The sequence below is a fragment of the Sporosarcina sp. resist genome (assembly GCF_014302295.1).
GTDB classification, from domain to species: Bacteria; Bacillota; Bacilli; order Bacillales_A; family Planococcaceae; genus Sporosarcina; species Sporosarcina psychrophila.
In genome coordinates, this window is record NZ_CP060287.1 from 2,968,618 (window position 1) to 3,199,303 (window position 230,686).

General features: G+C 41.1%; 218 protein-coding genes, 1 other RNA gene and 2 riboswitches (2 of these 221 running past the window's edge). Of the genes, 28 read left to right on the forward strand and 191 right to left on the reverse strand.

What is annotated here, in order from left to right; genetic code table 11:
- Positions 1-617: the 3' portion of a flavodoxin-dependent (E)-4-hydroxy-3-methylbut-2-enyl-diphosphate synthase gene (gene ispG / locus H7992_RS14665; RefSeq protein WP_067210215.1), read on the forward strand. The gene continues 508 nt to the left of window position 1, outside the view; 617 of the gene's 1,125 nt are visible here — the last part of the coding sequence; the start codon falls outside the window, past its left edge; the stop codon is at positions 615-617.
- Positions 614-1,201 (forward strand): 5' nucleotidase, NT5C type, encoded by a 588-nt coding sequence (locus H7992_RS14670; RefSeq protein WP_067210218.1) that lies wholly within the window; start codon positions 614-616, stop codon positions 1,199-1,201. The genes ispG and H7992_RS14670 overlap by 4 nt, the downstream gene beginning before the upstream one ends.
- A 380-nt stretch (positions 1,202-1,581) precedes the next feature.
- Here the strand turns inward: H7992_RS14670 and H7992_RS14675 are convergent, their stop codons facing one another.
- Genes H7992_RS14675 through H7992_RS14685 form a run of 3 tightly spaced genes read right to left on the reverse strand, consistent with a single transcriptional unit; the run spans position 1,582 to position 3,628 of the window.
- Positions 1,582-1,998: a Fur family transcriptional regulator gene (locus tag H7992_RS14675; RefSeq protein WP_067210219.1), complete on the reverse strand. Its 417-nt coding sequence runs from the start codon at positions 1,996-1,998 to the stop codon at positions 1,582-1,584.
- Entirely contained in the window at positions 1,995-2,861 is an 867-nt protein-coding gene (locus tag H7992_RS14680; protein WP_187045100.1) for a metal ABC transporter permease, read from the reverse strand. The genes H7992_RS14675 and H7992_RS14680 overlap by 4 nt, the downstream gene beginning before the upstream one ends.
- Entirely contained in the window at positions 2,858-3,628 is a 771-nt protein-coding gene (locus H7992_RS14685) for a metal ABC transporter ATP-binding protein (RefSeq protein WP_187045101.1), read from the reverse strand. Before H7992_RS14685 ends, H7992_RS14680 begins: the two co-directional genes overlap by 4 nt.
- Before the next feature lie 102 nt (positions 3,629-3,730).
- Here H7992_RS14685 and H7992_RS14690 point away from each other — a divergent pair, with 102 nt between their 5' ends.
- Entirely contained in the window at positions 3,731-3,979 is a 249-nt protein-coding gene (locus tag H7992_RS14690) for a hypothetical protein (RefSeq protein ID WP_067210225.1), read from the forward strand.
- A gap of 62 nt (positions 3,980-4,041) precedes the next feature.
- Here the strand turns inward: H7992_RS14690 and H7992_RS14695 are convergent, their stop codons facing one another.
- Positions 4,042-4,947, reverse strand: a complete 906-nt coding sequence (locus tag H7992_RS14695) for a deoxyribonuclease IV (protein WP_067210228.1) — start codon at positions 4,945-4,947, stop codon at positions 4,042-4,044.
- Entirely contained in the window at positions 4,944-6,239 is a 1,296-nt protein-coding gene (locus H7992_RS14700) for a DEAD/DEAH box helicase (RefSeq protein ID WP_187045102.1), read from the reverse strand. Before H7992_RS14700 ends, H7992_RS14695 begins: the two co-directional genes overlap by 4 nt.
- 112 nt (positions 6,240-6,351) lie before the next feature.
- Here H7992_RS14700 and vrrA point away from each other — a divergent pair, with 112 nt between their 5' ends.
- Both vrrA and H7992_RS14710 read left to right on the forward strand, forming a co-directional pair.
- Positions 6,352-6,867: a VrrA/YqfQ family protein gene (gene vrrA, locus H7992_RS14705; RefSeq protein WP_067210233.1), complete on the forward strand. Its 516-nt coding sequence runs from the start codon at positions 6,352-6,354 to the stop codon at positions 6,865-6,867.
- Between the two features lie 64 nt (positions 6,868-6,931).
- On the forward strand, positions 6,932-7,909 hold the full coding sequence (locus H7992_RS14710) for a 4-hydroxy-3-methylbut-2-enyl diphosphate reductase (protein ID WP_067210236.1): 978 nt from the start codon (positions 6,932-6,934) through the stop codon (positions 7,907-7,909).
- A 112-nt stretch (positions 7,910-8,021) separates the two neighbouring features.
- Here the strand turns inward: H7992_RS14710 and H7992_RS14715 are convergent, their stop codons facing one another.
- The 9 genes from H7992_RS14715 to H7992_RS14755 form a co-directional block, all read right to left on the reverse strand.
- Positions 8,022-9,140: a Nif3-like dinuclear metal center hexameric protein gene (locus tag H7992_RS14715; RefSeq protein ID WP_187045103.1), complete on the reverse strand. Its 1,119-nt coding sequence runs from the start codon at positions 9,138-9,140 to the stop codon at positions 8,022-8,024.
- On the reverse strand, positions 9,137-9,835 hold the full coding sequence (locus tag H7992_RS14720) for a tRNA (adenine(22)-N(1))-methyltransferase (protein WP_187045104.1): 699 nt from the start codon (positions 9,833-9,835) through the stop codon (positions 9,137-9,139). The genes H7992_RS14715 and H7992_RS14720 overlap by 4 nt, the downstream gene beginning before the upstream one ends.
- Positions 9,836-10,053: 218 nt before the next feature.
- Positions 10,054-10,422: a cytochrome c550 gene (gene cccA, locus H7992_RS14725; RefSeq protein WP_067210244.1), complete on the reverse strand. Its 369-nt coding sequence runs from the start codon at positions 10,420-10,422 to the stop codon at positions 10,054-10,056.
- A gap of 197 nt (positions 10,423-10,619) precedes the next feature.
- Positions 10,620-11,759, reverse strand: a complete 1,140-nt coding sequence (locus H7992_RS14730; RefSeq protein ID WP_067213966.1) for an acyl-CoA dehydrogenase family protein — start codon at positions 11,757-11,759, stop codon at positions 10,620-10,622.
- A 92-nt stretch (positions 11,760-11,851) separates the two neighbouring features.
- Entirely contained in the window at positions 11,852-12,403 is a 552-nt protein-coding gene (locus H7992_RS14735; RefSeq protein WP_187045105.1) for a hypothetical protein, read from the reverse strand.
- A 109-nt stretch (positions 12,404-12,512) separates the two neighbouring features.
- Positions 12,513-13,631: an RNA polymerase sigma factor RpoD gene (rpoD, locus tag H7992_RS14740; protein ID WP_067210248.1), complete on the reverse strand. Its 1,119-nt coding sequence runs from the start codon at positions 13,629-13,631 to the stop codon at positions 12,513-12,515.
- A 34-nt stretch (positions 13,632-13,665) separates the two neighbouring features.
- Complete coding sequence (gene dnaG, locus H7992_RS14745; RefSeq protein ID WP_067210250.1) at positions 13,666-15,480, reverse strand: DNA primase; 1,815 nt, start codon at positions 15,478-15,480, stop codon at positions 13,666-13,668.
- 269 nt (positions 15,481-15,749) lie between these two features.
- Positions 15,750-16,565, reverse strand: coding sequence for a pyruvate, water dikinase regulatory protein (locus H7992_RS14750; protein ID WP_067210252.1), 816 nt, complete (start codon positions 16,563-16,565; stop codon positions 15,750-15,752).
- Positions 16,566-16,575: 10 nt separating this feature from the next.
- Positions 16,576-17,205 (reverse strand): transcriptional regulator CcpN, encoded by a 630-nt coding sequence (locus H7992_RS14755; RefSeq protein ID WP_082786604.1) that lies wholly within the window; start codon positions 17,203-17,205, stop codon positions 16,576-16,578.
- A 443-nt stretch (positions 17,206-17,648) separates the two neighbouring features.
- On the opposite strand from H7992_RS14755, the gene H7992_RS14760 reads away from it, so the two are divergent.
- Positions 17,649-19,028 carry a glycine--tRNA ligase gene (locus tag H7992_RS14760; protein WP_187047908.1) on the forward strand — a complete coding sequence of 460 codons (1,380 nt, stop codon included), beginning with the start codon at positions 17,649-17,651 and terminating at the stop codon, positions 19,026-19,028.
- 187 nt (positions 19,029-19,215) lie between these two features.
- Positions 19,216-19,785 (forward strand): YkoF family thiamine/hydroxymethylpyrimidine-binding protein, encoded by a 570-nt coding sequence (locus H7992_RS14765; protein ID WP_067210260.1) that lies wholly within the window; start codon positions 19,216-19,218, stop codon positions 19,783-19,785.
- Positions 19,786-20,001: 216 nt separating this feature from the next.
- On the opposite strand, the gene H7992_RS14770 is transcribed toward H7992_RS14765, so the two are convergent.
- Entirely contained in the window at positions 20,002-20,631 is a 630-nt protein-coding gene (locus H7992_RS14770) for an HD domain-containing protein (protein ID WP_187045106.1), read from the reverse strand.
- Between the two features lie 145 nt (positions 20,632-20,776).
- Between H7992_RS14770 and H7992_RS14775 the strand changes: the two genes are divergently transcribed.
- Positions 20,777-20,986, forward strand: coding sequence for a cold-shock protein (locus tag H7992_RS14775; protein ID WP_067210265.1), 210 nt, complete (start codon positions 20,777-20,779; stop codon positions 20,984-20,986).
- A gap of 40 nt (positions 20,987-21,026) precedes the next feature.
- On the opposite strand, the gene H7992_RS14780 is transcribed toward H7992_RS14775, so the two are convergent.
- Positions 21,027-21,215: a zinc-finger domain-containing protein gene (locus H7992_RS14780; RefSeq protein WP_067210267.1), complete on the reverse strand. Its 189-nt coding sequence runs from the start codon at positions 21,213-21,215 to the stop codon at positions 21,027-21,029.
- A gap of 90 nt (positions 21,216-21,305) precedes the next feature.
- On the opposite strand from H7992_RS14780, the gene H7992_RS14785 reads away from it, so the two are divergent.
- Positions 21,306-21,695, forward strand: a complete 390-nt coding sequence (locus H7992_RS14785; protein ID WP_067210269.1) for a ribonuclease HI family protein — start codon at positions 21,306-21,308, stop codon at positions 21,693-21,695.
- A gap of 25 nt (positions 21,696-21,720) precedes the next feature.
- Here the strand turns inward: H7992_RS14785 and H7992_RS14790 are convergent, their stop codons facing one another.
- From H7992_RS14790 to H7992_RS14800, 3 genes are read right to left on the reverse strand one after another with little or no spacing between them, the layout of a single operon-like run.
- Entirely contained in the window at positions 21,721-22,311 is a 591-nt protein-coding gene (locus H7992_RS14790) for a metallophosphoesterase family protein (protein ID WP_187045107.1), read from the reverse strand.
- A gap of 18 nt (positions 22,312-22,329) precedes the next feature.
- Positions 22,330-23,151: a sulfurtransferase gene (locus H7992_RS14795; protein ID WP_187045108.1), complete on the reverse strand. Its 822-nt coding sequence runs from the start codon at positions 23,149-23,151 to the stop codon at positions 22,330-22,332.
- Entirely contained in the window at positions 23,152-26,742 is a 3,591-nt protein-coding gene (locus H7992_RS14800; protein WP_187045109.1) for a dynamin family protein, read from the reverse strand.
- A gap of 164 nt (positions 26,743-26,906) precedes the next feature.
- On the opposite strand from H7992_RS14800, the gene H7992_RS14805 reads away from it, so the two are divergent.
- Positions 26,907-27,362, forward strand: coding sequence for a chemotaxis protein CheX (locus H7992_RS14805; protein ID WP_067210278.1), 456 nt, complete (start codon positions 26,907-26,909; stop codon positions 27,360-27,362).
- A gap of 61 nt (positions 27,363-27,423) precedes the next feature.
- Here the strand turns inward: H7992_RS14805 and H7992_RS14810 are convergent, their stop codons facing one another.
- The 8 genes from H7992_RS14810 to H7992_RS14845 all read right to left on the reverse strand — a co-directional run bounded on the left by H7992_RS14810 (position 27,424) and on the right by H7992_RS14845 (position 37,933).
- The gene (locus H7992_RS14810; RefSeq protein WP_304626827.1) at positions 27,424-28,923 is read right to left on the reverse strand and encodes a carboxypeptidase M32; all 1,500 of its coding nucleotides are present in this window, start codon (positions 28,921-28,923) and stop codon (positions 27,424-27,426) included.
- A 1,000-nt stretch (positions 28,924-29,923) separates the two neighbouring features.
- Positions 29,924-31,834, reverse strand: a complete 1,911-nt coding sequence (locus H7992_RS14815) for an ATP-dependent DNA helicase (protein ID WP_067210284.1) — start codon at positions 31,832-31,834, stop codon at positions 29,924-29,926.
- Between the two features lie 63 nt (positions 31,835-31,897).
- A complete protein-coding gene (locus H7992_RS14820) occupies positions 31,898-33,025 on the reverse strand; it encodes a THUMP domain-containing class I SAM-dependent RNA methyltransferase (RefSeq protein ID WP_067210287.1) in 1,128 nt (375 codons plus the stop codon).
- 170 nt (positions 33,026-33,195) lie between these two features.
- Positions 33,196-33,580: RNase P RNA component class B (gene rnpB / locus H7992_RS14825), an RNA gene on the reverse strand.
- 48 nt (positions 33,581-33,628) lie between these two features.
- Positions 33,629-33,925: a cell division regulator GpsB gene (gene gpsB / locus H7992_RS14830; RefSeq protein ID WP_067210288.1), complete on the reverse strand. Its 297-nt coding sequence runs from the start codon at positions 33,923-33,925 to the stop codon at positions 33,629-33,631.
- Positions 33,926-34,006: 81 nt separating this feature from the next.
- The gene (locus H7992_RS14835; RefSeq protein ID WP_187045111.1) at positions 34,007-35,293 is read right to left on the reverse strand and encodes a ribonuclease H-like domain-containing protein; all 1,287 of its coding nucleotides are present in this window, start codon (positions 35,291-35,293) and stop codon (positions 34,007-34,009) included.
- On the reverse strand, positions 35,283-37,565 hold the full coding sequence (locus H7992_RS14840) for a DEAD/DEAH box helicase (RefSeq protein WP_187045112.1): 2,283 nt from the start codon (positions 37,563-37,565) through the stop codon (positions 35,283-35,285). The genes H7992_RS14835 and H7992_RS14840 overlap by 11 nt, the downstream gene beginning before the upstream one ends.
- Positions 37,562-37,933, reverse strand: coding sequence for a YppE family protein (locus H7992_RS14845; protein ID WP_067210295.1), 372 nt, complete (start codon positions 37,931-37,933; stop codon positions 37,562-37,564). The genes H7992_RS14840 and H7992_RS14845 overlap by 4 nt, the downstream gene beginning before the upstream one ends.
- Before the next feature lie 825 nt (positions 37,934-38,758).
- Here H7992_RS14845 and H7992_RS14850 point away from each other — a divergent pair.
- The 3 genes from H7992_RS14850 to H7992_RS14860 all read left to right on the forward strand — a co-directional run bounded on the left by H7992_RS14850 (position 38,759) and on the right by H7992_RS14860 (position 43,254).
- Positions 38,759-39,607, forward strand: a complete 849-nt coding sequence (locus H7992_RS14850; RefSeq protein WP_187045113.1) for a DegV family protein — start codon at positions 38,759-38,761, stop codon at positions 39,605-39,607.
- A gap of 369 nt (positions 39,608-39,976) precedes the next feature.
- The gene (recU, locus tag H7992_RS14855; protein WP_067210303.1) at positions 39,977-40,612 is read left to right on the forward strand and encodes a Holliday junction resolvase RecU; all 636 of its coding nucleotides are present in this window, start codon (positions 39,977-39,979) and stop codon (positions 40,610-40,612) included.
- The gene (locus tag H7992_RS14860) at positions 40,609-43,254 is read left to right on the forward strand and encodes a transglycosylase domain-containing protein (protein ID WP_187045114.1); all 2,646 of its coding nucleotides are present in this window, start codon (positions 40,609-40,611) and stop codon (positions 43,252-43,254) included. The genes recU and H7992_RS14860 overlap by 4 nt, the downstream gene beginning before the upstream one ends.
- A gap of 55 nt (positions 43,255-43,309) precedes the next feature.
- On the opposite strand, the gene H7992_RS14865 is transcribed toward H7992_RS14860, so the two are convergent.
- From H7992_RS14865 to H7992_RS14935, 15 genes are all read right to left on the reverse strand, one after another.
- Positions 43,310-43,657, reverse strand: a complete 348-nt coding sequence (locus H7992_RS14865) for a YpoC family protein (protein WP_187045115.1) — start codon at positions 43,655-43,657, stop codon at positions 43,310-43,312.
- Entirely contained in the window at positions 43,647-44,300 is a 654-nt protein-coding gene (gene nth, locus H7992_RS14870; protein WP_067210310.1) for an endonuclease III, read from the reverse strand. The genes H7992_RS14865 and nth overlap by 11 nt, the downstream gene beginning before the upstream one ends.
- A gap of 10 nt (positions 44,301-44,310) precedes the next feature.
- The gene (locus H7992_RS14875; protein WP_067210312.1) at positions 44,311-45,024 is read right to left on the reverse strand and encodes a DnaD domain-containing protein; all 714 of its coding nucleotides are present in this window, start codon (positions 45,022-45,024) and stop codon (positions 44,311-44,313) included.
- Positions 45,025-45,052: 28 nt separating this feature from the next.
- On the reverse strand, positions 45,053-46,348 hold the full coding sequence (gene asnS / locus H7992_RS14880; protein ID WP_067210314.1) for an asparagine--tRNA ligase: 1,296 nt from the start codon (positions 46,346-46,348) through the stop codon (positions 45,053-45,055).
- Positions 46,349-46,581: 233 nt separating this feature from the next.
- The gene (locus tag H7992_RS14885) at positions 46,582-47,775 is read right to left on the reverse strand and encodes a pyridoxal phosphate-dependent aminotransferase (protein ID WP_255428446.1); all 1,194 of its coding nucleotides are present in this window, start codon (positions 47,773-47,775) and stop codon (positions 46,582-46,584) included.
- Positions 47,776-47,788: 13 nt separating this feature from the next.
- Positions 47,789-48,268: a cell wall elongation regulator TseB-like domain-containing protein gene (locus tag H7992_RS14890; protein WP_187045116.1), complete on the reverse strand. Its 480-nt coding sequence runs from the start codon at positions 48,266-48,268 to the stop codon at positions 47,789-47,791.
- A 70-nt stretch (positions 48,269-48,338) separates the two neighbouring features.
- On the reverse strand, positions 48,339-51,116 hold the full coding sequence (gene dinG, locus H7992_RS14895) for an ATP-dependent DNA helicase DinG (RefSeq protein ID WP_187045117.1): 2,778 nt from the start codon (positions 51,114-51,116) through the stop codon (positions 48,339-48,341).
- Positions 51,117-51,368: 252 nt separating this feature from the next.
- On the reverse strand, positions 51,369-51,749 hold the full coding sequence (gene panD / locus H7992_RS14900) for an aspartate 1-decarboxylase (RefSeq protein WP_187045118.1): 381 nt from the start codon (positions 51,747-51,749) through the stop codon (positions 51,369-51,371).
- Positions 51,724-52,602 (reverse strand): pantoate--beta-alanine ligase, encoded by an 879-nt coding sequence (panC, locus tag H7992_RS14905; RefSeq protein ID WP_187047910.1) that lies wholly within the window; start codon positions 52,600-52,602, stop codon positions 51,724-51,726. Before panC ends, panD begins: the two co-directional genes overlap by 26 nt.
- A gap of 1 nt (position 52,603) precedes the next feature.
- Complete coding sequence (gene panB / locus H7992_RS14910) at positions 52,604-53,449, reverse strand: 3-methyl-2-oxobutanoate hydroxymethyltransferase (protein ID WP_067210325.1); 846 nt, start codon at positions 53,447-53,449, stop codon at positions 52,604-52,606.
- Between the two features lie 233 nt (positions 53,450-53,682).
- Complete coding sequence (locus tag H7992_RS14915) at positions 53,683-54,666, reverse strand: biotin--[acetyl-CoA-carboxylase] ligase (protein ID WP_187045119.1); 984 nt, start codon at positions 54,664-54,666, stop codon at positions 53,683-53,685.
- Positions 54,644-55,834, reverse strand: coding sequence for a CCA tRNA nucleotidyltransferase (locus tag H7992_RS14920; RefSeq protein ID WP_187045120.1), 1,191 nt, complete (start codon positions 55,832-55,834; stop codon positions 54,644-54,646). Before H7992_RS14920 ends, H7992_RS14915 begins: the two co-directional genes overlap by 23 nt.
- A complete protein-coding gene (gene bshA, locus H7992_RS14925) occupies positions 55,831-56,964 on the reverse strand; it encodes an N-acetyl-alpha-D-glucosaminyl L-malate synthase BshA (RefSeq protein WP_067210332.1) in 1,134 nt (377 codons plus the stop codon). The genes H7992_RS14920 and bshA overlap by 4 nt, the downstream gene beginning before the upstream one ends.
- Before the next feature lie 41 nt (positions 56,965-57,005).
- Positions 57,006-57,806 (reverse strand): 4-hydroxy-tetrahydrodipicolinate reductase, encoded by an 801-nt coding sequence (gene dapB / locus H7992_RS14930; RefSeq protein ID WP_187045121.1) that lies wholly within the window; start codon positions 57,804-57,806, stop codon positions 57,006-57,008.
- On the reverse strand, positions 57,803-58,141 hold the full coding sequence (locus H7992_RS14935) for a nucleotide pyrophosphohydrolase (RefSeq protein WP_067210336.1): 339 nt from the start codon (positions 58,139-58,141) through the stop codon (positions 57,803-57,805). The genes dapB and H7992_RS14935 overlap by 4 nt, the downstream gene beginning before the upstream one ends.
- A gap of 106 nt (positions 58,142-58,247) precedes the next feature.
- Here H7992_RS14935 and H7992_RS14940 point away from each other — a divergent pair, with 106 nt between their 5' ends.
- Positions 58,248-59,120, forward strand: a complete 873-nt coding sequence (locus H7992_RS14940) for a YitT family protein (protein WP_067210339.1) — start codon at positions 58,248-58,250, stop codon at positions 59,118-59,120.
- A gap of 713 nt (positions 59,121-59,833) precedes the next feature.
- Here H7992_RS14940 and H7992_RS14945 read toward each other — a convergent pair.
- From H7992_RS14945 to prsW, 36 genes are all read right to left on the reverse strand, one after another.
- Positions 59,834-60,502, reverse strand: a complete 669-nt coding sequence (locus H7992_RS14945) for a zinc metallopeptidase (protein ID WP_067210340.1) — start codon at positions 60,500-60,502, stop codon at positions 59,834-59,836.
- Positions 60,503-60,573: 71 nt separating this feature from the next.
- On the reverse strand, positions 60,574-61,173 hold the full coding sequence (locus tag H7992_RS14950) for a lipoprotein heptaprenylglyceryl N-acetyltransferase LhaT (RefSeq protein ID WP_187045122.1): 600 nt from the start codon (positions 61,171-61,173) through the stop codon (positions 60,574-60,576).
- 248 nt (positions 61,174-61,421) lie between these two features.
- Positions 61,422-62,186 (reverse strand): menaquinol-cytochrome c reductase cytochrome b/c subunit, encoded by a 765-nt coding sequence (locus tag H7992_RS14955; RefSeq protein WP_187045123.1) that lies wholly within the window; start codon positions 62,184-62,186, stop codon positions 61,422-61,424.
- A 41-nt stretch (positions 62,187-62,227) separates the two neighbouring features.
- Positions 62,228-62,902, reverse strand: a complete 675-nt coding sequence (qcrB, locus tag H7992_RS14960; RefSeq protein WP_067210348.1) for a menaquinol-cytochrome c reductase cytochrome b subunit — start codon at positions 62,900-62,902, stop codon at positions 62,228-62,230.
- 23 nt (positions 62,903-62,925) lie between these two features.
- Positions 62,926-63,429 carry a QcrA and Rieske domain-containing protein gene (locus H7992_RS14965; RefSeq protein ID WP_187045124.1) on the reverse strand — a complete coding sequence of 168 codons (504 nt, stop codon included), beginning with the start codon at positions 63,427-63,429 and terminating at the stop codon, positions 62,926-62,928.
- Positions 63,430-63,576: 147 nt separating this feature from the next.
- The gene (locus H7992_RS14970) at positions 63,577-64,026 is read right to left on the reverse strand and encodes a YpiF family protein (protein WP_187045125.1); all 450 of its coding nucleotides are present in this window, start codon (positions 64,024-64,026) and stop codon (positions 63,577-63,579) included.
- A gap of 57 nt (positions 64,027-64,083) precedes the next feature.
- Complete coding sequence (locus H7992_RS14975; protein WP_187045126.1) at positions 64,084-64,635, reverse strand: ReoY family proteolytic degradation factor; 552 nt, start codon at positions 64,633-64,635, stop codon at positions 64,084-64,086.
- A gap of 1 nt (position 64,636) precedes the next feature.
- Entirely contained in the window at positions 64,637-65,902 is a 1,266-nt protein-coding gene (locus H7992_RS14980) for a tetratricopeptide repeat protein (protein ID WP_187045127.1), read from the reverse strand.
- A gap of 38 nt (positions 65,903-65,940) precedes the next feature.
- Positions 65,941-67,248 carry a 3-phosphoshikimate 1-carboxyvinyltransferase gene (gene aroA, locus H7992_RS14985; protein WP_187045128.1) on the reverse strand — a complete coding sequence of 436 codons (1,308 nt, stop codon included), beginning with the start codon at positions 67,246-67,248 and terminating at the stop codon, positions 65,941-65,943.
- A 17-nt stretch (positions 67,249-67,265) separates the two neighbouring features.
- Positions 67,266-68,366 carry a prephenate dehydrogenase gene (locus tag H7992_RS14990; RefSeq protein ID WP_187045129.1) on the reverse strand — a complete coding sequence of 367 codons (1,101 nt, stop codon included), beginning with the start codon at positions 68,364-68,366 and terminating at the stop codon, positions 67,266-67,268.
- On the reverse strand, positions 68,363-69,463 hold the full coding sequence (gene hisC, locus H7992_RS14995) for a histidinol-phosphate transaminase (RefSeq protein ID WP_187045130.1): 1,101 nt from the start codon (positions 69,461-69,463) through the stop codon (positions 68,363-68,365). Before hisC ends, H7992_RS14990 begins: the two co-directional genes overlap by 4 nt.
- Before the next feature lie 28 nt (positions 69,464-69,491).
- Complete coding sequence (gene aroH / locus H7992_RS15000) at positions 69,492-69,854, reverse strand: chorismate mutase (RefSeq protein WP_067213969.1); 363 nt, start codon at positions 69,852-69,854, stop codon at positions 69,492-69,494.
- Positions 69,854-70,960 carry a 3-dehydroquinate synthase gene (gene aroB, locus H7992_RS15005; protein WP_187045131.1) on the reverse strand — a complete coding sequence of 369 codons (1,107 nt, stop codon included), beginning with the start codon at positions 70,958-70,960 and terminating at the stop codon, positions 69,854-69,856. Before aroB ends, aroH begins: the two co-directional genes overlap by 1 nt.
- A 1-nt stretch (position 70,961) precedes the next feature.
- Entirely contained in the window at positions 70,962-72,143 is a 1,182-nt protein-coding gene (gene aroC / locus H7992_RS15010) for a chorismate synthase (protein ID WP_187045132.1), read from the reverse strand.
- A gap of 114 nt (positions 72,144-72,257) precedes the next feature.
- The gene (locus tag H7992_RS15015; protein ID WP_187045133.1) at positions 72,258-73,028 is read right to left on the reverse strand and encodes a CheR family methyltransferase; all 771 of its coding nucleotides are present in this window, start codon (positions 73,026-73,028) and stop codon (positions 72,258-72,260) included.
- Positions 73,029-73,131: 103 nt separating this feature from the next.
- Positions 73,132-73,578 carry a nucleoside-diphosphate kinase gene (gene ndk, locus H7992_RS15020; RefSeq protein WP_067210372.1) on the reverse strand — a complete coding sequence of 149 codons (447 nt, stop codon included), beginning with the start codon at positions 73,576-73,578 and terminating at the stop codon, positions 73,132-73,134.
- A gap of 85 nt (positions 73,579-73,663) precedes the next feature.
- Positions 73,664-74,644, reverse strand: a complete 981-nt coding sequence (locus H7992_RS15025) for a polyprenyl synthetase family protein (RefSeq protein ID WP_067210375.1) — start codon at positions 74,642-74,644, stop codon at positions 73,664-73,666.
- Between the two features lie 24 nt (positions 74,645-74,668).
- The gene (locus tag H7992_RS15030) at positions 74,669-75,367 is read right to left on the reverse strand and encodes a demethylmenaquinone methyltransferase (RefSeq protein ID WP_187045134.1); all 699 of its coding nucleotides are present in this window, start codon (positions 75,365-75,367) and stop codon (positions 74,669-74,671) included.
- An 18-nt stretch (positions 75,368-75,385) separates the two neighbouring features.
- On the reverse strand, positions 75,386-76,120 hold the full coding sequence (locus H7992_RS15035) for a heptaprenyl diphosphate synthase component 1 (RefSeq protein WP_067210379.1): 735 nt from the start codon (positions 76,118-76,120) through the stop codon (positions 75,386-75,388).
- A 50-nt stretch (positions 76,121-76,170) separates the two neighbouring features.
- Positions 76,171-76,392, reverse strand: a complete 222-nt coding sequence (mtrB, locus tag H7992_RS15040; protein WP_067210381.1) for a trp RNA-binding attenuation protein MtrB — start codon at positions 76,390-76,392, stop codon at positions 76,171-76,173.
- Between the two features lie 68 nt (positions 76,393-76,460).
- The gene (gene folE, locus H7992_RS15045; RefSeq protein ID WP_067213970.1) at positions 76,461-77,030 is read right to left on the reverse strand and encodes a GTP cyclohydrolase I FolE; all 570 of its coding nucleotides are present in this window, start codon (positions 77,028-77,030) and stop codon (positions 76,461-76,463) included.
- A gap of 178 nt (positions 77,031-77,208) precedes the next feature.
- A complete protein-coding gene (locus H7992_RS15050; protein WP_067210384.1) occupies positions 77,209-77,481 on the reverse strand; it encodes an HU family DNA-binding protein in 273 nt (90 codons plus the stop codon).
- Positions 77,482-77,643: 162 nt separating this feature from the next.
- Positions 77,644-79,122, reverse strand: a complete 1,479-nt coding sequence (spoIVA, locus tag H7992_RS15055) for a stage IV sporulation protein A (RefSeq protein ID WP_067210387.1) — start codon at positions 79,120-79,122, stop codon at positions 77,644-77,646.
- A 77-nt stretch (positions 79,123-79,199) separates the two neighbouring features.
- Positions 79,200-79,916: a hypothetical protein gene (locus H7992_RS15060; protein ID WP_067213971.1), complete on the reverse strand. Its 717-nt coding sequence runs from the start codon at positions 79,914-79,916 to the stop codon at positions 79,200-79,202.
- A 5-nt stretch (positions 79,917-79,921) separates the two neighbouring features.
- Positions 79,922-80,116 (reverse strand): DUF2768 domain-containing protein, encoded by a 195-nt coding sequence (locus H7992_RS15065; protein ID WP_370570004.1) that lies wholly within the window; start codon positions 80,114-80,116, stop codon positions 79,922-79,924.
- Positions 80,117-80,299: 183 nt separating this feature from the next.
- The gene (locus H7992_RS15070; protein WP_067210392.1) at positions 80,300-81,322 is read right to left on the reverse strand and encodes an NAD(P)H-dependent glycerol-3-phosphate dehydrogenase; all 1,023 of its coding nucleotides are present in this window, start codon (positions 81,320-81,322) and stop codon (positions 80,300-80,302) included.
- Positions 81,323-81,355: 33 nt separating this feature from the next.
- Positions 81,356-82,666: a ribosome biogenesis GTPase Der gene (gene der / locus H7992_RS15075; RefSeq protein WP_067210395.1), complete on the reverse strand. Its 1,311-nt coding sequence runs from the start codon at positions 82,664-82,666 to the stop codon at positions 81,356-81,358.
- 415 nt (positions 82,667-83,081) lie between these two features.
- Positions 83,082-83,303 (reverse strand): transcriptional regulator, encoded by a 222-nt coding sequence (locus tag H7992_RS15080; RefSeq protein WP_187045135.1) that lies wholly within the window; start codon positions 83,301-83,303, stop codon positions 83,082-83,084.
- Positions 83,304-83,537: 234 nt separating this feature from the next.
- On the reverse strand, positions 83,538-84,227 hold the full coding sequence (locus tag H7992_RS15085) for a peptidoglycan recognition protein family protein (protein ID WP_187045136.1): 690 nt from the start codon (positions 84,225-84,227) through the stop codon (positions 83,538-83,540).
- Between the two features lie 292 nt (positions 84,228-84,519).
- Positions 84,520-85,668, reverse strand: a complete 1,149-nt coding sequence (gene rpsA / locus H7992_RS15090) for a 30S ribosomal protein S1 (protein WP_187045137.1) — start codon at positions 85,666-85,668, stop codon at positions 84,520-84,522.
- A gap of 78 nt (positions 85,669-85,746) precedes the next feature.
- Entirely contained in the window at positions 85,747-86,331 is a 585-nt protein-coding gene (locus H7992_RS15095) for a lysophospholipid acyltransferase family protein (protein WP_067210403.1), read from the reverse strand.
- Entirely contained in the window at positions 86,328-87,005 is a 678-nt protein-coding gene (cmk, locus tag H7992_RS15100; RefSeq protein ID WP_067210405.1) for a (d)CMP kinase, read from the reverse strand. Before cmk ends, H7992_RS15095 begins: the two co-directional genes overlap by 4 nt.
- A gap of 258 nt (positions 87,006-87,263) precedes the next feature.
- Complete coding sequence (locus tag H7992_RS15105; protein ID WP_187045138.1) at positions 87,264-87,905, reverse strand: flagellar brake protein; 642 nt, start codon at positions 87,903-87,905, stop codon at positions 87,264-87,266.
- A 125-nt stretch (positions 87,906-88,030) separates the two neighbouring features.
- Entirely contained in the window at positions 88,031-89,317 is a 1,287-nt protein-coding gene (locus H7992_RS15110) for a PepSY1/2 domain-containing protein (RefSeq protein ID WP_187045139.1), read from the reverse strand.
- A 93-nt stretch (positions 89,318-89,410) separates the two neighbouring features.
- A complete protein-coding gene (gene sleB / locus H7992_RS15115) occupies positions 89,411-90,175 on the reverse strand; it encodes a spore cortex-lytic enzyme (RefSeq protein ID WP_370570005.1) in 765 nt (254 codons plus the stop codon).
- Positions 90,176-90,276: 101 nt separating this feature from the next.
- A complete protein-coding gene (gene prsW, locus H7992_RS15120) occupies positions 90,277-90,960 on the reverse strand; it encodes a glutamic-type intramembrane protease PrsW (protein ID WP_067210413.1) in 684 nt (227 codons plus the stop codon).
- 59 nt (positions 90,961-91,019) lie between these two features.
- On the opposite strand from prsW, the gene H7992_RS15125 reads away from it, so the two are divergent.
- A complete protein-coding gene (locus H7992_RS15125; RefSeq protein ID WP_187045140.1) occupies positions 91,020-91,958 on the forward strand; it encodes an asparaginase in 939 nt (312 codons plus the stop codon).
- A 67-nt stretch (positions 91,959-92,025) separates the two neighbouring features.
- Here the strand turns inward: H7992_RS15125 and H7992_RS15130 are convergent, their stop codons facing one another.
- The 5 genes from H7992_RS15130 to H7992_RS15150 all read right to left on the reverse strand — a co-directional run bounded on the left by H7992_RS15130 (position 92,026) and on the right by H7992_RS15150 (position 97,359).
- A complete protein-coding gene (locus H7992_RS15130; protein ID WP_187045141.1) occupies positions 92,026-93,000 on the reverse strand; it encodes a YpdA family putative bacillithiol disulfide reductase in 975 nt (324 codons plus the stop codon).
- Positions 93,001-93,018: 18 nt separating this feature from the next.
- A complete protein-coding gene (locus H7992_RS15135; protein ID WP_067210420.1) occupies positions 93,019-93,804 on the reverse strand; it encodes a metallophosphoesterase in 786 nt (261 codons plus the stop codon).
- A gap of 222 nt (positions 93,805-94,026) precedes the next feature.
- Positions 94,027-94,689, reverse strand: a complete 663-nt coding sequence (locus H7992_RS15140; protein WP_067210423.1) for a LysM peptidoglycan-binding domain-containing protein — start codon at positions 94,687-94,689, stop codon at positions 94,027-94,029.
- A 193-nt stretch (positions 94,690-94,882) separates the two neighbouring features.
- The gene (locus H7992_RS15145) at positions 94,883-96,319 is read right to left on the reverse strand and encodes a RecQ family ATP-dependent DNA helicase (protein WP_187045142.1); all 1,437 of its coding nucleotides are present in this window, start codon (positions 96,317-96,319) and stop codon (positions 94,883-94,885) included.
- The gene (locus tag H7992_RS15150) at positions 96,319-97,359 is read right to left on the reverse strand and encodes a YpbB family protein (RefSeq protein WP_187045143.1); all 1,041 of its coding nucleotides are present in this window, start codon (positions 97,357-97,359) and stop codon (positions 96,319-96,321) included. Before H7992_RS15150 ends, H7992_RS15145 begins: the two co-directional genes overlap by 1 nt.
- 109 nt (positions 97,360-97,468) lie before the next feature.
- Here H7992_RS15150 and H7992_RS15155 point away from each other — a divergent pair, with 109 nt between their 5' ends.
- Entirely contained in the window at positions 97,469-97,720 is a 252-nt protein-coding gene (locus H7992_RS15155; protein WP_067210431.1) for a ferredoxin, read from the forward strand.
- Between the two features lie 203 nt (positions 97,721-97,923).
- On the opposite strand, the gene H7992_RS15160 is transcribed toward H7992_RS15155, so the two are convergent.
- From H7992_RS15160 to H7992_RS15220, 13 genes are all read right to left on the reverse strand, one after another.
- A complete protein-coding gene (locus H7992_RS15160) occupies positions 97,924-98,505 on the reverse strand; it encodes an ECF transporter S component (RefSeq protein ID WP_187045144.1) in 582 nt (193 codons plus the stop codon).
- Between the two features lie 209 nt (positions 98,506-98,714).
- Positions 98,715-98,846, reverse strand: a riboswitch (FMN riboswitch).
- Between the two features lie 76 nt (positions 98,847-98,922).
- Positions 98,923-100,155 carry a hypothetical protein gene (locus tag H7992_RS15165; protein ID WP_187045145.1) on the reverse strand — a complete coding sequence of 411 codons (1,233 nt, stop codon included), beginning with the start codon at positions 100,153-100,155 and terminating at the stop codon, positions 98,923-98,925.
- Entirely contained in the window at positions 100,121-100,684 is a 564-nt protein-coding gene (sigX, locus tag H7992_RS15170; RefSeq protein ID WP_187045146.1) for an RNA polymerase sigma factor SigX, read from the reverse strand. Before sigX ends, H7992_RS15165 begins: the two co-directional genes overlap by 35 nt.
- Positions 100,685-100,729: 45 nt before the next feature.
- Positions 100,730-102,514: an ATP-binding protein gene (locus H7992_RS15175; RefSeq protein WP_187045147.1), complete on the reverse strand. Its 1,785-nt coding sequence runs from the start codon at positions 102,512-102,514 to the stop codon at positions 100,730-100,732.
- Positions 102,507-103,226 (reverse strand): response regulator transcription factor, encoded by a 720-nt coding sequence (locus H7992_RS15180; protein WP_067210448.1) that lies wholly within the window; start codon positions 103,224-103,226, stop codon positions 102,507-102,509. Before H7992_RS15180 ends, H7992_RS15175 begins: the two co-directional genes overlap by 8 nt.
- A gap of 32 nt (positions 103,227-103,258) precedes the next feature.
- Positions 103,259-103,576, reverse strand: coding sequence for a hypothetical protein (locus H7992_RS15185; protein ID WP_187045148.1), 318 nt, complete (start codon positions 103,574-103,576; stop codon positions 103,259-103,261).
- A gap of 268 nt (positions 103,577-103,844) precedes the next feature.
- Complete coding sequence (gene ccsB, locus H7992_RS15190) at positions 103,845-105,029, reverse strand: c-type cytochrome biogenesis protein CcsB (protein ID WP_067210451.1); 1,185 nt, start codon at positions 105,027-105,029, stop codon at positions 103,845-103,847.
- Entirely contained in the window at positions 105,029-106,678 is a 1,650-nt protein-coding gene (locus H7992_RS15195; RefSeq protein ID WP_067210454.1) for a cytochrome c biogenesis protein ResB, read from the reverse strand. Before H7992_RS15195 ends, ccsB begins: the two co-directional genes overlap by 1 nt.
- Before the next feature lie 17 nt (positions 106,679-106,695).
- The gene (gene resA / locus H7992_RS15200; RefSeq protein WP_067210457.1) at positions 106,696-107,226 is read right to left on the reverse strand and encodes a thiol-disulfide oxidoreductase ResA; all 531 of its coding nucleotides are present in this window, start codon (positions 107,224-107,226) and stop codon (positions 106,696-106,698) included.
- A gap of 259 nt (positions 107,227-107,485) precedes the next feature.
- Positions 107,486-108,217, reverse strand: coding sequence for a pseudouridine synthase (locus tag H7992_RS15205; protein WP_067210459.1), 732 nt, complete (start codon positions 108,215-108,217; stop codon positions 107,486-107,488).
- A 322-nt stretch (positions 108,218-108,539) separates the two neighbouring features.
- A complete protein-coding gene (locus tag H7992_RS15210; protein ID WP_187045149.1) occupies positions 108,540-109,541 on the reverse strand; it encodes a D-alanyl-D-alanine carboxypeptidase family protein in 1,002 nt (333 codons plus the stop codon).
- Positions 109,538-110,149: an SMC-Scp complex subunit ScpB gene (gene scpB, locus H7992_RS15215; RefSeq protein WP_067210465.1), complete on the reverse strand. Its 612-nt coding sequence runs from the start codon at positions 110,147-110,149 to the stop codon at positions 109,538-109,540. Before scpB ends, H7992_RS15210 begins: the two co-directional genes overlap by 4 nt.
- A gap of 1 nt (position 110,150) precedes the next feature.
- A complete protein-coding gene (locus H7992_RS15220) occupies positions 110,151-110,900 on the reverse strand; it encodes a segregation/condensation protein A (RefSeq protein WP_187045150.1) in 750 nt (249 codons plus the stop codon).
- A 45-nt stretch (positions 110,901-110,945) separates the two neighbouring features.
- Between H7992_RS15220 and H7992_RS15225 the strand changes: the two genes are divergently transcribed.
- Entirely contained in the window at positions 110,946-111,458 is a 513-nt protein-coding gene (locus H7992_RS15225; RefSeq protein ID WP_067210470.1) for a DUF309 domain-containing protein, read from the forward strand.
- On the opposite strand, the gene H7992_RS15230 is transcribed toward H7992_RS15225, so the two are convergent.
- The 12 genes from H7992_RS15230 to H7992_RS15285 form a co-directional block, all read right to left on the reverse strand.
- Positions 111,459-111,824, reverse strand: coding sequence for a GNAT family N-acetyltransferase (locus H7992_RS15230; RefSeq protein WP_335339500.1), 366 nt, complete (start codon positions 111,822-111,824; stop codon positions 111,459-111,461).
- Between the two features lie 505 nt (positions 111,825-112,329).
- Complete coding sequence (gene lysA, locus H7992_RS15235) at positions 112,330-113,658, reverse strand: diaminopimelate decarboxylase (protein ID WP_187045151.1); 1,329 nt, start codon at positions 113,656-113,658, stop codon at positions 112,330-112,332.
- 66 nt (positions 113,659-113,724) lie between these two features.
- The gene (locus H7992_RS15240; protein WP_187045152.1) at positions 113,725-115,176 is read right to left on the reverse strand and encodes a spore germination protein; all 1,452 of its coding nucleotides are present in this window, start codon (positions 115,174-115,176) and stop codon (positions 113,725-113,727) included.
- Positions 115,177-115,180: 4 nt separating this feature from the next.
- Positions 115,181-115,969, reverse strand: a complete 789-nt coding sequence (locus H7992_RS15245) for a SigF/SigG family RNA polymerase sporulation sigma factor (RefSeq protein ID WP_067210478.1) — start codon at positions 115,967-115,969, stop codon at positions 115,181-115,183.
- Between the two features lie 3 nt (positions 115,970-115,972).
- Positions 115,973-116,419 (reverse strand): anti-sigma F factor, encoded by a 447-nt coding sequence (spoIIAB, locus tag H7992_RS15250; protein WP_067210481.1) that lies wholly within the window; start codon positions 116,417-116,419, stop codon positions 115,973-115,975.
- On the reverse strand, positions 116,409-116,762 hold the full coding sequence (locus H7992_RS15255) for an anti-sigma factor antagonist (protein ID WP_067210483.1): 354 nt from the start codon (positions 116,760-116,762) through the stop codon (positions 116,409-116,411). The genes spoIIAB and H7992_RS15255 overlap by 11 nt, the downstream gene beginning before the upstream one ends.
- Positions 116,763-117,664: 902 nt before the next feature.
- On the reverse strand, positions 117,665-118,963 hold the full coding sequence (locus H7992_RS15260) for a pyrimidine-nucleoside phosphorylase (RefSeq protein WP_231885839.1): 1,299 nt from the start codon (positions 118,961-118,963) through the stop codon (positions 117,665-117,667).
- Positions 118,964-118,977: 14 nt separating this feature from the next.
- Positions 118,978-120,171 carry a phosphopentomutase gene (gene deoB / locus H7992_RS15265; protein WP_067210491.1) on the reverse strand — a complete coding sequence of 398 codons (1,194 nt, stop codon included), beginning with the start codon at positions 120,169-120,171 and terminating at the stop codon, positions 118,978-118,980.
- Between the two features lie 39 nt (positions 120,172-120,210).
- Positions 120,211-121,110, reverse strand: coding sequence for a site-specific tyrosine recombinase XerD (gene xerD / locus H7992_RS15270; protein ID WP_187047911.1), 900 nt, complete (start codon positions 121,108-121,110; stop codon positions 120,211-120,213).
- 204 nt (positions 121,111-121,314) lie between these two features.
- Complete coding sequence (locus H7992_RS15275; protein WP_067210494.1) at positions 121,315-121,773, reverse strand: ferric iron uptake transcriptional regulator; 459 nt, start codon at positions 121,771-121,773, stop codon at positions 121,315-121,317.
- 94 nt (positions 121,774-121,867) lie between these two features.
- Positions 121,868-122,383 carry a hypothetical protein gene (locus tag H7992_RS15280; protein ID WP_067210496.1) on the reverse strand — a complete coding sequence of 172 codons (516 nt, stop codon included), beginning with the start codon at positions 122,381-122,383 and terminating at the stop codon, positions 121,868-121,870.
- A 369-nt stretch (positions 122,384-122,752) separates the two neighbouring features.
- Positions 122,753-123,298 carry an NUDIX domain-containing protein gene (locus H7992_RS15285; RefSeq protein ID WP_067210499.1) on the reverse strand — a complete coding sequence of 182 codons (546 nt, stop codon included), beginning with the start codon at positions 123,296-123,298 and terminating at the stop codon, positions 122,753-122,755.
- A gap of 70 nt (positions 123,299-123,368) precedes the next feature.
- Between H7992_RS15285 and H7992_RS15290 the strand changes: the two genes are divergently transcribed.
- The gene (locus tag H7992_RS15290) at positions 123,369-124,271 is read left to right on the forward strand and encodes an aldo/keto reductase (protein WP_187045153.1); all 903 of its coding nucleotides are present in this window, start codon (positions 123,369-123,371) and stop codon (positions 124,269-124,271) included.
- Between the two features lie 243 nt (positions 124,272-124,514).
- Here H7992_RS15290 and H7992_RS15295 read toward each other — a convergent pair whose 3' ends face one another.
- The 6 genes from H7992_RS15295 to H7992_RS15320 form a co-directional block, all read right to left on the reverse strand.
- Positions 124,515-125,204 carry an N-acetylmannosamine-6-phosphate 2-epimerase gene (locus tag H7992_RS15295; protein WP_067210503.1) on the reverse strand — a complete coding sequence of 230 codons (690 nt, stop codon included), beginning with the start codon at positions 125,202-125,204 and terminating at the stop codon, positions 124,515-124,517.
- 28 nt (positions 125,205-125,232) lie between these two features.
- The gene (locus H7992_RS15300) at positions 125,233-126,219 is read right to left on the reverse strand and encodes an SGNH/GDSL hydrolase family protein (RefSeq protein WP_187045154.1); all 987 of its coding nucleotides are present in this window, start codon (positions 126,217-126,219) and stop codon (positions 125,233-125,235) included.
- An 18-nt stretch (positions 126,220-126,237) separates the two neighbouring features.
- Positions 126,238-127,155 (reverse strand): dihydrodipicolinate synthase family protein, encoded by a 918-nt coding sequence (locus H7992_RS15305; protein WP_187045155.1) that lies wholly within the window; start codon positions 127,153-127,155, stop codon positions 126,238-126,240.
- A gap of 88 nt (positions 127,156-127,243) precedes the next feature.
- Positions 127,244-128,125: a carbohydrate ABC transporter permease gene (locus H7992_RS15310; protein WP_255428447.1), complete on the reverse strand. Its 882-nt coding sequence runs from the start codon at positions 128,123-128,125 to the stop codon at positions 127,244-127,246.
- A 15-nt stretch (positions 128,126-128,140) separates the two neighbouring features.
- The gene (locus H7992_RS15315; RefSeq protein WP_187047913.1) at positions 128,141-128,989 is read right to left on the reverse strand and encodes a carbohydrate ABC transporter permease; all 849 of its coding nucleotides are present in this window, start codon (positions 128,987-128,989) and stop codon (positions 128,141-128,143) included.
- Between the two features lie 115 nt (positions 128,990-129,104).
- Entirely contained in the window at positions 129,105-130,478 is a 1,374-nt protein-coding gene (locus H7992_RS15320; protein ID WP_187045156.1) for an ABC transporter substrate-binding protein, read from the reverse strand.
- A 369-nt stretch (positions 130,479-130,847) separates the two neighbouring features.
- Between H7992_RS15320 and H7992_RS15325 the strand changes: the two genes are divergently transcribed.
- The 3 genes from H7992_RS15325 to H7992_RS15335 all read left to right on the forward strand — a co-directional run bounded on the left by H7992_RS15325 (position 130,848) and on the right by H7992_RS15335 (position 133,859).
- Positions 130,848-131,627 (forward strand): response regulator transcription factor, encoded by a 780-nt coding sequence (locus H7992_RS15325; protein ID WP_187045157.1) that lies wholly within the window; start codon positions 130,848-130,850, stop codon positions 131,625-131,627.
- Positions 131,628-131,631: 4 nt separating this feature from the next.
- Positions 131,632-133,440, forward strand: coding sequence for a cache domain-containing sensor histidine kinase (locus H7992_RS15330; protein ID WP_187045158.1), 1,809 nt, complete (start codon positions 131,632-131,634; stop codon positions 133,438-133,440).
- Between the two features lie 140 nt (positions 133,441-133,580).
- On the forward strand, positions 133,581-133,859 hold the full coding sequence (locus H7992_RS15335; protein ID WP_187045159.1) for a DNA primase: 279 nt from the start codon (positions 133,581-133,583) through the stop codon (positions 133,857-133,859).
- Between the two features lie 87 nt (positions 133,860-133,946).
- Here H7992_RS15335 and H7992_RS15340 read toward each other — a convergent pair whose 3' ends face one another.
- Positions 133,947-135,161 carry a NupC/NupG family nucleoside CNT transporter gene (locus H7992_RS15340; protein WP_187045160.1) on the reverse strand — a complete coding sequence of 405 codons (1,215 nt, stop codon included), beginning with the start codon at positions 135,159-135,161 and terminating at the stop codon, positions 133,947-133,949.
- Between the two features lie 460 nt (positions 135,162-135,621).
- Here H7992_RS15340 and H7992_RS15345 point away from each other — a divergent pair, with 460 nt between their 5' ends.
- Entirely contained in the window at positions 135,622-135,951 is a 330-nt protein-coding gene (locus H7992_RS15345) for a DUF3889 domain-containing protein (RefSeq protein ID WP_067210521.1), read from the forward strand.
- Between the two features lie 248 nt (positions 135,952-136,199).
- Here the strand turns inward: H7992_RS15345 and H7992_RS15350 are convergent, their stop codons facing one another.
- The 4 genes from H7992_RS15350 to H7992_RS15365 form a co-directional block, all read right to left on the reverse strand.
- On the reverse strand, positions 136,200-137,015 hold the full coding sequence (locus H7992_RS15350) for a Cof-type HAD-IIB family hydrolase (RefSeq protein ID WP_067210524.1): 816 nt from the start codon (positions 137,013-137,015) through the stop codon (positions 136,200-136,202).
- A 312-nt stretch (positions 137,016-137,327) separates the two neighbouring features.
- Positions 137,328-138,062, reverse strand: a complete 735-nt coding sequence (locus H7992_RS15355) for a VWA domain-containing protein (protein ID WP_187045161.1) — start codon at positions 138,060-138,062, stop codon at positions 137,328-137,330.
- A 329-nt stretch (positions 138,063-138,391) separates the two neighbouring features.
- On the reverse strand, positions 138,392-139,627 hold the full coding sequence (locus tag H7992_RS15360; RefSeq protein ID WP_067213980.1) for a nucleobase:cation symporter-2 family protein: 1,236 nt from the start codon (positions 139,625-139,627) through the stop codon (positions 138,392-138,394).
- Positions 139,628-139,674: 47 nt separating this feature from the next.
- Positions 139,675-140,262: a xanthine phosphoribosyltransferase gene (locus H7992_RS15365; protein WP_067213979.1), complete on the reverse strand. Its 588-nt coding sequence runs from the start codon at positions 140,260-140,262 to the stop codon at positions 139,675-139,677.
- A gap of 154 nt (positions 140,263-140,416) precedes the next feature.
- Positions 140,417-140,518, reverse strand: a riboswitch (purine riboswitch).
- Between the two features lie 151 nt (positions 140,519-140,669).
- Here H7992_RS15365 and H7992_RS15370 point away from each other — a divergent pair.
- Both H7992_RS15370 and H7992_RS15375 read left to right on the forward strand, forming a co-directional pair.
- The gene (locus H7992_RS15370; protein WP_067213981.1) at positions 140,670-141,872 is read left to right on the forward strand and encodes a CynX/NimT family MFS transporter; all 1,203 of its coding nucleotides are present in this window, start codon (positions 140,670-140,672) and stop codon (positions 141,870-141,872) included.
- A gap of 420 nt (positions 141,873-142,292) precedes the next feature.
- Entirely contained in the window at positions 142,293-143,225 is a 933-nt protein-coding gene (locus tag H7992_RS15375; protein ID WP_187045162.1) for a YsnF/AvaK domain-containing protein, read from the forward strand.
- A 157-nt stretch (positions 143,226-143,382) separates the two neighbouring features.
- Here H7992_RS15375 and H7992_RS15380 read toward each other — a convergent pair whose 3' ends face one another.
- The 10 genes from H7992_RS15380 to H7992_RS15425 all read right to left on the reverse strand — a co-directional run bounded on the left by H7992_RS15380 (position 143,383) and on the right by H7992_RS15425 (position 152,699).
- A complete protein-coding gene (locus tag H7992_RS15380) occupies positions 143,383-143,664 on the reverse strand; it encodes a VOC family protein (RefSeq protein WP_255428699.1) in 282 nt (93 codons plus the stop codon).
- Between the two features lie 132 nt (positions 143,665-143,796).
- Positions 143,797-144,552, reverse strand: coding sequence for an exodeoxyribonuclease III (locus tag H7992_RS15385; RefSeq protein ID WP_067210531.1), 756 nt, complete (start codon positions 144,550-144,552; stop codon positions 143,797-143,799).
- Positions 144,553-144,681: 129 nt separating this feature from the next.
- A complete protein-coding gene (locus tag H7992_RS15390; protein ID WP_067210533.1) occupies positions 144,682-144,879 on the reverse strand; it encodes a hypothetical protein in 198 nt (65 codons plus the stop codon).
- A 1,510-nt stretch (positions 144,880-146,389) separates the two neighbouring features.
- On the reverse strand, positions 146,390-147,166 hold the full coding sequence (locus H7992_RS15395; protein ID WP_187045163.1) for a hypothetical protein: 777 nt from the start codon (positions 147,164-147,166) through the stop codon (positions 146,390-146,392).
- Between the two features lie 232 nt (positions 147,167-147,398).
- Positions 147,399-147,932: a YhcN/YlaJ family sporulation lipoprotein gene (locus H7992_RS15400; protein ID WP_187045164.1), complete on the reverse strand. Its 534-nt coding sequence runs from the start codon at positions 147,930-147,932 to the stop codon at positions 147,399-147,401.
- Positions 147,933-148,083: 151 nt separating this feature from the next.
- Positions 148,084-149,205 carry an NAD(P)/FAD-dependent oxidoreductase gene (locus H7992_RS15405; RefSeq protein ID WP_187045165.1) on the reverse strand — a complete coding sequence of 374 codons (1,122 nt, stop codon included), beginning with the start codon at positions 149,203-149,205 and terminating at the stop codon, positions 148,084-148,086.
- A 152-nt stretch (positions 149,206-149,357) separates the two neighbouring features.
- Positions 149,358-150,155: an ABC transporter ATP-binding protein gene (locus tag H7992_RS15410; RefSeq protein WP_187045166.1), complete on the reverse strand. Its 798-nt coding sequence runs from the start codon at positions 150,153-150,155 to the stop codon at positions 149,358-149,360.
- Positions 150,130-151,182, reverse strand: a complete 1,053-nt coding sequence (locus tag H7992_RS15415) for an ABC transporter permease (RefSeq protein WP_067210548.1) — start codon at positions 151,180-151,182, stop codon at positions 150,130-150,132. Before H7992_RS15415 ends, H7992_RS15410 begins: the two co-directional genes overlap by 26 nt.
- Positions 151,183-151,200: 18 nt before the next feature.
- Complete coding sequence (locus H7992_RS15420) at positions 151,201-152,217, reverse strand: ABC transporter substrate-binding protein (RefSeq protein WP_187045167.1); 1,017 nt, start codon at positions 152,215-152,217, stop codon at positions 151,201-151,203.
- Positions 152,218-152,534: 317 nt separating this feature from the next.
- Positions 152,535-152,699 carry an aspartyl-phosphate phosphatase Spo0E family protein gene (locus tag H7992_RS15425; protein ID WP_067210553.1) on the reverse strand — a complete coding sequence of 55 codons (165 nt, stop codon included), beginning with the start codon at positions 152,697-152,699 and terminating at the stop codon, positions 152,535-152,537.
- Between the two features lie 818 nt (positions 152,700-153,517).
- Here H7992_RS15425 and H7992_RS15430 point away from each other — a divergent pair.
- Positions 153,518-153,706, forward strand: coding sequence for a hypothetical protein (locus H7992_RS15430; RefSeq protein WP_187045168.1), 189 nt, complete (start codon positions 153,518-153,520; stop codon positions 153,704-153,706).
- 64 nt (positions 153,707-153,770) lie between these two features.
- On the opposite strand, the gene H7992_RS15435 is transcribed toward H7992_RS15430, so the two are convergent.
- The 23 genes from H7992_RS15435 to H7992_RS15540 form a co-directional block, all read right to left on the reverse strand.
- Positions 153,771-155,591, reverse strand: coding sequence for a LysM peptidoglycan-binding domain-containing protein (locus H7992_RS15435; RefSeq protein ID WP_187045169.1), 1,821 nt, complete (start codon positions 155,589-155,591; stop codon positions 153,771-153,773).
- Between the two features lie 200 nt (positions 155,592-155,791).
- A complete protein-coding gene (locus H7992_RS15440; protein WP_187045170.1) occupies positions 155,792-156,583 on the reverse strand; it encodes a VLRF1 family aeRF1-type release factor in 792 nt (263 codons plus the stop codon).
- A 165-nt stretch (positions 156,584-156,748) separates the two neighbouring features.
- Positions 156,749-158,086 (reverse strand): gluconate:H+ symporter, encoded by a 1,338-nt coding sequence (locus tag H7992_RS15445; protein WP_067210563.1) that lies wholly within the window; start codon positions 158,084-158,086, stop codon positions 156,749-156,751.
- 103 nt (positions 158,087-158,189) lie between these two features.
- Entirely contained in the window at positions 158,190-158,315 is a 126-nt protein-coding gene (locus tag H7992_RS24795) for a hypothetical protein (protein ID WP_255428448.1), read from the reverse strand.
- Positions 158,316-159,106: 791 nt separating this feature from the next.
- Complete coding sequence (locus H7992_RS15450; RefSeq protein WP_187045171.1) at positions 159,107-160,093, reverse strand: ABC transporter substrate-binding protein; 987 nt, start codon at positions 160,091-160,093, stop codon at positions 159,107-159,109.
- A gap of 323 nt (positions 160,094-160,416) precedes the next feature.
- Complete coding sequence (hpaD, locus tag H7992_RS15455; RefSeq protein ID WP_187045172.1) at positions 160,417-161,400, reverse strand: 3,4-dihydroxyphenylacetate 2,3-dioxygenase; 984 nt, start codon at positions 161,398-161,400, stop codon at positions 160,417-160,419.
- 20 nt (positions 161,401-161,420) lie between these two features.
- Positions 161,421-162,932, reverse strand: a complete 1,512-nt coding sequence (hpaE, locus tag H7992_RS15460; RefSeq protein WP_187047914.1) for a 5-carboxymethyl-2-hydroxymuconate semialdehyde dehydrogenase — start codon at positions 162,930-162,932, stop codon at positions 161,421-161,423.
- Between the two features lie 198 nt (positions 162,933-163,130).
- Positions 163,131-164,054, reverse strand: a complete 924-nt coding sequence (gene hpaI, locus H7992_RS15465) for a 2,4-dihydroxyhept-2-ene-1,7-dioic acid aldolase (protein WP_187045173.1) — start codon at positions 164,052-164,054, stop codon at positions 163,131-163,133.
- A gap of 115 nt (positions 164,055-164,169) precedes the next feature.
- Positions 164,170-164,640, reverse strand: a complete 471-nt coding sequence (locus H7992_RS15470; protein ID WP_187047915.1) for a flavin reductase family protein — start codon at positions 164,638-164,640, stop codon at positions 164,170-164,172.
- Between the two features lie 135 nt (positions 164,641-164,775).
- Positions 164,776-166,260 (reverse strand): 4-hydroxyphenylacetate 3-monooxygenase, oxygenase component, encoded by a 1,485-nt coding sequence (gene hpaB / locus H7992_RS15475; protein WP_187045174.1) that lies wholly within the window; start codon positions 166,258-166,260, stop codon positions 164,776-164,778.
- 475 nt (positions 166,261-166,735) lie between these two features.
- Positions 166,736-167,125 (reverse strand): 5-carboxymethyl-2-hydroxymuconate Delta-isomerase, encoded by a 390-nt coding sequence (locus H7992_RS15480; protein ID WP_187045175.1) that lies wholly within the window; start codon positions 167,123-167,125, stop codon positions 166,736-166,738.
- 22 nt (positions 167,126-167,147) lie between these two features.
- Positions 167,148-167,906 carry a fumarylacetoacetate hydrolase family protein gene (locus H7992_RS15485; RefSeq protein WP_067210577.1) on the reverse strand — a complete coding sequence of 253 codons (759 nt, stop codon included), beginning with the start codon at positions 167,904-167,906 and terminating at the stop codon, positions 167,148-167,150.
- Positions 167,903-168,694 carry a fumarylacetoacetate hydrolase family protein gene (locus H7992_RS15490; RefSeq protein ID WP_067210579.1) on the reverse strand — a complete coding sequence of 264 codons (792 nt, stop codon included), beginning with the start codon at positions 168,692-168,694 and terminating at the stop codon, positions 167,903-167,905. Before H7992_RS15490 ends, H7992_RS15485 begins: the two co-directional genes overlap by 4 nt.
- 39 nt (positions 168,695-168,733) lie before the next feature.
- On the reverse strand, positions 168,734-169,531 hold the full coding sequence (locus tag H7992_RS15495) for an ABC transporter ATP-binding protein (protein ID WP_067210581.1): 798 nt from the start codon (positions 169,529-169,531) through the stop codon (positions 168,734-168,736).
- On the reverse strand, positions 169,509-170,558 hold the full coding sequence (locus H7992_RS15500) for an ABC transporter permease (protein WP_187045176.1): 1,050 nt from the start codon (positions 170,556-170,558) through the stop codon (positions 169,509-169,511). The genes H7992_RS15495 and H7992_RS15500 overlap by 23 nt, the downstream gene beginning before the upstream one ends.
- Positions 170,559-170,576: 18 nt before the next feature.
- Entirely contained in the window at positions 170,577-171,560 is a 984-nt protein-coding gene (locus tag H7992_RS15505; RefSeq protein ID WP_187045177.1) for an ABC transporter substrate-binding protein, read from the reverse strand.
- A gap of 154 nt (positions 171,561-171,714) precedes the next feature.
- Entirely contained in the window at positions 171,715-173,154 is a 1,440-nt protein-coding gene (locus H7992_RS15510; protein WP_187045178.1) for a dihydrolipoyl dehydrogenase family protein, read from the reverse strand.
- Position 173,155: 1 nt separating this feature from the next.
- On the reverse strand, positions 173,156-174,376 hold the full coding sequence (locus tag H7992_RS15515) for a dihydrolipoamide acetyltransferase family protein (protein WP_187045179.1): 1,221 nt from the start codon (positions 174,374-174,376) through the stop codon (positions 173,156-173,158).
- A gap of 12 nt (positions 174,377-174,388) precedes the next feature.
- The gene (locus H7992_RS15520; protein WP_187045180.1) at positions 174,389-175,405 is read right to left on the reverse strand and encodes an alpha-ketoacid dehydrogenase subunit beta; all 1,017 of its coding nucleotides are present in this window, start codon (positions 175,403-175,405) and stop codon (positions 174,389-174,391) included.
- 3 nt (positions 175,406-175,408) lie between these two features.
- Complete coding sequence (gene pdhA / locus H7992_RS15525; protein WP_067210595.1) at positions 175,409-176,464, reverse strand: pyruvate dehydrogenase (acetyl-transferring) E1 component subunit alpha; 1,056 nt, start codon at positions 176,462-176,464, stop codon at positions 175,409-175,411.
- 15 nt (positions 176,465-176,479) lie between these two features.
- A complete protein-coding gene (locus H7992_RS15530; RefSeq protein ID WP_187047916.1) occupies positions 176,480-177,625 on the reverse strand; it encodes a Leu/Phe/Val dehydrogenase in 1,146 nt (381 codons plus the stop codon).
- Between the two features lie 44 nt (positions 177,626-177,669).
- Positions 177,670-178,065, reverse strand: a complete 396-nt coding sequence (locus tag H7992_RS15535) for a thioesterase family protein (RefSeq protein ID WP_067210598.1) — start codon at positions 178,063-178,065, stop codon at positions 177,670-177,672.
- A gap of 30 nt (positions 178,066-178,095) precedes the next feature.
- On the reverse strand, positions 178,096-179,064 hold the full coding sequence (locus tag H7992_RS15540) for an NAD(P)H-dependent flavin oxidoreductase (RefSeq protein WP_187045181.1): 969 nt from the start codon (positions 179,062-179,064) through the stop codon (positions 178,096-178,098).
- An 87-nt stretch (positions 179,065-179,151) separates the two neighbouring features.
- On the opposite strand from H7992_RS15540, the gene H7992_RS15545 reads away from it, so the two are divergent.
- Positions 179,152-179,676 (forward strand): gamma carbonic anhydrase family protein, encoded by a 525-nt coding sequence (locus H7992_RS15545; RefSeq protein WP_187045182.1) that lies wholly within the window; start codon positions 179,152-179,154, stop codon positions 179,674-179,676.
- Between the two features lie 884 nt (positions 179,677-180,560).
- On the opposite strand, the gene H7992_RS15550 is transcribed toward H7992_RS15545, so the two are convergent.
- The 3 genes from H7992_RS15550 to H7992_RS15560 all read right to left on the reverse strand — a co-directional run bounded on the left by H7992_RS15550 (position 180,561) and on the right by H7992_RS15560 (position 182,480).
- On the reverse strand, positions 180,561-181,205 hold the full coding sequence (locus tag H7992_RS15550; protein WP_067210606.1) for an alpha/beta family hydrolase: 645 nt from the start codon (positions 181,203-181,205) through the stop codon (positions 180,561-180,563).
- 298 nt (positions 181,206-181,503) lie between these two features.
- Positions 181,504-181,926, reverse strand: a complete 423-nt coding sequence (locus tag H7992_RS15555) for a toxin-antitoxin system YwqK family antitoxin (RefSeq protein ID WP_187045183.1) — start codon at positions 181,924-181,926, stop codon at positions 181,504-181,506.
- Between the two features lie 311 nt (positions 181,927-182,237).
- Positions 182,238-182,480, reverse strand: coding sequence for a T7SS effector LXG polymorphic toxin (locus H7992_RS15560; RefSeq protein WP_255428449.1), 243 nt, complete (start codon positions 182,478-182,480; stop codon positions 182,238-182,240).
- A 493-nt stretch (positions 182,481-182,973) separates the two neighbouring features.
- Between H7992_RS15560 and H7992_RS15565 the strand changes: the two genes are divergently transcribed.
- On the forward strand, positions 182,974-183,495 hold the full coding sequence (locus H7992_RS15565) for a GNAT family N-acetyltransferase (RefSeq protein ID WP_187045184.1): 522 nt from the start codon (positions 182,974-182,976) through the stop codon (positions 183,493-183,495).
- Between the two features lie 682 nt (positions 183,496-184,177).
- Here the strand turns inward: H7992_RS15565 and paaX are convergent.
- The 17 genes from paaX to H7992_RS15650 all read right to left on the reverse strand — a co-directional run bounded on the left by paaX (position 184,178) and on the right by H7992_RS15650 (position 204,973).
- A complete protein-coding gene (gene paaX, locus H7992_RS15570) occupies positions 184,178-185,068 on the reverse strand; it encodes a phenylacetic acid degradation operon negative regulatory protein PaaX (protein ID WP_187045185.1) in 891 nt (296 codons plus the stop codon).
- A 60-nt stretch (positions 185,069-185,128) separates the two neighbouring features.
- Positions 185,129-186,334: a thiolase family protein gene (locus tag H7992_RS15575; protein WP_187045186.1), complete on the reverse strand. Its 1,206-nt coding sequence runs from the start codon at positions 186,332-186,334 to the stop codon at positions 185,129-185,131.
- Positions 186,331-187,203 carry a 3-hydroxyacyl-CoA dehydrogenase gene (locus tag H7992_RS15580; protein WP_187045187.1) on the reverse strand — a complete coding sequence of 291 codons (873 nt, stop codon included), beginning with the start codon at positions 187,201-187,203 and terminating at the stop codon, positions 186,331-186,333. Before H7992_RS15580 ends, H7992_RS15575 begins: the two co-directional genes overlap by 4 nt.
- Before the next feature lie 609 nt (positions 187,204-187,812).
- Complete coding sequence (locus H7992_RS15585) at positions 187,813-189,330, reverse strand: aldehyde dehydrogenase family protein (protein WP_187045188.1); 1,518 nt, start codon at positions 189,328-189,330, stop codon at positions 187,813-187,815.
- 15 nt (positions 189,331-189,345) lie between these two features.
- Positions 189,346-190,119: an enoyl-CoA hydratase-related protein gene (locus H7992_RS15590; RefSeq protein WP_187045189.1), complete on the reverse strand. Its 774-nt coding sequence runs from the start codon at positions 190,117-190,119 to the stop codon at positions 189,346-189,348.
- Between the two features lie 12 nt (positions 190,120-190,131).
- Positions 190,132-190,908 carry an enoyl-CoA hydratase/isomerase family protein gene (locus H7992_RS15595; RefSeq protein ID WP_187045190.1) on the reverse strand — a complete coding sequence of 259 codons (777 nt, stop codon included), beginning with the start codon at positions 190,906-190,908 and terminating at the stop codon, positions 190,132-190,134.
- On the reverse strand, positions 190,908-191,210 hold the full coding sequence (locus tag H7992_RS15600) for an EthD family reductase (protein WP_067210629.1): 303 nt from the start codon (positions 191,208-191,210) through the stop codon (positions 190,908-190,910). Before H7992_RS15600 ends, H7992_RS15595 begins: the two co-directional genes overlap by 1 nt.
- A gap of 17 nt (positions 191,211-191,227) precedes the next feature.
- The gene (gene paaD / locus H7992_RS15605; protein WP_067210631.1) at positions 191,228-191,728 is read right to left on the reverse strand and encodes a 1,2-phenylacetyl-CoA epoxidase subunit PaaD; all 501 of its coding nucleotides are present in this window, start codon (positions 191,726-191,728) and stop codon (positions 191,228-191,230) included.
- A gap of 26 nt (positions 191,729-191,754) precedes the next feature.
- Complete coding sequence (paaC, locus tag H7992_RS15610; protein WP_187045191.1) at positions 191,755-192,567, reverse strand: 1,2-phenylacetyl-CoA epoxidase subunit PaaC; 813 nt, start codon at positions 192,565-192,567, stop codon at positions 191,755-191,757.
- Complete coding sequence (gene paaB / locus H7992_RS15615) at positions 192,564-192,911, reverse strand: 1,2-phenylacetyl-CoA epoxidase subunit PaaB (protein ID WP_067210636.1); 348 nt, start codon at positions 192,909-192,911, stop codon at positions 192,564-192,566. The genes paaC and paaB overlap by 4 nt, the downstream gene beginning before the upstream one ends.
- Before the next feature lie 17 nt (positions 192,912-192,928).
- Positions 192,929-193,879, reverse strand: coding sequence for a 1,2-phenylacetyl-CoA epoxidase subunit PaaA (gene paaA / locus H7992_RS15620; RefSeq protein ID WP_187045192.1), 951 nt, complete (start codon positions 193,877-193,879; stop codon positions 192,929-192,931).
- 328 nt (positions 193,880-194,207) lie between these two features.
- Complete coding sequence (locus tag H7992_RS15625) at positions 194,208-198,671, reverse strand: S8 family peptidase (protein ID WP_304626828.1); 4,464 nt, start codon at positions 198,669-198,671, stop codon at positions 194,208-194,210.
- Positions 198,672-199,620: 949 nt separating this feature from the next.
- Complete coding sequence (locus tag H7992_RS15630; RefSeq protein WP_187045194.1) at positions 199,621-200,085, reverse strand: hypothetical protein; 465 nt, start codon at positions 200,083-200,085, stop codon at positions 199,621-199,623.
- A 13-nt stretch (positions 200,086-200,098) separates the two neighbouring features.
- Positions 200,099-200,524: a hypothetical protein gene (locus tag H7992_RS15635; protein ID WP_255428450.1), complete on the reverse strand. Its 426-nt coding sequence runs from the start codon at positions 200,522-200,524 to the stop codon at positions 200,099-200,101.
- Positions 200,525-200,790: 266 nt separating this feature from the next.
- On the reverse strand, positions 200,791-202,221 hold the full coding sequence (locus H7992_RS15640; RefSeq protein ID WP_187045195.1) for an NAD-dependent succinate-semialdehyde dehydrogenase: 1,431 nt from the start codon (positions 202,219-202,221) through the stop codon (positions 200,791-200,793).
- Positions 202,222-203,317: 1,096 nt separating this feature from the next.
- On the reverse strand, positions 203,318-203,815 hold the full coding sequence (locus H7992_RS15645; protein WP_067210644.1) for a DinB family protein: 498 nt from the start codon (positions 203,813-203,815) through the stop codon (positions 203,318-203,320).
- Positions 203,816-204,205: 390 nt separating this feature from the next.
- Positions 204,206-204,973, reverse strand: coding sequence for a formate/nitrite transporter family protein (locus H7992_RS15650; protein WP_187045196.1), 768 nt, complete (start codon positions 204,971-204,973; stop codon positions 204,206-204,208).
- Positions 204,974-205,325: 352 nt separating this feature from the next.
- On the opposite strand from H7992_RS15650, the gene H7992_RS15655 reads away from it, so the two are divergent.
- Positions 205,326-206,258, forward strand: a complete 933-nt coding sequence (locus H7992_RS15655) for an MBL fold metallo-hydrolase (protein ID WP_187045197.1) — start codon at positions 205,326-205,328, stop codon at positions 206,256-206,258.
- 126 nt (positions 206,259-206,384) lie between these two features.
- Here H7992_RS15655 and H7992_RS15660 read toward each other — a convergent pair whose 3' ends face one another.
- The 19 genes from H7992_RS15660 to H7992_RS15750 form a co-directional block, all read right to left on the reverse strand.
- Positions 206,385-208,058, reverse strand: a complete 1,674-nt coding sequence (locus H7992_RS15660) for a ribonuclease J (protein ID WP_187045198.1) — start codon at positions 208,056-208,058, stop codon at positions 206,385-206,387.
- A 161-nt stretch (positions 208,059-208,219) separates the two neighbouring features.
- Entirely contained in the window at positions 208,220-209,275 is a 1,056-nt protein-coding gene (cax, locus tag H7992_RS15665) for a calcium/proton exchanger (RefSeq protein ID WP_255428700.1), read from the reverse strand.
- A 351-nt stretch (positions 209,276-209,626) separates the two neighbouring features.
- Positions 209,627-210,061: a YugN family protein gene (locus tag H7992_RS15670; RefSeq protein WP_067210656.1), complete on the reverse strand. Its 435-nt coding sequence runs from the start codon at positions 210,059-210,061 to the stop codon at positions 209,627-209,629.
- Positions 210,062-210,280: 219 nt separating this feature from the next.
- Complete coding sequence (locus H7992_RS15675; protein ID WP_187045200.1) at positions 210,281-210,841, reverse strand: DUF1697 domain-containing protein; 561 nt, start codon at positions 210,839-210,841, stop codon at positions 210,281-210,283.
- Between the two features lie 355 nt (positions 210,842-211,196).
- Entirely contained in the window at positions 211,197-212,630 is a 1,434-nt protein-coding gene (gene hpaB, locus H7992_RS15680) for a 4-hydroxyphenylacetate 3-monooxygenase, oxygenase component (protein ID WP_187045201.1), read from the reverse strand.
- 128 nt (positions 212,631-212,758) lie between these two features.
- Positions 212,759-214,252 (reverse strand): glycerol kinase GlpK, encoded by a 1,494-nt coding sequence (gene glpK, locus H7992_RS15685; RefSeq protein WP_067210660.1) that lies wholly within the window; start codon positions 214,250-214,252, stop codon positions 212,759-212,761.
- Positions 214,253-214,306: 54 nt separating this feature from the next.
- The gene (locus H7992_RS15690) at positions 214,307-215,131 is read right to left on the reverse strand and encodes an MIP/aquaporin family protein (RefSeq protein ID WP_187045202.1); all 825 of its coding nucleotides are present in this window, start codon (positions 215,129-215,131) and stop codon (positions 214,307-214,309) included.
- A gap of 157 nt (positions 215,132-215,288) precedes the next feature.
- The gene (locus H7992_RS15695) at positions 215,289-215,849 is read right to left on the reverse strand and encodes a glycerol-3-phosphate responsive antiterminator (protein WP_067210665.1); all 561 of its coding nucleotides are present in this window, start codon (positions 215,847-215,849) and stop codon (positions 215,289-215,291) included.
- 46 nt (positions 215,850-215,895) lie between these two features.
- Positions 215,896-217,542, reverse strand: a complete 1,647-nt coding sequence (locus H7992_RS15700; protein ID WP_187045203.1) for a glycerol-3-phosphate dehydrogenase/oxidase — start codon at positions 217,540-217,542, stop codon at positions 215,896-215,898.
- A 360-nt stretch (positions 217,543-217,902) separates the two neighbouring features.
- Complete coding sequence (locus H7992_RS15705; protein ID WP_187045204.1) at positions 217,903-219,378, reverse strand: MFS transporter; 1,476 nt, start codon at positions 219,376-219,378, stop codon at positions 217,903-217,905.
- 349 nt (positions 219,379-219,727) lie between these two features.
- Positions 219,728-221,206, reverse strand: a complete 1,479-nt coding sequence (locus tag H7992_RS15710; protein WP_222617985.1) for an aldehyde dehydrogenase family protein — start codon at positions 221,204-221,206, stop codon at positions 219,728-219,730.
- Between the two features lie 43 nt (positions 221,207-221,249).
- Entirely contained in the window at positions 221,250-222,383 is a 1,134-nt protein-coding gene (locus tag H7992_RS15715) for an acyl-CoA dehydrogenase family protein (RefSeq protein ID WP_187045205.1), read from the reverse strand.
- Positions 222,384-222,405: 22 nt separating this feature from the next.
- Complete coding sequence (locus H7992_RS15720; protein ID WP_187045206.1) at positions 222,406-223,599, reverse strand: acyl-CoA dehydrogenase family protein; 1,194 nt, start codon at positions 223,597-223,599, stop codon at positions 222,406-222,408.
- 28 nt (positions 223,600-223,627) lie between these two features.
- Positions 223,628-224,047 (reverse strand): Zn-ribbon domain-containing OB-fold protein, encoded by a 420-nt coding sequence (locus tag H7992_RS15725; RefSeq protein ID WP_187045207.1) that lies wholly within the window; start codon positions 224,045-224,047, stop codon positions 223,628-223,630.
- 11 nt (positions 224,048-224,058) lie between these two features.
- Positions 224,059-225,219 carry a thiolase C-terminal domain-containing protein gene (locus H7992_RS15730; protein WP_187045208.1) on the reverse strand — a complete coding sequence of 387 codons (1,161 nt, stop codon included), beginning with the start codon at positions 225,217-225,219 and terminating at the stop codon, positions 224,059-224,061.
- Positions 225,220-225,256: 37 nt separating this feature from the next.
- Positions 225,257-225,676 carry a MaoC/PaaZ C-terminal domain-containing protein gene (locus H7992_RS15735; RefSeq protein ID WP_187045209.1) on the reverse strand — a complete coding sequence of 140 codons (420 nt, stop codon included), beginning with the start codon at positions 225,674-225,676 and terminating at the stop codon, positions 225,257-225,259.
- Between the two features lie 17 nt (positions 225,677-225,693).
- Positions 225,694-226,137, reverse strand: a complete 444-nt coding sequence (locus H7992_RS15740) for a MaoC family dehydratase N-terminal domain-containing protein (protein WP_187045210.1) — start codon at positions 226,135-226,137, stop codon at positions 225,694-225,696.
- Between the two features lie 5 nt (positions 226,138-226,142).
- Positions 226,143-228,317 (reverse strand): acetate--CoA ligase family protein, encoded by a 2,175-nt coding sequence (locus H7992_RS24980; RefSeq protein WP_187045211.1) that lies wholly within the window; start codon positions 228,315-228,317, stop codon positions 226,143-226,145.
- 343 nt (positions 228,318-228,660) lie between these two features.
- Positions 228,661-230,686 carry the 3' portion of a helix-turn-helix domain-containing protein gene (locus H7992_RS15750; protein WP_187045212.1) on the reverse strand. It continues 71 nt past the right edge of the window, so 2,026 of the gene's 2,097 nt are visible here — the last part of the coding sequence; its start codon lies beyond the right edge, outside the window; its stop codon occupies positions 228,661-228,663.

Consider the following 230,686-nt stretch of genomic DNA (forward strand, 5'->3'; position numbering starts at 1 on the left):
ATTTCCACGATATCATCGTGTCGTTAAAAGCTTCCGATGTAAATTTAGCGGTCGAAGCGTATCAAAAAGCTGCGGCAGCATTCGATTATCCCTTACACCTCGGCATTACAGAGTCTGGGACGTTGTTTTCGGGGTCTATTAAGAGCTCTGCGGGTCTCGGCACCCTTCTATCAGCAGGCATCGGCAACACGATGCGTGTATCACTGAGTGCCGATCCTGTCCAAGAGGTTAAAGTGGCAAGGGAGTTGCTAAAAATATTCGGTCTTTCCTCAAACGCCGCGACACTTATTTCATGCCCTACATGCGGACGAATTGAAATTGACCTTATTACGATCGCAAATGAAATTGAAGAATATATTTCGCATATTAAAGCTCCACTTAAAGTGGCAGTGCTTGGCTGTGCAGTCAACGGTCCCGGCGAAGCGCGTGAAGCGGATATTGGAATCGCGGGTGCACGTGGCGAAGGCCTTCTCTTCATGAAAGGAAAAACAGTCCGCAAAGTACCGGAAGCAACGATGGTTGAAGAGTTAAAAATCGAAATCGACAAGCTTGCGGAAGAGTATTTCGAAAAGAAAAGACAGGAAGAACTCCTCCTGCAAGGTGAGACAGCGGAATGAGAAACCTCCGCTTCGGCATCGACATTGATGGTACAGTGACATGCCCCACTTCTCTCTTGCCGCATATCAATGAACAGTTCGGATGTAATCTTGTCCTTGATGATATTAAAGAATATGACTTAACAAAAGCATTTACAGTAGATGAAAAAGCATTCTACGAGTGGTATAAAGGTGCGGAGGCACATATTTACAAAACGTCTCCCGCACAACAATATGCCAAAGACATTTTAACTAGCTTTCAAGCGCAGTTTGAACTGTATTACATTTCTGCCCGTGGCCATCATGTCTATGACTCCACGCTGGACTGGTTCAAACAACAGGAAATCCCGTACGATCATATCGAACTTGTCGGAAGTCATTATAAAATTGAGACCGCGAAAAAGTTCGGTGTTCATGCATTTTTTGAAGACAAGCATGACAACGCGGTTGAAATCCATGAAGAACTCGACATTCCTGTCATACTATTTGACACACCGTATAACAGGATGCCGATTCCTGAAGGCGTCATCCGAGTCTACGATTGGCAAGAAGCGAATAGTTGGATCAAGAAGTTATTTCCTATAGAAGAACCTTCATTTAATTAAAAAAACGGTGTGAAACTCTCATGATAGAGTTTCACACCGTTTTTTCGACTTAGAATTATGTTTAGCTTCAGCGCCCTAGACCCTCGAGTCGCTTCAAGCCTTGTAGAGACGCCACTACGTACCTGCAAGGCTGCTGGGTACGTAGTGGGGAGGGATTGAACTTCATCCCTCCTTGTCGCGACAGGACGTCACGGTTTTAAGACCGCTTCCTCTTAAGTGGCGCACTTATGCTGCGTTCCTTTTAGGCGCCTTCCGCTTTTCATTGTGTCTAGCTTCAGGCGCCAGCCGCTCTGGTCATAAGCAATCCAGCTATGTGGCAAAGATCGCCACGTCGCTGGATCGACTTATGCCTGTCGCATCTGGAAGGCGCCTTCCGCTTTTCATTGTTCCACACATAGCGGACATTTTCCGTAGATTTCGAATTTATGTCCTTCCACTTCATAGTCGGGTAAATTAACAGTAATCATTTCCATAGGGCAATGCGGGATGCTGCGCGTCTTACCACATGCAGTACAGATGAAATGATGATGGTGGATGCCTGGATCACATTGCATACGGAAATTTCGTTCCCCATTCAAATCGGTTTCTTCCAGAATACCGAGTTCAGAAAACGTCGTCAAGTTTCGATAAATTGTATCGAAACTTATTCCAGGGTTATCCTTCGCCATGAAATTCTTCACTTCAAGAGCCGTTAAATAGCGGTCTTTATGCGAAAAGAACTGTAAAATTGTATCTCTATTTTTCGTCCGTTTAAATTGATTTTCCTGAAGAATCCGCCATGCCTCATCGAGTGTCATACCAACTCCCCCTTCACTGTACGGGCATTACGTCCGCCTTGTATTTTCTTCAAAGCGAGTACCACTAACAAAATAACTATCGATGTGACGACAATCGTTCCCCCCGGAGCAATATCAAGATAATAGGCAGAAACAAGACCAATGATAACCGCTAACTCACCGAAAATAATGGAGTAGATCATCGCGCTCTTAAAACTTTTCGCAAGTTGGATAGCTGCCGCTACCGGAATCGTCATAAGTGATGATACAAGTAAAATACCGACAATCCGCATAGAAGCCCCAATAACAAGCGCTACAATGATCATGAACACCATCTGGATATAGCGTGAATTAATACCAGAAACCTTGGCATACTCCCCATCGAATGATAAGGCAAATAGTTCTTTATAAAGAAATCGGATATAAGTGATGACAATGATTGCAATGATGATAACAACGAAAAGATCCTGCCTGCTAACCGCTGACACTGAACCGAATAAATAGCCAATCAAATCAGAGCCATAGCCTTTCGATAATGAGATGAAAATAGCGCCAAGGCCAATACCTGCCGACAAAATAACCGGAATTGCAAGTTCTTCATAATGACGGTATGCCTCCCGCAACTTCTCAATCAGTAGTGACCCACCTACTGCAGATGCGATCCCAAGGTAAACTGGGTTCAGCGCAGCAAAGAAGAGCACTTGCTGGCTTAAATAAAGGCTTCCAGCGATTCCCGCAAGTGCAACATGACTGAGCGCATCCGCAATCAGGGAAAGACGTCTGACGACGATAAACAAGCCAAGTAAAGGAGCGATGACACCGATGATTAAACCGGAAAGAAATGCATTTTGCAAAAACTCATACGATAAAATATCATTAATCATCGTTCCACCTCATCCGTGTGCTGATGGACGCGGCGAACTGGGTGTCCATACCATCTAGAAACGTCATCATCTTCCATCTTTTTATAATCGGATTGTTTACCGTGAAAATGAATTGTTCGGTTCAAACAAGCCACATGGGTTGCGAGATCAGTAACAAGGTCAATTTCATGTGTCACAAGTAAAATCGCAATTCCGTGCTCACGATTTAATGTATTGAGCATAGAATAAAACGACGCGACATTTTGCTGATCAATACCAACTGTCGGTTCATCCATAATAAGAAGATCTGGTTTTCCTGCAAGCGCTCTTGCAATGAACACACGCTGCTGCTGGCCACCGGAGAGCTCGCCCATATTCCGTTGTGCGAAAGTGTCCATACCGACTATGCTAAGCGCTTCTAATGTTCGCTGCTCATCTTTTTTTGAAAAGCTTTTGAACATTCCTACTTTCCGAGTTAATCCGCTCCGCACAACTTCAAGAACGGTTGCTGGGAAACCAGAGTTAAAAGAATTGGATTTCTGTGAAACATAGCCAATCCGTTCCCGGTGCTTAAATGATTCTATTTCCGAACCGAAAAGCTTTACTGTTCCACTCGTTGGTTGTAAGAGACCGAGAATAATATTGATGAGTGTTGATTTACCAGAACCATTTGGCCCTATCAACGCCCAAAATTCACCCTCTCCTACCTCAAGAGAAATATGATCAAGGGCGATTGACTGTTCATAATTGAAACTGACATTGTCCAATTGAATAAGATTATTTGTCATTTTACTATCCTTTCTTTGAAACAGGAATCATTCCGATTCACTCGTCAAATTATAAACCATGACACGACCGGATACAACCATTTAAGAAAGAAGGGATTATTAGTGGATTATGCTCAACTACTGAATGAAGTCAAAATGAGAAGTGATGATGAAGTGAAAATCATTGCAAAGCAATATGGAATTGATTTTTCTAAGACAGAAATAAGGGCACTTCGACCATTGCTTGATGAAATTTCTTTCCATTGGCTTTTCACCGGTGTTCCTGAAACGTTTATCAATAAAATCCGTGGAGCTATTGGTGATAGAAAGACTGAAATCCTATTCAAGAAGTATTTAGACTCCACCAAGTGATAAATTTATTTAAAAGAAGAAAACCCGCCTGCGTATATATACTTTGCAGGCGGGTTTTCTATTTAAATTCTTAGCAGATCAATCTTATCTGGTTGAAACGATTTCGCCTTAAACATTTCTATCTCAAATTTATAAGGTGCCGATTTTTTCTTTGGATCCAGACCCACAAATGGTGTTTCAAGAATTTTAGGAATCGATTGGAATCCTTCATGATGGACAATATAAGAAAGTGGTTCAAAGCCGATATGGCCGAAACCTATATTTTCATGTCGGTCCTTCATTGCACCGCGCTCGTTCTTACTATCATTAACATGAATAACAGATATTCTGTCCATGCCCACAATTTTATCGAACTCGTTTAGCACTCCTTCAAAATCACCAACGATATCATAGCCCGCATCATGAACGTGACAAGTATCAAAACAAACCGATAAACGCTCGTTATGTGTGACTCCATCGATAATCGCGGCAATTTCATCAAAGTTACGACCGCATTCAGTCCCTTTCCCCGCCATCGTTTCGAGAGCTATGCGGACGGGATAGTCCTGGGAAAGCACTTCATTTAGTCCTTCGATAATTTTCGCGATCCCTAGGTCAACACCAGCACCAACATGCGCGCCTGGATGAAGAACAATCTGGTCAACGCCAAGTGCAGCTGTGCGCTCGATTTCACTTTGAAGGAAGTCGACACCAAGTCTGAATGTCTCGGGCTTTAACGTATTAGCAATATTGATAATATACGGAGCATGGACGACGATATTTGACTGACCATTTTCCTCCATACTAAGATGGCCCGCTGCAATATTCAGTTCCTCAATCGGCTTCCTCCGTGTGTTCTGGGGTGCACCGGTATAAATCATGAATGTAGTTGCTCCGTAACTTGCAGCTTCCACGCTTGAGCCTAACAACATTTTGCTTCCGCTCATCGAAACATGGGAGCCAAGCAATAGTGGCTTATCATTTGTCATTTTTTACGTTTCAGTCTCCTTTCTCTCTTTTTGAAGCTCTCTACTTGCTGAGCCATTTTCTTTTTATAGCCTGGTTTCACTTTCGACGGCTTTGGTACGAATGAGATTGCTTTACGGTCAATATCATCTACTTCTTTTACTCGATTTCGTCTTGAATGACGCTCTTTTACTTCAACCCACTCACCATTTTTTACTTCTTCATGAACAAATGGAATACCCATCTTTTCAATTCTGACTACTTTATCGTCTTCAGAAGGTTCATACAGTGTAATTGCCGTTCCCTTAAGCCCAGCACGTGCAGTACGTCCCACGCGGTGAATGAAAAATTCAAGGTCATCAGGAAGTTCGAAGTTAATAACGTGACTGACACCAGGAATATCAATTCCGCGTGCCGCAAGGTCTGTCGCTACTATATATTGGAATTCTAGATCCCGGATTTGCTTCATCATTCGTGTCCGTTCACGCGGTGTTAAATCGCCGTGAATTCTTCCGACTTTAATGCCGCTTTCTGCAAGGTAAGTTGCGAGTCCTTCAGCGTTTTGTCTTGTATTCATAAAGATGATTGCCAAATAAGGATTGATCCCTTCCATTACTTGCAGTAACTTTTTCTTTTTACTCATACTGCGAACAGGTACTAGGGAGTAGTGCATCCCTTCCGTCAATGGTTTGCGTTCACCAATTTTCACATGAACAGGTGATTCCATGTATTTAGTTAGGAACGGTTTTAGCTTTTCCGGAATCGTTGCAGAAAATACGTACATTTCAAGTTTAGCAGGCATTTTTGCTGCGAACTTATCGATATCTTCAATAAAGCCCATGTCGAATGCAAGGTCCGCTTCATCTATAACCAAGATTTTTGCTGTATGAATTACAAGTGCCCCATTTTCGGACATATCATTAATTCGTCCTGGCGTTCCAACGATAATATGCGGATTCGATTTTAATTTCCCGATAGACCGCTGCTTGTCCGTACCACCTATGAGCAGCGAACTGCGCAACTCCGTTCCTTCTGTCATCTTCGCAAGTTCATTGTACAGTTGCGTCGCCAACTCTCTTGTCGGGGCCGTGATAACTGCTTGCAGTTCATCGACAGTTGCATCTGTCCGTTGTAATATCGGTATAAGGAAACTGTGGGATTTCCCCGTTCCTGTATGTGCTTGTCCGATTGCATTTGTACCCTTCAGAATAAGCGGTATGATTTCCTTTTGGATCGGTGTCGGATTTTCAAAGCCGAGCCTCCCGATTGCTTCCCGTAAAAACGGTTTAAATTGATAGTCTGTAAATTTAGACATTCGTAACCCTCCTAATGTACACCTATTATAACACGATTTCGTTCCGCCGTATGCGATTTTCGCATAGTATACTATGTGAAAGTCCATTCTGATTTATTGAAAGGAGATAATTATGAGATATGAATCCTTTTATCCATTCGCGCGACAACAACCGCCACCGGCTCCAATGGGACAAATGAACTTCGGACCACCTCCTCAAATGGGGCAATTGCAGGCACCTATACAACCATTCATGAATGGTCCACAGAACGATCCATTTGGTGGCCCTATGGGGGGTCCACAGAACAATCCATTAGGTGCTCAAATGAATGGCCCGCAGAACAATCCATTAGGTGGTGGCCCTATGGGTGGTCCAGGAGAGCAACCAATTCCATCAAAAATGGAATCGTATATGCAAACGGCAAACCAATTCTTAAACACAGCCCAGCAATTCGCTCCTGTGGTCCAACAATTCGCGCCAATGGTTCAAAACTTGCCCGCAATGTGGAGATTGTACAAAGGCTTTCAATCACTTCCGGTAGCCGGTGCCGCTAGTTTACCTACAAGTGGAGCAGTTGCCGCACGGTCAGTTGCTAATGTCACTTCCGGACTGTCAGCCCCCCGTATTTTTCAGCCGCCCATCCGATAATTTTGAATCCGCCGTCCAACTCCGTTATAATGGATGGTAGATCCTATTAGAGGAGTGAAACGACATGAAAGTATTAAAGATTACCCCTAGAGGTTATTGCTATGGGGTTGTCGATGCAATGATCATCGCAAGAAATGCGGCACTCGACAAAACATTGCCGAGACCCATTTATATATTGGGAATGATTGTCCATAACAAACATGTTACAGATGCGTTTGAAGAAGATGGCATCATCACGATTGATGGTGAAAATCGTCTAGAAATTCTTGAAAAAGTTGAGACGGGTACAGTGATTTTCACAGCACATGGTGTTTCTCCTGAAGTGCGGGAGCTTGCGAAAAGAAAAGGCCTTGTATCGATTGATGCAACTTGTCCTGATGTAACTGTCACCCATGACTTAATTGGGGAAAAAACTGCAGAAGGCTACGACATCATTTACATCGGAAAAAAATATCATCCAGAACCAGAAGGAGCAATCGGTGTGGCACCTCACGCGGTCCATTTGATAGAAACGATTAAGGATGTCGAAAATCTTACTGTACAGAACCCTAAATTGCTTGTCACAAACCAAACAACAATGAGCCAATGGGATGTTGTTCACATTATGGACGCACTTAAACTGAAATATCCACATATCGAAGTTCATAAGGAAATTTGTCTTGCTACTCAAGTAAGGCAGGAGGCCGTCGCACAGCATGCCGGGGAATCAGACCTTCTTATCGTCGTAGGAGATCCGAAGAGCAACAACTCGAATCGCCTGACACAAGTCTCTGTCGAAATTGCCAACACTCCATCATACCGAATCTCGGATCTTTCGGAACTCGATGTGAAGTGGTTGGAAGGTGTTGAAACTGTCTCTGTCACTGCGGGTGCTTCGACACCAACTTTGATTGTTCGTGAAGTAATTGCTTTCCTTGAGAAGTTCGATCCTGAAGATACTTCTACACATCTTCCAGAACGGAAATTCCTAGTAGAAAAAATTCTACCTAAAATTAAAAACCCTACACCTGTGATACGAATTGAACCGTACACAACAACTTAAGATAAGCTTCTGGCGCTTAGAGCTAGACACTATTCCGTGTTGAAAAACATATTTTCATCTTTAAAATGAACCAGCCTCTTTTACAGAGGCTGGTTTTTTTCGTCAAACATTATCAAATGAAAGTAAACGGTTCTGTGACAATTTCCGATTCGATAAACAAGACATTATAGCTAGCCTGCGCGCAAGCTGCCTGCATATAGTCCGCAACACCTTGAATCATTACTTTCTCAATATTGTGCCCCGGGTCGATGACAGCAATACCCATCGCTTCTGCGTCATGTGCAACATGGTAATACAAATCCCCGGTTACCAGAACATCCGCTCCGCTTCGTTTAGCAGCTCCTATATATTTATTCCCATCTCCGCCCAAGACAGCAACTTTTCGAATCTGCTTGTTTGGATCACCCACAAATCGAAGTGCCGGGACATCAAAAGCTTTTTTTACAAGTTCCGCAAATTGTCCAAGCGTTGTCTTTTCCAAAAGTTTCCCAACACGACCAAGACCATAGTCAGTTGACTGTTGATCAAGAACGACTAAATCATACGCAGGTTCTTCGTATGGATGGACTTCTAACATCGCTTTTAGTACCTTACTGCGAATAGGTCCAGGGACAACCACTTCGATTCTTTCCTCTTCAACTGCCTCACTTTTACCCATTTCACCAATAAACGGCTCAGCCCCCTCGACAGGTGTGAAACGCCCAATACCTGATGCGCTAAAACTGCATCCGACATAATCGCCAATTGCACCAGCACCCGCTTTTTCCAGCGTTTGTCTAATGTCATCCGCATGTGTTGCGGGGCTGAAGACAACCAGTTTATAAAGTGACTCAGAATGCGTCGACTCAACTATTTTAGTGTCAACCAAACCAAGTTTTTCAGCGAGCATATCATTCACTCCGCCCGGTGCAACGTCAAGATTTGTATGTGCCGCATAGACAGCTATATCATTTTTAATGCACTTTTCGATCATGCTACCTTGCGGCGTGTCTGTTAATAGGCTTTTCAACGGCCTGAAGATTGGTGGATGGTGCGCGATAATAAGGTTGGCACCTTTTCGAATCGCCTCATCAATCACTTCTTCATTGACATCCAATGTAACAAGCACATTTTCTACAGTTCGATTCAATTGCCCGATATGAAGACCGACTGGATCTCCATCCATTGCAAATCGTTTTGGGGACCACTTTTCAAAAAGCGCAATAATTTCATGACCATTCACTTTTTTCACGTTGTCAACACCTTCCTAACTAACGCAATATGACGTGCCAACTGTACTTTTTTCGTTTTTATTGCCTCTGTTTCAATTGTTTTTTCGAGGGAATCAAGTACGCGATTCCATTCCGACAATTCACTTTCCCACTTTTCAATGAATACGTCGGTTTTTGAAGTCAATAACAAAGGTCCTGCCATTAATTCTAGTTCCTCATAGACCGCTTGCCCTTTTTCCATCACGATAATTTCATATATTTTGCCGTCTTCTTTCAAAATGTGTTCTTTTATTATTTTCCAACCGTTAGAAACGGCCCATTCTCGGATTGCTCTAGAATATATATTCGGTTGTGCGATGATTCGCTTCACTTGAGAAAGACGGTCTTTTCCGCTCTCCAAAATTGTAGCGATGAGCGGTCCACCCATCCCCGCGATTGTCACCGTATCGACAGCATCATTTTCTTCAATAGCGAATAAACCATCTGCCAATCGCACGGTAATCGCATCGGAAAAACCTTCACGTCTCACATTTTTAACCGCAGACTCAAATGGCCCTTTGGCTACTTCACCTGCGACTGCCCTCTTCACTTTCTTTGTATGAATGAGGAAACATGGCAAATAAGCATGGTCGCTGCCGATATCTGCAACGACTGCACCCTCGTCAACGAAAGAAGCAACCGCCTTCAATCTGTTAGATAATCGTTCGGAATTCAATTGATCGCCGCCTTTCAATACTTTTATTGTATTGGATTTTGTCGTATTTTGCACTTTATCCTATTTGTTGAAATTAAGAATCCTATTGAATTCGCAGCGGGGCTAAGAGTAACCTTCGCTTTGTTTATGTAAGTATTCAATTGTTCAACATAAAAAACAGAAAAAGCCATCAGTTTACAGAAATGCTCTGCTAACTGACAGCTCTTCCTAATTAAGGATTATTTAAGTGATAAAATATAATCTGCCATAGCGTCAAGCTCGGCATCATCCGAAACGAGTCCTGCTGGCATTCCGCCATCAGTACCGTCTTTTATGATGTTTTTAATTTCATCCTTAGACAGTTTAGTTCCAACCAGTCCTGGTCCCATTCCGCCTGTAAGGTCTCCACCGTGACAGCCGATACATTTCCCTTGAGCAACTGCTTCAGCATCAAATTCCGCAGAACTTGGAGCTTCTTCAGTTACCCCCTCTTCGCCTTGTTCAGCGATTTCACTTTTCTGTTCAAGTCCATAAAGGGACATGAAGAAAATAAGACCGATTCCAAGCGCAAAAATAAGAATATAAGGAATTATTGGATTTTTTCCCATTGAATTACCCTCCTTTATCAGGATCTATTCTGTAATGAATACAGTACACAACTATTATTGTACTGTATTCAATAGAAAACTGAAAGGGTTAACGATGATCTTTTCGGTGTTTGTGACAATTTCGACAAATATTTTATTATTATCTAGCAACAGGCACCAAATGCGCGGGTCTAAGCGGGTGCAAGACGCTTTTATTGTTAACAGCCAATTAGTCTGGCAATGACCATTCTTTGGACTTCCGAAGTTCCTTCTCCAATTTCAAGAAGCTTGGCATCCCTCATATAGCGTTCGACTTCATATTCTTTCATATAGCCATAACCGCCATGAATCTGGATTGCTTCACTCGCTACTTCCATAGCAATTTCCGATGCATATAGTTTACACATGGAAGCTTCTTTCGAGAATGGACGCCCTTGATCTTTCAGCCATGCTGCTTTATGGACCATATTGCGTGCAAGCTCAATTTTCATCGCCATATCTGCCAGCTTAAATTGTGTTATTTGGAATTCAGAAAGAGTTTTGCCGAATTGCTTACGTTCTTTAGAGTAGCGGAGTGCCCGGTCAAATGCCGCCTGAGCGATTCCTACTGCCATAGCACCGATCCCAATACGTCCACCGTCTAACGTTACGAGGAATTGTCGGAAACCGTTACCTTGAGTCCCTAACAGGTTCTCTTTTGGTACTCGGACGTTGTCAAGCACAAGTTCTGTCGTATTAGAAGCATTTAGCCCCATTTTTTCATAGTTATCAATAACCGTGAAGCCTTCTGCATCAGTCGGAACGATTATTGCACTAATTTCTTTCTTTCCGTCTTCATTCCCAGTGATAGCAGTAATTGCAAGGTGCTTGGCATAGCTCGCATTCGTGATAAACACTTTAGAACCGGTGATGACATAATCGTCCCCGTCTTCTTTTGCTGTCGTTTGCGTCCCCCCCGCATCCGAGCCCGCATTCGATTCTGTCAATCCAAATGCGCCTAATGATTCCCCTGTACAAATTGGCGTCAAATACCTCTGTTTCTGTTCTTCAGTGCCAAATAGGTTGAGCGGTGCCCCTCCCAAAGAAATATGCGCCGAATATGTAATTCCTGTTGATGCACATGCCCGGCTCAGTTCTTCCGTAACAATTGCGAAACTTACTGTGTCGGCTCCTCCGCCCCCATATTCCTCAGAAAACGGTAAACCCATCATTCCCATTTCGGAGAGCTGTTTAAACACCTGTACTGGAAATTCTTTTGTCCGGTCGCGGTCGATTGCACCTGGTGCAACAACTTCATCTGCGAATTCCCGAATCATTTTTTTAATCATCTGTTGTTCTTCTGTCAAATCGAAATTCAACATCTTCATCCCCTTTGTTGTGAACGCTTACAATTTCAATTATAACGAATTGTCTACCGTTTTCACAACTATTACTGAAAGAATAGGAGAATTCAGAACGAAACAAGTAAAAATACGATGATTAATAGTAGCCCAGCTGCACCAGAGATTGTGAAATACTGTAATTTTAGCATACGTCCTGCAAATAGCCAGAGCGCACAGTTCAACATAAGTAATCCGATTAGTAACATCGTATGCCCATCGAAAAAGACAACCCATAGCTTCAGTGACATTAATAACAACATTAAGGATGCCAGTATGTATAAAATAGGTGCTATTCCCATTTGAATCATTGATTTACGCATCGTCAACAGGAGAAACGAGAACAAAACAACAGCCGTCAAGGTAAGTGTCCACCCTGGGTATTGGGTAAATACGAACATGCCTCCACTAACGATTATCGCTAGTATGGTCATCAAAACAATTTTCCGTTCCAATTTCTTTTTTTCCTTGACAAGAATGGCTTCGGTGGCTTTCACTTCCTTCTCATCCTGCCCTTGAGCATAGAGAGTAATTAGAAAATCACAGTAATGTTCCGGCAACAACTTATTCTGCTTCCAATATTTTATTTCCGAAATAATCATTCGTTTTCGCTGTGGATTCATAGTATAAATCGCTCCTTGAAAAGTGTAGGTAAATCGGAGAGCGCCAATCAGCTGCCCTGTTGCTTAACAGTGAAAAAAGCATCGGCACAAATTATGCCGATGCCCTTTTTTATTCAAGAAAGTCTTTTAGTCGTTTACTTCTAGATGGGTGACGCAGTTTGCGTAATGCTTTTGCCTCGATTTGACGAATTCGTTCACGGGTTACGCCAAACACTTTACCGACTTCTTCAAGTGTTCTTGTACGACCATCATCAAGACCAAAACGCAGACGAAGCACGTTTTCTTCCCTGTCTGTCAACGTATCGAGTACGTCTTCCAGTTGTTCTTTCAATAACTCATATGCTGCATGATCAGACGGTGACTGAGCCTCTGAGTCTTCTATGAAGTCACCGAGGTGAGAATCATCTTCTTCCCCAATTGGCGTTTCAAGTGATACAGGTTCTTGTGCAATTTTTAGGATTTCACGTACTTTTTCAGCAGTTAAATCCATTTCTTCTCCAATTTCCTCTGGAGATGGTTCACGACCAAGATCCTGTAGTAATTGACGCTGAACACGAATCAACTTATTGATGGTTTCAACCATATGAACTGGAATCCGGATTGTACGGGCTTGGTCCGCGATTGCACGGGTGATTGCCTGACGTATCCACCACGTTGCGTACGTACTGAACTTGAAGCCTTTCGTATGGTCGAATTTCTCGACTGCTTTAATGAGCCCCATGTTTCCTTCTTGAATTAAATCAAGGAACAGCATGCCACGTCCGACATACCGCTTTGCAATACTTACGACTAGACGCAAGTTGGCTTCTGCAAGCCTCTTTTTCGCCTCTTCATCGCCATCCAGGATGCGAATTGCAAGTTCAACTTCCTCCGCACCTGTCAGTAAATCAACACGCCCAATTTCTTTCAAGTACATTCTTACAGGATCGTTGATTTTAACACCTGGTGGGACACTGAGGTCATTCAAATCGAACTTTTCTTCTGCCACTACTTTCCCCTCATCGCCGGCTTCTTCATCGGCTTTGCGGTCCATTTCAATTCCTTGTACTTCAATCAAATCAAGGAATTCTTCGAACTGTTCAGGTTCCATTTCAAACACAGATAACTTCTCAGTTACCTCATCGAGCGTAAGTTCACCTGTTTTCTTTCCGGCCTCCAACAGGTTTGCCTTCACTTCTTCAACAGTCATTTCAATTTCCATATCTTCTGTTTGCTCTTTTTTGCTCATCTTACCCGTTCCTCCTAAGTACACCGGAAAACGACTACAATGTCGTCAATGATTTCCGGAGCTGTATAATTTCCCTGGCCAGCTCCAGCGCCCGGGTATGATCATTTATTTTTTCTGCTTCTTTCGATTCATGGATCTTTGCATGGATTGTCAAACTAATTTTATATTTTTCAAGGTGACTGATACAATCAGCTATTTCTTCCGCAGCGTGTTCAGGATCTCTTTCCACCATTGCAGATTCTAATACAATTTTTCTAAGTTCTCGGTCTTCCAACGATTCCGCAAACCTGTGGAAATCAGGTATTCCGTGTTGTTCATAAAACCCAGCGAGCCGAATGAAGATAGCAACATAATCTTCTCGAACGAACAGGTTTTGCTTGTCCAATCGTATTCGATCAAACAATTCCCCATCACTTAACAGGTGAAAGAGCAACAATCGCTCTGCACGCTCAGTACCGGTCTTCTTTCTGATTGGAACAGTAGGTTGAGGACGCATAGTTTCCCCATGCTTTGGTTCTGTTTTTGCTTTCTTCGCTTGATGTCCCGCCATTTTTATAAACTGCTGATTAATGGCTTCGATTGATACACCAGTCACGGTTGAAAGCTGCCGGAAATAAAGATCCCGCTCTACTGGCGATGAACGCTTCGCTAATTCTTCCAATACTTCATGGATATATTGCAACACATCGTTTTCATAAGATAGGTTCTTTGATCGCTTTGCATATGCCATTATGAATGACATGAATGAATGGGGATTACCGATGACCTTTTCGCGAAATGCATCACCGCCATGCTCTGTGATGTAGTCGTCGGGGTCCATCTTTCCAGGCAACAACGCGATTTTAACATCCAACCCTTTTTGGGTGGCCATGTCTGCGAATCGTTTTGCCGCTTCCCATCCAGCATCATCTCCGTCACAGCAAATGATAAGATCTTTAGCAATTCTTTTTAATTTCAGCAGATGTGTATCTGATAAAGATGTGCCCATTACGGCAACACTATTCGTCACACCAGCACGATCAGCCGATATCGTGTCCATAAATCCTTCAAACAGTATTACTTTACCCGTTTTCCGGACGTTAAGACGTGCATTGTGAAAATTGTACAGAATATGACTCTTTTCGAATATTGGGGTTTCGGGACTATTTAGGTATTTGGCTTCCTGTTTTGAACCGGTAAGTATACGTCCAGAAAATGCTACAACGTTACCATTGTCGTCATGAAGCGGGAACATGATACGTGCTCGAAATCTGTCAAAATAGCCAGTCCCATCGTCTTTCATGATGCAAAGCCCAGCACGTTCCATATCCCTCATATCGAAACTCTTACGCTTTAGTAGACCCGACAGCGCTTCATTATCATTTAGCGACCACCCGATTCCATATTTTTCGATACTCTCTCTCGTAAACCCTCTTTTTTCAAGATATTCTAGTGCTTCTTCACCTTCTACAGTGTTTAGGAGTAGATGACTATAAAAGTTTGCAGCAAGAGCATGCGCTTCAATCATAGATTTAAATTCATTATGCTGCTTTGCTCCGGATCCTTCACCCACTGTAGCATCGATTTCAATACCAGTTCGTTCAGCGAGCTTTACAACGGCTTCGGTGAAAGGGCTATTTTCAATATCCATAATGAAGGTAATCGCATTTCCACTAGCGCCACATCCGAAACAATGGAAGAGTTGTTTATCTTCTGTAACTGAGAAAGAAGGTGAACTTTCATCGTGAAACGGGCAAAGCCCGAACCAGTTCTTTCCTCTTTTTGTAAGTTGCACATATTCTCCAATTAAATCTACAATATCAGTCTTTGATCGGACGGCTTCTATAGTCTCTTCTGGTATTCTCGTCATCCTATCACCAACCACTCTATCAAGATTAAATTCGAGATAGTATTCAAAAACCCTTCATTTTCGACAAAATATTTTCGATTATGCTCGGAATCTTTCATACTACACTAATAGTAAAGCTTTATCTCTATATGAACCTCATATTTCAAAAAAAAATTCTTCATCCGCAAAAGAAGAACCAACCCGTATTAGCGGTCGGTCCTTCTACATCACTGTGTCCTGATTATGAATACCCTTCCACCTCAGGATTAACAGTAACTCCCACTTCTTGCTTACGAATGACGATTCGTAAGCTCACTTAGTATAACATTTGCAGTTTCCTCTACAGCCCGGTTTGTTACATCGATAACATTGCAACCGATTTTCGAGACGACATTATTAAAATGCGTAATTTCAGCTTCAATCCGCTCAACTCGCGCATAATTCGCATCATCTTTTAAACCAAGTGCGATGAGACGTTCTCTGCGGATGAAGTTTAGTTTTTCCGCAGAGATAACAAGTCCGTAACATTTAGCTGGGTCAATCATAAATAGTTCTTCCGGCGGCTCGACTTCAGGTACTAGTGGAACATTCGCCACTTTAAAACGTTTATGTGCAAGGTACTGCGATAAGGGTGTTTTCGACGTTCTTGAAACACCTACTAGAACAATATCTGCTCTCAAAATACCTCGCGGATCCCTACCATCGTCATATTTAACGGCGAATTCAATTGCTTCAATTTTTTTGAAATAATCTTCATCAAGTTGCCGCACAAGTCCAGGTTCTTCTAATGGCTTTTCACCAAGTTCCATACCTATCCGTTCGATAATTGGCCCAAGGAGATCGATGCACTGAATTTCTTTAATTCGACATTCTTGCTTTAGTTTTTGACACATTGCACTTTTCACAAGCGTATAGATAATGATTGCATTTTGCTGTTTCGCTAAATAGACGATTTCATCAAGTTGCGATTCATCCTCTACATGTGAAAACCTTTTAATTAATACGGTTTCTAGCCCTTGTCTGAATTGACTTGCCGCTGCTTTTGCAACAAGGTCGGCCGTTTCACCGACTGAGTCAGAAACGATGAACAAAATTAGCTTCTTCATAGTATCCCCCTCATAATTCGTGATCATCCGCAAGTGATAGGAAGGCTGCAGTAATATTGGTTTTGGTTACCCTACCAACAACTTCAAGCCCTTCCCCATTGTCAACGACAACAGGTAGCGAATCAATTTGCTGGTCTATCATTTTCTTCGCCGCATGAAGGAGCGTATCCTGCTTATCACAATACGTAATATTTGGCATTCTCGTCATAATGACATGGACCGGAATTTTCTCCAATTCATTGTTCCCAAGACTCGTTCTTAGTAAGTCTTTCCTCGAAAGAACTCCGGTAAGAAATGAAGATTGATCGACGACGAATAATGTCCCAACATCTTCTAGGAACATTTGACAAATTGCATCATAAACCGAAATATTTTCTTCCACAACGACCGGAATTGACTGAAAATCACGCACCCTCATGCCGGTCATACTGTCAGCAACTGATTGGGCAGGTCTTTTTCCCGAATAAAAATAGCCTACTCGAGGTCTTGCATCCAAAAAGCCAGCCATTGTTAAAATAGCTAAGTCAGGACGGATTGTAGCCCTCGCTAGCTTAAGCCGCTCCGCGATCTGTTCGCCAGTAATTGGGCCATCTGCTTTAACGATTTCAAAGATTTCCGTCTGACGCTTATTCAGTTCCATATATGTCACCGCCCTAAGCGTTCAATTGTTTATCCTTGATTATTATATACGAAGACGCGAGCTATTGCGAAGAAATCGGAACCATGCTAAACTAAGTTAGAATTGAATAGGCGAAGATAGGTCTATAAGTAATGTCAAATTGAAGCGAGCGGGGATAGTGAAAGCCCGTACCGACATGAAACGGCAACCTGGAGCTAATGCACTATTAAAGAGGGCTGTTCGTCAGCCAATTAGGGTGGAACCGCGGGTAATCATGCACTCGTCCCTGGACATATGTCCAGGGATGGGTGCTTTTTAATTTGTTTCAGCATAAGCCCCCGCTGAACAAAATTAAAGCCTCCGGCGGATGTCACAGATTTTGAGGGGAATTATTTGAGCAAGCTCAATTCAAAATCTGGACGCAAATCCGCCAAGGCGTATTTGATTAATAATTGGAGGGATTTATTATGTCAATGGAACAAGTCGTTAACTTAGCAAAGCAAAGAGGTTTTGTTTTCCCAGGCTCTGATATTTACGGAGGTCTTGCAAATACGTGGGATTATGGCCCACTTGGGATTGAATTAAAAAATAATATCAAAAAAGCTTGGTGGCAGAAATTCATTCAAGAATCGCCGTATAACGTCGGTCTTGACGCGGCTATCCTCATGAACCCGAAAGTATGGGAAGCTTCAGGTCATATCGGAAACTTCAACGATCCGATGATTGACTGTAAAAAATGTAACACACGTCATCGTGCTGACAAACTAATTGAAGATGCACTTGATGCAAAAGGTATCGAAATGGTTGTCGATGGTCTATCTTTCGATAAAATGGCAGAACTTATCAACGAACATAACGTTGTCTGCCCTACTTGTAGCGCTATGGACTATACAGATATTCGTCAGTTCAACTTAATGTTTAAAACATCACAAGGTGTTACAGATTCATCAGCGAATGAAATTTTCCTTCGCCCTGAAACTGCACAAGGTATCTTCGTAAACTTCAAAAACGTACAGCGTTCGATGAGAAAGAAAATGCCATTTGGTATTGGACAAATCGGAAAAAGCTTCCGGAATGAAATTACACCTGGAAACTTCACATTCCGTACGCGTGAGTTCGAACAGATGGAACTTGAATTCTTCTGTAAGCCTGGCGAAGATATGGAATGGTATGCTTTCTGGCGTGAATTCTCAAAACAATGGTTATTGAACCTTGGTTTGACAGAAGGCAATATGCGCTTACGTGAACACGATGAAGACGAACTTTCGCATTACTCAAAAGGAACTGTTGACATCGAGTACAAATTCCCGTTTGGTTGGGGTGAACTATGGGGCATTGCGAACCGTACTGATTTCGATTTGAAACGTCATATGGAACATTCCGGTGAGGATTTCAACTACCTAGACCCTATCACAAACGAGAAATTTGTACCTTATTGTATCGAACCTTCACTTGGTGCGGACCGTGTGACACTTGCGTTCCTATGCGATGCATTTGATGAAGAAGAGCTAGAAGGCGACGACAAACGTACTGTTCTTCGTTTCCACCCAGCGCTTGCACCGGTAAAAGCTGCGATTCTGCCATTATCGAAAAAACTCGCGGAAGGCGCAGATGAAGTCTATGCGGAACTGCGTAAACATTTCAACGTTCAATACGATGATGCACAATCAATCGGTAGACGCTACCGTCGTCAAGATGAAATTGGAACACCATTTTGTATTACGTATGATTTTGATTCCGAAGAAGATCGTCAAGTGACAGTTCGTCACCGCGATTCAATGGAACAAACACGTATGCCTATTTCAGAAGTGAAAGATTATATTGCAAAACAGCTTGAATTTTAATCTATCCTAACGTGAAAAAATTCAGATGAAAGACTAAACCACCTGCCACCAATGAATTTGGTGTCAAGTGGTTTTATTTTATTCAAATTCGTATTTCTAAGGGAATAATTATATCTATTTTACCACTTTGATACAATAAAAAATAACAGGTACAAATGTCAATTTGACCAATAAGGGGGACGTTGAAATGAAAAAAAATTTGATCACTCTCCAATTTTCCATCCATCCAATGACTAACAACTTTATCGAAATCATAAAAGGTGCACTCCAAGGAGTCAACACTTCAAATGTGACAATGTCTACAGACGACGTAGCTTCAACTATGATTGGCGAGCAGGAAGCTGTCTTTGACGCTGTGAAAGCGATGATAATTCACGCCTCAAAAAGTGGAACTCATATAGCATTCAATGGTACGTTTTCCTCGGGATGTCCTTCGGTAGTTCATGAATTCCATGAACCTTCCGAACAAAAATTCCGTATTAATCAAGAATCATACGCTCCATTTCAACAATATGTTTCCGCTAAGTTCAATTTATATCCTTTGGGTCAACCTGATTATATGGATAGTATAGGCTCCGAAATTAGCCGGTTGAAAAACAGTGATTTGTACAATGCGACTTCAAAAAATGGTAGTGGTTTACACGGCGATGTTCACCCAGTATTTTTATTCTTAGAGGATAGTTTTTCAAGTGTTCAGTCACATGTAATCATGACCGTGAATATGAGTGTGAATAGTCCCTCGCATAAGAACGTTTAATTTTAGGTGACAATCGGCCATACATCGAATTTCGATTGACTGATGCACAATGATGAGGACCGTATTTTGGATTAAAAGCAAAGCGTTCTCTAGCGGTGCAATCGGCACTGATCAACTCCAGGCAATCATTGAGAAAGAATTACTAAAACATGCCAACTGACATCATTCAAAAACCCCTTGTCTTTTATTGAACAAGGGGTTACATTTTCATTATCATTAAGAACCGATTTCACGATCTAATTGTTTCAAAAAACCTTCCATATAGTCATGTCGTTGCTCCGCGAGCCGCTTCCCTTCTTCTGTCACCATCAACTCTTTTAACAGCAACAACTTTTCATAGAAATGTGTAACTGATGCCGTTTCCTTGCTACGGTATTCTGTTTCAGACATATTAACACGAACCATCTCGTCTGTATCGTATAGCTTCCTTCCCCTTGCACCGCCGAACGCAAATGTGCGTGCAATCCCAATAGCACCGATTGCATCAAGCCGGTCTGCATCGCGCACAATGGCTCCATCGATGGACGTGATGTCCTTCGCATTACCACCACTGAATGACACGCTTTCAATACACGCTACTACTTTCTTAGTTAATTCATCTTCGAGACCAATTTCCTGTAAAATGTCTAGGATGGATGGGTTGTCATCTGATTTATATTTAGCATCTTCGATATCATGCAACAAAACAGCAAGACGGACAACTTCCACATTCGCTGAAGGCTCCCGAACCAAGATTTCTTCCGCATTTTTCATTACGCGTTGGATATGAGCGAAATCATGACTTGCATCGAACTTATTGTAAATTCCAATGACTATCTGCATGCATTTTTCAATCGTTTTTATCATATAATCACTCCTATAAAAAGATTTTTTATGTGAAAATGCGTCTGAATATTTAGGCATATCGTTGACGCACAATGTCGATTCATGTATAGTTGATGCATCCATGTATCTAATGGATGGGACATCGAATCGCCGAGGAGGAATATACATGTACCAGGGAAAAGTCAAATGGTTCAGTAATGATAAAGGCTATGGTTTCATCGAAGCGGATGACGGGGAAGATGTGTTTGTCCACTTTACCGGTATTCTATCTGAAGGCTTTAAAACGCTTGATGAAGGACAATCCGTATCCTTCGAAATCATCGAAGGGAATCGCGGTCCTCAGGCAGCGAATGTCTTAAAACTTGGAGATGAATGATCGAACACAAAATCCCGCTGATGCAATTTCCAGCGGGATATTATTTTGTGTTTTTATTCATTTCCTGGCCTAGAAACCGAAGCTGCTCTCCGATCGTACACACGGTAATACAAAACTTATGTGATCCCGACTTCCCTTTGTCTTTTGACAGCTGTGTTTTCAGGAAGCAGCCATCGCAATAGGCATCTAGAATTCCATCTATTTCATTCATAATGATTGTTTTATTCATAATGACTACCCCCAAAAGACACGATTCATATATTCTAATACTATTTGAACACTGGTGCAACAATCCAATTAAATCGAGGTGCTAAATCAAATGATTGAGTTGTACGTAGACGGCGCAAGTGCAGGAAATCCCGGGAAAAGTGGTATTGGAATTTTCATAAAAGGTGAGGGCCATGCAATAAAGTTATCCGAAAAAATCGAACCTACGGATAATCATTCTGCCGAATTCCAAGCACTGTTACGCGGCTTGGAAGAAACATCCAAACTGACGACTGGCATGGTATCAGCTCGTTCTGATTCCCAAATCGTTGTCATGGCCGTGGAAAAGAAATTCGTGAAAAATGAAGCATATAAAGAATACTTGAAAAAAATACTTGAGTTTGCAGACACGTTTGACTTTTTTTTCATCAAATGGATTCCCGATGTAGATAACCGTGCTGCAGACGCACTTGCACGAGAAGCAATTCACAAAAAAGACTGAACAGTTATCTGTTCAGTCTTTTTTGTTAGGCTTTCATAAAAGTAACCGTATTCTCCGATACATTATACAGCGCCCATTCTCGATCAATGACGACTGCCCCTACATTCACGAGGACCTTGTCACCACTTACATCATATGGAATTCCAAATTCAATTGCTTCATTCACACCATTTCGGGATAATTTGGACGTATGACTATGCCCATAAAACACGGGAGATTCATCCACGTCCGCTTGAATAAGCGCCCACGGTTCACCGCCCCATTTCCACTGATGACCATGGATTATTTTAGCCGTCGCAATGTCCAGCATTTCCGGCATAGTGCCCAGTTTTTCTCGAAGCGGATCGTCTGTTTCTGTAATCATCATTATTCGGTCTTCCTGATTGCCGCTAACCGACAAGAATGTTAATAGCTCGGTAAACCCTTCTGGAATGATCATAACGTCTTTAAGTTTCGTAAACTTCTGATCAGTAATATTCTTTTTACTAATTATGCATTCAAACAGATCGCCCGTCCCGACACGGACTGCTTCCGGATACTTCTCCGAAATATCCATGAGTACTTTTTCTAAATCCTCTTTAGAGGAATGTATGTCACCAAGAAGTGCATAATGCATTTATAAGCCTCCTGAAAGTCAATCTTTTTCGACTTTGACACCTTGTTGTGATATCCAGTCGCTATAGCTTCCGACATACAGACGGGCCTTCTCATAGCCATTGTGTTTGAGTAAAGCATATAATGGGGCTGCTGTTACACCGCTACCACAATAAACCGTTACTTCTTCTGCCGGTTCCACCACAGTATGCAATTGCTCTCTTACAGCACCATCCAAATTGAAGGCGCCTCCTTTTTTTAATTGCTCCCAGTCAAAGTTTAGCGCTCCTGGAATCCGTCCAGCGATCGGGTCTATTGGTTCCTTCTCCCCCCGGTATCTCTCTGCTGAGCGGGCATCTAGCAGGACACTCGCTGTTTTTCCAGCCACTGTTTCTTCAACGTGCTCTCTAGGGGCATAGATTGTTTCATCCCACTGAGGAGTAACTGAAGTCCTCAGTGGCTCCGGTGGACGATTATCTAAAGGTAAACCCGCTTCTTTCATTGCCTGGAATCCTTCAAGTGCGATATATGAATTGTTAAATCCAGCATATTGCAATAGCCACCAAGCACGAGTTGCAAAAGGGCTTCCACCGTCATCATAAACGATGATTTGGTCGTCAATTGAAAGTCCACTCGTTCTGAAGAGCTCGGTCAAAGTCGCCTTCTCTGGCATCGGATGTCTTCCTTCCGATTTCGTCATGTCGGACAAATCATGTTCGAGATCCCAGTAAACTGCCCCTGTTACATGGCTTTTTGTGTATTTCTGCTTGCCTTCATCCGCATCTTGCAATGAAAAACGTGTATCTACCCATTTGAATTTAGCATGATCAATATCTTTTATCGAAACAAAAACGGTAGCCAATCAAACCCACTCCTCAGTTTGTAGTTTCTCATATACTGTACGCCATTCGCTTAGTTGTTCCGTTCCTTGAAGAAGTGTTCGCTCAGAGGCAATCTGATTCAAACTCTCTTTCAACAAGTGCTGTCTAAGCCCTTCCGCTTCACTGTCAATCCAACGGTCTGCCCACTTTTCAAGCAGTTCTTTTTCAAGCCCAAGATAGATTGATGCATCTGTCTTCAATAATTCTTCCAGTCGTGCTTTCAAGATATCGCGCTCTCCCTTTTCGAAGAATGCTTTCTGATTTTTGAACAATCGGTTGACACTTCTATATTTATTAGAATCAGTGTATGGAGCTCCGAAAGACAACATATCAGCATCTTGTGGTTCATACGGTGAAGGTGCTATGGAGTTATCTTTTTCATATAACCCCGAAATTTCTAAACGCTGCCGATTTGTCAACTGCTTTTTCATGAAGTTTAGCATCCGTAAATTTGTCACCTTAAGCTCTTGTGTCAAATCAAATCCAATCATCTGCACGGTTTCAGCGAGTGCACCATTCAATGCCCGGTCTGCTGAATTGTTAACGAAAACAGATGGACTGTATGCCTCTTTGAAGAAATCACCAAAACGTAAAAATACACGTTGTAAAATGTAATAGACAAGTTCGCTTAGTTCATCATGAGTCGCTTTTGTTAGCACTTGTGTAAACTTATGTGCGAAATGTTGACGCACTTCTCCTTCAAGTTTGTTCAATTCGTCCAATCTTTCTGCCTTACGAGTTCGATTCGTTTCTGTCCGGCTAATAAGTGACGAGAGTCGTTCAATCGTTTTTAACGCCTCTTCTTCGAGTGCCTGAACAGCAAGTCCTTTTAGATCGTGTTCAAGGAAATGATGGAATTCTTCTTCAAAAGGCGCCATAAATGGATCCATCCGATTATCCACTTTCGCCTCGAGTGCCTGCAAACTTGAAATGCCATGAACTCTAGGATTACGGATACCAAACTTCCGTAGTTCATCCCCTACGAACGTTTTAACTGCTTCCGCCTCTTCCGCGTCAGATGCAAGGTCAATTGCATTGACAACAAAAAACATCTTATCAAGCTCGAAAGCATCCTTCACTCGACCAAGCTGGACTAGGAACTCCCTGTCTGCCCTCGCAAATGCATGATTATAATACGTGATGAAAAGAATCGCATCCGCATTTCGGATATATTCAAATGCAACATCGGTATGACGCGCATTAATGGAGTCGGCCCCTGGTGTGTCAACGAGGGTGATTCCTTTCCTAGTCAATTCACAATCATAGTAGAAGTCAATTGATTCGACGAAACAGCTTCGGTCTTCTTCAGCAACAAATTTAACGAATTCTTCCTGCCCGACCTTAATAATTGTGCCAAGTGCTTCATGATAAAGAGGATACCCTCTCTTGAATGCGGCAATAAATGCTTTATGGATATGGAGACTCTCATCCGTCAATTCTGTATTTAGTGCATCATCTGCTTTTTGAAAAGCATCAGTCAACGATGTTGCGCCAACACCAAGTGCTTCAAAAGAGCGGAAAACATCTTCTGTCATCCGGCCTGTTGTTTTCAATAAAATATCGGCCGTTTTATCTTCTTTTCCCACTGAAATCGGACGTATTCGATTGATGGCTGCAGTAGTTGGATTTGGAGAAACCGGTAAGACATTTTCACCAATTAATGCATTGGAAAAAGATGATTTCCCTGCACTAAACGCACCGAATAGTGCAACAGTGAATTCTTGCCCATCTAGTCGGTCAGCTTTTTTTCGAAGGTAGTCTGCTGTTTCCATAAAACCTGGAATCGCTTCAACCGAATTCGCGATACGAATAGCGTGCTTAACCACTGAATCTGAATCCAAAGTAGCTACTTCTCGCTGAACTTTCTCGACTTCTGCCGTGTGGTCAGAGGTATTCTCTAGGATAAGTACTTCTTCCGCTTCGTTGTATTCGACTAATTGTAGCGTTTTCTGTACTTTCCACTGTTGAAGAAGTGCATTGACTTCCGCAGTCGAGCCTATAATTTCATGTTCGAGATTTGCCAATTGAGCTTCCACTTCACTTACCTGTTGGATTGCATGTAACTTCTCATCCAATCGGTACACTTTTTGTTCAAGAATACCAGCGTTGTCATTCCCCGCTACTAATGCAATTTCGGACATTGCGTGTTTCCAATCCTCGGTCATTCGTCTAAATGTGGCTTGAATCGTTGTTCTCATGCGTTCAGAATAGTTGAGGACGGTGTCGCCAGTTATGGTATCAGATACATTAAACTCTTTTTCTATATCAGAAAATGGGATCGTTAAGTTGATTTCGTCAATCACTAGTGATTGCTCATCCGTTAAAATCCCCGCTTCTTTCAACGATTTTTTCATAAGCGTCTTTAGATGGACTTCAATTTGGGCATGAACAAGTTTGCCCATATTGTCAGCAAGTGCATCTTTCCTTCGTGCCTTTTCTTCCGCCGTCTTTTTCGCACCGAACAAAATACCAACTTTAAATCTAGACGACAGCGATTCCAAATAGTTTTTCAGCAGTTCACGTGTTTCATATGGTGTAATTGCCGCCCCTTGCAATAGGTCATTTCGTTCTTTTTCAAATGTTAAAGAAAATGCATCCCCCGAGAGAAGCTTCAGCATTTTTTTAGATTCTAAAGCCTCTTCTTGAAGCTCAACTTGCTTTGTCCATTCATCTTCTAAAACAATCTCGGAGAATGTGTTTTTTCGTTCCACTATTTCATCAGACAAGAATTGGCTATGCTCATCCTTCAGTTTTACTAACGTCATCTCAGCATTGTCGACGAATCGTTCTTGCCAGTTTTCCATCGACCCATCAACAATCGCTTTCACGGCACTAAAATCATTATGCGGGTGCGTTAAATCTTTCAATGAGGTATAAAAAATCCCTTTCGGTACGACACCCCACATTTTAAATGAATCCTCAACCGATTTTTTGAACTCCACAAATGGTAACTCACTGTCACGGTGTTTATCAATTTGGTTGACAATCAAATAAACGTTATCGTTGTAACGCATCAATTCTTTCGTGAAACGGAAATTCAATTCCGATTGCACATGATTGTAATCCATCGTGTAGAAGACGAGATCCGCGAGATGCAGTGCGGATTCTGTCGAAAGACGATGTGCATCATCCGTTGAGTCCACACCGGGTGTATCCATAACGGTAATTCCTTCTGGTAAATTCGATTCCGTATGACCAATTTCAACGAGTGAAACGGCCGCACCATCCTTACTAAACGACTTAACGGCAGCCGGAAATCCGTGCCCGCCGTATTTCACTGCGGTACCGTCCGTATGATGGATAATAGCAAAATCCGTTTCAGTTTTCCGCACTTTCACAATGTTAGCACTTGTCGGAATCGGGCTTGACGGCAGTAAGTCTTGGCCAGTCAACGCATTGATCATCGACGATTTACCGGCGGAAAAATGACCGGAAAATCCAATCGTATATTCTTTATCTATGAGTTTTTTGGCGAATAACGCCGTTTTCTTAAAGCGGTCTTCATCATCATTTTTTTGAAAAACTAGGCCGTATGTCGCGGCTTGTTGTAATAAGTTATCTAATTCTGGCATTTATCTTTCGATCCCTTCGTCAATTGCTCTTTTTATCATACCATTTATCGGCGTTCGAATTATCAACAAATTTTTCTGTGCATATTTTGTCGTTTTTTGTTTATTCTACCTTTCGTCATGATATAATCGACCTATCGTTATATTTTTGAAAGGCGGAAGCTAAAATGAGCACTTCGAAGAATGTACAAATGATTTTAAATGGGACAATCTCTTCACTATCAACTGTTATTCCGGTCAAATTGGATGTCCTTGCTCCGTCGATTACAGTTCAACCGTATGAACAAAAAGAGATAAGCGTCTTAATTGGACTTGTCGGAGGCATAAAAGGAAGGCTTATCATTGATGCATCTTTAGACGCCATTAATACGATTGGACAAGCAATGTTTGGCATGTCAATCGAAGGTGAAATGATTGAATCATTCACAGGCGAGCTTGGCAATATGGTTGCTGGAAACTTATGTACAATACTCGAAAAAGACGGCCTCATCCTTGATATTTCCCCCCCTACCGTGATGACGGGAACAACGAAATTTTATGGCTTCAAACAGGCATTTAAATTGCCAGTCAAGATCGACGGCGGCGGAATGTTGACTGTCCTATTAACAATTGATGAAAATTAAAGTTCACTAAAAACAGTCCCCTCCCTGGATTATTTCGGGTTCACGGGACTGTTTTTACTTTTTATAAGTTATATAACTTCGTGTATTTTTCAGATAAGTAATCGGCTAAATATTTGGCGTTCAATCCTTCACCTGTCGTATCTTTAATAATTTCAAGTGGCAGTTTCATCTTGCCGTATTTGTGAACATGTTCAGTTAACCAGTCAAGAATCGGGCCAAAATCACCATTTCCACAAAGTTCATCAAAATTAGGTAGGTCTTTTAACATTGCCACTTTCAATTGAGCTGCGTACATATAGCCAAGTGCATATGACGGGAAATAACCGAAGGATCCGCCAGCCCAGTGAACGTCTTGTAAAATACCTTCACCGTTATTTTTTGGACGGATACCCAGGTATTCCTCATATTTATCATTCCAAATTTCAGGAAGGTCTACCACTTCATAATCGCCGTTAAAAATCCCTTTTTCAATTTCATAACGAATCATAATGTGAAGTGGGTACGTCAGTTCATCTGCTTCAATCCGAATAAGCGATGGTTTTGACACATTGATTGCACAAAGGAAATCTTCGAGCGCTACGCCTTCAAACTGTTCAGGTGATTGGCTCTTTAATAAATCAAAATTATACGTCCAAAAGTTTTCATTATGTCCGACAAACTGTTCATAGAATAATGACTGCGATTCATGAATCCCCATCGAAGTACCATCTGCAACTGGTAATCCTTCAAGTTCTAAATCAATATTTTGTTCGTAAAGTGCATGTCCACATTCATGAATTGTTCCAAAAACGGCGGAACGGAAATCATTTTCATCGTACTTCGTCGTAATTCGGACATCCCCTATATTGATGCCTGTGGCAAATGGATGAACGGTTTCATCCAATCGACCTGCATCGAAGTCATAACCAAGTTGCTTCAATATCTCATGACTGAATGCTTTCTGATTTTCTTTCGGAAATTTTTTGAATAAAAATGACGTATCGGGTTGGTTACCTGATTCTGAAATTTTCTTCACAAGTGGCACGATTGTCTCTTTCAATTGGCCGAAAACTTCATCGATGATGTCTGTTGTCATCCCCGGTTCATATTGATCGAGCAATGTATTGTACGGATTGCCATCTTTTTCTCCCCAATAGCCAATGAACTTTTTAGTCGTTGCCACGATTTTCTCAAGATATGGAAGGAACATGTCAAAATCAGCTTTCTCTTTCGCTTCTTCCCATGCTGATTCCGATTGAGAAGTCAGAACGACAAATTCACGGTACTCCTCCGCCGGAATTTTTTTGCTTAAGTCATATTCTTTTTTTACTTCTTCAACTGTTTTCAACAAAATCGGGTTAAGTGTGTCTTTCCTATTGCCTAGTTCCTCGAGATAGCCACCCATTTCCTCTGAGACACTCAATTTAAATAGTTCTGTCGATAATGTACCGACCGCTTCCGATCTTGCCGGAATGCCTTTTTTCGGTGCGCCCGTACGCATATCCCAATACATGATTGAAACGGCTTCTGAGTATGCACTCATTTTCTTTAGCAAAGCTACGAAATTCTCTTCTGTAGACATATCCATTCCCCCTTACTTACTATACTGGTCTTTATTTTAACATAATTCGGGCAACTCATATAGTCTCCTAGTAGGAGATCAGTTTTATTTCAGTAATTAAACTATGCTGAAATAAAACAATTAGCTAATGTCACGTCTGCTGATTAACCATTTTCTTGCATAAAAAGCAGGTAAGAAAGGCTTGAAAAACGCCATTTTAACTTGATCATTTCCGGTCCGCTTTCAGCGAAATAGTCATGACAACTTTACCGAGGGGCGAGTGCGGCTACAACGTTTAAGTGAAAAATACAGCTACTTTTGAAAAAAAGAGTAGATGACTCTTTATAAAGGTTGTAAGTGCACGAAGATACAATTTCGGGCACTCTAGTACTTTGTACTAGGTGTTCCTTGCTTACTTTTAGTAAAGATTACGCGTATTATCATGCGATGTACTATAAGAAAGTGACTCTTCCTTAACTAAAAAAGACAAGACTATGGAGAAGACTTCAGCCGCCAAAATTGTATCTTTGGCGGCTATTATCCAAATAAAAAGTTCCGCTATTCTTTCGTTCCGGTTTAAGCACTTTGCGTACGTATACATTTGGAGAGCGACGGATGAATAAGCACCATACGATTATCGAAAAAGATGTTTAGGGATGCGATGAAGTCACATCCCTAAACATCAAGAAATCTCGATAATCGTATAGAGCCCGTTCAATCCAAAGCGATCCAAATATAATGTACATGAAGCGCCTGCTGTTTGATTAAGTTATTTACGGGTTGTTTTTGGTTAATCAACACATGTGAGTTAATGTAGAACCCCAAATTATATGTGCATGACTGAATCTTTTTTATAGGACCTATTCAGACCCTTAATAAGTGTTTTTTATTTATTGTCCTTCACAACATTTATACATTTCTTGTATAAACAGCACGAGCTGGACAGTCCTAAATAATAGCGTTTCCCTCAGAAATACAAAAAGGCCTCCCAATATTACTAGGAGGGCCTTACAAATTATAATTAAACTGTCATTTTCATTTTAACAGGGAAAATACTTTCAATTTCAGCTTTCATTTCCTGTTCTTTACCTTCTAGTAAAAGATGTACTGTTCCAGAATCGGCTGACGTCCGTATGAGTCGTCCTGCACCTTGGCGTAGCCTTAGTAGCATGAATGGTAAGTCTACTTCACGGAAAGGATCCTTAGCGTGCTGACGTCTCGCGTCGAACAACGGGTCCGATGGTGGTAATGGCAAATCGTAAATAATGACGCGTGTCAATGCATCTTGGGGAATGTCGAGCCCTTCCCATAAGTGATAAGAGCATAAAACAGGTACTTTCTTCTGTTGGAAGTCACGCACGATAGAAGACAATTCTCGTTCACCTTCGAAAGCGATACGGTCTTGCCACTCGCTAGGAACGCGCTCTTTGAAATGGTTCATCGCTCGTTCTGACTTGAAGAGAATCAGTGTTTGCTCTCCATCTTCTAAAAGTTCAAGCGCTCGCTTCGCTTTGCCACCGGCTTCTACATCCGTCGCAAATACTTCCATCACTTCATCATAATCAAATGGAGATTCCACTGAGAATGACAAGTAATCTTGGATACCAAGACCATCTGCCAAATAAGTAAACGTTTCACCGACTGATAATGTAGCGGATGAAAAGACGATTGGCGTGTTGGATGAAAACAGTTTCTCTCTTAAAATGTCCGTCACTAGACGTGGCATGATAACCAGTGTGGATTCGCCTTCGCGACCTTCAAGCCAGTCGACTGCATCATTTTGAGAGGTGAAGAGGTCCATTGAGTAAATGTATTGATCCAGATATTCCTCGACCATTCTCAAATCATATGCCGGAATGATATAGAGTTCACCTTCAAAAACAAATTCTTCAAGAAGCGCATTCGAGATTTTCACAACCTCTTTTCCAATTGCCAGAAGTTCAGGTGTTTTCTCAATCGCTTTCCGTTCATTCTCCGTTGTATCCGCAAGCGCATCGAGTAATTTAAAAAATGCTTCATGCGAATCAATTAGGCGCTCCATCAGTTGAAGTGTCGACTCTCTTATTCCATCGACCATAATTCGTTCAAGCAGATTTAGCAATGTACTATTTTGTACCTCATACGTCAAAGCACGCTGAGCCGAATACTCAAGAAGATGGCCTTCGTCGAAGACAATCATTGACGGTTCTGGTAATAATGGTAATTGTCCCTGTCTTTTACGGGATTCTTTTGTCCAAATATGCTCCATATAAAAATCGTGAGAACAAATAACGAGTTCGACCGATTCGCGATAATGATTTCGGTGAATTGTCTGACCACATCGATTACGAACATCACACGCAGCACATTGCTGGATGGGATGGAAGTTCACTGTTTTCCACTCTTCATCACTTAAATTTGGATAATCCGAACGTTCTCCGTAAGGAAAAATCGATTGCAATGAACCGGAACCGTAAACGAATTCAGGTAGTTCATCTGCCACAACATCAACATAGTCTTCGTCAATCGTATTACCCGCCTCTTCCAATCGTTTCAAGCATAAATATTGGTCACGTGATTTAGCAAGTCGAACATCGATATCAAGACCGAGCGCTTCACTAATTTTCCGGATATCACCGTCTTCTTTTACAAGCTGGTCAATCAGTGTCTCATCCGCACATGAAATGAGAGCCGGTTTGCCAGTATAGCGAGCATAAGCGATTGCAGGAAGTAGATAAGCAATTGTTTTACCTGTCCCTACACCCGCTTCCGCAAAAAGAACTTTCTTTTCTTTCAGTGCTTGTTCAATTTGGAACGCCATATAGATTTGTTCATCACGGCATTCAAATCCTTTTTCAGTCAGTTCATCGTATAACGTATCCCCTATCCAGTCGTTCAGTGACTCATAGAACGATTTATCTTTTGATAACGGGAATGGCATCTTGCTCTTCATCGTTTACCCCTTCCTTATTACATGCAAAAGGAAGAGGAGTTTCCCTCTTCCGCATTCTATCAATTATTGACGTTGGCCCCAGAACTGATACAAATCAGTACGAATAAAACCATTGAATAATTTCCTTTTCTTCGTTGCTCTATGTCCGTACATTTTTTCATAATTTTCCAATGAAGACAACATATAAACAGACCATGATGGATAGTTTTTCATTATACGGCCAAGTTCCTGCGTAATTTCTTCAGCCTCTTCTACCTCACCAAGACGTTCACCGTATGGCGGATTCCCCACCATAACTCCGTTCAAGCCCTCTAACGTCAAGTCCCGCACGTCACATGTTTGGAACTTGATCAAATCCATGAATCCAGCTCCTGCCGCATTCTCTTGTGCCACTTTAATCATTCGGGGATCATAATCAAATCCTGAAATATCAAGTGGTTGGTCGTATTTTGCGAGGTCTTCCGCTTCTTCACGAACTTGATCCCAAATATTTTTATTGATCCATGGCCACTCTTCACTTAAAAATTCACGATTGTATCCAGGTGCAATGTTTTGCCCGATCATCGCAGCTTCAATTGCGATTGTACCTGAACCACAAAACGGGTCAACGAAAGGACGATTTGGATTCCAACGTGACACTTTCACAAGCGCTGCTGCAAGTGTCTCTTTCAACGGTGCATCCCCTTGTGCAAGTCGATATCCGCGTTTATGTAGTCCCGTTCCACTTGAATCGATCGTTAATGTTACTTTATCTTTTAAAATCGATACTTCCAATTTGAATAAAGGACCTGATTCATCAAAGAAACCAATTCGTTTATAAGCAATCTTCAAGCGTTCAACAATCGCTTTTTTTACAATGGCCTGGCAATCAGGCACGCTGTACAAAGTAGATTTCACTGATTTACCCGCAACTGGAAACTCTGCGTCAACTGGCAAAAAACGTTCCCATGGAATCGCTTTTGTCTGTTCAAATAAATCATCGAACGTCGTAGCTTCGAATTCACCTGCAACAATACGAACACGGTCCGCTACTCGGAGCCATAGATTCGTTTTTGCAATCGCCAATTCATCGCCCTGGAAATAAATCTTCCCATTTTCCGAAGTCGTTTTATAACCAAGAGCTTTTACTTCATCTGCCACAAGTGATTCAAGCCCCATTGCAGATGTTGCCACTAGTTTAAATTCAGTCATGCATTTCCAACTCCAATTCTATACCATCAATCATTTCCATGAATTCATCAAGGGTTAACTTTTTATAGTATTGCCAATATAACCATATTTTTTTCACACTTTAATTCTCCAAAAGAAAAGCTCCCCATCTTATTGGAGAGCAATCAATTTAAAAATAATACCATAGGAAATTCGATAAGCCATGTTTTGTTCCCGTGTACTCAAACGGCTCACGCCTCGTACTTAGGGTGGTAATCATCTATCTACAGGTATACACCTGTCTCTTCCTACAGTTCATTTCCCTCGGAAGAGTGCCCCTACCATAGTTTGGGTTTCTCACTCGTGGGGTTTACCGCGTTCCATCTGCCCCGTTTCCGAGACAGCTACGTCACTGTGGCACTGTTCAGGGAACCTCATCCATATCCGAAGACTTAGGATTTATTCCCGCCGTCAACGCGTTATACGCGAAGCCACGGCTTATTCTTTCGCCGAGCACGAACACTACGGTCATCTCAGATCCGTGTGAGCATGGACTTTCCTCTACAACATAGGATGTTGCAGCGATTACCTAAATTCCACTATGATATTTTTAGTATACCGTACTTATGTTTCATTTACAATATATTATTCTTGGTCGAAGAGTTTACTTCCGAAAACATGCTTTTCCAGATTTGAAATTCGCTTCAATATATCAAAGTTCGTTGTTCCAGCACTTCCAGCCGCAGGGCGTTTTTGTGCAGATTCAAGTTCTCTTTGCATGCGTTCATTTTCGGTACGCAATTCTGTAATCGTCTTTTTAAAAGCTTCATAGTCATGAATAATATCATCAAGGAAGAGATCTACTTCTTCCTGATTATAGCCGCGAAGGCCCGTTTTGAATTCCTTCTCAAGAATCGTTTTTGTATCCAATTTAGTGTCCATGAAAAATCGCCCTTCCGTCTCTGTTTACATACCGTTGATTATAACATATATTGTCCGACTTTGTCTTACTAAAGCCGACTTTCAACCGTTTTTTGTCGCTTCGTGCGCTTGCCTGGGAAATAATTTTCTAGTTATCCTTATTTCCCTTTTCAAGAAATCATTTCTCGAACGTGCCCGAAATCTTTCCGCCAAGTAGGAATCCGCCTTCAGGAGCTTAATCGCCTCTTTCGTGGAGTCTAATGCCTTGTTTAACTCTTTCAGCTTATGCTCGTAAAGCTTCGCTAATTCCTCTAATGCGATAATTCGTTCACGTCCGGTAAGACCTGTTGCCGCTATCTTGAATGAAGAGACTGCGTCCTCGTAAGCCTGTTCCTTTTTCAAGATGAACCCGAAGTGAAAATGTGTCGCAGGATGATTGATCCCATACTCGGCAATGACACTTTCAAAGATTTGTTTACTACGGTCATGCGACTTTAAATCACCAAACCATTTCCCAATATTCGTATGGGTCACGGCCGATTCTCGGACATCGCTTTTCAATAGCAAATCGGTTGACCGTATATAAAGCGCAACTAGTGAAAGGATATCCCATTCATTATGGACGAGAACTTTCATTAATAGTTCCGCGCGACCATTCTTAACAGCATCTTGGTAGATGATTGGCGCCATATGCCCTGGGATATCTCCTTGTCGGAAGAAACCAAGTTGTTCCTCCTCAATTGCAGGTAGTCGAAACGTTGCCATCTCACCTTTCCAAATACGTCTGGAACCATGCAACAAATCGATTTGGGTATGCTTGAGAAGTGGCGGTAATTCTTTACGGTTCATCGTCCATCGTGTTTCCACCATTGGGATATCAAAACTTTTGCCATTATACGTAACGATTGTCGACGGCTTTTCCCATAATCCAGTTGCATAAAGGAATGCCGCTTCGTGATCAGGACCCGGAAGGACATACTGCGTCATTTTAAAAGATGATGCCGTCTGTTCAATGAACCCCATGAGGAATATCAGTGTACCTGCTCCTTTTAAACCTGTCGTTTCTGTATCAAAGAAAACAAGCGGTTTTGAAAAATCCGGAGACAGTGGATGCACTTCACCGGACTTCTTCCATTTATCGATCGTTGACTTCAAACCCGAAAGAATAATGTTTCCGTGCTGATGGTCAGTGTCGTATTCAACAATACGTTTATAGACGATGCCATGTTTATTTACGGCTTTTGTCAAACCCGCGTCCAGCCACTGCTGTTCATAGACAGGTACTTTTGCAACGGGTTTTACAACTTCTGGCACATCTTCAGCTACCACTTTAGAAGTTGTTTTTTTCAACAACTTCTTCATTTGCATCAGTTTCTGTTCATATGACATTTCTTTCCCCTCCCGCTAGCGTCTTAAGAAGGGATCCGACATCCCGTTTCATGCCCATACCAGCTTCTTGCGCACCGATACAAACCGGACAACCCGACTCGCAGCGACAGGTGGACACATGATCGGCTGCTTTTTGCAACAGCTCATCCCACCGTTCAAAAATCTTTTCACTCAGACCTATTCCGCCTGGATAACTGTCGTAAATGAAAATAGTTGGCTTTCCGGTATGAACAGCTTTCACTTGCGGCACAACATGGATATCCGTTTTATCGCAGCGGACGAATAACGGGATAAATGACTGGATCGCATAGGCTGCACCCGTCATCGCATCCGTCAGTCCAGCGCCCGTCCATCCTTCAGGTATGTCGAATGTGTACCACGTGGAAGACGTATGTAATTCTTCTGCGGGTAATGAAATCGGACCAGAACCGATATTATCATGTGTATCGAATCTGATTTTCTTGAAAATCGTCGGGATTGCAAGTACAGCGATATCACCATAAGCGGCCTTGTTATCTCCGAACTGTTCGGCGATATCTTCATTCATCACTTTCAGTTCCACTGCAAGATTGGCATCCGTGAAGTAATCGACATCGACTTCTGTGACATAGGCTTTCTTTTCATCCCAATCCAATTGCTCAACTTGGAACTGGGTTCCTTGATGGATATAAATTGCTTCTTCATGGAGGAGCGTCATCGCACTAAAACGATCCATCTCCCCTATGACCTTCGTTTCTTTTGGATACGTTTTATCAATAATGATGACGTTTTCCTGTGTTGCAGAGCGAAGACTCACTTCACTTGCTGGAAAACTGTCTGTCATCCAATGCCATTTGTCTGTAGTCTTTATCAAAACTCCTTCGCTTTCAAGGAACGCGAGTAATTCTTGTACGTCAAATTCACCATATGTTTCTGTCGAAGAAAATGGCAGCTCAAATGAAGCACATTTAAGATGATCCATTAAGATAAACATATTATCCGGATGAATCCGTGCTTCTTCCGGTGATTGGCCAAGAAGATAATCAGGGTGTTCAATAATATATTGATCGAGAGCCAGGGATTGGGCGACGTAAATAATGAGCGCCTCATCTTGCCGTCTTCCCGCACGCCCTGCCTGTTGAAATGCACTCGCAATATTTCCCGGGTAACCCGTCATAATACACGCTTGTAGTTGCCCGATATCAATGCCAAGTTCAAGTGCATTCGTACTAACAACCGTACGGATAGCTCCATCCCGAAGCCCTTTTTCAATTTTCCGGCGTTCTGAAGGTAGGTAACCTCCCCTATAGCCCATTACTGTTTCATCGAACAGTTTCTTTTTCGTCAATGCTTTCATATACGTGACAAGCATTTCAACTCGTACTCGGCTTTTTGCAAAGATAATCGTTTGGATGCCTTCCCGGTATAAAAGCGCGGCGATATCTCGCACTTCAAGTACAGCACTTCTTCGAATACCAAACGTTGGATGAACGACCGGTGGATTATAGAAGACAAAATGTTTCTTTTCGGCGGGTGCTCCATTTTTGATGATTACTTGAACGTCCTCATTTATCAACGACTCCGCTAGTTCTTGCGGATTTGCAATTGTCGCAGATGTGCAGATGAACACTGGATCACTGCCATAATAGTTGCAGATTCGTTTCAACCTTCGCAGCACATGTGCGACATGACTGCCGAAAACACCTTTGTACGTATGCAATTCATCGATGATGATGTATTTTAAGTTCTCGAATAACGACACCCATTTTGTATGATGTGGCAAGATACCTGAATGCAGCATATCGGGATTTGTCAGCACGATATGACCCGACTTTCTAACCTTAGAACGCAAGCCAGGTGCAGTATCCCCGTCGTATGTATAACTGAGGATGGTTTCCCCACTCGCTTCAATCAGCTCATGGAGGTCCGCCAGCTGATCTTGGGCCAGTGCTTTTGTTGGAAACAAATAAATGGCTCTCGATGTATCATCTTCGAGGATACTTTGCATAACAGGTAAATGATAGCAAAGGGATTTTCCGGAAGCTGTCGGTGTAACGGCGGTAATAGAATTTCCGGATGATGCCAGGTCGAAGGCTTCTCTTTGATGGCTATATAATTTATCAATTCCTTTGGATGCAAGTGCTTTAATAATCGATGGATGGAGTTTTCCCGGAAATTCGGCGTAGATTGCTTCTTTCTCAGCAATCGTTTTAGTATGGATGACGTTAGCGGAAAAAGAGGCGTCAGTGCGCAGTTTTTCTAACACTTCGTGAACCGCTTTCTTCTTTATCATCGTACATCGCCTTCTTGTTCAAGACGTAGTGCGTCCAAAATTGTTTTTAACGTATATTCAGCTGAATTAATCGATAAGATAAAACGTTTTTTACCTGTCTTTTGATAAAATGACTGGACGATGAATTGCTTCATAGAGTCAGTCAGTGTTTCAATTTGAATTGGATGAACATATTTCGGCTTGGCTGTCTTGATGAATTCAGATACTTCCTCTGTCCATTCATCAAGCAACGTATGATATTGATCTGCATATGGTTTTACTTCTATGAAAAAGTCGGGTTCCCGATCGAGTTCTCTCATCTGCGCATGGCGCTCGAAGCATTCCTTACAAACAGCAAGTAGCGCTTCAGTTTTTTGTTGTAGATTCATAATGATACACCCTTTCCGGACGTTTCTTTTATTTTAACAGATATGACCGAGATGCACCAAATTCATAGGAACGTATATTCCTTGGTATTACTAATCCTTCATTACTAGATAAAGTGCTATTTAGGTTGAAGTATTGAATACGTCATATGAACTGAGCGCAGGCGCCTTACAAGGGGGCAGCTGGAACCATAAGACTGGCAGCGAAGCTTGTCAGGCTTATGGGAGGGCACTGAAAAAGTTCTTTTTTATAGTAAGAACTAGTTGATTGTAGTGAAGAGCGGCGACTCCAGCGGGAACAGCGCGAGCTGAAGACCCCGCAGGAAGAGCCGTTACGAAGAACGGCTTTTGCGAGCAAAAGCACTAGCGTTGGGAGCACGGGGCAAGAATGCCTTAATTTCTGCAAAGAACGCAGAAATACGGCAAATCGAACCCTCTGCTGTTCGATTGGCTGAAGCCGTGCCCGCGGAAAGCGTCCGCTCGGAACGGAAATCAACGGGATTGAAGGAAATCGTACTTTTTCAGTGCCTTAGTTTATCGCGGAAGGCATCCCTGAAGCGCCGAAGCGTTATTGAATGGAATCATTTAGCTCAATCTATATAGTTAATTTTCAACAGGACTAAATGTAATCTCCACTTTTCCCCAGCAGAATAACGTCTTTGATACAAGTGTACATCATAATTATGTTCAAATTATGTCACAGAAATTAAAACTTCTTCTCTATATGACAACTAATACTAGTGCTCCTTTAACGTGTAAGGTACATTAACGATAATAGATAGCTTGTTTCAACGTTAAAATATGCATCATTAAGGGAGAACTTTGTTAATGGCTACGAAAATCGCTTGGATTACTGATACAGCTGCACAACTAGACGAATCTTTTATACGAAAACATAACGTACATATATTACCATTGAGTATCGTATTTGCTGATGTTGTTTTTAAAGAAACAGTCGATATGACACAGGAAGAGTTTTACGACAAATTACGTATTGCCAAAAATCCCCCCAAAACATCCCAACCCGCTATTGGTGAAATGGTTGCCCTTTATGAAAAACTACAGGAGCAAGGCTATGATTGCGCAATTGCCTTGCATGTGTCTAGCGGCCTATCCGGCACATTTGATAGCTCGCAAACAGCTGCACAAATGGTAGACTTCAAGGTCTATCCAATTGACTCGAAAATCGGCTCCTATCCGATGATCAAAATGATTGAAATTGGCAATGAACTACTAGAACAGGGACATGACATTAAAGAAGTCGTTGCAGCCATCAAAAAAATGACGGAAAATTCCAAGTTATCCTTCATACCTGCTAATCTAAATCAGCTCCATAAAAGCGGTCGTGTCTCTGGAACACAAGCATTTCTAAGTAATTTGCTAAATATTAAAGTGGTCATCTCGTTTGAAGATGGAAAACCAGTGATGAAAGAAAAAGTTCGTGCCAATAAACGAGCTAAAATAAATGTGACAGATTTACTGCGCAGCGACATGGAAAATAGCAGCATCCCAGAAATCGCAGTGATCCACTGTAACAATGTAATGAATGCTGAAAGTTGGAAAGAAGAGCTATTGCAGGAATTCCCAAACTTGAAAGTACAAGTTCTCCCCCTCAGCGTCTGTGTGGGCGTACATGCAGGTGAAGGTACTACTGGGCTAAGCTGGGTGAGGTATTAAAATGTAGGAACTAGATTATGTTTACGAAAATAATAAGCTGACTGCCTTGTACTAATCGGCAATCGGCTTATTTTGGATTGTAATTGGATGTCCATTCTTCTATGATATAACAGCTTTATCGTTACATTTTATTCACATACCTTGTTCCCTTTCTTGTATCCACTCCCCTTTCTACTCTTATCGGCTGTCCTAATTAGTAGCCTTCATTATCTATATCGCCACATTTTTTACGCCCTATATGATAAATAATTATTTCCGATTTATTGAATAGGTTTAAGCTTGTTCAATATCTGGACATTAGATTGCAACTTTCCGAGCACTAATCCGTCCAATTGATATGGTATGATAGTGAGATGCGAGGTGATACCTATGACAATACGCTATCCGAACGGCAAGAAATATATACCCATTCAGAAGATAGGCCATCAAAAAAAAGTCGATCTTTCATTCAGTAACCGAGGGAAGTCATTGGAAGATGAATTGAATGAAACGAATGAGTTCTATTTAAGTCGCGGCATTGCTGTCATCCATAAGAAACCCGTTCCAATCCAAGTCGTAAACGTGAATTATCCGGAGCGAAGTGCCGCTGTCATAACCGAAGCCTATTTTAGGACACCGTCTACAACTGACTTTAACGGAGTATGGCAAGGGAACTATATTGATTTCGAAGCAAAAGAAACCAAGAGTGCGACATCTTTTCCATTGCAAAATATTCATGACCATCAAGTGGAACATATGCAATCTGTGTCAAAGCAAGGTGGAGTTGTTTTTTTCATTGTCAAATTCACTTCGCTTGACCGCTATTTTATCGTCCCTTATGATAATTTTGAGAAATATTGGGAAAGAATGAAAAAAGGTGGAAGAAAATCGATCACACTTATAGAGTTTGAGACCATGTCCTTGGAGATTCTACCACGTTTCAATCCAAGGCTCGATTATTTAAAAGCGGTGTCTATTATGACAACGACATCAAACAATGCAACTGAAAGGCAGGAAGATGTATGAGCGATAATATAAATTCAAGAGCTGGACGCCGGAAAAACATTGAGGCAGAACGCGCAAAGAAAAAAAGTAAAAAGACGAATAAGGGAAAAGGCATCATTAAGAAGATAGTTCTGGCAATCGTCGCCATCGGAGTTGCCATACTAGTTGGCGGCGCGGGCTTATTCGCTTTTTATGCAAGTTCTGCACCTGATCTCGACGAAAACCTTTTAAAAGACCCCTTATCATCTGATTTACTTGATATCCACGGTGATGTCTTCATGAAATCGGGCGCTGAAAAAAGGGAGTTCGTTCCCTACGCTGAAATCCCGGACCCGATGCAAGATGCAATACTTGCAACGGAAGACGTCCGTTTCTATTCCCACCACGGGATGGATTTTTGGAGGCTTGGTGGTGCAGTCATCGCGAACTTTAGAAGTGGTTTCGGTTCTCAAGGAGCGAGCACACTTACCCAACAGGTCATTAAGAACTCATTCCTGTCAGAAGAGAAAACGTTAAAAAGGAAGGCACAAGAAGCATGGCTCGCTTTCCAGCTTGAACGTAAGTATGAAAAAGAAGAAATCTTTGAAATGTACTTTAATAAGATTCTGATGTCCGGAAATAACTACGGATTTGGAACAGCTTCAAAATACTTTTATGGTAAAAATCTGAATGAACTTGAACTACACGAAGTCGCTATGTTAGCAGGACTTCCACAAAGTCCAAACGGATACAATCCTTATAAAAACCCGGCTCGTGCTAAAAAACGACGCAATATCGTACTTGGGCTAATGTACCAGCATAAAAAAATTACTAAAGTCGAAATGGAAGCAGCACAGGCGATGCCAGTCACAGGAACATTACTGGCTGACGACAAAAGACAGGTTAGCAACACAAAATACCCAGCTTATGTCGATCTTGTGCTCTCTGAATTGGAAGAAGCGGGTATGTCACACTTACTTGCTGAAGGCGTAAAAATTCAAACGAATTTGGATCCTGCAGCTCAGCAATCTGTGGAGAATGCATTAAATACGAACGATTTATATGAATCCGAAAAAATGCAAGCCGGAATGACCGTTCTTGATACCAAAACGGGTGCAATCGTTGCAGTCGGTGGAGGGCGTAATTATTCTGGAACGGACTGGAACTTTGCTACAGACCAAAAACGTCAACCCGGATCGGTGATTAAACCGATTCTCTCTTACGGCCCAGCCATCGAAAACCTTAGCTGGTCAACAGGAAATACGGTCGTAGATGAACCTTACAACTATAAAGGGACAGATAAAGCCATTCGGAACGTCGACGGTAAATATCAAGGGACCATGACAATTCGAGAAGCATTATACAAATCCCGCAACATTCCTGCAGTAAAAGTGTTTGAAGAGGTCGGAACTGCAAAGGCAGGCGCTTTTGCGAAAGGGCTCGGACTTCCGTTTGATAAATTGAATTCTTCCAATGCACTTGGCGGCGGAGAATATGATTTTTCTACACTTCAAATGGCAGGAGCCTATTCAGCCTTTGGTAACGGTGGGAATTACACAAAACCGTATGCCATCAAGGAAATTATTTTTAGAGATGGAAAAAAAGCACCTAACATGACACCAAAATCAGAAACAGTCATGAAAGATTCGACTGCATATATGGTAACGGACATTTTACGTGAAGTATTAACAGCCGGAACAGGAACCAAAGCAGCTATTTCAGGTCTGGATATTGCCGGTAAAACTGGGACAACAAACTATCCATCTGAAATCATAACAAAGAACGGCTTGAAAAATTCAGACGTTCCCGATTCATGGTTTGCTGGCTATACGACAGATTACACAATTGCCGTATGGGGTGGTTACGAGAAATATGCAACACCTATCACTACATTCGATAAAGGCAGGTATGTCCCTCAAAATCTGTTTCGCATGGTCATGAGTGACATTTCTGCTGGGAAAAATACATCACGGTTCCAAAAACCTGACTCTGTGGAGGAAGCGACGATTGAATACGGTTCAAATCCACTTGTTTTAGCAAGTCGGACGACACCTAGCAATAGGAAGCGTACAGAACTATTCGTCAGAGGAACTGCGCCCGTAGAAGTTGCTGAAGAAGAAATTATCGAACTTGAAGCACCAAATAGTTTGGCTGCTCAATATAATGAAGAAACGAGTTCTATTGATTTAAACTGGTCCCATAATGCTCCAGTTTCGGAAGCTATCATAGGCAATGTAGAGTTCACCGTATTAGTGGGTGTGGATGGTAGCGATATGCAAGAAATGACAACGACAACAGACACGTCAGTTACATTCTCAGGAGCCGAAGCTGGTCGGAAATATACGTTCTCCGTCGTTGCTAAACTCGACGACTTAGTTAGTAGTCCAGCTACTACGACCGTTCAGATTGAAGAGGTTACCGAAGAAGTCCCAGTACCTGATGAAGAAATTGATACTGAAAACCCAGATGGTGAAGACTGGAACAATGGCAATAACGGTAACGACTGGAACAACGGCAATAACGGTAACAATGACAACAACGGTAATAACGGTAATAACGGCAACAATGGTAATGGCGGTAACGAGGGTACGCCCCCCGATGATGGGACCGGCACCCCGGTTCCACCAGAACCAGGAACCGGGACTGATGGAACCACTACTGATGACGGTACTGGTTCCCCGTAACTAAACTAAAAAGCAGAAAGCGAAATGCCTAATCAGCATTTCGCTTTCTGCTTTTTTATTTCTTTTGTATCGCCAATCTGGCAACTTTCTTTTTGGTTTCTGTAAATAGAGCATCCAGTTGAACATGAGCGTAATGGCTCGTTATTTTATCTTTCACAAATTCGAAACGCTCTATGCCATTCAGTGGAAGTAACGTATAAACAACCTTTCCTTTACGGTCATCTAACACTTTCCCACCTTGTTCAAGTAATTCACTATAATTGTCAATCGCCACATTCATCAACTCAACTGCTTGATGATCTTTTTGGTCATAAAAAGCTTCAATTTGATCCCGTACTGTTTCCCATTGATCAAAATAAGGTGCCAGTAGCTCCTTACTTATACGATTTACTTCATTTGGCATTTGCTTTCATCCTCTTCTTCCCTTCCCTGCATAACGGCAGGAGTGGACAAACATTACATCCGGGATTTTGCGCTTTACAATGATACCTTCCGAAAAAAATGATTTGATGATGCGTATCTGTCCATTTTTCCATTGGTGTCCAGCGCATGATTTTTTCTTCAACAGCTAGCACTGAATCTTTCCACCTGTTCATACCAAGTCGCTTCGCTACACGCTCTAGATGTGTATCGATAGCAATAGCAGGTATGCCAAATGCATTCGATACGACAACATTCGCCGTTTTACGGCCAACGCCTGGTAACGTCATCATAACGTCACGATTAGCCGGTACTTCCCCATCAAAATTATCAATAAGCATTTGACTTAGGGCTTGAATATTTTTCGCCTTATTGCGGAATAATCCAATCGACCTGATATCCGTTTGTAGTTCCTCGACATCAACCGCTAGATAATCTTCAGGTGTTTTATATTTTTTAAACAGCTCCGCCGTCACCCGATTCACGAGAACATCCGTACATTGGGCAGATAGCAGCGTTGCTATTGTCAATTCAAAAGGATTGTCATGCACCAGTTCACAATGTGCATCTGGGAACATTTCGCCAAATTGTTCAAGGCAAAATTCCCATTGTTTTTTTGTCAGCATGTACTCCCACCTAATCCCGTTCTTCCAGCCAGTTATAGAAAGGAACACGTTTTACCGAAACAGTTTTTTCTGGCTGCTGTGACGGACGTGTCCCTACGGTCCGGAATGACTTTGTTTGACGTTCAACATCAGACAATGTCTTAACATTTTTCTTTTTCCACTCAAAAAGAATCCGATCGATATACCGGAGACTTAATTTTTGTGCTATGACAGCTTCTTTTAATGCTGCACGGATAATTTCGACTGTATGTCCATCGTCATCCAGCCACATCGTGATTGATTCGCACTCCATTGGTGACAGAAAGCGTCCAAACTCTTGTTCAAACAGCGAAAAAATTTCTCCTTCCGCGTTCTTATGGGTCTCTTCCTCAGCCTCATTCGTTGCGAATGCAATCTGATCGACTAATCGATCCCACAATGGCTGCAAAGAAAAAGTTTCATGTAAAACCCCTTTTTGATCTTCACTTTGACCAATTCGGAGTAAACCGTGTTGCATTAAACGTTGTAAAACCATGGATACTTCATTTTCCGTTAAATCCATACGACTTGCAAACTCGTTAGGAGTTGGGAAATGATTGCCCTCGGATTTATATGCTGTCATATGCATGATTAGCATTGCGTCCAAATCTTTGATCCCGAGACTTTTATAATTGTGAAAAAAGAGCTGGGAAATGTTTACATTCCCCTGCTCAATCCAAATTCGGAGCCGTTCTTCGTGTTGCATGTCCGAACTCCTCTCTTCTATTTAGGTATTAAGGATACAATCTGTTCAATAGACGTGGGAACGGAATCGTTTCACGTACGTGTTCTACACCGGAAATCCAAGCGACAGTACGTTCAAGTCCGAGCCCAAATCCTGAATGCGGTACTGCCCCATATTTACTAAGGTCCAAGTACCATTCATAAGCAGACTCATCTAGGTTATGCTCTTTAATTCGTTGTTTCATCAGCTCATAGTCATGAACTCGTTCAGAACCACCGATGATTTCTCCGTAACCTTCAGGAGCTATCAAATCCGCACACAAGACAACGTCGTCTCGGTCAGGATGTGGTTGCATGTAGAACGGCTTGATGCCGATTGGGTAATGTGTGATGAATACTGGCATATCATAACTTTCAGCAATCGCTGTTTCGTGCGGCGCTCCAAAATCTTCTCCCCATTTAATGTCATCAAAGCCGTTATCATTCAGGAATTTGATGGCATCATCGTATGAAATACGTGGGAATGGCGCTTGAATTTTTTCAAGCTTAGACAAATCACGATCAAGTCTTTCTAGTTCAATTGGACAGTTTTGTAGCACTGATTGAATAACATGCGTCACATACTGCTCCTGTACAACCAAGCTTTCTTCAAACTCAACGAAAGCCATTTCAGGTTCAATCATCCAAAACTCAATCAAATGACGGCGTGTTTTTGATTTTTCTGCACGGAATGTCGGCCCAAATGAGAACACTTTTCCAAGTGCCATAGCCGCAGCTTCCATGTAGAGCTGACCTGATTGTGAAAGAAATGCGTCCTCATCAAAATATTTTGTTTTGAACAGTTCAGATGTCCCTTCTGGTGAAGAACCTGTCAAAATGGGAGGATCTACTTTAACAAATCCGTTCATATGGAAAAACTCATACGTTGCACGAATTACTTCGTCGCGGATTTTCATAACAGCATGCTGTTTACGAGACCGGAGCCATAGATGACGGTGGTCCATCAAAAACTCAGTTCCATGTTCTTTCGGTGTGATTGGATAATCGACTGCTTCATGAATAACTTCAATTTCTTTCACTTGTAGTTCATAACCAAATGTAGAACGCTCATCTACAGTTACTTCTGCTGTAATATAAAGAGAGCTTTCTTGTGTCATTGATTTTGCTTTTGCAAAAATATCTTCGCCGACAACTTCTTTAACTACGACTCCTTGGACGAATCCCGAACCGTCACGTAGCTGTAGGAAAGCAATTTTTCCGCTAGAGCGTTTATTGGCAAGCCATCCACCGATACGAACTGTTTCACCAGCGTGGTTTGGCATTTCATGTATCATGATTGTTTTCATAATAACCTCCGAAAGTTAAACTTCTCTATTTTTTAAAAGACATGAAAGTATAAGTTTTTCAACTGGAGTAGTGTCCAGACTCCAGCGTCCAGCCCCTTGGCCCACAGGACGTGGGTTATGTAGCTGTTGCGACAGGATGTCGCGATCCTAAGATGCCTACTACTGTCGCTTCAGGCCTTAAGTTTTAAGGCCCTCCAGCGCTTGTCGGATCTACCAAGGCATTTGTGCTTTTCTTATTCTTTCCAATTTGCTTCTACAAATGCATGAATACGTCGAATTGCTTCTTCAAGTAATTCGATTGATGTTGCATAAGACAACCTAATAGTATCCGGAGAACCAAAACCAGATCCAGGGATTACAGCGACATTTGCTGTCGTCAATAATGCTGCTGCGAAATCATCCACATTCGCAAACCCTGTGTTCTTAACTGCTTCTGATACATCCGGAAGAAGATAGAAAGCGCCTTGCGGCTTAATAACGTTAAACCCAGGAATAGCCGATAGTTGCGGATAGACCTGTTCCAAACGAGACTCAAAAGCTTTACGCATCGTTTCAACTGCATCTTGCGGCCCGTTATAGGCTTCGATTGTCGCATACTGGGAAGTTGTCGTCGGATTTGACGTCGAGTGACTTGCAAGATCTGTCATCGCATTAACAACTTCTGCATCACCCGCTATATAACCAATCCGCCAGCCAGTCATTGAATGTGATTTGGATACGCCATTAATAAGCAGTGTCCTTTTTTTCGCGTCATCGGAGAGCTGGGCAATGGAAACATGTTTTGCCCCATCATATACAAGTTTTTCATAAATTTCATCCGAAATGATCCAGATGTCTTTGTCTTGACAAACATCGGCAATTTGCTGTAATTCTTCTTTTGAGTAAATCATGCCTGTCGGATTTCCCGGCGAGTTGATGATGACTGCTTTTGTTTTAGATGTAACCGCGTCACGGATTTGCTGGGCCGTCACTTTAAATTGTGCTGCCGCAGTCCCTTCGATATGTACAGGAACTCCTCCTGCTAACTTCACTTGTTCTGGATAACTGACCCAATAAGGCGATGGAATGATTACTTCATCGTCCGGATTGAGAATAACTTGGAACAAAGTATATAGTACATGCTTTGCACCAATCCCAATCATGATTTCTTTTCTAGAATAGTCTAATCCCTGGTCTTTTTGTAGCTTTTGAATGATGGCATCTTTTAGAGCAGGCAGACCACCGGCAGGCGTATATTTCGTCTTGCCTTCTTTCATCGATGTATACGCCGCTTCAATAATGTTAGCAGGTGTATTATAATCAGGCTCTCCCGCTCCAAGACCAATTACATCTATACCTGATTCCTTCATTTCTTTCGCTTTTGCCGTTATGGCAAGCGTCGTTGATGGCGAAAGAGTATTCACCCTGGATGCTAATGATTTCGTCAATTGTATCGCTCCCTTAGAGATTCAATATTCGTTTCCACCATTGACCGTTCTCGAAAAACACATAAACGTAATTAAGTTTTCCGTTATCACTTTTAAATGCGACTTCCCAAACTGGGCCCTCTTCCTCTTGGCCAAGCTTTACATGAAGAACTTTTTTTACATCCAGTTCCTTTTTGACGTTTGCAACAGCCTTTTCTGCCGAAATCCCATCCGTCAACTTCACTTCTTTAAAACCATCTTTTGAGTTTTCATCAACGAAGACCGCTTTTTCTTTGCCATCCGCGTCCACACCGAATACCGTTACAGTCGGAATTGTACCATTGAAAACATCAGCAGAACTTACTGATGCGAGTTGTCCCGATTGAACCGCGGATTCGATTGCTGCCTTTTTAGCCGCCGAAAAAGGTTTTTCGGCATTAACTAAAACCATGACGGTGATGACCGAAGTTAACATTATAAGGAAGACGACGATGAATTTAATCCAATTCAGCATAAATCTTCACGTCCTGTACGTCGTAAAAATGTTTTTTTCGAATCATTATGACTCGCTTCCTTTAAGATACCTATTCATTATAGCAATTTTCGAGTTCATTAACCATATGTTCGAGTGACACTTTTTTCACAGGTACATTTGGAAATGCCTCCAAGAAACGCGGGCCATACGACTTTGTTTCAATCCGCCTATCCAAAATAATGAAAAAGCCCTTATCTGAAGATGAACGAATGAGTCTGCCGAAACCTTGCCGTAATCGCATAACCGCTTCTGGTAATGCATGCTCAGTGAATGGATTCAGCCCAGAAGCCGTCAGCTTAGCCGCCTTCGCCTTGTAAACTGGCTCTTCTGGGGATGAAAACGGTAGCCTGACGACGATAACGGCAGCCAACGCATCCCCAGGTACGTCAACACCTTCCCAAAAGCTGTTCGTTCCAAATAGAACGGAATTAGTAAACTGCCTGAAAGACTTCAATAATCGGATCCGACTACCTGAACTAATTCCTTGTGCAAACAACGTATAATCCTCTAACTGCTGACTTTCCGATATTAGATCATAGGTTTTTCTGAGCATATCTTGTGAAGTGAACAAGACAAAGAGCCTTCCGCCCGTGGCCAAGACAGTCTGAACGACCGCATCTGTAACGGCTTCGATATAATCTGATTGACTGACTTGCTGAATATCAGGCATATCATTAACAATGAATACTTCCGCACCTTCATAGAAATGGGCAGGCGCATCAAATGTTAAGAGTGGTATAGAATCAGTGATACCCAGCTGTCTTGCAATGAAACGCTCATTTTCCGGAATCGCAAGTGTTCCAGATGTCCACACAATGCCGGTTTGTTCATCCTTCAGCCTGTCAATGAGCGCACGAATCAGCCCAGATCCATCTAGTGAACGTTTGATAACAGTTAGACTCCCCGGAATACTGCGCATATCTTTTTCCATCCAAACTGTAAAATCTTCTAAATTTTCATCTACAAAGACTTCAACCCATTCTCCCGCTTTGATGGTCATTTCACGGACCCAAAAATCCCATTCCGAAAGTAGTGCCTGTTCATTCTTGGTCATATTGTCAAGATGAATTGCTAAGCCACTTGTGAACAATTCAGCTTGATGAATGTAGTCTGACATCGCTTCAGCAACTTTTGAAAAATCGTTTCTACCATAGTTCAGTTCAGCTAACGAATAAATGATTCTGTTGCCCTGTTGCTTCTTGCGCTTTGCAGGGTTAAATGTAGTCAAGATGCCTACCGCATAATCGAACAATGTCAAAAACTTCATGAATGCAGAATCCAACTGAGCTCTACTGCGAGATTGATTTGTTCCGAATTGAGTATTAAGCCTATCAACCTGATGCAACAGTTGTCCCGTCGCATCAGACGTTATTTGTCCCATTACATACTTCCAATTCGTGTAGGAAAATACGGTTTCATTCATAAATGTTGCCGCTTGAACAAATTGATGGGCCTCATCGACAATGAGTCCAGCGAGTGAGCTGAAAATCTTTTGCTCTCTATTCATATCAGAAAGGAGCATGGAATGGTTTGTAATGATTAAATTTGAATGTCCGCATCTTTCCAGCAACCTGTAATGATAATCAGCAACTTGTTCATCTTTTGCAAGCACATTGGACCGCTTTCGAATTCGGTCTACAAACAGCTGGCCTCCACCCGATACATTCAGTTCTTCCAAATCACCGGACACAGTTTCCGTAAGCCAGACAAGCGTTTGCATGATGGCAAACGTTTCATCGTACGACTCATCAGCAATTCGTAGCAGTTCCTCGAATTTACCAAGTGAAATGTATTGTTCTCTACCTTTCAATACGGTCGCAGTCACATCAAATCCAAGTATTAGTCTGGCTTTACCTAGTTCTTCGTCCAATATTTTATCAGCAAGATGATTGGTGTATGTACTGATAACCACTGGTTTCCCAATCGCTATTGAATGAATTGCTGCTGGTAAGAGATAAGCCATGGTTTTTCCGATTCCAGTCGGCACTTCTGCAATAATTTCTGATTGTCCAGACAATGCAAGCCACACTGTATCCATAAACCCAAATTGCGATTCCCTTCGCTCAAAATCAGGATAAGCTTTTTTCAATTGAGCCGTTTTCTCCTGATTGTCAATTGGGTACACAGGATGATCAAAGTGATTATCCCTTGCAATGGACATATTCCGATAAGGGATTCCCCGGAAAAATGAATAATCCGGGCTTATTTTTTTCATCCGCGCCATTTTTAGCGCTTCGTAGAAAAGAGTCGAAAGATCGGATTTCAATCGAAACGATCTACGGTGCAGAAGATTCAGCGTATCCTCTGGTAATGTATGCAATTTAGTCATGCAAATAAGAAACAGCTTTGCAGTTGCTTCTGCATCATCATCAGCGCGATGGGCCGACCCCAGCGGTATCCCAAGCTCTTCAGTAATATCTTGTAACCTGTAACTTGGAGCGGATGGGATTAAGATTTTAGAAAGTTCAACCGTGTCGATTTTCTTCCCTGCCCACTTACCAACACCGCATCTCGCAAACTCACTTTGGAGGAAAGACAAGTCGAAGTCAGTATTATGTGCTATAAATACCGTCCCTTCCAAAAGGGTGGCAACTTCTGCCGCAATTTCCTCAAAAAACGGTGCGTCTTTCACGTCTTCATCGGAAATAGCCGTCAATTGACGGATGAAAGCTGGGATTTTTTGTCCTGGATTTACAAAACGGACATACTTCTCCCCAATTATTCCATCTTTTATAAACACAATCGCGATTTGAATCATCCGATCCCCTTTAGCCGGTGAATGGCCGGTTGTTTCAAGATCGACGACTGCATACGTTTTGTTGTGCATTCAATCATCAACTTCCTGTTTAACATACTACTGCAGATTGTATCACATTCTGGCTTTCGAGTCGGTACTAAGCCCATATATATGTTGAACAAATGAATACTTCTATCAACTGAACCAAGACACCTTATAAGGGTCAGCCGAGAGCGGTGGCAAATTCAATGAAGTACTTTATTTCAATATATACAAATTGACATGAAATATAAAAGGCTCATTCGGAATCATGCGTACCGATTCAAAATGAGCCCTCTTTAATTAGATAGTCATACCTTGTTTTTCGCGAATAATTTCTTTCACTCGGTTTTTTTCATCCATTATAAGAACGGTCGGTTCATGCGTACGCGCTTCTTCATCCGTCACATAGACGTAAGATAGGATGATAACGATATCGCCACGCTGCACTAGTCTTGCAGCCGCACCGTTGACGCAAATAACACCGCTCCCGCGTTCCCCTGCAATGATATACGTTTCAAAGCGTGAACCATTATTGTTGTTAACTACATGTACTTTCTCATTTGGCAACATACCTGCTGCGTCGAGGAGATCAGCGTCAATCGTAATGCTCCCGACATAGTTTAAATCAGCCTCTGTTACAGTTGCTCGGTGTAATTTACTGTTCATCATCATTCTGAACATGATAACCATCCTTTGTTGACATAATTGTATTATCTATTAACCTTGTTTTTCCGAATTTCACAGCGCATGCAAGAATCGCCTCGTCTGATGAACCATCGTATTCTGTAAGTTCCGGATAAGACAGCAGCGAAACATAATCCATTATGCCCGAACTATTTTCCATAATATGAGCTGTGATTTCCCGTTCAATTTCATCGACCGAGACACCTTCATTAAACAACAATACACCCTTTTTAAGTGCTTGCTGGATAACTGGCGCCTCCATACGTTCCATTTCAGTAAGATTGACATTCCTAGAACTTTTCGCAAGGCCATCTTTCTCGCGTACAATAGGAACCCGTTCAATTGACGTTCTCAAGTTATAATCACGAACAAACGTCTCAATAATCGCCAGTTGCTGCGCATCTTTCATACCAAAATACGAACGGTCCGGGTCAACAATATTAAATAGTTTCAAGACAACTTTAAGAACGCCATCGAAATGGCCGGGACGAGATGCTCCGCATAGAACTTTTGACTGAGGTCCCGGTAAGATGCGAACACCGCCATCTTGCGGGTACATTTCTTCTGAAGTCGGCATGAACAAAATGTCGACCCCTGCCTCTTTAGCCAGACTTGCATCACGTTCTACATCACGAGGATAGGCTTCAAAATCTTCTCCAGGGCCAAACTGCGCTGGATTGACAAAAATACTAATGACAACCACATCATTGTGCTCTCTTGCATGCTTGACAAGCGTCAAGTGACCTTCGTGTAAAAAACCCATCGTTGGCACGAATCCTACTGTACGACCCTCGCGTTTATTACGGTCAATCATGCCTTGCAGGGTCTCAATCGAGTGAACGACCGCCATTTCAATTGCCATCCGTATTGCCTCCGTATAACGCCGTTAATTCTTCCTCTTTCATCGTAAAACGATGGCGTTCTGCCGGGAATGAACCATCTTTCACTGACGACACATACTTTTTCAAACCTTCATGGATAACTGTTCCAACATCCGCAAACGTCTCAACAAATTTCGGGACGTGATGACTGCCATACTTCACAGTGTCATGGTATACAAGCACTTGGCCATCCGTTCCCGCTCCTGCACCAATGCCGATTATTGGTATCGAAACTGCTGCAGCAACTTGTTCCCCGAGCTGATAAGGAATACATTCTAAGACGATCATAAATGCCCCTGCTGCTTCACATGCACGTGCATCATCTATAAGTTGCTGAGCCGCTTCCGCCGTCTTCCCTTGTACTTTATAACCGCCGACAACGGATGCCGACTGAGGCAATAGACCAAGATGTGCCACAATCGGAATTCCTGTTCCAGTTAGGAGGCGAATCGTATCGACCACGTTCCCTGCACCCTCAAGCTTTAATGCATTAGCACCTGTTTGTTGAAAAATGCGGACCGCATCTGTTAGTGTTCTGTCTGCGCTACCGTGATAAGATCCGAATGGCATGTCAACAACAAGAAACGTCTCCTTCGCCCCTCTTCTAGTCGCGCTGCCATGATGGATCATGTCTTCCGTGGTAACCGCAATTGTCGAATCATAGCCGAGAACGACCATACCAAGTGAGTCACCCACGAGAATAATATCGACTCCCGCCTCCTCCGCAAGTTTTGCAGATGGATAATCATAAGCCGTCAGCATAACAATCTTTTCGTTAGCCTTTTTCATTTTGATAAAATCAACTGTGCTTTTCATAGTATTATTCCCCTCTCTTTGAGAAGAAACCGGATATAAAAACCCTTCTGCGCCAAAAAATGGACAGAAGGGTTGTATCATCTTGTGATGGTTTCCTCCGTCCCTGTCTTTTAGTAAAGATCAAGGCAGATCATATTGAATTTAAGTTTACCGAAATTTCTAACAGGTGCAGTTCACACTAGATACCGCCCTTCGAAACTACTATAACAAATTGGATGTTACATGTATAGCGATCAATTTGAAAGTTCGATATCTGCCGAATAGATACCTCGGATGGTACCATCATCAAGTTTAAGTTCGAGTACACCTTCTTCAGAGATACCGAGAGCTGTCCCGACAATCGTTTCATTGAGCATAACCGCTCGAATTCGTTTCCCAGTCGTATTAGAGTAGCCTTCCCATAACATCTTGATCGGCCCAAATCCGTGTTTAACATAGAGTTCAGTATATATTTCAAGAAATCCAAGCGTTTTTGCAATCAATTGCGAACGATCAATGGGCTTCCCGGTTAGCATTTTTAGTGATGTAGCTATGCCTTGGAGTTCCTCCGAAAAATCCGATTCGTTCTGGTTAACGTTCATGCCAATCCCTAGAATGACTGCCTTTACTTGATCTGGATCTGCTTGAAGTTCCGTTAAAATACCCGTCACTTTTTTTCCCTTAATCAGGATATCATTCGGCCATTTAATATCTGGATCAATTCCTGTCATTTCCTGAATGGCACGTGTTACAGCGACCGCTGCAACTAACGTCATCTGTGGGGCTTGTTGTGGTGTTAGTGATGGCCGTGTAATTACACTCATCCAAATCCCTTTACCCGCTGTGGAGCTCCATGGACGCGCCATACGGCCTCTACCAGCAGTTTGTTCTTCCGCTATAACAACAGTTCCATCTGCCGCACCGTTCTGTTCTTCATCATGCGCGATTAACTGCGTCGACTTACACGTTTCGTAATAATGGATGTGCTGACCATACTTTTTTGTTGTTAAATATTTTTGTACATTCGCTTCGTTCACCCGATCCGGTGATTCGATAAGATAATACCCTTTTTTTCGAATCGTCCCAATCACGTAGCCATCCTTTTCGAGCTCTTTTACGTATTTCCAAATGGCAGTCCTTGATAACCCGAATTGATCAGCAATTTCTTGTCCGGAGACGGGTTCGCCTTCTGCTTCGAACAGTCTTTTCAACAATTCATTTTTCACGATTGAATTCATATAGAAACCATTCCTTTATGTCGTTTGGATCATTTTTACATGTCCCGTGCAAGACGGCTTGTTCGATTTTCCCTATCCATTCACCGATCCATCTGCCGCCCTTTTGGCTTGTCCACTCCATCAGTTTTTTACCGTCTACAGAAAGATCTGCTATGGACTGAATCGGTAGTGACTGTTTCATCTTTTTAATTTCCGTAAATGAAATTGCTTCGCCATTAGCGTGAATTGATCGAATCAACTTTTCAGCTGTAATCAAAGTAGCTAAATCATAATTGTAATAATCATCAAGCGTAAATTGATAATCCATTCGATTCACGTACGCATCTTTTACGGTTGATAGAAATGTTCTTTCAACGTTTGATAATTTATACGCTCTTGCAACATCCGACGGTGAAAAGTTACCTACAATCATAAAACAAGCCCAACCTTCAACTGCCGATTCGAATGGCACAGTACGGTTGAGTTTTTCGGTGTCTGTTGGAAATAGAGGCAAATGTAAATTTAATCCTGTATTTTGTATGTTGTGAAAAGCTTTAACTACATAATCACCTGCAAATAATTTATCCATTTCAGCTTTTAGTCTTTCTACGGATATGTAACGAATTTGCGTAGCATTATCACGAATCGCTTTAAGTGTCTGTTCTTCTATATCAAAACCAAGGACAGCAGTAAAACGGATAGCCCTGAACATTCTGAGTGCGTCTTCGTTAAACCGATCTGCTGCGTTTCCTACAGCTCTAATGATTCGTTCAGCCATATCTGCCTTACCACCGAACAAATCGATTAGCTCACCATCTTTTGTCATTGCCAGCGCATTTATCGTAAAATCACGTCTCCGTAAATCTTCCTGTAAAGATTTGACGAAATGAACTTCATCCGGTCGACGATGATCTGTATACGTGCCTTCTGTCCGGTAAGTAGTCACTTCAATCGGTTCACCATTCATCAACACAAGGATCGTACCATGTGCTGTACCAATATCTACAGTTGTCGGAAATACTGCTTTTACTTCTTTAGGTTCCGCAGAAGTTGCAATGTCGATATCCGTCGCCGTTTTCCCTAAAAGGTGATCCCGTACCGCACCTCCGACAAAAACAGCTTCATATCCTGCATTTTCAAGGATATGGATAACTTCGCGGCTCGGCACGGTTCCGAATGATGTCGTCATTTATTACCCGCCACCTCATAATAAAGTTTTTCATACTGATTAACGATTGTAGATGAATGGAACTTGTCTGCCGCTGTTATCAGTCCGTTTTCCCTGAATGTAGCACGTAAGTCATCGTCTTTCAGTAGTAGCAACGCTTTTTGTGTTGCCGCATTTGTATCACCCACTTGGACAAGAAAACCGTTGACACCATCTTCAATCACTTCCGGAATCCCACCGACATCTGTCGCAACTGAAGGTAATCCGCAAGCGAGCGCTTCCAGCAGAACAAGGCCGAACGCCTCTTTTTCCGACAAATGAAACATGACATCGCTGATAGCTAGAAGTTCAGGTAAGTCATCCCGTTTTCCCGTGAAAATAACTTGAGCCTGCAAACCTAATTCCATAACGAGCGCTTCCATCTCCACTTTTTCAGGTCCGTCCCCGACAAGAAGCAGTTTTGCATCGATTTCTTTCAATACGCCCCTGAAACTTTCAATAATATCGGGAATTCGTTTCACTTTCCTGAAATTCGAAATATGGACAATCACTTTTTCATCCGACTTAATCCCAAAATCGCTTTTTAGTGTACCAGGATTGACCGGATGGTATTTGTTTTCATCGATGAAATTATAAATAGTTACCAGATCTTTTTTCGGTTGAATCAATTCCAATGTCTCTAATCGAAGCGATTCGGACACAGCTGTTGTAATCGTAGATTTATCGATTCCATAACGCACTGTGTTTCGCAGTCCCGGATCATGTCCAAGAATAGTTACATCTGTTCCATGTAGCGTCGTGATGACGCCAATCGTGGAATTCGCCATATCTTTACCAAGTGCAGCCGATACCGCGTGAGGTACAGCATAATGGACATGAAGAAGGTCAAGTTTTTCTGTCTCGATTACTTCCGCAATACGGTTGGCGAGCGCAATATCATAAGGTGGATATTTAAACACCGAGTAACCATCGATTTTCACTTCATGGAATTGTATATTTTGGTGTGCATCCAGAAATCTGAACGGTTTACTCGATGTGATGTAATGCATTTCATGGCCCTTATCTGCCATCATTTTTCCAAGCTCGGTTGCTACAACCCCGGACCCCCCTAGAGAGGGATAGCAGATTACACCGACTTTCAACTTTTCCAATAACAGTGCCCCTTTCGACTTACAGTACTATTTCCTCACTATTAGTCGATAATATTTTCAAGTCCATAAACCAAATCTAGACGTTCCATAACATTGTGTATCGCCATAAGAATCCCCGGCGCAAATGATTTTCGATCGAAAGAATCGTGGCGAATACTTAGCAATTCACCTTCGCCGCCAAGCAGCACTTGCTGATGTGCAAGTAGCCCCGGCAATCGGATGCTATGTATTTTCATACCTTCGAAATCCGCTCCCCGTGCTCCGGCTTGATGTTCTTTTTCGTCTGGATGTCCTTGTCTATGTGAGTCCCTAACCTCGCTAATCATTTCAGCTGTTTTTACTGCCGTTCCTGATGGAGCATCGACCTTATTGTCATGATGCATTTCAAGTATTTCTATATCACCTAAGTAACGCGCTGCAATGGCCGAAAACTTCATCATCAATACCGCTCCGATTGAGAAGTTTGGCGCAATGATCCCGCCAATCAGATTCTTAGCTGCTAAATCTGTCAAAAGGGCAATATTATCCTTAGAAAGCCCAGATGTCCCTACTACAGGTCGGATTCCAAGTGTGATGGCATCATGTACATTTTTGAAAACAGCATCTGGATCAGTGACGTCAAGAAGTACATCTGGCTTGTTGGCAGCCGCCAACTTTTCTAAGGATGTATAAATCGGGATCCCGCTCGCATCATCATTCACTTCAGTTCCATGTAAATACTGACCTTCATACTTATAATCGAGAACAGCAACCAGATCCATATTTGGAGCCTTCATAATCGCAGTTAACGCCGCGCTCCCCAATCTGCCTCGTGCTCCGGCAATTGCAACTTTTATTGTCATATCGTTTCCTCCTTTTTTGTCCAGCGGTCGGCATCCCGATCCTTGAATTTATCAAGAACTGTTGAAAGTGCCTTTTCCAAACTAATTCCCTGTGAATTGGCGAAACAAATAAGAACAAACAACAAATCTCCAGTTTCTTCTTCCAGTGATTTTATCGCCTCACTCGATTTTTTCTTTTTCATGCCATATACATGTTGTACTTCTCTCGATAATTCTCCAAGTTCTTCAGTCAACCTGGCAACCAGTTCCATCGGGGGGAAGTAACCTTCTTTAAAGCCGTTTATGTACAAATCTACTTCTTGTTGTAGTTTTTCCATCGTCTGCGATTGCTCCATTTGTGTCAACTCCCTCTACCATCGTATAAATTAATAACACTATTGTCAAAATAAAAATTATAGCTGATAATAGTTATATTGCTTGAAAAAGAAAGGTGTGCGCTACATGCTCGACGGGATCAAATTCAAAAATATTTTTTTCATCATTCTTGGCGCTGCAATTTTCAGTTTCGGTCTCGTCCATTTTAATATTCAAAACGAACTTGCCGAAGGTGGTTTTACAGGAATTACACTGATTCTCCTGTTCGCTTTCAAATGGGATCCAGCGATTATGAACCTCATTTTGAACATTCCAATGTTTATTATCGGTTGGAAACTATTGGGGAAAAAAGTATTTGTCTATACAGTCATTGGAACAATTGCTGTGTCTGTTTTCCTTAAAGTATTCATGATTTATCAAATTGATATCCATCTAAAAGACGATATGTTTCTTGTTGCCCTGTTCGCGGGTGTGTTTATCGGCATCGGGCTCGGTATCATTTTTAGATATGGCGGAACAACTGGTGGTGTAGATATTATCGCACGTCTTGCTCATAAATACATCGGTTGGAGTATGGGAAAGACAATGTTTCTATTCGACGCGCTTGTCATTCTCGTTTCATGGGCTGTCTATCTAGACCACCGCTCGATGATGTATACGCTTGTTGCGCTGTTTGTTGGCGCCCGCGTCATCGACTTCGTTCAAGAAGGCGCATACGCAGCTAGAGGTGCTTTCATCATCTCTGATAGCCAAGATGATATCGCAACGAAAATCACTGAAGAAATGGATCGTGGTGTAACCGTCTTCAGAGGATACGGTCATTTCACTAAATCTGATCGAGAAATTCTCTATTGTGTCGTCGGAAGAAATGAAATTGTTCGTTTGAAAAACATCATAACGTCAGTCGATCCGCATGCCTTCGTTTCACTCACCGATGTTCACGACGTAATGGGTGAAGGCTTTACGCTGGATGAACAAAAACAGCCGCTTGAGCGATAAGTAAAGCGGAAAGCGCAAAAGTCTTCATTTGGACTAGTATGTTTCCAGCTCGCTTTCGGCTAAACTAATCACGACAGTGTTACCGGGGCACAAGGGTGGCTAGCAGTGACTTCGTCACTACTAGCCACCCTCTTTTCTATAATCCTGTTCCGATTAGTTGCCTGTCGCGTACCTACAACGTTCGAGTGAATATTGAAGTTGCTTGCAAAATAAGAATAGATGACTTTCCACAGAAGTTACAGGTGCCCGAAGATACAATTTCGGGCACCTTTGCATTTTCTACAATGCGTGCCTTTCTTATTTTCAGTAAAATCACGCTTGTCCTCATGTGATTTCCTGTAGAGGTTAACGCTTCCTTAAAATAAAAAAAGAAAAACCATAGAGAAGGAGTGAGCAGCCCAAATTGTATCTTTTGCTGCTTTTATCCAGATAAGAAGCCGACTATTCTTTCATCCAAAAAAGCTTTAGCACTTCGTGTACCTTTTCAAAGCGACGGATGAACGACCACCATACGATTACCGAGATATCTTAATCTATAGGAATCGTTCAATCCAAAGCTATCTAAATCAACTGTACTCGGAGCGCCTAGTGTTTGATTCAGTTGTTTTCTGGTTGCTTTTGGTTAATCAACACGTGTGACTTTCTTTTCTACTAAATGTAACCGAAAAAAAATCCGTTCCTCAAAATATGAGGACGGATTTTTTATATTCTACTTAGTCTCTGCCCCTAAAAATCAGGATAAGACGAACCAGTTCAAGTACTGCAACAGCAGTTGCTGCGACATAAGTCATCGCCGCTGCGCTCAATACTTTTTTTGCACTTTTCTCTTCTTCATTGCGAATAATACCAAGTGTAACAATCTGATTCATCGCACGTGTAGATGCGTTAAACTCAACTGGTAATGTAACAACTTGAAACAGAACCCCGACTGCTAGTAGCGCGATACCGATTCCAAGCAAGGAATTCATGCTTGAGAAAATCACACCAATCATAATGAAAACCCACGATGCATTGGAAGTGATGCTCGCAACTGGCGCTAAACGGTGACGGAAACGTAAAAATGAATAGGCTTCCTTATCCTGTATTGCATGACCAACTTCGTGTGCGGCAATTGCTGTACCTGCGACAGATGCCTCTCGGAAATTATGTGTGGATAACGCAATAACTTTCGTAATCGGATTATAATGATCAGTCAGAAATCCTTGGCTTTCAATCACTTGCACATTTTGTAACCCATTTTGGTCAAGGATAAGACGCGCGACCTCCGCACCTGTCATTCCAGATGTAGAACGCACTTTAGAGTACTTTTTGTATGTGCTTTTCACTTTGAATTGGGCATAAAGCGGCAATAGTATAATTGCACCCAAGTAAATCCAGAACATAGTCAACTTCCTCCCTTTTCTCTATATGACCTATTCTATAGCGGTCACACTTCATCCGCAACTATTTACTATTACCATATAACAGTTTTCGACCTCTTCTTCAATACCCAAAAAGCAAGTGAAATACAGGCAATCGATAACCAGAATGTAAAGTAACCAATATGATCCATATGCTTCATCAAATCATAATAGATTGGCATTTGCCCGTAAACGTAATCGATGACATCGTTATGAAGTGTCCAAACCGCCGCAATTGCAATATGGACAAATGAAAACCTATACAACGGACTGTATAATACTGCCTGAAGCGCCATCGCGAAATGCGAACCGATAAGCATCCAGCCTATCCAGCCGATTGAACCTGTCTCGACAAGCGTCAATAGATTCATGACGACCGCCCAAAGTCCGTATTTTACAAGCGTTATAAGTGCAAGCGCTTCGATTAACTTAAAGTTCCTACCGATTAGCCAACCGATGATGGCAAGCGTGAAAAACAGACTGGCCGTAGGACTGTCTGGCACAAAAATCCAAAACTTTGGCTCCGTGATTTTAAGTTGCCACATATACCAATCATAGCCGAACACCGTTCCACTCAAGTTAATAAATAACAGAATCCAAAGAAATGATTTATGAGAAAGCACGAGCCAAATTTTCTGTATAAATAAACCCATGGGCACCTCTCCAAAATAACTTAATATGTATCAACAAAAGCGTAAGCGCATGTTACTAATAAACGCAACCTAAGTGCGCCATTTCCTGTGACAACAGCTGCATGATCTACATCCTGTGGACTATCCGAGTCTATATGTGCTGAAGTCTGGACGTGGACTATCATCTCTCCTAGATTACCCACTAACCTCGAACTTTATTGTTTCCTAAGTAATAAAAAAAGAGTCAGTTTCCTGACTCTTTTTTGTTACTAGTTTTTCAAGCCTTCAATAAACTCGGCAAGTATTTGTAAATCTTCATCTGAGCCATCCCATTGTCCAGGAGGCATATCGCCTACTCCATCGTGAGAAATTGTCACAATTTCATCAGCAGTAAGTCCTGTATTTATTAAGGGCTTACCTAGTCCACCCTGGAATGCATCACCGTGACAACCAATACAGCTCGCTCCAGCGTAGATTTGATAACCTTCAGATTCAGTGTCGAATTCAACTTCTTCGACAATCGCACCTTGTATTTTCTGTTTATCCCAATCATGGTTCACGTATGATTCCCATGTCAAGTAGAACAAAGCTGCGAATGAAAGAAGCATGAATGCAGTAGGTAGCGGACGTTTAAACGGACGGCGCTCCTTTGTAGTATCCATAAATGGAACAAGCATCAGGGCACCCATTGCAAGACCTGGCATGATAATAGCACCAATAATATTAAACGGTCCTGAAGCAAATTGATACTTTAACAATTGATACATAGATAGGAAATACCAGTCTGGAACCGGCATATACATCGTATCCGTCGGGTCCGCTTGACGTTCAAGCGGGGACGGATGAGCAACTGTCAATATTAAATATCCAATAAGGAAAACTGCACCAATCAGCCATTCCTTCAAGAGGAAGTTTGGCCAGAATGCTTCCGTTTTACCCGGATATTCTGAGTAATCTTTCGGGACGTTCGGCATCTTGTTATTAGCCTTAATGCGCGAATCTCCGACAAATTTCATCCCTTTTCCGCGGTGCATAATGTCCCCTCCTTATTAATTTCATTGGACGCCAGTCAATCTTATAGCGGTCCTGAAATACCTTGTCTTCTGATCATGATAAAGTGTGCTGCAAGCAACCCAAGCAAAGCAGCCGGTAAGAAGAATACATGAATCGCGAAGAAACGTGTTAGTGTTTGTGCACCAAGAATCGTTGAGTCTCCTGCAAGGAGAACTTTAATTGATTCACCGATGAACGGGACGGAAGCCGCAATTTCGATTCCTACTTTCGTAGCAAACAATGCTTTCATATCCCATGGCAGTAGATAACCAGTGAAACCAAGGCCAAGCATGACCATGAAGATCAATACTCCGACAACCCAGTTAAGTTCACGTGGTTTCTTATAAGAGCCCGTAAAGAATACACGCAGCGTATGTAGGAACATCATAACGATAACCAGTGACGCTCCCCAGTGATGCATCCCACGCACAATTTCACCGAATGCTACTTCATTTTGAAGGTAATAAACGGATTTCCATGCATTTTCAATGTCCGGTGTGTAATACATTGTAAGGAACATACCAGAAAGAATCTGGATGACAGTGATAAAGAATGTCAGTCCTCCGAAACAATAGATGAATGCAGAAAAGTGATGTGCAGGGTTTACGTGCTCAGGTACTTCGTGGTCAGCGATATCGCGCCAAATCGGGGTGATATCCAACCGTTCGTCAACCCAATCATAAATTTTATTTAGCACTTCGGTCGTACCCCCTTACATTTTTAAACTAATGTGTTCGGTTTTGTTTTTCCAAGATACACGAATCCGCCTTCGAGTTTAACATCAAATTCGTCAAGTGGTCCAAGCGGTGGCGTTCCTTTTACGTTGTCGCCATTTTTCATATAACGTCCTGCGTGACATGGACAGAAAAATTGGTCTGGATGCTTTTCATCGCCGCCCCAGTTCACTGTACAACCAAGGTGTTTGCAGACAGGGGAAAGCGCGATAACCGTATCGCCTTCTTTATAAACCCACGCAGTGTTTGACACGTCAGATTTATACCAGGCATCCTTACGATCTTTGATAGTGAAATCGACACGAACCGGTATTTCCGATAGCTCGTCCACTTTGTATTGAGTATGGATGAAGTCACCTTCCTCTTTCGTCTGCAAGACAGGGTCGATTGCAAAACGGACCATTGGCATCAACATACCTGACGCCATGAATCCACCAACACCCATAAGTGTATAACTCATGAATTGGCGTCTTGACACTTTCTTGCTCATTAATTTCCCTCCTCTTACTTAAAGGTCAGTCCAACGGACATTCTTTTGCTAATTGTAATACTAGGACATATCTATGATATATCAATACTAAAGGAAATTCAATCCTGCTTTCCGAACAGATGTAAGTTTGTGAACAAATATCGAATTTTACTGCTCCGACCATTTTTCCGTGAAGCGTGGTAAAACCTGTCGAAGCTGATCTTCAATAATTGTTTTTCTTAATGGTGGATCCATGCTTTCCAGCGGAATTGACGGTAACCAGATCACTTCACCATCTACTCTAAGGCTTGTCCACGTAACATCAGTCGTCAAGAAAAATACATGTTTAAATGGTGCCGCCGCAAAATCCCGAGACAATGTTGCAGCCAGCTCCGTCAGATCCATTGACTGCGTATAAGCAAATGGTGGCATTAGCATCATACGCCCTTTGAATTGCGTTTCGATGAAAGTCGTAAGATGCATCAGAAACTCTGAAGATGACGCGCTGGTTTTCATATTCCCCGGCACAGTCTCTACTTTAAGTAAGGGTACTATAAGTGTATCGATATATTCTTTCTGTTGCAAATATGTATCCATATCTTGTGCAGTCCAGTTCATTGCAAAATTACCTCCTTGAAAAATCAATAAAGAACTCCACCAAATTGGGCGGAGTTGTTAGTTCTTCGATACCTTCATGTCATTCAACAGCGCAGATAATGCGATAAACCGTTCCTTATCGTTTGTATCGAGGGCCTCATCAACCCTTTTCATAAGCATATCAACGGTCATTAAAGCAGCACTTTCCTCCAGTAATTGTTCTGCAATTTCCCGATCGCCTTCACTTACCTGTAAATAATCCGGAAGAAAAGGATTTTCCTCACGAACACTCGCATATTCTGGGCAAGAGTGGCTGTTCGAAAAATTTAATTGTATATACATCTTATCATCTGGATGAAGTCTTAAGTCATGAAATGACTTCTCGGCATCAGCAGTCATTAAGTTCCCTTTATAAAAACGAAACGGAATGCTCTCCGAACCCGTTGTTGACATCACCATCGCCCTTGGACAGTAATGTGCTTCATCCGTAAAGTGGACGTTTTGCAGAAGCTGTTCGTGGCTTAGAAGGTAATTCAAAATCCACACACATTCACGGCGCTTCAATTTGTAGCGCTTTAAGAACCATCGCACAAAGTCCTTTTTAGCAGCGACAGGAACCATGGCCGTCATGTCACACCTCCTCGTCATTTTGTGCTTCCAGATAAGCTCTCCAATTCTCATCGTCAGGGTCAAGTTCAACCAATTCCTTGACTATTTTGAGGGCTTCATCACGTTTTCCTTCTTCAATCAGGAATTTCGCGAAGTTTCCAAGAAAACTGTGGTCATCCTTCATCCCAATATATGCCTTACCATAGGATGTGTATGCATCTTCATATTGTTCTTCACGTTCATATGCATAGGCCATAAACGCATCCAATAAAGGTATGTCAACTTGATTATCTTGTGAGTACGTAAGTAGATCGAGCAACTCAGGGCTCTGTTCTCTCTCATTGTACAGCGAGGCAAGCGTAATAAGTGCTTCAATGTATTCTGGATCGAGTGCCAATGCTTCTTTCAAATGTTCTTCTGCTTTTTCTGGAATACCTAATTTCAATGCTGATTTCCCAGCGGTCAATTGCAGTTCCTTATCAAATTCGTCCCTGCGGATTCCATCTTTGAACATATCGTATGCTCTTTGATCATCACCTAAAACTGACAAAGACTGTCCTGCCAGCATATAAGCAGAAAAGTAATCTGGATCCATTTCAATTAAATCGTCTAGCAATGTGACTGCTTTTTCTACATTGCCACTTTGGAAGTAAGCAAATGCCGCCCCGAAAAGTGTATCTGGCAAGGCGTTATCCTGTAGCATTTCTTCGTAGTAAGGTATTGCTTCTTCATAAGCAGCACCAGCGCTATATGTTTCCGCAAGTCTTGAAACAATACGAATGCCGCCAATTTCTTCCGTTTCATCATTCAAATCAAGATACATCCGTGTAGCCTCTCCGTACTTCCCAGAATCAAGGAGCAATTCCGCATACGCAAACCGAATGACGGGCTCATCAGGTACAAGTTCATGAGCTTCCTTAATCTTCGCAAGAGCTGCTTCCGCCATTCCGGACATCTGATAATAATCCGCTAACGCTAAAAGGGCTTGGACATATTCTTCGTCGTCCGGCCCCACATCCGTGAGAAGAAGAAGCGCTTCGTCCTCTTCCCCGAGCTCCAGTAATGTACCGGCGCGATCAATTTTCAACTGGGCTTCATCCGGTAAATGAAGGCGCAACGTTTCAAAAAGGCGATCAGCCTCCCCCATAAATCCATAACTAGCAAATAAATCTGCCGCTTCATAGAGCAAATCGAAATCGGTCGACCCCGTTAACTGATCGATAACACCGGTGAGTACTTCTACATCACCTTCTAAAATAGTTCGTTCAATTTCTTCTAACTGTCCCATATTTTCACCTGAACTTTCAAAATGTATACATCAAGCTGTTATCCTTTTGTATTTATAGAAACAGCGAGCTTTTCCAAGTCTGTGAAAAATCCTGGATATGAAATAGCTATGCATGACGGATCTTCGATTTGGATTGGACCTGAGGCGACAAGTGCTGCAATTGCAGCCATCATACCCAATCTATGATCGCCGTACGAAACAAGTGTGCCACCCGAGAGTTCCGTAGGTCCATGAATGATCATCCCATCGTCCGTCGCTTCGATATTTGCACCCAATTTTTTCAACTCTGTTGTTACCGCAGCAATTCTATCTGTCTCTTTGACCCGTAGTTCCCCGGCGTCTTTGATAACTGTTGTTCCTTCGGCCTGCGTTGCGAGCAATGCGATAACAGGCAGCTCATCGATGAGCCTTGGTATTAAGTCCCCACTGATTTCAGTACCATGCAAACCTTCGTAGGATACTTTTACAGTACCATACGGTTCGCCAGCCCCGTTAACTTCTTCAAGGATTTCAACACAAGCACCCATATTCGTAAGCACGTCCAATATCCCCGTCCTTGTCGGATTAAGCCCGACATTCGTAAACGTAACGGAACTTCCCTTAATCATTGCAGCTGCAACCATGAAAAATGCCGCTGATGAAATATCACCTGGAACTAACACATCTTTGCCCCGGAGCACATTCCCGCCCTTGACACTAACTTTAGTTCCGTCCACCTGAACCTCTGCTCCAAATTGCTGCAGCATACGTTCAGTATGGTCGCGCGAAACTGTCTCCTCACTAATAACAGTTGTCCCTTCCGCATTCAAACCAGCAAACAGAATAGCCGATTTAACTTGGGCACTGGCAACAGGCATGTCGTATTCAATTGCAGAGAGCGGTCCACCCGTAATTGTGAGTGGCAGGAGATTGCCATCTGGTTCTCCTACTACAGAAGCTCCCATGGACGACAAGGGTAGTGTAACTCTATTCATTGGACGCTTTGATAGTGATTCATCGCCTGTCAGAACAGACTTGATAGTTGAGCCCGCAAGTATTCCAAGAATTAGACGTGCTGTTGTCCCAGAATTACCTGCATAAAGTTCCTCTGACGGCGTTTGCCACCCTTGCATTCCAGGGCTATCTACCGTGACGTTAGTACCATCCCTTTCAATTGATACGCCGAGTTGTCGAAAAATATCAATTGTTCGTAGGCAATCTTCTCCGTCCAGGAATCCGGTAATTTGTGTTTTACCTTCGGCGATGGAACCGAGCATCACGGCCCGGTGCGATATCGATTTATCACCTGGAACTACCACATTACCCTTCAATTCTGGTTTATTGAACGCCACTAGTTTCGTCTCCACCAAGAAAAGCCCCCCATTCAAACTATGTACATGCTAAAATTCATTGTTTTGGAAAGAGCGGATTTTGCTCGTTCCCGGTCATCAGTAGTTTGGAAGCTGATAACAAGTATTCCAAAGACATCCGTCCGCGTCTCAACGATTCGGATATTTGTTAAACTGATCCGTTCATCCGCAAGTATTTTTGTGATTTCCGAAATGATACCAGGGTGATCAGGAATATCAATATGCAAATCGAATGTCATATAGAATGCACCCTGAGACGTAATCGGTAAGTCGTCTCGGAACTGTTTCGCCCCTGCAAAATAATTATATATTTCGTCGGGGTCATTCGATTTTAGCATATTTCGAACATTTTCCATCTCTTCAAGCCATCCGTCCAGTTGCTTTAACAACTCTTCCCTGTTCTGCGTCGTAATATCACGCCACATGATGGGATCTGCAGATGCAATTCGAGTCAAGTCACGAAACCCGCCCGCCGCAAGTTTTTTAACAAACGGTTGCTCTTCTTGTTGTGCTGATAGCCTTCCAACGAGCGAAGAAGCGACGAGATGTGGAAAATGGCTAACGATTGCCGTCATCCGATCATGTTCTTCAGAATCAAGCACGACAATTTTCCCTTTCGTTGGACCAAGTAGAACGCGGAGCTGTTCGACCTTTGCACTGTCTGTTTGTGAATCTGGTGTCAATATGTAATACGCATTTTCAAATAGATGCTCTTTAGCCGCAGTTACTCCACTTTTATGAGAACCCGCCATTGGATGGCCACCGATAAATGTAATTCCACGTTCAAGCAATTGTTTTGCAGCATCCATTATTGGACCTTTTGTACTGCCCGTATCCGTCATAATAACGTCAGTTCTCAATTTCCAGTTGACCGCTTGATGCATCATTGCAACCGTCGTATTGACCGGCGTTGCAAAGATGATGACATCCGCATGTTCACATGCATTCTCAATAGATGTGGCAATTGTATCAATGATCCCCCTACGGAAGGCTTGTTCCAACGTACTGAAGGATCGGTCGTACCCCGTTACTTGCAGACCGGGGTTACGTTTCAAAGCAAGCCCGAGCGAACCACCAATCAGGCCAAGTCCAATTATCGCGATATTCGGTTTCATACGGCTGAACCCTCGGATTGCAACAACGTATCAAATGCTTTGAGGAAGTTACTAGTCTGTTCTTCCGACCCAATTGTCACCCTTATATAACCGGGGGTTCCAAGTGCATTTCCGCTTCTAATGATGAATCCCTGCTGCAACAGTTTTTCTGAAGCATCATCTGCATCACCTGGCACTGCAATTAAAACGAAATTTGTTTCGGAATCGAATAAATGCAGTTTATTGTCCGAAGCATACTGTGTAAACCGTAGCCTTTGTTCATGATTCAGGTTACGACAATGTTCGATGAATGCTTCATCTTCGAGCGCTTTTTCCGCAACTGCTAGACCAAGCGAGTTATTGTTGAACGGGCTCCGCACTTTATTGAGATTAGAAATGACCTCCGGGTCACCAATTGCATAGCCTACTCTGAATGCTGCCAATCCGTATGCTTTGGAAAACGTCCGTAAAATAATGACATTCGGGAATTTTTCCAGCCATGAAATCGAGTCGATATGCTCAGAGCCAGTAATGTATTCGAAATACGCTTCGTCAAGAACAACTAGGATATTTTCTGAAACTTGTTCAAGGAATCCTTTTAACGTGTCGCTAGGAATCAAGTTACCAGTCGGATTGTTCGGATTGCATAGCCAAGCAACCGAAGTCTCACCATCGATAGCTCCCAAGAACCCCTCCAAATCATGATGACCATCCTTCAGCGGTACTTCCCGGATTTCGGCACCTTCTATTCTTGCATTATGAGCATATTGAGGGAATGTCGGTGTCGCCATAACAGTATTTACTCCTTTGCCAAGGAGCGCTCTTGAAATGATCATAATGATTTCATCTGAGCCATTTCCGAATAACAAAGAGGTTTCGTCAACTCCGTGTTTCTCCGCAAGTTTCTTCCGTAGTCCCCCCGCATAGCCGTCTGGATACAATTCATGTTGGATTGCGGCTGATGTCAAATAGTCTCTGACGGATGGTGCACAGCCATACGGGTTTTCATTTGAAGCAAGTTTTACAACATCATCCAGACCGTATATTCGTTTTGCTTCGTCAATCGATCTACCTGGTTTATAAGGTTGCATACTATCAAGCGCTTTTTTCCAGTTCATAAAATTCCCTCCGGTCAATAGATATGGGTTATTTTTGTAAATCCGGTCGTAACTTAACTGCATTTTTTTGATAAATATGTTTTACATAACGTTGCGGAATATCAGTATTCACATGCATAAGCGCTCTGATGCATAATGGCATTGCTCCCGGGACGTCCATCTCATGCGTACACATAACCGGTACGTATATCCATCCATCAATCGACCGAACTGCTTTTGCAGGAAAGGTCGATTTGATGTCCGTCGTAGTAGAGATAAGTACCGAAATGATATCCCCAGGTAAAACACTGTTCTCTTTCGCCATTTCTTCGACCAACGCTTGCGTCGCTTCAAGAACAGCTTGTTCTTCGTCGTTCTCGACTGTCGTTGCTCCCCTTAATCCTCTTACCATCATTTCTTCACATCCCCTTTCGTTCTTTGTCTCAATTGATGGAATGCTTGTTCACATTGCGCTTTTGACAGTTCTTTTACATAGGGTTTTCCTATCCCATCAAGCAAAACAAAATTAAGCTTTCCGAAAGAGACTTTTTTATCTTTTTCCATGTAATTCATAAATACATCGAATCCATGTTCATGAACCGGTTGGAATGTATAGCCATGCGTATTTGCAAATTGGATGAATCGAATTGTCAACGCTTCATCAACCGCGCCAGTGTCTTCACTTAAAATAAGACTGTATACCATGCCAATCATAACCGACTCTCCATGGCTTAAACCACCGAAACCACATACACCTTCTACAGCATGGCCGAATGTATGACCGAAGTTTAGATACTTTCGAGTCGAATGCTCAAATTCGTCTTCTGAGACAATTTTCGCTTTAACTTCGATTCCCCGTAACAATTCGCGTGATAACCATTCAATGCTTGGTTGAGAAAAGGAAGGGGTAGACAATAGCTCAAGCGTCCATTCCTCATTTGAAATAAGCGCGTGTTTCAACAATTCTGCCATACCCGATCTGATTTCTCGAGGCGGAAGCGATTCGAAGAGCCTTGTGTTGAATAGAACTCCGACTGGCTGATGAAAAGAGCCTACCATATTTTTCCCTTCCGGCATATTGATTGCCGTTTTGCCCCCCACTGCACTGTCATGAGCCAAGATTGTTGTAGGACATTGCAAGTACCTAATCCCCCTCATGAATGTCGCAGCGACGAACCCAGTGAGATCACCGCATGCGCCTCCCCCAAATGCGATAAGGAGAGAATCCCTGGTGAATTTTTCATTTAACAAAAAAGATAGGCAATCGACATACACAGCGGATGTTTTACAGCTTTCTCCAGCTGGGACTGTTTTTACACTAATTTCACAGTTTACAGACTGCAACGACTTTTGTAGCAGCGGCAAGTAGATAGCTGCTACCCGCTCATCCGCAATGATAGCAATTCGGTCGACTGTGCCTAGAAGTTCAGCATATTCTGTGGCGAATAGCTCGTACGTATCTTGACCTATACGGACGTTATATTGATGATCCCGGACAGCAACTGTAAGTTTCCCCATATTAAAACTCCTTTACATACCGTCTATATTCTTCAATATCCTTTTTTAGACCGTCCATCGTGTCCGAACGGAATTCTTCCATAATGGCTTTCGCCATTTCAGTTGCAATGACATGTTCTGCAACAACAGAAGCTGCAGGTACCGCACAAGGGTCCGAACGTTCGATTGTTGCAACAAACGGTTCTTTCGTATCAATATCGACACTTTCAAGCGGCTTGTACAAGGTAGGGATAGGTTTCATGACGCCCCTGACTACAATTGGCATACCTGTCGTCATTCCACCTTCAAGGCCACCCAATCGGTTTGATTTACGGAAATAGCCTTGTTCTTCACTCCACACAATTTCATCATGCACTTTACTGCCTGGCATTTTTGCCATTTCAAACCCGAGTCCAATCTCAACGCCTTTAAACGCATTGATGCTCATCATCGCTCCCGCAAGCTTACCGTCCATCTTCCGATCGAATTGAACATAGCTCCCGATTCCAGGTGGACATCCTTCAATAACCACTTCTACGACGCCTCCAACCGTATCTCCACGGCCTTTCGCATCATCAATGGCTTGGACCATCAGTTTCGAAGCCTCAGGGTCTGCACAGTAGACAGGGTCATTCTCGATGATATTGCGGAGCTCTTCCGTCCCTTTTCCTGCATATGTATCTGGATTTGTTGTGAATCCCCCAATTTCTGTTACATGTGCGACAGTCTCGATACCCAGTTCGCGAAGGAACTGTTTTGCGACCGCACCGATTGCCACACGCATCGTCGTCTCACGCGCGGACGATCGTTCTAGAACGTTGCGCAAATCTCGATGACCGTATTTCATGCCACCCACAAGATCTGCATGACCTGGTCTTGGACGCGTTATTTGTCGTTTCACATCTTCTGGCTTAACATCATCAGCGAGTGGTTCTACCCCCATAATCGATGTCCAATGCTTCCAATCATCATTAACAACCGTCAACGTCACCGGTGACCCAAGTGTCTTACCATGGCGGACACCTGATGAAATGACAACCTGATCTTTTTCTATTTGCATACGTCTTCCGCGCCCATGTCCACCTTGACGCCTTGAAAGTTCCCCATTTATCATTTCAGCAGTCAATTCCATTTGAGCAGGTAGCCCTTCAATGATTGCCGTTAGTTGCGGACCGTGTGATTCACCGGCAGTGAAATATCTCATTCCATTTCCTCCTCCGACGAATGGATTAACATTCGTTTTATAGCACTCTACCAAAGTAAGATGCTTTTGACTATATGTTTATATTAAAAATATCCGGAAAGTTATCCGGATATTTTAAATTTTCCTATAAAAGAATGTGTCTTCTGATTCTAATCCGTATTTTGAAGGATTGAAAATCTGTTCTGTACTTCCCACAAAAAGAATCCCACCCTGTTTCAGCGACTTGGAGAAGTTCGTGTAAATCTGATCTTTCGCTTCTTCTGTGAAGTAAATCATTACATTGCGACAGACAATTAAATCGAACCCTATATCGTATCGGTCTTCTAACAAATTTTGTTGCTTAAATGTCACAGTCCGTTTGATGTCATCCTTCACCTGATAAAAATGACCTTCATTGACAAAGTGCTGTTTCACGATTGAGGTAGGCACTTCCTTCAAAGCTCTTTCAGGGTATAAACCGACTTTCGCTCGTTCAATGACGCCTAAATCCAGATCTGTCGCCAAGATTGATATATCACGCAGTGGCACATGTGATAATAAAACGAGTGCTATCGAATATGGTTCTTCACCCGTGGAACAGGCAGCACTCCAAATCTTCAGTTTTTTACTTTTAGCAAGGAGCTTGGGGAATATCTTCTTTTCCAGCACATCCCAGCGCTGGGCATTGCGGTAGAATTCAGAAACGTTGATGGTCATCCGATCAAGGAATTCCTCAAGTAGCACTTTATCATTATGTATAGCTTCATAATACTCTATAAAATTTCGGTACCCTCTTTTCTCATATAGAGAAGTGAGTCTTCTTTTCATCTGTGCTTCTTTATAAAGTGACAGATCGATACCCGTCTTTTTCTTGATGTTTCCAATAAATACAGCATAATCCGGCAACCTGCGTCCCCCCGTTCATATATTCTTACTATTATAACGGATTGGAACCCATTTCGAAAGAACAAAAACAGCCTAGCGAAATTCGCAGGGCTGTTTAAGGTAATTAATTGATCCAGTTGTTCATTGATTTGTCATAAGTAACAAGTTCTTCTTCCTTGAAGAAAAGACCGATTTCACGAACAGCTGATTCTGGAGCATCTGAACCGTGAATGATGTTTTTGCCAACAGTAACAGCGAAGTCACCGCGTATTGTTCCAGGTGCAGATTCTTTCGGGTTCGTTGCGCCTGTCATTAGACGGCCAACTGAGATAACGTTTTCGCCTTCCCATACCATTGCGAATACAGGACCTGATGTGATGAAATCAACAAGCTCGCCGAAAAAAGGACGCTCTTTATGTTCGCCGTAGTGTTGCTCAGCAAGTTCTTGTGAAATTGTCATAAGCTTAGCGCCTACAAGTTGGAAACCTTTACTTTCGAAACGACCCACGATTTCACCGATTAGATTACGTTGTACGCCGTCTGGTTTAACCATTAAAAATGTTCTTTCCATATTTAACACTCCTTCTTATATATGTATCAGGATTTCTCCTTTTCGATCGTACCACCCGATGCCTGATTTTTCAACTGTTAATGCACTAATACTTACGTCTGCCAATGAAAGCAGATATTTGCATGAATGCCTTTTTAGCATTTGCATCACCATCAGGCAACTCATTTATTTCATCCATTGCTTTTTGCAAATACAAATCGCTCACAGCTTGCGCCATCTGAATGGCCTCTGTACCGCGAATATAAGTCAACATTTCTTCACGATCAGATTCCGTTAAAGTCCCGTCAAACGACCGCTTCATATAAGGTTGGAAATTCACATCGTCTTTTATGTATAGGATGGGCAAAGTCAGATGACCATTCAACAGATCACTGCCTGCCGGTTTTCCAAGCTCTTCATCCGTTGATGTAATGTCAAGAATATCATCGACAATTTGAAAAGCCATGCCTGCAAAATAACCGAAGCGACGCAATTTCCTTACATTCGCAGGGTCCGCTCCTGAAACAAGCGCACCAAGTTCACAACTGGAGGACAGGAGAAGTGCGGTCTTTCGTTTAATGCGGCGCAAATAATCCCGAATCGTCTGATTGGTTTTTCGCTGATGATCAATCTGGATGACTTCACCTTTACAAATTTCAAGCATAGTCTCTGCAAGTAGCTGATGAATAGCAGGAATTTCAATCTCACCTATCGATGTAAGTGCACGTGAAAAGATGAAGTCCCCCGTATACATCGCAATTCTGTTATCCCAACGCGCCCTTACTGTTTCGAGGCCACGACGCATATCTGAATCATCGATAACATCATCATGGACAAGAGACGCCATATGGACAAGCTCAAGTGAGACAGCTACCTTTGCCACATCCTCCAACGAATAGTTGCCAAACTTGGATGACAGGATAACAAAAATAGGTCGAATCCTTTTTCCACCCGCACGAAGCAGGTGAAGTGATGCTTGCCGAATGATAGGGGAAGATGAATTGAGGGATCGTTCAAGTTCCTTTTCTATATAAGCGAGATCCTTTCGAAAATCACCATAAAGTGACAATAACTTCAATTTCTCCAAAACGATTACCTTCCCCTGCTGTCTTTATTGTTTATATCCAACGTGACCAGCCGCGGCGCCGCCACTGTATGACTTAAAGGACACTTCAGTGAAGCCCGCTTCCGTAAATAGCTGGGCAAGTTGTTTCATCCCTGGAAAATCATTTGCCGATTCTTGAAGCCATGAATATTCTTTGTAACTTTTCGCAAAAATTTTCCCGAGAACGGGCATGATGAAATTGAAATAAAATCGGAATAATTGCCTGTAGCCTGGAAGTTCAGATTGAGAAGTTTCTAGACATGCAATCATTCCACCTGGCTTTAAGACACGATTCATTTCTTGTAAAACTGTTAGATAATCCGGTACGTTACGCAATCCGAAACCAATCGTAACAAAATCGAACGTATCGTCAGGGAACGGCAACTCCATAGCATTTCCTTGTACAAGCGTAATAGTTGGATATGCTGCAACTTTCGGCCGGCCGGCTTCTAACATGCCTTCACTGAAATCGAGTCCTGTCACATGCCCAGAGGCACCTGTCGCCTCTGCAATAGCGATTGTCCAATCAGCAGTTCCACAACACACGTCCAATGCACGAGCACCTTCGTGGACGTTCATGCGTGACATGATGTCATCGCGCCATTTCTTATGTTGGTTGAAACTGATCACGGAATTCATCTTATCGTAATCGACGGATATTTTTTCAAAAACGGTGTGGACTTTCTGTTCTTTTGATATCGACAAGAGTTATACCTCTTTTCTTCAATTCAGTTTACCAATTAGCGGTGTCACTAGGTTACGGATTTTTCGCTGTAAAAAAGGCTGAAGATAATCTGCTGCATCAAGTGCTTTTTGCATTTCAGCATGAAGCTGAAAAACCGCATGATCCGCATCAGCAGCATTCATTGTGCGGCGTGAACGCTTATCCGAAATAGAATTGCATTCAGCATTCCCTTCTTCAAACCATAAAAGCGACAATGCTGCACTGGCTAGCGGGACATATTGTGCAAATCCGAATGTATATAAAAAATCAGTTATACACCCTGCTTCGATGATTCTAACTGTTTCAATCAACTTTTCAGGTCCATCTGGTAATTGGTCGTGAAAAATCGTCTTTGTCTCGTTAATTTGTCCGATTGTTTCAGACAAGGAACGGATGAAACCAAATTCAGGCAGAGAGGCGAGTAGCCGATAATGGATTCCGCTGAAATAATCCCCCGACAAAACAGTAAGTTGCTGTTGCTTTGATGTAGCGTCAGATACATTAATCGAATCATGCGCATCAAAAGCAGCGTGAACAGCACCAACTGCGATTGACGCTGTATGTAAACGATTGTTCCACCTTTCCCCGTTCAACATTGGCAACAGGAGAATAAAGGCTTTTACAGCATCGATTGTTATTCGACCAACATCTCTATCCACAATCGGCTCGCGAATTGCATTCTCTACTTCACCTATATAATTTTCGATATGCAGTTTAATTTTTTGGGTTTCCATCGTCGAATCTCCATTCAAAGACGTCTACGGAAAAGTGTGTCAAATACGAATTAGTCTTTCCCTTCGCTTGACAAGACACCGTATGCGGTATGAACGTCAGCTTTGCCACGTATTTTCATTGCTGACGTATGATCAGTAAATTGTGCGATCATCACTTCACCACGGTCTAATTTTTCCGTATGATGAAACTTCGTATCGTTTCCTCGTGTCAGACCGATTACGTTCACGCCGTCTTCTTTCGCTTTTATAACGATATAGTCGGTTTGTGTCATTTTCACCTCTCCTGTCTATTCTTTTATGGTCTTATCATATCATAGAAAAGGCGTTACTCGCAAAGGCTTCAAGACATCTTAATAAGTGATAGGATCTCAGCCCGTTTCACATCGTCCTGTTCGTAAATACCACGCGCAACTGTAGTCACTGTCTTCGCGCCTGGTTTCTTGATGCCTCGCATCGTCATACACAGGTGCTCCGCCTCGATTACTACGTAGACACCGATTGGATTTAGCATTTCCATCATCGCTTCCGCAATTGTGGATGTGATACGTTCTTGAAGTTGTGGCCTTTTGGCAGTCGTTTCGACGGCTCTCGCTAATTTACTCAGGCCGGCAACAACTCCATCACGCGGTATGTATGCAATATGCGCATTCCCAAAAAACGGCACAAGGTGATGTTCACACATCGAGTAGAAAGGTATATCTTTTACAAGTACGACTTCATCGTGATTTTCATGGAACACTGTTTTGAAATAATCCTTAGGGTCTTTATTCAAACCTTCAAATACCTCAGCGTACATCTTTGCGACACGCTTTGGAGTATCTATCAGTCCTTCACGCTCGGGATCTTCACCGACTGCTTCCAGGATCATTGAAACTGCTTTCTCTATTTTCTCGTAATCGACAACATTCATCATTCGAAACCTCCCAATCGGAAATAAAGCCATTCCAACAAAAATAGTAGCATACTCGCCCATTTCCGTACAGTTCGTTCACTCTACATTGGACAATAAGATAAAAATGGAAAGAAGTCCGCCCCAAGTATCTAAATGAATTAGATACGACGGACGGACTTCTATGTAAACTTGAGAATTATTTCACTGCGTCTTTAAGCGCTTTACCTGCTTTGAAAGCTGGTACCTTGCTTGCAGCGATATCGATCTCTTCCCCAGATTGCGGGTTACGTCCTTTACGAGCTGCACGCTCACGTACTTCGAAGTTACCGAAACCGATCAATTGTACTTTCTCACCACTTGCAAGAGTAGATTGGATCGTATCGAATACAGCTTCGACAGCTTTTGTAGCATCTTTCTTAGTTAGTTCTGCTGCTTCAGCTACAGAGGTAATCAATTCTGTTTTATTCACACCATTCACCTCCTCTCAAAGGGCATTAGCTAGCTTCTAATACTGTAAAAAGAGTATCACAAGAAAATCCCTGACGCAACAATATTATCGCGTAATCGCTAATATCATGCACTTTTAGCTAAAAAAACGGAAAAAGATCCGCTTTTGACGGATCTTTTTCCTTTAGACGATAAATGTAATCATGCCTTTATTTCCATCATTCACCATCTGTTCAATCGTCTCCCGCAGACGTTTTCTTGCTTTCATCGGAACAGAAGCTGTTTTGAAACGAATGCTTTCTTTCATGACTTCATGGAGCGGTGTTCCGAATAGCTGTGTTTCCCATAATGCCTCTCTATCATGCAAATAAGCATTCTTTAATTCTTTTAATAAATGATGGCTATGAAATTCGGAACCGATTAATGGAGAAAATTCGGCTTCCATATCAACCCGAATAATGTGAAGCGACGGTGCCGTTGCTTTCATGCGAACGCCGAAAAAGTTGTTCTGTTTGATAAGTTCCGGTGCAGAAGGATTGAAATCCTCAATTGTCGGAAGAGCAACACCGTAGCCTTGCTTTCTAGCTGTATCGATTGCTTCCGAGTACATGTCATACGACTTTTTCGCTTTGGCCGCTTCCTGAACAAACAACAACCAGTCTTTTTTCGAGCCGATTTCCTGTCCCATAATTCCTTCACAAATTTCACGGAAAGCCTGTTCATCCATAGTAATTTTCACGATTGCTTTCCCTTTACCAGCATCTACTTCAATGACTTCTGCATGCCTAACATATTTTTCATCTTTTAAACTTTCTGCCAACTCCTGTATTTTACGGATTTTTGATACACCCAAAAATCCCTCATTAATCACTCTGTCGATGTTGGCATTCAGTTCATGTTCACTTCCGAGCACTTCCATCCAATCTGGTTTTTGGACTTCAATATCAGAAATCGGAAATTCGTACAATGCTTCTTTTAAAATAAGTTGAATTTCCTGTGCGTTTAACTGATCAGCACTTATCGCAATGACAGGAACCCCATATTTTTCATGTAGTTCCTGTTTTAATGCGATCGTTCTGTCATTGGCCGGCATTTTAGAATTCAGAACAATAACAAAAGGCTTACCAATATCTTTCAACTTATTAACGATTTCCTCTTCAGCAACTTGTGCTGCTGCCCGTGGAATATTGTTTACTGTTCCATCCGTTGTAACAAGAATACCAATCGTAGAATGATCACGAATCACTTTATCCGTACCAATACGCGCCGCTTCTTCAAATGGTATTGGTTCGTTGTGCCATGGCGTGTGAACCAATTTCGGGCCATTCTCATCTTCATAGCCTTTTACGCCGTCTATCACATAGCCAACGCAATCTGCAAGCCTGATTTGAAACTTCAGCTCACCATCCCCTACAGATACCGAAGTCCCTTGGGCGGGCACAAATTTCGGTTCTGATGTCATAATAACTGAGCCTGGTGAACTCTGAGGAAGCTCATCCTGCGCACGAATTCGATCCGATGCTTCCGTCATATTTGGAATAACGACTTCTTCCATAACTCTTTTCACGAACGTAGATTTCCCTACACGAACAGGTCCGACGACACCGATATAAATATCACCGTCTGTGCGTCTAGCCAGATTTTCATATAATTCCTCTTTCATTCTATCGTCCTCCTTTAGATGCGCATATTAGTTTATGTAAAAAAAAAACGTTTCATGCACGTGGCATGAAACGTTTTTCATTTTGATTTATTCATGAATATTGGTTCGTTGTCTGCATTCACTGTATAAGGTAATGAATAAGCCGGTAAAACAGGATAGTTATCCGTTAAAAGGTGACGAATATCCTCCCCTGGTTTAACAGTCTGGGTCTTTTCTTGCAACATTCGGTTTAAATCAATCGAATAATCGATGTAAAAAACACCATCCCCACCGATAACAATCGGTAAGATTGCATCTGAATAGGGGCTAGGAACCGTCAGCGGCTCTTTAAAGCCCATTGCTTCGAAATCGACTGTATAGACATGGTCACCCACGGACTCCTTGAATGGAGCTCGACCATTGACGTTTTTCCTTAGGTTTAAATCGCGAATATGTTCCGCTGAGCGCAAATCAACAAGCTTTACCGTTGGAGTCGTTTCAACGTCTATCAACACATATTGATAGATCCCACCAGTTTCATACGCATTTGAAGGCATTTTTTCCGTGTAAGCTGGTACAACTTTGGAGAACTCAATGGGATATTTGATGTAAATATCTGTTTCAAGATCACGTGTTTTGATTGGCAATAATCCTCCCGAATTTTTCTGATAAGCATCAACCGCTTTTTGCATTGATTCCAGCTGATCAGCATACGGGATTTCCTGTCCAGTTGTTTTTTCGGACGGGTACATACATCCAGATAGAACAAAAACCAAGGAAGATATGAAGAGTAACCCGATTTTTTTTACTGACATAGTCATCATGCCCCTCCTGTCGGCCCATTAAATACGAGATAAATCATCGCAAAAAATGAGAAGATTAATAAAGAATAGGCTATTATAGCAAATAGTAATTTCAAAACTTTATTTTGAAGCTTATGCCGACTCACATAAATAAGACCCATGGAAATAACCATGAATCCCATCGCATAGAACGACAGCCACATTTTATCCATCGAGGACAAAGGAAGTCCTCCTTTCGTATAATCAGTATTTAAAAAGGCAAAAGAAAAGGACCAGTGAGCATAGCCCCAAGTCCCTCGCTTGCACGTAATGTGCTGGCTTTTATACGTGTGGAGCGGAGGGGGAGGCTAGCAACGTAAACTGACGTTTTTCACAAGTCTTTTTGAATTACAGAGTCAACGGTTGCCGAAGAGATCTTCAACTTCCTGCTTCTTCATACGGTTCATAAGTTGGTCCACAGCTTGTTTCGGCGGTATTCCTTCAAATAGTATGGAGTACAGTGCCTCTGTGAGCGGCATAGAGACTCCGTGCTGGGCTGCAAGCTGATGTGCCGCTTTAGCCGTCCGTACACCTTCGATGACCATACCCATGCCTGATACGACCTCGTCTAGACTATTCCCTTTTCCGAGCATATTGCCCGCTTTCCAATTGCGTGAATGAACACTCGTACATGTAACAATCAAATCGCCTAGACCTGTCAGACCTGAAAATGTAAGTGGATTCGCACCCATTTTCACGCCAAGTCTTGAAATCTCCGCTAATCCGCGCGTAATAAGCGCAGCTTTGGCATTATCACCATAACCAAGTCCATCAGAAATACCGGCTGCCAATGCAATTACATTTTTAAGCGCAGCTCCGATTTCCACACCAACTATATCCGGATTTGTATAGACACGGAAATAATGGTTCATAAATAGGTCCTGAATCTTTTCTGCCGCTTCCAAATCGAATGATGCAGCCGTTACTGTCGTCGGATGACGCAGAACAACTTCTTCAGCATGACTTGGACCCGAGAGAACAACAATAGCCTTTGTTTTCGAGGAATCTAGCTCTTCTGAAATCATTTCTGAGATTCGTTTTAACGAATCTGGTTCAATACCTTTTGAAACATGGACAATTAATTTAGGGCTAATCGCCATTGCATTCAGTTCAGAACAGACATCACGAATCGCCTTGGTCGGAACAGCGATGATGACAGTATCACTATGCATCGCCGCCGCTTCCAAATCTGATGTTGCTTTCAAATTAGTAGGTAAAGAAATACTTGGTAAATATGACTTATTTGTATGATTTTCGTTAATTTCAGCGGACTGGTCAGAACGCCTCGCCCAAAGTAAGCAATCATGACCATTTTCAGCAAGAACAAAAGCAATCGCCGTTCCCCAGCTTCCGGCTCCGATAACAGTTACTTTTTCCATTTCATACAGACATCCTTTCTCCCGTAACGTCGATCAGCTTCTTGCTCGAGTAATAATCCTGATCGGAGTTCCTTCGAAGCCAAATGACTCCCGAAGACGGTTTTGTAAAAAGCGTTCATAAGAGAAGTGCATGATTTCTACATCGTTCACAAAGACGACGAAAGTTGGCGGTTTAACAGCTACTTGCGTAGCATAATAAATACGCAATCTGCGTCCTTTATTATTAGGTGCAGGGTTTCTTGCAACAGCGTCTTCAATCACTTCGTTCAAGACACTTGACTGAATACGTAGTGCATGGTTCTCATTAATTAATTTAACTTTTTCAAACAACGTATTAACACGCTGTTTTGTTTTTGCTGAAACAAAAGCAATCGGTGCATAATCGAGGAATAGGAAATTATCACGGATATCCGCAATAAACTTGTTCATCGTCTTATCATCTTTTTCGACAGCATCCCACTTATTAACAACAAACATGACGCCTTTTCCAGCATCTTCTGCGTAGCCGGCGATGCGCTTGTCCATCTCACGTATGCCTTCTTCACCATTGATAACGATAAGAACGACATCAGAGCGATCAATCGCTTTTAGTGCACGAAGAACAGCATATTTCTCTACATTTTCATACACTTTCCCTTTTTTACGCATACCAGCAGTATCAATAATTTTATACTTCTGTCCATCATATTCATAAGCCGTATCGATAGCATCTATTGTTGTTCCAGGTATGTCACTAACTATGACCCGTTCCTCACCTAAAAATGCATTGACAAGTGATGATTTACCAACGTTAGGTCTCCCAATTAACGAAAACCGGATGACATCATCTTCAATTTCTTCAGCACCTGGTTCTGGGAAATCATTCGCTACTGCATCAAGCAAATCCCCTAAACCCAGTCCATGCGCACCAGAAATCGGATACGGTTCTCCGAATCCAAGGGAATAGAAATCATAAATCATGTCCCGCATGTCTGGATTATCAACTTTGTTTACAGCAAGTACAATAGGTTTTTTCGTTTTGTACAAGATCTTGGCAACTTGCTCATCAGCATCTGTTACCCCTTCACGACCATTCACAAGGAAAATGATAACGTCCGCTTCGTCTATTGCAATTTCCGCTTGTAATCGGATTTGCTCAAGAAAAGGCTCATCTCCAATATCGATTCCTCCTGTGTCAATAAGGTTGAACTCATGTGCGAGCCAATCTGCGGAGCTGTAAATACGGTCACGTGTAACACCCGCAACGTCTTCTACGATTGAAATTCGTTCACCAACGATTCGGTTAAATATTGTCGATTTCCCGACGTTCGGCCTACCGACGATCGCTACTGTTGGTTTATTCATAATCTAACATCCTTCCAGCTTATCTTCTGCATATTATACACAATAATCATTAACACGTCTAAACAGGCACATTTATAACTGTAAACACTGTCTTTGTCACACTACGACAGTATATCATTTTTACGTGAATTTAACTTACGCAAGGCTAAACTATTTGTATGTGGGGCTTTTTGAAAACTTTGAAAATGAAGTAAGTCCTACAATTCGTATTGATAATCGAAAGAGCGACTATCCCATTTCTGAGAAGTCGCTCTTTCTTATTATTACCAATTAACTTTCCGCATATCCACTATCACTGCTACTGATTCTCGCACAGCGTAAATGAAACCTGCCGCGCTATACTTTGCGAATTTTAAATTTATTTCTTCTATTAATAGCGCAACACTTCATACTACAATCTGTAAACGTCTAACTGTTAGATCACGGATCTTTCTTTTATAATGATGGGAACAAGCGCCAACACGTTGTCGTTTGTAAACGTACGATTCGACTTACGCAGAAAACAGTATGCTCTGAAAGATACCTCACCGACATCCAGCACCCTTATTCGCCTCTTACTAATTTGACCGTCATTTGCCTTGTACATCATATCTAATGACTCATTATACTTCATCGACTTGACCAATTGATTACGCACACTCATTCCCTCCCTTTCCACCAACATATGGAGCGAACGTTCTTATTATGACAAATAAGAAAAGCACAAGCGCTTGGTAGACCGGAAAAGCACTAGAGAGCCTTAAGATAAAGGAAGGCTAGGTGCTGGAATCTAGACACCGCTCCGCTGAAATCTTATACGTTCTTTTCTTTTGAAAATGACGACTGTCCTTGATGGATTTACCGCCTTTTGATCTTCCCTACCTTAATTACCTCATCTGCGCTGGTCAATAAAGACTTTTAGTGCGAGTGCATCATCTAGTGACAATTTACCTGCCCTAAAGTCCGTTAACCATTTGTCGGAAATTAAACCTTCTTTTACGGCATCCGACAAGTATTGTTCATAAGCAACTTTTAACGTTGCTGAGCTTGGATTAAACATGCGTGCATCCTCCTTTGGTAGCGTTGGGATATTCAATTCTGCCAGACGTTTAACTATGGCATTGCGAACGGTCGTCATACGCCCCTCATCTATGATACGGTGCGGACATTCTTTACCACTCCAATCCCGATGCCATTTAACACGATCTATACCCCAGCTGTATTGCTTAAGTATGCGTGCTATATAGTCGACGGCATTCGCTTCCGCATTAACATACTTTGGACCGCCTGATTGTGAGTAACAGATTTCAATCCCTATGGATTTCCGATTACCTGCCCCTTGACCATCCCCAGCGTGCCAACCGTTGCGTGTAAACGGGATAGCTTGCACTGCATGTTTATCATCGATTGCCACATGATACGACGTCGCAGTTGTGTTCCGCGTCATGAAAGCAATCTCGTTGATTGCCGTCGCATCATTGGCTGTATTGTGGATGGTGATGTATTCCGGCGTCATCGGATATGTTGCTTTCAGTGGATAAAGAGACGTCGGAATGTAGTTGTTGATTATTGTATATGGCATATTATTCACCTTCTTTTTTTACTAAAGCCCTGTCGGCGGAATAAAGGCCTCTTACTAATCCCCCACTTATCACGCCGACAAGAAAATACCTTGCTTACTATTATATGCAACTATTTAGACAACCCCTATGACAATTCCTACGTTATTAATTATCCCGGGATCGGGAATAGTATCATTTCCTATGCAACAAAAAAGATGATGATGCCCATAAGGGGCATCATCATCTTTTCAAATTCTCGTTCATTAAGTTCACAAATTAGTCACATCAAGTAAATTAAACAACATTTCTTAGTCAATCTTTAGTTGAAAAGTTCTTCAGCTGATCTCCGATGACATCACTCAATGAAAAACCTGATGCTTCTTCTGGCATCTCATAATTTCCATAAGAGTTATTGTCTTCTTTTTCAATAAGATCCTTAATGCTTAAAGATAGACGTTTATCGTCCGTATTGACTTCTAGTACTTTGACATTGATTTTTTGACCTTCTTTCAACACTTCATGCGGAGTACCGATGTGTTGGTGGGAAATACGCGAAATATGGACAAGGCCCTCGACGCCAGGGAACACTTCTACAAATGCACCATATGAGACGAGACGTTTCACAGTCCCCTCAAACTTAGATCCTTTAGGAGCCTTCTCTTCAATTCCTTCCCACGGACCAGCCAATGTATCCTTGATGGATAGTGAAATTCGTTCTGAATCACGGTCGATTGAAAGGATTTTCACATTCACTTTGTCGCCCTCTTTTAGAACGTCTGAAACTTTCTCGATATGATCATGAGAAAGTTGAGATATATGAACAAGTCCATCAATGCCACCGATATCAATAAAAGCACCGAATGTTGCAAGACGTTGAACAGTCCCCTCCAGTACTTCACCTTCTTTGAGATTATCCAAAACTTCACCTTTTTGTGATGCTTTTTCTTCTTGGATAACTGCACGATGAGAAAGAATTAAACGATTTTTTTCCTTATCCATTTCAACAATTTTAAATGTCATCATACGACCTTTATACTCTTCAAAAGTCTCGACGAAATAATCTTCGACAAGTGATGCCGGAATGAAACCACGTACACCAAGGTCAACAACTAGTCCGCCTTTAACAACGTCTTTTACTTCCGTTTCGATTGTTTCTTTATTATTGAATTTCTCTTCAAGAGAACCCCATGCATCTTCTGCATCGACTTTACGTTTTGAAAGGACATAATTATCTTCTTCCACTTTCGTGATAATCAGTTCAATTTCATCGCCTTCTGCAACTGCATCCTCAGCTTTTTCAATGTGAAGGCTCGATAGTTCGCTGATTGGAATAACACCATCAAAAGGTGCTCCCGCAATTTCAACTGTCACAGACTTTTCTTCGATTTTAGTCACTTTCCCAGTAACACGGTCACCTTCATTGTAGATGTTCGCTGCTTCTAAGTTCATGTCTTCAGTCATTATGTAGTCCTCCTTCATAAAGAATCCTACTTCTATATTATTCGAATCTATTCAAAATAACAAAAAATTACCCTTATCTTATTTATTTTGTTCGATAAGTTTTTGAATTTCACTCATGATGATCTCTGTCATGTCTTCAGCTGAAGTCCGACTTTCACGATAAGTTGTCAGATCTAACGGTTTACCATAGACAACTTTCAATCTTCTAAACACTTTGTAAGGCCCTATAATTGCACAAGGCATAACGACCGCATCGCCACCCTTCAGCGCGAAGAATCCTGCGCCTGCAAGCCCTTTACCAAGTTCCCCCGTCTTACTTCTCGTTCCTTCTGGAAACATCCCGACAACTTTTCCCGATTTAAGGATTTTCAATGTATTCCGGAATGCTTCCCTGTCACTCATACCCCGTTTCACAGGATATGCATTCACTTGCGGAAGAATACTTTTTAGCAATGGCATTTTGAATAACTCTTCTTTTGCCATGAAGTGAACAGGCCTAGGACAAGTACTACCGACAACCGGAGGATCGACATTATCGATGTGATTCGTGCAAAGCAGAACACCCCCTTCTTTCGGGAAGTTCTCCGCACCAATTACTTTAATGCGATATAACGGATAAAATATTGCACTGCAGAGCATTTTACCAAGTGGATATAAGTTCATAAGTTCATCCTCTTTTCTGCAAGTTCACTGATTTTTTCCGCCACATCTGTAATTGACATCGAAGTCGTATCGATAAGAACAGCATCTTCCGCTTGTCTGAGTGGAGACACTTCTCTTTCACTATCTGCGCGATCACGTTCAGCAATTTCAGCTTTCAATTGTTCAAGAGACGTTGTGAAGCCACGTTTTTCGTTTTCAATATGACGTCTCATCGCTCTCTCCTCAACAGAGGCTGTCATGAAAATCTTTAGTTCCGCATCCGGCAGGACAGCCGTCCCGATATCGCGCCCGTCCATTACAACACCTGCACCTATAGCTAGAATCCGCTGTTTATCAACCATCAGCTGACGGACACCCATATGAGTAGCGACAGAGGATACAGAAGCCGTCACTAATTGTGAACGGATGTCTTCTGTTACGTCTTTACCATCTACAATGACCGCTTGGCCGTTTATTGATGGCCTAAGAACTATCTCCGTCTCTTCCAATAACTTTTCAAGTTCTTGTCCATTCCTAGTATTTATGTTGTGAACTAACGCTTTATGCGTTAGTGCGCGGTACATAGCACCTGTGTCGATATACGTATAGCCCAATTTTTCAGCTGTGATTTTAGCAATTGTACTTTTTCCAGCCGCAGCCGGACCATCAATCGCGATTTTTATCTCTAATGCCATTTCATCTACCCCCGTAGTCAATTAGACAATATTGTATCATAAGAAGAGCGTAAGCGCCTGGGTAGACCCGAAAAGCGCTGGAGGGCCTTAAGATAAAGGCGCTTTTTGCCTTTAACTTAAGGACTGAAGCGACTCGAGGGTCTAGGCGCCTGGAGTCTAGACACCAAGAAAAGCGTAAGCGCCTTTGTTAACTGGCTGGAGTTTGGGCAATTAAAAAGGGAAAAGTCTCATTCACACAGACTTCCCCCCAACTAAATTCTATTTTTCATTTCTCATTTGCAACTGCCGTTCAAAACAGAATCGGATAACGTATTGACGCTCAACTTGATTGATTGTCTCAAATTGTAATGAGGCAATTAGTCTGCCATCTTTCTCAAAAACCCTTATAACCCGTGCATCAGCTTTGACATATTTAATTTCACGGTTCATGAAAGGTAGCACGATGGTCAGCGATAACAGCTCGTCTTCTTTGAAAGTGTCGGGGTTAAGGAGAGTTAGCGCGACTCCGCCTGCGCTAAGGTCTGCCGCCACAAACTGGCTGAAGCGTCCATCTTTCTCAACAGCAATATCAATTGCTGATTCTACCCGTACAAATTCACGTCGTTGAATCTTGATAAGCTGTTCATCACCAGGATAGGATAATTTAATCATTGGAATTCCCTTATTAAGGCGGCCGCTCACTTCAGCCCGGAAAGCATAAGACATTTTCATACTATCTATGAATGTAACGTGCAACTGCGTGCCATCCATAAAAAATGCTGTCCGTCCCGTCTCAATATGGCTTGGGTAGTCAATCATTACGAAACCGTCTCCTATATCAACCACTTTACTTTTGAACTTTTCGCTATCTTTTGTAAAGTCTTTATCGATAACAATAATCGTCCCAATCGAAAGTAGCATATTAAAGCACCCGCCATCCCTATGTCATATGGTCTAGCTTCAGGCGCTATCGGCGCGTGTCGCTATTCATAGATACTATTATGTCATGACGGGATGGAAATTCCAATGACTATTTACACTTCATTTTACTGTAATTTCTCGGTTTTGATCACTTCAGAGGTCTCCGTATCAACGATTACTGCATATGTGCCTATTTGCCCATTCTCATTTATCGTAACTGTCAAATAGTGCGTTAGCCTTTGTTCTAACCGATCATTTTCAACATATGCATATTCTTCTTTGACAATTTCGACGCCCGAATGGAAAAATGTCTTCCAATTCTTCTTCGTGATCGGCTGTCGTTCAGTCTTCTCTTTCCGAATATACTCGGAAGCATCCAGACCAACGATGCCCGCATTATCTTTTGCAATCTTTAAATGGATTACATCTGAAAATACTTTCGCTCCATATTCCGGTTCTACTCTGACAAATACCATATGCCAAGCCGTATTATTTTCCCTTGCTTCCTCGTAAACAAGGTCCTTATAACCTGCATCTTTTAAAAACGTCTCTGCTTTCTTTTTAAGTTCGTCAAACGGCTGAATCCCCTTGCCAAATGGCCTTTCTGTAAGGAATGAAAGGACATGCCCCCCTTTTTCCGTGATATCAATATAACCGACTGACTCAGCTTCGGCAAAACGAATGTGATAAAACGGATAAGGTGAGCCTGGTTGACTCATTTCTACACCGATAGTCTCATTAGATAGGTGTGGAAAAAGTTTTTTGAACTCAGCTATGGCCTCTTCCCGAGTCACTTCAGGATCCGCAATATTTTTCAAATCTTTTTTCTTCATAGAATCCGACTCACTTGCTGTCAGTGGGAAATCACTCTCCGTATACTGTTTAACACTAGTACCCATAGCGGTCCAATCATGGCCTGAATCAGCAACATCCAATCTCTGTTTCCAACCGTCTATCGATAAATTCCCACTTACCATGCCCGCAGTTGCCACTTGCCACTCATCCGCCATTGAGCGAAGGTTCTTAGAAGCCAGCTCCATAACCCGGTGATATTCGACGTTATCGGCTACACGAGTTGCTTCCTTGGCATAATTACCAAGACGTCCAAGATAATTCAACCACGATGTTGAAAAGCTTGGATCCATCGGTAATGAAGAAACAGAGTTTTTAATATCGGATGACAGACGCCAAATGTCATCTCGCGCTTTTGAGGATCCATCCGCCTCATTAAATAATAAAGTCTTTTTCACCGCATTATCCAATTCTTCCAGTTTCTCCGATGCATCTGTCATTTTACTGGCGTATTGTCCACTTAGTGCGATAGATAATTGTTCATTTTCAGCTGCTTTACCGTAAGAAAAGATTGAAAGTGCTGCTATTGAGTACACTAATACAAAAATCATTTTTTTCATATTTCGGCAAAATATCGCCGGAAACTTTCGTTGTTTCCGGAAAATTCCGCCTCCCCTCCTTTATCACTAGTTTTCAATACTTTTCCGTATTGATTAATTGGCAAATATATGCAAACCAATTTTTTTAATTTGAGGTCGTGACCAAATCCACTTGCTCGTCGCTGTAATTGGATTGAAGTAGTAAATTGCATTTTCGGAAGGATCCCATCCATTAATAGCATCGAGAACGGCTTCTTTTGCCCGTTCGTTCGGTGTTAGCCAAATTTGCCCGTCAGCGACCGCTGTGAAAGCAAGCGGTTGAAAGATGACACCGCCAACTGTATCTGGAAAATCTGGATGTTCAACCCGGTTCAATATGACTGCAGCTACTGCAACTTGCCCTTCGTACGGTTCTCCTCTTGCCTCACCATAGACAGCATTCGCCATCAGCTTAAGATCCTGATCCGAATATTTTGCTGGCAATTGGATATTTTCCGTTTTACCCGCTCCTTGACCTACCTGAGATGCAAGCGGTTTACTTCCGTAATACGTGAACTTATTCCCTTTATTCAAATTATCTTTTACGAACTTCTCATCATACTGTGATGCATCCACCAATTTTTTCCGAGTCTTCAATCCTGCAATTCCGTCTACCGGAAGTCCATACTTCTCTTGGAAATTGCGCAATGCCCAATAGGTTCCATAGCCAAATGTTCCATCAATCGTCCCAGTGTAATAACCAATATACTGAAGTCTCGACTGCAGCTCGATTACATCATCTCCAAATGCGCCGCGTGCGACATTTTGGGAACTGAATGCTTTTATTTGGACAGGTGAGGTTGCATAAGCACATCCAAGGAGCAAGATGATTGTTATCATACGGATGACCAGTTTTTTCACTTTCATTCCTCCTTTTTCTATAGTTTGTCCAAAATCAGCAATATTATTAACAAATAAAAAATGATCCAGCTAAAGCTGAATCATTTTGTGTTTGTTCGTGCTTTGCGTCTGAATTGCTGCATTGCGAACGTATGTGCATATTTAACTCTAGTTAAGCCAAACCACCAAAGAAACAGCATGAAAGGAATAATCAGATAGAGCCAGAGATTATCTACAGCGAGGATGCCATTATAGATGAAGTGAAGACTATATGGGGCAAGGAATGCTAGAAACAAATACATATTGATGTTTGATTCTACTGCAAATTTTGCTCGGCCAAAATAATAGCCCATTACTACACCGAATAGTGCATGACTGGAAACCGGCAATAAAGCCCGAAGAAATGCGGTGTCCGCTCCAAATGTAAGTAGATAAATAATATTTTCAACCGTCGCAAAACCTAATGACACGCTGGCACCATATAAGATCCCATCGTATGCATCTTCAAATTCAACATGCCTATAAATGGCAAGCAACAGGATGAGCCATTTAAAGAACTCCTCAAGTCCACTTGTAAAAATAACATTCCGAATGAAAAAGTGGGAGAAGATGTTTTCCTCTTCAAATACGTGTTGGATAAACATTATCGGAAAAGTCATGATAGCGCCGTATATGAATGTATGAAATAATGTAAGTGATGGTTCTTTCGCAATCTGTTTTCTCAAATAAAAATAGCTAAAGAGCGCCAATCCCGGCGCAATCGCTACAGTGAACAATATGAACATCGGCCGGCCCCCATTTTGCTTTATTATACCATGATTTCCCTTAAACAGGAGGAACTACTATGAAGAAAAACATTCTGCTTGTTCATACAGGCGGTACGATCTCAATGGAACTGGATACCAAAACCGGCGGAGTAATGTTAAGTGCTGCAAATCCTCTCGCATTAGAAATAGACAACATCCAGCAATTCGCCAACATAACAGAAGTGGAAGCTTTTAATTTACCTTCTCCACATATTACACCAGCACGAATGCTTGAACTCGAAGAGCTGATCTCCCGTCTGACGGAGAATAATTCCTTTGATGGTATTGTCATTACACATGGCACAGACACGCTTGAAGAGACAGCGTATTTCCTTGAACTCTCAACAAATTTCAATATCCCAATTGTATTGACGGGTGCAATGCGTTCTTCCAATGAAATTGGATCGGACGGCGTCTATAACCTGATGTCAGCTGTCAGAGTTGCCGCAGCAGACGACGCAAACGGTAAAGGGGTACTCGTCGTACTTAATGATGAAATCCACACAGCGACGAATGTGACGAAAACACATAGCAGCAGTGTCTCTACTTTTCAAAGTCCGCAATATGGACCCATCGGCATTGTAACGAAGTCAGCCATTCATTTCCACCATGCACCATTATCAAGAACCTATCTCCCTGTCGTGTCCATCAACAAAAAAGTAGCCATGTTTAAAATCTATGCCGGAATGGAATCCGACTTGCTTGTTTCGATATCTTCTCTTGGCTATGACGGTGTCGTACTTGAAGGACTAGGACAAGGGAACGTCCCACCTGATGTGGTCGGCGGAATCAGACGTCTACTTTCTGAAGGTCTTCCAGTCATCCTAGTTTCCCGATGCTTCAATGGGATTGCACAGGATATTTATGCGTATGAAGGCGGAGGTAAGATGCTGAAAGATATGGGTGTACGCTTCGAACACGGGCTAAGTGGCCAAAAAGCACGCTTAAAACTATTACTCGAACTTTGTACGAAGTAAAATTGTTGTAGATGTAAATGTCAAAAAGCTGCCCTTCAACCTGTTTTCCTAGATTGAAGGGTAGCTTTTATTTTACACTATTTTGTTTTGCATCAATCGTACGCGCAATTATTTCACCATGAAACTTACCATTTTCGATGAAAATCTCATTGGCATTGTTCCCCGCAGCAATAACACCTGCAATAAAGAGCCCTTCGACATTCGTTTCCATTGTTTCTTCGTCAAAAGAAGGGCGACCGCTTTCTTCTTCAATCGAAATACCAACCTTTTTTAGGAAAGTGTAATCGGGATGATAGCCAATCATTGCGAAGACATAATCATTTTCAATGTCAAACAATTCCCCTGCGATATCAATCGTGACGGAAACATCCGTGATTTTGACAACATCCGCATTAAAATGCATGGCAATTTCACCACTACGAACAAGGCTATCGAAACCAGGTAAAATCCAGGGCTTAACACTTGGTGAATAATCGGAACCGCGGTAAACAACTGAAACCAGTGCCCCAGCACGTTCCAATTCGAGAGCAGCATCGATGGAAGAGTTCTTTCCTCCAATTACAACCACTTTTTTTCTGAAGTAAGGATGTGCCTCTTCAAAATAGTGGAAGACATTCGGGAGGTCCTCCCCTTCAATACCGAGATGATTTGGATTGTCGTAGTAGCCAGTCGCGATTACCACATTAGTTGCTAAATACTCGTCTTTATCCGTCAAAACATGGAATCCCGTACTTATTTTCGCAACATCAACTACCTTTTCAAAACTATTGATAGGAATTTCTTTCAGTTCCGCAACTTTCCGGTAATAAACAAGTGCGTCATTCCGCTTTGGTCTATCTATAGCCGTTATAAATGGAATATCCCCTATAGACAACTTCATACTTGAACTGAAAAACGTCTGATGCGTCGGATAATGATAAATCGAATTGACTATATTGCCCTTTTCGATAACAAGAACATCCAGTCCCTGTTTTTGCAGTTCTATTGCTGCTGACAGGCCACATGGACCTCCCCCTACCACTATTACATCTTTTTGTATCATTTTATTTAATACACTCCTTTAGTACACTTCTCCATAATTTATGACGATGACGTGACATTCAGGCGCCGCACCAAGCCTCAGTGGCAACGTAGACGTGCCGTATCCATTACTTATTAGCTTCGCTCTACCCTTCTTCAATCGGAACGATCCTTTTTCCTGTAGACCGTATTTCCCGATTCGAATTTGTCCGCCATGTGTGTGCCCCGCAAGCATCAATCGAGGCTCATATAACTGCTCCACTTTCCTAAAAAGCGAAGGCGTATGCGTGACCAAAATAACATTGTCATACTGACTGACAACACGGAGGGTCGAGTCAATATCGACATTACGACTTGACGGATCGTCCGTTCCAGCTATACCCCAACGCGGATGTCCAGGAATAACACTACTTTCGTTGTCAAGGATTTTCCCGCCATAACGAGTAATAATCTCTCGCATTTCTTCTTCTCCAACTTCACGGTCATTATTACCCCAAACATAAAATAACGGTCCCAATTGCGCTAACTTACGGATATTTTCAGCTATCCGTACTAGTGGTACTCCTCTTTCAGCTAGATCACCGCCAATGATAACAATATCGATATCATGGGCAGATTGAACTTTCGCTAGCAATTTATCATCGATTTTACGCCGATGGATATCTGAAATGAAAAATACCGACATTTTTTTGTCAGCCTGACTATCAGACGCGACATTCATATTATGGTAAATAACATTCCGTCTTCTAGCACTCATAAACATATATATTAAAAATCCAATCATCAGCGAAACAGATGACCATATCATTTTATTAACCGTAATCATGCCCACCTTTCATATGATAAGCGCAAAGTGCCGTGTAGATGCGACAGGCACAGGGCGGACCGGCGAAGCGGCATTCTTTTGCCGATTTGCCGGGTTCACTTATGACCCGAACGTCTGGCGCTTGGAGCTTGACACAGTTCCGTGTCAAAAAACCCAGATTTCCCTATTATCATAAGAAAAAGGCAAAGAATCTATACTTCGCCTTTTTCATACTGCTATTCCTCAAGGAATGACAAGTCTCTGTCCAACCCCAATTTCATTCGATGTTAAGCCGTTTGCGCTTTTGATTTTTTCGACGCCTCCACCGTTACCATAATATTTCAAAGAAATACGATAAAGGTTTTCATTACTACCAACCGTATGCGTTTTTGCTACTGGTTTAGACTCCGGTTTTACTTCCGGTTTCTTCTCCGGCTTCGTTTCTACTTTTACTTCTGGTTTCTTTTCTGGTGTTGGATTGACATTCACTACTGGTTTAGATACTGGCTTCTCCTCAACTTTTGCTTCAGCTTCAGTTTTCACAGCACTCTTTTCGTCCTCATTACTAGTTGCTTTTTTTTCATCGTCTTTATCAGCATCAGCAGTTTTTTCAACTGGCTTTTCACTGTTCATTTCAAAGAGCGTGCCGGTTTCCCCACCTTTTGCTGACGTACGATCACCCGGAGTATAAAAATCGGAAATAATATACACTAAAATGAGTACCGGAATAAGTGTGAATAACCCAAGAATAACATTAATCATCGTATGGCTGGATTTCTTTTTAGGTTTACGACCTTTCCTATGCAATTCGCTACGCGATGGAAGCTTGCTAACCTCATGACCATCGTCTAGACCGATTTCCTTCCTGTGCTCTTCAAAGTCAGTCTTATAATCATCATTTTTCATCGCTACATTCTCCTATCACATCGTGCTATTCTTTCATTATGACGAATTTTGTCGTAAAAATCAAATACACCTTGCTGTATTTGCACCAACAGGATATTGGTTACTCAGAGGGGCGATTGAACTGCAACTTTCCTTGTTCCACGAGTCATCAGGCATAGTTCTTCAGAATGAAGTTAAATGGACAACGGATCTGTTATCCAAGAAGCCCCGTCAACCTTTCCTCCCAATCCACCATTCGTTTATCCAACACGATTGTTTTTTGTACATCAAGCTTTAGACCATCCGCTGTTCCACAAACCGAACAGCAAAACTTCGGTTTCATTCCATATGCCTCGCCGAAAAAACCTAAAATCTCTTCCCGAATACATCTTTCAGAATGAACTAATCGAAGCATCGTCTGTAGTTGCGCTTCTTTTTCACGTATCAATTCAGACATACGAATAATGACATCTTCAATCGGCATCCGTTCGATGTAGTAGTCTATGACACGTTTTCCTGTTTCGCTAATCCGTGCCAGTTCAGCTGCTTCAGCAGGCGGATAGTTCTCTACGAGAAGACTTTTATAGTGCTTGATTTCCCATTCTTGAGGGAGATCGTCTTGGATAATGAAACGCGTTCTTCCTTCGTCATCGGACGAAAAAAGTAACGTCGCTGCCGCTAAATCACCATCACGTCCCGCACGCCCCACTTCCTGAATGTAACTTGCGATAGCTTGAGGTACATGTTCATGGATCACTTGACGGATATCGTCTTTATGTATACCCATTCCAAACGCATTTGTAGCACATATCCAGCTAATTTCACCAGTGATAAATTGTTCCTGAATGAACGCTCGATCTTCTTGCTCTTTGCCGGCGTGATAAGATGCCACAGAAACACCCTCCAGCTGAAGAAGCTGAGATAGTTCATCAGCCCGCTTTCGCGATGCCACATAAATGATTCCAGGACCCGCCGTCGTTACTATACGATTCTTAATCCACTCCGTTTTCATCATCCCATTATCAACTTTGACAATTGAATAAGAAATATTAGGGCGGTCCAACGAATGTTGATGAATTGCAGGCATTTGAAGTTGCAGATACCTGCAAATATCAGCCTTTACTTTATCATCGGCCGTTGCGGTAAGAGCCAAAATACCTGGTCGATTCAATCCTTCAAAAAATTCTCCTAGCCGCAAATATTCTGGTCTAAAATCAAATCCCCATTGAGAAATACAATGAGCCTCATCAACAACAATTAACGACAACTGAATGTTACGAAAATGAGCAGTCACATTTTTTTGCAACAACATTTCAGGTGATATAAAAATGAATTTATAGCTGCCTAATTCCCCCATTATTCTGTTTTTCTCCGAATAAGAAAGAAATGAGTTTAACGCAACAACCCTTTTTTCACCGTTCCTTTTCATGATTGCCACCTGGTCTTCCATCAACGCAACGAGTGGTGAAACGATTAAGACAGTACCTTCAAGTACATAGGCAGGTAATTGGTAGCAAAGTGACTTCCCTATACCTGTAGGTAAAATTGCAATCGTGTCCTTGCCCGCAATCACATCTCGAATGACATCTTCTTGTCCTGCCCTGAATTGATCAAAACCGAATCTCTCTTTTAATAATTTGTGAATAGCCATTAGTTGCCCCCTCCCGTCCGCGCACCTAAGATGAGACGAAGTTGAAAATAGGAAAGCGTTTCGAATTCAGATTTCAGCAAGCGAAGTCTACGGGTTCCAATTTCCTTCACTTTTCCAGCTACTGCTTCTGCATCTTCCTCAGAAACAAACTGTGTTAGCGGAAATTCTGTATCATTAATAGACATTTCTACAAAATGATCTTCAATTGTACTCTGTTTCAAGTTGCGCGCCATCGCAATTTCTTCAAGAGAAAAGCCACGATCAAAAAGTTGCTTCGTTTTTACAGAGGAATCCGTCAAATATGTCGAAACCTTGACGCTTTCAGCTATTTTTCGCAAAAAAGGCAAATCAGGAGACAGAATAATGACAGCAAGCATCATATGTAGACCTTCTATAAATAGTAGACGGATATCGAATGGATTTAGTTTCAAATTATCTGCTAACTGATCCCATGTCCAGCCTGTCAGTCCGAAACCACTTAAGCGATGAGTGATAATTGTTTTTTGTCTTTCATCCATTTCACTTCGAGTAATACATAGCCGAATTTCTTCGCTGACGCCTTTAGCAAATACTGGATCACTGATTCGCTGATTATGTAGTAGCATTTTAACAAAAGTTTGAATATCACGGTCTTTTTGAGCGGGCATAAACGATTTTTCCTTTGCTTTGAAATTCGAAACCGTCTGCACAACAAGCGATAACCTTCCGAAAAAAATCATTTCCTTTCCTCTATAATCCCAGCCGTTAAATCGGTAGGACGGTAATTTGCCAACTTCCACGCGACCTTGCTCCGTCAGTTTGACGAAAGAATCATCCATTGTTGAGATGAAACCCCTATCACTTAACTGTTTAGCCGCCTCATCGAATCGTTCAGCTGTCAGTTTTGGTACAATACCAAAGAATTCCTTCAAACCATAATATTCAACATCTTGCAGTGTTTGTCCCGATCTTTTGCCGCGTAATAGGTGAAGTCCCGCATAGATTGTTCGTTCACCGTCTATTCTGCCTATGATGGTTAATAGTATTGAAGATAGTTTCATTTTGAATTCCTCCGATTAACAAATGTTTTTTGTTGAAAACTCTTGTCAACATCATTAGAATGAAAGGTGAAGTAAATTGTTTGTACGGAGAAAAGAGGAGAGAAAGACTATGCCTAAATATACAATCGTTGATCAGGATACATGTATAGCGTGTGGTGCGTGTGGAGCTGCTGCCCCGGATATATACGATTATGATGATGAAGGAATTGCTTATGTTATCCTCGATGATAACATGGGAACAGCTGAAGTTCCAGAAGAACTGATGGAAGACCTAGAAGACGCTTTCGATGGCTGCCCAACCGATTCTATCAAAACCGCCGACGCACCATTTGATGGCGATGCACTTAAATACGAAGATTAACTAGGCAATCGCTGTCGATAACAGAAGTCGCTTTAAAACTACGACAACTTGTCGTGCGGGCTTCCAGACAGACGTTACTCTACAATAGTGTTAAAGACTCGTGAGTGGCTCTACCAATTGGCTGAGAGACCACTGTCACGAAGCTAGATAAATCGAACGTGGAAAGGTCGTCCTGGAAAATCCCGGGACGACCTTTTTTTATATTATGAAGTTAATTGGGTACGCTGTTGTGCAATCCATTTTTTCATACTCTTGAAAAGCAGCATGGAAATAATCATTAGCATAATTCCCTTGATCAAGTTAAATGGTAGAACTCCTAAAACAATAAAAGTAGCTAACTCATTCCCTGCCATGGCTGGGAAATTCATGAAATACGTATACATTGGTAAAAACAGTAGGTAATTCAAGACACTCATGCCAATAGCCATCGAGACAGTTCCAGCAATGAGGCCTCCAGCTAGACCAATAGATGTTTTAAATTTATTAAAGATAAAATAAATCGGCATTATGAAAAGCACGCCTGTTGCAAAGTTTGCAATTTCACCAACAGGAACACCTGTCGGGCTACCTGACATGAACCAGTGCATTATATTTTTAAGCAGTTCGACCGTAATACCTGCTACAGGTCCCATCGTCATTATTGCCAAAACCGCTGGAATCTCACTGAAATCAATTTTCAGGAATCCAGGTAGTGCAGGTAATGGGAAGTTAAACTGCATCAAAACAGTTGCAATACTCCCTAACATCGCGATGAGAATCATCTTTCGCAACTTTTTGTTATTCATTTGTTCCTCTCTCCTTTTGCGATTCACTTCAAAAGAGGAAAGGCCGTTCCACCTTGTTTATGTCGACAAAAAATCCCAAAAGCAAATAAGCTCGAGGGATTTGAAAGGTATACTCAAATAGAGAGTAGAAAAGAGACTATTTCTTTCTCTTTTAACCCACATTTAAATAAGCACCTCTTTTTGTAGACAACACAAAAAGATGGCCGCACCTTCACCTTCTCCCATCCAGACTATACTGTCGGCTCCGGAATTACACCGGTATCAGCTGTTAAGCTCGCGGGCTTGGAAAGTGACTTTCCTTTACCGCCGGTCGGGAATTACACCCTGCCCCGAAGATGAATCAATATTTTGTTACAACCTTATTGTATACAAAAAAAAGACCTTTGTAAACAAGGCTGTTTACAAAGGTCTTTCTATTTACTTCAATATAAGTGGAAGTGGATTAGATCCAACCGGTACCGGTAAAGGCTGGCTGAAGTTAAAACCGTTCCATTCTTCTTGAACGACATTTTCGAATTGAAGCTGTTCACCAAAATCAGCTGCTGTCAGGAGCATGCCCTCAATCATTTGCATCGCTTTTTCCGGCTCCATCGCGTCCAAATCCAGTGGTTGTGTGAATTTGATGGTCGTCAATTTGTCATCTGCCTTTACTTCAAAATTTAAAGTACTTGGAATGACTGGCTTGAAAACATCATTCGGCTTCACTTTCATTTGCTGTAATGCCTCGTTCAACGATGGCTGCGGTTGGGAAAAGTTCGATGTAAGAAACTGCTGTCCATCTTGTTGTTCAAACATATAGTAATTCAAATGATTACGACCACTTTTCAAAATCAACGGTGTGCTCGGTTGACCTACTTCAGAGAACATGGTCGCAGTTCCATCCTCGTTCTCAAATCGGACCTCCTGATAACCGTAAAACGTATCTTGTAAAGAGTCGAGATAGACTTCCATCGATCCCGAACCTATGTCATAACCATGACCTTGCGGTAGCTGGTGGATAATTACATGATCCTCTGCGGCTATATTGCCTTTATAAGGATGGTACTCTTGAAAACCCAGTGCACTTTCATCGAGACGACTCGCATACTTTTTGTACAAATCATAACTCGTTGGCTCCAAGAAACCAATATCCTCATTGATTTGACTGTTCGGAATGATAAATGTAACGGCAATGCTTAAAGCTTGATCACCTGCAAGACCTAAATGGAATAGTGTACTATCGGTAACGTCTTCGGAGTAGACAGCAAAATGGTGTGTCCTCCCTGTTTCAGATGCCATCTTAGTAGAAAATCCATCCATTGTGCCCATTTCCGCTTCTTCATCCGTACTCGATTCATTTTCCAAACTCGCACCTCTTGCAGAAGGCTCGGCGTCCTCACTTTGCATCATTTTATTGTCGGTACTTTGATCCTTCATTGACAATTCATTTTCACCAAACATAGAAGGAACCAACAGGCCGATAACAAGCAAAGCAGCAACAGCGACAAGTGCTGGCATCCATTTCTTTGATTTTTTACGGTGAGGCGTATTCAGCCGTTCATCTTGCTTCAGCCGCGCCAGTATTTCCGACATTGGACGATTATCTGATATGTCAGGCACATCACCGAGGAGTTTTTCAATCTTGTTGTCGTTCCAATCTTTGTGGGTCATCTAGTTTCCCCCCTTCTGTCGGAAGAGCATTCAATTTCTTTTGTAATGCTTTGATTGCCCTATGTTGTGTTGTCTTCACTTTGCCTTCTGTCCAGCTAAGAATTTCGGCTGTTTCAGCTATGGAAAGATCTTGGAAATAGCGCATGATGATAACCATTTTCTGATCACCAGTACATGTATTAAGTGCTTGCAGCAGCTCTTGCATCTCTTCACTGAGTGTTACGATTTCTTCCGGCAGGATACCTGTCGATACGAGTTCGCTCTTTTCCCAGTCGAATTTATCGAACAGATGCTTTTTACGAACTGTAATTTTCCTGAAATGGTCGATTGCTACATTTTTAGCAATTGAAAAGAGCCATGTCTTCTCGGAACTTTTCCCCTCAAAACCGGCGTAGGCACGCAGTACCCTCACATAGACTTCATGCATGAGGTCCTCAGCATGGTCACGGTCTCTCGTCAAATAGATAAGAAACTTGAACACATCCTGATGGTACTGTTCGTAAAGCCGATGGAAAACGGAGTCGTCCATGAAATACCCCCGTTCTATCAATTAGTCGTATTTCAAGCTATTAAGTTACATCTTTTTTAAGGGCAATATGCAACTGAAAATCGTTCCTTCAGTGTCGCCTTTTGTTGCAGCGATCTTGCCACCATGTGAGTCGATAATGCTTTTCGCGATGGCGAGTCCAAGACCTGTTCCACCTTTTCCTCTAGTTCTCGCTTTATCTGCTTTGTAAAAACGTTCGAAGATATACGGTAAGTCCTCTTGCGGAATTCCAACACCTGTATCTGTCACTGTTATTTCAATCATATCAACTTGTTTTTGTATTCCAAGTCTAACACTTCCCCCATCAGGTGTATGGCGGATTGCATTGTCTATTAAATTCGTCAATACTTGCTCCATACGGTCTTCATCTACATTTGAAATGAGTACTGTATCTTCCAAGAATTCGAAAGTCAAATCGACATTTGCTTCACGCGCAACTTGCATGAATTTATTGACTATCCGGTCGAGAAAAGGAATCATCGATAGATCGTCTTTGTAAAGTCGCATATGTCCTGATTCCATCCTTGCAAGATCGAGAAGATCCGTCACAAGTCGGCCCATCCTTTTCGATTCATCGTGTATGATCTGTACCATTTCGTCGCGCTCTTCATCACTTGTTATAACTCCATCAATAATGGCTTCACTATACCCCTGCAACATAGATATCGGTGTCCGAAGTTCATGAGATACATTTGCTATGAAGTCGGATCTAAGTTTCTCAAGCTTATGCTGATCTGTCATATCACGTAAGACAGCAACTGCCCCACGAATACTATTTCCGCTATACAACGGGCTAATAGAGATTCCATAAAACTGTCCACCTAATTCTAATTCATCTTCAACTTCCTCAGCGAACGTAATAACATGTTCAAGCATATGAAAAATCGCCGGTGGGATATGATGGTTACCCTCTTGTGCGCCATTTTTAAAATACCAATTCTGCAATAACTGTTCAGCTTGTGGATTACTTAGCAGGATTGTATAATCTCGATTAAATGTAATGACAGCATCAGTCATCGATGTAAGGATGCTTGAAAGCTGCTCTTTATCCTGATTAATAAGTTCAACGTGATATTTAAGCTGTCTACCCATCTGATTGAATGCAGTTGCAAGCTGGCCAATTTCATCATTTTGCATTACAGGCAATCTTGTATCGAAATTCCCTTTCGATAATTCAAATGCCGCCTGCCTCAATCCACGTAAAGGGGAAGTAATTCTTGTTGACAGGAAAAAGGCGAAAAATGTTGTTAAAATAAAGGCAATAAATGCTGATAAGAATACGATACGTGTAGTACTTTCTGTTGTCCTATGGACGGCTTCAAGGCTTTGATAAATGATAACTGAGCTACCGAGTTGCTCTCCTTTTTCAAGTGGATAGGATAGAACAAGGTATTGTTCCATGACATTCTCTTCATTAATCGAAGGTAAGATCATCTCTTTTACAACTTGTTTATTATTCTTTTCAGCTGCATAAAACATGGATTCATAGAGCACTTTATTTTCTATTCTATCCTTGTTCAATCCTTTATGGAATGAATGCGTAACTTCCCCATTGGTATCGACAATCATCGCATTCGTTTCGTCGTCAAGAATGTCATCAATAATCAAGTTCATCGAAGTTTGACTTTCGTGATCATTAACAATTTTCCCGATCGTTGTTGCTTCCCTTCGCAATGATTCCTCAGCCTGTTGTGTATGGAAGTCATCTAGGAATTCAAGGAGCAAGGCCGTAACAATAAATAATACAAAAGAAACGAGAAGCAATATGGTTGCCCATAGCTTCCCGACAATTGAATTCCATATTCTATTCATTAGGAATCTCGAACTTGTAACCGACTCCCCAAACAGTAACAATCATTTTTGCTGCTTGTTCAGAAACGCGGCTCAGCTTTTCACGTAGCCGTTTGACATGCGTATCTACTGTACGGAGATCTCCGAAAAATTCATAATGCCACACTTCTTTTAACAGCTGCTCTCTGTCGAATACTTTGTCAGGCGACTTCGCAAGAAAATAGAGCAATTCGTACTCTTTCGGCGTCAGCCCAACTTCTTCTCCTTCAGCTGTAACCCGGTGTGCATCGTGATCTATCGTTAATTGAGGGAAGACGACCAAGTCCTTCGATGTAGATGATGAAGCGGCACCTGGAAACGTAACAGACCTTCTAAGAATTGCTTTAACCCGCAGAACAACTTCACGCGGACTAAAAGGCTTCACTATGTAATCATCAGCACCCGACTCAAAACCAGTTACTCTGTCTGACTCTTCGCCTTTTGCCGTCAGCATCATGACAGGCGTCATAATTTTCTTTTCTCTTAGTTCTTCTAGCACTTCTAATCCATCTTTTTCAGGCATCATCAAATCGAGTAAAATACAATCATAGTTATTCACAAGCGCTTTTTCGAGTGCATCCGCGCCATCGACAGCCTCTTCGACTTCATACCCTTCACGAGTAAGATACATATTTAACAGACGACGGATTCTTTCCTCGTCGTCTACTACTAACAACGTCACTTTTTCTTCCATAAATGATTACCCCTTTCAACTAGCTACTATCCTCATTGTACAAGTCGTTGTGCAAAAAAGAAACAGAAAAGCCGTAGCGACGTTCTTAAGCGCAACTTCAAAATGGCGAACCGGTGTCTAGTAAGATCAAAAGTGAACACACAACCAAGCATATACTTTCGCCAACCGATCATAATCGACGCATGACCAAGCATATACTCTTGACTACCGATCATAAACCCCACATGAACGAGCATATAACCTTGCAACCAATCATAAACGACACACAAACGAGCATAACCTTGCAACCGATCATAATCGGCGTACGAACGAGCATATAACCTTGCCAACCGATCATAATCGACACACACCCACCATATACCCTTGCCAACCGATCATAATCGACACACACCAAGCATATACCCTTACCAACCGATCATAAACGGCCCCAAGCACTTGACTTGAAACCTCGAAGTTACAACACATTGACATTACCGAATCTTATAATCCCCCTTTATATATGTTGAGCCAATGTATAGCATAAACTAAGCACCGAAGTAGATTTGAAGGGGATTTTTATTTTCACTTATAAAACAAAAAAACTGCCTAGTAGTTAGATAACTACTAGGCAGTTCTCGCTTAAGCGTATGAATGCAACCCTGCGATGATCAAATTCACGGCAATCAGGTTAAACATAATGATGACGAAACCGATAACCGCAAGCCATGCCGATTTTTCGCCATCCCAACCGCGTGATAAACGCACGTGAAGGAATGCAGCATAGAATAACCATGTGATAAGGGCCCATACTTCTTTTGGATCCCATCCCCAGAACCTTGACCACGCTTCGTGAGCCCAGATCATTGCGAAAATGAGAGCACCTAGTGTAAAGATAGGGAAACCAATCATAACCGCACGGTATCCAATTTCATCCATTAGTTGCGAATTCGCTTTTTTAGCGAATGGCTGCAACAATGCCGCAATTGGACGACGGAAAATGAGTCTAAGAATCAAGTAGAGAATGATTCCGCTTGCGATTGACCAGACGAACGTCGTCAGCGTCTTCGCATTGACGATTGGTGGCATTTCAGCCCAAGGCGTCATCGCGTCCGGTGTTAGCGATTCATAGCCAGACATACCGAAAAGTGGTGGATAATTGTACTCAATTTTAGCAGCTTGTTCATTTTTATCAATATAAGTGAAATGTGCTTCATAGCCAGTCAATTTAAACGTTGACGAAGATAATACGAAACCGACTACTAAGATAAGCGTGAAAATAACCGCCTCTAGCCAGAACCGCTGTTTCGACTTTTTCGTCAAATCGATATTCTTCAATAAATAGATTAACCCAGCTACGGCACTAATCGCGAGGATCGATTCACCAAGTGCAGCTGTAATTACATGAACTGTCAACCAGTAACTTTTCAGTGCTGGAATAAGTGGTGTAATTTCCTTCGGGAACATACTTGCATAGCCGATAATAATAATCGCAATCGGCAAAGCAAACAAGCCGAGTGATGGTGTTCTATATAAGTAATACAGAAGAATGAATGCCCCAACGAGCATCATCCCAAAGGCAGTCGTAAATTCGAACATATTACTTACTGGTGCGTGACCTGATGCAATCCAGCGTGTGATGAAGTAACCTACATGGGTAATGAATCCGATGACCGTGATGGTAATCGCAATTTTTCCCCAACGGTTATTTTTATAAGATGCTTCAGATTTAGCGCCTTTCACCGCGCCGCCAAAAAATAGCGTCGCGACGAGGTAAGCGATAAATGAAACTAACAGCAAGTTAGCGCTTAACGATGCAAGTCCCATTATACTTTGTCCACTTCCTTATCTCGCAAGATAGATTCCTTGTCCTGTCTGTCTTCATAGGACGGTAAATTAGCAACGTCTTTCACTTGATCTAACTCTTTTTTCAAGGAGAACCAGTTTTTATTCGTATGTCCTGCAACTAGTAGCTCTCCATTAGGTCCTTTTTGAATCCAGATTCGTCGATGATTCCAATAAGATCCTTGCGAAACACCAATCATAAAGATAATTCCTCCTAGTAAAAGGAGATATAATGTTTTATCTTTGCGTACTGTCAGCCCAGATATATCACGGGTTTCTGCACTAACGAATTTCACCTTATAATCGTTGACTTCCGTTTCAAGCGTTTGTTTGATGGCGACGAAACTCATCTCGCCGTCCGGCTTGGCTGGGGTCACCATTTTAAAGATGAATGCTGGATTATTCGGTACTGGAGATTTCGATTTCGGTTCTCCGTCTTCAATCCCGTCATAATCCGGATAATAATCGCTCAAAATAACGCGCGCGCCATTATCAAGTTCATATTCACGTTCCGGATTAGTAAGATCGACTGTAAACTCCCCAAGTGAAGATTCCGTAGCTTTTTCAGTTAATTGGAATGTCATCGATTTTAATTCATCTAAACGAAAATCCATTTGGAAAACGTTGAATCCATCAAATTTCAATGGCTTATTAACAATGATAGAGTATTCTTTAACGAAGTCCATTTCATCAGATCCTGGAAGACCGCCTTCAGGTGTCTGATATAGAGCGACATCCGTCTGATAGTTTTTCGCAATCATGCCGACACGTTCAAGCGCATCGCCGAATACCTCATCAGCTTCCTCTTTCGTGTAGTTTTCCATAATGAAATTTTTGCTTTCCAAATAATAACCTTCTGCACCTGGAATAGAGCGTGTTTCCCCTTCGCGAATCCACATTGTTTCATCAACATAAAACCCAGGGATACCGCGCAGTAGAATACCAAACAGAAAAATGATAAGTCCTAAATGATTGACGTACGGACCCCATCTTGAAAAACGGTTTTTCTCTGCAAGCAAAGCTCCGTCTTCGATTTTCACATTGTAACGAAGTTCCTTCAGTTTCCCCTCAGCTTTTATAAGTGCAGCTTCTGGGTCTTCCGATGGTCCTTCACCATAGACTCGTTGTTTTTTCATGAATGAAGGATGGCGTTTTGTACGTTGCCTTTTCAATGATTTATAAAGCGGTATAACTCGGTCGACACTGGCAATAATGATGGAAGTTCCAAGCATCCCGACCAACGTAATGAACCACCAGCTATTATACATGTCATGAAAACCAAGTTTGTAATAAATCGTGCCTGCCAATCCATAAAGCCGTTCGTAGTAAGCTGCATACTCCGCCTCAGTTGACGCGGCTACATACAGTTTCTGTGGAAAAATAGTGCCTATCGCAGCAGTTGCGAGAACGGCAACGATAATACTAATTCCAATTTTTACACTCGAAAAGAAATTCCATATTTTATCGATGATCGACCGTTTATATGTCTGCGATCTTCTTGCCGCACCTTCGTAACGCATGTCGACAAGTTTGCTTTCTTTCGCTTCTTCAGTCTGCGGTCTACCACATCGCTCACAAAGCACTGTGCCAAATGGATTATCATGACCGCACTGGCATTTGATTTTGCTCATTTTGGATTTACTCCTTATTAGGGTTGAATGCTTTCCATGAGTGAAATTATCTCATTTTCAGACATTTCCCTTGTTATAATTTGTTCGATTTTGCCGTCTTTATTGATAAGGAAGGTCGTAGGAAGTGGCACTATATTATAGACTTCCTTAACGCTCTTATCTTTATCAATAGCGATTGGGAAAGACAGGCCATACTGGTCTCTGAACGTTTCAACCTTCAAATTAGACTCTGCGATATTGATGGCAAGGATATTGACACCTTTTTCTTCGAATGCTTTATGTTGATTTTCCATGTATGGCATTTCTTTTTTACATGGTCCGCACCAAGTTCCCCAAAAATTCAAGAAAACTCCCTCACCTTTATAATCAGAAAGTCGTTGTTTGTTACCTTCCAAATCGACAAGCTCAAAATCGGGTGCTTTATCTCCAACTGCTAATACCTTCACTTTATCTTTTGAAGCGATTGTATAGACAACTGCCGAGACGAGAAGTAACAGGACGATTGTCCTTATAATAAGACGTGTTTTCTTTTGATCCGCCTTAGCCATACGTAATGCCTCCTTACAATAAATAAGTTCTGCCTTTAATTATAACAAATAGACCTTTGTATAAACGCATCATAATTGAAGGGATTGTGAACAATTGCCGTAATCAGTAGAAGTCTCCTACTAGTTACGGCAAGCCCCAGGCGGATGTCACAAATTTTGACAGGAGTTTGGGAAGGCAACCTGAGTTCGCCGCGTCCTGCGGCTACAAGCGCAATTCAAAATTTAGGCGCAATTAAATCGAGGTGCAATTGACTCACAATCAGCCTATTTTACCTGTTTCCGCGAGTACACGTAGCTGTTTCACTTCATGTTTTGTTAATTCCCGAGCTTCTCCAGCATTCATTCCGTGAGTTGTTACGTTACCAAATGATTCCCTGCGAAGTTTTTGGACCGGACATCCAATTGCATCGAACATACGGCGTACTTGACGATTTCTTCCTTCATGTATTGTAATCTCAATAAGCGCAGTTTCAGTTTTTTTATCTACTGACTGCATTTTTATATGTGCAGGGGCAGTTTTACCGTCTTCTAGGTCAATTCCAGTCTCAAGTTTGCGCAACGCTTCACGACTAGGGATTCCTTTTACTTTTGCAATATACTTTTTCTTAATACCGAATTTCGGATGCGTCATTAAGTAAGAGAAATCGCCATCATTCGTCATGATAATAACACCGGATGTATCATAGTCTAGACGTCCAACCGGAAAAATCCGTTGTTCGATTTGCGGGAATAGGTCTAACACCGTCTTCCTGCCTTTCTCGTCATCCACTGTCGAAATGATTCCTCTTGGTTTATATAATAAGAAATAGACGTAAGTCTCTTTAACAAGCTGAACTCCTTCAACTTCTACACGATCCGAACTAGATACCTTTGTTCCAAGCTCTGTTACGACGACACCGTTCACTTTCACTTTTCCTGCAACAATTAGTGTTTCTGATTTTCTACGTGATGCCACGCCTGCTTGTGCCAACACTTTCTGTAATCTTTCCATTAAGTCACCCCATCTTCATTCTGTAAGAAAAGCGGAAGGCGCCCGCTAGACGCGATGGTCATAAGTCAATCCAGCGACGTGGCGCTCTTTGCCACATAGCTGGATTGCTTATGAGCCAAGCGGCTGGCGCCTGAAGTCTAGACACTGTTCCATGTCAAGAAACTTATACTTTCTTACCTTTGAAAAAATTATGTCACACTTTGTAGCAAATGAAAAGAAGACTGACCTATATGGCGTCAGTCTTCCCCAAACCGTCACAATTGCATATTTTCGATTAATATTCGCTTGAAGTTTGCTGTGTTTTTTGCCATTGGTAACAAGTTCATTGTTTTATAAGTACTTCCGTCGTAATAAGTGGCTCATTACTGAGTGACACGGTCCAATGCCCTGTACTTTTTTCATTTTTTCCACGGGGGATAATAATAACATTTGATAGTTTCGATTTCTCCCCTTTTTTCAATAACAAACGGATTGGCTTGGACAGTTCTGCTTCTACACCGGGTAGAATATCATATACCCCTTTTTTAGCGACAGTCACCAACTTGAATGAGGAAAACACGTTATTGGCCAAACTTTTATGTGTATTCCAGTCGTCACCATCGTTCAGAGTGACAACGATGATGTTTTTGCCATCTTTCTCGAAATAAGTTGCAAGCGTTCTGCCCGCGGCTTTTGTAAAACCAGTCTTTCCTGCAATCGCAGTCGATTCGGAATGTAGGAGGCGGTGTTTGTTACGCCAGCTATAAGCTTGATCCTTCCCCTGATAACTAAAATTCTTTGTGGTAGCAATAGTACGAAACTGGTCATTTTCCATAGCATAATGTAGCATGAGCGCTGTTTCGTATGCAGTAGACAAGTGACGTTCATCATGCAGACCTGACGGATTCGAAAAGACAGTATCATTCAATCCATACAACAGTGCCTTGTCGTTCATCAGGTCCACGAAGCCGTCCATTGAACCGCCCGCGTGTTCTGCTAACGCACGCGCTGCATCGTTGCCTGACCGTAGCATTAGACCAGTTAGCAGGGCATCTGCTTCAATCTTCATCCCTTGCGGTAAATAAAGGGACGAACCTTCGGCCGAAGCAGCTTGTGGCGAAATTATGACGTCTCCGGGCTCTGTAACACTTTCAAGGAACGTAAAAGCCGTCCAGATTTTTGTTAGACTGGCTATCGGCAGTCTAACGTTTTCATTATGACCTTCCAACAATCTGCCTGTATCAGCGTCAATAACGGCCCATGCTTGGCCGGACGCAGCGACTTCTTTCAAACCTCCGCCAACTAGTAACGTGAAAAATAGGACAACGATTATCGCCCGTTTCAAGAAATGCTTCCTCCTCCGTCATTTTCCATCGCAAACGCTTCTTGGAACTTTGTCATGAACAAGTCTGTTTCAACTGTCTCGCCTTCTTCTTCCTGCGAAAGGGGTGGCAATCCATTTAGTGATGCCAAACCGAAACGGTCCAGGAACAAGTCTGTTGTGCCAAAGAGAATCGCTCGTCCACTTCCTTCCGATCGACCTTTTTCCATTATGAGTCCCTTGGCAATTAGCGTATTGATAGGTCCCTCGGATTTAACACCCCGAAGATCGTCAATTTCAACACGTGTCACAGGTTGCCTATATGCGATAATTGCCAATACTTCAAGTGATGCTTGGGTCATGGATTTCGGAGATGGATTTTCCAACAACCGTTTTATATCTTCCGCGAAGTCAGCTTTCGTCACAAGACGATATGCCCCTCCAAACTGCTTCAGCATAATGCCGCTCTCTTTGCGCTCTTCATAACTCATACGTAGCCAGTCAATTGCCTCAGTAACCTCTGATTCTTTACGCTCAGCTAGAGATGTTAACTGTTTAATCGTTAACCCTTCATCCCCTACTATGAATAAAAAACTTTCGATCATCCCAGGCAAACGGTCTTTAAATTCCATTTCACTCATCCTCCCGTCGGTACGATACTGTCAAATCGTCAAAATTACCTTCCTGATTGACAATGATGTCCCGCCGTTTCATCAATTCAAGCAACGATAAAAAAGTTACGACAAGATCTGTTGTTTCGCCTTTGTCGAATAAGGAGTAGAAATCACATTTCCCGCCGCCCTTTTCTAGTATTGCCATAATTTCATCCATCTTTTCACTGATAGAAACTTCCGTCTTAGATATACTTGCTATCATAGGTGCCTTCAAACGTTTTCTGTTAAGCATCTTTTGAAACGCGCCAATTAAATCGAAAACGTTCAAACTTTCATCTGATTCACTCGCCACAATTTCACCAAACTCCGTAAGATCTTCGGGTGGTTTGGTAAAATGACCGGATCGCTCATCTGCAGACTCTTTCAGACTAATTGCTGCCTCTTTATATTTTTTGTATTCAATCAGGCGCGCAACTAACTCGTCACGTGGATCGTCTTCCATGTCAAAATCAAAGTCGTCATCAAACTCATCTCCTTCGTGGACTGGTAGAAGCATTTTGCTCTTAATTTCAATCAGCGTCGCAGCGAGGACGAGGTATTCACTTAACTCATCTAATTGCAGTACTCGCATCGCTTGGAGGTGTTCTATGTACTGCGCTGTCAGTTCCGCCATCGGGATATCATATATATCAATTTCAAGTCGGTTGATTAAATGCAATAATAGATCTAGTGGCCCTTCGAAAGCCTCTAATTTTACTTGATATGTCATTCGTGACACCTACCTATCTTTCAGACTATGGAAAGGGCTGATTACATGCATCCGTATCATCATCCGCTATTCGTAAATTTTATTGTTTATTTCAATGGCAATCAAGACTATTTTGAATGCCACGAAGTACTGGAGGAGTATTGGAAGTCTATTCCTGACAGCGATAAAGATCACCCGTTGACAGCCTATATCCTCCTTGCGACAGGAATGTATCATTGGCGTAGAGGCAATAAACCAGGAGCATCCCGTACACTTAACAAAGCAATGACAAAGTTTCCGACTTTCCTTGCTAACTATCCTAAATACACGGAAGAAATTGATTTTGACCAATTAGTTTACGATGTTACAAAAGCAGTCAACCGTTTGGAGCAAGATCTGCCATTCGAATCGTTCCCCATCACTATCCTATCAGCTAACGTTACTGACCTGGCTAGTAAGTTGGAACAATCTATGACACTTCTACCATTCGGCAGTGATGCTGTCATTCATAAACATATGCTCAGAGACCGTAGTGATATTCTTCGGGAACGCGAAGAAAAGAAGAAGGGCAGACGTTAATTAGTCTGAACCTTCTTCTTTAGGCTTACATTTCTGTATGAATAAATCAGTTTCTTCAGTTCCAATACATGTTTTATCAGGGAAGAGCGCTTGCAGCTTCATGACCATTTCTTGACCAATTCCTTCACCACGGAAAGATGGATTGACAGAGAGATGCTGTAAAGTGTAGTCTTCTTCCCCTAATTCGATGCCTATCAAACCGATGAAGTCCTCATCTTTTTTCAAAAGATATAATTGCCAACTATCATCTGTTTCATATCGTTGAATCCATTCCTGCAATTTCTTGACGGTTTTATCGCCGGGCATATAAGAAAGCAGCCCCATCGCAATTTTTTCGTACGTTTTCTTATAACGCAAAAGTATCAATTGAATCCCTTCTTTTCTGAAAACACTTTGGTCATTGGATAGAACTAACTACGTTTTCCAATGATAAGCAGTTTCCTTTATCGCGCCTTAAATGGGCAGTAAGAGCCCATTTATGGCCTATATATATTGACATACAGAAATCCCACCGTATTCGCTGCGGCGCTAGGGGATTCCTTCCGCCATCAGTCAGGCAGCTGCGCAGCCATTCTTTTGGCTTCTGCTACCCCTTGAAAGGCCGCCTTCGCTCAGTTTATATAGGTATTCATTTGTTCAATATATATAGTGATTTAATACATTAAGTGGAGGACCCACTTCCGGAAAAGCCAGATCAATCGGAACATAATCCCTGTGGCCGCAACTAACAATCAGTGGAAGAAAAGCCCCCTACTGATTGAAGTTTCACTTTATCGCGGATCAATAATTGGCATGACGAACTTCCAGTATACCGCTCCCCACATAATAGCTGCAACTACAATGAAGATGAAAAGGAGGATGTTGCGTTTTCTCAAATCCTCTCCTCCCGTCTTACTAGTTGCAACGGAATGTCTAATCTGACAATGTCTTCATAAGTTTCCCTGCGGACGACAAGCTGATGTTGTCCATTTTCACTGAATACAACTGCCGGTTTTGGAAGACGGTTGTAATTACTAGCCATCGAATAGCCATAAGCACCTGTGCAGAAAACAGCGATGATGTCTCCTTCAGTTGGATCAGCGAGTTGAGCCTCTTCAATAAGCTTATCACCGGATTCACAACATTTCCCCGCTATCGTCACTTTATCGACGTGAGGTTCGTTCATACGATTTGCCGAAACGGCAGTATATTTTGCACCGTACAACGCCGGTCGAATATTATCCGACATTCCACCGTCAACTGCGACATATTTCCGAATACCAGGCACTTCTTTTGAGCTACCAGCAGTATACAAAGTTGTACCTGCATCTCCGACTAGCGATCTGCCGGGTTCAATCCAAATTTCTGGCAATGGGTAGTTATGGCTCCGCGTCATTGAAAGAACAACCGTCGCCATTTCTTCGACATATACTGACGGTTCAAGCGGTTTGTCTTCTTCAGTATAACGAATACCAAATCCGCCACCTAAGTTCAGAACTGTGCAGATGAATTCATTATTATCGCGCCAGGCAACCATCTTATTCATAAGCGCCTCTGCCGCTAAACGAAACGCATCTGTTTCGAATATTTGAGAACCAATATGGCAATGCATACCTAACAAATTGATGTAAGGATGATTGTACAACTGAAGGAAAGCCTCATCTGTCTGGCCATTTTTCAAATCAAAACCAAACTTCGAATCTTCCTGGCCAGTCGTAATATAATCATGTGTAGAAGCTTCCACTCCCGGTGTTACACGGATAAGTACGTTCATAGACTCTTTACGAGATTCCGCGATTTCCTTAACCAGTTCGATTTCAGAAAAATTGTCAATAACGATACATCCTATTTTTTCATCAAAAGCATATTGTAATTCGGTAAAGCTTTTATTGTTACCGTGGAAATGAATTCGATTACGCGGGAAGTTTGCAGACACCGCTGTAAACAATTCCCCTCCAGAAACAACATCTAGAGAAAGTCCTTGCTGTTCGGCGATTTCGTAGATAGCAATAGACGAAAATGCCTTACTCGCATAAGCGACTTGCGCACGGATGCCCAACGATTCAAATGTTTTCTTAAAGGCGCTTGCCCGTTCACGGAACAAGGCAATATCATAGACGTTAAGTGGTGTTCCATAAGTATGTGCGAGATCAACCGTATCTGTGCCACCAATTGTCAGATGGCCACGTTCGTTGACTGATTGTGTTCCATATAAATGCATGTTGCCTGCCCCTCTCGAATTAGATAACTAAAATTTTATCATATAAAGAAGGGTTGAGGCAATGATCTAAGAGACACGGTCTCGATCAGGAGAATCCGTTATAAACGGTCTAGGTGCATCGGCAGTCATTGGAAACCTAATAAGAACACGTAACATTGCCTTTGGAAAAAATGGTACAGCGGGCCACAAATACGGTACCCCCATTGGCTTCAATGCACATAAGTAATAGAAAAGTACGGTTATGGACAAGAACAATCCGGGTGCTCCTAATAATGCAGTCGACAACAGAATACAAATCCTGAAGATTTTTGTCGTAAGACTTAATTCGTAAGAAGGTATTGAGAATGTGAAAATTGCACTTACCGCCACATATAAAACAACTTCTGGGGTGAAAAGACCAACGTCTATCGCTACTTGTCCAATGACAATCGCTGCAACAAGCCCCATCGCGGTCGACATCGGTGTCGGTGTATGAATAGCCGCCATTCGAAGTATTTCGATTCCGCCATCTGCGATAAGAAGCTGAACAAGTAATGGGATTTCCCCGATATCTTTCGGTCCTATATAACTGAGGAAATCGGGTAAGTAGTGTTGGTTCGTTGCGAGCAAGTACCAAAATGGTAAAAGAACAAGACTCATGGTAGCTGCAAACAAACGCATAATCCTGACAAATGTTCCAATAAGCGGGGCTTGACGGTATTCTTCAGCATGTTGTAAATGATGAAATAGTGGAGCCGGAACAAGTATAACAGAAGGTGATGTATCCACGATGATAGCGACATGCCCTTCCAATAAATGCGCCGCGCATATATCAGGACGCTCTGTAAAACGAACGAAAGGCATTGGATGAAACCGCTGTTTGAACAAAAATTCTTCAAGCGACTTATCCGTCATTGTCAGCCCATCATGGTGAATAGCATCCAGCCTTTCACGAATATAATCAAGATGTTCTTTACTTGCTGCCCCTTGCATGTAGGTGATTGTTACATCTGTTTTCCCATTCATCGTCACTTTATGCATTTCAAATCGTAAATCCTCAGTACGAAGCCGCCTTCTAATTAGCGCGGTATTTTGAATAAGATTCTCCGTAAATCCGTCTCTCGATCCTCTGACGACTTTTTCATTGTCAGGCTCTTCAGGTTGCCTGCCTGGATAAGACCGAATATCAATGGTAAACACATAGCCATCAGGCGTGATGAAGGCTGCCTGTCCACTTAATATTGAAGTAAGTAATTCGTCCCTATCTTTCACATTGGAAACGGCGTGATACGGGAAAAAGGAGAGGAATCGTTCCCCTCCATCCTCCTGGTTTTCGTCCTCTTTTCCTCTAGCCCCTTGCATTTCAGTCAATAAAGTCGTGATTGTTTCACTGTCTATGAGTCCATTAATATAAAGCAACAGAGCAGGCATATCCCAAAGATGCAATGATCTGGCAGTAGCATCGAACGTCTTGTCTTTACCGAAACAGGTATAGAACCACTCTTCCCCTTCATTCACCGATTGGAATAGCTTTTCCATTAGTTCAATCCGTCCTCACATTTAGTATAATTTCTTCCGAATCAACGCCCATCCATAATTTCAATTGGGCTAAAATTTTCTTTTCAAGCCGTGACACCTGGACTTGTGATATGCCAATTCTTTCTGCAATATCACTTTGCGTGCAATCCAAATAGTAACGCATATAAATGATCGTTTGATCTCGTTTATTTAATTTAGAAATGACATCCCGAAGTGGGATATGGTCGAACACTCTTTCAGACCGATCATCTCGCAACTGATCCATCAGCGTTAAGCTATCCCCTTCGCTTTCATATAGCTGTTCATGAAGTGATGCAGGATCACGTAAAGCATCAGATGCGAGAACAATATCGTCGACGGATACCTCCAAGACTGCTGCAACCTCTGAAATCGATGGCGATTTTCCATGCAATTTAATATAATCATCAGTTGCATGCCGGATTTTGAAACTAAGTTCACGGATGGATCGACTCACTTTCACCATTCCATCATCCCTTAGAAAACGCTGAATTTCTCCGACAATCATAGGTACCGCATAAGTAGAAAATTTCACTTCATACGACAAATCGAATTTATCAATTGATTTCATAAGCCCAATACAACCAATTTGGAACAAATCCTCGGGATCTGCGCCACGGGAAGCAAACCGCTGGACAATAGACCAGACCAGCCGCGTATTTCCCTCCACCATCATTCTTCTCGCTTCTTTATCACCTTCTTGAGAAACTTTAATGAGTTCTCTCATCTTTTCTTGGGTCAACAATGCAGGTTTCACTTCAACGGATGCGTCCATGGGTCACCTCATTCTGCTTGCTTCCGGGACCGGAGAAAACGTTTTCTCGAACTTGACGATTGTTCCATTTCCCAATACTGATTCGACGGACAAACTGTCGGCAAAGCTTTCCATTATCGTAAATCCCATTCCTGAACGCTCCATGAAGGGGCGTGTCGTAAACATCGGTTCCATCGCCTGTTCTACGTCAAAAATACCCATTCCTTCATCGCGGACCGTCATTGTAACTTTGTTTTCTTCAATCACAGCGCGGACTGTGACAAGACTCTTCCCATCACATTCGTAGCCATGAATAATTGCATTCGTCACGGCTTCCGACACAATGGTCTTAAATTCTGAAATTTCTTCAATAGTCGGGTCCAACGGCGTTATAAAACAAGTCATTGCCATCCTTGCCAGTGCTTCGTTTTCCTCAATTGCGACGAATGATAACGTCATTTCATTGTTCATGTAATACCCCTCCGATTTCACCGATCGCTAAATCGACCGTACTATGTCTTATATTTGGTCCAAGACCGGAAAATGTGAATATCTTCTCCATTGTCGTGGACGGATTCAAAATGAGCGTTTCCCCTTCCACAGGTGCTAAATCGCGCATCCTTCCAAGAATGAGCCCGATTCCTGCGCTATCCATGAAACCAAGCCTCGACAAATCCCAAATAATCGCTCGGACTTGTCCGCTATAAATAGATGAAGAAATGTGGGACCGGATTCGATTTGCCTCATGATTGTCCAATTCCCCTTGCAGTGTTGCAATTAAAATCCCATTGTCAATAATTTCGATGTCAGCCATGCTGAACCCCCTCCTTCCTGCGAAATATTCCACATTTGGAGACCGAAACCCTTTCGCCTGACAGAACTAGTCACAGTCAGCGTAAAGTTCTTATGTTTCGACATTGCCCACTACTGATGAAAGTATGTACGTCTTCCATACGATTTACACATCCGATAAAAAAAGAAATGTTTTGGGGCAGATATGCTCGGTTTGGCTGTGTGTATGATTGGGTGGGCTCGGATATGCTCGGGTGGGTTTCGGGTATGATCGGGTGGGGACGGATATGCTCGGTTTGGCTGCGGGTATGATCGGGTGGGGACGGATATGCTCGGTTTGGCTGCGGGTATGATCGGGTGGGGACGGATATGATCGGTCGGCTGAGGGTATGATCGGGTGGGCTCGGATATGCTCGGGTGGCTGTGTGTATGATTGGGTGGGCTCGGATATGCTCGGTTGGCTGCGGGTATGATTGGTTTGGGCTGGATATGCTCGGGTGGGTTGCGGGTATGATCGGGTGGGGACGGATATGCTCGGTTGGCTGCAGGTTTGATCGGTTTGGGACGATTATGATCGGTTGGGCTGTGGGTATGATCGGTTTGGCTCGGATATGCTCGGGTGGCTGCGGGTATGATCGGGTGGGGACGGATATGATCGGTCGGGCTGAGGGTATGATTGGGTGGGCTCGGATATGCTCGGTTGGCTGCGGGTATGATCGGGTGGGGACGGATATGATCGGTCGACTGCGGGTTTGATCGGTTGGTTGCGGGTATGATTGGTTTGGCTCGGATATGATCGGTTGGCTGCGGGTTTGATTGGTTTGGCTCAGATATGATCGGTTGGCTCCGGGTATGATTAATTTCAAAAAGCTACCCTATCAACCAAACTCGGTTGATAGGGTAGCTTTTATTTTCAACTACTATTTAGCCTGTAATCATGTCGCCTATAAGGCGCGGGCTTTCCACAGCTTCTTTTCCAATCGTAATATGTTTCTGGATCAGTGTCATGGATTGTTCTACAGCTTCAGTATTCGAATGGATAATGGCAAGTGGTTCTCCCTCTTGCACAGCATCTCCGATTTTTTTAGTAAGCACAATACCTACCGCAAGATCGATTTCATCATCTTTTGTTGCTCTACCCGCGCCAAGAAGCATTGCGGCAACACCGATGTCATCCGCTTCCATCTTCGTTACATAACCCGATGAAAGTGCAGGTACTTCAATCTGATATTTCGCTGTCGGTAATAGAGATGTATCATGAATGATTGCCCCATTTCCGCCTTGCGCTTCAATCAGTTTACCAAACAGTTCAAGTGCTGAACCGTCAGTAATGACCGCTTTTAACATTTCCCTAGCTTCCTCAACTGAAGTAGCTTTTTCGCCTGCAACAATCATCTTGCTACCAAGAACTAGACATAGTTCCGTCAAGTCTTCAGGACCATTCCCTTTTAGCGTTTCAACCGCTTCAATCACTTCAAGCGAGTTCCCAATTGCAAACCCAAGCGGCTGGCTCATATCCGAAATAACCGCCATCGTATTTCTACCGACTTGTTTACCAATCGCCACCATCGAATGAGCCAGAGCTCTTGCGTCTGCCTCAGTCTTCATGAATGCACCGTCACCCGTTTTAACATCGAGGACAATCGCATCTGCACCTGCAGCAATTTTCTTACTCATAATTGAGCTGGCAATTAGCGGGATACTGTCAACAGTTGCTGTCACATCGCGCAATGAATAGAGTTTTTTATCAGCAGGTGTCAAGTTGCCACTTTGGCCGATGACCGCTAATTTTAAATCATTCACTTGCTTGACGAACTGCTCTTCTGTCAATTCGATATGGAACCCTTCTATGGCCTCTAGCTTGTCGAGTGTCCCGCCTGTATGACCAAGACCCCTACCACTCATTTTCGCGACAGGAACGCCACACGCCGCGACAAGAGGGACAAGGATTAACGTAGTCGTATCGCCAACTCCGCCCGTAGAATGCTTATCGACTTTAATCCCTTCGATTGCGGATAAGTCAATCTGATCTCCAGATTCGACCATCGCCATCGTCAAATATCCCTGTTCTTCTGCAGTCATCCCTTTAAAGTAAATTGCCATAAGGAATGCACTCGCTTGATAGTCCGGAATCGAACCAACTGTATAGCCGTTCACAAAAAAGGTGATTTCTTCTTTTGTAAGGACTTCACCGTTTCGTTTTTTCTCAATTACATCTACCATTCTGAACAATTTCATCACACCTTTTCTTTTAATAAACGCAAGAAACTCTTACCAAACTCAGGCATTTCCACCTCAAAGTTTTCCGCAATCGTAGCACCAATATCTGAGAAAGTCTCGTTCAGTGGCATTTCCTCACCAGTTTTTAATGAAGGCGAGTAGACCACGAGTGGGACATATTCACGGGTATGATCCGTTCCAGGATAAGTTGGATCATTACCGTGATCCGCTGTAATAATAAGTAGATCGTCATCACGCAGTGATTCTAAAATTTCTGGCAACCTGACATCAAATTCTTGTAGTGCATTGCCGTAACCAAGCGGATCTCTCCGATGTCCAAATAACGCATCAAAATCAACGAGATTCGTGAAACTGAGGCCCTTGAAATCTTTTTTCATAACATCAAGTAATTTGTCGACGCCGTCCATATTACTCACAGTGCGAACGGATTCGGTAATGCCTTCACCGTTAAAGATATCAGCAATTTTGCCAATCGCCATAACATCATAATCCGCAGACACCAATTCATTCATCACTGTACGATTAAATGGTTTAAGTGCATAATCATGTCGATTTGTTGTTCGTGTAAAGTTGCCCGGTTCTCCAATAAATGGACGTGCAATGACGCGACCAACTAAATATTCTGGTTCCAATGTCAACTCACGTGCGATTTCACAAATCCGGTATTGTTCTTCAATTGGAATAATCCCCTCGTGCGCCGCAATTTGTAGCACAGGATCTGCAGACGTATAGACAATAATTGCGCCCGTCTCCATATGTTCCTGGCCAAATTCATCAATGACTGCGGTGCCACTAGCCGGTTTATTGCCGATTACTTTACGTCCTATTCTTTGTTCAAGTTCCGCGATCAATTCCTGCGGAAAGCCGTTTGGATATACTTTAAATGGCGTGTCAATGTTAAGACCCATGATCTCCCAATGCCCCGTCATCGTATCTTTCCCTACAGATGCTTCCTGCATTTTACCGTAAAAAGCAAGTGGTTCTTCCGCAACGGAAATACCTTGAATTTCCCTAATATTAGAAAGACCTAGTTTGCCCATGTTCGGCATATGCAGGCCTCCCATTGCTTCCCCGATGTGTCCCAGCGTATCAGCACCTTCATCGCCGAATGCAGAAGCATCCGGTGATTCTCCGATGCCCACAGAGTCGAGCACGATTAGATGGATACGTTTGAATTGTTGTTTCCCCATAAGTTAGTCCTCCTTAAAAATAATCTTTCCTGTAGAATTCTATGCTCTTGGATGGAATTTCACATAGACCTCTTTCAACCTCGAACGGCTGACATGTGTATAAATTTGCGTAGTGGAAATATCGGCGTGTCCGAGCATTTCTTGTACTGCCCGCAGATCCGCCCCGTTTTCGATGAGGTGAGTAGCAAAAGTATGACGCAATATATGTGGCGTCAACTCTTTCTGTATACCCGCTTTTAGGGCATGTCCATTCAACAGTTTCCAACAACCCTGTCTAGTAAGTCTTGTTCCCCTCATGTTGACAAATAATGCATCGGCACCTTTTTGTTTTTCTATAAAAATTGGACGTGCTTCTTCGATATAACGCTTACACGCCGTAATTGATTTCCCCCCGAGAGGGATAATTCTTTCTTTCCCACCTTTACCGAATACACGGACAAACCCCATCGTGAGATGAATATCATTCATATTAAGTCCAATCAGTTCACTTACACGCATACCTGTCCCATACAAAATTTCGAGCAACGCAGTATCTCTGACACCCTGTGGCTTTGAACGATCTGGCGCCTCGATTAGTCTGTCTACTTCGTCCATTGACAAAACACGTGGTAATTTCTGCTCAAGTTTCGGCAGTTCCAAATGGACTGTTGGATCCTGGGTCGTGACCTTTTCCCGAAGAAGGAATTGATGAAATGAACGGATTGATGAAATATGTCTGGATATGGTCCTAGCCGATTTCCCGCCTTCTTTCAATCGATGTAAATGCCCCACTATAACAGGACGATCTACGTCATCCAATGATTCGTAACCTGCCTGTTCCATATAGTCTAGATATTCGGCAAGGTCACGCTTATATGAAATAATTGTATTTCCTGACAACTGCCGCTCCACTTGTAAAAAGTGCATGTAATCTTCAAGCGCAAAACGGATGTCTTTCATAACAAGCGGGAAACAGAAAAACCGTTTCCATTTGCCTTTAATTTGAACAAATCCCTTCCCCCCTTCGATTGTTACAGGTTTGAGTCCAAGACAAAAGTGCTGGAATCTGAACGTGGAATAGCTTTTCCTCAAGTTTTCTACAGACCTAAATTTTATAATTTCCTACCCAACGACAAAAGGGACAGCATTATGCCATCCCTCTTCTTACTTCTCACCTTCATCTACATCCGATTTACATCTTTTGCAAATACCGTGAAACGTTAACCAATGGTCCTTAATAGCGAATTCAAAGCGACTTTCAACAATCTTTTCGACATCTCCGAGAAGATCTTCTTGAATTTCATCCACTGTTCCACATTCGATACAAATAAGATGATGATGGAAATGGGCAGCACCTTCCTGCCGCAGATCATACCTCGATACACCGTCACCAAAATTGATTTTATCGACTACCTTAAGATCTGTCAGCAATTCCAACGTACGATACACGGTAGCAAGCCCGATTTCCGGTGCTTTCTCTTTGACTAGCAAAAATACATCTTCAGCACTCAGATGATCTTCCTCATGCTCAAGGAGGACCAAAACCGTCGCTTCGCGCTGAGGTGTCAGCTTGTAGCTGGCCCCATGCAATTGTTTTTTTATCCGATCGATTCGGCTCTCCATACGACGCCCCCCTCAAACTGTATCCATTATAACAAATGGGCTTTCCTTATGACAACAGAAAGGGAGCAGACAGATAATTAAAGACGAAAATATTCTACTTTAAAATGAATTGAAAGACGATAATTTCGATAGCAAGTATGGCAATCGACATGCCGACAATCATCGGTAATGCGCGTGTATTAGGGCCTTTCCCCATCGTTGAACGCATAAAGTAAGGTGGACTTAGGATTGCGCAATACACTAAAAACAGAAAACAAATAAGAAACTGAAACGGAAACCACCAAATTGAATAAGCCATTATTTTCGTGCCTGAAGCTAGTAAATAGGAAGAAGACAATCCGAAAAGAACACATTTCACTGCTCCGAAAAGTAATACGGTGAATCTTGTTTTCCTAAACATCGCCAGTATAAACGCAATGATAAAAAAGAGTGCTGCCATACCCACAGGTTTTATATAACCTGCATCATGCCCTAGAACGACCCGAGCATCATAAAATGTAACTACCCTCTCTACCGCAGTTGTAGGCATCTCGCGAAATAAGAGCGCTCCACCGATAAAGCCAATTGCAAGAATGACAAATAAGTGGATGAACGATAAAGAACGGACCAAAGCTTCACCTCCGCATAGTTTATCCTGCATTAACGGTGACGGACAAGCCGACTAGAAACACCACTTCCTGTGGCATCATCGGCATTAGTACGTCAAAAGAACCCCATTTAAGTTTTGGCGTAAGAATAAACGTAAATGGGGGTCAACTGTCCGTAAAAGCCCGATTGGTTCGGGCCAACGAGGAGGAATTGCAGTTCATTCCTCCCTGTCGGTCACTCAGAAGGGAGGGATTGAAATTCATCCCTCCTTTTTGCCATAGAACACGGCGTAATAAGTCTGAGTCCTGCCTCAATCCGCGGGGGGATAAGACTTCCCCCATCGATTGAAGTGTCACCTTATACAACATATGCTTGTCCGTTCAAAATTAGGTCACTTTGTTAAAAGGTTTTTGGCATAAAGAACAGCGAACGCAGTTTTTGCATCGAAAATTTCTCCTGACACAACCATTTCTTGCGCTTCTACGAGTGTCACTTCTAGTAGTCCAATGAATTCATCTTCATCTCCCGCTGCCGGGTTTTCGATTTTATATAGATCTTGTGCTAAATACATATGAATTACTTCATCTGCAAAACCAGGGGACGTTGCAAAGGACTGGATATAAGTAAATTCTTTCGCGCCGTATCCCGTTTCTTCTTCCAGTTCGCGGACCGCCGTCACTGCCGGTTCCTCTCCCGGATCAATTTTCCCCGCTGGAATTTCAATCAGCGTACGTTCCAGCGCTTTTCTATATTGTTCAACGAGTACAATTTTTCCATCAGCAGTAATCGGAATGATGGAAACTGCCCCCGGATGTTTGATCAATTCACGTGTCGCTTTCTTACCATCCGGAAGTTCCACTTCCTCAACACGCAGTGTGATAATTTTACCTTCATAAAGTGTTTCACCTGAAATTGTTTTTTCTTCATATTTATTCATCATTTCCGACTCCTTTTTATGGATAATAGTGTGACGTCATTGTACCATGAACAAAACAGGGGGTGCTTTCATGAAGAAAAGAGAATTGGGTAAAAGCGGTCTATACATTTCCGAAATCGGACTCGGATGTATGTCACTGCCAGATGATTTAACCGAATCGAAAAACATCGTCGACGCTGCGATTCACTCAGGCATCAATTACTTTGATACAGCCGATTTGTATAATAGCGGTAAAAATGAAGAACTCCTGGGGTCTTCGATAAAAGGAAGACGGAATGATATTATCCTTGCGACGAAAGCCGGCAATAAGATGAATCCGAGTGGTGAAGGATGGACATGGGATTCTTCAAAAGAGCATATTATGGAGGCAGTCAAACAGAGTCTATTGCGCCTCGACACAGATTATATCGATGTCTACCAGCTTCATGGCGGGACAATGGAAGACAATGTGGAGGAGACAATTGATGCATTTGAAAGCTTAAAAAAAGATGGACTTATTCGTCAATATGGCATTTCTTCGATTCGTCCGAATGTTATTAAGCGATTCTTGGATACTAGTTCAGCAGTCTCTGTAATGATGCAATATAACCTGCTTGACCGCAGACCAGAAGAATGGTTTCCAACGATCCACGAGGCCGGTGCCTCTGTTATTACGCGTGGGACCATAGCCAAAGGTTTTTTAACATCGGAAGGTTTATCAAGAACTGCAAAAGCGAATGGATTTGTCGAATATAATGCGAGTGAATTAACACAAACAGTCCAAGCGCTGAGTGAACAATCAGAAGACCTGCACGCGGCGGCAATTGCTTTCGCCCTTCATGATAAAACAGTAGCGTCAGCCCTCGTTGGTGCGCGCACAACTGAGCAATTGCTCGATTCAATCATCGCTTACGAGAAAAAAACGACTGACGAAGAAATCACTCAGTTAGGGCATATCGCAAAAATACACAATTACAAAGAGCATCGCGTTTGATTCTCTTCTGAAGGAACAAACAAACAATTAACTAAATACATTACTGCACCTCAGATTTAAGGCATTTCTTGCTGGAAAAGCGACCGTCCATCTGATTATGACCGGCATGAGACCTGTTATGCTCGCCATGGCTCCGATTATGACTGGCATCTGCCGTATTATCACCGCCACGGGTTACCTACACAAAAAGGAGCTATAAACCGCTATGGTTTTAGCTCCTTTTTACTGTTCAATTAACATCTCTCATTTAATAGCATCAACAAACCTTTTTGTAATATCCATAGGTCTTGTTATTGCTGTTCCAACAACAGCAGAGTAAGCCCCTAGTTCGAACACGCGCTTAAGTTGTTCTGGTGTCCAAATACCGCCTTCTGCGATAATCGGGATAGGAAAATCCTTCACTAGCCTCTCAATTAACTCCATATCCGGCAAACTTGTGCCTCGCGTATAGTCGGTATAGCCACTAAGTGTTGTTCCTAGGCAATCAAATCCTAATGCATAAGCTTCTTTCGCTTCTTCATACGTTGAGCAATCAGCCATGAATAGTTGATCACTATATTTTTCGCGAATAGTAGGGAAAACCTCGCTTATGAGTTTACCGTCCGGCCTGATTCTATTAGTTGCATCTAACGCAATAATGTTCACACCTTCTCGATAAAGTAAATCTATTTCTTTTAGAGTTGGTGTGATGAAAACATCAGATCCCTTGTAAACACTTTTAATGATGCCAATGATCGGCAATTCCACATTTTTTTTAATCTCTTTAATATCTTCAACGCTATTCGCTCTAATTCCTTTAGCCCCGCCCTTCATTGCGGAATATGCCATTTTCCCCATTATAAACGAACTGTGCATTGGTTCTTCTGGAAGTGCCTGACAAGAAACAATAAGTTCATGTTCTATAGCAGCAAAAATTTCCGCTTTAGTTTTCAGTTAAATACACCTCCATGTAGCCCTGCTTTCATTTAAAATATTCCTTAAATTCATTTGCAAAATTATGCCCCATCAGCTTATAGCCTTCTGCATTCGGATGAAGTTCGTCCGGTAGTAAGCCGGCGTAGTCTTCCCCCAGGATATCCAACCCGTTCACATAAAAAAGATGATCATCACCATTTCTTCTAAATATCTCTACAATTTCTTGTATTTGTTGTCTCATCTTAATAAGCGTAAAGCCGACTAGATTAGGGGTCCCCTCTCTAAATGCTCCATAAATAGGAGAACTTAAAACTATTGGAACTTTCGACTGTTTTTCACGAATAATTTTAATAAATCCAATGATAATCGCTTGAAATGTTCGTTCATTATAACTGTTTGCACCGTATATATTTATGCCCGCACAGAGGGAAATAAAGTCAACGGGCGTATCCCTAATCGTTCTAGCAATCATTGGTTCATACTGGCATTGCCCACTGAATCCCAGGCAAGTTAAATCCAAATCTAATTCGGCCGCGGTAATAACCGGCCATGTCTGTGAAGGGCTTTCTGCCGCCTGGCATTGAGTAATGGAACTCCCATAGGCCAGCCATTTCCTCCTTAAAGAAGGGTAAGCGTTCCAATTCGCTTCTTCAGCAATATAAACATTCCTTACGGCCATTTTTTGTCGTTGCGATAAATAAATTTCAACAACTTTATTACTTGCTAAGAGACCATCCACTGTAAAAGACGTATCCTTAGATCTAACTATTATCGTTTTCACTAATTCCCTATCAATCACGACATCGAATTCTACTTCAACTTCAGATGCTGCAAATTCCACTTTAATCGTTGGGGAGTTTGTTTCAAACGTTATTCGAACGCCGGCAGGTATCTCTGCTGTTCGGTTAAGTTGATTTGGCGTATAAAAATCTTTATCTTCATGAAAAATTCTCCAAGGACTAATAAGCCCTCCACTTTTTCCAAGTGATATAGCGCCCAAAATCGTTTCTGAATTCAATACAATTGGTTTCATTTATCCACCGCCAACATTTTAATTTTGAGTCTGATAGTTCATTATTACTTCGTCAATCCTAGTCTTAATACCTTCAACTTTCTCAATATCGTCTCCAGATACCGGCTCTAATGGGCCTCTAACGCTACCAATATTTACGCCCTTTAGTTTATAGATTTCTTTAATAACGGAATACATTGAACCATTCAATGAACATAATGCCATAATGATATCATTAATGTCATGTTGAATTTTCCGCGCTTCTGAGAAATCCCCGGCTGATACAAACTCTTCCGCTTTTAGGAACAACTCTGGCATCACACCATAAGTTCCGCCAATCCCGCTATCCGCACCAATTAACCTTCCGGATACATATTGCTCATCTGGGCCATTAAAAACAATAAAGTCGTCATGTGCTGCCGCTTTAAATCTTTCAATATCCATGACTGGCATCGAAGAGTTTTTCACACCAATTAGCTTGTCGTTCTGTAATAACTTCTTGAGTAAGTTAATGGAAAGATTGTATCCGGTCGTTTGAGGGATGTTATAAATAATAAACGGCAGGTCCGTTGAATCCATAATTTCCGTCCAGTACTTTTCAATTGCACTTTCAGGCAGTTGAAAATAAATTGGCGGTATAGCAGACAACGCATCATACCCTAATTCTTCCGCGTACTTCGCTAATTCAACGCTTTCTTTTGTTGATGGTGCTCCAACATGGGCAATCAACGTAAGTTGCCCTTTCAGGCTTTCGGCAACATATTTCAATGTCGCCTTTCTCTCCTCAAGATTTTGATAAATACACTCCCCCGAACTGCCACCAACGTAGAGACCTTGTACTCCTTTTTCATAAAGATGAATCGCTAACGCTTTAATTCTCTCTGGTGATATTTCTCCTGCTTCATCATAACAAGCATAGAATGCTGGAATAATTCCTTTATACTTATCAAGTAACATATTCTTTTCTCCCCTCTTGACTATCTATGTAAACTGAGCGAAGGCGCTCTACAAGAGGCAGCCTTTCGCAGAGCGACGAAGCGGGTGTTTATTTGACTGAGCCCATCGTAATTCCTTGTGTAAAGGACTTTTGGAACAATGTGAATATGACGATCATCGGTACAGATGCAAGTGCTGCTCCAGCCATCATGACCCCATAATCAGTCTTATGCTCACCCTGCATCGTAGCAATACCTAGTGGTAGGGTCATCATTTCCGTCGAACGAGTGATAACAAGTTGGCTGAAATAATCGTTCCAACTTAACATGAATGTAAAGATTGCCAAAGCACCTAGAGCTGGTTTTAGCATCGGAATAACAATATGCCAAAACGTACGAATTTCACCACAGCCATCTATTTTAGCAGCTTCCAAAAGTTCATTGGGTATCGTTTGAGAAAACTGTTTCATAAGGAATACACCGAATGGCCAGCCGATTGCCGGAATGATTAACCCTTTATATGTATCTACCCAACCGAAATCCGCTAGCATTGTGAACAATGGAACAAGAATAACTTGTTTAGGGAGTGCCATTGCAGCAATTAGTACAATAAAGATCAGCTTGCGCCCAGGAAATACTTTTTTGGCTAGAACAAAGCCCGCTGTAGCGCTTACAAAACAGACAGCAATCATTTCACTGCTTGCAATAAAAAAACTATTAAATGTCCAGCGCCAAACCGGATTACTAAATAGTGTTACCCAGTTATCCAATATTGGTTTTAGTGGAAACCATTCTGGTGGTATCGTTATCGCAACAACTTGAGCTTTGAATGCCCCCGTGATAATCCAATAAAACGGAAAAACAAAGAATAGTGCAGAGAGAATCAGTAATAGAGTAGCTATTATTTTGAATGCGCTTAATTCATGAAACCATTTTTTATTACTAGATCGATTAAACTTTTTCTTCATGTTTAACTGGGATTGTGCTTTCATGACGTTTCCCTCCCCCTAATACTCAACATCATTGCCTAAGTATTTAAATTGAATGATAGAAATCACTCCAATGACTAAAGCTAAAATGACCCCCATTGCAGAAGCTAAGCCAAAATTACCAAGTAGGAATGCTTGTTGATATACGCCATACATCACGGTCGATGTACTGTATATTGGACCTCCAGAGGTTAGCAATTGGATGAGAGCGAAACACTGAAACGAATTAATTGTCGTAATGACAATCACATATAAACTTGTCGGCATCAGTAATGGCCATATAATTTTCCGGAAAATTTGCCACGGTGTAGCTCGATCAATCTGGGCTGCTTCAATATACGTAGTCGGAATGTTACCGAGTGAAGCAACGTACAGAATAATTGGCTGTCCAACGGAAGTCGTGATTAATATAACTGTAATCGCCATCAAAGCTGTTTTAGGATCTCCCAGCCAGGAGACCGGCTCTATTCCAAAAAAACTAGTAATATAATTAAGAATTCCAAAGTTAGGATGATAGATCCAACCCCATACGACAGTAACACTCACCACTGAGGTTACAGCAGGTAGATAGAATATCCCCCTACAAAATGATCTTATAAATTCACTTTTCTTATAGATGGACATCGCTACAAAAATAGAAAAACCAATAACGATAGGAACAGCAACTGCAACAAGTACAATTGTATTAATCATAGATTTATGGAACGTTTTATCATGATAAAGAGTTACATAATTATCCCATCCAATAAATTCAAAACTCGTAATGTTGTAATCGAAAAAACTCATGTATATTCCTCGCAGCATGGGATACACAACGAAAATGAGGAAAAATGTTAACGCAGGTAATAAAAACAAATAACTCATCATCCAATCACGTAATTTGTTTTTGTTTGGTTTACGAATGGTAGCTAACAATTGTTTCACCCCAATCTAATTCTTTATGGAAAGGAGCAGCGAATAAATAATGCTGCTCCTCTTCACTTTATTTATTCGCTGCTTTCGCTTTCTCAATCGCGGCATTGGATTTCTCCGCAAATTCACCTAACGCTTCTTTAGCTGATTTCGTTTCAAGGATTGCTTCTTGCAGTGCTGGGAACCAGAAAGTACGCACTTCTGCATAGCCGTCTGCAATCGTTGGTGGATCTGTTATGAATTTACGTGCCAGCTCTGAATACTCATACTCAGACCCTTCATATAGGCCTGTAACTGAGTTCCGCGCTGACAAACCTCCTGTTTGAATCAAGTTTTTCTCGCCCCATTCAGGATCGTTCACGATGAAGTCAACTAATTTTTTTGCTGCTTCAGCTTTTTTATCGTCATCATTATTAAAGACTGCTAGACCACCAAGAAATGGTTCAAGCTTCGGATCGGATCCATCCGGTGTTGGATAAGGAAGTAAAACATCCTCAAAGTCCTCTGTTTTATTTGGAGCAAAAAGTGATTTAAGTACAGCAGAATAGTTAATAGCAAATGCCATTTTACCTTGCAAGAATAAATCATTATGATCCCCAGCATCTAATGAAGCAGCGCCCGGTGCCACCAGTCCATCTCTTGAAGCTTGAACAACCCATTCAAGCCCTTTAATCCCGCTTTCTGAGTTAATCGCAACAGCGCTATAATCTTCATTCAAAAACCGACTAGTTCCTAGATTAGTAATATATCCTCGTGTCCCTTGGTCTCCCGCAACGCTTTTTGCATAGAAACCAGATGGAATGATACCCGGAGCCTTTTCTTTAACTGCATGTAACGCTTTCTCATACTCCGCTACAGTCCATGTCCGATCTGGTCGATCTAATGGTAGCAAATCAAGTTCGCCAATGTCCTCAAATAAAGTCTTGTTGACAGCCATCATGAATGGCCCTGTATTGAATGGATACATATAAACCTGATCTCCAACCATCGATTGTTTCATTAACGCTGGAGATATATCATTTTTCACATCATCTGGCATCATGTCATTTAGTGGTGCAAGTAACCCTTTCTTACCCCAATCAATGATCCGCCCTGGAGCGTCGTAGATCATATCTGGTGCTGTGTTCGTAGCGATTGCTACATTCAGCTTTTCAGGTCCACCTTCAAAAGTAAGCATCTCTAACTTCACTTTAATGTCTGGATTTTTTTCATTGAAAGCGGCAATAATTTCTTTCTCATACTTACCCACTTCTCCATCTAAAGCTTGGAAGTTCGGGAAATTCCACCACGTTATTTCCACCTGTTTTTCATTACTTGGATTTTTGTCTGTGTCTTTGCCACCTTCGCTTTCCTTTGCTGTGTCTTGACTACAAGCGGTCAAAAATAGTGATAATACAAGGGCCATTACAACTAACAAGACAGAACCCTTTTTCGAACCTCGCATAATATCTCCCCCTCCTTGTATTTCCGGAAATAGTGGTGAAGCGCTTTCATTTCCTGTTTTAAGCATAAAGTCAATAACCAGACATGACAATCCCATGAACTTTACATTCATAGCCCTATTCTGACATAAATGCTCCAAACCCCTTTAAATTATTTAATAATTCCAACTTCACTACGCCGCCATTAAAGATTAACCTCCACAACATGTTTGAATCTTCTACCAATTTATTGTTGGGGAAACTTTTTTTATCGTGTACACTTAAAATAGATTCACAAAATGGCTGTTTAAGTAAGTAATAGAAATTTAGAGGTCTTTTAACACATTCCTAAAAAACAACAACTACTATCAAATGATTTTTGGGGGAATACGATGTATAAATTGATGATTGTTGAGGATGAACCTCTCATACGTTCTGGATTAAAACAGTACTTCGATTGGAAAGAGTTAGGGGTCCATACAATTATTGAGGCGGAAAACGGGAAAGACGGAGTGGATAGAGCTTTAATCGAGCTCCCCCACTTGGTGATTACAGACATTCGTATGCCTGTAATGGATGGACTTGAAATGATTGGACAGCTCCGATCAAAACTGCCCGATACCCTTTTTATTATCTTGACTGGCCACAATGAATTCGAGTACGCGCAAAAAGCCATTCATTATGGCGGTGTATATGATTATTTACTAAAACCATTGCAATACGAAAAAAGTTTTTCAGTTATTGTAAATTGCTTAGAAAAAATACGCCTAAAGCAACTTATGCCACAATCTTTCGAACGGCTGACAGATCGAGGTACAAATCAAGGGGTTGGAATTGCGCCTGAAGAAGGCCTTCAACTTTTCGAAAAAATAGAGTCCTATATCAAACTGCATTTGGATCAAGAATTAACACTCAATATGGTTGCCGAACATTTCTTTTATCATCCTTCTTATTTAAGTCGGCTATTCAAAACAAAATTAAATAAAAACTACATGACTTTTGTAAGCGAAATAAGAATTAATTATGCGCTACAATGCCTGAAGGTGTCGCAACATTCCATCGCCGACGTGGCAAGTTTATGTGGGTATAAAAGTTATAAACATTTCGTAAAAGTATTTAAAAGTATTACCCAAATGACACCAACAGAATATAGAAAACAGTTAAGGCTATGATATTATGAACCATTTGAAGCGCTTCTTACCATTTTTCCAATTTAAACATGTGAATCATCAAATTTTTGTCCTTATGATTTTGACGATTACCATCCCGCTGCTGATTTTATCCGTAATGATTTACATGTTTTCAATTCAATCAGCTAAAAAAGAGTATCAAAATAGTTCGAATCTCATTCTTAATAATCTATCTTTTAATTTCGATCAATATTTGCAGAGCATCGAGATGGGGGCGCTTACTGCACAGATGGACAGTAAACTACAAAATGCGCTTGAAAATTGGCAAGGAGATGACTCAGAACGAGACTATGTTCAAATTTTAGAATACGAAAATGCGATTGAACATTTTATCAGTACAATTGAAATAACAATTGAGAATGTCGATAGCGTCCAAATTTATATAGGTGACCATGTATTTTATTCGACACTAAAAAAATCCGTATACGATGTGAGTAACTTAACAAACGAAGAATGGTATAAACAAACCATTGAGCAAAAAGGTAGAATCGTCTTATTTGGTACTCACCAACCATTTAATAGGGTAAATTCCAATGAATCAGTGATATCAATCGCAAGGGTAATTAATAAAAATGGAAGCAGACAACCGTTAGGTGTTTTGCTTATTGATATCCGTTTAGATTCATTACGTAACATTCTAAATTTATCAGAAAATCATAATCGGAATTTCGTTATTTTGGATCCTCTTGGCAGTGTTATTTACGCTTCTGACCTAGATCAAATCGACTCCAATATGACATTTAAACCCGCTATCCAGCCTTTCCTTTCCGATTCAAATAAGGAATCCGGGAATTTTTACGCACCGGTAGACGGGGTTAATTCATTTTTCAATTTTGTCACTTCTCCCTACTCAGACTGGACAGTTATTCAATATATAGAAGAACAGGAAATGACTAAGCATGCGGAAATGCTTCGCAAAGTTATTTTAGGGTTAGCTTTCTTTTCGATTGGTATGGCTATGTTATTTATGGTGATCTTATACATACGTGTAACTGAACCAATTATCTTTTTAAGTAGGCAAGTGAAAATAATCGGTCGCGGAAAATTCGATGTTAACTTGACTAGCAAACGTCAGGATGAATTTGGCGGACTTTATCAGGGAATTAGCAAAATGGTCACGGACATACAAGATTACATTGAACGGTCCTCTGTGTTAAAAGCTCAACAAAAGCTAGCACATTACCGCGCGCTTAAAAGTCAAATCAATCCGCACTTTTTAGCTAACGCACTTGAATCGATTCAAATGAAAGCGGTGTTAAACAAACAACGGGATATTGCTGAAATGATTGGGGTACTCGGACAGTTATTTCGAATTAATATCCAAAGTGGGAAAGAAACAATCACATTGGAAGAAGAATTGACCCACATTCGCCTGTATATCCAAGTACAACAAATGCGATTCGGAGATAAAATTCAGTACGTCGAAAACTTAGCTCCAACTAGTGAATCTATACGACTTTTGCATTTCTCCCTTCAGCCCCTTGTAGAAAATGGTATTGTCCATGGGTTAGAGCGTAAATATGGAGCTGGAATACTTGAAGTTTCATCTATTTTTTCCGGCCAGGATATGCTAATAACGGTGAGTGACAATGGAGTCGGTATTGATGAAGAACAACTACAATACTTGAAAAATCGCCTTGCACAATCCTCCAGTACATTAACCGAAGAACATATCGGGCTTAAAAATGTCCATGATCAAATTCGGTACTATTTTGGTGATCAATATGGCATTGAGATTGATAGCTCGCTCGGAGTAGGCACGACGGTAACCATACGAATTCCAGCAAGAACATGAAGTTACTAGTTAGGAAACAGGACTCTAATTACTATGCTTCTTTCACCTATCTGAAAAATCTAAATGATTCACACGATAAAATGTGGGTATTACAAGAACATGCACCATTCATCTTAGACATACTCTTGGAGGAGATTTAAATGGATTTAAAACTTAAAGGCGAAAAGAAATGGTTAAAGCTAGGAGCGGCAACATTGCTCTCAGTCGGAATGCTTGCTGCATGTGGCGATGGGGATGACGACGATGTTGACGTGGATGTTAACGAACCTGTAGAAGATGTCAATCCTGAGGATGGAACAAATAGGGATGTAGATTTAGATACTGATGATGAAACAGATAAAGATGTTGAGGTTGATGACGATGGCGTCGTTGATGATAAGAAAGATGACGACCATATCGAAGATGGCAGCGACGGTTAATTAGATAATCTGCTGTAGCACTTAAACCAAAAAGGACTGGATGGCATCGTAGCCGTCCAGTCCTTTTTGGAATTCAAATTTTCATTTTCAAATGAACATCCCTGCAATAGCGGCACTCAATAACGAGGCTAACATCCCAGCTGCCACCGCACGAACACCCAGTCTTGCAATGTCAGGACGTCGACTTGGTGCAAGAGAACCTAATCCGCCAAGAAGAATTGCCAGTGAACTTAAGTTCGCAAAGCCACAAAGTGCAAAGCTCACGACGATGACTGTTTTAGGGCTGAGTGATGCAATTTCAGGTGCGAATGATGCATACGCGACAAACTCATTCAACACAAGTTTTTGACCAATGAATCCACCTGCTGTTACTGCCTCTGACCAAGGAACACCGATGGCGAATGCCAGCGGTGCAAATAGAATGCCGAGAATCCCCTCAACGGTCAACGATTCAAAGCCAAACACCCATTTACCGATTCCGCCTAACATGCCATTCATCATAGCGATAAGCGCAATGAACGCCAATAGCATGGCACCGACATTCAAGGCAAGTTTTAATCCATCTCCTGCCCCACGTGCTGCTGCATCAATAACGTTCACAGATTCCTGATCCTTACCCATCTCAAAATCTTCAACTTCTGACTTCTCCGTTTCCGGTATAAATATTTTCGCCATAATCAATCCTGCAGGTGCAGCCATGAAGCTTGCTGCAATTAAATACTCAAGTGGAACACCCAGGAGTGCATAACCCGCGAGAACAGAACCAGCAATAGATGCAAGTCCTCCTGTCATGACTGCAAAAAGCTCTGACTTCGTCATGTTTGCCAAAAAAGGTCGGATGACAAGTGGAGCTTCCGTCTGTCCGACGAATATATTCGCGGCCGCAGAAACCGATTCTGCTTTACTCGTGCCAAGCAGTTTCGATAATGCGCCTCCGATCAGTTTGATAACCACCTGCATAATTCCAAGATAATATAGCACGGAAATCAAGGAAGAAAAGAAAATGATGATCGTCAACACTTGGAATGCAAAGACGAAACCGAATCCTTCAACGTCCGCTACCGGACCGAAAAGAAATGCAACCCCTTCGCCAGCGTAGTCAATGACATTTTGCACGAGTCCAGAAAACCATATTAATCCAGCTCTCCCCGCCTCCCATTTCAAGACGACGAATGCAAATGTCACTTGGATGATTAAACCAACAACGATAGTCCGGTAATTAATCGATTTCTTTCCATTAGATAAAAGAAATGCAATTCCTAATACCACAACTATCCCCAAAAGCCCCCACAATAAATTCAACTAGTACACCTCTTCATATGGAAGTTTTCCATTTATAATTTTGTTACTAATACGCCAATTCGCACTATGGAAAGCTCATTTTAGTTGTCTGACGTCATACAACTAAATGAGTTTAGCAAACGAAATGACATAAGTAAATAAATTGTGCGGAAAATAGGAAAAACTATGTTTTCCAAATGATTCAGCAGTTAGTATTCCACATTTATCCGAAATTACTCGTCGTTTTTTGAATACGCTCACATTTTAAGACAACAAAAAAAGACTACCCTTTAAGTCAATACAGCTGACCTGTAAGAAAGTCTTAGTACAATCATCTTCTATATCCTGTTACCAATGTCTATTTTTACGAAGAAAAGAAATAATTGTAATCAAAAAAATGGATTAAACGATGGTAAGCAGTTGGTCTTAGAATGACTTTCAAAAAATTACCCATCCTATAAAAAAGGAGATGTCATCAATTATGAGAAAAACATTTATTGCACTTGGAATTATTATTACAGTTAATTCAGCACCAACATATATCCCAACCATTGCTCATACACCACCAGAAATTCCAGCTTACGCTAAGTGGGGTAAACTCGCTATAAAAGAAACACAATCAAAATATCCCAATGCAACTATTATTGACTACCTTCATGAAGGAAGCGAATCTAGAAAGGATTCAACAATTGAAAAGTTTAAGCTATGGTTAAAAGATGGTGACCACGAATTCGGCGTTTTTGTAAGAATTGAGTATACTACCGAAACTGAAAAAGTAGTTACTATTGAATTTGAAGAAACTTCTAGGTAAAACTTCACAGTCGTGGCCATTCTTTTTCGGAATTTGATAATTCCCATTTTTCAAGGGATATTATTTTTAAATCCAAATTATCAAGAGGCTTAATTAAATGGAAAAACTATGCCCTTACCTAAATTACTGAGACAATATAAAACACCTACGTAATTGACACACTTATTAAAAGTGCATCTATCGTAGGCGTTTTTTCATTAAGTAGCCCTATTCAACTATTTTCAACACCAAAGGAAGTTACCTCACCATCATTCTATCATTGCTCCCATAGGCTCTAAAACAAATTTCTCGATTGCATGGAGCACTCCTTCTTCATTGTTCGTCAGTGAGATATAATCCGCAAGGTCTTTCAATTCCTGGACCCCGTTACCCATCGCGATACCTAAACCAGCCGTCTTAATCAGTTCAATATCATTGTGATTGTCGCCTATAGCGATAATTTCTGTACGATCGATACCAAGATTACTCGCTAGGTGCAATAAAGCACTTCCTTTGTTAGCTTCTGGATGCGTCACTTCAAGATAGTTTACTAAAGACTTGGCGATATGTGCACTCCCTCCAAACAATGCCCGCAATTCATCCTGTAAGGTTGCAAGGTAGGCAGGCTCTTCGATAAAGAGTGCTTTCGTAAATCCTAGTTTCGCAAGTTTGCCAAGATCCGGTTCTATTTTATACGGGACCTTCGATTTTTTGGAGTACTCAATAATCTTGTCATTTTCTGATGCAGCATAAAGAATATCATCTTGATAAACTTGCAAATGTATTTTTTTATCACGAGCTATCTCAACTAGTTTTTGTGCCATGTTAGGAGGAATAAGTCGTTCATACATCACTTCATCGTCATCAATGCTTTTAATGATTGCACCCTGATACGTAATAACTGGTACATTGATGCCAAGTTGCTGTGCAAATAATTTCGCAGATGGAAACATACGCCCTGTCGCAATCGTGACAACTGTTCCTAATTCCACCGCTTTTTGAATAGCCTCGATTGTTCTTGGCGTAATCAGTAATTCATCCGTAAGTAATGTCCCATCAAGGTCAATCGCAATTAGTTTATACATGGAATTCCCCCTTTACTTAATGCTATCTAGTTATCGTCGCATGTTGTGACTTACACTGTCTAGTGAAGATACTTTTCATCTCGCAATAATTGCATGTTAAAATCGAGAGGTGGAAAATAAAATAGTTATGTCACTAACTTACAGGCGTTTTTTTGTGGCTACCTCGAGTCACGATACGTCAACATTATTTCATTGAAATTCTCTAATTGATGTTCGTTGATATTTTACTATACCCACTCCATTCACCAACAGTTCCTGTTGCGTGATTGTATTCTCCCCTATAATTCTAGTATTCTTAATAGATGTAATTTATCAGCTTAGCATCCCCTTGGCTTTCACTTGAAGTAACCAGTCTGGAAACTCTGTAAGCAACTTATCATACAGCTCTTCATCGGAAACCTTTGCAACATTACTGATTTTAAAGAAATCTGCATTGTCTACATACCTGTCTTTAAGGTCGTCTAACTTTTGCAAGAAAGCAAATTTTTCTTTACCAATCCCAACAAACTGCCAGAAAATAGGTTGATTTGCGCTTTCACGCACAATCCGTGTTGCCTCACTTTTATCAGAGTTATTCCCATCCGTTATAAAGAGTACAAAAGTAGGATGTTCAGGCTTAATAGGAATTTCTTTTGCTTTCTTACTGAATAAACCACCAAACAAACTTTTCTTAGCAGGTTCTTGATTCCCACTCAGTGCAATTCCATATTTACTCACTATCAATTCCATAACTGGAGCATATTTCGTTCCACCACTTACAGTCATTTTAGTGTCCTTTACAAATGTTGCATGGTTCACTTCTGTTGCTGTACCAACAAAATTTGCACCGTTATTGAACTGAAATACATCAATTTCTTTATTAGCATCCATGTTCATACCAATGGCTAGTAAACGCTCTACAATCTGCTGTACAGTCCCATTCTTATATAGTGAACTCATTGAGCCTGATTGATCGATTGCTAATATGATTTCTGCTTTAACACCAGTTAGTTTCTTCTTCTCTAATACAATACCTACTTTTTTAGTTAAATCTATTAAGTTTGTCATTTAATCATGCTCCTTATCTTTTTTAATATTTAATTTATGCCACACAAAATTATTATTTTCTCATTAAAAAATCTGAAGTCGTAAAAAGTACCAACATCTAAATATTCTCATTAATCCATCAACAATTACAACTGATTGTACCATAAGTTTATGGATAGCAAGATGGTGTCCCTGATTAACTTCCGCTTTTCAAGAAATAAATGTAGTTGTTTGTTTTCTTATTAACTTCTCTCAGATGCATTATTTTTCACACAAAAAATGTCGCTCCTTAATCTAAATGATTAAGGAGCGACATACATCATAGTCCATATCAAAACATGTGGACTATTTTATTCAGTTTTAAATTTCTTCTTACGTGAAGGCAACATATTAAAGAGTATATTCAACACAATCGCAGTGACACTTCCCGCGACAATACCGTTACTCGTTAATATTTTAAGATCTGAAGGGAATTGTGCAAAGAGTTCAGGTACGACTGTCACACCCAGTCCTATCCCGATTGCGCAAGCAATGATCATAGAATTCTCTTGAGAATCAGTAATAATTTTGCTTAACATTTTAATTCCTTGGGAAACGACCATTCCGAACATTGCGATCATCGCGCCACCTAAAACAGCATTTGGAATAATTGTTGTGAAAGCTGCGATTTTTGGAACAAAACCGAGCGTAACCAACATAATACCCGCGATTAAAATAATTTTTCGTGATCTGACACCTGACATTTGAATTAAACCGACATTTTGTGAAAACGTCGTATACGGAAATGCATTGAAAATACCGCCTAGTAAGACGGCGATCCCTTCCGCACGATACCCTTTTTCAAGATCTTTTCTCTTTATATCGCGCTCACAAATATCACCTAGCGCAAAGTAAACGCCTGTTGATTCAACAAGGGATACCATTGCCACTAAGATCATTATAAAGATAGCCGACCATTCGAAAGTCGGCATACCGAAGTAGAAAGGCTCAACCATATGGAAATAGGCTGCATCCCGAACGGCCGAGAAGTCAACTTTCCCCATAAACGTAGCAACAACAGTCCCGACAACCAAGCCGAGTAAGATGGAAATAGCCCGCATAAAACCAGTGGAAAACTTGAAGACTAGGAGGATAAAAAGCAACGTTCCGAAAGACAATGCTATATTCGACAATGAACCGAAATCACTTGCACCTTGTCCCCCACCCATATTGTTAATAGCCACGGGAATTAACGTAATACCGATAATCGTAACTACAGAACCTGTTACAACTGGAGGGAAAAATCGTACAAGCATACCGAAGAAACGGCTAATAACAATGACGAAAAGTCCCGATACGATAATTGCCCCATAAATAGCGGAAATTCCAGACTCGGTGCCAATCGCAATCATCGGTCCTACCGCTGTAAACGAACAGCCTAATACAACGGGCAATCCGATTCCGAAGAAACGGTTATTCATAATTTGTAAAATCGTTGCAATCCCACACATTAAAATGTCGATGGAAACAAGATAAGTCAGTTGTGTAGAAGTTAGGCCCAGTGCATTACCGACGATTAATGGTACGAGGACCGCCCCCGCATACATCGCCAAAACATGTTGGAGCCCTAAAGCAGTTGACTTAAGTGGATTGCTCACTTGGAAGTTTCCTCCTCAATAAATGTCACTTGCCCATTTTCGAGTGAAGCAATATTCGCAAGTGACTCTACACGGATGCCGCGTTCACGGATGAGCGCCCCGCCAGGTTGGAAACCTTTTTCGATAACAATACCAACGCCTGCCAACTTCGCTCCAGCTTGCTCAATGATATCTAGCAACCCAAGTACAGCTTGTCCGTTTGCAAGGAAGTCATCGATGAGTAAGACTGTATCTTGTGCTGTAATGAAATCTTTTGAAACGGAAATATCATTTGTTTCGTTTTTTGTGAATGAATGGACACTCGCCGTATACAAATGGTCCACTAACGTTAGTGATTTCCTTTTACGTGCAAAAATTACCGGTACCCCTAGTATCAAGCCCGCCATCATTGATGGAGCAATACCCGACGATTCAATCGTTAGAATTTTTGTTATTCCCGCATCTTTAAATCGTGTTGCAAATTCTTCCCCAACCGCCTGCATAAGAGGTGGATCGATTTGATGATTCAAAAATGAATCTACTTTTAGCACCTGATTAGATAATACTTTACCGTCTTTTACAATTTTATCTTTTAACAATTTCATTTTATTTTTCCTCCTTCTTGTTTTCACAATCAAGAGCCACAAAAATAAGCCCTATGACCATGCATCCAATCAAACCATGAGAGGAGCAATGTCATTCAGGCTTATTTGCTGAATGGAAAAGAAAGAGACATACCCAATTAAATGAGTACGACTTTTTCAATTCGTTGCTTCTCATAGTCGATTTATTTACGGTAAATCGGTAGATACTTGCGGGCCATATTCCCGCTATTATATGAGCGAATGCTATTAGAATGTTATTAGTATAGCACGGGAATTTCAGATTTCAACATCCTCAAAAGTTAAATAATGATTCATTCAATTCAATGAACGTACTATGTGCGGTGAATGTGTTATTGTAGATGAAATAAGTAGACTTTGGGGGCATTATCTTGACCAATCCACATTCCATGAATACAAATAAAAAATTAAAATTCACACGAAATACATGGTTTCTTCTTATCGGAATCATTTTCATCGCGTCCACACTTCGGTCGCCTTTAACATCTGTCGGACCATTAATCTCTTCCATTAGAGACAGTTTGGCCATTTCAAATGTATTAGCGGGATTCCTAACGACCATTCCTCTGCTCGCTTTTGCACTTATTTCACCGTTCGCTCCGAAAATTGCACGTCGCTTCGGAATGGAACTGACATTATTTGTATCACTCATTTTATTGACAGCAGGTATTATTACTCGTTCTCTAGGCACAACACCTAATTTGCTCATTGGCACTTTCCTAATAGGACTTGCCATTGCATTTGGAAATGTCTTATTACCAGGTCTAATAAAACTCAACTTTCCACTGCATATGGGTCTCATTACCGGTATTTATTCGGTCTCTATGAATTTATCCGCAGCCATCGCGGTTGGCGTCAGTGCACCACTTTCTCATAATACACAGTTTGGATGGAGAGGCGCATTAGGAGTTTGGGCGTTGCTAGCATTTATCGCTCTACTCGTCTGGCTCCCGCAACTTAAAAACAAGAAATCACCAAATTCATTGGATGTTCATTTGGAAAAGGCCAAATCACCCTCTTTATGGCGTTCTCCATTGGCTTGGAGTGTTACCTTCTTTATGGGGTTCCAATCTTTGATATTTTATACAACTTCCGCATGGATGCCTGAGGTGTTAAAAACGCAAGGAATAAGTCCAGATAGTGCTGGATGGATGGTTTCCCTCTTGCAATTTGCGCAATTACCAATGACATTCATCGTTCCGATTCTAGCAGGAAAAGTAAAAGATCAGCGCTGGATTGTAGCGGGTGTCGCACTATTATACCTCTTGGGCTATGGCGGTATCATGGCAGGCACAACTGCACTTGTTCCACTCTTTATGATTTTGATTGGAATTGCAGGTGGCGCAGCATTTGGACTTTCAATGATGTTCTTCTCATTACGCACACGGACACCACATGAAGCTGCAGATCTATCAGGTATGGCACAGTCCTTCGGCTATTTACTTGCTGCGGTTGGACCAGTACTCTTCGGATTATTACACGATTTCACATCAGGTTGGACAGTGCCGATGCTGATTATTATCATTGCATCTTTAATTGTCCTCCTATCAGGCTTGAAAGCAGGGAAAAACACCTTCGTTACTCCAGAGTAGGTGCTTAGAAATCTTCTACTACCAAAAAAGTGCTGTAAACCAATATTGGTTTACAGCCTTTTTCAAGTTATCATTTTTTTACTCGGCTACAACATCCGTTTTGACCTTCTCCTCTTTATTCTACTGGGCTATCAAAAGAACCTCTCTATCAAAATAGCAGTTAATACTAAGCCAACTATAAATCAAATACAGACAACTCCCCTAGAGTTCTTGCCGTTTCTACGAGGCAAATTGATAAAGTTCTCTTTCATTCTTTTCATTTTTGCATCAGTTGCTACTAATCAAATGGGTTCAACAGGTAATCGTTAACGTGAATTCAATATGCTTCAGCAGCAAATTGCGGATAGGTTTTATTATTTGAAAGCTGGGTATTTTAAAGACTAGCACTAACACTATAAAAATCTTAGGAGGCAATTTGAAATGGCTGACAAAAAGTTTGTAGGTACATTCCATAATGAAACCCAAGTCTTGAATAAGATTGATGAGTTAAAAGCGCAAGGTTATACTGAAAACGATATTTATATTGTGACGAATGATGCAGATACATTATCGATTATCCGAGGAGAAACTGATGTGGATCTCCGATCGCCTGAAGGTAACTGGATGGACAAGTTCATCGCTTTCCTGAGCGGAGATGAACCCGTCAAAGGTGCATTCACTAACATGGGATTCACCGACGAAGAATCCAACCGTTATTTCAATGAAGTCAAAGCTGGCGGAATTCTTCTATACGTGGACCAGGAATACGGTAATCTCTATGGAAATCAAGGAACGGAATATCAAGCAGGTTATACAAATCCTAATATCGGCTCAAATCTTGTTGTTGATGATTATGATAATCCCAATCTAGCAATGAACAGCCAAGGGTTAGGGTTAGGAACAGATGCAGAACAGGAAGAACATCTAAGATTGCACGAAGAGAAGCTCAATGTCGACAAAGAACGCTATCAGGCGGGTGAAGTGAACGTCAGTAAGCACATTGTCGAAGAGACACAAACGGTAGAAGTGCCCGTCACACGTGAAGAAGTGTACATTGAACGACGCGCAGTAACTGAAGAGACTGCTGCCGGAGAAGTGTTTGATGATGGTGAAAATATTCATATACCTGTTATGGAAGAGCGGGTTGAAGTGACAAAACGTCCTGTCGTTAGTGAAGAAATCGTCGTTGGCAAACGTGAAGTTCATGATACAGAAACGGTTAACGAAACCGTGCGCCGTGAAGAAGCGGATATCGACCGGACCGATGCAGTACTAGATGAACGTGATGGGACGGCCATACATTCATTGGATACAAATCCATTTGAGCGGAATGAATTAAATAATGATTCTTTAATCGACCGGAAACGATTTTAATAATTAAGAAAACCGTAAGGCACCTGGAGTCTAGACACTGCTCCAGATTGAAAAACAGATATTTTCTTATTCCTTTAAAAAGGAGCTTGCTTAAGTAGATGATCTACTTAAGCAAGCTCCTTTTCGTTTTCCGGATTGACTTCCATCACTTTTTTGGTTAGTTCAATTGACAGGTGACGCCGAATTTATCCCCTACCCAACCAAACTTGTCACTGACCGGCGTTTCAGAAAGCAGCATCAGGACTCGTCCATCCTGTGATAGCTGTTCAAAAAGCCGACCAATTTCCGCTGCCGTGTCACATGCCACAAACAATGAAGTGGAAGGAGTGAATGTGAATTCTTGGTTGATAGAACTGTCGATGCACATGAACGCCTGTCCTTTTATTGTGAATGTGGCGTGCATGATCATGTCGTTTTCTTGATGGACTACATTTAGAATTTCCGATTCATCAAAATAGCTGTGTAAAAATTCATGGCATTTTGTGCATTTCCTTCAATCATAAGCAAAGATAAGCAACGTCGTTATTTTTGGTCGGTAGTCCCTATAAGTTATTTCCCCTCACATCTTTATTTATAAATCAATTTCTAAAACAATCGGACAATGGTCGCTGCCGAGTATATGTGGATGGATGGTAGCATCTTTCAACAGAGATTCCAATTGTTTGGAGGCTATGAAATAATCAATCCGCCATCCAATATTCCGCTCCCTAACCTTACTCATGTACGACCACCAAGTATATGCTCCTTCTAGATTTGGATTGAAATACCGATACGTATCGATGAATCCTTCCCCTAATAGCTCCGTCATCTTTCCGCGTTCCTCACTGGTGAAGCCCGAATTACCGATGTTCGATTTCACATTTCGTACATCTATTTCCTGATGCGCGACATTCAAATCACCACATAGAATGACTGGTTTCATATCATTCAGTTTCTTTAAGTAGTCACGCATGTCGTTTTCCCATTCCAAGCGAAATGGCAATCGTGCCAAATCCCGCTGCGAGTTTGGCGTATAGACGTTTACTAAATAAAACTGCGCGAACTCAAGCGTAAGAATCCGTCCCTCTTCTTGAGCATCTAAATCGCCTACACCGTATTTCACAGTCAATGGTTTTTCTTTCGTGAATACAGCCGTACCTGAATAGCCCTTTTTTAGTGCGTAATTCCAATATTGATGATAACCATCCAACTGTAAATCAATTTGACCTTCTTGCAGTTTTATCTCCTGTACACAGAAGATGTCTGCATCCACCGTTTCAAAGTATTCTAAGAAACCTTTACTAACACATGCCCTTAATCCGTTGACGTTCCATGATACTAATTTCATATAGATTGACTCCTTTGATTAACCTCTGCGAATTCTCTTTCCATTCTTACTATAGCACAAAAGAACATACGTTCAATTTTTCACTTATTAAAAACGAAAATTCTGCTACAGCTAGCCTAGTTGGTTCATTCATCGCCAAAAAATTCCGATTAGAACGATTGCTCCTAATAGAAATTTGCCAATCTGCCCGATTTGTTCCGAGGTGATAAATGGTTTTGGCACAAGAAATTCCATTTCCTTGATTTCATTCTCCAAATGATCTATTTTGGCTTTCAGCGCTATCATTTCTTTGTCCAGATTGGTTTCCCATTCATCTTGTCCATTCATATGTATTCCTCCCATTTTTTGATTTAACTTACTATACGTTACTTACTCAAATTGGTTTCATTTTTTCATTAATAAACAAATCTCAACGGCTTTGTTCGGGATCTATAAACCTCGTTTATTGAACTCCCCTATGTTCTCCAGTATCTCGCTATGGACACTAATATTCCATGTTATAAAGAAGATAAGACATACTACATATCACGTCTGTTGATTAACCAAAGTAACCAGTGAATAACATGATTAACTGCTAGGCGCTACGTGTAAAGTTGACTTTGGATTGCTTTGGATATAAAGACTTCTATACGATTATCGAGATGTCTAGAAATGTAGTGATGCGACTTTGTCGCATCACTACATTTCTTTCCCGATAATCGTATGGTGGTCCTTCATCCATCGCGCTCCAAATGCATAAGTATACGAAGTGCTAACACTTTTTGAGACGAAAGAATAGAGGGGCATCTACCTGGATAAAAGCCGCCAAAGATGCAATTTTGCCGGCTGAAACTTTCTTTAGGGTTTGCTCATTTTTACTAGTAAAGAAGTGTTACTTTCTATAAGGTATCACATGATTACATGCATACTCTTTGCTAAAAGTAAGCAAGGAACGCATTTTACAACGTACTAGAGTGCCCGGAATTGCATCTTCGGGCACTTACACTCCCTATAGAAAGTCATCTATTCTTTTCTTTCCAAGCAACTGCATTATTCACTTAAATATTGTAGGAACGCGACAGGCAACTATTCGCAACAGGATTACCGAAAATAGTGTGGCTAGAAGTGACGGAGTCACTTCTAGCCACACATGCCTCTCGATAAATTCGTCGTGATTTTTTTGCCGAAAGCGGACCGGAAATGATCCAGTGAAAATGGATTTTTCCAAGCCCTACTCGCCATCACCTTATGTAGATAAATGGATAATCAACAGACGTGGCTACATATACTAGTACGAACCATTTAAAGGTTTTTCTTTGTCTTGCAGCTGATTGAAATATGTATGCAAATAATCCGATAAATAACGAGATTATAATCAAATCGGATTGCCATATACGCTCTGCTGAATTAACAGGAATCATTACCTCTTGTAAGATTTGTATAGTGTTATCATCATTAATTTGTATATTATATTTTTCTTTGTTGAAAAAACCTTCTTCAATCGTTATGAAAGATGCACTTTCATCTAAATTATAATGATAGCGAATCAAATTAAAATTAGTTAGTATTGTGAATGTTAACAATAGCATCATCACAGGTATAAAAATGAACCCAAGCGGCTCTTTTTACAGGCTTTAACATAATTATCCCTCCTCCCGTAATTATCGTTTGTTATTCTATTTTATTCACAATAGTTGTGGGAATACCTCTTTAATTTGGAAAATAATTCGCAATACGAAAAATGCCTGTACTGAACACAACTTCAAATTGTGTTTAGCACAGGCAAGGAAGCATTAATTTAAAGAGAAGAATGTTTACATTTTTCTCTTGGAGCGGTGTCTTGACTTCAGCACTATTCTTACTTCATCTGGTCTGTTACAGTATTAACAAGTAACAAAGGATCTACCGTATATACCTCGTAAACGACTTCCTCTTCCTGCCACATAAAGCTATTCGCAGCTGCACCTTCACTATTCATATCAAACATCCCAGCCCCGATCTTTCGTGGAGCTGGTAATAATTGATTTTCCAACTTTGCGACAATCTCTTTTGCCAAATCGTTCATTTTCGCACTTCCTACATCGCTATTCCGATTACGAATCGAAAATGACCAGCGCCCCTCATGCCATGTAAGGAAAATACTCCCTGCACCGGCATCTTGGTATCCCGTAATGCCATTTCCCAAATCAACTTTTTGAGCGCTATCATTGATGGGCTGGTAATTGATTTTCGCTTTAGCACTAGCCGCTGAGTCATACCTTGTCCCATTCACAATCATATAAGGATGTGCATCGTGTAAGGTAGAATCATTTACAGGAATCGGTACATTTGTGACATAAAAATTTACTTCGTAATTATTTTTGCTCGATGCAGTAGTCGCCGTCAGATAACCTTCCCCTACAAAAATATCCTCTGGCAACTCCAATTTCACATCAGTTTCTATAGCAGATGTTACCTGCGCTAAGATTTCTTCATGTGTTTGCTCAGGATTAGTTTCGGGGCTTTCTATTTGTTTTTCGGGTGTATCCGTTTCGGTAATATCTGGTGTCTCTACAACTTGATCCGCGCTTGATGAACATCCACCCAGTATGAATAAAGCGCTAATGAAAATTACGCTAACTCTTTTTGATTTCATATAGTTCTCTCCTTATATTAACCACAAAAAATACTCGATTTTATTCGTATTCCCCTTTTTCTTGCTTGTTAATCCTTTTTATAAGTACGATGCGAGAAATAAACAGGTTTAACTGTCCATTAGCGAGAACCTAAAGTGTAATTCCGAAAATAGTTTATTCATCAATAAAAGGCTCATCATTCATTGGAAGAATGATGAGCCTTTTATTGAATAGACAGTTGAAACGGATAGCTTAATGCGCATCAGGAAATACTCGCTTCATCGCATCTGAAAACTCTTCAAAGAATCCTTCCACTGGTTTGTCTTCTCTAATCTTAGTTCCATATTCGTCCATTTGTTTTACAAAATCGGGATTCATCGATACATAAACATTTTTAAAGTTAGCATCAGTCGACCTGACCTCATCCGCAATCTTATTCTCAGTCACTTCTGAACCATCTGCTCCTTCTTTTAGCACGACTGCCACATAAGCATTTGTGTCAGTTACGATGACATTGGCGCTTTCCACTTCTTCCATTTCCACTATTTTATCAGCAACATCATCAGCGACCGTCAGCTCTTGATTACCTTCACTATTTGGATTGGTATCCGTTGCCGAGTCGTTTGTAGTACCGTTTGTTGAATCATTGGTGGTAGTATCGTTTACATCCGTTTCTGTTTCTGTACCCACTGCATTGTCCTTCACTTCTTCATTTTTCTTCGTTCCACAACCCATCAAAGAAAAAATGACGAGCAAAGTGGCCAAAACACGCAACATCTTAGTCATTGATAATCCTCCTTCAAATTTGTCAGTAACGATAGCATGGTCTGTTTGTCTTTTTTTATGTAGTCGTTTTAAAATTTTATGCCAAAAAAATTCTCAAGCTGAAAAACGGCTTGAGAATGAAGTAAATTATGGTAATACATTCAGGCGACTGTTACTCAGCTTTGATTGCACTTACAACTTTATACAACTCAAGGTCTATTTCAACCGGTTCATTCATTGCTAATTTTGCTAGTTGTTTTCCTAAGAAAGGTCCGACAGTTAGTCCTGAAGCACCCAATCCATTCGCTAGTAAAATCCCTTTTGCTCCTGGAACTTCTCCAATAATCGGGAGGAAACCTGGGGTAAACGGACGGTAACCTACACGTACCTCGGTAAAAGCGCTGTCTGCTAATCCTGGCGCGACTGTTAGAGCTTTACCTAATACCTCATGCAAGCCTCCAGCAGTAACGCGCATATCAAACTGTTTATCATCTTCATGCGTTGCTCCAATGACTACTTTTCCATGATCAAATGCAAGAATGTATTGGTCAGTTGGTGGCATGACGACTGGCCATTCGGTGGTTTGTGTTTTTTCAAGTTGTAGATGGACGATTTGTGCTTTTTGAGCACTCACTTGTAGATGAATGCCTAGCGGCTCAACTAATTCTGCCGCCCATGCACCGGCAGTGACTATGACTTTATTCGCTAAAAACTGTTGATCTTCTACTTGAACTCCCGTGACAACTTTGTCAGTAGCAATAAGTGCTGCAGACCCATTTACGAACACTGCACCATGTTTTTTTGCGGCACTGACCAACGCATTTCGTAAAGCACGCCCGTTTACACGAGCCGCTCCACTAATTTGAATAGATTCATATTCCCCAGAAAGCGGAGGAAATAAAGCCGATGTTTCACTTGCATTCAATTGACGGATATCGCCAATTCCAGGTGCATCTTCTCGTCTTTTTACCGCACGTTCTTTCATTTTCTCGAGTTTGACAGCATCCGTGTGCAAGCTGACCGCACCAACGCGTCGGTACCCCGTTTCCGTTTCTCCGTCTTCTTCAAGCTGTTGGATGAGTGACGTATAATATGCCGCCCCGCCTTTCGCAAGGGCGTACCAAGCTTTATTTCTCCGTTGGGATAGCCATGGACAGATAATGCCCGCTGCGGCATCCGTCGCCTGCCCCGCGTCCTGACGATCTATAACTGTCACTTTAACTCCAGATTTGGCTAAATGATACGCTGTCGACGCTCCTAAAATTCCTGAGCCTATGATGATAAATTTCTTCATTATAAAACACCTTTTCCACTTTGAGTTTATTCTAATCATACCAGTTCTTATACTGAATTTTGACCGATTAACATGGTTTTGTCGAATTTACCCGCGACTCCATAAAAAACACCACAACCATGTCAGGTTGTGGTGTTTTATCCTTATTCACTTCACACAGATAACAACGCGGCATCACTGTTTAACTTTTCACCGCGAATGCGTTGGAATTCGGCCATTAACTTTTCAATCGTCAACTGCTTCTTCTCTTCAGCCTCAACTTCCAAGATGATTTGCCCTTTGTCCATCATAATGAGCCTATTGCCTAAATCCATTGCTTGCTGCATATTATGTGTGACCATCAGCGTTGTCAACTGGTCCTTTTCTACAAGTTGTTTCGTTAGATTCGTGATCAATTCCGCCCTTGATGGGTCAAGGGCCGCTGTATGTTCATCAAGAAGCAAAATGGACGGTTGTGTAAAAGTAGCCATTAACAAAGAGAGTGCTTGACGCTCCCCACCTGATAGCATACCTACCTTCGCATTCAATCGATCCTCTAGGTTCAAATGAAGTGTTTCTAGTGATTCCCGGAATAGTTCACGACGTTTCTTGTGAACACCTTTACGTAATCCGCGTGTTTTATTGCGCGAGTACGCCATTGCTAGGTTTTCTTCAATTGTCATAGAAGGAGCGGTTCCTGCCATTGGATCTTGGAATACTCTGCCGATCATTACCGAACGTTTATATTCAGGCAGTTTCACAACATTTTTACCCGCGATTTCAATGACACCGAAATCAGGCGTAAGTGCTCCTGAAATCATATTCATCATTGTTGATTTCCCCGCACCATTACTGCCGATGACAGTTACAAAATCTCCTTTTTCCAAATGCAAGTTGATTTGATCAAGTGCGATTTTTTCATCGGGAGTCGCTTCGTTAAATACTTTATTTATCTGTTGGAGTTTCAGCAATTGCATTCCCTCCCTTGTTTAATACATGATCATAAGTTGTTAATCGTTCGGCATGACGTTTCGCTTTCCTCTTATTTTCCCGTCTTTTATCAATGTATTGCGGTAAAATAAGTGCAGCTATAACAATAACGGCGGTGATTAACTTCATATCTCCTGTATCGAGAAATTCTACTCGAAGTGCAAGACCCAATACGATTCTATAAATAATAGCACCTGCAATCACTGCAAGTGTTGTTCGCATAATTGTTTTTGTACCAAAGATTGCTTCACCAATAATAACAGAAGCTAGTCCGATAATAATCATACCGATTCCCATACCGATATCGGAAAACTTCGAGTACTGAGCAATCAATGCACCAGAAAAAGCGACAAGCCCATTAGATAGGCCTAACCCTAGGATTACAAGAGTATCTGTATTCGCTGAAAAGCTGCGAATCATTTTCTTATTATCACCAGTTGCCCGTATTGCAAGCCCGATTTCTGTTTGTAAAAACCAATCTACAACGACTTTAATAAGCAATGTAGCTATAATCATTAAAAATAACGTTCCCCATGTAGAAGGTAAGTATGTAACGCCTAGCATGCTGAAGAATTGATTGATTGACTCATCAATGCCAAGCGTACTCCAAAATACATAGAATTTACTAAACAACGTCTCTGCATTTAACAAAGGAATATTGGGACGTCCAACAGAACTATCCGACGTCATCCCCATAATCCTTAAATTGATAGAGTACAGAGCAATCATCATCAAGATACCCGCAAGTAATGGATTAATCTTTCCTTTCGTATGTAAAAGACCCGTAATACAACCGGCAATAAATCCAATAACAATGGCGACTCCAGTTGCGAATAACGGATGATACCCAAAGACAATCATCGTGGCTGCAACCGCTGCCCCTGTTACAAAACTTCCGTCAACCGTTAGATCGGGAAAATCTAGCACCCGGAATGTGATGTACACACCGAGTGCCATGATTGCATAGATGATTCCTTGCTCCACAGAGCCGAATATAGCACTAAACATACAGAATCATCTCCTAATTTATTCGCTTAATTCAGCTTTCCATTCGTCCTTGATATCAAGACCAAGTGTATCAGCTGTAGCTTTATTTATAACAAATTTTAAGTTCTGAGGAATTTGAACGGGCAAGTCAGCTGGTTTACTTTCGCCTTTTAAGATTTTAACAGCCATTTGACCTGCTTCAAAACCTATATCGTAAAATTCAAATCCATATGCGCCTAAACCACCGCGTTTTACGGAGTCGAATTCACCGACTAACAGCGGAATCTTATTGGCATTCGCAACATCTATCACCGATTCAAGTGCTGACACAACCGTATTATCTGTAATAATGTAGAAAGCATCTACTTTACCAATCAATGATTCAGTAGCTTGCTTCACATCCGCGGATGTTGCAACCGGCGCTTCTTTTACAGTCATATCCATATCTTTCAATATTTCCTTAACCGCATCAACTTGTGAACGTGAGTTTTGCTCTCCAGCGTTAAAGACCATTCCAACATTTTTAACGCCTAATTCTTCTTTCATGAACTTCATCGTTGATGGAATTGCTTCAGGATGATTATCAATTGTCCCAGTCACATTGCCGCCTGGACTTTCCATTGAAGCAACTAGTTCAGCACTTACAGCATCAGTTACCGATGTAAATACAATTGGAATTTCTTGTGTCGCTACTGCGACTGCTTGTGCACTAGGCGTCGAGTTCGCAAAAATTAAATCAACGCCTGAACTGACTAAGTTATTAGCTATCGTTGTATTAGAACTATTATCATTCTGAGCATTTTGCTCAACGTATTCCACGTCAAGACCTGCATCAGCCAATGCTTTTTTAAATCCGTCTGCCGCAGCATTCAAAGATGGATGCTCGACAATTTGAGTCATACCAATTTTATATTTCTTCGTTTCTTCATTAGTTCCTTGCTCTTTTTCATCATTTGATGGCTTGGATGCATTCTCTGCTTTGTTTTCTCCACATGCCGCAAGGATGAATATAACGCTAAATAATGCCACTGCATACTTTAACCAATTTGTTTTCATTTTTGTTCCCCCTTTTTCATTATCGCCTTCTTTAATAGACTTGTCTTTACGACGATAATTATTCGTAACAATACACTGTTTGCAAATGTTAGTCAATGGAATTTTAAGTATTCTAAACATTGAAGCGCTTACATTTTCTAAATAGTGTTTTTTGTTTTTTAATTATTAACGATTCATTTTAATGTATAAAAACTCAACGAATTACTTGGTTCATTTTTACGTACAAAAAAACGACCAATACCCGCCGAAGGAGTTTTGACCGTTTTTCTACACAATTAGGGATAATCCGCATTTGAGCTGAGTAATTACTTCATTTATTACGATACTTTTTCTTGATATCTATTAATTAACTCATCCAATTCTTGACTACACGCGACAACAAGGGGATGCGTATATCCGAAAGTTTTTGCTTTTCTATACATGACTTTTCTCTTAATCCCAATTTGAAACAACAACGCCTTTTCATTCAGTAGCCTTTTCACAAATCTTCCTCCATATAATATATTCGGCTTCAAATTATGCGCTCTTTATCTAGTAGGTTCGGAAGCAACTAGTTCATCGTACAACATCATGTTTAAAAAAAATGTCGTATTAAGTCAAGATTACATTAATTCATAAATTTGTCACAAGTCATAGGAATATAAGTCGTATTAGTTGATTCTTAACGCTTTAAACATGTTTTCATTTGTAAATTGGTTGTATTTTTAACTATTTCACTTAAAATGGTTTACATCATATTCAGCTGGGTATAGATAGATTACAAGGTGAAACAACCTGAAGAAGCTATTCGTAGACGAGTAACCTACAAGTAACTTCTAAGGATGAAATGCACAGCCTTGGCGGAAAATTTGCTTTACTGGCGACTAGTTACATTCGATGAGGACCACCTGATTTAGTGTTAAGTTGTGTAACACTTAGCTATTCATCCGCAGTCTGGATGAATTATTAAGGCTTTAACTAAGTAATACAGGTTAATCACGAAGTTTTAGACCAAGCAGTAAGCGTTACGTTTTTTGTTTAAGTGCAATTTGAATACTGACAGCTTTGCCAAAAGTGGCGGCGCACGTCAGGCTTATCAAGCTGAAAGACGAGTATTAAATAATCGTCAGTAAAAACAGTTTGTATCATTGAAAAAACAAATTTTCCGAGTGCACCCCTTTCATAGGGGAATGAAAAAGCATGGTCCTTCATGGATCATGCTTTTTTCGTCTCAATAAATTTCTTCACAGCTAATACGAATTGAAATCGGTTTTGAAGCCATATTAACGTAGAATACACTTATTGAAATGGAGGGTTTATTATGACAAAAGATAATCCAAAAGGAACTACCAACAAATCAACCCCATCGAAACATCAAAAATTAAAATCGAATACAATGAAAGAAGAAATTTCGCTTGAGTTAGCCGAACTCGGAAACTTAAATCCGAAGCATGAACCGATGACACAAAACGACAGACAAAAGAGTGAATCGGAAAAGACTTATAAATAATAGAAAATATTTACTGAAAACCACTAGGAGTAACCAACCCTAGTGGTTATTTTTTCGAAGTACCCTACGGCAAAAACAAAACAGTTGAGGAAATTCCATCAATATGTTCCTTATCCGCCCATAATATAAAGTAATTATAAGATATTCCATCAATCATTATCGGACTCGGATAATTTGCGATAAAGGCTGCCTGCCCCTTCATTTCAGCTGGTTGATCGGCAGAAGGTAAAATAGTGCATGACTGTTCATATGGGTTTTGTGATTTTATTATTCGAGGCGCCGAGCCATAGGGCATTAGTTTTTGAAAAGCTTCGTCATGGCATACCTTGTCGATCGAATCGGATCCCAAAAGAGCTGAAATCTGAAAAAAGCCATCATCGCCTTCATATCTTTCATTGTTTACCCTATGCCAACTTGCGGGATATTGAAAGTTAACGTCAAAAGTCTCGTTCGTAAATTCCGCTTTTGACAAATCCATAATCGGTGTTGGCGACCATTGCACTGACGTGATAGTCACGTCTTCAATGAGCCTAATTGGGACAGGATGGGTTAGATCAAGCACCCACAGCTCATTGGCAAATTCCTGCTCTTTACACCCAGATAGGTATGCAATTTTTCTTCCGTCAGGCGACCAAGTAACTGGTGTCGAAAAGCAATTCGAAATCGCCCATATCCGATCCTCATTCCCAAGTCGCTCCACAGTTCTTATTTGCGTAAAATAGCCTCTATCATCAGATGCGGTCGCACTATACACGATTCGTAAAGAATCAGGTGACCATTCCGGGAAATAGTTTTTCCCATCTGGTCCCCCTTTCACTTCATGCACAACACCTGTAGCAAGCTCCACAGTGTAAATAATTGAAACACTTGCACCTGGTGTTGTATAGAGAGCAAAGCTACCATCGGGTGATAGACGCGCATCATGAAGAGGACCGTTCGTATTTCTAGTAATTTGCTTTTTAGTCATTCCATTTGTATCACTGCTGAATAGCTGACTTATACCTGATGCATCCAGAGCTTGAAACATTAATTCCGTGCCACTCGGAAACCAGCTCACTTCTGATGCACCAGGTTGCCTGATCGTCTTCGCTGCATGCAACGTGGCGTTATACAGTATAATCATTCCTCGGGTCGCATAAGCTAAACTTGAACTGTCTGGAGACCAACCCAGACTGAAATCTCCCCCTTCTTCCAACTGATCAATACCAGCGATTAAACCCGTTGCTGTATAAATAACATAGATAATCCTATCCTTCCCAACAAATGCGATTCGGCCGCTATCCGGCGACCAAATTGGTTGCGAGCGTGCATCGCCTAAACCACTTGTAAGTTGTCTATTTTTCCCGGTCCGCGGATTATACACCCAAATATCATACTGCCCTCCGCGATTAGATGTATAAGCAAGAAATCCTCGATCAGCGGTAGGTGCGAAAGGAATACTTAATTTCATTCCAGGAGTTAGAGCTGTGGATGGCAGTTCGTTGGTCGTCTGTAAATACTTAGGATTACTTTGACCACCTGTTGTCACGTTGAAACGCTTGGCAATCTGAACCAATGTGTCCCGAGGTTGAACGACGTAATAAGCAACACCAGGTGGGATTTCAAGTAACTGACCTATCTGTAAGGCATATGGTGGCCTTAGCCTATTTGTTTCGACAATCAAAGAAACAGGAACACCATACATTTGAGAAATCCGGTACACGGAATCTCCCGACTTAACGCGGTATTTATTGACGCCAGGTGGAATTGACAACTGTTGCCCGATAGTGATTCTATATGGTTGCGTTAAATTATTTGCGGCAATAAGGGATTTCACTGGAAGTTCCCACCGCTTTGCTATTTTATTTAATGTGTCGCCAGTCCTAACTACATAAAAATGTTGCATCGCTAACACATCCTTCCATTTTGACAACCTCGTAATTTCCCAAGTTAAATGTGAACAGAATTCAATTGCTCTACCCACACCTAGGTTATTCGTCTAGCGGGCGGTATGTTCTAACTATGACATTCATTCAAAGTAGAAAGCACAAAAAAACGAACGGCTCTTTTTAAAAAAGAGCCGTTCGTTTTTCCAATTTCGCTTATCTACTTTTCAAAGACTTGGTGAAGCACATCACTCGGTTTACTGTTATTCAAGTTTTTATAAATGCAGCTTGCTGGTTTTTCACGCAATGTTTCGGCGAAAGCGTTCGCTAAATCAGCTTCACCCGACACATGTATTTCTTGCCAGCCACGTTCCTTTTTCAACTTCCCAACAATTTCACCCATGCCTTTATAGAACCGCTGAAGATTTTCCCTCAAACGTGGTTCTATAGCGTCGTCACGAGTACTCCCAGTTAGTGTTTCGTTAGCGTCTTTTTTCCCCTTTTTACCCCACCCTTCCAAATTTGGGTCGAATACATAGGTCGCTTCACCAATAACAGCTCCCATTGCAGTATCTAAAATACGGACTTCCCCAAAGCTCGGCAAGATAATCCCCGCTTCCGGATATGCTTTGTACATATATTCCACCTCTTCAGTGACTGGGTGACTTTCCCAGTGGAAACTTGTTTTCACCGGGACTTGAACATAGTGAACTGCCCATAATTCTGGGTTTAATGATGCAAAAATCACGACGCCTTTGCTTAGATCATTCTTATTATCCTCGACTTCTTTTTCAATTTTCTTTCTAAGTTCAGTAAAATCATTCAATTCCTTTTCATCATTGGAAGCTTTAATATATTCGTCAATCCGCTTCAATCCACTCTTCAAATGAATTCTCCATGCCCCGTTTAGTTGATCAGGATCACCGGGATTAGTGTTTAAATAGACACTCAATACACAACGGTCATCACAGTGAAAGTCTTTTAAGGTTTTAAGTTCTTTGCTTAATGACATAATTACATTAACCTCCTTAATTTTCGATTCACTATTAGCATACCCTCACGTGCTTAGTCTAAAACGAATTGTTAGTACACTTACATTTACAAGTTAATAATGGATTAGAAAAAGCTGTTTTCAAAATCCTCTGCACATGGACTTTGAAGACAGCTTTTCATTTCATTAAATAAATAAGCTAAGTAGTAATACAACACCAAGACCAACAATCGAGTTCGTGAATAAAAGAAGGCCCCATGTTTTGAATGTGTCTTTAATGGATAAGTTGAAGTACTCTTTAAACAACCAAAACGATGCGTCATTTACATGAGTAATCGTGTTACTTCCTGCGGCTGTTGCTAAAACCATTAATACAGGATTCACATCAAACGTATGAATAAGCGGACCTACGATTCCAGCAGCGGTTATCGCAGAAACAACGCCTGTCCCTGTTGCAATACGAAGCATTGCCGTGATGACCCATGCCATAATTAACGGAGATACACTTGTATTTTCCATCATTCCAGCGATAAAGTCACCAATTCCTGTATCTAAAATGATTTGTTTGAATGCACCACCGGCACCAACAATGAATACAATCATCGCAATACCCTCGATTGCCCCGGAAAAAGAAGTCATGATTTCCGGCATTGTTCGACCTCTTCGTGTACCGAATACGTAAATGGCAACTAATACCGCAAGTAACATACTAATTTCGGCACTGCCAAGGAAATTAATAATTTGGTAGAACATCGTTCCTTTTTCAATAAATAGATCCATCACGGTAGCTGTTGTTATAATGATTGCTGGCAACAATGGAACAATTATACTGATTGCAAAACCAGGCATTTCATCTTCTGTGAATTCTTTCGACTTTTTCAACAATGGTGGCACAGGACGATCTAAATTACGTAGCATTCTAGGTAAAATAATACCCGCGGCAATAACAGATGGGATGACAACAACCAATCCCAATATATATACCATACCCATGTCCGCACCGTATGCCTGAACAAGTGCAGTTGGACCCGGTTGTGGAGGGAATATACTATGCGCCATTGTCGCGGAGGCAACCATAGTAATCCCTAAACGTAAATAAGGAATTTTTGCTTCTACAGCAATACTAATTACTAGTGGAGCCAAAATGATGAAAGCAACTTCGTAAAAAACCGAAATACCGAAAATTGCTCCAACAATTAATATTGCCCACTCAACATTTTTCACTCCAAATTTGTTTAATAAGGTAGAAGCTACGCGTTGAGCAGCCCCGGAGTCAACCATCAATTTACCAAGTACAGCACCCATTCCGATAATGATTGCCAAACTTCCAAGCGTGCCGCCAAAACCTGTTTTGATCGACAGGACAACTGCATCTAGTGTTAAACCATTTAAAATACCTACCAGTATCGCGACGATCAAAAGAGCAAGTACACTGTTTAGTTTTACAACAATGTTCAAATAAAGTAGTAAAGCTACTCCAAGAGCTACCCAAATAATAGGCAAATAATTTATAATCCATTCCATATTCATTTCCCCCAAGCCTATTTTCTTCCCCAATATGTATATTTTTTAATTATTCGTATTCTATTTACGCAATGATTGTATATCTGGAGCTGTATAGGTTAGCTTAAAAGCCGCCTTCATTAGCAGTTTTTGTCGATTGGATAATTTCTTCTGCATCATTTTCCCGGATAACGGCAACTTCTTTAGTTTCTGTGAGTTGAGTAAGAAGTGAGTATTTCGATATCTTCATTTGTCCTCTTTAGTTATGATTTGGGATAGTTTACTGCTTAATTTCAAATTCCCCACTCAATGTATACGCTTTCAATAACATCTTCAAATTAAAATATCTTGCCGGGACCCTCTTCACGAATTTCTTTATCAGCGAAAGTTCTGGGGTAACCTTCTACAAAACGCACATCGCCCATGTCGATACTTTTGCTACGAGAAAAATTTAAAATAACACATTCGAATTCGTGATAAATTTGACATAAAAAGCGTAAGGCTCCCACCCTAGAAGGATTAAACGTAATCAGAGCTTCGCCTTGCGTAAAAATACCAGATAAATATATGGCAACACAAACTCCCCTTTCCGATAGTAAATATCCTATTTTTTAATAGTAGTTTTAATAAATCGATTTAGTAAACCGATTTAGTATTCTAATTATATAGTGAAATCACATTCAAAATCAATCATTAATTCTGAATAGCAGATTTCCTCTTCGTGATTCCCCTCTTTTTTCCTTCCATCATCTAGCTTTGAGACGCTTTTTACTTAATAGGAATTTCCCTAGAACTGGATCAATACTGCCTAGTATTATTTTAGAATGGCCTTTCAATTTAAGAAATCACTATATTTTAAAGGTAAGAGAATTATAGTGAGACTTCTTAAATCACCCTGCTGTTATTAAATTATCCGCCGTTTTTTTTCTATAAAATAAAACCGATTGCACTATATGCAATCGGCCTCATTTTATATCGCTAATAAGCAAATTTGAACATGGAACTAAAAAACAACTAAAAATATGAAAAATAATCAACTATCTATTCACTAAGTTCAGCTTTCCACTCTTCTTTAATCTCAAGACCGATTTTAGATGCAGTATCTTCATTAACAACAAATTTTAATTTTTTCGGAACTTGAACGGGTAATTCAGACGGCTTGCTTTCTCCTTTTAATATCTTCACAGCCATTTGGCCTGTTTCATAACCCAGATCGTGATAACTAAAGCCGTATGCTGCTAAACCGCCTCGTTTTACGGAGTCTAGTTCACCGACCATCATGGGTAGTTTATTGTCGAACGCAACTGAAGTGACAGTTTCAAGCGCCGAAACAACCGTGTTATCTTTAATGATATACAAAGAATCGACTTTACCAATCAATGAGTCAACCGCTTGTTTTACATCCGCTGATGTGGCAACAGGAGCTTCAACAATAGTCAAATCCATATCTTTTACTACTTCATGAATCTTATCCACTTGAACGCGTGCATTTTGCTCCCCCGCGTTATAAATAATGCCTACATTTTTCGCACCTAATTGTTCTTGTAGGAACTTCAATGTTTGTGGAATTACATCAGGATGCAAATCAATAGTACCTGTTACATTACCTCCCGGACTTTCCAATGACTCTACTAATTCAGCACCAACAGCATCTGTAACTGATGTGAAAACGATTGGAATTTCTTGAGTCGCACTTGCTACAGCTTGTGCACTGGGTGTCGAATTTGCAAAGATCAAGTCTACACCCGAGTTAACAAGATTTGTAGCAATCGTTGTGTTAGCACTATTGTCATTTTGTGCATTCTGAACTACATATTCCACGTCAAGCCCTGCATCTTCCAATGCCTTTTTAAAGCCATCATAAGCGGCATTCAACGAGGGATGTTCTACAATTTGCGTGACACCTATTTTATATTTCTTTGTGTCCCCATTAGCACTCGACTCTTTTTTCTCTCCTTCTCCACATGCCGCAAGTAGTAATGCAGCACCAAAAATGACAACCGCCATTTTCTTCAAATAAATCTTCATTCTTTTTCCTCCTTTAATTAAACCTGCATATTTTGTAAAAATTTGATTCTAACAGTTAATTTTTCATAATGCTACACTGCCTGTGATTGATAGTCAATAAGGTTCCAAACATTGTGAATATTTAAGCGCTTACATTAGTGTTATTTGTGTTGGCCAGTTCCCGGCATGTTCAAATCGAATCCAGTTGAAGCTATAATTTAATTTGAAGGTCTTCTTATTGTTTCGTAATCGCTAGTTCATTCCAATACAAAAAACACCCACGAAAAAATTAACAGGTACATTTTCGTAGGTGTTTCATATTGTTCTATAGGTTAGTTCAGTACTTAAGCCATAATTTTTGGTTGTCTTTGTGCTAATAATGGTTCTTGACACTCTATTTCTTCACCCGTTTCAATATCAATGAACGTACTTGTTTCATTAAACCAACAATCCGGTGCTTTGTGACCCCAGAATGTTTGGCGAAGTGGATCATTTAAATCCCAGCGTTTCGGCTTTAAATCTGGGTCGCTTGTTAAATAATCGCCCGTATAAAGTTCAATGCGGTGGCCATCTGGATCTCTTAAATAGAGGAAGAAGGCGTTGGATAATCCATGGCGGCCAGGTCCCCGTTCAATTGAATCTGCATAGCCCATACTCGCTAAAATATCACAACAATCGAGCACGCTAAGTCGATCTGTTAATGAGTAAGCAAAATGATGCAATTTTGGTCCAGGACCGCTCATGAATGCTTGATCATGAACAGTCGGCTTTCGATAAAGCCATGCTGCCCACAAGTCCCCATCCTCAGTATCCGTATACTCTGAACACGAGAATCCTAAGTGATCAACATAAAAATCAAAGGCTCTTTGAACATCTGGTACTGCACAGTTTACGTGGTCAATCCTTTGAATTTTCGCTCCTCGATAAAGATCATAACGCTGCAACATCCGGTCAACGATAGTCATTTCTGCAAAAAACTCTAATGGAATTCCTGAGATATCATGCACTCGAAGGGTTCTTCCAATTGCATGTTGTACCCCTTTCGCTACCCATTTTGTTTTCAGACCCAGTGAGATGAAAAGCTTTTCAATTTCATCGAGATCCTGTTCTTTTTCCACTTTGTAACTAAGTACCTCAACAACGGCTTTGTCTGCTTTTTTCAATAGTAAACTGTGATGCGAATGTTCTTCTAAACCTCTTAAGTAAATATGATTTTCATCACTTTCTGTTTCAATCATGCCTAATCCCTCAACATAGAACTTACGAGACGCCTGCAAATCTACTACATGAAGAACCGTTCTCGCGATCCGTATGATTGAAAAATCCATCGTGTTCACCATACCTTCCACTATTTTTTCCCGAACTGCTGAATACGATGATCAGCAATTGAAACATGAATAATTTTCTGTTCAGTATAAAAATTGAAGCCGTAATGGCCGCCTTCACGACCGATACCAGAAGATTTCGAACCTCCAAAGGGTGTTCTTAAGTCACGAACGTTCTGAGCATTCACCCAAAGCATTCCTGCTTCAACTTTTTGCGCAACACGGTGACCTCGTTTAATATCGTTCGTCCAAACATAACCCGCAAGTCCGTATTCAATACTGTTTGCCAACCTAATGACTTCTTCTTCATCTTTAAATGTCATCACGGTTAGTACTGGACCAAAAATTTCTTCTTGTGCAACGCGCATATGATTTTCAGCATTTAGTATAAGTGTCGGTGCCACAAAGTTTCCTTTAGCTAATTCAATTGGGATATCTCCATTAATCACTTCGGTACCTTCTTCTTTTGCAATTTCCAAATAGCTTTTGACCTTATTATAATGCCCTTTATCGATTAGTGGTCCCACCTCCGTATATGCGTCGAGGGGGTCACCAACTTTAATATTCGCAACACGTATCTTTAAAGCGTCGATAAATTTGTCTTTAATCTCTTCTTGCACAAACAATCGTGAGTTCGCCGTACATCGTTCACCGTTAAAAGAGTATATTCCCCAGACACAAGCATCTAAAGCACGATCGAAATCAGCATCTTCAAAGACGATAATTGGTGATTTCCCACCAAGTTCCATCGAGCAACTTTTCAGTGTATCGGCACTATTTTTTATGATTGTTGTACCCGTCGTTGTTTCGCCAGTAAATGAAATAAGCTGGACATCAGGATGCTTGACTAGCGCATCCCCCGCTGTCTCGCCGTAGCCATGAACAACGTTGAAAACACCTTTTGGAAGATCCGCTTTATGAATCACTTCAGCCAATAGATTTGCCGAAAGTGGCGAAAGTTCTGCTGGTTTTAAAACAACTGTATTTCCTGTCGCAAGTGCTGGTGCAACTTTCCATGTCTCCAACATGAAGGGGGCATTCCATGGCGTGATTAATCCTGCAACTCCTACAGGCGCATGAATCGTGTAGTTGATAAATTCATCATCTACTTGATAGGCATCTCCAACAAGACGGCTTTCTACCATACGTGCATAAAACCGAAAGTTTTCTGAAGCACGGCTTACCATATTTCGAGTTTGACTAATTGGAAGTCCCGTATCAAGTGATTCCAAATAAGCGATTTTCTCTATATCTTCGTCAATCAAATCTGCAATTCGATAAATATAGGCCATTCTTTTTTTTAGCTTCATCGTTTTCCATGGACCATGATCAAAGGCTTCCCGCGCAGCTGCCACTGCTTTATTAATATCATCAGATTGCCCTTCAGCAACTTCATTGATTTGTTCATTAGTAAACGGATTCATATTTTTGATCGTCGTCCCACTTAAAGCGGGAGTGAACTCTCCATTTATATAAAGTGAAATATTCTGTTGCGTTTCATGTTTATAATAAACTACCCCATGGGTTGACACCATACTTATCACCTATTTCCTTCTTATATATGTTGAAATAAGGAATCCCATCTAATTCGCTTTGGCCTGCAGGATGCAGGTCATGCAGTCGTTGCGACATGACGTTTCGAACTTAGACTGCCTTCCTTTGCCCTCCCTGTAATGCGCCTTCACTCAGTTTATATAGGCATTCATTTGTTCAACATATATATTATTTTTTAGTCAGTTTGCAGTAACTTCCTTAGGTAAAATTGCAAGCTCAATTAGTGATTCACGAACTTCTTGTTGGATTACAGCTGTTGGTAATCCTAGAGGTAAGCGAAGCTTCGGCGTAATTTTCCCCATCATACCAAGTGCTACTTTAACGGGGGCTGGATTGGTATCTTTGAAGAGTGCATCATTTAATGGCATTAATTCGAAGTGAAGATCTTGTGCTCTCGCAACGTCTCCAGCAACCCAAGCATTGTAAAGTTCGGCTACTTTAGTTGGCTCAACATTTGCTGTGGCACTAATAAATCCAGCCCCGCCAATTGCCAGCATTGGATAGCAAAGCAGTTCGATTCCTGAGAATAACAGGAAGTCTCTTCCACAATTTAGAAGTACACGATTTACATGTTCAAAGTCTTTGTTTGCTTCTTTTACACCAATAATGTTGGGACAGTCCTCAACTAAGCGTTTCATCGTGCTAACTTCCATATTGACGGCGGATCGACCTGGGATATTGTAAATAATGATTGGCGTTGTAACTGAATCAGCAACCGTTTTAAAGTGCTGATAAAGTGCTTCCTGGTTCGGTCTATTGTAGTAAGGCACAATAACCATTGCAGCATCTGCACCTAGTTCTTCTGCATATTTCGTTAATTCCATTGTTTCATCATGATTGGTAGACCCTGTACCAGGTGCAAAAAATACACGTCCAGCAATTGTTTCTTTTGCTAATTCCATAACTCTTTTTCTTTCAGCAATTGTTAAAGAACTTGGTTCACCACTCGTTCCTGTAACAGAAATCCCATGACTTCCACTGTCAATTTGCCAATTAATCAACTCAACAAATGCTTTTTCATCGATTGCACCACTGTCAGTAAAAGGTGTTACTACAGGGCAAATTGAACCTCTTAACTTCTTTTTGGCTTCATCGTATATCAAAAGAATCCACTCCTTCAAAGTTATTAAATATCTGTTTCAAGAAAAGTATTCCAGCTGTATAGCTCGCCTACTCGACTCTCTTTCACACCACTAATAAGGTAAACTAGCACACTCATTATTCTTCGAGTTCTTTTAGTTCACGGTACTTTCCTTGACTAAATAGTAATGGATCTTTTTGTTCAAGTTTAACGCCAGTAACATGACCAATAAAAACCGTATGATCTCCTACTGCATATTCGCTATACAATTTGCATGTAACAACGGCTAACGCATCTTCTAGAATTGGCAATCCTTTATAGGTGGCAAATGTAATTTTAGATTCTCCATTAAGCTGACCCGAAAATTGCTTTGACACATTTTGTTGGTCAGACGATAATATGTTAATCGCGAATTGATTAGCATCTTTGATATGCTGATGCATTCTTGCATTTTCTCCAATACTAATTGCCACCAGCTTCGGGTTGAGAGATATGGACATAAAAGCATTTGCTGTCATGCCATGTACCTCTTCAGCAACTTCCGTTGTAATAACCGTCACACCCGTTGCAAAACTGCCCATAGCATTTCGGAATAAACGATCATCAATCTCGTGATCTACTTGCTGCATAATATATTCTCCTTTCCACTTTCAATTCACCTGTTTAATTATTTCGAAATAAGAAATTATAAGTTATTCGACACGGTACAGCGTCTAGTCTTCACGCGCCATACGCTTTTCTAGTCAAAATACTATTCCAGCTTCTTTTTTAGTTTTATTTAAAAAGTTTGTAACCATGTCTTTATAAGGTTGCTTATCAAATCCATCATAATAGGCATTCGACATTCTCACTGGATCTCCAAAGAAATAATATTCATAGAGAGCTTGTCGGTTACCGAACGCACTAATAGAAATATCCCATGCTAAACGGAATAGCTGTACTTTTTCTTCGCCGTTAATATTCGCACCTTGTGTGTAACGATGAACTAACGGTCCAACATCCGTATTGCTAAAGTCTGCTTCAGTTGGAAGCGCCATTAATCCCGAAGCGCCTAGAATTTTTATGATTTCATTCATACGCTGATACATTTTCGGGTACCAGTTACGTGCTGCGTTTAGTGGTCCAAAGTCCGGCGTCATATTACCGTATTGATCGATTTTTGCATTGTGCTCCGATTTGAATAAGTGGGAACGCATCACTTCTAAAATAACCATGATTTCACTCGCTTTTTCTTTAACATGCATGAATTTATCAATACCGATTGCTTCCATCATACTGATGACAACACCAAGGATGAACTCTGTTTTGACAACGTTTTTTGCAATAACTTGATGCGTCATATGTATAACCGCATTTGTCTCGGTATACGTACGATTACATATATCTGTACTTTCACTTACAAAAACTCTTTCCCATGGAACAAATACATCTTCAAATGAAATGATTGCATCACTCTCATCAAACCTAGCACCTAATGGATGATCCCATTTGCTTTTACCATAGTCGAATGATTCACGGGATAGGAATTTTAAACCTTTTGTATTATTTGGGATCGCAAATGCAAATGCGAAGGGGTCATCTGTCGTACCTGGCGTTCTGTTTATAGTGGAAGGAAATACGACGAGTTCATCAGTGATACCGCCTAATGTTGCCAAGAGTCGACAACCGTTCACAATAATTCCGTCTGAAGTCTTTTTCGTAATACGTGCGGAGAGAAATGGATCTTTTTGCTCTGCTTGCGTTAGCATCGACCTGTTTACCTGTGGATGAATTAATGTGTGTGTTAAACTAATGTCATTTTCACGTGCATATTCATAGTAATTTGCTGCATTTTTGGCGAATTGATCACTACCACCACCTTCCTGCGCAAAGAATTGACTGGCTGTACCGAATGCCATAATGCTAGTGTTCAGATAGTCTGGGGAACGTCCCATCATTCCGCCGGAAAAAGTTGCCCACTCCGTATGCATTTCACGTCTTTTGAACAAATCTTCTTTCGTTTTAGGAGCGATAAAAGAAAGTCCAACTTTTTTCCCAGATGTCGGTGATGTATAAAGCATTTTTTCAGGCTTCTCATGTTGTAAATCATAAAGACCTGCAACGCTCTCCACCACATTTTTAAATGCTGGATGTATGGTAACGTCGTTTACTTTCTCACCATGTATCCATACTTCCGTGTTCCGTTCTTTAATACCTTCAAGATATTCTTTCCCCGTTCGTGCGCCCATTCTATTTCCTCCTTATTTTTGGATAAAGTGAAATTTCAATATGACAAGCGACATTTAACAGTTCATACTATTTAGATTTAAATATAGAATTCCGTTGAATCCGCTGCGGCGCTTGGGGATGCCTCTCGCCCTAAGCCAAGCAGCTTCGCCGCCAGTCTTAGGGCTTCGGCTAGCCCTTTAAGGCGCCTACGCTAAATTTACATAGGTAAGGAAATTACTAGTACAATGAAGAAAAATGTATTTTTCCAGTTACTGACACTGCACACTGAGTAGAAAAGGCCACGCCAAACAATCTCCAAGAGCGTAAGGACATAAAAAATTCAGATGTGCAGTCCATATATATATTCGGCACTACTTATTTAGAATTAACTAGGTGGTATACCTCACCCGTATAAAGAACAATTCTAGCGAAGGAGCGACAAAGCGGTGTTGGAAGAACAGTCTATTTGTTAAGTGCCGACTATATAGTCATCTCTCACTTCTTTTTAAATCTAGCATGAATATTATTTTGTTTATAAGTACCCGCTTCACTAAATTCGATTACTTCCATTGACAATGCTAAATAGCGCTTGGACATTACTTGCGAGAAATGTTCTTTCATGACTTCAAATAGCGCATCACAAACTTCTTTTATTATTTCTTCTGAGCGTCCAGCCCCTATTTTCAACTTGGAATGGACAAAAGCGTCATCCTCAGCACCATCTGCCACCCAATACTCCTTTAATTCAATCGCTCTTGAGCGGATTCCCCCTATCGGAAAAACCGAATCTCGTGCAATCAAGACTTTATGAATCTCTTCAAATAGCTTTGCAATATTCGCTTCATCTTTAATATTGTCCGTGTACTCTACAATAAAATGTGGCAAGCAAATTCTTCTCCTCTTTACACTATCGATAGATGAAAGATTCATCTCCGATAATGGTATTTACTAACCGTCCGATTCCCTCAACTTCCGTGACGACAACATCTCCGACGGCAGTATTGACAGAACCTTTAGGAGTTCCTGTAAGAATGACGTCATTTTCACTCAATGTCATGAAACTACTTAAGTACTCAATAAGCGTGGGAATATCGAAGATCATATCCGCTGTAGTTCCTTCTTGTACGAGTTTGTTATTGACATGCGTCGTCAATTTTAAATTCATTGGGTCCGCAACATCTGCCGCCTCAACAATCCACGGACCGAATGGTGTCCCAGTATCACGATTCTTCACGCGCAAGTTGGGACGGTAATAATTTTCCAAATAATCTCTAATCGCATAATCATTAGCGACACTATAGCCTTTAACATAGTTATAGGCGTCTTCTTTTTTGACGTTTCGAGCAGTATCACCGATGATGACGGCCAATTCACACTCATAGTGCATATAAGTAACGTCTGAGGGACGACGAGTATATGCTTGGTGCCCGATAAATGTATTCGGTCCTTTTAAAAAGACAAGTGGTTCAGATGGAGCGGCAAATGCAAGTTCTGCTGCATGATCCGCATAGTTAAGCCCTAACGCAAATACCGTACGTGGCTCTATCGGCGTAAGCCAAGTTACTTTGCTCTCCTCTACTAGTCGACCATCATTTAATTTGAGTTGCCCTTCCCATTCAATTGCTTCATGGATGGCACCCCCATATGCTATTCGTGCTTTTTTCATATCGTCCCCCTCCATTTGGATTCTTTTTCGTCAACTATGAAATTTTCTAAACTGCCAATACCCGCTATTTCGATTCGAACTTTATCGCCTATCTTGGCTTGCGGTGCTTCTTCGGGGACCCCTACGAGTAACACATCTCCTGGATTTAACGTCATGAACTCGGTTACATCGGCGAGTAACCGAGAGACCGAACGAATCAAATTTGATGTTGAATTTTCCTGTTGAAGTTCATCATTGATGAATACACGGATAGTTAAATCATCTGGGTTATCCACTTCTTGACGGTCGATAATCCATGGCCCGATAGGACAAAATCCATCACGTGCTTTGTACCGGACAGCTGGACGGTATACGCTATCATGTGGCACGCTGACATCATTGATAATCGTATAGCCCGCCACATAAGCCAGCGCATTTTCTTCATCCACAGCAACGGCTTGCTTTCCTATGACCAATCCGAGGGCCGCACCCATTTCCAGCCTTGAAAGCCCAGCCGGCATAGGGATTTCTGCACCGTAACGGTTGAAAGTATTTGCCGGTTTAATATAAAGAACTGGGGCAATTGGTGGTGCACTATATGGTTTGTCATTTACAGCATCAGCAAGTCTTTCAAGTGCCCCTTTATAGTTCAGCAGTGTACCAAAAACCGTTCCTGTTATCGGGATGTCGAGTTGTATTTCATTAGCATTTACCGCGCAGTCCTCTATCGTGATTGTACTCGTAACTATATTCACATCGACTGAAACTAATTCATTTTCCCCAAACACTTTAATCCTTGCTCTACTCATCCATTCCACTCCTTTGCAACAAACAAAGAAAACAAATTACTATACTGATAACAATGCTTTATCGCTCGTTAACTTTTCACCGCGAATGCGTTGGAATTCATCCATCAGTTTAGGAATGGTTAATTTCCTCTTCTCATCGGCCTCTATTTCCAAAATGATTTGCCCTTTATCCATCATAATAAGCCTGTTCCCTAGGTCGAGTGCTTGCTGCATATTATGAGTGATCATCAGCGTTGTGAGCTGATCTTTTTCAACAAGTTGCTTTGTTAATTTTGTAATTAATTCGGCTCGTGCTGGATCTAGTGCAGCAGTGTGTTCATCAAGTAGCAAAATAGATGGTTGTGTAAAGGTAGCCATCAACAGTGAAAGTGCTTGCCTCTCCCCACCAGAAAGCATTCCTACTTTTGCATTCAATCGGTTTTCAAGGTTTAAATGAAGGGCTTCAAGAGATACGCGGAATAATTCACGCCGTTTCTTATCAACAGCCTTTTTTAATACACGTTTTTTGTTTCGTGAATAGGCCATAGCAAGGTTTTCCTCAATCGTCATTGTAGGAGCTGTTCCCGCCATTGGATCTTGAAATACCCTTCCAATCATTTGTGAGCGCTTGTATTCAGGCATTTTTGTAACATCATTAGAAGCAATTTCAATAACACCAAAATCAGGAGAAAGAGCACCTGAAATCATATTTAACATCGTCGATTTTCCGGCACCGTTGCTTCCAATCACAGTCATAAAATCTCCTGGATTTAATGTTAGATTAATTTGATCCAAAGCTACTTTTTCATCAGGTGTTGCTTCATTAAATAATTTATTAATCTGACTGAGCTTTAGCAACGGGATTTCCCTCCCTCATCAGCAACCGTTCATGCTCTACTAGCCTCTCAGCATGGCGTTTAGCTTTCCTGCTTTTTTCTCGCTTTTTTTCAAAGAACTGCGGTAATATCAACGCACCAATTACAATAACTGCTGTAATTAATTTCATATCACCCGTATCGAGAAAGTCCACTCTAAGTGCAAGTCCAAGTACAATTCTATAAATAATGGCTCCTGCAATTACAGCAAACGTCGTTCGCATAATCGTTTTCGTACCGAAAATTGCTTCACCAATAATAACGGAAGCTAGCCCGATGATAATCATTCCGATTCCCATTCCGATGTCAGCAAACTTTGAATACTGAGCGATCAATGCTCCCGAAAAGGCAACGAGTGCATTTGAAAAGCCAAGACCTACAATAACGAGTGTGTCTGTATTAGCTGATAAACTACGAATCATTTTCTTATTATCACCAGTAGCCCTTATCGCAAGCCCGACTTCGGTTTTCAAAAACCAATCGACGACAAATTTGATTAGCAAAACGATAATAATCATGATGAACAATGTACCCCAGGTTGAAGGCAAATGTTGGAATCCCAGCATGCTGAAAAAATTGCTAATCGCAGTGTCGATACCTAAAGGGCTCCAAAATGTTTTGAACTGAACAAACAAAGTTTCGGCATTTAGCAATGGGATATTCGGACGACCAATCGAATTCTCAGATGTCAGTCCCATTATGCGTAAATTTATGGAATACAAGGCAATCATCATTAATATTCCAGATAGAAGTGCATTGATTTTCCCTTTGGTGTGCAGAAGGCCGGTTACACATCCTGCAAGAAAACCGATAACAATGGCTACTACTGTAGCCGCCACCGGATGATATCCGAAGATAATCATCGTGGCGGCAACTCCAGCTCCTGTAACAAAACTTCCGTCAACCGTTAAATCTGGAAAATCCAAAACTCGGAATGAAATATACACGCCAAGTGCCATAATTGCATAGATGATTCCTTGCTCTACAGAGCCAAATACAGCTGAAAACATGTAGAATCATCCTCCTATCTATTCACTAAATTCAGCTTTCCATTCGTCTTTAATATCGAGCCCTAAAGTAGATGCCGTGTCTTTGTTCATAATCAATTTTAACTTCTGTGGAATTTGAACTGGTAAGTCAGCTGGTTTACTTTCACCTTTTAAGATTTTCACAGCCATCTGTCCTGCTTCATAACCGATGTCAAAGTATTCAAATCCATATGCTGCTAAGCCGCCTCGTTTTACAGAGTCGAATTCGCCAACCATCATCGGAATTTTATTGTCATTGGCGACTGAAATTACAGATTCAAGCGCCGAAACAACCGTGTTATCTGTGATGATGTACATAGAATCTACTTTGCCAAGCAACGATTCAGTCGCTTGTTTCACATCTGCGGATGTAGCAACAGACGCTTCGACAACAGTCATATCCATATCTTTCAGCATTTCTTTAACTGCATCTACTTGAGCACGAGAGTTTTGCTCTCCAGAGTTAAACACCATTCCTACATTTTTTGCATCCAATTCTTCTTTAAGAAACTTCATCGTATTGGTAATTGCATCAGGATGCGCATCAATTGTTCCTGTAACGTTGCCTCCAGGGCTTTCCATTGAGTCAACGAGTTCCGCCCCAACCGCATCTGTTACCGATGTGAAAATGATTGGAATTTCCGTTGTAGCACTAGCTGCTGCCTGAGCACTAGGAGTTGAGTTCGCAAATATTAGATCGACATCTGCGCTGACAAGATTTGTCGCTATCGTTGTGTTTACACTGTTATCGCCTTGAGCAATTTGAACATCATATTCCACATCAATCCCTGCATCTTCTAAAGCCTTTTTAAAGCCGTCATAAGCTGCATTGAGGGATGGATGTTCAACAATTTGACTGACACCTATTTTATATTTCTTCGAAGATGTTTTCTTATCCTTAACTTCCCCGCTATTCCCACATGCTGCAAGTAGTAATACAGCACTAAGAATAAATACCAACATTTTTTTCGAACCGCTCTTCATTACAATTCCCCCTTTTTATGCTAGTATATTTACTATTTATTTGAATCCTAGGAATCAGTGTGTGATGCGTTTGGTTTGCCTAGTTGAATTGATGAACTAAGCGCCAAAACGGGTTGAATGAGATTTTTATTTCCTTTACTCCTTTTTAGATGCGTTAGATCGTCAACATGTCTTTTCTTTTTATCGGCGCAGCATGAATCGCTTGTCCGATTAGCCCCTCTACCGCTTCAAGTAGTCCTTCATTGAACCCTGGATGTGCATAGTGTGGGAATTTAATATCTTCTTCTTTCGCAGCCATTTCAAGCAACTGCACAAACGAACCTGACATTTCAACGGCCCCTTCACCAATCATGTGAATGCCTTGAATGATTTCAGTTGTTGCATCAGAAATAACTTTAATAAACCCATCCTTTTTACCAGTAATTGTTGCATAGCCATTGCCACCAAGTGCAAATTGACTGACACGAATAGCCAATCCAAAATCGCGCGCACTTTGTTCTGTAAGCCCTACAGAAACGATTGGTGGAATTGTATGTGCCACAACCGGCATAAATGTCAGATTGGCTTCAGTTTGTTCTCCTGCAATTGATGCTACGGCAGCTTTTCCTTGTTTAATTGCTTTCACAGCCGATAGGGGACCTTCTGTTACATCACCAATTGCATATATAGAAGGTATCGATGATTGCATATTTCCATCTACTTTTATGAAACCCTCGGCTGTTTGTACAATTCCGAAGCGGCTTATGCCGAGAGCCTCCAAATTGGGTCTCCTAGTTCCAGAAACGAATAGATATGATCCGCTAATTGTCTCTTCTACGTTTTTATCCGTTTGAAATGTTAGCGTAATTCCGTCTTCTGTTTCATGTGTTGATATGAATTCAATTTCTTTATAGACTTTCATTTTACGTTTTTTAAATAAACGATTTAATTCCTTATTAATAGATTCGTCAAATGGAAAACCTGCTTGATCGTCAATTACAATACTTACTTGCGCTCCTAATGCTGCAAAACTTGAAGCTGCTTCGAGTGCAATGGTATCTTGACCTCTAACAATAAGATGCTTAGGTATCTCTTCCAGTTTAAATATTTCATGAGGCAATAAAATCCTTTCCCCTTTTTCTTGAATTGTTGGCGGCATAGTTGGGGAACTTCCTGTTGCGATAATAACTTGCTCAAATTCAAAGATATCGAATTGATGGCCATTTTCTACACCGATTTTGTCTACTGCGAGGAAAGTAACTTTGCCCCGGATTATTTCAATTTTGTTTTCATTACATAGACTTTCTACGCCAGACCTGAGCTGTTTGATAACTTTGTCTTTATAGGAAACCAGCTTTTTGATATCAATTATTTTTTCCATATTCCCAATTCCAAGTTCTTGAAAATGGGCTATATCTGAGCGCATACCTGCTGCATGTGTAAATATTTTAGATGGAATGCATCCTTCATTCAGACAAACACCGCCCAATTCTGCCTGTTCAATTAACGTCACTGAGAGACCAAGCTGCGCACCACGTATAGCAGCAGAGTAGCCGCCCGGTCCCCCTCCAATGATAATGAGATTTCTTTCCTGACTGATTTCTCCAACAACCATTTTAAATCATCTCCATCATCAGCTTGTGAGGCTGTTCAATTAGGCTTGCAAAACGATTCGTGAATGCAATGGCTGTCGCACCATCAGCAACACGATGGTCAAACGCCATTGACAGTGTCATGATATGACCGATAACAATTTCATCATGCTCATTGACAATCGGTTGTTTTTTCGTTTTGTGGAAAGCAATTAGAGCTGTTTCAGGGTAGTTGATAATTGGTGTGGCACCCATACCACCCAGGGGCCCAACGTTACTCACCGTAAATGTGCTGTTTTTCATTTCAAACGGCTGTAATTTGCCGGCGATTGCTTTTGCTGTCAAACTTCTGACATTTGCATTAATCTCTTTGATGGATTGTTTATCAACATCATGTAAAACAGGTACAATTAGACCGCTATCGGTATTTGTTGCGATACCGATATGATAGTTTTTCTTGAGTAGTATCCGGCTATTTTCTTCATCAAGTTCAGCATTGAATATCGGGAAATCCTTCAACGAAATAACGAGTGCCTTTATAAGAAATGCTGATACACTAACTGATTCACCATCAGCTTTCAATTGCTCTCTCATTTTAAATAAGTTCGTCATATTGACCTCGTCAAAATGAGTAACATGCGGAATTGTAAAGAGTGATTTCGTCATCTTTTCTGCGATTTTTCTTCGAATTCCTCTAAAAGGAATTTCATCAGGAACCTCTTGGTCGACCTCTACCTGCTCACTTTTCTTCTTTGATTCCGTGTCGGTTTGTTGTCCTTTTAAGAATCGTAAAACATCTTCTTCGCTTATTCTTCCAGAGGGATCACTAGCATGGACATCTTCAATATTTATATTGTTATCCCGTGCAATCTTGCGTGTGTATGGTGCAGCTAGTATTCGATTAAAAGGCATATGAGGGGATTTCTCTTCTAGTTTAATTGTCGGGATTGCTTGCTCCTCAGCAATTGACTTCGTTTCTACGTATGATTTTTGTACAGCTCGAACAGCTTCATCAATTTCAATATAAAGTAGACTTGTTCCGACCTGAACGATTTCCCCTGCTTCAATACGTATTTCTTTCACAATACCTGAGCAGGGTGAAGTAAGTTCAGCGACCATTTTGTCTGTTTGTACCTCAACAAGCGGTTGATCTGTCATAACCGAATCCCCAACTTTGACTAAATAATGGAGCACTTCCCCTTCGGTCATTCCTTCCCCGACATCATGTAACTTTACTTCGAGCATTCCATTTCCTCCTTAAAAATGAAGCACTTTTTCTATTCCTTCAACGACACGTGCCGTAGTTGGAAGATAATGTTCTTCTAATGTAAAGAATGGAACCGGTACGTCGAATCCCGTCACGCGTTCAATTGGAGCTCGTAGATAAAGGAAAGCGGTATCGTTTATAATCGAAACAATATCATTGCCGAGCCCTCCGGTATTATGCGCCTCATGAATGATGACCGCTCTCGTTGTCTTCTGCACAGATTGAGTAATGATGTCCCGATCGATTGGATACAATGTTCGCAGATCGATAATTTCGCAACTAATCCCCTTTTTCTCGGCCAGTTCGGCTGCTTTTTCTGCGATTGAAATCATAGCTCCCCAAGCAATAAGTGTGACATCCGAACCTTCACTCACGATCTTCCCTTTACCAATTTCCACAGTATACTTTCCAACAGGTACTTCTTCTCTCTTCGAACGGTAGTTTTTCATAGGCTCCAAAACTAGAACAGGGTCAGGATCTTCCATCGCCGCAATCAATAACCCTTTAGCATCGTATGGATTAGACGGACAGACTACCTTGATGCCAGGCATATGTGTGAATAAAATTTCTGTACTATCAGAATGTATTTCGGGCGCACGAATTCCTGCCCCGTATGGTGCTCGAATGACTATAGGCACAGTAAAACGAGACATCGACCGCATTCTAATCCTTGAAACATGTGTCATAATCTGTTCGTACGCAGGATAGATAAAACCAAGGAATTGGATTTCTGCAACCGGTCGAAAACCGTTAACTGCAAGACCTATTGATGTGCCAATAATTCCTGCCTCTGAAAGCGGAGTATCGACTACCCGGTCATCCCCAAACTGCTCCTGAAGTCCTTCTGTCGCACGGAACACTCCACCGTTTTTACCGATATCTTCACCGAGTATGATGGTTCGATCATCCTCGTCTAGCATCAAACGCATGCCATCATTAATCGCTTGGATTAGTGTCATTTGTTTTGTCGTTTCGTTTTTTGAATCCGACTCTTTCAGTTGTGTCATCAATTATTGCCTCCCTAAATGTGCAAGGTACGCTTCTTTTTGTTCAGCGAGTTGTGCTGGCATTTCAGCGTATACATGATCGAAAACGTCAGCTACATTCGGCGGCGGGAACTTTTCCATTTCTTCTACTGCTGCTTCAACTTCACTAGTCGTTTCTTCTTTAGTCGCTTGGATCCACTCATCATTCCAGTAGCCGTAATTCTTCATGAATAATTCTAATCGGATAAGAGGGTCAACAAAATTCTCTCCTTGTTTTTCAGGACGATATTTAGACGGATCATCAGCAGTCGTATGAGCTCCTTTTCGCCAAGTAACCGCTTCTATTAATGTCGGGCCATTTCCACACCGGGCATAGTCAAAGGCCTTTTTCGTTTCAAAATAAACTGCAAAACAATCATTACCATCAATTCGATACCCTGGCATACCATAGGCAACTGATTTTTGTGCGATTGTTGCAGAATTCATCTGTTTTTCAATCGGAACCGAAATCGCATACCCATTATTTTGATTAAAAAAGACGACTGGTACTTTGAATACGCTTGCAAAATTCAATCCTTCATGAAAATCCCCTTCCGAGGTCGCACCGTCGCCGAAATAGGCAATTGCAACATTTTGTGTTCCCCTTCTTTTTTCAGCCCATGCAGCGCCTGCGGCATGGGGGAGTTGAGTCGCAATTGGAACAGCTGGCGGGAAAATATTTCTATCAGTTGGAGCTACACAACCTTCTACTCTCCCATTCCAGTACAAAAATGTTCTGGCCATACTTTTCCCGAACGTTATCGTCGCACCATGATCACGATACGTCGGGAACACCCAGTCGTCGGCATTTAGTGCGAGTGCGCTACCAACTTGAGCAGCTTCCTGTCCTTCAAAAGGCGCATAAGTACCTAGACGTCCCTGTCGTTGCAAATTAATTGCTTTTCTATCAAATGTACGAACTCGTAACATGTGATAGTACAAATTTTTTACCAATTGCTCATCTATCTGCTTTTCAAAGCTTGTATCAACAAGAAAGCCTTTATTATCTACTATTCTTTTTATAGGATAGTTATGTTCCACTTAACTTGCCTCCAATCAGGAATGATTGCGAAACGACCGCTTTGGTTTAGCTGGTGCTGAGTAAAAGCTATTCCTTCTTCCTCGATCCGCTATTCTTTTCTCGCACATTGCATTAGCGGATTCCTCTGTTGTTTTTCCACTATTCGCAGCTTCCTCGTAAACTTCCAAAATTGCATCGTATATATGTTTCGTTTTCACAAGTACCCGCTCATGGTTAATGCCATACAATTCATCTGCCACTTGAATAAGCCCACCAGAATTGACGATATAATCCGGTGCATATAATATCCCTTTATCTCGTAATAATTTACCGTGTCTATCATCTAATAACTGATTATTAGCCGAACCTACAATCGCTCTTACTTTAAACTGAGGAATTGTAGCGTCGTTAATAATTCCACCAAATGCACACGGAACAAATATATCCGCTTCCTGCGAATAAATAGCTTCATTTGCAACAATTTGTACGTTACCAGTAGTTTTTGTTGCAACTTCTTCAATTGCCCGCAGACTCTCTTCATTAATATCCGTTACGAAAATGCGAGCTCCTGCTTCAAGCAATCCACTTGCAACTTTGAATCCAACTTTTCCAAGACCTTGAATCGCGTATATATGTTGGCCTAAATCGTCATTTCCATAGAGCATCTGATTGGTCGCTTTTATACCGTACAAAACACCTGCAGCTGTTGGAATTGATGAGTCTCCGCCGCCCCCATATACCTCAGGGAGACCATTGACGAAATTGGTTTCTTTCATTGCGTGAACGAAATCATCCATCGTCGTTCCCATATCCGTTCCCGTATAAAAACGGCCGCCCAGTGAATTCACAAATTGACCGAACGCACGAAATAATTCCGGTGATTTATCTGTTTTCGGATCACCGATAATAACTGCTTTCCCACCCCCGAAATCGACATCGGCTGCCGCACATTTATAGGTCATTCCTTTTGAAAGGCGAAGAACATCTTCTAACGCTTCTTCCACACTGCTATAAGGTTGCATGCGACATCCGCCGAGTGCTGGTCCAAGCGTTGTGTCATGAATTGCAATAATCGCACGCAAACCTGTTGAAGAGTCATTACAAAAAACGACTTGCTCATGCTCACTCATTCGATCGAAGAGTTCAAATTCCTTTGTCATTGACGTTCTTTCAGCTAGCATTACTCGATTCTCCCCTTTAAGATTGGTCATGAAAACCTCTTTTTTCAGGATGAAGCTTCATTCAGCTTTTCCGCAATTTTTTCCTTTAACAATATAACTTGCATCACTTCACCTTTTCCGATAAGCCCTAAATGGTTTTCTGCAGTGACTTTTGTCACAACCCTATTGTCACGAAACTCAATTAAATTGGCTGTCAAGGTTACTCTAGATCCAAGTGGAGACGCAGCAAGATGCTTTAGTTGGACTGATGCACCCATTCCCTCTTCATGCTCTTCCAAAAATGGAAGAATAATTTTTCGAGAAACCCACTCCATATGATATGTCATTGCTACTGTTGAATAGACGGGATGTACAACTTTCCCCTCAAAAGAAGCAAACATATCCTCTGTCACAATTATTTCGATCGTCTCTTCTCTACCAATGTTTAACCCACACTTCATCCGCTATCCCTACTTAAGTTATAGTTTAAATTACTCATTTTTCCTTATGTCCTTAATTTCTTCTATCGATTTATTCAGTTGATTTTCTGCTTCTTCCATCATGCTATCAAGTAGAATCTTCACAGTCGAGATGTTTTCAATTAATCCTGCAATTTGGCCGCTATTGACAAAACCATTTTCCATATCGCCGTCGATCGCACCCAAGACATGTTGTTGTTCCGAAGTCATTTCACTATATTGTTCCAATGTCATTCCTGCTTTTTCTAAGTCTTTTAGTTTCATTGCGTATGGCGTTTTTAATATCCGTCTCAGCCGCCCTACACTGCGTCCAATAAGTAACGTTTCGGTATCACTTGCATTCACAAGGTTGTGCTTGTACGTGTCATGAAATGGAGCTTCCTTTGTCGCTATTAAACGGGTACCCATTTGCACACCACTCGCCCCTAACGTCAGCGCAGCTGCCAAACCTTTACCGTCACCGATTCCCCCCGCAGCAATTACCGGCACGTTAACATTCTTCACTATTTGAGGTAGTAGCGTAAATGTCGTCAGTTCCAAGTTAGAGTTGACGCCAGCTGCTTCAAACCCTTCTGCCACGAGAATATCTGCCCCCGCTTCCTCAGCTTTAAGTGCGTGTTTTACTGAGGCTACAAGCGCAATGACTGTCACGCCTTGTTCATGTAGTAGGGGAATATAAGGTACTGGATTTCCTGCTGATAGCGAAACAACTGATATATTATGTTTAATGACAAGATTAATCAGCTCTGTTACGTATGGTGAAATACTGATTGCGATGTTGATTGCGAAATTCTTGTTTGTCAGTTTTTTCGTTTCAACTATTATTTTTTCTACTTCATCTGGAGTCATTGTTCCGCATCCAATTGTGCCGAGTCCCCCTGCCTCTGAAACAGCCGCTGTCAGTTTTGCGTTACTGATATTCCCCATTCCACCTTGTATAATTGGAAGAGTGATTTGAAGCACTTTACAAACGTATATCATTTTTCTTCCACCCCTGTGCAATTATGTTATGCTAAGAAGAGTTAAAAGATAATTAAGATTAGTAAACTAATTTGAGGGGGAATAGTTTTGTTAATCACATTTAAAGGAAAAAGCCCTGTTCTTGATCCTTCGGTTTTCGTCGCTCCGGGTGCAAAAATTATTGGAGAAGTTCAAGTTGGGGCAGAATCTACTATTTGGTTTAACACGGTCTTGCGGGGAGATGAAGGGCCGATTACAATCGGTAATAAATGCAGTATCCAGGATAATTCAACAATTCACTTATATGAAGATGCTCCAGTCATTATAGAAGATGAAGTTACCGTTGGGCATAACGTTATCCTGCATGGCTGCAAAGTCGGAAAGCGATCGATTATTGGAATGGGTTCTACAATTCTTGACCACGCAGAAATTGGTGAAGAATGTATTATTGGCGCCAACACATTAATCCCACCAGGTAAGAAAATCCCCCCTCGTTCATTGGTTGTCGGTTCTCCAGGAAAAGTAGTAAGGGAATTGAACGACAAAGACTTCGAGATCATTCAATTATCGATCGATTCATATGTTCAAAAAGGCTATGACTATCGGGAGATTATTAAAAACGAAGAAAAATAACACGTCTGTTAATTAACCATTTACTTGCGTAAAGCTTGCCCCCCCCCCATTTTCACTGGATCATTTTCGGTTCGCTTTCGGCGAAATATTCATGACAACATCTTTCCCCAAGGGCAAGTGTGGCTAGGAATGACTTCGTCCTTCCTAGCCACACACTTTTCGGTAATCCTGTTGCGAATAGTTGCCTGTCGCGTCCCTATAATACTCAAGTGAAAAATTCATTTGCTTTTTAATGAAAGAGTAGATGACATTCTATAGAGATTGTAAGTGCCCGAAGATACAATTTCGGGTACTCTTACACGTTGTACAATGTGTTTCTCGCTTACTTTAAGCAATGTTTATGCCTCTGATCATTCGATGGTCTATAAGAAAGTGACACTTCCTTAAATTTTAAAAAGACAAAACTATAGAGAATGCTTCAGCAGCCAAAATTGTATCTTTGGCTGCTTTTATCAAGACATCTCGGTAATCGTATAGACGTCGTTCAATCCAAATTAATCAAACATACTGTACACGAATTGCCTAGTGTTGATTAAGTTATTTCCTGGTTAATGTTAGTTAATAAAAACACGTGATTTATTAACAACAAAAAAACGCTGAACTATTCAGGTTCAACGTTTTGGATGCATTTCAATATCACCGGCTTAGAAACTGGTGGTTCTTAATTCGCTTGACACTTTCTCTGGCAGTCCGCACTTTTAGACCCTAGCCCTTTTTCATCATAGAATTCGGCTTAATCTTCAGCATTACCACCTTGTACCTCAGCCCAGAAACTAAAAATATGGAATGTGGTAACAATTCTCTGACCTTTTTTGCATCAGATGGATAGGTTGCTCCGACGACTGCAAATTTACAACAAATTAGCATAACAATTAGCTATGCTTTTAAAAATTATTAATGTCATCTATTACACTTTTTAAAACCTCAATTGATTCGACTGTGTTATTTTCATATTCCAAGCTATGATTGACATTAGGAATGAGTCTCGCAACTATTTTTGGGTTGTTTGCCAATTGATTAAACCTTTCCTCGGTATAACAATGATCATTATCTCCGATGAAACATAACCCACTATTAGTACTGCTAACCATTGCATCGAAAACATCATCCCTTTGAATCAACGGAGTTAACCATACTGCTTTAGCTTCTTCGAAGATATCCCTCCTTAACTCTGAGCTCATAGCAATTGTTCCAAGAGATTTGCCGATTATATAAAAGTTTTCATACGAAGTTTCCTTTAAAACAGTATCAATTACTGTTCTCACATCGTATTTAATTGCTTCGCTTAATTCTTCCATACTAAATTCTGCATAGACTTTATCATTGTATTGATAATTAACTTGCAATACATCAAAGCCTTTATTTAAAAATATATCTGTTGAGTAATGAAACAGAGGACTCCGAATGGTATATCCTGCACCCGGAAGAAAGATGGTCAAATTTCCCGAGTTTTCTTCGGCTCTCAACAACGTATAAGAAATATTCATTTCTTTATATCCCTTAACGCTTTCTGTATTTGTTTTCAACATTGATATCTCCCCCATTCCTGATCAATTATACATATTGTTCCAAACTAAATATATAAATATTTCAATTTATTAGTCTTTTGTGTCCGCGTTTTTTTATTCAATTCAACTGCCTTTCAACAATCGAACTACCCCACCATAGAAAATGCAAAAACAAAAATGCACAGCAATAAGTAATCACCACCGAAAAAAGTCTTTAAGAATGCTACTTGTCACGGACAAATACATAATACTATTTACATCCACCTTCGTTTTAAACACTTCTTCTCTTACCATTGTCCCCCATTTTTCTAGCATAAGTTTAATTTGATTCTGTTGGTTCTATCTTTCCTTCTAACACATTGCCATGTTCATCATATTTTTTAAAAGTCTTTAATCTACCTAAAACTCTATATTCAACTACTTTTAAAACGCCATTTTCATAGTACTCTTTTTGTATACCTTCTAATGTATTTTTAGCTAGATATTTAATTTTTTTAACTTGTCCATTAGGATAAAAATAAAGCATTTCTCCGTTCTTAACCCCTCCCTTAACTACATAGTAATTTGCTAAATCACCATTTTCATAACAGTCATAAATTATACCAGTAAATAAATGTTCATTATCGTCTTGATCATATTCTACTATAAAGGAATCATATTCATCCCCTCCATAACCAAAACTGCTCCCGTATTTTTCACCATTTTTCACAACATATTCTTTATCTACTATCTTATCTTCCAACCTTAGGCACCTCCGATATTACTTCAAATCCGTCTAGTAAACACATACAGTGTGGACAGCATTTAAACATAATTCCACCAGGTTTAGTCCTATTAATTCCTGTTCTTATCACATTTACATTCAATTCTTCTATTCGAGCATCAAGATTCCTCTTTAGGGGACTATTTAATTCATTAGCAATTATCAAGATTCTATAGTTGTTCGATCAACAAAGTTCTGATTCTATTTTATTCGCATCGAATTCATGCAATTGTGTGAGCGTATTTTCTCGTTTAATTGTAGCAGTGTGAACGCCTTCCTGCACTTCGTTATCATTGAGATGCGGAAGGGTCAATGATGTCCACAACTCGATTCATGAAGCTGTTCGCTTCATCCGTTAGACTCTCCGTCAGTTGCGCAATGTTCTTCAACCCACGTTCAATTTCTACGCCTAGGAAATACTCACGAATGAAACCTGATGAATCTGGTTCGGGTGCATCAAGGGCAGCGTCCATCTGTTTTAGGACGTATGTAAAACGGCTCTGAAATAGCTTGGAAAACTGAAGGAACGGCAAGTGGCAATCCGCGTAAAATGCACGAATTGCGTTGCCCCCCTTCGCCTTTCAACGAATCTTCCATCGCAACGAGTCCTTGAACCGCTCGATCGATAGTTTCAATTTGTTTCCTAGACGATCAAGCATGGTGATGTTCCGATGGAGTCGATCCTTTAATCGATGAACATCAAGTACCTTCAAAAAGCATCACCCCCCGATTGTCTGACAACAATGACAATCACTTTTAACTGTAGATTTAAAATAAAGATTGATCAATTGTAATAAAGTCAGATAATTTGTAAATGGGTTTGATACAATTGCATTGACAAGATGGATTATGACAATTCAACAAACAGGCCATTTTGCGGAACAAGTTTTAGAAATCACAGGGGAAAAAGAGTTAGCATTGGTGAATACTTTGTGTAACCTATTTCGAGAATCATGGAAATGATGTTTGGAATGTTTTAGGCCATGTGTAGTAGTGGCTTGTCTTAGGAGAGGAGAGGAGAAAAAAATGATTGAATTACGAAAGATAACCGGGGATAACATAGATGAAGTAATAGCACTTGAAGTTGAAGAAGGCCAGGAAGACTTAATAGAAACTACTAACCTCAGAAGCTTTGCAGATGCTCATATGTTGAACGCAGACGGTATACCAGCAACTCCCTTTGCCATTTATGCCGATGAAGTTGCGGTTGGGTTTTTGATGTATATTTATGATACGTTGGATCATGAATCATTTGAAAATGAAGTTTTTTATGGGAAGAAGAGCTATTTCATTTGGCATATTATGATTGAAAAGAGTTACCAGGGGAAAGGTTATGGCAAACTTGCTTTTGAAAAAATGTTGATGGATATTGAAACTACGCCAGATGGAGAAGCAGAATATGTAGCCCTCTTTTATCGAACAAGTAATGTCATAGCTAAAACATTATACGCTTCATTTGGTTTCGTAGATACAGGAATCATTCAGGATAATTCGATGTTGGCGATTAAAAATCTAGATGTGAAAATAACAGAATCCTTAGTAGAATAGGATCTCCCGCAAAGAAATGTAAGCTATCAACGTCTTGACCCATAATAAACACAAATATCCAGAAAAAAACCGAATTTGTTAACTCTGTCTTAGTAAAAATATAATATTTATACCGTAATCGGGCGCGGTTTTTTTAGAATTACTATGTAGAAAATGATCAAATTTTATTATAAAAATCGCATACTATTTCACAATGAATTTACCCGTTTTGATCAATCATTTTTCAAAACGAGTTCTTATCATTTAACTTAAAATATGGATTTTGGGGATATTTTAGATCAAGCTTTATTCCAAACCAACATCAACTGCTCCCAATCTCTTTTAGTAGCCAATAATCCCCTAACGATAAACATCCCTCTCCCGTCGCATTCAAAAATCTAATAAATATAAATACTTATCTATCATGTCATACAAATATAAAGAGGTATAAGTTTCCTATTTAAGGGGAAACGATCCATAAGTCTTGTTCTATTTCAATATTTTAATAACTAAAGTTACAAAGACATAAGGCAAGCGCTCTTTATAGCCGAGATGCAGGATTATATAAGAAAAAAATAAAAGCACCGCTAAATGCGATGCTAATTGATACTCTAAAAGCGTGCCGATGGGGACACCGTTTGATCTGTTAAATGACCTTTTATCAGCCGAAAAGAACCCGTGACTTTGGGCAGCCAGTTACTTTTTAGTTTGTTAAGTAGTCACTAATAAGTGGGTGGTCATCTGCGTCATACGTTTTATCTTTCCTTCGCATGTCGTTGTCTTCTTGGAATACTCCTTCGAAAAAACGGCTTGCTGATTGTGCCAGCAATTTATAATATTGCTCAAATAACAGAGTGGCGTGATTACCACTCCACACTTCAGGCAGAAGCTCTTTTGGGAGACCTGGATCTGTAAAGAGAAACTTTCGGTATTCGTGCACAAGGTTGGTGCGCTCCACGAAACACTCTGCATCCGTCATTTTACCTTCGTTTATTATACTTTGGTGGACAATGTATTTTTTGCTGTACGTCGCAATGAATTCTTGATATTTCCCTTCAATTTCTTGAAGTGGCCAGCTTTTTTCAACGAGCAACTTGTCCGCTTGCGGTCCTTTGTAGTCACATACAAAGAAATCCACGTAAAACTGAATATCATACTTTTCAATAAGAAGATTCACTTCTTTTTCGAGATCAATTGGCGAAATCCAGCATCCATTTGAAAAACTTCCGAATCCGCTCCATAATAACTCTTTTCGAAGTTCATCACGAATTTGTCTTTTTTCTTCCGGAATCGTATACATAAGCATACGCCATTTACCGTCCCACTCAGTTGGGTTTAATTTAAAAATACGAATTGCCGCTTCTTCAATCCGTGCTTCCCCTCGCACCGTCAAGAAATAATAACTTTTGTTGCCTTGTTTTTCGGATTGAATCCATCCTTGTTTCATCATTCTTGAGACAGCTACTCGAACCGATTGTTCATTATGACCAAATTCCTTCAATAACCGAATCAAGCTGCCAATCCATACTTTGTTGCCGTAATGACGGATATAATCACCGTAGATTGTAAAAATCATTGATTGTGTATTTGCCATGATATTCACTCTTTCTTTTTTCGTTCCTTATCGATGTATCACGATTCGACAGTTCTTTTATTATTCCGAGACATTCTCAATAATTGCCGCAATTCCTTGGCCTACCCCGATACACATTGTTGCGAGTCCATATTGAACATTCCGTCTTTTCATTTCATATAAGAGTGTCGTTAAAATTCGGGCACCGCTCGCGCCTAAAGGGTGTCCAAAAGCGATTGCTCCACCATTGACGTTTACTTTTTCAGCGTCCAACTCTAACTGTCTAATGCACTCGAGTGATTGGGAAGCGAAGGCTTCATTCACTTCGACGAGTCCTATATCATTCATCGTAAATCCCGCACGTACTAGCGCTTTTTTTGAAGCAATAATCGGACCAAGCCCCATGACAGCCGGTTCAAGTCCCGCCGTTGCCCCCGCAACATATTTTGCTAAAGGTTTAAGATTTAGTTCCTTCGCCTTTTCGGCACTCATAAGAAGCAATGCACACGCGCCATCATTAACACCTGATGCGTTGCCTGCTGTAACTGTACCGCCCTCAAATAATGGTTTTAATTGTGCCAGTTTCTCAAGCGTAATGTCCGGCCGCGGATGTTCATCTTGATCTACAGTGATTTCATTTCCTTTTCTATCCGTATAAACAACCGGAACAATTTCTTTGGAAAATCTGTTAGCTTCTATTGCTGCCTTTGCACGTTGTTGGCTTTCATATGCAAACAAATCCTGATTTTCTCGCGTTATCGTGTAACGTTGCGCGACGTTTTCAGCTGTACGCGGCATCGAATCCGCTCCGTACATTTCTTGTAGTTTTTTATTCGTAAAGCGCCAGCCAATTGTTGTATCTTGCAGTTCCATATTACCTCGTGGATTTGCCTTATCCGGCTTTGCCATAACAAGCGGGGCACGCGTCATACTTTCCGTTCCGCCTGCAATGTAAATATCACCATCCCCAACTGCAATTGCTCTTGCAGCGTAAATAACAGCGTCAAGACCTGAACCACAAAGACGGTTAATCGTCGTGCCCCCCACCTCGACTGGAAGACCCGCCAACAATCCTGCCATACGTGCAACATTGCGGTTATCTTCTCCAGCCTGATTGGCATTTCCAAGAACGACCTCTTCGATCTGCTCTGCGGGAAGATTTGGATTTCGATCAATAAGTGCCTTAATGACGATTGCACCTAAATCATCTGGACGTACGTCTTTTAACGCGCCATCGTACCTGCCAATAGGTGTACGAACAGCGTCTACTATGACTACTTCTCTCATTTCGTAATCAACTCTTCTCCATGTGTATAATCGTAGACACCTTTTCCGCTTTTCCGTCCAAGACGCCCCGCTTTTACGTATTGTTCTAGGAGAGGCGCTGGACGGTACTTTTCTCCAAGCTTGTCATATAAATAGTTCAAGTTGTTCAAACGTGTGTCAAGACCCACTAAATCCACGAGCTCGAATGGACCCATAGGGTAATTTAAGCCAAGCTTAATTGCTTTATCAATTTCTTCTGCTGTTCCAAGTCCCTCTTGCAGCATATAAAATGCTTCATTGCCGACAAGCGCACTAATCCGGCTTGTTACAAACCCAGGAAATTCATTAATAACAACCGTTTCTTTTCCCATATTGACAGCAACTTGTTTAATCGTCTCTACCGTTTCATCACTCGTTTCCAAGCCCCGGACAATTTCAACAAGAGTCATTTTATGTACGGGATTGAAAAAGTGCATGGCGATTGTTTTTTCTGGGCGTTTACCGAAAGAAGCAATTTCCGTCGGACTCATCGTCGATGTATTCGTTGCAAAATAACAATGTGCTGGTGCATATTCTTCAATCGTTTCAAATACTTGCTTTTTAATGGCAGCCTTTTCAGGAACAGCTTCAATGATTAAATCCGCATTCCCTGAAGCTTTAGCCAAGTCACTTTCATAATTTAAATTACGATGCGCTTGTTCAGCCTGATTTGCTGATATCTTTCCGCGTGCGAGACCTTTTTCAAAGAGACTATCAATATCTAGTTGCGCATTTTCCAATGCGGATTCATTAATGTCGACAATTGTAACTGTATATCCTCCAATCGCTCCGACATAGGCTATACCTCTGCCCATCACACCGGAACCGACAACAACTATTTGATTAATCATAAGTGATCCTCCTTTTTATGATGAAAGAATACGGACAGGAAATCATACATCCCTGTCCGTATTCTTTCATCTATATATTCGGCACTACTTATTTAGAATTAATTAGGTGATATACCTCACCCGTATAACGAACAAATCTAGCGAAGGAGCGACACTAATGAAAGGCAGCCCAATTTCGCCGCGTCCTGCGGCAAAGGCTGCACACCCGCATCCTGCAGGCGCCGGAGCAATAAGACCAAGGAGGGAAGCAGTTCAATCCCTCCCTAGTGATCTTCTGACGGGCTTATTGCGTGAGGCCATCACCAAGCGACTAAGCGGTGTTGGAAGAACATTCTATTTGTTAAGTGCCGACTATCTATTACGCTTTTCTTTGTGTCTAGCTCCAGGCGCCAGCCCCTCGGGTCATAAGCCGTTTTGCTGTGGTGGCTGAAGTACGCCTCCTCGCAAACCGTCTTATGCCTGTCGGGGCTAGACGGCGCCTTGCGCTTTTCTTTGTGTCTAGCTCCTCGCGCCAACCCCTCGGTCATAAGCAATCCAGCTATGTGGCAAAGAGCGCCACGTCGCTAGATCGACTTATGCCTGTCGGGGCTAAACGGCGCCTTGCGCTTTTCATAGCCCAAATGGATTTACTGGACGACTGCCAAAGTACGACATAATGCTTTTTGTTTCAGTGTAAAGATCAAGCGATCCGATAGATAGTTCACGGCCAAATCCAGATTGTTTATAGCCACCGAATGGTGTACCTGGGAATGCAGAGAATGGCGTGTTAATCATAACGATTCCCGCTTGAATTTGGTTCGCAACACGTGTTGTAGTTGCAGTATTTTTTGACCAAATAGAAGAAGCTAGCCCAAAATCTGAGTCATTTGCTAATGCAATTGCCTCTTTTTCGTTTTTAAACTTCGATACAACGACAACTGGTCCAAAGATTTCTTCACGAACAACTTTCATGTCTTGTGTTACGTTTCCGATTATTGTCGGCGCATACCAAAATCCGTTTTCAAAGCCTTCTGGTTTTAATTCTTTACCACCAGTAAGGATTTCAGCACCTTCATCAATTGCAGATTGAACATACATTTTCACTGTGTCCAACTGGCACTGATCGATAACTGCGCCCATATGTGTTCCTTTATCAAATGGATCCCCAATTACAAGTTTTTCTGTTTTAGCAATAAATTTCTCAACGAACTCATCGTACACATTTTCATGAATATAGATGCGTGTACGCGCATCACACGATTGACCTGTGTTATTGAAAGCTCCGTAGAGTGAACCATCAACTGCTGCTTCAATATCTGCATCTTCAAAAACAAGGCTTGGGGATTTTCCACCAAGTTCTAGTGTTACGCGTTTTACTGTTCCTGCTGCTTTTGCCATAATGTCTTTTCCAATTGGTGTAGAACCCGTGAATGCAACTTTATTCACTAGTTCATGTTCTACCAAGTAATTACCGATTTCAGATCCAGATCCTGGCAAAATGTTAACGACGCCTGCTGGAACCCCTGCTTCGTAGCAAATTTCTCCAAGAATAATAGCTGTAAGTGGCGTGAGAGACGCTGGCTTAATAACGACGGAGCACCCTGCTGCAATAGCTGGAGCAATCTTCCAAGCAGCCATCATAAGTGGATAGTTCCACGGAATAATTTGCGCGCATACACCAAGTGGTTCTTTTTCTGTGTAATTATGGAATTGACCAGGTACATTATTCACAGAACCCCCATGTCCAACAATAGCGCCCGCATAAAATTCAAAGTCTTCAATGGCTTGTGAAATCTGCCCTTTAGCAGCTGCAAGTGATTTACCCGTATTCAAAATTTCTAGTTCTACAAGTTCATTAAAGCGTGAACCCATAATTGCTGCAATTTTGTTTAGTACACGTGCACGCCGTCCTGCAGGAGTTATTTTCCATTTGCCATTATCAAATGAATCCCTGGCAGCTTGAACAGCTTTTTCAGCGTCTTCTTTCGTTGCTAACGCTACTTCAGCAAGTAGTTCACCCGTCGCCGGATTATAAATCTTTGTGCGCTCGCCACTGCTACTTTCGACTTGTTCACCGTTGATAAAAAGTTTGTAGAAATCACGCTTCATCGTTTCTTGTTCGATTTCGATTTCATGGGTTTTTGTCATATGGTTTACTTCCCCCTATTGGCCTGTAAAAACAGGTTTTCTTTTTTTCATAAATGCATTGATGCCTTCGCGATGATCTTTTGTTAAACCAGCTATTCGCTGTCCTTGGGCTTCATGTTCAAGATATTCTTCAAAAGAAAGTTCTGATATCGTCATCAATGAGCCTTTGATTAATCCGATTGCTTTTGTTGGTAAAGCGGCAAGTCGTGTTGCAAATGCAGATACATCCTCTTCCCATGTTTCTGATGGAATCAGTCGGTTTGCAAGACCCATTGCAACCGCCTCTGTAGCTGGCACTTTTTCTCCTAAAATGGCTAATTCTGCAGCTTTAGATTGTCCGACTAATTGTGTTAAATAATAAAGATTACCTGAATCCGGAATAAGCCCCACATGGATGAATGCATTTAATAAACTGGCACGCTCAGACATTAGTCTAAAGTCACAAGCAAGCGCAAGGCTAAACCCCGCCCCTGCTGCTACACCATTTACTGCTGCAATAATCGGTTTTTCACATTTTCTGATTTGCTGGATCATCGGTCCATAATGATCTCTTAACACTTGACCATGATCCATATAATCATCAACTTCTGATAAATCTTGTCCGGAACAAAATGCCCGGCCTTCACCTGTAATGACAACACAGCGCACTTGTTCATCATATGATGCCGCTTTGATTGCATCTTTTACTTCACGATTCATCTGCGAGATAAAAGCATTCAGTTTGTCAGGTCTATTTAAGATGAGCCACGCAATTCCATCTTTGACATCGTAACGAATTGTCTCAAACATTTAGCACACTCCTTACTTTCCTTGATAATCCGGCCTTCTTTTCTCAACAAATGCGCTCATACCTTCTTTTTGATCCTGTGATGCGAAAAGAAGGTAGAAATTTTTCCGTTCATACTGCATTCCTTCATACAAGGGATAATCCACTGCTTTATTAACCGAATCTTTAATAAGGCGCAGTGAGAGCGGTGGTTGTTTGGCTAGTCGATTTGCAAACTTCAGAGTTTCTTCTATTAATAGTTCAGGAGCAACAACTTTGTTAATGACTCCATGTTTGAGTGCTGTTTCCGCGGAAATACGCTCTCCTGTCCAAAGCCATTCGAGCGCTTTCGTACGTCCGACAAGTTTCGTCAACCGCTGTGTCCCTCCTGCACCCGGCATGACGCCGAGGCCTGCTTCCGGGAATGAAAATTCTGTACCGCTTGCTGCAATTAAAATATCACAGCACAATGCAAGCTCAAATCCCCCTCCTAAAACAAAGCCTTTTACTGCACCAATGATTGGCTTTTTAATAAGTGTAAAACGGTCCCAATCAGCAAATTGGTTCAAGAGTTCAAGGCTGACTGGGTCATCTCCAGTCATTTCATCAATATCAGCCCCAGCTGAAAATGAACGGCCTTTTCCAGTAAGGACGATAATGCGAACTTCTTCTTCTCGATCAAACATTTCCATTGCAGTAACGATTTCACAAACCATTTTCCGATTCAACGAATTTAACTGGCGAGGACGATTCAGTTCAATCACCGCGATGTTTCCCTTTACTGTCGTTTCAATGAATTCAAAACTATACACTAGGCATCCTCACCAATCATTAATGTAACAAGATCACCCGCAAACCCCATCAAATCTTTGCCTGATGCCTTTCCTTCAGCTGTGCGCAAACCTGCCTGTAACGCTTCTAGATTGTCATACTTCATCTCACATGTGAGGTAATATTTCCCTTCACCTCCCATTGGAGATCCTGATATTTTTGTTACCTTCATTTCACGGAGACCTGGGATTTTTGCTGTTAGCGGTGAATGTACATTGAAATAATGATCATCAAAAGCCTCTTTGTTTTCTGGGTGTTTGTACAAAGCAATTAGTTTAGCCATTTTTTCTTCTCCTCACTTTACATTAATGTAGACACAGGTTTCATTGCCTCAAATACGTTTTTACAGCTCTTACAATACAAAATACTTCTGCAAGCCGTTGGTCCAAAAATATTTTCCATTGATACATAGCCAGATCCGCAATAGGCACAATCCACATGCCATGATCCATCTTCCTCAAAATAGCGGGGCGGGGGAGCAATCCCAAACTTTTTCAGATTCACATGACCTTGTTCCGTTATACGGTCTGATGTCCATGGCGGATGAAAGACGAATTCTACTTCAATCGTTTCAACTTCCGGTAGTTTTTTCACAGCATTTACTGTATTCGTTTTAATAAATTCGAGTGCAGGACATCCCAAAAAAGTCGGTAGAAGTGTGATTTTCACGTTGTTTCCTTCGGTTGTGACTTCGCCTACCATTCCAAGATCAATAATACTCACCGAATCAATTTCCGGATCTTTCACATTCATAAGTACTTCAAAAATACGCTCAGTTGAAACATCTACAGAAGCAGTCATATTATTCACCTCTTTCCTGGTACCGTTTACCAGACAGCTGCCGGGTCAAGCTTGTAAACTTCGGAAAGCGTGCCGAGTGCTTCATCCAAGTCTTTTGTGTGCTCACCGTTTCGTCCGTTCATCACGGGATGTTTCGGTATCAACGGTACTTCCATTTGGAGGGTTTCGAACACTGGATTGATGATAGCTTGCCATTGTTTCTTCATTTTTTCCTCACTGTCTATTAAGTTACTGCTTTCAATCTTTTGTTTCTGATTTCCAAAAGAAAATACATCTCCAAAATCATTCAAAACAAGCGTAATTGCATCATTCATTTTCTTTTTTGCCACATCCGTAGAACTCATTAACTGCTTAAACCACGTTTCCCAGTGCAACTTGTGATAATAAAGTTCCATTTTCACTTTTATCGCCACTTCAGCAATAGGTTTGTATGAGCTTTCACATAACGAATCCATTTTCACCTTTTTCGCTTGTATATAAAAATAACTCCTTACGACTTGATAGGCCCAGTCATAATTGGGTGTTTCCATATAATAACCTTCGCCGTTCACCCGTTCCGTCAAAATGCTGTTCTTTCTTTCATCTGTCGGACGTAAATGGGCCAAGTCATCCGCTTTTCCAGCTCCAAGCTCTTCAAGTAATTTGTAGTACATCGCCGCATGCCCCATACTGTCTTGGCTAATGGATGAGGAAGCTACGTCTTCTTCAATGTGAGGAGCGAGTCCGAGCCATTCAGATCCGCGGAATGCGTACAGAAAATCATCATCTGCTAATTGGAACAACAAACTAGTGATTGCTTCTTTATATTCCATGCTCATGCCATTGTCTGTTATGCTCATTTCCGCTCCCCTCCCCATGACAAAATTTCTTTTTCATCAAGCACTTGCTGTTCATATTGACGCCATTTTTTCTTTAAGTAACCATAGCCTTTTGTCGTCCTGTACTCTTTATTGTCTAGCCTGGTGAGCGTCATCTTCTCTTCGGCATTCATTTTCCTAACATTCTTTCGATTTATAATCCAAATGTCTGCAACTGGTTCACGGCGCATGAAATTTTCCTGTGCCAAAATAAGTGCCATATCTTCATTTGGAGCCAGTAAGCTGAATTGGTGTTGGAATGCCGAGCTCGGTGTCCGCTTACTGAACACTTCATATTCTTGATAAAATGTTTTTTCTCCAGTCATTTTACTGACTCCTTCCATTAATTAACGACTGCACTTAAAGCATCTCGCACCCATGTATTATTTTCATAAGATGTACGACGCAGGTTCAGGCGTGCCTGAGAACGAGGTCCTTCATTTCTAATAATTTTCTTGAATTCATTCCAATCCGGTTGTTTGTACGTCCATATTTTGCTTTCAGCATCGAATTTTATGGTCGGATCTGGGATTGTTAGACCAAGAGATAAAATACGCGGGATATATTTATCAAAAAAGATTTGCCTGAACTCTTCGTTTGTTTTTGTCCGGATTTTATATTTAATAGTCAAATCTTGTTTCGAAGAACCTGTTGTTTCTTTACTCGCAGGTCCGAAGAACATTAACAGAGATTCCCACCAATAATTGATTGATTCCTGAATCATCGATTTTTGATCATTTGTACCTTCCGCAAGTGCCATAATAATAGATTCACCATGCTGTGCATGAAACACTTCTTCAGCGCAAATACGCTGTAACGCTCTCCCGTAAGGCCCATAAGAAGCCCCAAGCATATTTGTTTGTGTAATAATTGCAGCCCCATCAACGAGCCAACCGATTATTCCAGCATCTGCCCATGTAGTTGTTTTCATGTGAAATACATTATGAAATTTCAAGTCTCCATTGAATAAGTCCTGCATTAAATCTCCGCGATTCTTGCCATATGGTTTAAGTAAATCTTCAGTTACGCGAAGAAGCAGTTGACCGTGGCCCATTTCGTCTTGCACCTTGGCCATAATGCCTAACTTACGAGAAAGGGATGGGGCTTTTGGTACCCATTCTTTCTCTGGGAGAGCCCCCATTATTTCGCTCATTCCATGCATGGAAATCAATTTAATCAATGTCAGCCTATATTCTTCAGGCATCCAATCATCGGCTTCAATTTTGTCACCTGCTTCAATCCTCTGCATAAAGTGAGCTAACTTTTCTACTTCCGAATTGTATAAACCCGTCATTTCACAGCCCCCTAGTTTAAGGTATGTGTTTCCGACTAAACATATAACACTTACATAACGTTAATCTAAAACTCAGTTATATTTATAGACATACCAATCCGATAATACCGTGTGCCTTTTCCATAAACAGTCGCTTACTTAATACTTGGTCGCCCACTTTAATAGAATCTGTCGGACATCCGACTTATGCATCTTCTAAATCTTCAAGAAGATGTTCAGGTACTTCTGCTGTTCCTTCATTTCTATACTTTGAATACCTTCTGGGACAATTCCCAAAAACAAAAAAACACCGGCAAAATTCTGCCGATGTCCATTTTTAATACGTAAATCAATTGCTCATGCTATTTTTCTCGATGCTTTCAATGTCTTGAATGACCTCACCATTTTCCACTTTTTCTCCATTCTCCATGTTTATAAACAACTTGCCTTCCGCCATTTTACGCGCTTCGTTTTTGAAGTTGTCAATAACTTTTGCTTCAATACGCGCTCCGTCAGCAGTGACACCAAACGGTACTGTCCAGTAACCTACATAGTGACCTGGTGATGTCTCACTAAATGGAAGTTCGGTGGCATTTGTCACTTCGTTGCCTACATTTGTCAGTGGCATGTGGATTACAAAACTAGCTTTTAGTCCTGGGGCACTGTCAAATTCTATTTTTACACTTTTGCCTGTTGTTAAGTAGACATCATTAGTTGGTGTTAAATTTTCGATTGATGGTGCATTATATTGAGCTGTAACTACCACCGTCTTCGAAGTTTGGTTATTCGCTTTATCACTTGCAACAACCGTTATTTCGTTTTCACCATTATCAAGCAAAATACGTTTGGAATAGTTTCCATTTACGACTTCCGCATTTTGGCCGTTTACTTTTACCCAATCAAGGTTAGCATCAGAAACCGTCCCTTCAACCATAACCGTTTCACGATTCGATTTATCACCGTTTTTCGGGTTATCGATTGTCAGTTCAGGGTTTTCAGTATCTAATGTCACTGTAACTGGAGCAGATTCGCCTGTCACTTTGCCATTAAGCGTGGAAACTGCCTTGAACTCATTTACTCCTTCTGCAAGCTCATTTTTGATTGTAAATTTGCCGTCTTCTCCAACCACTGCCGTACCTGCATCTTCTCCGTTGTTTTTCAGCTGGATTGTTGTCGTCGGAGATGCTGTCCCTTCGATCGTAATACTTGATTCATTTGTCGTGAAGTTCTCTGCAGGTGAAGTAATAATTGGTGCATGGACTTCATAGCTGACACGTGCACGAATCATGTAATTCCCTTCCGCCGCAGGTGCTGCTGACCACGCGCCCGATACATATTGATAACTTCTTCCCGCGTTCGTTCCAGTTTCATCTGTCGCGAGACCAGGTGAATTTGGACTTGGATCTTTCTGGATGTAAACCATGTAAAAGTCACCGCTGACAACTATGTTGTGCTCAGTTAAATCTACAACTGTCCACTCTCCGTTACGCAGAGCCTGTGCATCGATTGGTCCTGCAAGTTTCTTGCCAGGAGTTCCGTCAGCACCCGTTGCATCCCATACTTCTACTGCAAAAGCCGTCCCTCCTGGAACTGGCCATTCCGTATCCCAGAAGCGGAGTACGCCGTCTGTGACAATTCCGGATTCTTTACCTTCTGGAAGAGACATTTTCACTCCCCAGCCATTACCTGCATCGTAGAATGCACGCGCATTCTCGCCTGTGCCGTCGTCATACCCAATTTCGCCGCCTGGATATGTGTAAAATGGTTCTAGTGCGAAATCTTTTTCAGTCGTGCTGTCGCCAATTGTGATAGCCGCTTCTTGACTATGGTAGCCACGTGCAATCACCTTCAACGTGTAGTCGCCTTCATAAGCGGTGATGGAATAATTCCCATTTCCATCTGTTTCGACAGGTGTAATGTTTGCATCTTCGATTAGCAGCAATGTTGCTCCACCAATTGCTTCACCTGTTGACTGATCAGTAATTGTACCGCTTACCGTGGATTGTGTAATTTCATTTAGCGTGAAATTAACTTTCGTTGAACTGTCTGCTTCGATTGTTACGGATTGCTCTTCAGATTGGAATCCGTATGCTTCTGCTTTCGCCGTAAATGTTCCTGCTCCATGCGTCAGTGAATATTTTCCATCAGCAGGGTTCGAATAGACCGAACGCCCTGTTTCAAGCACACTGACTTGTGCACTTAAAGGAAGCAGTGTAGGGTTTGCCTTTTCGTCTTGGACTGGCGGTTGTTCTTTCTTAGGAACTACCGGGTGAATTTTTGTCGGATCGATAGGTTCTTTGAATGCATCTTTTTCTTTTTCTTTAATAATACCGAGGTCTTTACCAGATTCGGTTTTAATAGCTTCAAGATTTTTACCGCTATTTTTCTCATTGCTTCCGTTACTATCTTGTGTAGTTCCTTTTTGCATTTTGCCCGTTTTTGAAGTAGTTGTCAGTGCTACATCATCAATATACCAGCCATCTTTTACAACGCTAGCGTCGGAAAATGCATTGAAACCGATGTAAACACGTTGACCGCTATATTCCGACAAGTCAACTTCACCGTCAATCCAACCGTCCGATTGACCTTGAACCATGAGTAGTTGGGTCCATTCCACCTGATCTATGGAAATGAATACATGACCGTAATCCCATGCTCTGCCGGATGTAGATTGCTCGAAGTTATGCCATTGTTTAAATTGCAAGAAGGAATCCCCTTCTGGCAAGTCAACTGGAGGCATGACAAGTGTTGCGTTCATATTGGTTTCATATGTGCCTGTAAGATTTGTCGCATATACTTTTTCACCTGAAGAGGCGCTATTTGGGCCAGATGTTGGTACGCCCCACTCCCAGCTGTTCTTCTCGCCAAATGAAGTCCAACCAATCGGCGTTGTTTCAAAGTCTTCTGAGAAGCCGATTGTGATGCCCGGCTTCACTTGAATCGTGTATTCTTCACTTGTCACTTCATTATTCCCAAAATCATTGATTGTCCATTTGTAAGTGAATGTATTGCCTGCGATACTTTCGCCCGCAATCGTTGCTCCAAATTCACCTGACTGGTAATTACCCGACTTACGGCTAGCTTCCACCGCTTGCCACTTGTTAGCTGCGTCCTTATAGTTCAATGTGACAGACGCGATACTAATATTATCTGTCGCTTGAACCCTCAAATCTAAATCCATTCCCGCGTATGTTTCTGCAGGCGCATCATGCTTGTATGTTGGTGCTTCTTGATCGTCACCTTGTTTTGAAACTTGACCTTCCATTTTCCCAAGGCCACTAGCGATTGATGAAACAGCTTCGTAAGCATCGACAAGTCCATATCCATAGCCGTGGTTCGGAGACTGTGGATATACTGCGTCAGTCAACGGTGTCGCTGTATCAAGTAAAATCTGTTCCATTTCATCGACTGTTAAGTTGGCGTTTACTTGGCGAAGTAGCGCTGCCACGCCCGATACAGCCGGTCCTGCCATTGATGTTCCATTCCAACCGCCTTCATAACCGCTGCCTGGAACGGATGAACGAATATTCACACCCGGTGCAGAAATGTCGGGTTTAATTTCTGCATATGGAGATGGACCACGTAGAGAAAAGCTGCCTACTTTGTTATTAATGTCCGTTGCGCCAGTTGCAAAAGATTCAGGGTAATTCGATGGAGCTGCAACTGATCCGGGTCCGCCTGGATTAGATAGCGTCGTGTTTCCTGCAGAAAACTCTGGGAAAATTTCTGCTGCTCGCCAGTTTTTGACAACATCACGATACCATTCATCAAGTCCTGGTCCACCTCCCCATGAATTATTCACGACATCTGGCGCTAGATCGACGCGTACATTACCGTTGGCGTCTGTCGGCGCCAAAATCCATTGAGCTGCAGCCAGTAAATCTCTATCTGACCCACCAGCCGTAGTGAATGCTTTAACAGCGATCCACTTAGCACCTGGAGCAACACCGATTTGGTTAGATCCATTCGGTTCGCTACCGACCATTGTGCCAGTAACATGTGTTCCATGACCGACATCATCATATGGTGTAGCTTGTCCTACAGTTGCGTCAAACCAATTGAAGTCATGGTTCACATCACCTGATGCCGCATTATACCCTCGATATTGTTCTTTCAATGCGGGATGGTTCCATTGAACACCTGTATCGATGCTCGCAACAACCGTACCGGAACCGTCAATGCCCATGTCCCAAACTTGCGGTGCATTGACACGCTCAACGTTCCATTCTACATTTGCAATTTTAGATTCAGGAGCAACTGCATTTTCAGTTTTTGTTGCAAAAAGTTCGCGCGTTTCATTGGGTAGCACTTTTTCAACCTCTGCGAATGTCGCTACCTTTTGCGCGACTTCCTTCGTGGCCGTAACAGCCATACCGTTTACGATAAAGTAAGAGGTGATGTCTTTAGCGTTTCCTGCTTTAACTTGCTGTTCAAGATACTGTTTAACATTTTGTTGTGTTTCGATAGATGTTGTTTTCAGCTCGGATACGACAGCCGATCGTTGCAAAAGTTCCACTTTTTGTGCCGATAAATTTGCATTAATTGCATGTTTTTTTGCTTCACTCGCTACTTTTTCCGTATCCGTTTTTTCTTTAAATTTTATCAAAAAAGTGACGGTGTCAGCTTTTCCGAAGCTTTCCAGCAAGCGATCACTTACTTTGTCCTTTGAAATTACATTAGAGTTATTTAAAGATTCGTGGAGTTTTTGATTCGGCTCTGCGTTCGCAACTCCAGGTGTGACCAGGGAAAACACCATGAGTAACGATGCAATAATGCTGAACACTCTTATTCGACTACGCTTCTTCAAATTCATTCCTCCCTCCGATTTTTACAACGATTGAACTGCATTTTTTAAATCAATAAAAAACACCCCTTGCCCCCTTCCTAAAAGTTAGTGTAGGTATCCGACGGTGTCGCTTGTGAAAATCTAGTTGATACTACTAAACATACACGGATACTAAATCTCTTTTTGTCGAATATTGACAGAACTTTACCAATTGATAGTTTTTATCTACTCTAACCCTATTTATTCCAGTAGAAAAGTTCTATGGAAATAATTAGCACTTCAACAAATGATTGTGCTACACCCTTGGTATCATTGCGTTTTCTTGATGACTTGAATTGAAGATAGATTACCATTTTTTTGCATCATAATTAATAAATACATAGATATGACTAGGTATGATAAATTAATGCCAATTTCCAATTATACAGATAGGAATAAATAGGTATTTGTAACTTGTACACACATAAACAAAGTATGCATAAAGTACTAATACGATCATATTTCATCGATTTAATTCCTATTCTCAGTAATGTGGATGCCCAGACGTGAATTTTCATTTTAGGGGGGATTTCACCACTGAAAGGATTTGAAGTTCTGGAGAACGATAAAAAAGTAGTAATGGCGAACTATTTATTGACTATAAAAGCATAAAAAACCGGGTTCTAGAATAATCCCGGCATAAATTTTTCCGATAATAAATTTCATCTTCAATCAGAGAGGGTTTTCTCCCCCCTCACTGATTGATAGTTTATCCATTCGGGCTTTTACGGGTTCTTCATCCCCCACTTATTCTTCTCGTGTCCTTGAAGACTTGAAGTGGGGGTCTTACTGCCCGTTAATGCGAGATAAAAAAGTAGTAATGGAGAATTATTTATTGACTATAAAAGCACAAAAAAACCGGGTTCTAGAATGATCCCGGCATAACTTTTTACTCGGTTATAAAATAGTTTAAACCCATTTTATTACCTAGCACCCTTCACTTTTTCATCAACGAAAATCTCACTAACAACGTCGTGGCACAAAGCAACAACAATCCGAAGATCCCAACTGCAATACCCGTGTTTTGTAATGTTAGGGTCGATGCAGGCAAACCGCAAAGGGTCGGATCGAAAGAGATAGCACCTACCATTGTCCCCATGATTGCTGCTACTCCTCCATAAAAAAAACCGGCAAGAACCGATTGTTTCTTTGCCACCGAACTGAATTGAGTGCCTATTACAATGCCAATCCATAGGTTAACCGTACAGATAACAGTAAAATCCATCGGAAAAACCAAATATAATGTGATTGCGATGACAAAACTGGTAATCTGTCCCGCGGCTAAGGTAACTTTCAAGCCGAGACGGTCGCTGATTCCAAAACGTAACTTATAGAATAATGCATACATATAAACGCCTAACAAACTACTTAACACGAGCAAAAATAATCCAAATAAGATCATCGCATGCCTCTCCTTATGTTTTCCGAGAAGACTTTGTCGCTTTAAACAACATCATAAATGAGCACAAGACGAATAATTCAATCATAATGGCAAACGGAATACTGTATGACGCAGCAGCTCCAATCATCGGTGCCATCATTCCCGTCATAAGCCCGCTAATATATCCCGTGAGCAACGTTTGATTGTCAAAAATTCCTCCGAACAAACTTCCCACTAGCATCCCTGTCAAAGCAGCTATTACGGTAACTTCCATATAATAGACCGGGAATTCATAAATCAATAGGACGCCCGTTCCAAGAGCCAGTCCTCCGCCCGCTACCATGGCGATATTCATGCCAAGATGAAAATCAATCAACTTTCTTCGCCTGTATAAAAACTGATAAGTGACACCAGCAAGTAGAAATTGAAAAATTAACAAACTCCAGATCCATGCCGACAAACGGATTCCCTCCTCTCGATATTGTATGAAAACGGGGAGTAAAAGAATCACCAGAAAAGCATAAGGCTGGCGCCTGAAGCCTAGTCAGCCCTAAGTTGAAAAGCTTATACTTTCTTATCATTTAAAAAATGCCAAGCACCAACACAATTTAAAATTGCGTTGGTACTTGGCACCGATTTATTCTGATGAATTGTTTGTTAGTCATTTATCAACCAAAGGATATCACTTCATCGCATGATAGTGAAAACATCCCAATACGATTGTAGTTAACTAATCGCAATTGAAACATACTGCGACTCTAAGAAGGCTTCAATCCCTTCACGTCCGCCTTCACGTCCAACCCCACTTTCTTTCATCCCACCGAAGGGAGCTTGTACTGCAGAAGGTGTTCCATCATTCCAACCCACAATACCAAAGTTAAGTTGTTCGATTAAACGTGTCCCTATAGCAACGCTATCCGTAAATACATAAGCAGCCAAACCGTATGGTGTATCATTTGCTAATACGATTGCTTCTTCTATTGTTTCCACTTTCTGAATAGGAGCCACAGGTCCAAATGTTTCTTCTTTCATAATAACCATGGACGGATCCGCGTTACTAAGGACTGTAGGGGCATAGTAAGTCCCCCCATCTTTTGTAATTAGCTTGCCTCCTGTCATAAGGGAAGCGCCTTTAGACAGTGCATCCTCAACATGATGCGACACCTTCTCAAGACTTGCGCGATTTACTAATGGTCCAATATCTACATTTACATCTGTACCATTTCCTACTTTCAACTGGCTAACTGCTTCAGAAAACTTTTCTACAAACTCGTCATGAATACCTGACTGTACATAAATACGATTAGCACAAACGCATGTTTGTCCAGCATTCCTGAATGCTGACGCAATCGTACCTTTCACTGCTAGATCTACATTGGCGTCATTTAATACAATCAAAGGCGCATGACCACCGAGTTCGAGTGATAATCGTTTTACCTGATGAGCACTTTGTTCGATTAAAATTTTACCGACTTCGGTAGATCCAGTAAAGGTAACTTTTCGAATTTTTTCATTTTCCATGATTGCTTTCCCTATTTTGCTTGAAGATCCAGTCACCAAGTTAATGACACCTTTAGGGAACCCAGCTTTTTCACATAACTCTATCATTTTAATGGCTGTCAGCGGACTTTCACTTGAAGGTTTAATAACAATGGTACACCCCGCTGCTAAAGCCGGCCCCATTTTCCTCGCTAACATAGCGGCTGGGAAATTCCAAGGAGTGATAGCGGCTACAACGCCAACTGGTTTTTTCCACACTTGCAAACGTTTGCTCGTCGTATGTGTAGGCAAGATTTCACCGTAAACGCGCTTGCCTTCCTCAGCAAACCATTCTAGAAAAGCAGCGGCGCTTGTCACTTCTCCTATGGATTCATTAATTGGTTTGCCCATTTCCATCGTCATCGTTTGAGCCAAATCATCACGATGTTCTATCATCAGTTCATAGAGCCTTTTCAAATAGTTCGCACGCTCATAAGCTGTCGTTTGTGACCACGTTTGAAATGCATCATAAGCAGCGTCAATCGCCACGTGTGCTTCTTCTTCCCCACCAATTGGCACACTACCTACGATTTGACCATTAGCTGGATTGATAACATCTAATTTTTCTAGATCTCCCCCAAGCCATTCACCGTTTATATACATTAAATGATGTTTCATTTCCTATTACCTCCACTCTCTATTTATTCAACAAACCTATCTATTTCTTTACTACCCTATTTATTCCCTAAGTATACGCTTTATTTCTTGCTTCATCTCTTCATGAGACTTCGCAGTTCCACATCACTACCTACTAGCCCCATCCTAGTTTGATGATTCGTAAAAGTCAAACTAATAGTGTTTTTTTCGAATTAAGAGCAGCCCCACAGTAAAAATGCCCCTGATGGAAATAGAATCAATCCAACTAAATAGAGCCACTTACAAAGACAAGAGATTGTAAAGCAAAATCTCATCTTTATAAATGGCTACTAGCCCACATCTGTTGATTAACCAAAAGTAAACAGTGAATAACATAATTTCCTACTAGGCGCTACTTGTATAGTTGAATTTTCGAGTGCTCCGGATTGAATGACTTCTATACAGTTACCGGGATGTCTGGCTGTGTAGGGATACGACCTTGTCGCATCCCTACACAGTTTTTTCGGTAATCGTATGGTGGTCCTTCATCCATCGCGCTCTAAATGCATAAGTACTCGTAGTGCTGAAACTTTTTTTGACGAAAGAATAGGTGTCTTCTTAACTGGAAATAAGCCGCCAAAGATGCAATTTTGGCGGCTGATGCTTTCTATAAGACATCACATGAGTTTGATGCATAATCTTTACTAAAAGTAAGCAAGGAACACATTGTACAAAGTTCTAGAGTGCCCGAAATTGTATCTTCGGGCACTAACACTCTCTATAGAAAGTCATCTACTCATTTCTTTCAAAGCAACTGCATTTTCCACTTGAATAGTGTAGGAAACCGTCCAAAAATAGTGCAGTGAAAATGTAGGTCATCAAACCCGACTCACCAGTATTTTATGCAAAAAACTGGGTAATCAACAGAAGTGCTGCTACCTATTATATATGTTGTAATAAAGAATCCTACCAACAACGCTCTGCGCTAGGGGATACCTCCCACAATAAGCCAGACAGAAAATCACTCTCAGTCTTATTGCTTCAGCTACCCCAGTAGACGCCTTCGCTGAAAATTATATAGTTGTATTATAAGGTTAATCTATTACCTTATCAAAAGTCATCGTACTCAATTAGATTGTTATAATTTATAGTCCATTACAATCGTTTTCTTCAATTGTTTTAAGTGGCGTTTTTCATGCAATCCAACAAAAGGAAACCACTGAATCAGTGGCACTTGCCCAAAAATTGGGTGTTTGAATGATTTTTCACGAAGTACGTCCTTTGTACTTGATTCATATACATCTAATAAAAAGAGGCGCGAATCATATAGTGCATTTTTCATCTCTATTTTTGATTTGTACTCTTTCGTTGGTGCAGTATAGCCTGGAGCTTCCACTTTTATGAAACGAATCGTAGAAAGTGCAATTGGTTTCTTCATCGATTTCGGGCTATCAGGATTTGTTAGTTCTTTGGCTATATTTGTCGCAATGACTGTCTCCATACGTACAAGGTGTTCAAATATTTGTTTCGGAGACCATCCGCCATTTGAAGGTATTTTATTGAATTGTTCATCCGTTAACCCTTCAATTGCTTTAAATAACTCTTTTCGGATGATAGTATTTTTTCCTAAAATCATTTAAATATCTCCTTTGATAACCTCAGAAATCTTTTCCGTTATTGTTGTTTGCAAGTGGTACGTTTCACATGATAGTACAGTTAATGTGTACGCCTATTTGATAGTGTAGGAACTGATTTAGTCATCTTTTTGTTTCCCTACCTACAATAGAAGCTTTTCTCTTTTTTCGCAAGTGATTTAGTGAAAAACACTTTTGCTAAAGACATTTTTATGTCGTTTAAAATGAGGCATTATTCAATTCGTTTTTTTAGTAATTATCCAGATAAAGTTAATCTACAATCAGAGGGGGGTTCTTACAGCCCGTTAATGCGGGATAAATACTAGGACATCGACTACTCGAATACACTCAATCTTTAAAAAGTATTCCTCTCGTTATCGATGAAAAGTTCCCTAATTCTTTTCAGAATTCGCGAACCAGTATGCCGCCCCAACGAACACAGCTCCACCAATTATATTGCCAATTGTTACTGGTACTAAGTTTGCCGTCATCCCGGCCAATGAAACAGTGTCCGGGTGAGGGATCATCAACGAGAGGGAAAGCAAGGTCATATTTGCGATACTATGTTCAAACCCCGAAGTGATAAAAGCAAATAAGCACCAAAAAATCATAATCAATTTTCCTGTTTCATCCTTAAGTTTAAATGCGCACCAAACAGCCAGACAAACGAGTATATTACACAGAATTCCACGCATAAGCAACTCTACAAATGGCGTATTCATCTTGGCGCTTGCCGCTGAATTGATATAGTCCGCCGTCCCACCTATGGCCAGTCCCGAATAGACAAAAAGTGCCGCAACGAGAATAGAGCCTGCAAAGTTTCCAACATAGCTGAATGTCCAAATTTGTATGGTTTCATACCAAGTCGTTTTCTTCGTCAATATACCAATCGTCATGATCATATTATTACTTGTGAAAAGGTCTGCTCCTGCCATTAACACTAAACTTAACGCAATCCCAAATGTAACGCCCATAATAATTTTCGTTCCTGCAAAATCAGTTGGTCCTAACAAACCACCAATCGTAAAAATAAGTATGATTCCAAATCCAACGAAAACCCCAGCCATCATTGTCAATGTTAGGTATCTACTTTTACTCGTATGTAATTGATTCACTTTCGAAATGGCTGTATCACCCAACACAGCGATTGTTGCTTTCATTTTTTTCCCTCCAACTACCATTAGCATGACTTTTCGGATGCCTAGTATCTTTTTTTACCCAAGTATATATTCTATCTCTAACGACTATACTACTAATCACAGATATACGGTACTTCCGACGGAAAACGGATGATAATACAACGACCAATCCGAGATATGGGGTTGGTTTTTCGTCATTCAGACAATACACCCGTTAAACTAAACCTCCTACTAAGACAACAGTCATGGCACTGGGTAACGCCAACAGACCTTTTCGTAATTCAAGTGTATGATTGTCATGTATACTAGGCATAGTCCTAAACCCATTGTCCTATAATTAAGGGGAACTTAAAATCATTTGAGGTGTCTATCTATGAAAAAAACACGCTATGAAAATACGGATAAGAATGCATCACTTGCCACGTTTAAAGATTTACTACAGTGGCGCAAAGAAAGAAAAGGCAAACTGAAAGATTTATCATTCCAAGTGCCACTAGTAGATAAAACGGAAACAGCGTTCTTGCAATCAAACCGGACGATTCCAACAATCACTTGGATTGGCCATTCCACATTTTTAATCCAACTAAATGGACTGAATATCCTAACAGATCCAGTCTGGGCAAATCGTCTTGGCACAGATAAACGGCTGACACCACCAGGACTGCCAATTAAGGAATTACCGTCAATCGATATGGTCCTAATTTCACATAGCCATTACGATCACCTGAGCTATGGTTCTATTAAAAAACTAAAAGGTGATCCAACTTTTTTTGTGCCAATTGGACTTGGTAACTGGTTTAAAAGAAAAGGATTCAACAAAACTGTGGAATTTAACTGGTGGGATGAGCAACAAATAAGCGGATTAACGATTTCCTTTGTTCCAGCTCAGCACTGGTCAAAAAGAACGCCGACGGATACAAATCACTCACATTGGGGGGGATGGATTATCCAAAATCCAAATCAAACACTCTATTTCGTAGGAGACAGCGGCTATTTCGAAGGCTTTCACACTATCGGAGAAAAGTATGCCATTGATTATTGCTTGATGCCGATTGGCGCATATGAGCCGGAATGGTTCATGGCTGCTCAACACGTTAACCCTGAAGATGCTGTCAAAGCTTTCATCAATACACGGTCGAAAGTGATGATTCCGATGCATTACGGTGCTTATAGGTTAGCCGACGATACACCTAAAGAAGCTCTTGATAGATTACAAGCTGAATGGGAGAAAAGAAAGTTAGATGGCAAGAAGTTAACTGTTTTGAAACTTGGGGAAACTATTCAGATGGAGACTCCAACTACTTGAGCTAAAAAGAGCGAACTCCCTATACTTTCAAGGGGTTCGCTCTTTTTAATGGGCCACAACGCCGGAGACTTGGGTCAACAGGATGTTGGTTATTCAGTAGAAGTGGTTGAATTCTGCTAAATCAAGTTAAATTTCAATAATGACTGGAAGAATCATCGGCCTTCTTTTTGTCCGCGTATATAAAAGTGTTTCAACTGATTTTTTTATGTGTTGTCTGAGATTAATTCGTTGGTTTCCACTTTCGCCTCGCGAGTTGTTAATGGTCGTAATGACTAACTGATTCACTTCATTCAATAGTGCTTGTGCATCATTCCTATAGACGAATCCGCGTGAAATTGTATCCGGATCGGAAATTAGCTGTCCATCTGTTTTACTTATCGTTATAACAATAACGAGCATGCCCTCCTCCGAAAGCAATTTCCGGTCACGTAACACGATATTTCCAACATCACCAATGCCCAATCCATCTACGAAAATGTTCCCTGATTGGACTTTTCGTGTTTGGCGGGCAACGCGGTTGTTAATATCGACAACATCACCATTGTTAATAACGAAAATGTTTTCTCTTTCCACACCTACGGATTCTGCTAATAAACGATGCTGATAAAGCATTCTAAACTCACCATGAATGGGAATGAAATACTTCGGCTTCATTAAGGTTAGCATTAATTTCAATTCTTCCTGACAGGCATGTCCTGAAACATGCATACCCGTTACAGTCCCCGATCCATAGATCACCTTGGCTCCCAAAAGATATAAATTATCAATAATACGTGATACACTTTTTTCATTTCCAGGAATTGGCGATGAAGCAAAAATAACCGTATCATCAGGGTGGACTTCTACCTCACGGAAGTTTGAACTGGATAGACGTGACAGAGCCGCCATAGGTTCTCCTTGACTTCCCGTGCAAAGAATAACAACCTTCTCCGGATCCATTCCCCTAACTTCATTTTTATCAATTAACATTCCTTCAGGGATAGTCAAATACCCGAGTTCTGAAGCAACTGCTACTACATTCACCATACTTCGGCCAAGCAATGCAAGCTTGCGGTTCGTTTTTTGCGCGGCATCTACTACTTGCTGTACACGATGAACGTTAGAAGCGAAAGTAGAAATAAATACTTTCCGACGGGCTTTGCGGAATGCTTCTTCAATATGCCCTCCTACAAGTATTTCAGACGGATTAAAACCAGGACGTTCCGCATTGGTACTTTCTGATAACAATAGCAACACACCATCACTGCCGATTTTAGCCATTTTATGAATATCCGGATAGTCATTATTGACAGGCGTTAAATCGAACTTGAAATCACCAGTATGCACAACTGCCCCCTCTGGCGTATGAAATACAACGCCTAAACAATCAGGAATGCTGTGGTTTGTTTTGAAAAATGTTACTTTCACTGTTCCAAACTCCAAATCCGAATCAGAATCAATCAGAACTAACTCAGTTTGCCTAAAAAGTCCGTGTTCTTTTAACTTAAGCCCAATTAAACCCAGCGTTAATCGTGTCGCATAAATCGGCATATTTAATTGCTTTAATACGTACGGAATGCCTCCAATATGATCTTCATGTCCATGAGTGATAACTAACGCCCGAATCTTATCCTTATTTTCCTGTAAGTATGAAATATCCTGGATAATCAAATCAATTCCTAATAAACTTTCATCTGGAAACTTAGCACCACAGTCAATCACAACGATATCGTCTTCATATTGTAGGACATACATATTTTTCCCAATTTCATTAATACCACCTAATGCAAAAACTGATAATTTATTTTCAGTTTTAATCAAATTTAATAGCCTCCTACTTTTGAAATAGTACTCAAAGTATGCCCGTAAAAAATTCTTTTATGACTTAAGGTTCTTAAGAGAACATTCGAGTAGCAGTTTGGCTGATGATAAGTTCGACTGTCACTCTTTTTAGAGCTACCTCTTCCAACTATCTGCAGACATTAAAGTAAATAAAAACCGATTGCCATAATCAGATAAGCGGAGAAGAGGATTAGACCCTCGAACCAATTTGATTCACCATCACTGCACAGAGTAATGACAAGGAATGTTGCGGATACCATCGCCACTAGCTCTGGCACAGTGAAAACAAGTGCCATTGGTTCCGACATTGTTAGTGAAATGAGTACGAGGATTGGCGCAACGAACATGGCGACCTGCAACGTGGAACCTACTGCAATTTCCACAGCTACCTCCATCTTATTCTTGACCGCCATTGTGATTGCGGACACATGTTCCGCCGCATTTCCAACAATAGCAACGATAATGACACCAATGAACAATTCGGTCCAACCAAACTTTTCACCAAGCATTTCAAATGTATGAACCAACTGCTCTGATACGAAAGCAACCGTTAGCGTTGCTAAAAATAGTACAAGAATCGACTTGCGCTTTGTCCATTCCGGCGTTTCCTGCTCCTCCACTACCTTATCAGAAGAGGCGAAGACACCTCGATGAGTGACGAGTTTGAAAAACAGCCCTGCAAGATAAAGTGCGATTAGTACAACCGCGATGCCGATACTCAAGTTAAATGTCGTTTGTGTATTCATTGACATGGAGAAAATCTCAGGAATGACAAATGCCACGATGACAGCAAAAATTAGCAATCCCGAATTGTATTGCGCATCATGGAGACTGAAATTTTGACGTTTGAATTTGATGCCCCCCGCGAAGAAGGAAAGCCCGAGCACAAGCAACAGATTCCCAAGTACAGAGCCTGTGAGCGAAGCCAAGACGATGCCCACCATTCCTGCCTTCAATGTAAAAATGGAAATGATGAGTTCGACTGCGTTGCCAAATGTCGCATTCAACAACCCACCAATCCTTGGTCCACTAACGATAGCAAGGCTTTCTGTAGCCCGGCCTATGTATCCTGAAAGCCCTATGATGCTTATACAGCAAAGGATGAACATCAAGATGTCCGACCAATTTAGGAATGCACCAGCAATCACGAGTGGGACACCGGTGATAACAAGGATGGCAAATAACCGATTCAACAGAATCACCTCTTGGGATAATTGAAATCTTCTCCCTATCTTTCCCTTATGAAGATAAAACAAACTTAAAAATGTGTTCATAACTTATTTTGATGCAGCCATATCGGAATACAATGATAGTTAAAAAAACCAACCGGATTACTCTCGGTTGGTTCTTAGTTTTTCTTATGCATTTGTAAATTGTTTACCAACTAATTTCATGCACCCGACGTCAATCCCGGATTTTTTAATCCAATTTTTAACAACTAACTATTTTCTACTATCACTTCTGTTGACTTGGCTTATGACGGGAGGAATCCCCAAGCGAATTCAATGGGGGGTTTTTATTTCAACCTATATATCATGACATTTCCATTAACTTGATTTTAGGTGCTCTTGAGCATGCAAACAATCTATAAGTTCTTTTACGGCAACTTCACCTGCATGAATCCACCTATTTTTATCAACGATTTTCCCATCTGGATCAATCGGTTTTTGGAATTGGCTAAAACCAGTTGCATTTAACAATGAACTTTCATCACTATCTAGACCAACATGCACGACATGCTTAATCACATAAGGTGTTTCAAATTCTATGGAAGCATTATATTCATCAAGTTCTCCGTCCGTTACGAAAAATGGAATTCGCACATAAATAGTTTCACCGCCTTCGCGGCATAAAATATGGTCAAAACATCCTTTATGATAATCCCAGTTTCCACCTAAGTGATAACCGAGCCCTTGAATACAATCACTTACAACACCAAATGAAGCCCTTTGCCCATCAAGCTCAGTTTGTAATTTCAACATTGTTTTTCCTCCTTGTAAATTGCTCTATAAACAGCATTCACAAAAGAAGGCGGAAAAATACTACCAACATTTACAAGGACAACAAAAGAAAAAATGCAGCAAGCAGTCTCTTTATTCCCTTCCCTATCCGCATCAAATTCATAGTGCATTAGATTATTTCCAAACCGTTCGACTAGATTGCCTACGAGGCATTTCCTATAATGTCCCCATTTCAGAACGTTAATTCTCCATTTCTTTTGCTAACATTGAGAGCTTGTTGATTGTTTTCCAATTCCGCATCGTCGAAGGTACCTCTAGTCTTTGTAAATTATTCGCAAGCTTAGCGTTTCGAACACCACGCTGGAACAACAGATAGACCTCCCGCCCTTCGATCAAATACTCATCATTGTCACTTTTATAAGCACCCAATCGATCGATTCTGTCTTGTGAAGGCTTGTCCTGCAATAAAGAAACGTAAAGGCTTTCTCCTTCTGAAGTAAGTTTTGCTTCTGCTACAGCTTCCTCAGTAAACGGACAATTCTTAGTAATCCATTCTAACTCTGCAGCCGTTCTGATTACAACATTGATCGAAAATCCGAAGACCTTCTCAATCTCCCTTTGAATACACTTGATTAGGGATTGCTCACTTTCATCTGATTCGAACAAAACGTTACCACTTTGAATATAGGTCTGCACCCGGCTAAAGCCCAGCATTTCAAATAGCTGTCGTAGTTCTACCATTTTTATTTTATTATGCCCACCCACGTTAATGCCGCGTAGTAATGCAATATTAATTCTCATCCCAATATCCCGCCTTTCTATTAGTAACAACAATTCATTCAAACAAAAGGTGTCTATCTTCTCTACCCAATCTATTAGTAAATTCCACTCATTTAGCCTAATTCCTCTAGCGTGTCATTACAATACGGTTTCGATTAAGTCACGCTGCGCGTTTTTTCGCGTGTTAAAGGATATCATTACCATGAGATGGGTTATGACCGGCTTGAGTGGAGTTATGATCGCCATGAATGGCTTTATGACCGTCTTGAAGCACATTATGACCGCCACACACGAGTTTATGCTCGCCATGCCCTTTTTCTCCATAAAAAAAATTGATTGTCTCCTAAAAAAGAGCCAATCAATTTCCATTGAATATTTATCCCAATATATCATTCACTCGCTTCACATATGGTTTCTTATCATAGGAACGATATAATTCACACGAAAGTTTAATAGGATCGCCAAAGAAAAATCGTTCATATAACGTTTCGCGAGTACCAAAAGAGCTCATCGTTAAATCCCATGCTAAACGAAATATTTTGACACGATCCTCTGCATCTTTGGATTTAGCCTGCAAATATTGATCTAAATCTTTTCTAACACTTGATTGAAAAGCTTTTTCCGTTGGAATGGACATCAAGCCACTTGCACCTAAAAGCTGAATAATTTCAGTAAATCTCGGGTAAACCCGTGGAAATATATTAATCGCGATTTGCAGCGTTGTTCGATTGGGTCGCATAAATCCCCATTCATCGATTTCAGCTTCAATTTCTGATTTCATTACCAATGCCTTCATTGTTTCTAAAGCTACAATAATTTCAGAAGCCTTTTCTTGAACATGCTGATATTCACCGATATTAATGGTCTCGATGATTGACTGAACTATTCCCAATACAAATTCCGTTTTGACAATTTGTCTAGAAATAACTTGATGCAATGTAAATGGTAAGAACGAACTCAAAGCCACGAAACTGTTCGATACTTCTATGTTGTCGTAGTAAAACACGCGCTCCCATGGGACTAATACATTGTCGAAAACAACGATCGTATCCATTTCCTCATACCGCGAACTTAATGGATAGTTAAATGTGGAGTCGCCCCCAACAAATGATTCTCTGCAGACAAACTTTAGACCATGACTATTACTAGGGATAGAAAACGCAAATCCATACGCTTTATCATCAACCCCACCCGCTGAAATCACCATGATTTCATCCGTTATGCCGCCCTGTGTTGCCAGCAACCGCGCACCTTTTATAATGATTCCCGCTTCGTTTCTATCCATCACTTTGGCAGCAATCGGCTCATCTGAATCTTCAAAATAGAATTGCCCCCGGTTTACTTGTGGGTCAATAAATGTATGTGTCATGGACAAATCATTTTCACGTGCATATTCATAGAACGCAAGTATGTTTTCCGGGAAACAATTTTCTTTTCCTTCCAATAAACCCACAGACGATGCAAGAGCCATTAACACAGTATTCATATAATCTGGACTTCTTCCCATCATACCATTGTTCGATTTAGCCCACTGTTGAACCATTGCCCGCCTTTTAACTAAATCCTCTTTTGATTTCGGCTGTAAATAAGACAGACCTATTGAATCTCCAGTTGATGGCGATGGATAGGTCATGACGTCTTTACATGTCGCATCATATTGCAAATCATATAGCGCTGCCTGGCTTTCCATGACACCTTTGAATGCAGGATGTTTAGAAATATTGTCCGTTACAAGTTTACCATCTATCCATACATTCGTTTGTAGCCGATCAATTCGTTCAAGATAATCGTTTCCTGTAATCGCTGGCATAGACACACCCCTAACTAATAGTAGCGGATTGTTTTAGCATCCATCTATTTCTTTAGTTGTATACTATTATTATGTTCTTTCGGTTGTTACAAGGTCATATCTATGCCCATGCGTATTATCAGCAAATCTTACTTAAAAGCGATAGCGGCTTTGACTGCTTTTTGCCACCCAGCGTATAAGTCTTCGCGTTGTTGCTGCTCCATTTTCGGTTCGAAAGGTCGGTCTAGATTCCAATGAGCCGAGATTTCTGAGCGATCCGTCCAAAAACCAACGGCAAGACCTGCTAAGTAAGCGGCTCCTAGTGCAGTTGTTTCACTAATCAGTGGACGCTCGACAGGTACATTTAATAAGTCTGCCTGAAATTGCATAAGGAAATCGTTTTCAACTGCGCCGCCGTCTACACGTAACGTTTTTAAAGAGATTCCAGAATCTGCTTCCATTGCATCAAGTACATCCTTTGTTTGATATGCAAGTGATTCCAATGTTGCACGAATAAGATGTTCTTTCTCTGTACCACGTGTCAATCCGAAAATGGCACCTCTTACATCGCTATCCCAGTAAGGTGTTCCAAGGCCGACAAATGCTGGCACAACGTAAACGCCTTCTGTCGATTCAACGCGTTTAGCGTATTCTTCACTTTCAGATGAATTACGGAACATTCTAAGTCCATCACGCAACCACTGAATGGCAGATCCTGCAACGAAAATACTACCTTCAAGTGCATACTCTACTTTTCCGTCGATTCCCCACGCAAGGGTTGTCAATAGACCATGATCTGACTTGACTGCTTTATCCCCCGTATTCATTAACATGAAGCAACCAGTTCCATATGTGTTTTTTACCATCCCACTTTCAAAACAAGCTTGCCCGAACAATGCGGCTTGTTGATCACCGGCGATTCCAGCAATCGGAGCAGCATGACCAAAGAAGTGACTTTTTTCCGTATGCGCATAAATCTCAGAAGAGGGACGGACCTCTGGTAGCATTGACGCAGGGACGTCTAAGATAGAGAGCAATTCCTCATCCCATTTTAATTCGTGAATATTGTACATAAGTGTTCTCGAAGCATTGGAATAGTCGGTTACATGCCTTTTCCCGCCAGATAATTTCCATACAATCCATGTGTCAATTGTTCCAAATAGAAGATCTCCACGCTCCGCTTTTTCTCTTGCCCCTTGTACGTTGTCCAAAATCCATTTCACTTTTGTGCCTGAGAAATAAGCATCGATAAGTAAGCCAGTTTTATCTCGAAACAGATCATTGTAACCGCTCTCTTTCAGATCGTCGCATATTTCAGCAGTTTGACGTGATTGCCAAACAATGGCATTGTAAATTGGTTTTCCTGTATTTTTATCCCATATAACTGTTGTTTCGCGCTGATTTGTTATGCCAATGCCTTCGATTTGTTCAGCTGCAATATTCTTTTCTGACAATACACCTGCAATAACAGCTAAAACGGAGCTCCAGATTTCGTCTGCATTATGTTCGACCCATCCAGATTGAGGAAAGTATTGAGTGAATTCCTGTTGGACTGTATGTAAAATCTTACCGCTTTTATCGAATAGAATTGCCCGCGAACTTGTTGTGCCTTGGTCAAGAGCCATTATATATTTTTTAGTCATTATTTAGTCCCCCATATAGTGAGTTTTTATTACATAATGTATGAATCTTCTTAGCTATTCTGTAACACTTTGTTTTGCGTCTTGTGCCGACTCTTTTCTTAATGAATACTGTGCACCTAACAATACCGCTAACACAATACTACCAACAATCCAAAATGCAATGCTAGTAACACCTTCAAACACTTGTTGATAAAACAGCGCACCAAATGTTCCGCCCAATAACGGACCTACGACAGGTATCCATGCGTAACTCCAATCTGACTTCCCTTTCCCAGGAATCGGCAAAAAGAAATGGGCTATACGCGGGCCTAGATCACGGGCTGGGTTAATGGCATAGCCAGTTGTTCCACCCAATGAGACCCCAATGGCAACAATCAACGCACCTACAATTAGTGGATTCAGGCCTTCCGTAAACTCATTTGCACCGATTGCTAGTAAACCAAGCAGTAAAATGAACGTACCAATTATTTCACTCGTTAAATTGGAGAGTGGATGACGTATTGCCGGAATTGTAGCGAATACAGATAACTTCGCCGCTTCGTCTTCAGTTTCCTTCCAGTGAGGCAAGTAATGGAAATAAACAATGATTGCTCCACAAATCGCTCCAAGTATTTGAGCTAGCATATACATGGGGACATCAGCCCATGGGAATTCACCAATGGAAGCCATTCCGAGGGTCACCGCGGGATTCAAGTGTGCACCGCTGACACCACCAACTGCATATACCCCCATTGCAACGGCGAGTCCCCATCCAATTGTGATTACAATCCAACCAGAGTCTTGGGCTTTCGACTTCTTCATCAAAACACCACCGACGACTCCAGCACCGAAAATAATTAAAATCATTGTCCCAACTAGCTCTGCTATAAAGGGTGTCATTTTTAATCCACCTTCGTTTCTATTTTGTAGTGGTTGATTTTAGACATGAAAAAGCCCACGTTTAAACACCTACATTCCGTAGGGTTCAAACGTGGACTCCTTAGCTCAACCACTTACTATTGACTTGCTATTAGTATATTCTTATTAAAAAAGACTGTCAATCTTTGATGAATGAATCCCACAGCTCATGGTCTGATGTTGTTACTGCGACAGCACCCGCATCCAATGCATCTTGGACATGTTTTTTTGTCCGAATCAAGCCTCCATTAATAATTGGAATTCCTGTTCTATCATACACTTCGCTAATGAGTTCTGGTATTACCCCCGGCAACATTTCAATATAGTCAGGAACTGTCTGATCAATCAAGGAATAACTTTTTTCCAAAGCGATTGTATCTAAGAGAAACATGCGTTGAATAGCGATAATTCCTTTGGCTTTCGCTTTCATGATCATATTGGACCTCGTCGAAATAATGCCAGCTGGTCTAATGTCATTGCATAGAAAATCGGCAGCAAAATTATCCGTTTTCAATCCTTGAATCAAATCGGCATGGATGATTACTTTTTTCCCATATTTCTCTGCTTCTGTTTTGAGCGTTTTAAGATTGCCAACATGCACTTCTAAGAGAACAATGTATTCAAATGGGCTTTTTAGCAACTGTTCAAACTGCTTTAAGCTTCGCGCAGCGGGCAATATCTTTTGATCGTGAAAAGGCATCTTTTGCACTGCCTCCTTTCATGCTTCCTGTCTCCAATATAGCATGTTACAACACTGTTGTTGCAATTGTCAGCTCATCAGCCAGTTCTTTTTCGTATTGCTGACGCTCTGCATCTGTCCACTCGAAAATGAATGCCATTTCATCTAGCACGTCTTTTTTCCCAGCTTTAACGTTGTCAATATTGAAGAACATATCCCCAGTTCTCCGAACAAAGAAATCAGTTGGTTTGGCAACCATTTCAGATTCAATTGCATAGCGTAATTTCACATAAAGAATACGTGGAATTGCTGTGTTTGCTTCAAAGGGAATCGCAAATACTTGGTCAACATTGGTGCCATAAAGTGTTGCCAAGTGTCGGCTTTGTCGTTCCGTAAATCCAGCTAATTGTCCTTTTTCAATCGCCTGGGCCATAAAACGGTTCATATTTGATGAACCACCAATATCACCACCTGAGATTGGCAAATTCTTCGTCACACACTTATTAAAATGACGAATTTCTTCATGACTAAGCTGATCAACTATTTTATCCACCACAGTTTCCGCCATTTTACGATAGCCGGTCAATTTCCCACCTGCAATTGTAATGAGACCTTTCTCCGATTCCCAAATCTCATCTTTTCTCGATACTTCCGACGGACCTTTGCCCTCCTCATGGATGAGTGGTCTGACACCTGCCCAACTCGACTCCACGTTTTCAGCTGTCAATTTAAGACTAGGGAACATATAATGAATCGCATTTAAGATATACGAGCGATCCTCTTCAGTAATTTGCATCACTTTTGGATCTCCTTCATAGAATGTATCCGTTGTTCCCACATAAGCTTTTCCATCGCGAGGCACTGCAAAAATCATACGTTTATCGGGTGTGTCAAAATAAACTGCTTGGTGCAACGGAAAGTCTTTTTGATCGAATACAAGATGCACACCTTTTGATAAAATTAAGTGTTTTCCTTTTGTTGTAGCTTCGCCTTCGATCCCCTTCACATCATCTACCCAAGGTCCAGCCGCATTGACAACTTTTTTCGCCTTAATAACAACTTTTTTATTTGTTAATGTATCTAACACTTGCACACCGGCAATTTTTTCTTGTTTATAAATAAAGGTTTCTGCTTTTGCATAGTTTGCTAAGGTTGCGCCTTTTTCAGCGGCTGCTTTCATAACTTCAATTGTCAGGCGTGCATCATCAGTGCGGTATTCGACGTAAATGCCGCCGCCTAATAATCCTTCTTGTTTCACAAGCGGTGCTTTCTGAAGGGTTTCTTCTTTTGTTAACATCCTTCTTCTTTCAGCTTTCTTAACGCCTGCGAGAAAGTCATATACTTTCAAACCAAAAGAAGTCGAGTATTTGCCAAACGTTCCTCCTTTATGAAAAGGAAGGACCATCCATTCTGGAGTCGTGACATGTGGTCCATTTTCATAGACGATTGCCCGCTCTTTTCCAAGTTCCGCTACTTCTTTGATTTGAAATTGTTTTAAATAACGTAATCCGCCATGGACAAGTTTTGTCGAGCGGCTTGAAGTGCCAGAAGCAAAGTCTTGCATTTCGACAAGCGCTGTTTTCAACCCACGTGCCGTAGCATCTAAAGCGATTCCAGCTCCTGAAATTCCCCCTCCGATTATGAGTAAATCAAATTCCTCTGTTGCTAATTTGTCTAATGTCTCTTCCCGTTCTAATGATGAAAAGTTTGTCATTTATCTCGTCTCCTTCTAAATTATGGTATTTTATAAGTGAAAAAGAGACCTCAAGAAATAAGTTGCGATACGCAACCATTCCCTGAGGTCTCTCATTAGCTCAAACCCAATATATTAACTTACATCTAGTTTATCATATATCCAATGAATTACATAATAGTTTGTTTCATCGGTAGATACAATCATCACCCCCTTGTTCATGTGTATACAATGATTTTTATTTTCAGGATTCAATACCAATGAATCCTCCACAATCACCTGCAAAAAACAAGCCATTTGGAATCCGATAATGCTTGTTTTTTCATTCAATTACTTTTCAATCAAATCCTCGGAATTGTCGGAATTCCATCATGAATTTGATTATATTTTGATAGTTTCCTTCTCAATACTATCTACTTTAATACTAGTAATTGTTGAACCATTTACCTCTTGAACACCTTCTACCCTTTCATTCACCTCATGAATCCCCTCAATTTTTTTAGGTATTAATACAAGAAATAACAAAGACCCTGCCGCAAGTGCTATAAAAATCAATGATGTATTAGCTAACGCATTTACTCCATTGCCTTTAGCGGCGAATAAAGCAAACCCTACTAGTGCGAAAGAAGCCCCTAAACGTTGTGCAACATTCTCTATCACTGAATTTGTAAATGTAATAACATTCATACGGGATAAGGTTGCTTTTGAAACAATAATCGCTTTTATTACAGGGTTATTGAAACCAGAGCCAATTCCTATTAAACTCATTGCGATAAATAGATACGTAAATGAAGCATCTATCTTAACCATGGTTAGCATAACTAAGCCCACAATAAAAGTAACTATACCCGTTCCGAGCATCACACGAGCAGAAAACCTTTTAATAATTCTACCACTCAATATCGCAGCCCCTGACGCCCCTAAAAATATCGCCATTTGCAAGACGCCAACAGTAGTAGCAGATTTCCCTTGTACATTTTGCACAAAAAATGTCAGTAAATACATGACGCCCGCGAACCCAACCAGCAATAAAACTGCCATCACTGTTGGAACCCAAAAACTTCGGTTAGTCACATAATTCAAGTCAAGCAGAGGTTCTTTCCGCCTTTTTTCAACACCAATTAATAAGAATAAGCCAATAGCAAAAACCGCAAAGGAAGGCAGCCACAATCCGGAAGTAAATCCATAATTATTAATAAACGTTGGGATTGTTAAAAGACCTACTAATACAACTAGTACGAAAACCACACCCAAGAAGTCGAAAGAACGTCGTGTCTCCATTTTAATACTTGGTACGCCTAAGAAAAACAATGAAAATGCTACGCCTCCAAGAACTGCAGTAAACCAAAAACTAGATGTCCATCCTAAAGTATCTACAAATATCCCGCTTAATACCGGACCGAATAGAGCACCAATAGTAGATAATGCGATAAACAAACCAAGTGTCTTTCCACGCTTCTCGCCCGTGAAAAACCTTCCGGCATAAGCAATGCCGGAAGGAGCTATAGCAGCGCCGGCCATTCCTTTGAAAAAGAGACCTACTACTAATACCCAAAAAGCTGGTGAAAGTGCAACCAACATAGATCCTATCACCATAAATACTGCGCCTAAAAGAATAACAACCTTTAGACTAAAAGCATCACCTAGCCATCCTAATAAAGGCTGGAATCCAGTTAAGCCTAGAGCAAGTCCTAACTGCATCCATACCGCATGCCCTGGACCTAAATCAAAACTTGCTAACATGTGGGGATATGCTGGTAGGTGTGTAGCTAAACTTAACATAACAAAGAATGTCCCAAAGCATATAAAATAAAAACCTCTAGTAATTGATTTCTCATCAAATAATTTTTCTTCCACTCTTATTACCCCCTTGGTTTTTAAATAGATACGTTCTGGTTGGAGTAGTAGGAAATCTAACTAATTATAACAATAATAATATTCAGTTATTTACATAGATTTTCTTTTGCTTAACACCCCTTTTGAATTATCTCCTACTTCCATTTCCACATTGAACAAACGTATCGAAACCAGCAAAAAAAGTGTTGAATACGGAGCACTTATTCAGAATTTAATGCTCACTTCAACTTAATCCCCAAACAGTTCACTTAGAAAAGAGCGACCAAGAATTAATTCACTTAAATTAACTTCATCAACTTCTCAATTTCATTATAAAAATGGGGCAACTGTATAGTTGCCCTTAAATTTACTATCCTAGCTCAATGACACAAGCCTTTTTATGCGTGTATTCTAGTATCGAATCGGTGCCGTATCCACTTTCTTTAAATCCACCAAATGGTAATCCAGGACCTACCCTACCATAAGTGTTCACCCAGATATTGCCTGCCGATATTCTACGAATCATCTGATGGGCACGACTCAGATCATTCGTCCATACCCCTGCACCTAAACCAAAAGAGGTATCATTTGCAATTGCAACCGCTTCTTCTTCTGTATCAAAAGGCATAACAGTTGCAACCGGACCAAAAATCTCCTCTTGACAGATGCGAAGGGAATTACTGTTAACCTTTAACAATGTTGGTTCAACCCAATAACCATCGGATAGTTGCGGCTGGTCAGAAAAGACAACTTCTCCACCATGTCTTCCACCAAAGACTATTTCAGCTCCCTCTTCTACACCTAAGTCAATATAAGAACAAACCTTCTCATACTGCGCCAAGTTAGCGATTGGCCCCATTGTACTTTCCGGTTTCATTGGGTCACCCAGTCTCGTTATTTCTGGATTCAACATTTTTCCTTTTATGCGTGTTATCATCTCCGCGAAGATAGAGCGTTGAATAAGTATTCTGGAACCGCCGACACATAATTGCCCTGCGTTTCCTGTAAAAATACTTCCGGTTATTCCATCAGCCGCTTTATCTAAATCTGCATCTGCAAAAACAATATTTGGAGACTTTCCTCCAAGTTCAAATATTAATGGTTTAGGATTTCCAGCTATAGTTTGAGCAATTGCCTTAGCAGTTGTTCCAGAACCAGTTAAGCTCACTTTGTTGATTTCTGGATGACTAACTAAAGCATCTCCTATTTCACTACCTAAACCAGAAATAACACTAAGTACACCTGGAGGTAGAATTTCGGCTAACAATTCACCATAACGTAGTGAAGATGCCGCTGCGTGCTCTGATGGTTTAATTATTACTGTATTACCTGCTACAAGAGCATAGGCTGCTTTTATCGTGAATGTAAACAATGGTGCATTCCAAGGCGTTATCCCTAACACTACCCCTAAAGGTTCACGCAGTGTACACCCGAAGCTACTCTTTCCCATTTGAATCGTTTCACCTTCACTGCCTTCAGACGCGGCTCCCGCGGCATCATACCATATTTGTTTCAGCGCAGGAATAAGACCATAGCTAGTTTCCCTAATGACCCACCCATTTCCCCTTGTTTCCAACGCTGATAATTCCTCACCATGCTCGGCTAGTAAATCACCAATGCGCCTCATGTATTCTGCACGTTCTATAGAAGGTAGTTCCGCCCAGCTTGGAAAAGCTTTACGTGCTGAAGCTACGACCGTTTCAACATCTTCTATAGTACTTCTTGGTATTTTAGCCCAAACCTTGGCTGTTGAAGGGTCAATATTATCTAACATGTCTCCCGTAGATGCTGGAGTTTGATCCCCGTTTATTAGATTATGATACTTTTTCAATTCATTTGCAGTGATCAAAACTAATTCACCCTTTCTAATGGTTGGGATAAGTAGATTTATATTACCATCCTAATGCTAAAGCTACCTGTTCATTGTTATGTTGAGTTGAACCAAGATAATTTTCAAAGAACCGAGCACGCTTCAAATATAGGTGACAATCGATTTCTTCAGTGAACCCAATTCCACCATGGATTTGGATATTTTGCGAAGCTATGCGGATAAAAGCTTCTGTTGAAAAAGATCTTGCACTGTGTATCGCGCCTTCACGATCTTCATAGTCATTTTCAAGTGCCCAGTTAGCGTAATGACTTAAAGAACGAGCTGCTTCCAAGTCCATTTTCATATCTGCAATCCGATGCTTAATTGCTTGAAAGCGACCAATTGGTTGACCAAATTGCTTGCGAATAGTTGCGTAATCTGTGGCCATATCAACAACCCGCTCCATACCTCCAACCATCATGCTGCTAAGCGCTGCATTCAAGTATAGTAATCCCCCTTGTAAAATTGGCCACCCTTGATTGATTGAGCCAAGTAGTTGTTCTTTCGAAATTCTTACATTAGTAAAGGTTAACTCAGTTAGGTGACGCGTTTCATCTATACATTGTTGTACTTTAATTACTGTTTCATTTGTGCGATCCAGAAGCACTAGGGATAGCCCATCTCCCTCTTTACCTTCATCCGTCCGAACGAGAAGTAGAATTGTATCAACTAGATCCCCATCAGGAACTAATGTTTTAATCCCATCTATAATCAAATCATCGCCATCTAATCGTGCCCAACACTCAATTTCATCCGGATTGTAGTCTTTCTTCGGTTCTAACCAAGCAAGGGTTATACTTCTAGATCCTGATGCAATATCCGTTAAGTACTTTTCTTTCTGTCCTTCCGAACCATACTTCTCAAGTAGCGGGACCGCCAAAGCCATTGTTTCCAAATAAGCTCCTGGCAATATCACTTTTCCGATTTCCTCGAAGACAGGCACGAGGTCTAATGCTTCGAGACCTAGACCTCCATATTCTTCTGAAATAGTGATACCCATACAACCAAGTTCGGCCAAACCAGAAAAGACTGATTGTAACGCTTTCGTATCCCCTTTAATGAACTCCCTAGCAACCTTGGTTTGTCCAACGTCATTTAAGTATTTGCGAACAAACCCACGAAACATTTCTTGTTCTTGATTTAACGAAAAGTCCATATGATCCACACCTCCATTTAATCTATCGCCCCAAATCTTTTGGCAAACCAAGTATTCTCTCTCCAATTGTATTGCGGAGAACTTCACTTGTGCCTCCGCCAATCGTCATTCCAAATGACTGAAGAAACTTCTCTTGCCAGCTAGAGTTCACAAGTGCATCTTCTTTCCATAAAACGCCCTGATGACCTTGAATCGACATAGCAAATCCAAATAACTCTTTTGTTAATTCACTGACCATTAGCTTATCCATTGAACCTTCCGCACCAGGTTGACCATCTTTAAGCGTTTTTGTCAGGTGTCTATAATAATTCAATAGAGAACCACGAAAACGAATATAGATACTAACCATCCTCTGACGTATAAAAGGATCTTTTAACATTGGCTGTCCATTTACACGAAGTTCTTTTGTTAACGCCACTAATTCATCAAACTGTTGCTCTAACGTAAATAATTGAGCTCCAATACCTGTACGTTCATGCATGAGCAAGGCAATCATGACTCTCCAGCCTTCATCAAGCTCACCTACCATATCAGTGTCATATGCAACTGCATCGGTTAAATACACTTCATTAAACTCTTGCTCTCCGTCCATCTGCACAATCGGTTTAGTCTCAACTCCTGGTTGATTCATATCCAAGAGAAATACAGTGATTCCTTTGTGTTTTTTTTCTTGATGGCTTGTTCGAACTAGTAAGAAGCATCGATCGGCCAAATGGCCAAAACTCGTCCAAACTTTCTGACCGTTAATAATCCATCGATCACCGGACTTTACAGCACTCGTTTGAATAGCGGATAAGTCCGATCCAGCATTTGGTTCTGAGTATCCTTGACTCCAGACTTCTTCTCCGGTGAGTATTTTATTAATATACTGCTCTTTCTGTTCTTCAGTGCCTATTTGCATTAATGTCGGAGCAACCATGTGAAGACCTATATAATTGACAAGTGGTGGTGCCTTTACACGTACCATCTCTTGTTGATAGACGATTTCTTCCATCAATGTAGCATCTCGCCCCCCATACTTTTTCGGCCAAGCAATAGCTGCCCATCCACCTTCATATAGAGTATTTTGCCACTTTCTCAAGAAATCTGAGTACTCATCCACTTCTTCGGGCAATTTTCTATTTCCTTCTAACCATCCTGCTGGTAGGTTATTTTCTAGCCATGTCCTTAATTCCAAACGAAATTCTTCTTCTTTCTTTGTGAATGAGAAATCCATAAATTTTCCCTCCTCCTTATGGAGTTATCTATTTGACTGCAATCCATTGCGGAAGGGCTCTGTCTTCCAAGATACCTTCCCATATCATTTGAACAGGCATGCCAATTTCAATATCTTCTGGTTTACACTGCAGTACATTACATGTAATTTTTACTTCTGGTACTTCTTCTAACTCAGCTTGCGCAATAATCAATGGCAAATCTTCCTGGAAACCAGGTAAGAATGGGCGATAGGAAATGACATACGAATAAATTCTTGCTTTTACATCACTGCCAAGATTTATCCAGCTAAGTTCCGTGCTTCCACACTTTGCACAACTTGGTCCAGGTGGATGTGCATACTCATGACAACTATCACATCTTTGCAAGCTCAACTCATGGCGATCGGCCGCATCCCAATAAGGACTGTTATCTTGATTTTTGAGTGGAACTGGTTTTTGGTATCCCATTGTCATCCCTCCTAATTTCTAAGTATCATTGCACCGGCAATATCTGGACCACTCCAGCCCGTACATATGCCAATTTCACATTCTTTCACTTGACGATCTGTTCCTTTATACTGATGGCGCAATTGCCTAACAATTTCTAGCACGTTATTCATACCGTGTGTATAGCCTTCGGATAACATCCCTCCAGCTGTATTGGTTGGCAACTTGCCACCTATCCGCAGATTACCTTCTGCAACAAAGTTTCCGATTTCCCCTTTAGGCGCAAGACCATACGCTTCAAGTTGACGAAGAACTACCCAGCTAAAACAATCATAGATAGAAGCAACTTGAATATCTTCCGGCTTCACACCGGCAGACTTATACAATTCAGCTGCCACATAATCCGAAGCCACCTGGTCCAAATCGGACCAATAATGAGCATGTGGATGACACTGCCTAGCTGACATCCCCATAATATATACAGGTTTTGATTTACAATCCTTAGCTCTCTCCGCCGATGTCACAATAATTGCGTTTGCTTCATCCAACTCAAGACAAGAATCATGTATATTAAATGGATAACTGATATCCGGAGTTTCTAGATACTGTTGCATTGTCAAAGGTTTACCACGCAAAAATGCTTTTGGATTCCTTTGCGCATGCTCATAGAAACTTGTGCAAACATGCCCAAGATGTTCTTTAGTAATTCCCGTTTTATGCATATGACGAGTTGCAAACATACCAAACCACTGTGAAGGGCTTGCGGAACCATATGGAATAATATAACTTCCACCTGGTAAAGCTTCTTGTAACATATCAGGATCATATCCACGACCCACACGTTGCCCTGAACTACCGTTCATAGAGCGGAAGATTAAAACAGTATTTAATTGTCCCGTTTCAATTAGTCCGACAGCATCTGCTATTAACATCTCCGTACTGCTCCCACCACCTAAAATATCCTTAACATACTTCGGACGGACACCTAGATAGGTTGCCAACTGATGGGAAGTACAAGAGTCATTCTCGTTATAACTCATAAACCCATCAATATCTCGAGCATCTAGACCAGCATCATTAAGGGCTGCTCTGGCAGCATCTAATGCTAAATGCAGTGGAGTTGTTCCAGACTTTCGCGAACGTTCACTTTCTCCTACTCCAACAATTGCATAGCGGTCAGCTATTTTCCCCATGATAAAACCTCCGTATTTCTATTTACTTGGATTTTTCTTAACGAAAACGTAATGTGGACTTACCGGAACCAACCACCTCACCAGGTGCTTTTTCAGCTTTTAATGCTAAATCAACAAAGCGTTCACCAACTACTTCATAAACCTTTTCTACAATTGCTGAACATGTAATTCGGTCACCTGGTCTGGTCACTGCACCAAATCGCATACGAAATCGAGAAGGTTCGGCAAAATCTCCAGCGATCCCCATGACATATTCACCCAAAAACCCCATCACCAACATGCCATGGGCAATTACGCCATCCATTCCAACCTTTTGAGCAAATTCATCATCCGTATGTAGCGGATTGAAATCTCCTGAAGCACCTGCATACTTCACTAATTGCACTTTTGTAATCGTTTGCTTTGTTAATGATTCAAGCTGCTGTCCTTCTTTCAGTGACTCAAATTCCAACACCATTCGATTCCCTCCATTTCTTAGTTGGCCAAATTCCGATACACAATCGTCATTTGACTGATTGCCACCATCTCTCCAGTACCATCCCTCATTTCAGTATCGAGTACTAAGAACTGCATGCTCCCACTTTTACCAACACGCTCATATAAATCAGCTATCTTCATTTGGCAGTGTAGATGATCTCCCGGACGAATAGATTGGTAGTAAATAAATTCCTGTTCCCCATGTAGCATTCGTCTAGTATCGAGTTCAATTGGCAACTCTCCACCTTCCGACGCAACAGCAATTGGAAAGGTGGGAGGTGCAATCAGTCCTCCATACGTTGTTTTGGCAGCATATTCTTCGTCAAGGTATAATGGATTAGAATCACCGATTGCTTCTACAAATTGTCGAACATGTCTTTTCTCTACTTCAAAAATAAATGATTTCCCTGATAAACCAATAATACTTTTATCTAAATCCACCTAATTTACCCCCCTACTAATGTTGTCTGATTTACCGAATCTCGGACTACAAGCATAGCGTCTGCTGCCTTAATTCCTTTCTCGTATACAATAAGAGGATTTATATCCAATTCATCTATATAATCACCATAATCCGAAACTAATGCTGATACTTTTAATAAAACATCGACAATCGCATCTACATCGACTAGCGGTTTTCCACGAGCTCCTTTAAGGATTTTGTAGCTTTTAATTTCTTCAATCATCTCAAAAGCATCATTTTTTGTTAGTGGTGCAACTCTAAACGAAATATCTTGAAAAACTTCCACAAATATTCCACCTAGACCAAACATAATAACGTGTCCGAAAACGGGGTCATTTGTTACACCTACAATCACTTCGACTCCTTCGGGTAACATCTCCTGTACTGAAACACCATTGATTTCAGCATTCGGATCATAGTTTTTTGCATTCCGAATAATTTCTTTAAAAGCGTTACGTACTTCTAGTTCATTTTTTATATTCAACCTAATTGCATCTGCTTCTGATTTATGGAGTATATCCGGCGAATCAACTTTTAGGACTACAGGATATCCTATCTCATTTGCATAACGAATAGCTTCTTTTTCCGTGGTGGAAATGGCTCTAGTAGTTGTCGGAATCCCATATGAATTCAATATATCACTGGCTTGGGATTCGCTTAATTTGGTTCCAGGTAGTAATAAATCTGCCAACTCTATTTCCCCCTTGATTTCCGGTACTTTTTGAATAGTACCTAGTTTGGCTTTTCTGTATTTATCGCTATATTTAACTAACTTTGCAAGGGCTCGTATAGGATTTAAGTTTCCCGGAATGACAGGAATTCCATTTCTCTCCAGCTCAGAGGCCGATGCCGGAATAGACATTCCTTCTAATGGAAAAGTTGTTATTAAAATGAATTTACTCGAATTTCTGCACAGGTCCATAAATTCTTTCAGCAATGGATCATCTGCTTTCCACCGCATCGGAAATTCTGTAAAAATGATAATATCAGTATCTGGATCATTAGCAAGAACTCTAAGGGGTTCAAGATATAACTCTGGATTTGAAACAGCTGCAGCTGCTGTTAAATCAATCGGGTTGGAAGTGCTCGCAAATGGCGGGATATTGCGTTTTATTTCCTCCTGAACGTTAATTTTCAAAGGGTTAATTTTAAGTCCGTAAGCTTCACAACGGTCCGCTTCATTAATTCCTCGACCACCTGAACTCGTAACAATTACAGTATTTCCACCTGTTGGCAGTTTTTTTGTGAGAAATAGTTTAGAGAAAGAAATGATATCTTCATAATCATCTGCCCGAACAATTCCGGTTTGTTTAAAAAAGCCATCATAGATTTTATCTGAACCCGCTAATGAACCCGTATGAGAGGCCGCCGCCCTAATACCTGCTGAACTACGCCCTGTCTTCAAAATAATGATTGGCTTATTTATAGTTAATGCTTGTTCCGCAAGCTGTCGTAATTTCCCAGGATTCTTTTCTCCTTCTAAATAGCCACTAATTACGCTAGTTTTCGGATCATGAATCATATACTCAATTACATCTGAAAATTCCGTTTCCACTTCATTTCCCACACTCACAAAATAATTGAAGCTAAGCCCGCTCTGGGCAGCTGCAATATAAGTTAAAACTCCAAATGCGCCACTTTGTGTAACAAAACCTACACTTTTTTGATCATTTAAAGGGATATTTGTGAGGCCCGCCGAAAAAGTACCGATTAATCCATTAGTAGTATTCACTAACCCCACACAATTTGGACCGATAAGTCGAATGCCACTCTCTTTGGCAATTTTGCAAATTGATTGTTGTTCTTTGATACCTTCTTCTCCTGCCTCGGAAAACCCCGAAGCAAAAATAATTGCGGCTTTAACCTTATTTCGAACACACTCCTCAAGACTTGACTTCACCCTGTTAGCGCTTACACAGAATATCGCTAAATCAATTTGCTTCGATACTTCTGATAGAGAAGAATAGCATCTTAATCCTTCAATCATTTCCGATTTCGGATTTATCGGATAAATATCGCCCTTAAATTTCCCATCCAATAAAGCTTTCACTTGCATGTACCCTATTTTCCCTTTATTTTCAGATGCTCCTAGGACCGCTACAGAGGTAGGATTAAATAATGGTTCTAGCGTTAAATGTGAAGCCGGTTCATGAGTCATTTCTCAACACCCCTTCTTATATTAATGAATATCCTATTAGTAATCTTAAATGATTGAGTTATTTTATTCTGAAAATTAAATCAACTGAGTTAATTTAATTGTTAAGCTGTGAAATTATTAAATAAATGACGATAACGCCTTTCATATCAAGGGTTAAAAAAAGCTCCAGATTATTTATGATCTCAATAAGCCCGACAACCGTACATACCAACCCCGACAAACGACTAATATGAACGCAGCAATAAAAAAGAACCCCATGCACAATGCTTACCTGTGCACAAGATTCTTCTACTGTCTCTCCTATAAGACTGCTTCATTGCCTTCATTGAGCTTAAATTTCATGTTATGTCGACAGAAGATTTCCCCCAAGAGATTCCACCCACTTTATCATACGTGTTTGTATTTTATTTGATGGCATTTTTATTTCTCTTTCAATATTACTTAAATAGGAAACTGATATATCTAATTCCTCTGATACCTGCAATAAAGTAAATCCAAAACTTTTTCGGATTGCTCTAATTTGTTCACCGATGTGTTCCACATCTCTTTGCTTATCCATGAACTTTGGTTGTTCGGGAGATTTACGTTGAACTTTTCGATTTCTTTCTATCGGACGATAATGTTCCTTAATTGTTACGGGGGGCTCAATCAAAACCGTTGAATTTCCCCAAATTCGGGACCACCCATTAGTAGATGCAATCGATTCATCCCATTTCTCATAATGCCACGCTTCAATGACCCCATCCTCAAGTAATGTGTCAAAAGCTTGTTCCAATCTATCTCTCGTACGAGACGGTGTACGCTCGTTCATTTCTTTACCTGTCGCTTCTAATAGGGTTCTTATTTTATGGGGCTGTAAATAGTCTCCTTTTCTTGCTTGGGTTCTCCACCTCCAACTTAAATATCTAATGAGGTTTTTTTCCCATCTTTGTCGATAGGGATTATATTGTAACGCTTGTATGGGAAGTAGTGCGACCTGTCTCCCTGATCCGTAAAGATAGTGGGAAAATACTTCACCGATAGTAAACACAAACTTCTTTTCCATCGGTTGTTCTTCTATATGATGCTGATCGCCATTTTGATTATTAAAAATAAACGCTCGTCCTTGTAGTTTCATCTGAATAGGCTTTCCTTTTTTATAAACAATTGCTTTTTCCAAATCAATCCACAAACTCTGCACTCTTGAGAGCGCTTTCAAAACTTGTTGTCGTTGATCAATTTCATATCCACCTCTTCGACCACTCCCCCCCAGTTTTTGTTTTAAACCGCGAATGGATAACAAATCATCAAGATGAATTTCTATACTATCTTTATGATGCTTTGCCTTGGATAAAAAAAAACAACAAAGTGCGTCAAATATATCAACATCCAGTTCCGATAATTCCTTTGTTAGACTCCAAGCCTTTTGAACTGTAGTGTCATCAATTGATATTCCTTTGTCGCTATATTTGCATGGGATTATTTGTACTATTCCTTCGACACTTCCTTTACTTAATCGAACTGTTGGCCAAGGCGTGTGCTCATAACTCATAAATTTCTTTTTAGAAAGCGCTTCCCTTACCAATTGATAAGGTGCATTACTCATCACAAGTAAGTTGCCTTGATCAATCAATGTAAATGTAATATCTTTTTTCACTACCAATCCTGACTGCTTATCTAACTGCGCTTCTTCTTTAACATCAAGCAGTTCCATTATTCCCTCGATGGAAATTTCATCAATCCCCATTAAGGACATCACTTTTTTTATCCACGCTAGTGTATAATTATTTATTATTTTTGTGAATTTCTCCATGAACGCTAAGTCTTCCGAAAAACTTTCAGTAATAGACTTGTAAAATAACTCATTTAATTCGCTTTTATCTAATTTCTCCATTTCACTAAAGCCAATCGAACTTTCTATATCTTCAAGAATCCAATCAGTTAGATAAATTCTAAACCAATTGCAAAAGTCTTCCCAAATAAGGTTTTCATTCAAAAATGTATCCTTTTTCAAAATGGAATCGAATTTTTGTATCAAGTGATCTATAAAACCTTTATCATTTAATTTCGAATGAGTTTTTATAGGGATTCCAAGATAGTCTTCATATTTTTTTATTAAGTAACCAACAATATTTTCACCTATACGCAAAATTAAATGATTTCTAGCTGCTAGGCGTAAGTTTATAAATAATTTTTCATTTTCTTGATAGGATTGCTCCCAAATAATAAATGTATTAGATTTGAAGTTATTTTGGAAGACTGGCATATTTGTTATATTTCCCTGAATAATATTCTTATAAAGTGATTCCTCAGAACCATTATCACTAGGCTTTATTTTTTGGTTATAAATACATAGCACTTGAAAACTATTAATCTTACTTGACAAATTT

Excerpts from the sequence above, each read along its gene's own strand:
- H7992_RS15585 (WP_187045188.1), bottom strand. The coding sequence starts at position 189,330 with ATGACAAAAACCCATGAAATCGAAATCGAACAAGAAACGATGAAGCGT.
- spoIVA (WP_067210387.1), bottom strand. The coding sequence starts at position 79,122 with ATGAAAGAGGAATTATATGAAAATCTGGCTAGACGCACAGACGGTGAT.
- dnaG (WP_067210250.1), bottom strand. The coding sequence starts at position 15,480 with ATGACGAGAATACCAGAAGAGACTATAGAAGCCGTCCGATCAAAGACT.
- H7992_RS14890 (WP_187045116.1), bottom strand. The coding sequence starts at position 48,268 with ATGCTGAATTGGATTAAATTCATCGTCGTCTTCCTTATAATGTTAACT.
- H7992_RS15350 (WP_067210524.1), bottom strand. The coding sequence starts at position 137,015 with ATGTATAAACTAATTGCGATTGACCTTGATGGGACATTACTTACGGAT.
- H7992_RS14790 (WP_187045107.1), bottom strand. The coding sequence starts at position 22,311 with ATGCATTATGCACTTCTTGGTGACATACATTCCTCTAAAGAGGATTTA.
- H7992_RS15095 (WP_067210403.1), bottom strand. The coding sequence starts at position 86,331 with ATGAACTTATATCCACTTGGTAAAATGCTCTGCAGTGCAATATTTTAT.
- H7992_RS14940 (WP_067210339.1), top strand. The coding sequence starts at position 58,248 with ATGCTCGACGGGATCAAATTCAAAAATATTTTTTTCATCATTCTTGGC.
- hisC (WP_187045130.1), bottom strand. The coding sequence starts at position 69,463 with ATGAACTGGAAAAAAGCGCTTGATAGTATGCAACCTTATAAACCAGGT.
- dinG (WP_187045117.1), bottom strand. The coding sequence starts at position 51,116 with ATGCACAACAAAACGTATGCAGTCGTCGATCTTGAAACAACCGGCCAT.
- H7992_RS24795 (WP_255428448.1), bottom strand. The coding sequence starts at position 158,315 with ATGAAGATATCGAAATACTCACTTCTTACTCAACTCACAGAAACTAAA.
- H7992_RS15695 (WP_067210665.1), bottom strand. The coding sequence starts at position 215,849 with ATGCCTTTTCACGATCAAAAGATATTGCCCGCTGCGCGAAGCTTAAAG.
- H7992_RS14755 (WP_082786604.1), bottom strand. The coding sequence starts at position 17,205 with ATGGAACTGAATAAGCGTCAGACGGAAATCTTTGAAATCGTTAAAGCA.
- H7992_RS15140 (WP_067210423.1), bottom strand. The coding sequence starts at position 94,689 with ATGAAAAATGATGATTATAAGACTGACTTTGAAGAGCACAGGAAGGAA.
- H7992_RS15085 (WP_187045136.1), bottom strand. The coding sequence starts at position 84,227 with ATGCCATATACAATAATCAACAACTACATTCCGACGTCTCTTTATCCA.
- H7992_RS14695 (WP_067210228.1), bottom strand. The coding sequence starts at position 4,947 with ATGACAAATGATAAGCCACTATTGCTTGGCTCCCATGTTTCGATGAGC.
- H7992_RS14950 (WP_187045122.1), bottom strand. The coding sequence starts at position 61,173 with ATGGGTTTATTTATACAGAAAATTTGGCTCGTGCTTTCTCATAAATCA.
- H7992_RS15110 (WP_187045139.1), bottom strand. The coding sequence starts at position 89,317 with ATGAAAAAAATGATTTTTGTATTAGTGTACTCAATAGCAGCACTTTCA.
- H7992_RS14820 (WP_067210287.1), bottom strand. The coding sequence starts at position 33,025 with ATGACTGAATTTAAACTAGTGGCAACATCTGCAATGGGGCTTGAATCA.
- rpsA (WP_187045137.1), bottom strand. The coding sequence starts at position 85,668 with ATGACTGAAGACATGAACTTAGAAGCAGCGAACATCTACAATGAAGGT.
- H7992_RS15430 (WP_187045168.1), top strand. The coding sequence starts at position 153,518 with ATGACAAAAGATAATCCAAAAGGAACTACCAACAAATCAACCCCATCG.
- H7992_RS15530 (WP_187047916.1), bottom strand. The coding sequence starts at position 177,625 with ATGCTAGCTGAAAGAACGTCAATGACAAAGGAATTTGAACTCTTCGAT.
- H7992_RS14920 (WP_187045120.1), bottom strand. The coding sequence starts at position 55,834 with ATGACGACATCATTCGGAACCGTGCCGAGCCGCGAAGTTATCCATATC.
- sleB (WP_370570005.1), bottom strand. The coding sequence starts at position 90,175 with ATGATAACAATCATCTTGCTCCTTGGATGTGCTTATGCAACCTCACCT.
- paaD (WP_067210631.1), bottom strand. The coding sequence starts at position 191,728 with ATGACTGCTTCTGTAGATGTTTCAACTGAGCGTATTTTTGAAGTACTT.
- resA (WP_067210457.1), bottom strand. The coding sequence starts at position 107,226 with ATGGCTAAGGCGGATCAAAAGAAAACACGTCTTATTATAAGGACAATC.
- H7992_RS15205 (WP_067210459.1), bottom strand. The coding sequence starts at position 108,217 with ATGGAAAGATTACAGAAAGTGTTGGCACAAGCAGGCGTGGCATCACGT.
- H7992_RS15135 (WP_067210420.1), bottom strand. The coding sequence starts at position 93,804 with ATGATTACGGTTAATAAAATGATATGGTCATCTGTTTCGCTGATGATT.
- H7992_RS15335 (WP_187045159.1), top strand. The coding sequence starts at position 133,581 with ATGGATTTAAAACTTAAAGGCGAAAAGAAATGGTTAAAGCTAGGAGCG.
- H7992_RS15715 (WP_187045205.1), bottom strand. The coding sequence starts at position 222,383 with ATGGACTTTTCGTTAAATCAAGAACAAGAAATGTTTCGTGGGTTTGTT.
- H7992_RS15060 (WP_067213971.1), bottom strand. The coding sequence starts at position 79,916 with ATGTCAGTAAAAAAAATCGGGTTACTCTTCATATCTTCCTTGGTTTTT.
- H7992_RS15165 (WP_187045145.1), bottom strand. The coding sequence starts at position 100,155 with ATGACCCACAAAGATTGGAACGACAACAAGATTGAAAAACTCCTCGGT.
- nth (WP_067210310.1), bottom strand. The coding sequence starts at position 44,300 with ATGCTGACAAAAAAACAATGGGAATTTTGCCTTGAACAATTTGGCGAA.
- H7992_RS14835 (WP_187045111.1), bottom strand. The coding sequence starts at position 35,293 with ATGTCATATGAACAGAAACTGATGCAAATGAAGAAGTTGTTGAAAAAA.
- H7992_RS15315 (WP_187047913.1), bottom strand. The coding sequence starts at position 128,989 with ATGATGAGTTATTTGTTTTTATTACCTGCGTTAACATTTTTCCTCATT.
- hpaE (WP_187047914.1), bottom strand. The coding sequence starts at position 162,932 with ATGGTGTCAACCCATGGGGTAGTTTATTATAAACATGAAACGCAACAG.
- glpK (WP_067210660.1), bottom strand. The coding sequence starts at position 214,252 with ATGACTAAAAAATATATAATGGCTCTTGACCAAGGCACAACAAGTTCG.
- ndk (WP_067210372.1), bottom strand. The coding sequence starts at position 73,578 with ATGGAAAGAACATTTTTAATGGTTAAACCAGACGGCGTACAACGTAAT.
- H7992_RS14840 (WP_187045112.1), bottom strand. The coding sequence starts at position 37,565 with ATGATAAAGAAGAAAGCGGTTCACGAAGTGTTAGAAAAACTGCGCACT.
- H7992_RS15420 (WP_187045167.1), bottom strand. The coding sequence starts at position 152,217 with ATGAAAACAAATTGGTTAAAGTATGCAGTGGCATTATTTAGCGTTATA.
- rpoD (WP_067210248.1), bottom strand. The coding sequence starts at position 13,631 with ATGAGCAAAAAAGAGCAAACAGAAGATATGGAAATTGAAATGACTGTT.
- recU (WP_067210303.1), top strand. The coding sequence starts at position 39,977 with ATGACAATACGCTATCCGAACGGCAAGAAATATATACCCATTCAGAAG.
- H7992_RS24980 (WP_187045211.1), bottom strand. The coding sequence starts at position 228,317 with ATGACTCATGAACCGGCTTCACATTTAACGCTAGAACCATTATTTAAT.
- H7992_RS14750 (WP_067210252.1), bottom strand. The coding sequence starts at position 16,565 with ATGAAGAAGCTAATTTTGTTCATCGTTTCTGACTCAGTCGGTGAAACG.
- H7992_RS15515 (WP_187045179.1), bottom strand. The coding sequence starts at position 174,376 with ATGCTCGAAGTAAAGTTACATGATGTCGGGGAAGGAATGACCGAAGGG.
- H7992_RS15290 (WP_187045153.1), top strand. The coding sequence starts at position 123,369 with ATGAAGAAAAGAGAATTGGGTAAAAGCGGTCTATACATTTCCGAAATC.
- H7992_RS15260 (WP_231885839.1), bottom strand. The coding sequence starts at position 118,963 with ATGGTAGATGTAATTGAGAAAAAACGAAACGGTGAAGTCCTTACAAAA.
- dapB (WP_187045121.1), bottom strand. The coding sequence starts at position 57,806 with ATGACAATAAAAGTTGCAATTGCCGGAGCACGAGGCAGATTGGGGAGC.
- hpaB (WP_187045201.1), bottom strand. The coding sequence starts at position 212,630 with ATGCCAGCGATTACAGGAAACGATTATCTTGAACGAATTGATCGGCTA.
- H7992_RS15345 (WP_067210521.1), top strand. The coding sequence starts at position 135,622 with ATGAGAAAAACATTTATTGCACTTGGAATTATTATTACAGTTAATTCA.
- H7992_RS15310 (WP_255428447.1), bottom strand. The coding sequence starts at position 128,125 with ATGAAAGCACAATCCCAGTTAAACATGAAGAAAAAGTTTAATCGATCT.
- cmk (WP_067210405.1), bottom strand. The coding sequence starts at position 87,005 with ATGGCATTAGAGATAAAAATCGCGATTGATGGTCCGGCTGCGGCTGGA.
- H7992_RS14685 (WP_187045101.1), bottom strand. The coding sequence starts at position 3,628 with ATGACAAATAATCTTATTCAATTGGACAATGTCAGTTTCAATTATGAA.
- H7992_RS14945 (WP_067210340.1), bottom strand. The coding sequence starts at position 60,502 with ATGTTCTGGATTTACTTGGGTGCAATTATACTATTGCCGCTTTATGCC.
- H7992_RS15450 (WP_187045171.1), bottom strand. The coding sequence starts at position 160,093 with ATGAAGATTTATTTGAAGAAAATGGCGGTTGTCATTTTTGGTGCTGCA.
- xerD (WP_187047911.1), bottom strand. The coding sequence starts at position 121,110 with ATGAAAGACATCCGTTTTGCGCTTGAAGATTACATGCACTTTTTACAA.
- H7992_RS15730 (WP_187045208.1), bottom strand. The coding sequence starts at position 225,219 with ATGGGGAAAATAGCTGACCGCTATGCAATTGTTGGAGTAGGAGAAAGT.
- H7992_RS14860 (WP_187045114.1), top strand. The coding sequence starts at position 40,609 with ATGAGCGATAATATAAATTCAAGAGCTGGACGCCGGAAAAACATTGAG.
- H7992_RS15650 (WP_187045196.1), bottom strand. The coding sequence starts at position 204,973 with ATGAAAGCAACAATCGCTGTGTTGGGTGATACAGCCATTTCGAAAGTG.
- deoB (WP_067210491.1), bottom strand. The coding sequence starts at position 120,171 with ATGGGGAAACAACAATTCAAACGTATCCATCTAATCGTGCTCGACTCT.
- lysA (WP_187045151.1), bottom strand. The coding sequence starts at position 113,658 with ATGCATTTATATGGAACACAATCAGTCAACGAACGTGGCCATCTGACA.
- H7992_RS15395 (WP_187045163.1), bottom strand. The coding sequence starts at position 147,166 with ATGAAATCAAAAAGAGTTAGCGTAATTTTCATTAGCGCTTTATTCATA.
- H7992_RS15405 (WP_187045165.1), bottom strand. The coding sequence starts at position 149,205 with ATGAAGAAATTTATCATCATAGGCTCAGGAATTTTAGGAGCGTCGACA.
- H7992_RS14810 (WP_304626827.1), bottom strand. The coding sequence starts at position 28,923 with ATGTCTACAGAAGAGAATTTCGTAGCTTTGCTAAAGAAAATGAGTGCA.
- H7992_RS15400 (WP_187045164.1), bottom strand. The coding sequence starts at position 147,932 with ATGACTAAGATGTTGCGTGTTTTGGCCACTTTGCTCGTCATTTTTTCT.
- H7992_RS14785 (WP_067210269.1), top strand. The coding sequence starts at position 21,306 with ATGATTGAGTTGTACGTAGACGGCGCAAGTGCAGGAAATCCCGGGAAA.
- aroC (WP_187045132.1), bottom strand. The coding sequence starts at position 72,143 with ATGAGATATTTCACTGCCGGTGAATCACACGGTCCGCAACTAACGGCA.
- H7992_RS15575 (WP_187045186.1), bottom strand. The coding sequence starts at position 186,334 with ATGAGAGAAGTAGTCATAGTAGACGCTGTTCGTACACCTATTGGCAGG.
- H7992_RS14865 (WP_187045115.1), bottom strand. The coding sequence starts at position 43,657 with ATGCCAAATGAAGTAAATCGTATAAGTAAGGAGCTACTGGCACCTTAT.
- H7992_RS15485 (WP_067210577.1), bottom strand. The coding sequence starts at position 167,906 with ATGAAAAAAGCACGAATAGCATATGGGGGTGCCATCCATGAAGCAATT.
- panB (WP_067210325.1), bottom strand. The coding sequence starts at position 53,449 with ATGAAAAGCACAGTTGATTTTATCAAAATGAAAAAGGCTAACGAAAAG.
- H7992_RS14680 (WP_187045100.1), bottom strand. The coding sequence starts at position 2,861 with ATGATTAATGATATTTTATCGTATGAGTTTTTGCAAAATGCATTTCTT.
- H7992_RS15580 (WP_187045187.1), bottom strand. The coding sequence starts at position 187,203 with ATGATTAATCAAATAGTTGTTGTCGGTTCCGGTGTGATGGGCAGAGGT.
- H7992_RS15720 (WP_187045206.1), bottom strand. The coding sequence starts at position 223,599 with ATGGATTTCTCATTCACAAAGAAAGAAGAAGAATTTCGTTTGGAATTA.
- H7992_RS14780 (WP_067210267.1), bottom strand. The coding sequence starts at position 21,215 with ATGAATAAAACAATCATTATGAATGAAATAGATGGAATTCTAGATGCC.
- H7992_RS15365 (WP_067213979.1), bottom strand. The coding sequence starts at position 140,262 with ATGAAATTGTTAAAAGATAAAATTGTAAAAGACGGTAAAGTATTATCT.
- panC (WP_187047910.1), bottom strand. The coding sequence starts at position 52,602 with ATGGCGGTCGTTCACTCGATTGAGACCCTGCAAGGCATGATTGACCGT.
- H7992_RS15630 (WP_187045194.1), bottom strand. The coding sequence starts at position 200,085 with ATGATCTTATTTGGATTATTTTTGCTCGTGTTAAGTAGTTTGTTAGGC.
- paaB (WP_067210636.1), bottom strand. The coding sequence starts at position 192,911 with ATGACTGGAGAAAAAACATTTTATCAAGAATATGAAGTGTTCAGTAAG.
- H7992_RS15180 (WP_067210448.1), bottom strand. The coding sequence starts at position 103,226 with ATGGAAGAAAAAGTGACGTTGTTAGTAGTAGACGACGAGGAAAGAATC.
- H7992_RS14850 (WP_187045113.1), top strand. The coding sequence starts at position 38,759 with ATGGCTACGAAAATCGCTTGGATTACTGATACAGCTGCACAACTAGAC.
- H7992_RS15550 (WP_067210606.1), bottom strand. The coding sequence starts at position 181,205 with ATGTTGAAAACAAATACAGAAAGCGTTAAGGGATATAAAGAAATGAAT.
- H7992_RS15375 (WP_187045162.1), top strand. The coding sequence starts at position 142,293 with ATGGCTGACAAAAAGTTTGTAGGTACATTCCATAATGAAACCCAAGTC.
- H7992_RS14700 (WP_187045102.1), bottom strand. The coding sequence starts at position 6,239 with ATGTCTAAATTTACAGACTATCAATTTAAACCGTTTTTACGGGAAGCA.
- H7992_RS15415 (WP_067210548.1), bottom strand. The coding sequence starts at position 151,182 with ATGTTTAGTGCTATATTCGGCTCTGTGGAGCAAGGAATCATCTATGCA.
- gpsB (WP_067210288.1), bottom strand. The coding sequence starts at position 33,925 with ATGGACACTAAATTGGATACAAAAACGATTCTTGAGAAGGAATTCAAA.
- H7992_RS15255 (WP_067210483.1), bottom strand. The coding sequence starts at position 116,762 with ATGGCTGACATCGAAATTATTGACAATGGGATTTTAATTGCAACACTG.
- H7992_RS15510 (WP_187045178.1), bottom strand. The coding sequence starts at position 173,154 with ATGGTTGTTGGAGAAATCAGTCAGGAAAGAAATCTCATTATCATTGGA.
- H7992_RS15330 (WP_187045158.1), top strand. The coding sequence starts at position 131,632 with ATGAACCATTTGAAGCGCTTCTTACCATTTTTCCAATTTAAACATGTG.
- H7992_RS15725 (WP_187045207.1), bottom strand. The coding sequence starts at position 224,047 with ATGGGATACCAAAAACCAGTTCCACTCAAAAATCAAGATAACAGTCCT.
- H7992_RS15145 (WP_187045142.1), bottom strand. The coding sequence starts at position 96,319 with ATGGCTATTCACAAATTATTAAAAGAGAGATTCGGTTTTGATCAATTC.
- H7992_RS15590 (WP_187045189.1), bottom strand. The coding sequence starts at position 190,119 with ATGTTTGAGACAATTCGTTACGATGTCAAAGATGGAATTGCGTGGCTC.
- H7992_RS14915 (WP_187045119.1), bottom strand. The coding sequence starts at position 54,666 with ATGAATTCAATCGTGAAAAATGAATTGTTGAAAAGACTGTTCGAAGCA.
- H7992_RS15440 (WP_187045170.1), bottom strand. The coding sequence starts at position 156,583 with ATGTCATTAAGCAAAGAACTTAAAACCTTAAAAGACTTTCACTGTGAT.
- H7992_RS15690 (WP_187045202.1), bottom strand. The coding sequence starts at position 215,131 with ATGACACCCTTTATAGCAGAGCTAGTTGGGACAATGATTTTAATTATT.
- sigX (WP_187045146.1), bottom strand. The coding sequence starts at position 100,684 with ATGGACGACTCCGTTTTCCATCGGCTTTACGAACAGTACCATCAGGAT.
- H7992_RS15035 (WP_067210379.1), bottom strand. The coding sequence starts at position 76,120 with ATGGAAACCCAAAAAATTAAACTGCATATCGAAAATTATATAGGTGAA.
- H7992_RS14670 (WP_067210218.1), top strand. The coding sequence starts at position 614 with ATGAGAAACCTCCGCTTCGGCATCGACATTGATGGTACAGTGACATGC.
- ccsB (WP_067210451.1), bottom strand. The coding sequence starts at position 105,029 with ATGGGACTTGCATCGTTAAGCGCTAACTTGCTGTTAGTTTCATTTATC.
- H7992_RS14975 (WP_187045126.1), bottom strand. The coding sequence starts at position 64,635 with ATGACGGCCATGGTTCCTGTCGCTGCTAAAAAGGACTTTGTGCGATGG.
- H7992_RS15245 (WP_067210478.1), bottom strand. The coding sequence starts at position 115,969 with ATGGACGCATCCGTTGAAGTGAAACCTGCATTGTTGACCCAAGAAAAG.
- H7992_RS15655 (WP_187045197.1), top strand. The coding sequence starts at position 205,326 with ATGAAAAAAACACGCTATGAAAATACGGATAAGAATGCATCACTTGCC.
- H7992_RS14970 (WP_187045125.1), bottom strand. The coding sequence starts at position 64,026 with ATGAACTGGACTGCACAAGATATGGATACATATTTGCAACAGAAAGAA.
- scpB (WP_067210465.1), bottom strand. The coding sequence starts at position 110,149 with ATGGAATTTAAAGACCGTTTGCCTGGGATGATCGAAAGTTTTTTATTC.
- folE (WP_067213970.1), bottom strand. The coding sequence starts at position 77,030 with ATGAATGTTGTCGATTACGAGAAAATAGAGAAAGCAGTTTCAATGATC.
- H7992_RS14965 (WP_187045124.1), bottom strand. The coding sequence starts at position 63,429 with ATGAGCAAGAAAGTGTCAAGACGCCAATTCATGAGTTATACACTTATG.
- H7992_RS14710 (WP_067210236.1), top strand. The coding sequence starts at position 6,932 with ATGAAAGTATTAAAGATTACCCCTAGAGGTTATTGCTATGGGGTTGTC.
- H7992_RS14765 (WP_067210260.1), top strand. The coding sequence starts at position 19,216 with ATGAAAAAAAATTTGATCACTCTCCAATTTTCCATCCATCCAATGACT.
- asnS (WP_067210314.1), bottom strand. The coding sequence starts at position 46,348 with ATGAAAACAATCATGATACATGAAATGCCAAACCACGCTGGTGAAACA.
- H7992_RS14935 (WP_067210336.1), bottom strand. The coding sequence starts at position 58,141 with ATGGAGCAATCGCAGACGATGGAAAAACTACAACAAGAAGTAGATTTG.
- H7992_RS15125 (WP_187045140.1), top strand. The coding sequence starts at position 91,020 with ATGAAGAAAAACATTCTGCTTGTTCATACAGGCGGTACGATCTCAATG.
- panD (WP_187045118.1), bottom strand. The coding sequence starts at position 51,749 with ATGTTCAGAATGATGATGAACAGTAAATTACACCGAGCAACTGTAACA.
- H7992_RS15220 (WP_187045150.1), bottom strand. The coding sequence starts at position 110,900 with ATGACATATCAAGTAAAATTAGAGGCTTTCGAAGGGCCACTAGATCTA.
- paaX (WP_187045185.1), bottom strand. The coding sequence starts at position 185,068 with ATGGCAAATACACAATCAATGATTTTTACAATCTACGGTGATTATATC.
- H7992_RS15065 (WP_370570004.1), bottom strand. The coding sequence starts at position 80,116 with ATGGATAAAATGTGGCTGTCGTTCTATGCGATGGGATTCATGGTTATT.
- H7992_RS14955 (WP_187045123.1), bottom strand. The coding sequence starts at position 62,186 with ATGCACCGCGGAAAAGGGATGAAATTTGTCGGAGATTCGCGCATTAAG.
- prsW (WP_067210413.1), bottom strand. The coding sequence starts at position 90,960 with ATGTTCATATTGTTCACTGTAGCGATTGCGCCGGGATTGGCGCTCTTT.
- hpaD (WP_187045172.1), bottom strand. The coding sequence starts at position 161,400 with ATGGATTTTTCAATCATACGGATCGCGAGAACGGTTCTTCATGTAGTA.
- H7992_RS15535 (WP_067210598.1), bottom strand. The coding sequence starts at position 178,065 with ATGAAGTGTGGGTTAAACATTGGTAGAGAAGAGACGATCGAAATAATT.
- H7992_RS15565 (WP_187045184.1), top strand. The coding sequence starts at position 182,974 with ATGATTGAATTACGAAAGATAACCGGGGATAACATAGATGAAGTAATA.
- H7992_RS15325 (WP_187045157.1), top strand. The coding sequence starts at position 130,848 with ATGTATAAATTGATGATTGTTGAGGATGAACCTCTCATACGTTCTGGA.
- H7992_RS15160 (WP_187045144.1), bottom strand. The coding sequence starts at position 98,505 with ATGAATAACAAAAAGTTGCGAAAGATGATTCTCATCGCGATGTTAGGG.
- H7992_RS15640 (WP_187045195.1), bottom strand. The coding sequence starts at position 202,221 with ATGAAACATCATTTAATGTATATAAACGGTGAATGGCTTGGGGGAGAT.
- H7992_RS14845 (WP_067210295.1), bottom strand. The coding sequence starts at position 37,933 with ATGAATCTACAACAAAAAACTGAAGCGCTACTTGCTGTTTGTAAGGAA.
- H7992_RS15735 (WP_187045209.1), bottom strand. The coding sequence starts at position 225,676 with ATGGTGTTGGAATTTGAGTCACTGAAAGAAGGACAGCAGCTTGAATCA.
- H7992_RS15500 (WP_187045176.1), bottom strand. The coding sequence starts at position 170,558 with ATGTTTTCAGCTGTATTTGGCTCTGTAGAGCAAGGAATCATCTATGCA.
- H7992_RS14735 (WP_187045105.1), bottom strand. The coding sequence starts at position 12,403 with ATGAATCCACAGCGAAAACGAATGATTATTTCGGAAATAAAATATTGG.
- H7992_RS15225 (WP_067210470.1), top strand. The coding sequence starts at position 110,946 with ATGCATCCGTATCATCATCCGCTATTCGTAAATTTTATTGTTTATTTC.
- H7992_RS15275 (WP_067210494.1), bottom strand. The coding sequence starts at position 121,773 with ATGGAGAGCCGAATCGATCGGATAAAAAAACAATTGCATGGGGCCAGC.
- H7992_RS15675 (WP_187045200.1), bottom strand. The coding sequence starts at position 210,841 with ATGAGAATTAATATTGCATTACTACGCGGCATTAACGTGGGTGGGCAT.
- H7992_RS15155 (WP_067210431.1), top strand. The coding sequence starts at position 97,469 with ATGCCTAAATATACAATCGTTGATCAGGATACATGTATAGCGTGTGGT.
- H7992_RS14990 (WP_187045129.1), bottom strand. The coding sequence starts at position 68,366 with ATGAAACCGAATATCGCGATAATTGGACTTGGCCTGATTGGTGGTTCG.
- H7992_RS15505 (WP_187045177.1), bottom strand. The coding sequence starts at position 171,560 with ATGAAGAGCGGTTCGAAAAAAATGTTGGTATTTATTCTTAGTGCTGTA.
- H7992_RS15305 (WP_187045155.1), bottom strand. The coding sequence starts at position 127,155 with ATGTTACTTGATAAGTATAAAGGAATTATTCCAGCATTCTATGCTTGT.
- H7992_RS14775 (WP_067210265.1), top strand. The coding sequence starts at position 20,777 with ATGTACCAGGGAAAAGTCAAATGGTTCAGTAATGATAAAGGCTATGGT.
- H7992_RS15600 (WP_067210629.1), bottom strand. The coding sequence starts at position 191,210 with ATGGCTAAACTAATTGCTTTGTACAAACACCCAGAAAACAAAGAGGCT.
- H7992_RS15670 (WP_067210656.1), bottom strand. The coding sequence starts at position 210,061 with ATGTTGAAATTACAAACTGAGCTTGATGGGCAAAGGGCTTCATTTGGT.
- H7992_RS15320 (WP_187045156.1), bottom strand. The coding sequence starts at position 130,478 with ATGCGAGGTTCGAAAAAGGGTTCTGTCTTGTTAGTTGTAATGGCCCTT.
- H7992_RS14800 (WP_187045109.1), bottom strand. The coding sequence starts at position 26,742 with ATGCCAGAATTAGATAACTTATTACAACAAGCCGCGACATACGGCCTA.
- der (WP_067210395.1), bottom strand. The coding sequence starts at position 82,666 with ATGAATAAACCAACAGTAGCGATCGTCGGTAGGCCGAACGTCGGGAAA.
- cccA (WP_067210244.1), bottom strand. The coding sequence starts at position 10,422 with ATGGGAAAAAATCCAATAATTCCTTATATTCTTATTTTTGCGCTTGGA.
- H7992_RS15370 (WP_067213981.1), top strand. The coding sequence starts at position 140,670 with ATGAATACAAATAAAAAATTAAAATTCACACGAAATACATGGTTTCTT.
- H7992_RS15300 (WP_187045154.1), bottom strand. The coding sequence starts at position 126,219 with ATGAAACCAATTGTATTGAATTCAGAAACGATTTTGGGCGCTATATCA.
- spoIIAB (WP_067210481.1), bottom strand. The coding sequence starts at position 116,419 with ATGAACAATGAAATGACGTTATCATTCGTCGCAATTGAGGAAAACGAA.
- hpaB (WP_187045174.1), bottom strand. The coding sequence starts at position 166,260 with ATGGGCGCACGAACGGGGAAAGAATATCTTGAAGGTATTAAAGAACGG.
- H7992_RS15150 (WP_187045143.1), bottom strand. The coding sequence starts at position 97,359 with ATGAAACTATCTTCAATACTATTAACCATCATAGGCAGAATAGACGGT.
- aroB (WP_187045131.1), bottom strand. The coding sequence starts at position 70,960 with ATGGGGAAACTTACAGTTGCTGTCCGGGATCATCAATATAACGTCCGT.
- H7992_RS15070 (WP_067210392.1), bottom strand. The coding sequence starts at position 81,322 with ATGGAAAAAGTAACTGTTATCGGAGCCGGAAGCTGGGGAACGGCGATT.
- H7992_RS14675 (WP_067210219.1), bottom strand. The coding sequence starts at position 1,998 with ATGACACTCGATGAGGCATGGCGGATTCTTCAGGAAAATCAATTTAAA.
- H7992_RS15390 (WP_067210533.1), bottom strand. The coding sequence starts at position 144,879 with ATGAATGGACAAGATGAATGGGAAACCAATCTGGACAAAGAAATGATA.
- H7992_RS15385 (WP_067210531.1), bottom strand. The coding sequence starts at position 144,552 with ATGAAATTAGTATCATGGAACGTCAACGGATTAAGGGCATGTGTTAGT.
- H7992_RS15175 (WP_187045147.1), bottom strand. The coding sequence starts at position 102,514 with ATGAATAGAATATGGAATTCAATTGTCGGGAAGCTATGGGCAACCATA.
- H7992_RS15490 (WP_067210579.1), bottom strand. The coding sequence starts at position 168,694 with ATGAGTAGAGCAAGGATTAAAGTGTTTGGGGAAAATGAATTAGTTTCA.
- H7992_RS15700 (WP_187045203.1), bottom strand. The coding sequence starts at position 217,542 with ATGACAAACTTTTCATCATTAGAACGGGAAGAGACATTAGACAAATTA.
- H7992_RS15105 (WP_187045138.1), bottom strand. The coding sequence starts at position 87,905 with ATGCTACTTTCGATTGGGACGATTATTGTTATCGATAAAGACTTTACA.
- H7992_RS15240 (WP_187045152.1), bottom strand. The coding sequence starts at position 115,176 with ATGGAAAAGCTATTCCAATCGGTGAATGAAGGGGAAGAGTGGTTCTAT.
- H7992_RS15445 (WP_067210563.1), bottom strand. The coding sequence starts at position 158,086 with ATGGAATGGATTATAAATTATTTGCCTATTATTTGGGTAGCTCTTGGA.
- H7992_RS14980 (WP_187045127.1), bottom strand. The coding sequence starts at position 65,902 with ATGGGACAGTTAGAAGAAATTGAACGAACTATTTTAGAAGGTGATGTA.
- H7992_RS15355 (WP_187045161.1), bottom strand. The coding sequence starts at position 138,062 with ATGACAAACTTAATAGATTTAACTAAAAAAGTAGGTATTGTATTAGAG.
- H7992_RS14815 (WP_067210284.1), bottom strand. The coding sequence starts at position 31,834 with ATGAAGAGCAAGATGCCATTCCCGTTATCAAAAGATAAATCGTTCTAT.
- H7992_RS15645 (WP_067210644.1), bottom strand. The coding sequence starts at position 203,815 with ATGATTTTAGGAAAAAATACTATCATCCGAAAAGAGTTATTTAAAGCA.
- H7992_RS15625 (WP_304626828.1), bottom strand. The coding sequence starts at position 198,671 with ATGAATTTGAAGAAGCGTAGTCGAATAAGAGTGTTCAGCATTATTGCA.
- H7992_RS15360 (WP_067213980.1), bottom strand. The coding sequence starts at position 139,627 with ATGTATGCGGGGGCGGTCCTCGTACCATTAATCGTCGGTAATGCACTG.
- H7992_RS15520 (WP_187045180.1), bottom strand. The coding sequence starts at position 175,405 with ATGACACAACTGAAAGAGTCGGATTCAAAAAACGAAACGACAAAACAA.
- paaA (WP_187045192.1), bottom strand. The coding sequence starts at position 193,879 with ATGACGGGTTTATACAATTCGGAAGTAGAAAAGTTAGCTCACTTTATG.
- H7992_RS15130 (WP_187045141.1), bottom strand. The coding sequence starts at position 93,000 with ATGATACAAAAAGATGTAATAGTGGTAGGGGGAGGTCCATGTGGCCTG.
- paaC (WP_187045191.1), bottom strand. The coding sequence starts at position 192,567 with ATGAGCATAACAGACAATGGCATGAGCATGGAATATAAAGAAGCAATC.
- H7992_RS15285 (WP_067210499.1), bottom strand. The coding sequence starts at position 123,298 with ATGAATAAATATGAAGAAAAAACAATTTCAGGTGAAACACTTTATGAA.
- H7992_RS14875 (WP_067210312.1), bottom strand. The coding sequence starts at position 45,024 with ATGCAACACGAAGAACGGCTCCGAATTTGGATTGAGCAGGGGAATGTA.
- H7992_RS14805 (WP_067210278.1), top strand. The coding sequence starts at position 26,907 with ATGAGCACTTCGAAGAATGTACAAATGATTTTAAATGGGACAATCTCT.
- H7992_RS15540 (WP_187045181.1), bottom strand. The coding sequence starts at position 179,064 with ATGATATACGTTTGTAAAGTGCTTCAAATCACTCTTCCAATTATACAA.
- H7992_RS14770 (WP_187045106.1), bottom strand. The coding sequence starts at position 20,631 with ATGATAAAAACGATTGAAAAATGCATGCAGATAGTCATTGGAATTTAC.
- H7992_RS15435 (WP_187045169.1), bottom strand. The coding sequence starts at position 155,591 with ATGCAACATTTTTATGTAGTTAGGACTGGCGACACATTAAATAAAATA.
- aroH (WP_067213969.1), bottom strand. The coding sequence starts at position 69,854 with ATGGTAAGAGGATTAAGGGGAGCAACGACAGTCGAGAACGACGAAGAA.
- vrrA (WP_067210233.1), top strand. The coding sequence starts at position 6,352 with ATGAGATATGAATCCTTTTATCCATTCGCGCGACAACAACCGCCACCG.
- H7992_RS15195 (WP_067210454.1), bottom strand. The coding sequence starts at position 106,678 with ATGAGCAAAATCAAATGCCAGTGCGGTCATGATAATCCATTTGGCACA.
- mtrB (WP_067210381.1), bottom strand. The coding sequence starts at position 76,392 with ATGACACAAACCGACTATATCGTTATAAAAGCGAAAGAAGACGGCGTG.